General features: G+C 69.7%; 216 protein-coding genes, 1 tRNA gene, 1 pseudogene and 1 riboswitch (2 of these 219 cut by a window edge). Of the genes and pseudogenes, 152 read left to right on the top strand and 66 right to left on the bottom strand.

What is annotated here, in order from left to right; all coding sequences use genetic code 11:
• The 3 genes in view from hutI to hutF are tightly spaced (at most 16 nt apart) and all read left to right on the top strand, a layout consistent with a single transcriptional unit that may run on beyond the window.
• A protein-coding gene (hutI, locus tag I8E28_RS19535; protein ID WP_200789891.1) for an imidazolonepropionase crosses the window boundary here: on the top strand, positions 1 to 1,203 show its 3' portion. Its footprint begins 9 nt before the window's first position; the window shows 1,203 of its 1,212 coding nt (coding positions 10–1,212); its start codon lies off the left edge, out of view; it ends in the stop codon at positions 1,201 to 1,203.
• Positions 1,200 to 1,997, top strand: coding sequence for an N-formylglutamate deformylase (gene hutG, locus I8E28_RS19530; protein ID WP_200789890.1), 798 nt, complete (start codon positions 1,200 to 1,202; stop codon positions 1,995 to 1,997). Before hutI ends, hutG begins: the two co-directional genes overlap by 4 nt.
• Before the next feature lie 16 nt (positions 1,998 to 2,013).
• The gene (gene hutF, locus I8E28_RS19525) at positions 2,014 to 3,234 is read left to right on the top strand and encodes a formimidoylglutamate deiminase (RefSeq protein WP_200789889.1); all 1,221 of its coding nucleotides are present in this window, start codon (positions 2,014 to 2,016) and stop codon (positions 3,232 to 3,234) included.
• On the opposite strand, the gene I8E28_RS19520 is transcribed toward hutF, so the two are convergent.
• Positions 3,231 to 3,452, bottom strand: a complete 222-nt coding sequence (locus tag I8E28_RS19520; protein ID WP_200789888.1) for a hypothetical protein — start codon at positions 3,450 to 3,452, stop codon at positions 3,231 to 3,233. The genes hutF and I8E28_RS19520 overlap by 4 nt on opposite strands.
• An 11-nt stretch (positions 3,453 to 3,463) precedes the next feature.
• Entirely contained in the window at positions 3,464 to 3,673 is a 210-nt protein-coding gene (locus tag I8E28_RS19515; RefSeq protein ID WP_200789887.1) for a hypothetical protein, read from the bottom strand.
• Positions 3,674 to 3,832: 159 nt separating this feature from the next.
• Between I8E28_RS19515 and I8E28_RS19510 the strand changes: the two genes are divergently transcribed.
• From I8E28_RS19510 to I8E28_RS19490, 5 genes are all read left to right on the top strand, one after another.
• The gene (locus I8E28_RS19510) at positions 3,833 to 4,372 is read left to right on the top strand and encodes a GNAT family N-acetyltransferase (RefSeq protein WP_200789886.1); all 540 of its coding nucleotides are present in this window, start codon (positions 3,833 to 3,835) and stop codon (positions 4,370 to 4,372) included.
• Between the two features lie 67 nt (positions 4,373 to 4,439).
• A complete protein-coding gene (locus tag I8E28_RS19505) occupies positions 4,440 to 6,071 on the top strand; it encodes a long-chain fatty acid--CoA ligase (protein WP_200789885.1) in 1,632 nt (543 codons plus the stop codon).
• Positions 6,068 to 6,613, top strand: a complete 546-nt coding sequence (locus I8E28_RS19500) for a metalloprotease family protein (RefSeq protein ID WP_200789884.1) — start codon at positions 6,068 to 6,070, stop codon at positions 6,611 to 6,613. Before I8E28_RS19505 ends, I8E28_RS19500 begins: the two co-directional genes overlap by 4 nt.
• Before the next feature lie 589 nt (positions 6,614 to 7,202).
• Entirely contained in the window at positions 7,203 to 8,042 is an 840-nt protein-coding gene (locus I8E28_RS19495) for a phosphate/phosphite/phosphonate ABC transporter substrate-binding protein (protein ID WP_200789883.1), read from the top strand.
• Between the two features lie 9 nt (positions 8,043 to 8,051).
• Positions 8,052 to 9,797 carry a sensor domain-containing diguanylate cyclase gene (locus tag I8E28_RS19490; RefSeq protein WP_200789882.1) on the top strand — a complete coding sequence of 582 codons (1,746 nt, stop codon included), beginning with the start codon at positions 8,052 to 8,054 and terminating at the stop codon, positions 9,795 to 9,797.
• A 7-nt stretch (positions 9,798 to 9,804) separates the two neighbouring features.
• Here I8E28_RS19490 and I8E28_RS19485 read toward each other — a convergent pair whose 3' ends face one another.
• Positions 9,805 to 10,464 (bottom strand): lysozyme inhibitor LprI family protein, encoded by a 660-nt coding sequence (locus I8E28_RS19485; protein ID WP_200789881.1) that lies wholly within the window; start codon positions 10,462 to 10,464, stop codon positions 9,805 to 9,807.
• 165 nt (positions 10,465 to 10,629) lie between these two features.
• Here I8E28_RS19485 and I8E28_RS19480 point away from each other — a divergent pair, with 165 nt between their 5' ends.
• From I8E28_RS19480 to I8E28_RS19460, 5 genes are all read left to right on the top strand, one after another.
• A complete protein-coding gene (locus I8E28_RS19480; protein WP_207794034.1) occupies positions 10,630 to 11,457 on the top strand; it encodes a hypothetical protein in 828 nt (275 codons plus the stop codon).
• Positions 11,444 to 11,773, top strand: coding sequence for a hypothetical protein (locus tag I8E28_RS19475; RefSeq protein ID WP_200789880.1), 330 nt, complete (start codon positions 11,444 to 11,446; stop codon positions 11,771 to 11,773). Before I8E28_RS19480 ends, I8E28_RS19475 begins: the two co-directional genes overlap by 14 nt.
• A gap of 9 nt (positions 11,774 to 11,782) precedes the next feature.
• Entirely contained in the window at positions 11,783 to 12,349 is a 567-nt protein-coding gene (locus I8E28_RS19470; protein WP_200789879.1) for a cytochrome b, read from the top strand.
• Positions 12,350 to 12,507: 158 nt separating this feature from the next.
• Positions 12,508 to 13,227 (top strand): outer membrane lipoprotein, encoded by a 720-nt coding sequence (locus tag I8E28_RS19465; protein WP_200789878.1) that lies wholly within the window; start codon positions 12,508 to 12,510, stop codon positions 13,225 to 13,227.
• Positions 13,228 to 13,447: 220 nt separating this feature from the next.
• Positions 13,448 to 14,017, top strand: a complete 570-nt coding sequence (locus tag I8E28_RS19460; RefSeq protein WP_200789877.1) for a GNAT family N-acetyltransferase — start codon at positions 13,448 to 13,450, stop codon at positions 14,015 to 14,017.
• A gap of 154 nt (positions 14,018 to 14,171) precedes the next feature.
• Here the strand turns inward: I8E28_RS19460 and I8E28_RS19455 are convergent, their stop codons facing one another.
• On the bottom strand, positions 14,172 to 15,215 hold the full coding sequence (locus I8E28_RS19455) for an AraC family transcriptional regulator (RefSeq protein ID WP_200789876.1): 1,044 nt from the start codon (positions 15,213 to 15,215) through the stop codon (positions 14,172 to 14,174).
• Between the two features lie 166 nt (positions 15,216 to 15,381).
• Here I8E28_RS19455 and I8E28_RS19450 point away from each other — a divergent pair, with 166 nt between their 5' ends.
• The 11 genes from I8E28_RS19450 to I8E28_RS19400 all read left to right on the top strand — a co-directional run bounded on the left by I8E28_RS19450 (position 15,382) and on the right by I8E28_RS19400 (position 27,087).
• Entirely contained in the window at positions 15,382 to 17,010 is a 1,629-nt protein-coding gene (locus I8E28_RS19450) for a carboxyl transferase domain-containing protein (protein ID WP_200789875.1), read from the top strand.
• 13 nt (positions 17,011 to 17,023) lie between these two features.
• Positions 17,024 to 18,184 carry an acyl-CoA dehydrogenase family protein gene (locus I8E28_RS19445; RefSeq protein WP_200789874.1) on the top strand — a complete coding sequence of 387 codons (1,161 nt, stop codon included), beginning with the start codon at positions 17,024 to 17,026 and terminating at the stop codon, positions 18,182 to 18,184.
• Between the two features lie 27 nt (positions 18,185 to 18,211).
• Entirely contained in the window at positions 18,212 to 18,994 is a 783-nt protein-coding gene (locus I8E28_RS19440) for an enoyl-CoA hydratase/isomerase family protein (protein ID WP_200789873.1), read from the top strand.
• Positions 18,995 to 19,044: 50 nt separating this feature from the next.
• The gene (locus I8E28_RS19435; protein ID WP_200789872.1) at positions 19,045 to 19,680 is read left to right on the top strand and encodes a DUF4126 domain-containing protein; all 636 of its coding nucleotides are present in this window, start codon (positions 19,045 to 19,047) and stop codon (positions 19,678 to 19,680) included.
• Positions 19,681 to 19,683: 3 nt separating this feature from the next.
• Positions 19,684 to 21,738 carry an acetyl/propionyl/methylcrotonyl-CoA carboxylase subunit alpha gene (locus I8E28_RS19430; protein WP_200789871.1) on the top strand — a complete coding sequence of 685 codons (2,055 nt, stop codon included), beginning with the start codon at positions 19,684 to 19,686 and terminating at the stop codon, positions 21,736 to 21,738.
• A gap of 117 nt (positions 21,739 to 21,855) precedes the next feature.
• Complete coding sequence (locus tag I8E28_RS19425; RefSeq protein WP_200789870.1) at positions 21,856 to 22,776, top strand: 2-hydroxyacid dehydrogenase; 921 nt, start codon at positions 21,856 to 21,858, stop codon at positions 22,774 to 22,776.
• 40 nt (positions 22,777 to 22,816) lie between these two features.
• Complete coding sequence (locus tag I8E28_RS19420) at positions 22,817 to 23,725, top strand: hydroxymethylglutaryl-CoA lyase (protein WP_200789869.1); 909 nt, start codon at positions 22,817 to 22,819, stop codon at positions 23,723 to 23,725.
• Between the two features lie 82 nt (positions 23,726 to 23,807).
• A complete protein-coding gene (locus I8E28_RS19415; RefSeq protein WP_200789868.1) occupies positions 23,808 to 24,311 on the top strand; it encodes a YbaK/EbsC family protein in 504 nt (167 codons plus the stop codon).
• Positions 24,308 to 24,592 carry a DUF1289 domain-containing protein gene (locus I8E28_RS19410; protein WP_200789867.1) on the top strand — a complete coding sequence of 95 codons (285 nt, stop codon included), beginning with the start codon at positions 24,308 to 24,310 and terminating at the stop codon, positions 24,590 to 24,592. Before I8E28_RS19415 ends, I8E28_RS19410 begins: the two co-directional genes overlap by 4 nt.
• A complete protein-coding gene (locus tag I8E28_RS19405) occupies positions 24,589 to 25,221 on the top strand; it encodes a 2-hydroxychromene-2-carboxylate isomerase (protein ID WP_200789866.1) in 633 nt (210 codons plus the stop codon). The genes I8E28_RS19410 and I8E28_RS19405 overlap by 4 nt, the downstream gene beginning before the upstream one ends.
• A 171-nt stretch (positions 25,222 to 25,392) precedes the next feature.
• Entirely contained in the window at positions 25,393 to 27,087 is a 1,695-nt protein-coding gene (locus tag I8E28_RS19400; RefSeq protein WP_200789865.1) for an MFS transporter, read from the top strand.
• 270 nt (positions 27,088 to 27,357) lie between these two features.
• Here the strand turns inward: I8E28_RS19400 and I8E28_RS19395 are convergent, their stop codons facing one another.
• The gene (locus I8E28_RS19395) at positions 27,358 to 28,413 is read right to left on the bottom strand and encodes a class I SAM-dependent methyltransferase (RefSeq protein WP_200789864.1); all 1,056 of its coding nucleotides are present in this window, start codon (positions 28,411 to 28,413) and stop codon (positions 27,358 to 27,360) included.
• A gap of 122 nt (positions 28,414 to 28,535) precedes the next feature.
• On the opposite strand from I8E28_RS19395, the gene I8E28_RS21025 reads away from it, so the two are divergent.
• The 6 genes from I8E28_RS21025 (at position 28,536) to I8E28_RS19365 (ending at position 41,080) form a co-directional block, all read left to right on the top strand.
• Positions 28,536 to 29,162 carry a helix-turn-helix transcriptional regulator gene (locus tag I8E28_RS21025; RefSeq protein ID WP_420850227.1) on the top strand — a complete coding sequence of 209 codons (627 nt, stop codon included), beginning with the start codon at positions 28,536 to 28,538 and terminating at the stop codon, positions 29,160 to 29,162.
• Between the two features lie 270 nt (positions 29,163 to 29,432).
• Entirely contained in the window at positions 29,433 to 35,351 is a 5,919-nt protein-coding gene (gene uvrA, locus I8E28_RS19385; protein WP_200789863.1) for an excinuclease ABC subunit UvrA, read from the top strand.
• Between the two features lie 264 nt (positions 35,352 to 35,615).
• Complete coding sequence (locus I8E28_RS19380; RefSeq protein WP_200789862.1) at positions 35,616 to 38,108, top strand: glycoside hydrolase family 5 protein; 2,493 nt, start codon at positions 35,616 to 35,618, stop codon at positions 38,106 to 38,108.
• Positions 38,109 to 38,194: 86 nt separating this feature from the next.
• Positions 38,195 to 39,172 carry a tripartite tricarboxylate transporter substrate binding protein gene (locus I8E28_RS19375; RefSeq protein ID WP_200789861.1) on the top strand — a complete coding sequence of 326 codons (978 nt, stop codon included), beginning with the start codon at positions 38,195 to 38,197 and terminating at the stop codon, positions 39,170 to 39,172.
• 188 nt (positions 39,173 to 39,360) lie between these two features.
• Complete coding sequence (locus tag I8E28_RS19370; RefSeq protein ID WP_200789860.1) at positions 39,361 to 40,122, top strand: gamma-glutamyl-gamma-aminobutyrate hydrolase family protein; 762 nt, start codon at positions 39,361 to 39,363, stop codon at positions 40,120 to 40,122.
• Positions 40,123 to 40,246: 124 nt separating this feature from the next.
• Positions 40,247 to 41,080 (top strand): phosphate/phosphite/phosphonate ABC transporter substrate-binding protein, encoded by an 834-nt coding sequence (locus I8E28_RS19365; protein WP_200789859.1) that lies wholly within the window; start codon positions 40,247 to 40,249, stop codon positions 41,078 to 41,080.
• Positions 41,081 to 41,082: 2 nt separating this feature from the next.
• On the opposite strand, the gene I8E28_RS19360 is transcribed toward I8E28_RS19365, so the two are convergent.
• Genes I8E28_RS19360 through I8E28_RS19350 form a run of 3 tightly spaced genes read right to left on the bottom strand, consistent with a single transcriptional unit; the run spans position 41,083 to position 44,795 of the window.
• Complete coding sequence (locus tag I8E28_RS19360; protein WP_200790457.1) at positions 41,083 to 41,871, bottom strand: HAD-IIB family hydrolase; 789 nt, start codon at positions 41,869 to 41,871, stop codon at positions 41,083 to 41,085.
• Between the two features lie 2 nt (positions 41,872 to 41,873).
• Positions 41,874 to 43,115: a S41 family peptidase gene (locus tag I8E28_RS19355; protein ID WP_200789858.1), complete on the bottom strand. Its 1,242-nt coding sequence runs from the start codon at positions 43,113 to 43,115 to the stop codon at positions 41,874 to 41,876.
• 48 nt (positions 43,116 to 43,163) lie between these two features.
• On the bottom strand, positions 43,164 to 44,795 hold the full coding sequence (locus I8E28_RS19350) for a peptide chain release factor 3 (protein WP_200789857.1): 1,632 nt from the start codon (positions 44,793 to 44,795) through the stop codon (positions 43,164 to 43,166).
• 77 nt (positions 44,796 to 44,872) lie between these two features.
• On the opposite strand from I8E28_RS19350, the gene ligD (I8E28_RS19345) reads away from it, so the two are divergent.
• Complete coding sequence (ligD, locus tag I8E28_RS19345; RefSeq protein WP_200789856.1) at positions 44,873 to 46,084, top strand: non-homologous end-joining DNA ligase; 1,212 nt, start codon at positions 44,873 to 44,875, stop codon at positions 46,082 to 46,084.
• 242 nt (positions 46,085 to 46,326) lie between these two features.
• Positions 46,327 to 46,731, top strand: coding sequence for an RNA-binding protein (locus I8E28_RS19340; RefSeq protein ID WP_200789855.1), 405 nt, complete (start codon positions 46,327 to 46,329; stop codon positions 46,729 to 46,731).
• Here the strand turns inward: I8E28_RS19340 and I8E28_RS19335 are convergent.
• The gene (locus tag I8E28_RS19335) at positions 46,728 to 47,858 is read right to left on the bottom strand and encodes an ATP-dependent DNA ligase (RefSeq protein ID WP_200789854.1); all 1,131 of its coding nucleotides are present in this window, start codon (positions 47,856 to 47,858) and stop codon (positions 46,728 to 46,730) included. The two genes, I8E28_RS19340 and I8E28_RS19335, sit on opposite strands and share 4 nt — an antisense overlap.
• A gap of 74 nt (positions 47,859 to 47,932) precedes the next feature.
• A riboswitch (S-adenosyl-L-homocysteine riboswitch) is annotated at positions 47,933 to 48,001 on the top strand.
• A 57-nt stretch (positions 48,002 to 48,058) separates the two neighbouring features.
• Here I8E28_RS19335 and ahcY point away from each other — a divergent pair.
• From ahcY to I8E28_RS19310, 5 genes are all read left to right on the top strand, one after another.
• The gene (gene ahcY, locus I8E28_RS19330; RefSeq protein ID WP_200789853.1) at positions 48,059 to 49,495 is read left to right on the top strand and encodes an adenosylhomocysteinase; all 1,437 of its coding nucleotides are present in this window, start codon (positions 48,059 to 48,061) and stop codon (positions 49,493 to 49,495) included.
• A 97-nt stretch (positions 49,496 to 49,592) separates the two neighbouring features.
• The gene (locus tag I8E28_RS19325) at positions 49,593 to 50,345 is read left to right on the top strand and encodes a TlyA family RNA methyltransferase (protein ID WP_200789852.1); all 753 of its coding nucleotides are present in this window, start codon (positions 49,593 to 49,595) and stop codon (positions 50,343 to 50,345) included.
• Between the two features lies 1 nt (position 50,346).
• The gene (metF, locus tag I8E28_RS19320; protein WP_200789851.1) at positions 50,347 to 51,177 is read left to right on the top strand and encodes a methylenetetrahydrofolate reductase [NAD(P)H]; all 831 of its coding nucleotides are present in this window, start codon (positions 50,347 to 50,349) and stop codon (positions 51,175 to 51,177) included.
• Positions 51,177 to 51,620, top strand: a complete 444-nt coding sequence (locus tag I8E28_RS19315) for a septal ring lytic transglycosylase RlpA family protein (RefSeq protein ID WP_200789850.1) — start codon at positions 51,177 to 51,179, stop codon at positions 51,618 to 51,620. The genes metF and I8E28_RS19315 overlap by 1 nt, the downstream gene beginning before the upstream one ends.
• 83 nt (positions 51,621 to 51,703) lie before the next feature.
• Positions 51,704 to 52,513 (top strand): outer envelope protein, encoded by an 810-nt coding sequence (locus I8E28_RS19310; RefSeq protein ID WP_200789849.1) that lies wholly within the window; start codon positions 51,704 to 51,706, stop codon positions 52,511 to 52,513.
• A gap of 66 nt (positions 52,514 to 52,579) precedes the next feature.
• On the opposite strand, the gene I8E28_RS19305 is transcribed toward I8E28_RS19310, so the two are convergent.
• On the bottom strand, positions 52,580 to 53,479 hold the full coding sequence (locus I8E28_RS19305) for a 23S rRNA (adenine(2030)-N(6))-methyltransferase RlmJ (RefSeq protein WP_200789848.1): 900 nt from the start codon (positions 53,477 to 53,479) through the stop codon (positions 52,580 to 52,582).
• 200 nt (positions 53,480 to 53,679) lie between these two features.
• On the opposite strand from I8E28_RS19305, the gene rplM reads away from it, so the two are divergent.
• From rplM to erpA, 5 genes are all read left to right on the top strand, one after another.
• Positions 53,680 to 54,108, top strand: coding sequence for a 50S ribosomal protein L13 (gene rplM, locus I8E28_RS19300; protein WP_200789847.1), 429 nt, complete (start codon positions 53,680 to 53,682; stop codon positions 54,106 to 54,108).
• 2 nt (positions 54,109 to 54,110) lie between these two features.
• Positions 54,111 to 54,503 carry a 30S ribosomal protein S9 gene (rpsI, locus tag I8E28_RS19295; RefSeq protein ID WP_200789846.1) on the top strand — a complete coding sequence of 131 codons (393 nt, stop codon included), beginning with the start codon at positions 54,111 to 54,113 and terminating at the stop codon, positions 54,501 to 54,503.
• 89 nt (positions 54,504 to 54,592) lie between these two features.
• Complete coding sequence (locus tag I8E28_RS19290; RefSeq protein ID WP_200789845.1) at positions 54,593 to 55,306, top strand: DUF6776 family protein; 714 nt, start codon at positions 54,593 to 54,595, stop codon at positions 55,304 to 55,306.
• A gap of 30 nt (positions 55,307 to 55,336) precedes the next feature.
• On the top strand, positions 55,337 to 55,732 hold the full coding sequence (locus tag I8E28_RS19285) for a bactofilin family protein (protein WP_200789844.1): 396 nt from the start codon (positions 55,337 to 55,339) through the stop codon (positions 55,730 to 55,732).
• 55 nt (positions 55,733 to 55,787) lie between these two features.
• The gene (gene erpA, locus I8E28_RS19280) at positions 55,788 to 56,153 is read left to right on the top strand and encodes an iron-sulfur cluster insertion protein ErpA (RefSeq protein ID WP_200789843.1); all 366 of its coding nucleotides are present in this window, start codon (positions 55,788 to 55,790) and stop codon (positions 56,151 to 56,153) included.
• Positions 56,154 to 56,159: 6 nt separating this feature from the next.
• Here erpA and I8E28_RS19275 read toward each other — a convergent pair whose 3' ends face one another.
• Together I8E28_RS19275 and I8E28_RS19270 are read right to left on the bottom strand one after the other, a co-directional pair.
• Positions 56,160 to 57,266, bottom strand: coding sequence for an anhydro-N-acetylmuramic acid kinase (locus I8E28_RS19275; RefSeq protein WP_200789842.1), 1,107 nt, complete (start codon positions 57,264 to 57,266; stop codon positions 56,160 to 56,162).
• 12 nt (positions 57,267 to 57,278) lie between these two features.
• Positions 57,279 to 58,619, bottom strand: a complete 1,341-nt coding sequence (locus I8E28_RS19270) for a M23 family metallopeptidase (protein ID WP_200789841.1) — start codon at positions 58,617 to 58,619, stop codon at positions 57,279 to 57,281.
• A 189-nt stretch (positions 58,620 to 58,808) separates the two neighbouring features.
• On the opposite strand from I8E28_RS19270, the gene tyrS reads away from it, so the two are divergent.
• The 3 genes from tyrS to dtd are packed head-to-tail and all read left to right on the top strand — an operon-like array spanning position 58,809 to position 61,420.
• Entirely contained in the window at positions 58,809 to 60,044 is a 1,236-nt protein-coding gene (gene tyrS / locus I8E28_RS19265; RefSeq protein ID WP_200789840.1) for a tyrosine--tRNA ligase, read from the top strand.
• Positions 60,045 to 60,056: 12 nt separating this feature from the next.
• Positions 60,057 to 60,974, top strand: a complete 918-nt coding sequence (locus I8E28_RS19260) for a cation diffusion facilitator family transporter (protein ID WP_200789839.1) — start codon at positions 60,057 to 60,059, stop codon at positions 60,972 to 60,974.
• Entirely contained in the window at positions 60,974 to 61,420 is a 447-nt protein-coding gene (dtd, locus tag I8E28_RS19255) for a D-aminoacyl-tRNA deacylase (protein ID WP_200789838.1), read from the top strand. The genes I8E28_RS19260 and dtd overlap by 1 nt, the downstream gene beginning before the upstream one ends.
• A gap of 133 nt (positions 61,421 to 61,553) precedes the next feature.
• Here dtd and ybeY read toward each other — a convergent pair whose 3' ends face one another.
• Together ybeY and I8E28_RS19245 are read right to left on the bottom strand one after the other, a co-directional pair.
• A complete protein-coding gene (gene ybeY, locus I8E28_RS19250; protein WP_200789837.1) occupies positions 61,554 to 62,006 on the bottom strand; it encodes an rRNA maturation RNase YbeY in 453 nt (150 codons plus the stop codon).
• Entirely contained in the window at positions 61,993 to 62,940 is a 948-nt protein-coding gene (locus tag I8E28_RS19245; RefSeq protein ID WP_200789836.1) for a PhoH family protein, read from the bottom strand. Before I8E28_RS19245 ends, ybeY begins: the two co-directional genes overlap by 14 nt.
• A 3-nt stretch (positions 62,941 to 62,943) precedes the next feature.
• Between I8E28_RS19245 and I8E28_RS19240 the strand changes: the two genes are divergently transcribed.
• From I8E28_RS19240 to I8E28_RS19220, 5 genes are all read left to right on the top strand, one after another.
• On the top strand, positions 62,944 to 64,782 hold the full coding sequence (locus I8E28_RS19240; RefSeq protein ID WP_200789835.1) for a sensor histidine kinase: 1,839 nt from the start codon (positions 62,944 to 62,946) through the stop codon (positions 64,780 to 64,782).
• Between the two features lie 34 nt (positions 64,783 to 64,816).
• Positions 64,817 to 65,395, top strand: a complete 579-nt coding sequence (ruvA, locus tag I8E28_RS19235) for a Holliday junction branch migration protein RuvA (protein WP_200789834.1) — start codon at positions 64,817 to 64,819, stop codon at positions 65,393 to 65,395.
• A 7-nt stretch (positions 65,396 to 65,402) separates the two neighbouring features.
• Positions 65,403 to 66,464, top strand: a complete 1,062-nt coding sequence (ruvB, locus tag I8E28_RS19230) for a Holliday junction branch migration DNA helicase RuvB (RefSeq protein ID WP_200789833.1) — start codon at positions 65,403 to 65,405, stop codon at positions 66,462 to 66,464.
• Between the two features lie 127 nt (positions 66,465 to 66,591).
• Positions 66,592 to 68,247 (top strand): rhomboid family protein, encoded by a 1,656-nt coding sequence (locus I8E28_RS19225; RefSeq protein ID WP_200789832.1) that lies wholly within the window; start codon positions 66,592 to 66,594, stop codon positions 68,245 to 68,247.
• Positions 68,247 to 68,843 (top strand): hypothetical protein, encoded by a 597-nt coding sequence (locus tag I8E28_RS19220; RefSeq protein ID WP_200789831.1) that lies wholly within the window; start codon positions 68,247 to 68,249, stop codon positions 68,841 to 68,843. The genes I8E28_RS19225 and I8E28_RS19220 overlap by 1 nt, the downstream gene beginning before the upstream one ends.
• Here the strand turns inward: I8E28_RS19220 and I8E28_RS19215 are convergent.
• Positions 68,746 to 70,518 (bottom strand): lysoplasmalogenase family protein, encoded by a 1,773-nt coding sequence (locus I8E28_RS19215; RefSeq protein ID WP_200789830.1) that lies wholly within the window; start codon positions 70,516 to 70,518, stop codon positions 68,746 to 68,748. The genes I8E28_RS19220 and I8E28_RS19215 overlap by 98 nt on opposite strands.
• Positions 70,519 to 70,607: 89 nt before the next feature.
• Here I8E28_RS19215 and I8E28_RS19210 point away from each other — a divergent pair, with 89 nt between their 5' ends.
• Positions 70,608 to 72,554: a S9 family peptidase gene (locus I8E28_RS19210; protein ID WP_200789829.1), complete on the top strand. Its 1,947-nt coding sequence runs from the start codon at positions 70,608 to 70,610 to the stop codon at positions 72,552 to 72,554.
• 39 nt (positions 72,555 to 72,593) lie between these two features.
• Here the strand turns inward: I8E28_RS19210 and I8E28_RS19205 are convergent, their stop codons facing one another.
• The 4 genes from I8E28_RS19205 to ttcA are packed head-to-tail and all read right to left on the bottom strand — an operon-like array spanning position 72,594 to position 76,047.
• Positions 72,594 to 73,790 carry a DSD1 family PLP-dependent enzyme gene (locus tag I8E28_RS19205; RefSeq protein WP_200789828.1) on the bottom strand — a complete coding sequence of 399 codons (1,197 nt, stop codon included), beginning with the start codon at positions 73,788 to 73,790 and terminating at the stop codon, positions 72,594 to 72,596.
• Positions 73,762 to 74,403: a histidine phosphatase family protein gene (locus I8E28_RS19200; RefSeq protein ID WP_200789827.1), complete on the bottom strand. Its 642-nt coding sequence runs from the start codon at positions 74,401 to 74,403 to the stop codon at positions 73,762 to 73,764. The genes I8E28_RS19205 and I8E28_RS19200 overlap by 29 nt, the downstream gene beginning before the upstream one ends.
• A gap of 49 nt (positions 74,404 to 74,452) precedes the next feature.
• The gene (locus I8E28_RS19195) at positions 74,453 to 75,112 is read right to left on the bottom strand and encodes a DUF4136 domain-containing protein (RefSeq protein ID WP_200789826.1); all 660 of its coding nucleotides are present in this window, start codon (positions 75,110 to 75,112) and stop codon (positions 74,453 to 74,455) included.
• An 8-nt stretch (positions 75,113 to 75,120) separates the two neighbouring features.
• On the bottom strand, positions 75,121 to 76,047 hold the full coding sequence (gene ttcA, locus I8E28_RS19190; RefSeq protein ID WP_200789825.1) for a tRNA 2-thiocytidine(32) synthetase TtcA: 927 nt from the start codon (positions 76,045 to 76,047) through the stop codon (positions 75,121 to 75,123).
• 69 nt (positions 76,048 to 76,116) lie between these two features.
• Between ttcA and I8E28_RS19185 the strand changes: the two genes are divergently transcribed.
• Positions 76,117 to 77,514, top strand: coding sequence for an MFS transporter (locus I8E28_RS19185; RefSeq protein WP_200789824.1), 1,398 nt, complete (start codon positions 76,117 to 76,119; stop codon positions 77,512 to 77,514).
• Positions 77,515 to 77,517: 3 nt separating this feature from the next.
• On the opposite strand, the gene I8E28_RS19180 is transcribed toward I8E28_RS19185, so the two are convergent.
• From I8E28_RS19180 to I8E28_RS19170, 3 genes are read right to left on the bottom strand one after another with little or no spacing between them, the layout of a single operon-like run.
• A complete protein-coding gene (locus I8E28_RS19180) occupies positions 77,518 to 78,096 on the bottom strand; it encodes a DUF4136 domain-containing protein (protein WP_200789823.1) in 579 nt (192 codons plus the stop codon).
• Between the two features lie 58 nt (positions 78,097 to 78,154).
• Positions 78,155 to 78,517: a dihydroneopterin aldolase gene (locus I8E28_RS19175; RefSeq protein ID WP_200789822.1), complete on the bottom strand. Its 363-nt coding sequence runs from the start codon at positions 78,515 to 78,517 to the stop codon at positions 78,155 to 78,157.
• The gene (locus I8E28_RS19170) at positions 78,517 to 79,257 is read right to left on the bottom strand and encodes an SDR family oxidoreductase (RefSeq protein WP_200789821.1); all 741 of its coding nucleotides are present in this window, start codon (positions 79,255 to 79,257) and stop codon (positions 78,517 to 78,519) included. The genes I8E28_RS19175 and I8E28_RS19170 overlap by 1 nt, the downstream gene beginning before the upstream one ends.
• Before the next feature lie 44 nt (positions 79,258 to 79,301).
• Here I8E28_RS19170 and I8E28_RS19165 point away from each other — a divergent pair, with 44 nt between their 5' ends.
• Genes I8E28_RS19165 through I8E28_RS19155 form a run of 3 tightly spaced genes read left to right on the top strand, consistent with a single transcriptional unit; the run spans position 79,302 to position 81,536 of the window.
• The gene (locus tag I8E28_RS19165) at positions 79,302 to 80,396 is read left to right on the top strand and encodes a class I SAM-dependent methyltransferase (protein ID WP_200789820.1); all 1,095 of its coding nucleotides are present in this window, start codon (positions 79,302 to 79,304) and stop codon (positions 80,394 to 80,396) included.
• Between the two features lie 25 nt (positions 80,397 to 80,421).
• Entirely contained in the window at positions 80,422 to 80,616 is a 195-nt protein-coding gene (locus I8E28_RS19160; RefSeq protein WP_200789819.1) for a DUF2905 domain-containing protein, read from the top strand.
• Complete coding sequence (locus I8E28_RS19155) at positions 80,613 to 81,536, top strand: ROK family protein (RefSeq protein ID WP_200789818.1); 924 nt, start codon at positions 80,613 to 80,615, stop codon at positions 81,534 to 81,536. Before I8E28_RS19160 ends, I8E28_RS19155 begins: the two co-directional genes overlap by 4 nt.
• Before the next feature lie 6 nt (positions 81,537 to 81,542).
• Here the strand turns inward: I8E28_RS19155 and I8E28_RS19150 are convergent, their stop codons facing one another.
• The 4 genes from I8E28_RS19150 to I8E28_RS19135 form a co-directional block, all read right to left on the bottom strand.
• Positions 81,543 to 82,775 carry a multifunctional CCA addition/repair protein gene (locus I8E28_RS19150; protein WP_200789817.1) on the bottom strand — a complete coding sequence of 411 codons (1,233 nt, stop codon included), beginning with the start codon at positions 82,773 to 82,775 and terminating at the stop codon, positions 81,543 to 81,545.
• Between the two features lie 48 nt (positions 82,776 to 82,823).
• Complete coding sequence (locus I8E28_RS19145; protein ID WP_200789816.1) at positions 82,824 to 83,507, bottom strand: glutathione S-transferase family protein; 684 nt, start codon at positions 83,505 to 83,507, stop codon at positions 82,824 to 82,826.
• Positions 83,508 to 83,584: 77 nt separating this feature from the next.
• Positions 83,585 to 84,088 (bottom strand): MgtC/SapB family protein, encoded by a 504-nt coding sequence (locus I8E28_RS19140; protein WP_200789815.1) that lies wholly within the window; start codon positions 84,086 to 84,088, stop codon positions 83,585 to 83,587.
• Between the two features lie 3 nt (positions 84,089 to 84,091).
• A complete protein-coding gene (locus I8E28_RS19135; RefSeq protein WP_200789814.1) occupies positions 84,092 to 86,080 on the bottom strand; it encodes a lytic transglycosylase domain-containing protein in 1,989 nt (662 codons plus the stop codon).
• 10 nt (positions 86,081 to 86,090) lie between these two features.
• Between I8E28_RS19135 and I8E28_RS19130 the strand changes: the two genes are divergently transcribed.
• Positions 86,091 to 86,678 carry a 5-formyltetrahydrofolate cyclo-ligase gene (locus tag I8E28_RS19130; RefSeq protein ID WP_200789813.1) on the top strand — a complete coding sequence of 196 codons (588 nt, stop codon included), beginning with the start codon at positions 86,091 to 86,093 and terminating at the stop codon, positions 86,676 to 86,678.
• Between the two features lie 125 nt (positions 86,679 to 86,803).
• Here the strand turns inward: I8E28_RS19130 and I8E28_RS19125 are convergent, their stop codons facing one another.
• On the bottom strand, positions 86,804 to 87,787 hold the full coding sequence (locus tag I8E28_RS19125) for a LysR substrate-binding domain-containing protein (RefSeq protein ID WP_200789812.1): 984 nt from the start codon (positions 87,785 to 87,787) through the stop codon (positions 86,804 to 86,806).
• Positions 87,788 to 87,893: 106 nt separating this feature from the next.
• Here I8E28_RS19125 and I8E28_RS19120 point away from each other — a divergent pair, with 106 nt between their 5' ends.
• The 4 genes from I8E28_RS19120 (at position 87,894) to I8E28_RS19105 (ending at position 90,371) form a co-directional block, all read left to right on the top strand.
• A complete protein-coding gene (locus tag I8E28_RS19120) occupies positions 87,894 to 88,361 on the top strand; it encodes a DUF2917 domain-containing protein (protein ID WP_200789811.1) in 468 nt (155 codons plus the stop codon).
• Positions 88,362 to 88,392: 31 nt separating this feature from the next.
• Positions 88,393 to 88,902, top strand: coding sequence for a gluconokinase (locus tag I8E28_RS19115; protein WP_239027271.1), 510 nt, complete (start codon positions 88,393 to 88,395; stop codon positions 88,900 to 88,902).
• A gap of 55 nt (positions 88,903 to 88,957) precedes the next feature.
• A complete protein-coding gene (locus tag I8E28_RS19110; RefSeq protein ID WP_200789810.1) occupies positions 88,958 to 89,947 on the top strand; it encodes an MBL fold metallo-hydrolase in 990 nt (329 codons plus the stop codon).
• Positions 89,948 to 90,080: 133 nt separating this feature from the next.
• Positions 90,081 to 90,371, top strand: coding sequence for a hypothetical protein (locus tag I8E28_RS19105; protein WP_200789809.1), 291 nt, complete (start codon positions 90,081 to 90,083; stop codon positions 90,369 to 90,371).
• 3 nt (positions 90,372 to 90,374) lie between these two features.
• Here the strand turns inward: I8E28_RS19105 and I8E28_RS19100 are convergent, their stop codons facing one another.
• Both I8E28_RS19100 and I8E28_RS19095 read right to left on the bottom strand, forming a co-directional pair.
• On the bottom strand, positions 90,375 to 91,490 hold the full coding sequence (locus I8E28_RS19100; protein WP_200789808.1) for an MFS transporter: 1,116 nt from the start codon (positions 91,488 to 91,490) through the stop codon (positions 90,375 to 90,377).
• Positions 91,491 to 91,513: 23 nt separating this feature from the next.
• A complete protein-coding gene (locus I8E28_RS19095; RefSeq protein WP_200789807.1) occupies positions 91,514 to 92,410 on the bottom strand; it encodes a DUF6279 family lipoprotein in 897 nt (298 codons plus the stop codon).
• On the opposite strand from I8E28_RS19095, the gene glmU reads away from it, so the two are divergent.
• Complete coding sequence (gene glmU / locus I8E28_RS19090) at positions 92,409 to 93,803, top strand: bifunctional UDP-N-acetylglucosamine diphosphorylase/glucosamine-1-phosphate N-acetyltransferase GlmU (RefSeq protein ID WP_200789806.1); 1,395 nt, start codon at positions 92,409 to 92,411, stop codon at positions 93,801 to 93,803. The genes I8E28_RS19095 and glmU overlap by 2 nt on opposite strands.
• Here the strand turns inward: glmU and I8E28_RS19085 are convergent, their stop codons facing one another.
• Entirely contained in the window at positions 93,804 to 94,292 is a 489-nt protein-coding gene (locus tag I8E28_RS19085; RefSeq protein ID WP_200789805.1) for an Lrp/AsnC family transcriptional regulator, read from the bottom strand.
• A 131-nt stretch (positions 94,293 to 94,423) separates the two neighbouring features.
• Here I8E28_RS19085 and glmS point away from each other — a divergent pair, with 131 nt between their 5' ends.
• The 3 genes from glmS to I8E28_RS19070 all read left to right on the top strand — a co-directional run bounded on the left by glmS (position 94,424) and on the right by I8E28_RS19070 (position 98,083).
• Positions 94,424 to 96,274, top strand: a complete 1,851-nt coding sequence (gene glmS / locus I8E28_RS19080; protein ID WP_200789804.1) for a glutamine--fructose-6-phosphate transaminase (isomerizing) — start codon at positions 94,424 to 94,426, stop codon at positions 96,272 to 96,274.
• A 220-nt stretch (positions 96,275 to 96,494) separates the two neighbouring features.
• The gene (locus I8E28_RS19075; RefSeq protein WP_200789803.1) at positions 96,495 to 97,310 is read left to right on the top strand and encodes a Crp/Fnr family transcriptional regulator; all 816 of its coding nucleotides are present in this window, start codon (positions 96,495 to 96,497) and stop codon (positions 97,308 to 97,310) included.
• Positions 97,311 to 97,732: 422 nt separating this feature from the next.
• Positions 97,733 to 98,083: a hypothetical protein gene (locus I8E28_RS19070; protein WP_200789802.1), complete on the top strand. Its 351-nt coding sequence runs from the start codon at positions 97,733 to 97,735 to the stop codon at positions 98,081 to 98,083.
• A 284-nt stretch (positions 98,084 to 98,367) separates the two neighbouring features.
• On the opposite strand, the gene I8E28_RS19065 is transcribed toward I8E28_RS19070, so the two are convergent.
• The 7 genes from I8E28_RS19065 to I8E28_RS19035 all read right to left on the bottom strand — a co-directional run bounded on the left by I8E28_RS19065 (position 98,368) and on the right by I8E28_RS19035 (position 106,356).
• Positions 98,368 to 99,612 (bottom strand): hypothetical protein, encoded by a 1,245-nt coding sequence (locus tag I8E28_RS19065; RefSeq protein WP_200789801.1) that lies wholly within the window; start codon positions 99,610 to 99,612, stop codon positions 98,368 to 98,370.
• Between the two features lie 151 nt (positions 99,613 to 99,763).
• Positions 99,764 to 101,404, bottom strand: a complete 1,641-nt coding sequence (locus I8E28_RS20805; RefSeq protein WP_200789800.1) for an ATP-binding protein — start codon at positions 101,402 to 101,404, stop codon at positions 99,764 to 99,766.
• Positions 101,405 to 101,408: 4 nt separating this feature from the next.
• Complete coding sequence (locus I8E28_RS19055) at positions 101,409 to 102,575, bottom strand: FIST signal transduction protein (RefSeq protein WP_200789799.1); 1,167 nt, start codon at positions 102,573 to 102,575, stop codon at positions 101,409 to 101,411.
• Between the two features lie 436 nt (positions 102,576 to 103,011).
• Complete coding sequence (locus tag I8E28_RS19050; RefSeq protein ID WP_200789798.1) at positions 103,012 to 103,989, bottom strand: M14 family metallopeptidase; 978 nt, start codon at positions 103,987 to 103,989, stop codon at positions 103,012 to 103,014.
• Positions 103,986 to 104,954 (bottom strand): Bug family tripartite tricarboxylate transporter substrate binding protein, encoded by a 969-nt coding sequence (locus tag I8E28_RS19045; protein WP_200789797.1) that lies wholly within the window; start codon positions 104,952 to 104,954, stop codon positions 103,986 to 103,988. The genes I8E28_RS19050 and I8E28_RS19045 overlap by 4 nt, the downstream gene beginning before the upstream one ends.
• 92 nt (positions 104,955 to 105,046) lie before the next feature.
• A complete protein-coding gene (locus tag I8E28_RS19040; protein ID WP_200789796.1) occupies positions 105,047 to 105,934 on the bottom strand; it encodes a LysR family transcriptional regulator in 888 nt (295 codons plus the stop codon).
• Positions 105,935 to 106,173: 239 nt separating this feature from the next.
• Positions 106,174 to 106,356: a hypothetical protein gene (locus tag I8E28_RS19035; protein WP_200789795.1), complete on the bottom strand. Its 183-nt coding sequence runs from the start codon at positions 106,354 to 106,356 to the stop codon at positions 106,174 to 106,176.
• A gap of 998 nt (positions 106,357 to 107,354) precedes the next feature.
• Between I8E28_RS19035 and I8E28_RS19030 the strand changes: the two genes are divergently transcribed.
• A complete protein-coding gene (locus I8E28_RS19030; RefSeq protein WP_200789794.1) occupies positions 107,355 to 107,768 on the top strand; it encodes a hypothetical protein in 414 nt (137 codons plus the stop codon).
• Between the two features lie 94 nt (positions 107,769 to 107,862).
• Positions 107,863 to 109,716 (top strand): PAS domain-containing sensor histidine kinase, encoded by a 1,854-nt coding sequence (locus tag I8E28_RS19025; RefSeq protein ID WP_200789793.1) that lies wholly within the window; start codon positions 107,863 to 107,865, stop codon positions 109,714 to 109,716.
• 16 nt (positions 109,717 to 109,732) lie between these two features.
• Here I8E28_RS19025 and I8E28_RS19020 read toward each other — a convergent pair whose 3' ends face one another.
• Complete coding sequence (locus I8E28_RS19020; protein ID WP_239027270.1) at positions 109,733 to 110,941, bottom strand: WD40/YVTN/BNR-like repeat-containing protein; 1,209 nt, start codon at positions 110,939 to 110,941, stop codon at positions 109,733 to 109,735.
• Positions 110,942 to 111,275: 334 nt separating this feature from the next.
• On the opposite strand from I8E28_RS19020, the gene I8E28_RS19015 reads away from it, so the two are divergent.
• The 9 genes from I8E28_RS19015 (at position 111,276) to I8E28_RS18975 (ending at position 119,995) form a co-directional block, all read left to right on the top strand.
• Positions 111,276 to 112,496 (top strand): c-type cytochrome, encoded by a 1,221-nt coding sequence (locus I8E28_RS19015; protein WP_200789792.1) that lies wholly within the window; start codon positions 111,276 to 111,278, stop codon positions 112,494 to 112,496.
• Between the two features lie 11 nt (positions 112,497 to 112,507).
• Entirely contained in the window at positions 112,508 to 113,233 is a 726-nt protein-coding gene (locus I8E28_RS19010; protein ID WP_200789791.1) for an RNA polymerase sigma factor, read from the top strand.
• Positions 113,234 to 113,320: 87 nt separating this feature from the next.
• On the top strand, positions 113,321 to 116,206 hold the full coding sequence (locus I8E28_RS19005) for a monovalent cation/H+ antiporter subunit A (RefSeq protein WP_200789790.1): 2,886 nt from the start codon (positions 113,321 to 113,323) through the stop codon (positions 116,204 to 116,206).
• The gene (locus I8E28_RS19000) at positions 116,206 to 116,550 is read left to right on the top strand and encodes a Na+/H+ antiporter subunit C (RefSeq protein WP_200789789.1); all 345 of its coding nucleotides are present in this window, start codon (positions 116,206 to 116,208) and stop codon (positions 116,548 to 116,550) included. The genes I8E28_RS19005 and I8E28_RS19000 overlap by 1 nt, the downstream gene beginning before the upstream one ends.
• Positions 116,547 to 118,220, top strand: coding sequence for a monovalent cation/H+ antiporter subunit D (locus I8E28_RS18995; RefSeq protein ID WP_200789788.1), 1,674 nt, complete (start codon positions 116,547 to 116,549; stop codon positions 118,218 to 118,220). The genes I8E28_RS19000 and I8E28_RS18995 overlap by 4 nt, the downstream gene beginning before the upstream one ends.
• A complete protein-coding gene (locus tag I8E28_RS18990) occupies positions 118,217 to 118,705 on the top strand; it encodes a Na+/H+ antiporter subunit E (protein WP_200789787.1) in 489 nt (162 codons plus the stop codon). The genes I8E28_RS18995 and I8E28_RS18990 overlap by 4 nt, the downstream gene beginning before the upstream one ends.
• Positions 118,702 to 118,980: a K+/H+ antiporter subunit F gene (locus tag I8E28_RS18985; protein WP_200789786.1), complete on the top strand. Its 279-nt coding sequence runs from the start codon at positions 118,702 to 118,704 to the stop codon at positions 118,978 to 118,980. The genes I8E28_RS18990 and I8E28_RS18985 overlap by 4 nt, the downstream gene beginning before the upstream one ends.
• Entirely contained in the window at positions 118,977 to 119,306 is a 330-nt protein-coding gene (gene mnhG, locus I8E28_RS18980) for a monovalent cation/H(+) antiporter subunit G (protein WP_200789785.1), read from the top strand. Before I8E28_RS18985 ends, mnhG begins: the two co-directional genes overlap by 4 nt.
• 287 nt (positions 119,307 to 119,593) lie before the next feature.
• Positions 119,594 to 119,995 carry a GreA/GreB family elongation factor gene (locus I8E28_RS18975; RefSeq protein WP_200789784.1) on the top strand — a complete coding sequence of 134 codons (402 nt, stop codon included), beginning with the start codon at positions 119,594 to 119,596 and terminating at the stop codon, positions 119,993 to 119,995.
• Here the strand turns inward: I8E28_RS18975 and I8E28_RS18970 are convergent.
• A complete protein-coding gene (locus I8E28_RS18970; RefSeq protein ID WP_200789783.1) occupies positions 119,992 to 121,068 on the bottom strand; it encodes a PepSY-associated TM helix domain-containing protein in 1,077 nt (358 codons plus the stop codon). The two genes, I8E28_RS18975 and I8E28_RS18970, sit on opposite strands and share 4 nt — an antisense overlap.
• A complete protein-coding gene (locus tag I8E28_RS18965) occupies positions 121,068 to 123,143 on the bottom strand; it encodes a TonB-dependent siderophore receptor (RefSeq protein WP_200789782.1) in 2,076 nt (691 codons plus the stop codon). The genes I8E28_RS18970 and I8E28_RS18965 overlap by 1 nt, the downstream gene beginning before the upstream one ends.
• Before the next feature lie 174 nt (positions 123,144 to 123,317).
• Between I8E28_RS18965 and I8E28_RS18960 the strand changes: the two genes are divergently transcribed.
• Both I8E28_RS18960 and I8E28_RS18955 read left to right on the top strand, forming a co-directional pair.
• Positions 123,318 to 123,959, top strand: coding sequence for a cytochrome b/b6 domain-containing protein (locus tag I8E28_RS18960; protein WP_200789780.1), 642 nt, complete (start codon positions 123,318 to 123,320; stop codon positions 123,957 to 123,959).
• Positions 123,960 to 124,037: 78 nt separating this feature from the next.
• Positions 124,038 to 124,817: a transglutaminase-like domain-containing protein gene (locus tag I8E28_RS18955; protein ID WP_200789778.1), complete on the top strand. Its 780-nt coding sequence runs from the start codon at positions 124,038 to 124,040 to the stop codon at positions 124,815 to 124,817.
• On the opposite strand, the gene I8E28_RS18950 is transcribed toward I8E28_RS18955, so the two are convergent.
• The 5 genes and pseudogenes from I8E28_RS18950 to I8E28_RS21015 form a co-directional block, all read right to left on the bottom strand.
• Positions 124,798 to 125,700: an NAD(P)H-hydrate dehydratase gene (locus I8E28_RS18950; protein ID WP_200789776.1), complete on the bottom strand. Its 903-nt coding sequence runs from the start codon at positions 125,698 to 125,700 to the stop codon at positions 124,798 to 124,800. The two genes, I8E28_RS18955 and I8E28_RS18950, sit on opposite strands and share 20 nt — an antisense overlap.
• Position 125,701: 1 nt before the next feature.
• A complete protein-coding gene (locus I8E28_RS18945) occupies positions 125,702 to 126,460 on the bottom strand; it encodes a histidine phosphatase family protein (RefSeq protein WP_200789774.1) in 759 nt (252 codons plus the stop codon).
• Positions 126,461 to 126,474: 14 nt separating this feature from the next.
• Positions 126,475 to 129,039, bottom strand: coding sequence for a DNA ligase D (gene ligD / locus I8E28_RS18940; RefSeq protein ID WP_200789772.1), 2,565 nt, complete (start codon positions 129,037 to 129,039; stop codon positions 126,475 to 126,477).
• Between the two features lie 35 nt (positions 129,040 to 129,074).
• On the bottom strand, positions 129,075 to 129,584 hold the full coding sequence (locus I8E28_RS21020; RefSeq protein WP_239027486.1) for a ferritin-like domain-containing protein: 510 nt from the start codon (positions 129,582 to 129,584) through the stop codon (positions 129,075 to 129,077).
• 156 nt (positions 129,585 to 129,740) lie between these two features.
• Positions 129,741 to 130,799 (bottom strand): annotated as a pseudogene (locus I8E28_RS21015) (ferritin-like domain-containing protein); the annotation flags it as partial.
• A gap of 226 nt (positions 130,800 to 131,025) precedes the next feature.
• On the opposite strand from I8E28_RS21015, the gene I8E28_RS18930 reads away from it, so the two are divergent.
• Entirely contained in the window at positions 131,026 to 131,913 is an 888-nt protein-coding gene (locus I8E28_RS18930; RefSeq protein ID WP_200789770.1) for a hypothetical protein, read from the top strand.
• 67 nt (positions 131,914 to 131,980) lie between these two features.
• On the opposite strand, the gene metK is transcribed toward I8E28_RS18930, so the two are convergent.
• Positions 131,981 to 133,162 (bottom strand): methionine adenosyltransferase, encoded by a 1,182-nt coding sequence (gene metK / locus I8E28_RS18925; RefSeq protein WP_200789768.1) that lies wholly within the window; start codon positions 133,160 to 133,162, stop codon positions 131,981 to 131,983.
• A gap of 140 nt (positions 133,163 to 133,302) precedes the next feature.
• On the opposite strand from metK, the gene I8E28_RS18920 reads away from it, so the two are divergent.
• The gene (locus I8E28_RS18920; RefSeq protein WP_200789766.1) at positions 133,303 to 134,121 is read left to right on the top strand and encodes a lysophospholipid acyltransferase family protein; all 819 of its coding nucleotides are present in this window, start codon (positions 133,303 to 133,305) and stop codon (positions 134,119 to 134,121) included.
• The gene (locus tag I8E28_RS18915) at positions 134,118 to 134,984 is read left to right on the top strand and encodes an LpxL/LpxP family acyltransferase (protein ID WP_338050804.1); all 867 of its coding nucleotides are present in this window, start codon (positions 134,118 to 134,120) and stop codon (positions 134,982 to 134,984) included. Before I8E28_RS18920 ends, I8E28_RS18915 begins: the two co-directional genes overlap by 4 nt.
• Here I8E28_RS18915 and I8E28_RS18910 read toward each other — a convergent pair.
• Both I8E28_RS18910 and yihA read right to left on the bottom strand, forming a co-directional pair.
• Complete coding sequence (locus I8E28_RS18910) at positions 134,978 to 135,898, bottom strand: alpha/beta fold hydrolase (protein ID WP_200789763.1); 921 nt, start codon at positions 135,896 to 135,898, stop codon at positions 134,978 to 134,980. The two genes, I8E28_RS18915 and I8E28_RS18910, sit on opposite strands and share 7 nt — an antisense overlap.
• A gap of 58 nt (positions 135,899 to 135,956) precedes the next feature.
• On the bottom strand, positions 135,957 to 136,625 hold the full coding sequence (gene yihA, locus I8E28_RS18905) for a ribosome biogenesis GTP-binding protein YihA/YsxC (protein ID WP_200789761.1): 669 nt from the start codon (positions 136,623 to 136,625) through the stop codon (positions 135,957 to 135,959).
• A gap of 82 nt (positions 136,626 to 136,707) precedes the next feature.
• On the opposite strand from yihA, the gene I8E28_RS18900 reads away from it, so the two are divergent.
• The 5 genes from I8E28_RS18900 (at position 136,708) to I8E28_RS18880 (ending at position 142,632) form a co-directional block, all read left to right on the top strand.
• Positions 136,708 to 137,385: a c-type cytochrome gene (locus tag I8E28_RS18900; protein ID WP_200789760.1), complete on the top strand. Its 678-nt coding sequence runs from the start codon at positions 136,708 to 136,710 to the stop codon at positions 137,383 to 137,385.
• A gap of 105 nt (positions 137,386 to 137,490) precedes the next feature.
• Positions 137,491 to 139,599 carry a cytochrome c biogenesis protein ResB gene (locus I8E28_RS18895; protein ID WP_200789759.1) on the top strand — a complete coding sequence of 703 codons (2,109 nt, stop codon included), beginning with the start codon at positions 137,491 to 137,493 and terminating at the stop codon, positions 139,597 to 139,599.
• Positions 139,596 to 140,915 (top strand): c-type cytochrome biogenesis protein CcsB, encoded by a 1,320-nt coding sequence (ccsB, locus tag I8E28_RS18890; protein WP_200789757.1) that lies wholly within the window; start codon positions 139,596 to 139,598, stop codon positions 140,913 to 140,915. Before I8E28_RS18895 ends, ccsB begins: the two co-directional genes overlap by 4 nt.
• Before the next feature lie 62 nt (positions 140,916 to 140,977).
• Positions 140,978 to 141,976 carry a protein-methionine-sulfoxide reductase catalytic subunit MsrP gene (msrP, locus tag I8E28_RS18885; protein WP_200789755.1) on the top strand — a complete coding sequence of 333 codons (999 nt, stop codon included), beginning with the start codon at positions 140,978 to 140,980 and terminating at the stop codon, positions 141,974 to 141,976.
• Positions 141,976 to 142,632 (top strand): protein-methionine-sulfoxide reductase heme-binding subunit MsrQ, encoded by a 657-nt coding sequence (locus I8E28_RS18880; RefSeq protein ID WP_200789753.1) that lies wholly within the window; start codon positions 141,976 to 141,978, stop codon positions 142,630 to 142,632. Before msrP ends, I8E28_RS18880 begins: the two co-directional genes overlap by 1 nt.
• On the opposite strand, the gene lysA is transcribed toward I8E28_RS18880, so the two are convergent.
• Both lysA and lptM read right to left on the bottom strand, forming a co-directional pair.
• Entirely contained in the window at positions 142,604 to 143,869 is a 1,266-nt protein-coding gene (gene lysA, locus I8E28_RS18875) for a diaminopimelate decarboxylase (protein ID WP_200789752.1), read from the bottom strand. The genes I8E28_RS18880 and lysA overlap by 29 nt on opposite strands.
• Positions 143,866 to 144,114, bottom strand: a complete 249-nt coding sequence (lptM, locus tag I8E28_RS18870) for an LPS translocon maturation chaperone LptM (RefSeq protein WP_200789751.1) — start codon at positions 144,112 to 144,114, stop codon at positions 143,866 to 143,868. Before lptM ends, lysA begins: the two co-directional genes overlap by 4 nt.
• Positions 144,115 to 144,255: 141 nt before the next feature.
• On the opposite strand from lptM, the gene cyaY reads away from it, so the two are divergent.
• On the top strand, positions 144,256 to 144,585 hold the full coding sequence (cyaY, locus tag I8E28_RS18865; protein ID WP_200789750.1) for an iron donor protein CyaY: 330 nt from the start codon (positions 144,256 to 144,258) through the stop codon (positions 144,583 to 144,585).
• Here the strand turns inward: cyaY and I8E28_RS18860 are convergent.
• A complete protein-coding gene (locus I8E28_RS18860) occupies positions 144,575 to 147,100 on the bottom strand; it encodes a penicillin-binding protein 1A (RefSeq protein ID WP_200789749.1) in 2,526 nt (841 codons plus the stop codon). The genes cyaY and I8E28_RS18860 overlap by 11 nt on opposite strands.
• 273 nt (positions 147,101 to 147,373) lie before the next feature.
• On the opposite strand from I8E28_RS18860, the gene I8E28_RS18855 reads away from it, so the two are divergent.
• Genes I8E28_RS18855 through I8E28_RS18805 form a run of 11 tightly spaced genes read left to right on the top strand, consistent with a single transcriptional unit; the run spans position 147,374 to position 157,917 of the window.
• Entirely contained in the window at positions 147,374 to 148,453 is a 1,080-nt protein-coding gene (locus tag I8E28_RS18855) for a pilus assembly protein PilM (protein WP_200789748.1), read from the top strand.
• Positions 148,450 to 149,115 (top strand): PilN domain-containing protein, encoded by a 666-nt coding sequence (locus I8E28_RS18850; protein ID WP_200789747.1) that lies wholly within the window; start codon positions 148,450 to 148,452, stop codon positions 149,113 to 149,115. The genes I8E28_RS18855 and I8E28_RS18850 overlap by 4 nt, the downstream gene beginning before the upstream one ends.
• Position 149,116: 1 nt before the next feature.
• Positions 149,117 to 149,791: a type IV pilus inner membrane component PilO gene (locus I8E28_RS18845; protein ID WP_200789746.1), complete on the top strand. Its 675-nt coding sequence runs from the start codon at positions 149,117 to 149,119 to the stop codon at positions 149,789 to 149,791.
• The gene (locus tag I8E28_RS18840; protein WP_200789745.1) at positions 149,788 to 150,330 is read left to right on the top strand and encodes a pilus assembly protein PilP; all 543 of its coding nucleotides are present in this window, start codon (positions 149,788 to 149,790) and stop codon (positions 150,328 to 150,330) included. The genes I8E28_RS18845 and I8E28_RS18840 overlap by 4 nt, the downstream gene beginning before the upstream one ends.
• Positions 150,327 to 152,480, top strand: coding sequence for a type IV pilus secretin PilQ (locus I8E28_RS18835; protein WP_200789744.1), 2,154 nt, complete (start codon positions 150,327 to 150,329; stop codon positions 152,478 to 152,480). The genes I8E28_RS18840 and I8E28_RS18835 overlap by 4 nt, the downstream gene beginning before the upstream one ends.
• 24 nt (positions 152,481 to 152,504) lie before the next feature.
• Positions 152,505 to 153,029 (top strand): shikimate kinase, encoded by a 525-nt coding sequence (locus I8E28_RS18830; RefSeq protein WP_200789743.1) that lies wholly within the window; start codon positions 152,505 to 152,507, stop codon positions 153,027 to 153,029.
• A gap of 24 nt (positions 153,030 to 153,053) precedes the next feature.
• Entirely contained in the window at positions 153,054 to 154,163 is a 1,110-nt protein-coding gene (gene aroB / locus I8E28_RS18825) for a 3-dehydroquinate synthase (RefSeq protein WP_200789742.1), read from the top strand.
• 3 nt (positions 154,164 to 154,166) lie between these two features.
• Entirely contained in the window at positions 154,167 to 155,321 is a 1,155-nt protein-coding gene (locus I8E28_RS18820) for a deoxyguanosinetriphosphate triphosphohydrolase (RefSeq protein ID WP_200789741.1), read from the top strand.
• A complete protein-coding gene (locus I8E28_RS18815; protein WP_200789740.1) occupies positions 155,318 to 156,508 on the top strand; it encodes an MFS transporter in 1,191 nt (396 codons plus the stop codon). The genes I8E28_RS18820 and I8E28_RS18815 overlap by 4 nt, the downstream gene beginning before the upstream one ends.
• Positions 156,509 to 156,523: 15 nt before the next feature.
• Positions 156,524 to 157,081, top strand: a complete 558-nt coding sequence (locus I8E28_RS18810; RefSeq protein WP_200789739.1) for a DUF1415 domain-containing protein — start codon at positions 156,524 to 156,526, stop codon at positions 157,079 to 157,081.
• Positions 157,078 to 157,917 carry a class I SAM-dependent methyltransferase gene (locus I8E28_RS18805; protein ID WP_200789738.1) on the top strand — a complete coding sequence of 280 codons (840 nt, stop codon included), beginning with the start codon at positions 157,078 to 157,080 and terminating at the stop codon, positions 157,915 to 157,917. Before I8E28_RS18810 ends, I8E28_RS18805 begins: the two co-directional genes overlap by 4 nt.
• On the opposite strand, the gene I8E28_RS18800 is transcribed toward I8E28_RS18805, so the two are convergent.
• Positions 157,918 to 158,091, bottom strand: coding sequence for a hypothetical protein (locus I8E28_RS18800; RefSeq protein ID WP_200789737.1), 174 nt, complete (start codon positions 158,089 to 158,091; stop codon positions 157,918 to 157,920).
• Between the two features lie 124 nt (positions 158,092 to 158,215).
• Here I8E28_RS18800 and I8E28_RS18795 point away from each other — a divergent pair, with 124 nt between their 5' ends.
• From I8E28_RS18795 to tatC, 27 genes are all read left to right on the top strand, one after another.
• The gene (locus I8E28_RS18795) at positions 158,216 to 158,905 is read left to right on the top strand and encodes an REP-associated tyrosine transposase (RefSeq protein WP_200789736.1); all 690 of its coding nucleotides are present in this window, start codon (positions 158,216 to 158,218) and stop codon (positions 158,903 to 158,905) included.
• A gap of 134 nt (positions 158,906 to 159,039) precedes the next feature.
• Positions 159,040 to 163,770, top strand: a complete 4,731-nt coding sequence (locus I8E28_RS18790; protein ID WP_200789735.1) for a glutamate synthase-related protein — start codon at positions 159,040 to 159,042, stop codon at positions 163,768 to 163,770.
• Between the two features lie 21 nt (positions 163,771 to 163,791).
• The gene (locus I8E28_RS18785) at positions 163,792 to 165,258 is read left to right on the top strand and encodes a glutamate synthase subunit beta (protein WP_200789734.1); all 1,467 of its coding nucleotides are present in this window, start codon (positions 163,792 to 163,794) and stop codon (positions 165,256 to 165,258) included.
• A gap of 133 nt (positions 165,259 to 165,391) precedes the next feature.
• The gene (locus tag I8E28_RS18780; protein WP_200789733.1) at positions 165,392 to 166,207 is read left to right on the top strand and encodes an ABC transporter ATP-binding protein; all 816 of its coding nucleotides are present in this window, start codon (positions 165,392 to 165,394) and stop codon (positions 166,205 to 166,207) included.
• Entirely contained in the window at positions 166,204 to 166,986 is a 783-nt protein-coding gene (gene mlaE / locus I8E28_RS18775; RefSeq protein ID WP_200789732.1) for a lipid asymmetry maintenance ABC transporter permease subunit MlaE, read from the top strand. Before I8E28_RS18780 ends, mlaE begins: the two co-directional genes overlap by 4 nt.
• Before the next feature lie 8 nt (positions 166,987 to 166,994).
• Positions 166,995 to 167,492, top strand: coding sequence for an outer membrane lipid asymmetry maintenance protein MlaD (gene mlaD, locus I8E28_RS18770; RefSeq protein ID WP_200789731.1), 498 nt, complete (start codon positions 166,995 to 166,997; stop codon positions 167,490 to 167,492).
• The gene (locus I8E28_RS18765) at positions 167,489 to 168,289 is read left to right on the top strand and encodes an MlaA family lipoprotein (protein ID WP_200789730.1); all 801 of its coding nucleotides are present in this window, start codon (positions 167,489 to 167,491) and stop codon (positions 168,287 to 168,289) included. The genes mlaD and I8E28_RS18765 overlap by 4 nt, the downstream gene beginning before the upstream one ends.
• 115 nt (positions 168,290 to 168,404) lie before the next feature.
• Positions 168,405 to 169,058 carry an MlaC/ttg2D family ABC transporter substrate-binding protein gene (locus tag I8E28_RS18760; RefSeq protein WP_200789729.1) on the top strand — a complete coding sequence of 218 codons (654 nt, stop codon included), beginning with the start codon at positions 168,405 to 168,407 and terminating at the stop codon, positions 169,056 to 169,058.
• A 4-nt stretch (positions 169,059 to 169,062) separates the two neighbouring features.
• Positions 169,063 to 169,338 carry an STAS domain-containing protein gene (locus tag I8E28_RS18755; RefSeq protein ID WP_200789728.1) on the top strand — a complete coding sequence of 92 codons (276 nt, stop codon included), beginning with the start codon at positions 169,063 to 169,065 and terminating at the stop codon, positions 169,336 to 169,338.
• Between the two features lie 49 nt (positions 169,339 to 169,387).
• On the top strand, positions 169,388 to 170,311 hold the full coding sequence (locus tag I8E28_RS18750; RefSeq protein WP_200789727.1) for an ABC transporter ATP-binding protein: 924 nt from the start codon (positions 169,388 to 169,390) through the stop codon (positions 170,309 to 170,311).
• Between the two features lie 5 nt (positions 170,312 to 170,316).
• Entirely contained in the window at positions 170,317 to 171,084 is a 768-nt protein-coding gene (locus I8E28_RS18745; RefSeq protein ID WP_200789726.1) for an ABC transporter permease, read from the top strand.
• 1 nt (position 171,085) lies between these two features.
• A complete protein-coding gene (locus I8E28_RS18740; protein WP_200789725.1) occupies positions 171,086 to 171,328 on the top strand; it encodes a BolA family protein in 243 nt (80 codons plus the stop codon).
• Between the two features lie 6 nt (positions 171,329 to 171,334).
• The gene (gene murA, locus I8E28_RS18735; protein ID WP_200789724.1) at positions 171,335 to 172,606 is read left to right on the top strand and encodes a UDP-N-acetylglucosamine 1-carboxyvinyltransferase; all 1,272 of its coding nucleotides are present in this window, start codon (positions 171,335 to 171,337) and stop codon (positions 172,604 to 172,606) included.
• Entirely contained in the window at positions 172,603 to 173,259 is a 657-nt protein-coding gene (gene hisG, locus I8E28_RS18730) for an ATP phosphoribosyltransferase (RefSeq protein WP_200789723.1), read from the top strand. The genes murA and hisG overlap by 4 nt, the downstream gene beginning before the upstream one ends.
• A complete protein-coding gene (hisD, locus tag I8E28_RS18725) occupies positions 173,256 to 174,572 on the top strand; it encodes a histidinol dehydrogenase (RefSeq protein WP_338050803.1) in 1,317 nt (438 codons plus the stop codon). Before hisG ends, hisD begins: the two co-directional genes overlap by 4 nt.
• Entirely contained in the window at positions 174,569 to 175,645 is a 1,077-nt protein-coding gene (gene hisC / locus I8E28_RS18720; RefSeq protein ID WP_200789722.1) for a histidinol-phosphate transaminase, read from the top strand. Before hisD ends, hisC begins: the two co-directional genes overlap by 4 nt.
• Positions 175,642 to 176,238, top strand: coding sequence for an imidazoleglycerol-phosphate dehydratase HisB (hisB, locus tag I8E28_RS18715; protein ID WP_200789721.1), 597 nt, complete (start codon positions 175,642 to 175,644; stop codon positions 176,236 to 176,238). The genes hisC and hisB overlap by 4 nt, the downstream gene beginning before the upstream one ends.
• Before the next feature lie 37 nt (positions 176,239 to 176,275).
• Complete coding sequence (gene hisH, locus I8E28_RS18710) at positions 176,276 to 176,920, top strand: imidazole glycerol phosphate synthase subunit HisH (protein ID WP_200789720.1); 645 nt, start codon at positions 176,276 to 176,278, stop codon at positions 176,918 to 176,920.
• 60 nt (positions 176,921 to 176,980) lie between these two features.
• On the top strand, positions 176,981 to 177,724 hold the full coding sequence (gene hisA, locus I8E28_RS18705; RefSeq protein WP_200789719.1) for a 1-(5-phosphoribosyl)-5-[(5-phosphoribosylamino)methylideneamino]imidazole-4-carboxamide isomerase: 744 nt from the start codon (positions 176,981 to 176,983) through the stop codon (positions 177,722 to 177,724).
• Positions 177,725 to 177,765: 41 nt separating this feature from the next.
• Positions 177,766 to 178,545 (top strand): imidazole glycerol phosphate synthase subunit HisF, encoded by a 780-nt coding sequence (gene hisF / locus I8E28_RS18700; protein ID WP_200789718.1) that lies wholly within the window; start codon positions 177,766 to 177,768, stop codon positions 178,543 to 178,545.
• A 30-nt stretch (positions 178,546 to 178,575) separates the two neighbouring features.
• Positions 178,576 to 178,965 (top strand): phosphoribosyl-AMP cyclohydrolase, encoded by a 390-nt coding sequence (hisI, locus tag I8E28_RS18695; protein WP_200789717.1) that lies wholly within the window; start codon positions 178,576 to 178,578, stop codon positions 178,963 to 178,965.
• Between the two features lie 4 nt (positions 178,966 to 178,969).
• Positions 178,970 to 179,338 carry a phosphoribosyl-ATP diphosphatase gene (locus tag I8E28_RS18690; RefSeq protein WP_200789716.1) on the top strand — a complete coding sequence of 123 codons (369 nt, stop codon included), beginning with the start codon at positions 178,970 to 178,972 and terminating at the stop codon, positions 179,336 to 179,338.
• A complete protein-coding gene (locus tag I8E28_RS18685) occupies positions 179,335 to 179,706 on the top strand; it encodes a hypothetical protein (RefSeq protein WP_200789715.1) in 372 nt (123 codons plus the stop codon). The genes I8E28_RS18690 and I8E28_RS18685 overlap by 4 nt, the downstream gene beginning before the upstream one ends.
• 5 nt (positions 179,707 to 179,711) lie before the next feature.
• Complete coding sequence (locus tag I8E28_RS18680; protein ID WP_200790453.1) at positions 179,712 to 180,068, top strand: histidine triad nucleotide-binding protein; 357 nt, start codon at positions 179,712 to 179,714, stop codon at positions 180,066 to 180,068.
• A 92-nt stretch (positions 180,069 to 180,160) separates the two neighbouring features.
• Positions 180,161 to 180,406 (top strand): Sec-independent protein translocase subunit TatA, encoded by a 246-nt coding sequence (tatA, locus tag I8E28_RS18675; protein WP_200789714.1) that lies wholly within the window; start codon positions 180,161 to 180,163, stop codon positions 180,404 to 180,406.
• Positions 180,407 to 180,431: 25 nt separating this feature from the next.
• A complete protein-coding gene (gene tatB / locus I8E28_RS18670; RefSeq protein WP_200789713.1) occupies positions 180,432 to 180,896 on the top strand; it encodes a Sec-independent protein translocase protein TatB in 465 nt (154 codons plus the stop codon).
• 4 nt (positions 180,897 to 180,900) lie between these two features.
• A complete protein-coding gene (tatC, locus tag I8E28_RS18665; protein WP_200789712.1) occupies positions 180,901 to 181,701 on the top strand; it encodes a twin-arginine translocase subunit TatC in 801 nt (266 codons plus the stop codon).
• A 3-nt stretch (positions 181,702 to 181,704) separates the two neighbouring features.
• Here tatC and I8E28_RS18660 read toward each other — a convergent pair whose 3' ends face one another.
• Positions 181,705 to 182,859, bottom strand: a complete 1,155-nt coding sequence (locus I8E28_RS18660) for a trypsin-like peptidase domain-containing protein (protein WP_200789711.1) — start codon at positions 182,857 to 182,859, stop codon at positions 181,705 to 181,707.
• An 83-nt stretch (positions 182,860 to 182,942) separates the two neighbouring features.
• Between I8E28_RS18660 and I8E28_RS18655 the strand changes: the two genes are divergently transcribed.
• A complete protein-coding gene (locus I8E28_RS18655; protein WP_200789710.1) occupies positions 182,943 to 183,689 on the top strand; it encodes a Nif3-like dinuclear metal center hexameric protein in 747 nt (248 codons plus the stop codon).
• Complete coding sequence (gene pdxA / locus I8E28_RS18650) at positions 183,686 to 184,720, top strand: 4-hydroxythreonine-4-phosphate dehydrogenase PdxA (RefSeq protein ID WP_200789709.1); 1,035 nt, start codon at positions 183,686 to 183,688, stop codon at positions 184,718 to 184,720. Before I8E28_RS18655 ends, pdxA begins: the two co-directional genes overlap by 4 nt.
• On the opposite strand, the gene mscL is transcribed toward pdxA, so the two are convergent.
• Positions 184,721 to 185,152 (bottom strand): large conductance mechanosensitive channel protein MscL, encoded by a 432-nt coding sequence (gene mscL / locus I8E28_RS18645; RefSeq protein ID WP_200789708.1) that lies wholly within the window; start codon positions 185,150 to 185,152, stop codon positions 184,721 to 184,723.
• 140 nt (positions 185,153 to 185,292) lie between these two features.
• On the opposite strand from mscL, the gene petA reads away from it, so the two are divergent.
• From petA to I8E28_RS18615, 6 genes are all read left to right on the top strand, one after another.
• Positions 185,293 to 185,895 (top strand): ubiquinol-cytochrome c reductase iron-sulfur subunit, encoded by a 603-nt coding sequence (gene petA / locus I8E28_RS18640; protein WP_200789707.1) that lies wholly within the window; start codon positions 185,293 to 185,295, stop codon positions 185,893 to 185,895.
• 12 nt (positions 185,896 to 185,907) lie between these two features.
• Entirely contained in the window at positions 185,908 to 187,314 is a 1,407-nt protein-coding gene (locus I8E28_RS18635; RefSeq protein WP_200789706.1) for a cytochrome b, read from the top strand.
• A 14-nt stretch (positions 187,315 to 187,328) separates the two neighbouring features.
• Positions 187,329 to 188,087 carry a cytochrome c1 gene (locus tag I8E28_RS18630; RefSeq protein WP_200789705.1) on the top strand — a complete coding sequence of 253 codons (759 nt, stop codon included), beginning with the start codon at positions 187,329 to 187,331 and terminating at the stop codon, positions 188,085 to 188,087.
• Positions 188,088 to 188,169: 82 nt separating this feature from the next.
• Positions 188,170 to 188,781, top strand: coding sequence for a glutathione S-transferase N-terminal domain-containing protein (locus tag I8E28_RS18625; protein WP_200789704.1), 612 nt, complete (start codon positions 188,170 to 188,172; stop codon positions 188,779 to 188,781).
• A 104-nt stretch (positions 188,782 to 188,885) separates the two neighbouring features.
• Complete coding sequence (locus I8E28_RS18620; protein ID WP_200789703.1) at positions 188,886 to 189,377, top strand: ClpXP protease specificity-enhancing factor; 492 nt, start codon at positions 188,886 to 188,888, stop codon at positions 189,375 to 189,377.
• 133 nt (positions 189,378 to 189,510) lie between these two features.
• Positions 189,511 to 189,585 (top strand) — tRNA-Thr (locus I8E28_RS18615).
• A gap of 25 nt (positions 189,586 to 189,610) precedes the next feature.
• Here I8E28_RS18615 and I8E28_RS18610 read toward each other — a convergent pair.
• Positions 189,611 to 189,919, bottom strand: coding sequence for a DciA family protein (locus tag I8E28_RS18610; protein WP_200789702.1), 309 nt, complete (start codon positions 189,917 to 189,919; stop codon positions 189,611 to 189,613).
• 27 nt (positions 189,920 to 189,946) lie between these two features.
• Here I8E28_RS18610 and I8E28_RS18605 point away from each other — a divergent pair, with 27 nt between their 5' ends.
• Both I8E28_RS18605 and secA read left to right on the top strand, forming a co-directional pair.
• Entirely contained in the window at positions 189,947 to 190,918 is a 972-nt protein-coding gene (locus tag I8E28_RS18605) for a peptidoglycan DD-metalloendopeptidase family protein (protein WP_200789701.1), read from the top strand.
• A 124-nt stretch (positions 190,919 to 191,042) separates the two neighbouring features.
• Complete coding sequence (secA, locus tag I8E28_RS18600; protein ID WP_200789700.1) at positions 191,043 to 193,847, top strand: preprotein translocase subunit SecA; 2,805 nt, start codon at positions 191,043 to 191,045, stop codon at positions 193,845 to 193,847.
• A 46-nt stretch (positions 193,848 to 193,893) separates the two neighbouring features.
• On the opposite strand, the gene I8E28_RS18595 is transcribed toward secA, so the two are convergent.
• Positions 193,894 to 194,856 (bottom strand): DNA-binding transcriptional response regulator, encoded by a 963-nt coding sequence (locus tag I8E28_RS18595; protein ID WP_239027267.1) that lies wholly within the window; start codon positions 194,854 to 194,856, stop codon positions 193,894 to 193,896.
• A gap of 141 nt (positions 194,857 to 194,997) precedes the next feature.
• Between I8E28_RS18595 and I8E28_RS18590 the strand changes: the two genes are divergently transcribed.
• The 5 genes from I8E28_RS18590 (at position 194,998) to guaD (ending at position 199,896) form a co-directional block, all read left to right on the top strand.
• Entirely contained in the window at positions 194,998 to 195,654 is a 657-nt protein-coding gene (locus tag I8E28_RS18590) for a helix-turn-helix transcriptional regulator (RefSeq protein WP_338050802.1), read from the top strand.
• A gap of 68 nt (positions 195,655 to 195,722) precedes the next feature.
• Entirely contained in the window at positions 195,723 to 196,658 is a 936-nt protein-coding gene (locus I8E28_RS18585) for a hypothetical protein (protein WP_200789698.1), read from the top strand.
• A gap of 5 nt (positions 196,659 to 196,663) precedes the next feature.
• Positions 196,664 to 197,434: a type III pantothenate kinase gene (locus tag I8E28_RS18580; RefSeq protein WP_200789697.1), complete on the top strand. Its 771-nt coding sequence runs from the start codon at positions 196,664 to 196,666 to the stop codon at positions 197,432 to 197,434.
• Positions 197,435 to 197,513: 79 nt separating this feature from the next.
• A complete protein-coding gene (locus I8E28_RS18575) occupies positions 197,514 to 198,581 on the top strand; it encodes a BMP family ABC transporter substrate-binding protein (RefSeq protein ID WP_200790451.1) in 1,068 nt (355 codons plus the stop codon).
• Positions 198,582 to 198,585: 4 nt separating this feature from the next.
• Positions 198,586 to 199,896 (top strand): guanine deaminase, encoded by a 1,311-nt coding sequence (guaD, locus tag I8E28_RS18570; RefSeq protein ID WP_200789696.1) that lies wholly within the window; start codon positions 198,586 to 198,588, stop codon positions 199,894 to 199,896.
• A gap of 12 nt (positions 199,897 to 199,908) precedes the next feature.
• Here the strand turns inward: guaD and I8E28_RS18565 are convergent, their stop codons facing one another.
• A complete protein-coding gene (locus I8E28_RS18565; protein ID WP_200789695.1) occupies positions 199,909 to 200,601 on the bottom strand; it encodes a hypothetical protein in 693 nt (230 codons plus the stop codon).
• 32 nt (positions 200,602 to 200,633) lie between these two features.
• On the opposite strand from I8E28_RS18565, the gene dcd reads away from it, so the two are divergent.
• A complete protein-coding gene (dcd, locus tag I8E28_RS18560) occupies positions 200,634 to 201,200 on the top strand; it encodes a dCTP deaminase (RefSeq protein ID WP_200789694.1) in 567 nt (188 codons plus the stop codon).
• On the opposite strand, the gene I8E28_RS18555 is transcribed toward dcd, so the two are convergent.
• Entirely contained in the window at positions 201,201 to 202,103 is a 903-nt protein-coding gene (locus I8E28_RS18555; protein ID WP_200789693.1) for a delta(1)-pyrroline-2-carboxylate reductase family protein, read from the bottom strand. It lies immediately after the preceding gene.
• 82 nt (positions 202,104 to 202,185) lie between these two features.
• On the opposite strand from I8E28_RS18555, the gene I8E28_RS18550 reads away from it, so the two are divergent.
• Positions 202,186 to 202,443, top strand: a complete 258-nt coding sequence (locus tag I8E28_RS18550; RefSeq protein WP_200789692.1) for a hypothetical protein — start codon at positions 202,186 to 202,188, stop codon at positions 202,441 to 202,443.
• 149 nt (positions 202,444 to 202,592) lie between these two features.
• Entirely contained in the window at positions 202,593 to 202,904 is a 312-nt protein-coding gene (locus I8E28_RS18545) for a hypothetical protein (protein ID WP_200789691.1), read from the top strand.
• Here I8E28_RS18545 and recJ read toward each other — a convergent pair.
• Together recJ and I8E28_RS18535 are read right to left on the bottom strand one after the other, a co-directional pair.
• The gene (recJ, locus tag I8E28_RS18540; protein WP_200789690.1) at positions 202,901 to 204,610 is read right to left on the bottom strand and encodes a single-stranded-DNA-specific exonuclease RecJ; all 1,710 of its coding nucleotides are present in this window, start codon (positions 204,608 to 204,610) and stop codon (positions 202,901 to 202,903) included. The genes I8E28_RS18545 and recJ overlap by 4 nt on opposite strands.
• Positions 204,607 to 205,554, bottom strand: a complete 948-nt coding sequence (locus I8E28_RS18535) for a phosphoglycerate mutase (RefSeq protein WP_200789689.1) — start codon at positions 205,552 to 205,554, stop codon at positions 204,607 to 204,609. Before I8E28_RS18535 ends, recJ begins: the two co-directional genes overlap by 4 nt.
• 38 nt (positions 205,555 to 205,592) lie before the next feature.
• On the opposite strand from I8E28_RS18535, the gene I8E28_RS18530 reads away from it, so the two are divergent.
• The 3 genes from I8E28_RS18530 (at position 205,593) to I8E28_RS18520 (ending at position 208,636) form a co-directional block, all read left to right on the top strand.
• Positions 205,593 to 206,849, top strand: coding sequence for a lipoprotein-releasing ABC transporter permease subunit (locus I8E28_RS18530; RefSeq protein ID WP_200789688.1), 1,257 nt, complete (start codon positions 205,593 to 205,595; stop codon positions 206,847 to 206,849).
• Positions 206,842 to 207,516, top strand: coding sequence for a lipoprotein-releasing ABC transporter ATP-binding protein LolD (gene lolD, locus I8E28_RS18525; protein WP_200789687.1), 675 nt, complete (start codon positions 206,842 to 206,844; stop codon positions 207,514 to 207,516). Before I8E28_RS18530 ends, lolD begins: the two co-directional genes overlap by 8 nt.
• A 70-nt stretch (positions 207,517 to 207,586) precedes the next feature.
• Positions 207,587 to 208,636: an alcohol dehydrogenase gene (locus tag I8E28_RS18520; protein WP_200789686.1), complete on the top strand. Its 1,050-nt coding sequence runs from the start codon at positions 207,587 to 207,589 to the stop codon at positions 208,634 to 208,636.
• Here the strand turns inward: I8E28_RS18520 and I8E28_RS18515 are convergent.
• Genes I8E28_RS18515 through I8E28_RS18500 form a run of 4 tightly spaced genes read right to left on the bottom strand, consistent with a single transcriptional unit; the run spans position 208,633 to position 212,697 of the window.
• A complete protein-coding gene (locus I8E28_RS18515) occupies positions 208,633 to 209,673 on the bottom strand; it encodes a VWA domain-containing protein (RefSeq protein ID WP_200789685.1) in 1,041 nt (346 codons plus the stop codon). The two genes, I8E28_RS18520 and I8E28_RS18515, sit on opposite strands and share 4 nt — an antisense overlap.
• Before the next feature lie 13 nt (positions 209,674 to 209,686).
• Entirely contained in the window at positions 209,687 to 210,673 is a 987-nt protein-coding gene (locus I8E28_RS18510) for a DUF58 domain-containing protein (RefSeq protein WP_200789684.1), read from the bottom strand.
• A complete protein-coding gene (locus I8E28_RS18505; RefSeq protein WP_200789683.1) occupies positions 210,654 to 211,661 on the bottom strand; it encodes an AAA family ATPase in 1,008 nt (335 codons plus the stop codon). Before I8E28_RS18505 ends, I8E28_RS18510 begins: the two co-directional genes overlap by 20 nt.
• Positions 211,662 to 211,695: 34 nt before the next feature.
• Positions 211,696 to 212,697, bottom strand: coding sequence for a S1C family serine protease (locus tag I8E28_RS18500; RefSeq protein WP_200789682.1), 1,002 nt, complete (start codon positions 212,695 to 212,697; stop codon positions 211,696 to 211,698).
• Between the two features lie 119 nt (positions 212,698 to 212,816).
• Between I8E28_RS18500 and I8E28_RS18495 the strand changes: the two genes are divergently transcribed.
• From I8E28_RS18495 to I8E28_RS18470, 6 genes are all read left to right on the top strand, one after another.
• Entirely contained in the window at positions 212,817 to 213,659 is an 843-nt protein-coding gene (locus tag I8E28_RS18495; protein ID WP_200789681.1) for a TatD family hydrolase, read from the top strand.
• Between the two features lie 7 nt (positions 213,660 to 213,666).
• A complete protein-coding gene (locus I8E28_RS18490) occupies positions 213,667 to 214,416 on the top strand; it encodes a class I SAM-dependent methyltransferase (RefSeq protein WP_200789680.1) in 750 nt (249 codons plus the stop codon).
• 7 nt (positions 214,417 to 214,423) lie between these two features.
• Entirely contained in the window at positions 214,424 to 216,220 is a 1,797-nt protein-coding gene (gene tfpB / locus I8E28_RS18485; protein ID WP_200789679.1) for a type IV pilus assembly ATPase TfpB, read from the top strand.
• A gap of 101 nt (positions 216,221 to 216,321) precedes the next feature.
• Positions 216,322 to 216,810 carry a tripartite tricarboxylate transporter TctB family protein gene (locus I8E28_RS18480; RefSeq protein WP_200789678.1) on the top strand — a complete coding sequence of 163 codons (489 nt, stop codon included), beginning with the start codon at positions 216,322 to 216,324 and terminating at the stop codon, positions 216,808 to 216,810.
• A 7-nt stretch (positions 216,811 to 216,817) separates the two neighbouring features.
• Positions 216,818 to 218,332 carry a tripartite tricarboxylate transporter permease gene (locus tag I8E28_RS18475; RefSeq protein WP_200789677.1) on the top strand — a complete coding sequence of 505 codons (1,515 nt, stop codon included), beginning with the start codon at positions 216,818 to 216,820 and terminating at the stop codon, positions 218,330 to 218,332.
• 72 nt (positions 218,333 to 218,404) lie between these two features.
• Positions 218,405 to 219,265 carry a DMT family transporter gene (locus I8E28_RS18470; protein ID WP_200790450.1) on the top strand — a complete coding sequence of 287 codons (861 nt, stop codon included), beginning with the start codon at positions 218,405 to 218,407 and terminating at the stop codon, positions 219,263 to 219,265.
• 3 nt (positions 219,266 to 219,268) lie between these two features.
• Here the strand turns inward: I8E28_RS18470 and I8E28_RS18465 are convergent, their stop codons facing one another.
• On the bottom strand, positions 219,269 to 220,222 hold the full coding sequence (locus I8E28_RS18465; RefSeq protein WP_200789676.1) for a M48 family metalloprotease: 954 nt from the start codon (positions 220,220 to 220,222) through the stop codon (positions 219,269 to 219,271).
• Positions 220,219 to 220,776 (bottom strand): SH3 domain-containing protein, encoded by a 558-nt coding sequence (locus I8E28_RS18460; protein ID WP_200789675.1) that lies wholly within the window; start codon positions 220,774 to 220,776, stop codon positions 220,219 to 220,221. Before I8E28_RS18460 ends, I8E28_RS18465 begins: the two co-directional genes overlap by 4 nt.
• A gap of 39 nt (positions 220,777 to 220,815) precedes the next feature.
• Between I8E28_RS18460 and I8E28_RS18455 the strand changes: the two genes are divergently transcribed.
• A protein-coding gene (locus I8E28_RS18455; RefSeq protein WP_200789674.1) for an SDR family oxidoreductase crosses the window boundary here: on the top strand, positions 220,816 to 221,138 show its beginning. 475 nt of this gene lie beyond the right edge of the window; only the first 323 of its 798 coding nucleotides appear in the window; its start codon is at positions 220,816 to 220,818; the stop codon falls past the right edge of the window.

Below are 221,138 nucleotides of genomic sequence, written 5' to 3'. Positions count from 1 at the left end.
CAGGTGTGGTGCAACGCCCGCGTCGCGACCATGCTGCCGGGCGCGCCGGCGCCTTACGGCTTGATCGACCAGGCCTGCATCGCCGTCGAGGGCGGCACCATCGCATGGGTCGGGCCGCATGCCGAACTGCCCGAAGCGTGGCGGCGCGGCGCCATCGAGCACGACGTCGGCGGCGCGCTTATCACGCCGGGCCTCATCGACTGCCACACGCACCTGGTCTGGGGCGGTGACCGCGCGCGCGAATTCGAGCTGCGCCTGCAGGGCGCCAGCTACGAGGACATCGCGCGCGCCGGCGGCGGCATCGTGTCGACCGTGAAGGCCACGCGCGAGGCGAGCGAGGACGAACTGCTGGCGCAGGCACGCCGCCGTCTGCGCGCGCTGATGCAGGACGGCGTGACGACGGTGGAGATCAAGTCCGGTTACGGGCTGAGCGAGGAAGCCGAGGCCAAGTGCCTGCGTGTCGCGCGCCGTCTCGGCCAGGCGGAAGGCGTCAGCGTGCGGACGACGTTCCTGGGCGCGCATGCCTTGCCGCCCGAGTACGCGGGCCATTCGGATGCGTACATCGACGAGGTCGTGCGCATGCTGCCGGCGTTGCACGGCGCGGGCCTGGTCGACGCGGTCGACGCGTTCTGCGAGCGCATCGGCTTCTCGGTCGAGCAGACCCGGCGCGTGTTCGATGCGGCGAAGGCGCTCGGCCTGCCCGTCAAGCTGCACGCCGAGCAGTTGAGTGACAGCGCGGGCACGCAGCTGGCGGCGTCGTACCGCGCGCTCAGCTGCGACCACCTGGAGTGGCTGTCCGAAGACGGCGCGCGCGCGATGGCGCGATCGGGGACGGTCGCGGTGCTGCTGCCGGGCGCGTTCTATTTCCTGCGCGACACCAGGGTGCCGCCGATCGAGTTGCTGCGCCGGCACGGCGTGCCGATGGCCGTGTCCACCGACTGCAATCCGGGCACCTCGCCGTGCACGTCGCTGCTGTTGATGCTGAACATGGCGTGCACGCTGTTCCGCCTCACGCCCGAAGAAGCGCTGGCGGGTGCGACGCGCCATGCGGCGCAGGCGCTGGGGCTGGACGATCGCGGCGTGCTGTCGACCGGCCGCTGCGCCGACTTCGTGGTGTGGGACGTGAAGCATCCCGCCGAATTGAGTTATGCCTTCGGCGCCAGCCCGCGGCTGGCGACCGTCGTGGAAGGACAGGTCCGATGACGTTCCGCTTGCGCCAGGGCACGGTGCCCCTGCTGGTCAGCATTCCGCACATGGGGACCGAAATCCCGCAGGACCTGCGTGCGCACTACGTGCCGCGGGCGCTGGAGGTGGAGGACACCGACTGGCACCTGGACCGGCTCTATGCGTTCGCGCACGAGCTCGGCGCCAGCGTGCTGCAGCCGGTGCACTCGCGCTACGTGATCGACCTGAACCGGCCGCCGGACGACCAGCCGATGTACCCGGGCGCGTCGAACACCGAGCTGTGCCCGACGCGCTTCTTCAGCGGCGATCCGCTGCACGTGGACGGTGCGGCGCCGTCGCCCGGCCAGCGGCTGCAACGCCGCGCGCAGTACTGGCAGCCGTACCACGACGCCTTGCGCGGCGAGCTCGATCGCCTGAAGGCGCAGCACGGCTTCGTCGTGCTGTGGGACGCCCACAGCATCCGCAGCGAGATCCCCTGGCTGTTCGAGGGCGTGCTGCCCGACCTGAACATCGGCACGGCGAACGGCGCCAGCGCCGATGCGTCGATCACCGACGCCGTCGCGCGCGCCGCGCAGGCGGGGGGCGTCAGCCACGTGGTCAACGGCCGCTTCAAGGGCGGCTACATCACGCGCCACTACGGCCGCCCGGCCGAGCACGTGCACGCGGTGCAGCTGGAGATGGTGCAGAAGACGTACATGCGCGAGGAAGCGCCCTACGACTGGGACGACGCGAAGGCGGCGCGTATCCAGCCCGTGGTCCGGGGGATGGTGGAGGCGGCGCTTGAGGCGGCGCTGTCGCTGCATGGGAAGTGAATCGAAGGCGGAAGCGATGGTGCGTCTCTTCACGCCAAGAGCCTGGATCGACGGCGCCTGGGCCGACGACGTCCTGCTCGTCTCCGACGCTGGCGGCCGATGGTCCGAGGTCACCGCCAACTGCCCGCCCGACCAACGCGCAGGCGCCGAAGCGATCGACGGGCCCGTCGTCCCCGCTCTCGTCAACGCCCACAGCCACGCGTTCCAGCGTGCCATCGCGGGGCTGACGGAGCGCAGCCCGGTCGGGGAGCAGGACGATTTCTGGAGCTGGCGCGATCGCATGTACCGCGTCGCGCTGTCGGTCACGCCGGCGGACCTGGAACGCATCGCGACGCAGCTCTATCGCGAACTTGCCGTCAGCGGCTACGGCCACGTCTGCGAATTCCACTACGTGCACAACGACGTCGACGGCAGGCCGTACGCGGACCCGCTCGCGATGCCGATGGCGCTGGTGCGCGCGGCGCGGGCGGCCGGCATCGGGCTCACGCTGCTGCCGACGCTGTACATGCGATCGGGTTTCGGTGCCCCGGGGCTGCGCGACGACCAGCGCCGCTTCGCCAGCACGCCGGCGTCGGTGCTGCACATCGCCGGGCAGGTCAACGCGCTGCGCCTGCCTGGCATCGACGCGGGCCTGGCCTTGCATTCGCTGCGCGCGGTCGACGAAGGCGCGATGCGCGAAGCGGTGCAGGCGGCGAATCGCGCGGGCTGGCCGATCCACATCCACGTCGCCGAGCAGCAGCGTGAAGTCGACGACTGCCTCGCCCACCATGGCAAGCGGCCGATCGAATGGCTGCTGGACCGCATGCCGGTCGACGCGCACTGGAACCTCGTCCACGCGACGCAGGCAACTGCGGACGAACTGCGCGGCGTGCGCGACGCGCTGGCCTCCATCGTGCTGTGCCCGACGACGGAGGCGAACCTCGGCGACGGCGTGTTCGACCTGCGCACCTGGCTGCAGCTGGGTGGCCGCTGGTCGATCGGCAGCGACAGCCACGTGGGCCGCGACTGGCGCGAGGAACTGCGGCTGCTCGAGTACTCGCAGCGCCTGGTGCACCGGCAGCGCAACGTCGCCGCGCGCGCCGCGGGGCGCGAGAGCACGGGCGAAGTGCTGTTCGACGGCGCGGTGGGCGGCGCCGTCGCGGCTTGCGGGACGCCTTGCGCATTGCAGGCGGGCGCGCCCGCGCGCTGGCAGGTGCTGGGCGCGCCGTCGCTCGACGAAGCGATCTTCTCCGCCTAGCGCCCGCGCGCGCCGGTCAGGCGCTCCCATTCGCCCTGGCCGGCGGCGAGGAAATCGGGCGGCGCAGCAACGGCGGGATCGGAGGCAGCGGCCGAGAGGTCGTCGATGACGGACACCGCGTCAGTTCCGGCGATCATCGCGATCGCCGCGGCCGCGACGAGCGCCACCGCCAGGATCCAGGCGGACGTGCCGTGCGGGAGATGCGGGGAGAAATGCATGTCTGGCTCCTTCAGGGCACCGCCGCGGAAACCGCCGGCGGTGCGTCGATGTGGCTGGGCGGTGCCCCCAGGGGCAGCGCACCCAGGATGGCGCCATCGGCGGTCATGGCCAGGCCGCCCCCGAGGTCGACGGCATCGCCGGGCAGCGGCGCGGCGCCGCCCCCGCAACCCGCGGTGACGATGCAGGCCGTGGCGAGCGACGCGAGGAGGGATCGGGGCATGGCGCACCTCCTTTCGAGGTGGCCACAAGGTAGGCGTGCCGCCGGCTGCCGTCGGTGCGTTGGCGTACAGACCGGTCGCGCCTGTGTGTGCCTTCGCACGATGGGGCCGGCAGCCCGGCCATGTCTCGCAGGAGGCGGCTCCGCTGGCATGATCCCGCCATGGCTGAGATCGCGCTGCGCACCGTCGAGAAGTTCGCCGAGCCCGAGTTCACGGCGCTGCTGAACCAGCTGCTGCACGACCCGGACCGGCAGGAGGTCATGCAGCGCCTGTTCGGGCCCGCGCAGACGCCGCCGCCCTCCGGCGCGAGGCAGGTGCGCGTCGGCGCCTTCGACGGCGAGCGCCTGGTCGGCTGGAGCCACGCCTTCCTCGCGCCCGGCGGACTGCTGTACGTCGGCAATTCCGCCGTGCATCCGGAATACCGCCGGCAAGGCGTGTACACGCGACTGGTCGCCGCGATCGAGGAGGAAGCGCGCGCGCTGCAGTGCCTGCGCGTCGAGTCGCACCATCGCACCGCCAACGCCGCGGTGCTGATCGCCAAGCTGAAGGCCGGCTACGTCGTGACCGGCACCGAGTACAGCGCCGAAATGGGCCTGCTGGTGAAGTTGTGCAAGCACCTCGATGCGCGCCGTGATGCCGTGTTCCATGCGCGTGCCGGTGTGGTGGAGGGAAGTGCGCGGTTCTTCGGCCGCGAGGGCTGACTCGGGGTCTTCCCCAGCCGCGCCGCCGGGGCCGCGGCCTACAGTGGTCGCGCCAGGAGGTGCCGCCATGCAGTCCACCATGATGCCGATCCCGCTGTCGCTCAACCACCTGCTCGAGCGCGCGGGCCAGCTGTTCGCCGGCAACGAGATCGTCTCGCGGCTGCCGGACAAGTCGTTGCGGCGGCACACCTACGGCGACTTCCATCGCCGCGCGCGCTCGCTCGCCAGCGCGTTGCAGAAGCTGGGGCTGCAGAAGGGCGACCGCGTCGCCACGCTCTGCTGGAACCACCACGCGCACCTGGAGTGCTACTTCGGCATCCCGGCCGCCGGCGGCGTGATGCACACGCTGAACCTGCGGCTCGCCCCGGACGAGATCGGCTGGATCGCCGGGCACGCGAACGACCGCTTCCTCGTCGTCGACGACGTGCTGCTGCCGCTGTACGAGAAGTTCGCCGCGCTCCACGGGTTCGAGGAGGTGATCGTGGTCCCGTTCAGCGGAGCGAAGGTGCCGGCGGGGTTCACCGACTACGAAGCGCTGCTGGCCGATGCGGATCCCGAAGGCTTCGAGTACGCGCCGCACGACGAGAACGATCCGGTGGCCATGTGCTACACGTCGGGCACGACGGGGCGGCCCAAGGGCGTCGTGTACTCGCACCGATCCACGGTGCTGCACACGCTGGTCGCCAGCCTGTCGGACTTCTGGGGCCTGCGCGGCACCGACTGCGTGCTGCCGGTCACGCCGATGTTCCACGCCAACAGCTGGGGCATGCCGTACGGCGCCGTGATGCTGGGCGTGAAGATCGTGTTCCCCGGCCCGCACCTGCATCCCGACGACCTGCTCGACCTGGTCACCGAAGTGCCGCCCACGCTGGCGCTGGGCGTGCCGACGATCTGGATGACGCTGATCCAGGCGTACGAAGCGTCGCTCGCGGACGGCTCGCCGAACAAGGGGCGCTGGAAGCTGCCCGCGGGCATGCGCTCGCTGGTCGGCGGCGCGCCGGTGCCCGAGTCGTTGATCCGCGCGTTCCACAAGCACGGCGTCTGGATCCTGCAGGGCTGGGGCATGACCGAGACCTCTCCCGTCTGCACGATCTCGTACCCGCGCGCGGAGCTGGAGGGCGCCGACATGGACGAGCGCTACCGGCGCGCATCGCTCGCGGGCGTGCCCGTGCCGCTGGTGGACCTGCGCGTGCGCGGCGACGACGGCGAGGACCAGCCGTGGGACGGCAGGGCGGTCGGCGAGATCCAGGTGCGCGGTCCGTTCATCACCGGCTCGTACCACGCCGTGCCCGTGGAGCGCGAGAAGTTCACCGCCGACGGCTGGCTGCGCACCGGCGACGTCGCGAGCGTCGATGCGCTCGGCTTCGTCAGGATCACCGACCGCACCAAGGACCTGATCAAGTCGGGCGGCGAGTGGATCAGCTCCGTCGACCTCGAGAACGCGGTGATGGCGCACCCCGCCATCGCCGAAGCAGCCGTCATCGCGATCCCCGACGAGAAGTGGGGCGAGCGGCCGCTCGCCTGCGTGGTGAGGAAGAAGGACCAGGACGTCACGGCGGAGCAGTTGAACGCGCACCTGCTGCAGCGGGGCTTCGCCAAGTGGCAGCTGCCCGACCGCTACGAATGGCTGGACGCGGTGCCGCGCACGTCGACCGGCAAGTTCTGGAAGCTGAAGCTGCGGGAGCGGTTCGCCCGGTGAGCGCCGACCGCACCCTCTCCGCGAACCAGGCGACGCTCTGGAGCATCCCGGTCAGCGCGGCGCTCGCGGCCCTGGTGCTCGTCCCCTACTACGTGCTCTGGGGCACGAACCCGTGGATGGCGATGAAGGGTGTCCACTGGCTGCTGGTGTTGGCCGTGTTCGTCGCATCGGTGATCGCGCACGAGGCGATCCATGCGATCGCGTGGTACCTGGCCAGCGCCAAGCCGCGCCCACGCTTCAAGTTCGGCGTGAACTGGGGCGCGCTGATGCCGTACGCCCATGCCATCGATCCGATGCACGCCAAGGCGTACCGCATCGGCGCCGCGGCACCGGGCGTGGTGCTGGGTGCCCTGCCCGCGGCCAGCGGCCTCGCGACCGGCTCCGCGGGCCTGACCGTTTGGGGCACCGCAATGCTTCTCGTCGCTGGCGGCGACTTCCTCGTGATCGCCACCCTGCGCGGCGTTCCGCCCATGACGCCGGTCAAGGACCATCCGGTTCGCGTCGGCTGCGAGATCGTGGAGACAGCGGCGGGCGGGTCCTAGCGAGCACCTCGGCGTCCCGCGCAGGCTATCGTCATTCCGGCGAACGCCGGAATCCATGAACGCCGGAATCCATGCTCGTAGGCCATGACACGTCGCCGCGTGGCCCGGGCTCGCGCCGAGATGCAGTCCGTTGGGCAAACCCTGCGGAGTGCCAAAGGCGAGTTCGGACCCCGCGGCCCCGCGCCCGCCAAGCACAGCGCGACTGTTCGCAGAGGCGCTCGCGCCAGCGAGAGGCCGCGCAACGGAGAGACGGAGCATGAGGACCCGGCAGGCACCGCCTGATGCGCTCGCCGGCTCGCGCGAGCAGCACCAGGGTCGCACGAGCATGGATTCCGGCTTCCGCCGGAATGACAAGGATGGCGCGGGAATGACAAGTCCGGCGCGGGAAGGACGGCCTGCGTTGCCACACTGACAACCAACACTGTCGCGCAGCCGACAGTGCGCGGTGCGCGACGTTCGCAAGCCACGCCTCCGCGATAAACGGACGCATCCGCCCGACCGGTAGCATGCCAACACGGGGCGAAACGCCTTCCGGCGGCGAAGATCGCAGGGGGCCCACCGGGCCACCCACAACGAGGAGGAGTTTCCGATGCAATCGACCAAGGTCACGCGCCGTGACCTGATCGCCGCCGCCGGCCTGGCCGGCTTGGCGCAGGCCCTGCCCGTCCGCGCCGAAGGCGGGCTGGTGTTCGCCGTCAACGAGGGCGTCACCTACGCCACGAGCACCAAGCCGCTGGCCGAGCGCTTCCACGACGTGCAGGAAGACCTGCAGAAGCTGCTCAAGCGCCCGGTGCGCGTGGTCGGCGTGCCCGACTACAAGCAGCTGGTCGCCGGCCTGGGGGCGCAGCAGTTCGACATCGCCTGGGTGCACCCCGCGCACCACGCGATCCGGGCGCTCAAGGGCGGCGGCTACCACCTGGTCGGCCTGACCAAGGGCTACACCGAATACCGCGCCAGCTTCCTGGTCGCGGGCACCAACACGCTGAAGTCCGTGACCGACCTGCGCGCCGCGCGCGTGGGCGCGCCGGACGAGGACTCGGTCACCTCCGTCATCGCGCGCGCCACGCTGCGCGAGGCGCTGGGGGGCCAGCTGCCGCAGATCACCTACGTGCGCTACCAGGACGCGGTGCCCTTCATGGTCGAACACGGCATGGCCGACAGTGGCGTGACCGCATCGGGCGCCGTCGTGAAATCGTGGCAGGACAAGGGCGGCAAGGTGCTCGCCCGCAGCAAGCCGGTGCCGATCAAGCAGCTGCTCGCCAGCAGCAAGGCCGTCAACGGCACGCAACTGGCGCAGCTGCGCAGCTACTTCGCGGGCCTGGCGACCACCGAGTCCGGCAAGAAGCGCCTGGAGCCGCTGGGCGTGCAGGGCTTCGAGGAGTTCGACGAGCAGGTGCTCGCCGGCATCGGCGGCTGGCTCGGCGTCTGAGCGGCGTCCATGCCCGCGGGTGTGTTGCAGTGGCTGGTGCGCGTCGTCGCGGCGTTGCTGTGCCTGGTCGCACCCGCCGCGCAAGCCGACGGCCTGCCGCTGGACCAGGCTGCGTGGATCGAGCAGGGCACGTCCGCTGATCTCGCCCGCGCGGTCGCGCGCGGGCACTTCCAGCCGATGGCGCCGCGGCAGGTCCTCCCGGTGGCCCCGGGTCGCACCGCCTGGCTGCGAGTGCGCATCCCGGCCCCGGCCCACCAGGCGCTGGACCTGGACATCACCGTGCCGCTGCTCGACGACGTCGTGCTGTACCAGCGCGACGCGTCCGGCGCGTGGCAGGCGCAGGCGGCGGGCGACCACCTTGCCGTGAGCGGGTGGGACCGCCCCGGCCGCTACGCGAGTTTTTCCATTGCGCCGGCCACCGGCGCGGCCCGCACCGTGTACCTGCGCGTGCGGCACGCCGACCCGATCGGCTTCGACCTGCGCGTGCTGCCGGCTACCGACGCCATGCAGCAGCGGCAGGTCGAGTACCTGGGCATCGGCATCGTGCTCGGCTCGCTGCTGCTGCTCACCGGCGCGTGCGTCCTGCATGCATGGACGCTGCGCGAGACCGTCCGCGTGCTCTATGCGCTGTATGCGGCGACGATGACGCTGGCCATCGCCACCGTCACCGGCGTCACGGGCCACCTGCTGTGGAACGCGTCGCCCGGATGGACCGACACGGCGCAGGGCGCCTTGCCCGTGCTGCTGGCCGGCATCCACGTCCTGTTCCTCGAGCACCTGTGCGCCACGCCCACGCGCGATCCGCTCTGGTCGAAGGCGGCGAAGGTCCTGGGGTGGGCGATCGTCGCCGCGTCCGTCGTCTACCGGCTCTTCCCGCCGGAGGTCGAGCGAATCGTGGTGTCCGCGGCGCTGATCTCCGGCGCCGTGGCCGGCCTGGTGCTCGCCGCCCGCGCGCGCTGGCGCCACGGCGACCCGGTGGGCAGCTGGGTGCTGGTCGCGTACGTGCCGCTGGTGCTCGTCGTGCTGACGGCCGTCCTGCGCATGCACGGGTTCATCGCGGCCACCTGGCTGACGCTGGACGCGAGCGCGGCGAGCGCCGCGCTCGCCGTGCCGCTGCTGCTGCTGGCGCTGGGTGCGCGCACGCGGTCCTGGCAGCGCATCGAAACGCGCGTGCTGCCGATGACGCAGCAGGACGCGCTGACCGGCCTGCTGTCCGAAGCCGCCTTCACCGCGCAGCTCGATCGCGTCGTGGCTGGCGCGCTGATGCGCCGCGAGCACGCGGCCGTCGCGCTGATCGATGTGGTCAACCTGCCCGCGATCCGAAAGGCCTATGGCGACTCGATGGCCGAGCACTGCCTGCTGCGCGCCGTCATCAAGCTGCACCGCGTGGTGCGCGAATCCGATCCCGCCGGCCGCGTCGCCACCGGCCGCTTCGCGGTGGTGCTCGAAGGCATGCGCTCGCGCGAGGAACTGCAGGAGCGCATGGTGCGGCTGGTCGCTTCCGGCCTGATCCAGTCGGCCGGCAGCAGCTTCCGCGTGCCGCTGCAATTCCACGTCGCCTGCCTGGTGCTCGGCGACGGTGTGTACGCGTCGTCGGTCGCGATGCGCAAGCTGGCCGAGACGCTGGAGTCGATGTCGCCGCGCACGCGTCGCCCCGTGCGGTTCGTCGACGCCGGGCCCGCGCTGCCCAGCATCCCGCCGGAAGGCGACGGCGAAAGCGCACCGCCCAGCGTGACGGTGCCGTTCACGTCCTGAGAAGCGCTCAGCGCGAAGGATTGCCCGTCGCCTGCCGCCGCCCGGCGAGGTCGGCCTGCAGTTGCGCGCGGCGTTCCGCGTACCAGCGCTCGAGACAGCCCTTGTCGCTGCACTCCGCTTCGCGGCGCGCCCAGGCGCGATCGCTCTCGCGCTGGAACGCGGAACGGTCCGGCGCCGCCGCCTTCGCCTGCGCGTAGAGGCGGCCGAGGTCGCGATCCAGCTGCGACAGTTCGGCGTCGCCGCAGATGAGCTTCTCGGTCTTCAGCCGCGCGCGACCGCAGTCGAAGCTCGGCGAGACGCGCGGCGCCGCGGGTGCCGGACGGGCGGCGGCCGGTTTCGCTTCCACTTTCGCCACCTGGGTCGACGTGACCGGTGCGCGCGCTGCCGGTGCCTGGCGGATCGGTTGGGCCGGCGCCGTCGTGGACTGCTGCGCCGCGGGGGGCGTGGCCTCTGCCGGCGCCGGCGGGCCGCCCATCTCGCGCGTGAGCGAGGACGTGTCGCCGGACATCGTGGGGCTGCTGCCCGGCTGCTGCAGCTCGGGCTGCGCGCCCAGCAGCACCACGCCGAAGAACAGCGCGTTCAGCACCAGCGCCGGCAGCAGGCCGAGGGCCAGCTCCGACGAGTGTTTCGGCGGATCGAAGTTGAGGTTGGCGAGGTACGGGTCCATGCGGTCCCCGGAAGGCTCGTCCAAGCGTAGTTCGCGCACCGCCACCCGAGCGGTCGCGTTGACACTTTGCTGCGGCGGTGACCGTCGGATGCGTGAACGCACCGTCAGGAAGACGCGATGCCGGCCGACGCGCATTCGCCCCCACCCTCGCTAGGCTGAGCCACGATGAGCCGTCCTGTCGCGTTCCTCTTCGCCATCGCCGCCTCGTGCGCGCTGCCGCTCGCGCCGGCCGTGGCGCAGGACAAGGCGGCGCTCCCGTCGGTCGACGTGTCGGGCAACTCGCAGCGCGACTCGGTCGAGAAGTCGTACCGCAAGATGCTGCGCGGCATGGACCTGTTCGAGCGGCAGCGGCCGACGATGGCGCCGACCGCCACGCTGCGCTTCCGCGTCCTGCAGCGCAAGCCGGGCGTGAACCTGCAGGACCTGGAGCTGGCGATCCTGGCGCGCGACATCGAGATCCCGATCGACGTCGCGCCGGATCGCACGTTCACGCTGCCGCGCGATCGGCGCGCCGAAGCGGCGGACGCGGTCGTGTCGCCGAACCGGCGCAGGCTCACCATGACCTGGCGCGCGGACGTGCGCACGCCGGGGCTGCCGTCCAACACGCGCCGGCTGGGCGACCTGCGCCTGGAATGCCAGGTCGGCATGGAGGCGGCGCTGGTGTCGAACAGCCCGTCGTGGATCGTGCGGCTGTACGACAAGCTGGACACCACGCCCGCGTACTGCAACCGCAAGAACAACGAGTACCTGTTCTTCGCCGACAAGCCGCTGTTCGGCGTGACGCTCGTGGCCGGCAACCGGCGCGAGCAGCTGCCTGCCGGTCGCCTGTGGGCCGGCGCGTTCGACGACCCCGGGCTGCGGCAGGACCTGCCGTTCTGCGACTGCGAGATGCTGGTCGACCGCACCTACTTCCTGCCACTGGCCGACACGAGCTGGCCGCACGACACGCTGGTGGTGTTCGACTTCATGGATGCGCCCGATGCGCCGCGTTGACGTCGTCCTCGCCGGCGCCTTGCTGCTCGGCGGCTGCGCGGCGCTGCAACCGGGGCTGCCCGACAAGCCGATGTTCCGCGACACGCGGCTGGACGTCGCGGCTGCCGCGCAGCAGGTCGTGCCGGGGCGCACGACGAAGGCCGAGCTGGCGTCGGCGCTCGGGGAGCCCGAGACGCTGAAGTTCGACGGCGGCCTGGAGATCTGGCTGTACCGCGCGCGGCCGCCGCGGACCACGCAGCCGGAACTGCTGGTGCTGTTCGGCCCCGATGGCGTGGCGCGCAAGGTGCGCGTGCGGCCTGGCGACACGGCCCGCTGAAAGAACGGCATGCACCCCGTCGCCCCCGCGCCGACCGAGCCGCCGCTGCGCTACGGCGCGTTGGCGCAAGCCTTCCACTGGGCGATCGCGGTGCTGGTGCTCGCCGCCTGGCTGCTCAGCCCCGAAGGGCCTCGCACGCCGCCGTCGCAGCGCCAATGGCACGAGACGATCGGGATGGCGGTGCTGCTGCTGTCGGTCGCGCACCTCGTGTGGCGCATCGGCGACCCACGGCCCGAGCCGCCGGCGATGCCGCGCTGGCTCGCGTGGTTCGCCGCCATGCTGCATGGCCTGTTGTATGTCGCGCTGTTCGCGGTGCCGCTGACGGCGATCGCCGGCACCTGGCTCGAAGGACATCCGTTGACGCTGCTCGCCGGCGTGCGCATCGCGCCCTGGATCGAGCCGGACCGCGCGTTGGGGCACTCGATCTCGGAACTGCACGGCTGGCTCGGCACGGCCATGCTGTGGCTCGCCGGGTTGCATGCTGTCGCCGCGCTGGTCCACCACTTCGTCCTGCGTGACGGCGTTCTGCTGTCGATGCTGCCGGGCCGCCGGCGCGACCCGCGCGCGGACGCCTGAACCACGGCCCCAAAGGCCTGCACGCCCGTTTTGGCGTGAATTGCTTCACGTCCGGCGCCCGTCCCGAAACGACCGGTCACAACCTGGTCGAGCTCGTTCGTCCGCCGTTCAGGAACTCGGCCGTTTAATACGCGAACACGACAAGAAAGGAGCCCCACATGGCCACCGTCCTCTCCTCCCATGGCCTGCCGTCCGGCGCCGAGCCGCAAGCAGCCTCCTCCTCCACGCCCAAGGCGCTCTGGATCGCCGTCGGCGTGCTCGCCGTCGCCGTGGCCGCACTCGCCGGCGCGCTGGTGACGAAGTCGATGTCCAGCCAGCCCGCTCCCGCGCCGGTGCAACAGGCGTCCGCGCTGCCCTCGATGGCGCCCGCCGACGGCACGCCGGTCAACGACAAGCCGATGAACCTGCAGGCGCAGCCGCAACCCCAGCAGAGCGCGCAGGCGCCCGCGCCGGCCCACAAGCCCGCCCCGGCGAAGAAGCCGGCGCCGAAGCCCGCGGCGCAACCCGCACCGCAACAGGTCGCGCAAGCGCCCGCACGTGCCATCTGCACCACCTGCGGCACGGTCATGTCCGTGCAGCCGGTCACCATCAAGGGCGAAGGCTCCGGTGTCGGTGTGATCGGCGGCGCGGTCGCTGGCGGCCTGCTGGGCAACCAGGTCGGCGGCGGCAACGGCAAGAAGGCCATGACGGTCGTCGGCGCCATCGGCGGCGCCCTGGCCGGCAACGAAGTCGAGAAGCGCGTGCGTTCCAGCACCGTGTACGACGTGCAGGTCCGCATGGAAGACGGCAGCGTGCGCACCGTGCGCCAGGCCGAGCCTATGAATGCCGGCACCAGGGTGCACGTGGATTCGTCCGGCCTGCGCGTGGCGGGCAACTAAGCCTTCCCTGTTTGCGCAGCGCAAGGGCCGCCTTCGGGCGGCCCTTTCTTTTGCTGAAGGCGGACTCCCGAACGCAGAGGTCGCAGAGCAAGCGCAGAGGACGCAGAAGGATGGAGTTTGTCATTGCGGGCTTGACCCGCAATCCACGCCAACGGGCGCCAGCCCCGCATGGATTCCGGCGTTCGCCGGAATGACAAACGGCGGTTGCTAGAGTCCCCCCATGCCCGCCTTCGACCAACTCGTTCTCACCACGCCCCGCCTGCGCCTGCGCGCGCTCGGGGACGGCGACGCCGCCGCGCTGATGGTGATCCGGGGCGATCCGGAGGTCGTGCGGTTCCTGAGCGCGCCCGCGTGGACCAGCATCGACAAGGCTCGCGAGAAGATCGCGCGCGACGTCGAAGCGATGCGCAAGGGCGATTACGTGCAACTGGGCATCGAGCGCGTCGAGGACGGCCGCGTCGTGGGCGACTGCTGCCTGTTCAAGTTGATGGCGGGCCAGCGCCGCGCGGAGATCGGCTACTCGCTGCGCCGCGATGCCTGGGGCCACGGCTACGCCCACGAAGCGACCGGTGCCCTGATCGCGTGGGGCTTCGGCGAACTGGGCCTGCACCGCATCGAAGCCGACATCGACCCCCGCAACACCGCGTCCGCGCGCGTCCTGGAGCGCCACGGCTTCCAGCGCGAAGGCCTGTTGCGCGAACGCTGGATCGTCAACGGCGAACTGTCCGACACCGCCTTCTACGGCCTGCTTGCGCCCGAGTGGCCTGCGCGGCGGGTGCCAAACGCGTAGCGCGCAGGAAGGCGGACTCCCAAACGCAGAGGACGCAGAGCAAGCGCAGAGGTCCCAGAACAAGAACAACAATGTTCTTTGTCTCTTCTGCGTTCTCTGCGCTTGCTCTGCGCTCTCTGCGTTTGGAGGTCCTGCAGGCCGGTCACGGCCGCACTCACGCCGCGGCGCGGAATTCCCCTGGCGCCTGCCCCGTCCACTGCCGGAACGCACGGGCGAAGCTCTTTTCATTGCGGAAACCGACGGCTGCCGCGACCTGCTTGACGGGCTGCGCAGTGCGCAGCAGGAGGTCCCGCGCGCGTTCGAGCCGCACCTCGTCCTTCAACTGCTGCAGGCTCGCGCCTTCCTCCTTCAACTGGCGGTGCAGCGTGCGGGTCGACACGTGCAGCAGCGTGGCGAGCGCGTCGGCGCTGTGGGCGCGATGGGGATGCGCGACGAGCGCTTGCCGGACCTGGGGCACCAGCAGGCGGTCGCGGCGGTATTGCAGGACCGTCAGTTGCAGCGCGCGTTGGCGCAGCAGCTGCGTCAGCGCCTTCTCGTCGCGACGCAGCGGCAGCGCGAGGTACTGGGCGTCGAAGCGCAGTGACGCGACATGGCCCGGCTCGAAGGCGAGCGGGCCACCGGGGAACATGTGCGCGTACGCGTCGGCGTGGGTCGGCGCGGCGAACGGGAACGTGGCGCCGAGCAGCGGAATGCGCGAGTCGACGTACCAGCAGGCCAGCCCGTGCACGTTGCGCAGGATGAAGGCGAGCGACAGCTCGCGCACTTCGGCCGTGAGCGGTTGCAGCTCTTCCAACACGACGGCGGCCACGCCGGCCTCCTCTCGCACCGACAGGCGCAGGTCGGGCGCAAGCAGGCCGTGGTGGCGGCACCAACGCTTCAGCGCGACGCCGAGATTCGGCGCGGTCAGCGAACCGCGGGCGAGCAGGCCGTAGCTGCCCCAGGGCAGCGCCCGCGAGAACGCGCCGAGGCCTTCATCGTCGAGCTCCTGCATCGCGGTCGCGGACAGCAGTTCCATCTGGCGGGCCGTCATGCGGCCGTCGACGGGGCGCAGTTGCGCTGGCGTGATCTGTGCCGCTCGCAAGGCTCCATCCGGTGACCGGCCCGCGCGCCCGTACGCAGCCACCATCGCTTGAGCGAAGGCGACCGGCGTGACGGCGGCGGGGGTGCGGGACGGGGCGGTCCGGGCGGCGCGCGGCATGCCACGAGTGTGGCAGGATTTGCAACCCCGCGGGCAGCCGCTGCGCCGCGCCCGTGCCTACGCTGGCGGCTTCGCCGCAGCAGCGCGGCCGGTGCCTCGGCGCGGGTTCCCTCCGTTGCCCACGCCCTCCGGCGCTGCGACAGTCGGCGCGCAAGGTTCCACACGCATGTCCGTCCTCCAATCCCAACTCAATCCGCGCTCGGCCGAGTTCCAGGCCAATGCCGAGGTGATGCGCAGCCTCGTCGACGACCTGCAGCAGCAGCTGGCCAAGGCCGCGCGGGGCGGCGGCGAAGCGGCGCGCGCCAAGCACACCGCGCGCGGCAAGCTGCTGCCGCGTGATCGCGTCGCCAACCTGCTCGATCCCGGCACGCCGTTCCTGGAACTCGCACCGCTGGCCGCGCACGGCATGTACAACGGCGACGCGCCGTGCGCCGGCGTCATCGCCGGCATCGGGCGCGTGAACGGCCGCGACGTGATGGTCGTGTGCAACGACGCCACGGTGAAGGGCGGCACCTACTACCCGATGACGGTGAAGAAGCACCTGCGCGCGCAGGAGATCGCGATGCAGAACCGCCTGCCGTGCATCTACCTGGTCGACTCGGGCGGCGCCAACCTGCCGAACCAGGACGACGTGTTCCCGGACCGCGACCACTTCGGCCGCATCTTCTTCAACCAGGCCAACATGTCCGCGCAGGGCATCGCGCAGATCGCGGTGGTCATGGGTTCGTGCACAGCCGGCGGCGCGTACGTGCCGGCGATGAGCGACGAGACGATCATCGTGAAGAACCAGGGCACCATCTTCCTGGGCGGCCCGCCGCTGGTGAAGGCGGCCACGGGCGAGATCGTCAGCGGCGAGGAACTGGGCGGGGGCGACGTGCACACGCGCCTGTCCGGCGTCGCCGACCACCTGGCGCAGAACGACATGCACGCGCTGGCGCTGGCGCGCCAGGCCATCGGCAGCCTGAATCGCGAGAAGGTGCCGCCGGTCGAACTGCGCGAGCCGCGGCCCCCCAAGTACGACCCCAAGGAACTGTGGGGCGTCATCCCGACCGAGGTGCGCAAGCCCTACGACGTGCGGGAAGTGATTGCCCGGATCGTCGACGGCAGCGAGTTCCACGAATTCAAGTCGCGCTGGGGCGGCACGCCCGGCGGCTCGTCGACCACGCTGGTGTGCGGCTTCGCGCACATCGAAGGCATGCCCGTCGGCATCATCGGCAACAACGGCATCCTGTACAGCGAGTCGGCGCAGAAGGGTGCGCACTTCATCGAACTGTGCTGCCAGCGCAAGGTGCCGCTGGTGTTCCTGCAGAACATCACCGGCTTCATGGTCGGCAAGAAGTACGAGAACGAAGGCATCGCGCGCCACGGCGCGAAGATGGTGACCGCGGTCGCCACGGCCAGCGTGCCGAAGTTCACCGTGATCATCGGCGGCAGCTTCGGCGCCGGCAACTACGGCATGTGCGGCCGCGCGTACTCGCCGCGCTTCCTCTGGATGTGGCCCAACGCGCGCATCTCGGTGATGGGCGGCGAGCAGGCCGCCAGCGTGCTGGCCACCGTCAAGCGCGACGGCATCGAAGCCAGGGGCGGCAGCTGGTCGGCGGACGAGGAGCAGAAGTTCAAGCAGCCGCTGCTGGACCAGTTCGCGCACCAGTCGCACCCGTACTACGCCAGCGCGCGCCTGTGGGACGACGGCGTCATCGATCCCGCCGACACGCGCCGCGTGCTGGCGCTGGGCCTGTCGGCCGCGCTCAACGCGCCGATCGGCGAGCCGAAGTTCGGCGTGTTCCGGATGTGATGGCGAGGACGCGATGACCACTTCCGCCCTCGACCAACCCACGATCTACGACACGCCCGAGCACCGCGCGCTGCGCGAGCAGGTGCTGCGCTTCGTCGCGCGCGAGGTGGAGCCGCACGCGGCCGCGTGGGAGGAGCAGGGCTTCGTGCCGCGCGAGGTGCTCAAGCGGATGGGCCAGGCCGGGCTGTTCGGGCTGATGTATGAGTCGGCGTATGGCGGCGCCGAGGCCGACGCGATGACCAACCTGGTGTTCGCCGAGGCGCTGTCGCAGTCGACGTTCGCCGGCTTCATCATCACCGTGCTGGTCCACACCGACATGGCCAGCCCGCACCTGCACCACGCCGGCAACGCCGCGCAGAAGGACAAGTACCTGCGGCAGGTCATCGCCGGCGAGACGATCTGCGCGGTCGGCATCACCGAGCCGGGCGCCGGCAGCGACGTGGCGGGCATCCGCACGACCGCCAAGCGCGATGCCGCCACCGGTGACTGGGTGCTCAACGGCACCAAGATGTTCATCACCAATGGCGTGCATGCCGACCTGTACTTCATCGCCGCGAAGTCGGGGCCGGGCAAGCGCGAGGTCTCGATGTTCATCGTCGAGAAGGGCACGCCGGGCTTCTCCGTCGGCCGGGCGCTGAAGAAAACCGGCTGGCTGTCCAGCGACACCGCCGAACTGGTGCTCGACAACGTCCGCATCCCCGCAGCCAACCTGCTGGGCGAGGAGGGCAAGGGCTTCTACTCGGTGATGAAGAACTTCCAGACCGAGCGCATCGCACTGGCGGCGATGGCGGTGGGCCACTGCCAGCAGGCGCTGCGGCTCACGCTGGATTACGTGCGCCAGCGGCAGGCCTTCGGTGGCCCGCTGTGGAACCAGCAGGTGATCCGCCAGCGGCTGTCGATGCTGGACGCCAAGACGCAGGCCGCGCGCCAGTTCATGTACCACTGCGCCTGGCGCGTCACGCAAGGGCACGACATCGTGCAGGACGTGTCGATGCTCAAGGCGCTCACGGGCGAGCTGGTCAACGAGGTGGTGCACACCTGCCAGCAGTTCCATGGCGGCATGGGCTACATCCGCGAGACGGCGATCGAGCGGTTGTGGCGCGACGCACGCATCCTGGCCATCGGCGGCGGCGCGACGGAAGTCATGTTGGAAGAAGTGGCCAAGCGCTACTGAGTGCCTGGCAAGACCGGAAGGATTTTCATGAAGCACCTGCAACTGCACTTCGACCGTGGCATCGAGACCGTCACGCTCAATCGCCCCGACGTGCGCAATGCGTTCAACGACGAAGTCATCGCCGAACTGACGGCGGTGTTCCTCGAGATCGGCAAGCGGGCCGAAGTGCGCTGCGTCGTGCTGGCCGCCAACGGCCCCGCGTTCTGCGCGGGCGCCGACCTGAACTGGATGAAGCGCATGGCCGGCTACACGCGCGAGGAGAACGTCGCCGACGCGACCGGCCTCGCGCGCATGCTGGAAGTGATCTTCACGTGCCCCAAGCCGACCATCGCGAAGGTGCAGGGCGACGTCTACGCCGGCGGCACGGGCCTGGTCGCCGCGTGCGACATCGCGGTGTCGGTCGACACGGCGACCTACTGCCTCAGCGAGACGCGGCTCGGCCTGATCCCGGCGACCATCAGCCCGTACGTCATCCGCGCCATGGGCGCGCGCGCGGCACACCGATGGATGCTCACCGCGGAGCGCTTCGCAGCGGCCGAGGCCCACCGCATCGGCTTCGTGCACGAGGTAGTGCCGGCCGCGCAGCTGGACGCGAAGGTGACGGAGATCGCGCAGGCCCTGGTGAATGCCGGGCCGGAGGCGGTCAAGGCCTGCAAGCAGCTCGTGCACGACGTCGGCGGCCGCGACATCACGCCGTCGCTGGTGCAGCGCACGGTGGAAGGCATCGCCGACATCCGCGCCAGCGACGAGGGCCGCGAGGGCATCCGGTCGTTCCTGGACAAGCGCAAGCCGAACTGGTTGCTGCCGTGATCACCGGAAGCGATGGATTCGCGCCTTCGCGGGACTGACGGGACATGGGCATGACCAACATCCCCGCCCTCATGGATCCGCAGCACGTGCTCGCCCTGGCGGCCGCGCTCGGCTGGGCCAGCGGCTTTCGCCTCTACGCGGCGGTGTTCCTCGCGGGCGGCGCAGGCTGGCTCGGCTGGATCGACCTGCCGCCGGGCCTGCACATCCTGCAGCACCCCGCGGTGCTCGCGGCCAGCGGCTTCATGCTGTTCGTCGAGTTCTTCGCCGACAAGATTCCCTACGTCGACACGATGTGGGACGCGGTGCACACGTTCATCCGCATCCCGGCCGGCGCGGGCCTGGCCGCTGCGGCGATGGGCGCGGACGGTAGCGCCATGGCCTGGGTCGGCGCGCTGCTGGGCGGCAGCCTGGCGGCCACGAGCCACGCGACCAAGATGACGACGCGCGCGGCGCTCAACACCTCGCCCGAGCCGTTCAGCAACTGGTCGATGTCGCTGTTCGAGGACGGGCTGGTCGTCTTCATGGTCTGGCTGTCGGCGACGCACCCTGCCGTCTTCACCATCGTGCTCGTCGTGAGCGTCGTGCTCGCGATCGTGCTGCTCATCGTGCTGTTCAAGTTCCTGCGCACCGTGGTGCGCGGGATCCGGTCTTTCCTGGCGGGGCACCCGATGCCCCGGGAGCTCTAGCGAATGTTCAAGAAGATCCTGATTGCGAACCGTGGCGAGATCGCCTGCCGGGTGGCCGCGACCGCCCGCCGCATGGCGGTCCGCACCGTGGCCGTGTATTCCGATGCCGACGCCGATGCGCAGCACGTCGCCGCGTGCGACGAAGCCGTGCACATCGGCGGCAGCGCGCCCAAGGACAGTTACCTGCGCTGGGACCGCATCCTGCAGGCGGCCAAGGACACGGGCGCCGAGGCGATCCACCCGGGCTACGGTTTCCTGTCGGAGAACGAGGAGTTCGCCCAGGCCTGCGCGGACGCGGGGCTGGTCTTCATCGGCCCGCCGGCGTCGGCGATCCAGGCGATGGGCCTGAAGGCCGAGTCGAAGCGCCTGATGCAGCAAGCGGGCGTGCCGCTGGTGCCGGGCTACCACGGCACCGACCAGGACCCGCAACTGCTGAAGAAGGAAGCCGACCGCATCGGCTACCCGGTGCTGATCAAGGCCAGCGCGGGCGGCGGCGGCAAGGGCATGCGCGCGGTGGACAAGGCCGAAGACTTCGACGCCGCGCTGGCCTCGTGCAAGCGCGAGGCGAAGAACAGCTTCGGCGACGACGCCGTGCTGATCGAGAAGTACGTACAGCGGCCGCGCCACATCGAGATCCAGGTGTTCGGCGACACGCACGGCCAGTGCGTGTGGCTGTTCGAGCGCGACTGCTCGGTGCAGCGCCGCCACCAGAAAGTGCTGGAGGAAGCGCCGGCGCCGGGCATGCCGCCCGGGATGCGCAAGCGCATGGGCGAGGCGGCGGTCGCCGCCGCGAAGGCGGTGAACTACGTCGGCGCGGGGACGGTGGAGTTCATCGTCGAGCAAAGGCAAGCGGAGCGCAGCCCCCGCGAAGGCGGGGGGCCATCGCCTGTCCAGATGGACTTCTTCTTCATGGAGATGAACACGCGCCTGCAGGTCGAGCATCCGGTCACGGAAGCGATCACCGGCCTCGACCTGGTCGAGTGGCAGCTGCGTGTCGCGGCGGGCGAGAAGCTGCCGAAGACGCAGGACCAGCTGGAGATCCGCGGCCACGCGATCGAAGCGCGCATCTGCGCCGAGAACCCGGACAACAACTTCCTGCCCGCGACCGGGCGCCTCGAGATGCTGCGCTGGCCGGAGCACGTCACCTTCCGCCGCAACGCCGACGGCGAGCCGTTCCACGATCCGGCGCCGGTGCGCATCGATGCGGGCGTGCGGCAAGGCGATGCGATCTCGCCGTTCTATGACTCGATGGTCGCCAAGCTGATCGTGCACGGCGCGACGCGCGAGCAGGCGCTGGCGCGGCTGGACGATGCGCTCGCGCGCACGCACATCGTGGGGCTTGCCACCAACGTGCAGTTCCTGCGCCAGGTGGTGCGCAGCCGCTCGTTCGCGCAGGCAGACCTGGACACCGCGCTGATCCAGCGGGAGGCTGCCGTGCTGTTCCACCAGGAACCCGTGGGCCTGAAGCTGGCGGCGGCGGCTGCGGTGGCCAAAGCGCTGGCGGACGAACGTGGGCTCCAAGGCGCCGACCCCTTCAGCCGACGCGACGGCTGGCGGCCGTACGGCGTCGCCACACGGGCCTTCGCATTCGAGTTCGGAGGCGAACGGCACGAGGCAACGCTCACGTACCTGCACGACGGCGCGTTGCAACTGTCGGTGGGCGGCACGAGCGGCCCGCTGGTGATCGCGCAACGCGGTGAAGCGCTCGAGGTGCAGTTCGCGGGCGAGCGGACCGTCGCGCACGTCGACACGCTGGGCGAGACGGACCACGTCTTCACCCCGCGTGGCGCCACGCGCATCGTCGCCATCGACCTGCTCGCGCACGCGGGAGAGGGCGAGAGCGAAGGCGGCCGCCTGACGGCGCCGATGCCCGGCAAGGTGGTGTCATTCGCCGTGAAGGCGGGCGACGCCGTGAAGAAGGGCCAGGCGCTGGCGGTGATGGAAGCGATGAAGATGGAGCACACGATCGCGGCGCCGGCGGATGGGACCGTGAGCGAGGTGCTCTACGCACCGGGGGACCAGGTGGCGGAGGGGGCGGAGCTGCTGAAACTGAACTGACCCGTCGTCCCCGCGAAGGCGAGGACCCATCGCTTTCGCTTTCGCGGATGCTGAGGGGAAGCGGTGGATTCCCGCCTGCGCGGGAATGACGGAGTGCCGCAATGACAAACTAGCTGCATGCGCATCTACTACTACGCCCCCGCCACCAAGGCCGCTCCCTGGGTCGACGGCCTGAAGACCGCGTTGCCCGATGCCGAGGTCAGCGAATGGGCGCCAGGTGCGCCACCGGCGGATTACGTCGTGGTGTGGGCGCCGCCGCAGCAGCTGTTCGACGAGCAGCGGCAGCTCAAGGCGATCTTCAACACCGGCGCCGGCGTCGATGCACTGCTGAAGCTGCAGTTGCCGCCGGGCGCGAAGCTCGTGCGCCTCGACGACGCCGGCATGTCGGTGCAGATGGCCGAGTACGTGTGCCATGCGGCCATCCGGCACTTCCGCGAGTTCGATGCGTACGAAGCCGCGGTGCGCCAAGGGCAGTGGGCGTTCCGCAAGCCACGCCGGCGAGAAGACTTCCCGGTCGGCGTGATGGGGCTCGGCGTGCTGGGCACGCGCGTGGCCCAGGCGCTGCGCCAGTTCGACTTCCCGGTGGTCGGCTGGTCCCGCACGCCGCGCGAGGTCGAGGGCGTGCGCTGCCATTCGGGCGAGCAGGGCTTCCAGGATTTCCTCGCCGCGACGCGCATCCTGGTGTGCCTGTTGCCGCTGACGCCGCAGACCGAAGGCATCCTCGACCGCGCCACGCTCGGGCGTTTGCAGCGCGGCGGCTACCTCATCAACGTCGCGCGCGGCGGGCACCTCGTCGAAGCCGACCTGCTGGCGCTGCTGGACGAAGGGCATCTCGCCGGGGCGTCGATCGACGTGTTGCGGCAAGAGCCGCCGCCGGCCGACCATCCGTTCTGGACGCATCCGAAGATCGTGCTGACGCCGCACACGTCGGCGCGCACCGACCGCGACGCGAGCATCGAGCAGATCGCCGGCAAGATCCGCGCGCTGGAGCGTGGAGAACCCGTCGCCGGCGTGGTCGATCTGAAGCGCGGATACTGAAAGCCCTCACGAGGCAGCCCTCACCCCCAGGAAGACAGCCATGCAATTGCCATCGAAGGTCAAGCTCGTCGACGTCGGCCCGCGCGACGGCCTGCAGAACGAGAAGGGCGCCGTGCCCGCCGAAGTGAAGATCGGCCTGGTGCACCGCCTGCAGGACGCCGGCCTCACCGAGATCGAGGTCACCAGCTTCGTGTCGCCCAAGTGGGTGCCGCAGATGGCCGACGCCGTCGAGGTGATGGCGGGCATCCAGCGCAAGCCGGGCGTGCGCTACTCGGTGCTGACGCCCAACATGAAGGGCTTCGAGGCCGCGCTGCCCAGCAAGCCGGACGAGATCGTCGTGTTCGGCGCCGCCAGCGAGGCGTTCAGCCAGAAGAACATCAACTGCTCGATCGACGAGAGCATCGAGCGCTTCCGCCCGGTGGTCGAGGCGGCCCGCAAGCACGGCATCACGGTGCGTGGCGCGATCTCGTGCGCGGTCGGCTGCCCGTACGAAGGCGAGGTCGCGCCCGAGCGCGTGGGCCACGTCGCTCGGCTGATGAAGGACATCGGCGTACAGCACATCGGCGTCGCCGACACCATCGGCGTCGGCACGCCGCGCAAGGTGCAGGCCGCGATGGAAGCGGCGCTGAAGCACTACGACATCGACGCGATCTCGGGCCACTTCCACGACACCTACGGCCAGGCGCTGGGCAACACGCTCGCCAGCCTGGAGATGGGCATCTGGCAATACGACACCTCGTCGGCCGGCCTGGGCGGCTGCCCGTACGCCAAGGGTGCCACCGGCAACGTCGCGACCGAGGACGTCGTCTACATGCTGCACGGCATGGGCATCCAGACCGGCATCGACCTCGACAAGCTGGTCGACGCCGGCAAGTACATCAGCGACTTCCTGCAGCGCAAGCCGAACTCGCGGGCGTCGACCGCGATCCTGAACAAGAGGGCAGGCTAGTCGTCATTCCCGCGAAGGCGGGAATCCACCGCTTCCCTGGAAGCGATGGGTCCCCGCCTCCGCGGGGACGACAATGCGGACCATGTGCGGCGCTGAACTCACCTCCCTCCCCGAAGGCGTGCAACGCGTCGCCCGCGTGCTGCAGGACGCGGGCCATCCGCACGCGCCCGTGCTGCTCGACGACGCCGCGCGCACGGCGCAACAGGCCGCCGATGCATTGGGCATCGCGGTGGGGCAGATCGCCAAGAGCATCATCTTCCGCCGCAAGAGCGACGACGCGGCGGTGCTGGTGATCGCCTCGGGCGACCGCCGCGTCGACGAGAAGAAAGTCGACGCGCTGGTCGGCAAGACCGGCCGCGCGGATGCCGAGTTCGTGAAGGCGCGCACCGGCTACTCGATCGGCGGCGTGTCGCCGGTGGGGCACGTGCAGCCGCCGGTCACGCTGATCGACCGCGACCTGTTCCGCTTCGACGAGGTGTGGGCGGCCGCGGGCCACCCGCACGGCGTGTTCAAGCTGCGGCCGCAGGACCTGGAGCGGCTCACCGGCGCGCCGGTGGCGGACGTGACGAAGGAGACGCCGGCGTGATCGACGCCGCGCGCCACGTGCAAGGCGAGTGGCCGAAGGTGCAGGCACTGGCGGCCGACGAGCGCGTGCCGTCGCCGTGCAACGACGTGTGCCGCATCGACCTCGCGTCCGGGTTCTGCGAAGGCTGCCTGCGCACGATCGACGAAGTGGTGGGGTGGGGCGCGTCGAGCGACGAGCAGAAGCGCGAGGTGTGGGAGCAGTTGAAGCTGCGTGCGGATGCGATCGCCGGGGGCCGCCCTCACCCCAGCCCTCTCCCGGAGGGAGAGGGAGGACAACCATGAAGCACATCACCTTCTACCTGGACTTCATCTCCCCGTACGCGTACCTCGCGTTCGAGAAACTGCCGGCGGCGCTGGAGGGCGTGAGCCATTCGGTGACGTACCAGCCGATCCTGTTCGCGGGGCTGCTCAAGCACCACGGGCAGCTGGGGCCGGCGGAGATTCCCGGCAAGCGCGAGTGGACCTACCGGCAGGTGCTGTGGCAGGCGCACGAGCACGGCATCCCGATGCAGATGCCGTCCGCGCACCCGTTCAATCCACTCGCGCTGCTGCGGCTGGCGATCGCGTGTGGGCCGAACCGCTTCGTGTGCGAGACGATCTTCCGCCACGCGTGGCGCGGTGGCGCGGACGCAGCCGATGCAGCGCGCGTGCAGGCCTTGCAGCAACAACTCGCGCCCGGACGCGATCCCGCATCCGACGACGTGAAGAACGCGTTGAAGCAGGCGACCAACGACGCGATCGCGCGCGGCCTGTTCGGCGTGCCGACCTTCGCGGTCGACGACAAGCTGTTCTGGGGCTTCGACGCGTTGTCGATGCTCCGCGCGTACCTGCTGGGCGACGCCTGGTTTGCAACAACCTGGGACGCCGCCACCCGGCCCACGTCAGCCTTGGTGCGCCCCGCCCGCGGTTGAGCCCTGCGATTTCCCGCATCGCGAAAGCGAGCCTGCGGGTTTCACCTGAAATCGTCAGAGCCGGTTCAGTTTGGCGCAAGCCTGCGTTGGTTTGGCGCAAGCGCGCGGTCAGTCCCCACTCCAAGAATGCCCGCCACGTGCCCGAGTCCGGGCGCGAATGGAGACAACCGCATGGCAACCACGGCAACCGCCACCGCCGGCACCGTTTCGCGGCCGATGACCGCCGAGGAGAAGAAAGTCATCTTCGCCTCGTCGCTCGGCACGGTGTTCGAGTGGTACGACTTCTACCTGTACGGCTCGCTGGCCGCGATCATCGCGACCCAGTTCTTCGCTGGCCTGGACCCGACGTCGGCGTACATCTTCGCGCTGCTCGCATTCGCCGCCGGCTTCCTGGTGCGCCCCTTCGGCGCGATCGTGTTCGGCCGCCTCGGCGACATGATCGGCCGCAAGTACACGTTCCTGGTCACCATCCTGATCATGGGCGCGTCGACGTTCATCGTCGGCCTGCTGCCCGGTTACTCCAGCATCGGCGTCGCCGCGCCGATCATCCTGATCGCGCTACGGCTGCTGCAGGGCCTGGCCCTCGGTGGTGAGTACGGCGGTGCCGCGACCTATGTCGCCGAGCACGCGCCGCACGGCAAGCGCGGTGCCTACACTTCGTGGATCCAGACCACGGCGACGCTGGGCCTGTTCCTGTCGCTGCTGGTGATCCTGGGCGTGCGCGAAAGCATGACGCCCAAGGACTTCGCCGAGTGGGGCTGGCGCATTCCGTTCCTGGTCTCGCTGCTGCTGCTGATGATCTCGGTGTGGATCCGGCTGTCGCTGAACGAGTCGCCCGCGTTCCAGAAGATGAAGGCCGAGGGCAAGACGTCCAAGGCGCCGCTGTCCGAGTCCTTCGGCCAGTGGAAGAACCTGAAGATCGTGATCCTGGCCCTGCTGGGCCTGACCGCCGGCCAGGCCGTCGTCTGGTACACGGGCCAGTTCCAGGCCCTGTTCTTCATGACGACGATGGCCAAGGTCGACGTGACCACGGCCAACCTGCTGATCGCCGCGTCGCTGCTGATCGGCACGCCGTTCTTCGTCGTCTTCGGCGCGCTGTCCGACAGGATCGGCCGCAAGCCGATCATCATGGCCGGCCTGCTGCTCGCCACCCTGACCTACTTCTTCGTGTTCCCCAAGCTGCTCGAGGCCGCCAACCCCGGCCTGTACGGCGCGCAGCAGAAGGCGCACGTGACGGTCACCGCCGACCCGGCGCAGTGCTCGTTCCAGGGCAGCCCGATCGCGCGTGAGATCGACTTCCTGAGCTCCTGCGACATCGCCAAGCGCGCCCTGGCCCAGTCGTACATCCCGTACGAGAACAAGGCTGGCGCCGCCGGCAGCCCGGCCACCATCACGATCGGCGACAAGACGATCAGCGCGCCCACCGGCGCCCTGAACGAGAAGCGCAACGCGTTCGCGCCGGAGGCCAAGAAGTCGATCGACGACTTCCGCAAGCAGGTCGGCGACGCGGCCAAGGCCAACGGCCTGACGCAGCCGGCGGACAAGGGCAAGATGAACACCGTGATGGTGCTGGCCATCCTGGTCTACCTGGTGATCCTGGTGACGATGGTGTACGGCCCGATCGCGGCCATGCTGGTGGAGATGTTCCCGACCCGCATCCGCTACACGTCGATGAGCCTGCCGTACCACATCGGCAACGGCTGGTTCGGCGGCATGCTGCCGACGCTGTGGTTCGCCATGGTGGCGGCCACCGGCGACATCTACTACGGCCTCTGGTACCCCGTCATCGTGGCGGCCGCGTGCTTCGTCATCGGCATGATCTTCGTGCGCGAGACCAAGGACGTCGACATCTACGCCCACGACTGACCCGCGAGGGTCGTCACCCGGAAGCCCGCGGCTCGCGCCGCGGGCTTTTTTGTTGAACGCCTTCAGCGGCATCGGCTGCTTCTCACTAGGACTCGGCGCAGCGCTCGCGCGCTGCTGGGATGGCTGGAACGCAGAGGACGCAGAGCAAGCGCAGAGGTCGCAGAAGAAGCCCCTGAAGATTTTTTTCTTTTCCCTTCTGCGTTCTCTGCGCTTGCTCTGCGCCCTCTGCGTTAGGGAGTCCGCGTTCAACAGCCGGCAACGCCGGCGCACTCAGGGCCGCGCTTCGTACACCAGGTTGAAAGGCGTCTCCGCCGCGCGGCGGAAGTGGTGGAAGCCGCCTTTCGTCGCGACATCGCGCATGCGCGCCTCGCCGGCTTGCGCGCCGAGGCAGGCGCCGACTTCCTGTGAACGCGATGCGGGCGTGCAGATGAAGGTCGAGGCTGAATAGAAGATCCGGCCGACCGGGTTGAGGTTGTCCTCCAGCCGGTCGCCCGCGAAAGGCTCGACCACCATCCAGGCACCGTCGTCCTTCAGCGTCTCGCGCACGTGCGCCGCCGCGCCTACCGGGTCGCCCATGTCATGCAGGCAGTCGAACATCGCGACGAGGTCATAGCGCCTGGCGGGGAAGTCCTTGGCAGTGGCCACCTCGAACCGCACGCGGTCCTCCACGCCGGCGCGCTGCGCGCGTTCGCGCGCCACCTCGATGGAGGGCGCGTGGTAGTCGTAGCCGGTGAAGCGTGACGCCGGGAAGGCCTCGGCCAGCAGCATCGTCGAGGCGCCGTGGCCGCAGCCGACGTCCGCGACTTCCGCGCCGTCGCGCAGCCGCTTGCCCATGCCTTCCAGCGCCGGGATCCATTCCTCGACGAGGTGCGCCGCGTAGCCCGGCCGGAAGAAGCGCTCGGTCCCATGGAAGAGCGCGGCGTCGTGCTCGTGCCAGCCCAGGCCGAGCCCGGTGCGCAACACCGACGCGATCTTCGGGATCGCCTTGAACTGCGCGACGGCGATCTGGAACGCGCCGGGGATGAATGCCGGGCTGCCTTCCTGCGCCAGCGCGAACGCCTGCTCCTCGGTCATCGAGAACGCATCCGTCGCCGGGTCGTGCTGCACGTAGCCGCTGGCCGCCTGGGCCGAGAGCCATTCGCGCAGGTAGCGCGGGTCGGTCTCCGTCTTGCGCGCCAGTTGCTCGGCCGTGGCCGGCCCTTCGGCGAGTCGGCGGTACAGGCCCAACTGGTCGCCCACCACGACCGTCGCGGCGTGCATCACCGCGCCGATGTCGTGCACGAACTGGCCCATGAAGGCGTCCAACTTCTGCGAATCGATGGCCATGGCTGCTCCTTTGCCCCGCTTGAAGGGCGGCTGTGGTTGCCTAGACTGGGTGCGGATGCACCAGCCGCGGCATGCTGCGGCTGGCGCGGCCACGGCCCAATACGCAGCCTTGCGTACGTGCCATGAACCACCTCACGCGCCACGACCACGCCGCCGCCCTGCGATTGCTCGCGGGGCTGGAAGCGGCCACGTCCAGCCCGCAGCGCTTCGCCGTCGCGGCCGCCAACGCGGTCGCGCACTTCGTCCCGTCGGAGTTCTGCACGCTGTCGGTGGACGACCTGGCGACCGGCCGCCGCAGCATCGTCGGCTCGCCAGCAAACGCGTCGCCGAATGCGGAGCCTGGCCGCGCGATCACCCTGCCGTTGTGGACGGACGGGCGCACGCTGGCCAGCCTGGTGCTGAACCGCCGCGGGCAGGACTTCGGCGAACGTGACCGCGAGCGGCTGCGGTTGCTGCAGCCGCACCTCGCGTTCCTGTACCGCGTGGCCTGCCGCGCGCGCCCCGCCCGCCGCGCCGAGCCGGCCCCGATCGCGCCCGCGCGCCCCAGGGCTTGGCCGGACGCGCTCACGCCCCGCGAACGCGAGGTCGTCCGCTGGCTCGCCCACGGCAAGACCGACGCCGAGATCGCTGCGCTGCTGGGCACCAGCCCGCGCACCGTGCACAAGCATCTGGAGCACGTGTACGTGAAGCTGGGCGTCGAAACGCGCACGGCTGCCGTCATGCGGGCCCTGGCGGTGCGGTTGCCTTAGTGCGCAGCGCTGGCGCGCTGCTGGTTTCAACGCGGAGGCCACGGAGGAAGGAGAGAGGACACGGAGAAGACAAGGAAGCGACAAAGCAAGGAGTCCTCTGCGTCCTCTCTCGTTCCTCTGCGTCCTCTGTGTTGAGAAGTGCCAGCCGGCGGAAGCCGGCGCACCGCACGCGCCTGCCAAATCCGCACGCTTGACCCTCCACCCGGCTCAGCCCGGCCGCATCCCTAGAATGTCCCGCCTCCACGCCCGACCGCCCACAAGAAGCACCGTATGACCCAGGGACTGATCCGCATCCGCGGCGCCAGGCAGCACAACCTCAAGAACCTCGACCTCGACCTGCGCACGGGCGAACTGACGGTGGTCACCGGGCCCAGCGGCTCCGGCAAGTCCAGCCTGGTGTTCGACACGCTGTATGCGGAAGGGCAGCGGCGCTACGTCGAGACGTTCTCGGCCTACGCGCGCCAGTTCCTGGACCGCATGGACAAGCCGGCCGTCGACCGCGTCGAAGGCGTGCCGCCGGCGATCGCGATCGACCAGACCAATCCGGTGCGCTCGTCACGCTCCACGGTCGGCACGATGACGGAGCTGAACGACCACCTGAAGCTGCTGTTCGCGCGCGCCGCCGACGTGTTCGACCGCAAGACCGCCAAGCGCGTGCGGCATGACACGCCGGAGACGGTCTATGCGGACCTGCTCGCGCGCACGAAGGAGACCGATCCGCGCCTGGTGGTGACGTTCCCGGTGGAACTGCCGGGCGGCACGACGCCGGAAGAAATCGAGCAGTGGCTGTCCGCCAGCGGCTTCACGCGCGTGCAGGCGGAGCGCGAGGTCGCCACGCCGACGGGGCCGCGCAAGGTGCTCGACGTCGTCGCCGATCGCTTTCGCATCCAGGGCGTGGAGAAGGTGCGCGCGATCGAGGCGATCGAGATGGCGCTGAAGCGGGGGACGGGGAGGATGGCCGTCTACGCGCAGGTGGACGATGACACCAGCGAAGTCTGGAAGTTCTCCACCGGCCTGCACTGCCCGGACAGCGACATCCGCTACGCCGACCCGATCCCGTCGATGTTCTCGTTCAACTCGCCGGTCGGCGCGTGCGAGGTGTGCCGCGGCTTCGGCCGCGTGATCGGCGTCGACTACGGGCTGGTGATCCCCAACGACAAGCTCACGCTGCGCGCGGGCGCGGTGAAGATCTTCCAGACGCCGGCGTGGCAGGAGAACCAGGACGACCTGATGCGCCACGCCGAGGCGGCGGGCATCCCGCGCGACACGCCGTGGTCCAAGCTCACCGCGGAGCAGAAGCACTGGGTGATCCATGGCACGCCCAATTACCGCGAAGGCAACTGGTCGAAGCAGTGGTACGGCATCAAGCGCTTCTTCGGCTACCTGGAGAGCAAGGCCTACAAGATGCACATCCGCGTGCTCTTGTCCAAGTACCGCAGCTACACGCCGTGCGAGACCTGCGGCGGCGCGCGGCTGAAGCTGGACAGCATGCTGTGGCGGCTGGGGTCGAAGGACGATGCCGACGCGGTGCTGGAGCCGTCGAAGCGCTTCATGCCGGTGGGCGTGGACTGGTCGCGCGAGCAGCTGGAGGCGTTGCCGGGGTTGTCGCTGCATGACTTGATGCTGATGCCCATCGCGAAGCTGCGCGCGTTCTTCGCACGGCTGTCACCACCCTCACCCCAAGCCTCTCCCGCCAGCGGGAGAGGGAGCGAAGAGGGACTCCCTCTCCCGCGTGCGGGAGAGGGCGGGAGTGAGGGCCTCTCGGGCGAACACCAGGCCCTCAAGCTCCTCTTCGAGGAAATCACCACCCGCCTGAAGTACCTGGTCGACGTCGGCATCGGCTACCTCACGCTGGACCGCCAGAGCCGCACGCTCTCGGGTGGCGAGGTGCAGCGCATCAACCTCACGACCGCGCTCGGCACCTCGCTGGTGAACACGCTGTTCGTGCTCGACGAACCCAGCATCGGCTTGCACCCGCGCGACATCCACCGCATCACGCAGGCGATGCAGCGGCTGCGCGACGCCGGCAACACGCTGGTGGTGGTGGAGCACGACCCCGCGGTGATGCTCGCGGCCGATCGCGTGATCGACATGGGGCCGGCGCCGGGCGAGAAGGGCGGCCACATCGTGTTCGACGGCGGCATCGACGCGCTGCGCAGCGCGGACACGCTGACCGGTGCGTACCTCGGCGGCCGCAAGCACGTGGGCATGGGCTTCAAGCGGGCGGTGGTCGATGCGACGCCGCGGCTGGTCCTCGAAGGCGCCTGCGAGCACAACCTGAAGAACCTGTCGGTGGAGTTTCCGCTGCAGCGGCTGGTGTGCGTCACCGGCGTCTCGGGCTCGGGCAAGTCGACGCTGGTGCAGGACATCCTGGCGCCGGCGCTGCTGCGCCACTTCGGCCGCGCCACCGAGGCGCCGGGCCACCACGAACGCCTGCTCGGCGCCGACCACCTGGGCGACGTCGTGTTCGTGGACCAGTCGCCGATCGGCAAGACGGCGCGCTCCAATCCCGTCAGCTATGTCGGGGCATGGGACACGATCCGCGAGATCTTCGCCACCAGCCCGCTCGCGCGGCAGCGTGGCTACACGGCCGCGAAGTTCAGCTTCAACAGCGGTGACGGCCGCTGCCCCACCTGCGGCGGCTCCGGCTTCGAGCACGTCGAGATGCAGTTCCTGTCGGACGTCTACCTGCGCTGCCCCGATTGCGACGGCAAGCGCTACCGGCCCGAGATCCTCGAAGTGACCATCGAGCGGCAGGCGATCGGCAGCGTGAAGCCGCGCACGCTCAACGTCGCCGACGTGCTGGAACTCACCGTCAGCGAAGCGGCACAGCTGTTCGCGGGCGACCGCGACGTGATCCGCGCGCTGCAGCCGATCGTCGACGTCGGCCTCGAGTACGTGAAGCTGGGGCAGCCGGTGCCGACGCTGTCGGGCGGTGAATCGCAACGGCTCAAGCTCGCGGGGTTCCTCGCCGAAGCGGCCAAATCGGCCAGCGCCTCGCGGCAACGGCTGGCGACCAAGGGCACGCTGTTCCTGTTCGACGAGCCGACCACCGGCCTGCACTTCGACGACATCGCCAAGCTGATGCGCGCGCTGCGCAAGCTGCTGGAAGCCGGGCACTCGCTGGTCGTCATCGAACACAACCTCGACGTGATCCGCGCGGCCGACTGGCTGGTCGACCTGGGGCCGGAAGGCGGCGACGGCGGCGGCCTGCTGATCGCGGAAGGTCCGCCTGAGGAAGTGAAGAAGCATCCGGCGTCACACACGGCGAAGGCGCTGCGGGACTATGACCTGGCGATCGGGATGGTGGCGGAGAAGAGCCCTCACTCCAACCCTCTCCCGCGAGCGGGGGAGGGAGCGAAGCAGCGGGTCCAGGCGATCGAGATCGTGAATGCACATGAACACAATCTCAAGAACCTGTCCGTCTCCATCCCGCACAACAAGTTCAGCGTGATCACCGGGGTGTCGGGGTCGGGCAAGTCGACGCTGGCGTTCGACATCCTGTTCAACGAAGGGCAGCGGCGGTATCTCGAATCGCTGAACGCGTACGCGCGCAGCATCGTGCAACCGGCGGGCCGGCCGGAGGTCGACGCGGTGTACGGCATCCCGCCGACGGTGGCGATCGAGCAGCGGCTGTCGCGCGGCGGGCGCAAGTCCACCGTCGGCACGACGACCGAGGTGTGGCACTTCCTGCGCCTGCTGTACGTGAAGCTGGGCGTGCAGCACTGCGTGAAGGACGGCGCCGAGGTGCGGCCGCAGACGGCCGACAGCATCGCGGCGCAGATCATGAAGCGCTACCGCGGCCACCACGTCGGCCTGCTCGCGCCGCTGGTGGTGAACCGCAAGGGCGTGTACACCGAGCTGGCCGAGTGGGCGCGCCCGCGCGGCTACTCGCACCTGCGCGTGGACGGCGACTTCCTGCCGACGCAGGGCTTCCCGCGCATCGACCGCTTCAAGGAACACACGATCGAGCTGCCGGTGTGCGACCTCGACGTCACGCCGGCCAACGAGGACCTGCTGCGCCGCAAGCTGGACGAAGCGCTGGAGCACGGCAAGGGCGTGCTGCACCTGCTGGCACCCCTGGACGGCCTGCGCGACGTGTTCGCCAGCGGCAAGCATTCGCACATCGGCTCGATCGAAGTGTTTTCGGTGCGCCGCGCCTGCCCGGTGTGCAGCACCAGCTACGCGGAACTCGACCCGCGCCTGTTCTCGTACAACAGCAAGCACGGCTGGTGCCCCGAGTGCGTGGGCACGGGCGTGAAGCTCACGCGCGACCAGCGCAAGGCATTCGACGACACGGTGCAGGCCGACGACGCCAAGGGCCGCGAGCAGACCTTCGCCGAACCGGAAGTCGAGGACCTCACCGACGAGGTGTGCCCGGTGTGCGAAGGCACGCGCCTGAACGCGCAGGCGCGCGCGGTGACGTTCGCAGGCATCGGCATCGCAGAGATCGCCGCGCTGTCGGTCACCGACGTGCGGCGCTGGATCGAGACGCTGCAGGCGCAGGGCGGGCTCACCGACCGCGAGCAAGGCATCGCGCGCGACCTGATCCCCGAGATCCGCAGCCGCCTCGAGTTCCTGGAGGAAGTCGGGCTGGGCTACCTGACGCTGGACCGCGGCGCGCCGACCCTGTCGGGCGGCGAAGCGCAGCGCATCCGCCTGGCTGCGCAACTGGGGTCGAACCTGCAGGGGGTCTGCTACGTGCTGGATGAGCCGACGATCGGCCTGCACGCGCGCGACAACCAGATCCTGCTCGACGCCCTGCACAAGCTGGGCGGCAAGGGCAACACGCTGGTGGTGGTGGAGCACGACGAGGACACCATCCGCCGTGCCGACCACATCATCGACATCGGCCCGAGCGCGGGCAAGCGCGGTGGACGCGTGATCGCGCAAGGAACCGCGGAGGACGTGACCGCGAGCGAGGAGTCGCTGACGGGCAGGTACCTGCTGCATGCGATGAAGCATCCGGTGAAGCCGAGGCGGGCGGTGAATGGCAGCGGCAACGGCAGCGGCAACGGCGCGCCCCTCACCCCGGCCCTCTCCCCGGAGGGGAGAGGGAGCAAGTCCAAGAAACTCCCTCTCCCGCTGGCGGGAGAGGGTGGGGGTGAGGGTGGTGGTGGAGGCGCTCGCTTCCTCCACCTCCGCGGCGCCGACCTGCACAACCTGCAGCGCGTCGACGTCGACGTGCCGCTGCAGCGGCTGGTGGTGGTCACCGGCGTCTCCGGCTCCGGCAAGTCGACGCTGGCGCGCGACGTGCTCCTGCACAACGTGCAGGCCGCCGTGCAGCAACGCAGCACCAAGGCGGGCCGCGAAGCGGACGACCGCGGCAGGCGGCCGGCGTGGAGCGGTTGCACCTCGGTCGACGGCTACCAGTCGGTCGACCGCGTGCTCGAAGTGGACCAGACGCCGATCGGCAAGACGCCGCGCTCGTGCCCGGCCACCTATATCGGCTTCTGGGACACCATCCGCAAGCTGTTCGCGGACACGCTGGAAGCGAAGGCGCGTGGCTACGGCCCGGCGCGCTTCTCGTTCAACACCGGCGAGGGCCGCTGCCCGACCTGCGAAGGGCAGGGCATGCGCACCATCGCCATGAGCTTCCTGCCGGACGTGAAGGTGCCGTGCGAGTCGTGCCACGGCGCGCGCTTCAATCCGGAGACGCTCGCGGTGACGTGGCGCGGCAAGAGCATCGGCGACGTGCTGCAGATGGAAGTCGACGAGGCGGTGGAGTTCTTCGCCTCGATGCCGAACGTGGGCCATCCGCTGCAACTGCTCAAGGACGTCGGGCTGGGCTACCTCACGCTGGGCCAGCCGTCGCCGACGCTCTCGGGCGGCGAGGCGCAACGGATCAAGCTGGTGACCGAGCTGTCCAAGGTGCGCGACGACGTCACGCGGCGCGGCCAGAAGCCGCCGCACACCCTGTACGTGCTGGACGAACCGACGGTGGGCCTGCACATGGCGGACGTCGAAAAGCTGATCCGCGTGCTGCACCGGCTGGTCGATGGCGGCCACAGCGTGGTGGTGATCGAGCACGACCTGGACGTGATCGCCGAAGCCGACTGGATCATCGACCTCGGCCCCGAAGGCGGCAACGCGGGCGGCCGCGTCGTCGCCAGCGCGCCGCCCGAGGAGGTGGTGCGACTGCGGACCCACACCGGGTTGGCGTTGCAGCCTGTGCTGGAACGCGCCTAGCGGCGCTGTGACTTCAACAGCCGAACGCAGAGGACGCAGAAGAGCGCAGAGGTCGCAGAAGCAGAAGAATCAAGAACAATCTTGATGACTTTTCTGCGTCTCTGTCTTCCTTCTGCGGCCTCTGCGTTCGGATGTCCGCCTTCTTCTACGGGGCTCCTTCGGGCCATGTTGCACGGGCGCACTGGTTACCGCTGTTCCATGCGATGACACCCGCGGTGGCGGGGCATTCCGACACTGGCCGTTGACCAGTTCCAGGAGGCGCGCATGCGCAGGCGAGAGTTCCACAAGGGCGCCGTGGGGTCGGCCGTCGTCACGTTGTTCAGCCTTGCGGCCTGCGGTGGCGGCGGAGGGGGAGGTGGCGGGGCCGCGCCCGCGCCGGCCGAGCCGCTCGCGAGCGGGCCGCCCGTGCCGGCGCCAGCGCCGGTGGCCGGCGCCCCGGCGCCGACACCGACAGGAGCACCCGCACCTGCCGCGCCCCAACTGGTGACGCGCATCGGCACCAACCTCGCCGGCATGGAGTGGGGCGGCGCCGTGCGGCTCGCGGAACTGCGGCACAACCTCGACTTCACCGTGCCGCGCGCGGCGACCGTGCGCTGGCTGGCATCGCAAGGCCTCGGCCGCAACCGGCTGCCGGTGATGTGGGAGCTGCTCCAGCCGATGCTGGTGGACACCGTCGCCAACGCGCAGGCTCGTGCGTTGATCGGCGAGCCGGGTGCGTTCAACGAAACGTATGCGCGCTTCATCGACGGCGTGCTCGATGCGCATGCGCAAGTGGGCGCGACCTGCATCCTGGACCTGCACAACTACTGCCGCTACCGCGACTTCGCCTTCCGCCCCGACGGGTCGGTGGCCGGGCTTGCCCGGTCTGCGGACCCCGCGACGCAGGCATACACCACGGATCCCTCGCAGGTCGTCACGCGCATCTTCGCGACCGCGCCCGGCGCGACGCTGCGGCCGGCGGCGTTCGCGGACTTCTGGCAGCGCGCCGCGCAGCGCTGGCGCGGCCATCCGGGACTGGGTGGCTACTGCATCATGAACGAGCCGCACGACATGCCGGTGGCGGGCGGCACCACGCCGACCGACGACACCGGACTGCTGGACGACCTGTCGATCTGGCCCGTGTTCGCGCGCGCCGCCATTGCCGCCATCCGCGCGACCGACCCCACGCACACCATCTACCTCATGGGCAACCGCTGGGGCGGGGCGATGAACATCAACCAGTTCAACCCCGAATGGCCGCTCGCGGGCGTCGACAACCTCGTCTACGAGGTGCACAGCTACGTCGACGCCTTCAACAACGGCAACGGCTTCAACTGGGAACTGGAACAGGCGAAGAACTTCACCGCCGGTTTCGGCGTCGGGCCGCAGACGGTGGACACCGGCACCGACCGTGTGCGCATCGCGACTGACTGGGCGCATGCGAACGGCGTGCGGATCTCGGTCAACGAGACGGGCATGCCGTTCGACGACCCGCGCTGGATCGAGGCGTTCCGCCGCATGGCGCGCCACATGTGGGACAACGGCTGGGAGTTCCAGAGCTGGGCCGGGGGCGACCACTGGGCCATGCGCAGCCACGGCATCAACCACGTGCCGAACTGGCACCAAGGGCAAGCGGTCGAGCCGGTGGTGGGCGGCGAGATGAAGGCGGTGGCCGGCGTCGATGCCGCGACGCTGTTCGACGATGGCGGCGGCTGGTCCGAGGGCGGCGCGCCGGTGACCATCACGGTATGGGCGCGCGGCAACCTCGCCGCGCCGGTGACGCTCACCGTCGCATCGGATGCGGGCGGCACCTTCAGCAAGCAGCAGCTCGTGATCCCCGCCGGTCCCAACGGGCAGGACAGCTACACGTTCACCCCGGACCCGGGCAGCGTCGCGACGCTGCGCTACACCGCGTCGCGCCAGGTGCCGCCTGCGCGCACCGTGTACGCGATCGCCGACCCGGTGGCGCATTCGTCGACCAACCTTGGCCAGGCGGCGCGCGCGATCCTTGCGCGCTACCAGGCATCGCTGTGGTCGATGGCCGATGCGCACATCGACTTCCTGCTCGGCCATCCGAGCGCGGAGGGCGAGCCGGTGCGTGCGGTGGCCGATGCGGGCTGGGGGTCGTCGGCCGGCGATCCGCTGGACATGCTGAACTGGATGAACCAGGACGCCGCAGGCATGGGACCGCTACGGCCCGGCGTGATGCGGCGCTCGCCGCGCGTCGCGCTCGACCTGACCGCCGACGGCGCGACGGGGCTGTGGTGCCACAAGCTCGTGCCCGGCGGCACGTACCCGAACACGAGCCAGCGGCTGCGCTACGGCTTGCAGGACACGCACTTCGCGCTCGCGTGCGTCACGCTGCCGGTCGGCGGCGCAGGTGGCACCGTGTTCCAGGCGGGCGTGCGCGGAGAGCCGCAGCATGCGGAACTCGCGGTGGCGAACGGGCAGGCGCAGGCGCGCTGGGCCGACAGCAGCGGCGCGTCGCTCGTGCTCGCCGGGCCGGCCCTCGTCGCCGGCACGCCCACCGTGCTCACGTTGTCCGGTGGCGCGGGACGGCAAGCGTTGCGCGTGGCAGGCGCGCAGGTCGCGGCGGGCAGCCGCGGTTTCGCGGCCGATGGTTTCGGCGACCTGCTGATCGGTTGGGGCGACCCGCACCGCGGCGCCGACGCGACGTTCCGTGGCCACGTGCACGGCGCGATCACGGGCGCGGGGTCGCCGAGCGCGGCCGAGCTGGCGGTGCTCGAAAGCTACCTCGCCAGCCTCGCTGGCGCGTAGGCGACACCAGCGGTGTTTCCCCGGTTGGTGGTGCGGGGGCGCGCGGGTCCAATTCCGCGCTGCCAGGCACACAACAGGAGATTCGCTTGCAACGCCGACACCTCGTCCACCTCGCCACCGCCGCCGCCCTCGCCGGCGTCGCGCTGCCCGCGTTCGCGCAGGGCGCCGCGGCCAACTTCCCGAACAAACCCATCAAGCTGCAGATCGCATTCCCGGCCGGCGGGCCGACCGACATCACGATGCGCCAGCTGGCGGACAACGCCGGCAAGATCCTCGGCCAGCCGGTGGTGATCGAGAACAAGCCCGGCGCCGCCGGCACGCTGCCGGCCCAGCAACTGCAGACCTCGCCCGCCGACGGCTACACGCTGGCGCAGATCCCGCTGGGCGTGTTCCGCCTGCCGTACACGACCAAGATCAACTGGGACCCGGTCAAGGACATCAGCTACGTCATCAACGTCACGGGCTACGCCTTCGGCATCGCCGTGCCCGCCGACAGCCCGTTCAGGACCTGGAACGACTTCGTCACTTACGCGAAGGCGAACCCGGGCCAGCTGAGCTACGGCTCGACCGGCACGCTGACCAGCCCGCACCTGACGACCGAACTGATCGCGCAGCAGCTGGGCATCAAGCTGAACCACATCCCGTACAAGGGCAGCGCCGACCTGTCGCAGGCGATCATGGGCGGCCACATCATGGCCATGGCCGACTCGACGGGCTTCGCCCCGCTGGTGGCCGCCGGCAAAGTGCGCGTGCTCAACACCTGGGGCGAGAAGCGGCTGGAGAAATTCCCCGAGGTGCCGACGCTCAAGGAGCTGGGCATCAACGTCGTGCAGAACTCGCCGTTCGGCATCGGCGCCCCGCGCGGCACGCCGCCCGAGATCGTGGCCAAGCTGCACGACGCGTTCAAGAAGGCGATGGACGATCCCAGCTACGTGCAGGCGCTGGCGCGCTACGACATGGTGCCGATCTACATGAACTCGGCCCAGTACACCAAGTTCGCGCAGGAGACGTTCGCGACCGAGAAGGCGCTGGTCGAGAAGCTCGGGTTGGCAAAGGCGAACTGAAGACAACTCCCTGACGCAGAGGACACAGGGCAAGCGCAGAGAAAGAGAACGTAGAAGCAATTGACTTTTATCCTTCTGCGATCTCTGCGCTTGCTCTGCGAACTCTGCGCTTGGGAGTCCGCTTTCTCCGACATCGGATCGGCCGCGTTGCCGTCCCGTGACGCGACGGCACGACCCAGAATGGGTTCATGCACCCGCACAAGCCGCTCGTGTGGCTGCCTGCCTGCCACCGCCACCTGGACCTGTCGGATCCGGGCGGCTACACGGTGCTGGCGGACCGGTACGCTGCGGCGGTGTGCGAGCTCGGGATGCAGCCGGTGCTGTTTCCCATGGCCGGCTCGCGCGACGTGCCAGACCTGCTGCCGCTGGTGGACGGCGTGCTGCTCACCGGCTCGCCGTCCAACGTCGAGCCGACCCGCTTCGGCGCCACCGCGCTCGACACCGACCTGCTCGACCCGCGCCGTGACGCGCTGACGATGGCGCTCGTGCGCGCGGCCATCGAGGCCGGCACGCCGCTGTTCGGCGTCTGCCGTGGCCTGCAGGAGATGAACGTCGCGCTCGGCGGCACGCTGTACCAGCGCGTGCACGGCGAGCAGGGCATGCTCGACCACCGCGAGCCGCAGAGCGAGGACCTCGAAGTGCAGTTCGCCGAACGGCATGAAGTGCTGCTGTCCCCCGGCAGTGCATTCGCGCAGTGGGCTGGCGGCACCAAGGCCGTCGTGAACTCGCTGCACGGCCAGGGCATCAAGCGCCTGGGCGAGGGCCTGGTCGCGGAGGCACATGCACCGGATGGCCTGGTCGAAGGCGTGCGCGTGCTGCATGCGCCCTCGTTCGCGTTCGGCGTGCAGTGGCATCCGGAGTGGCGCCACTCGCAGCATCCTTTCTACGCGCGCACGCTGGAAGCTTTCGCGCAGGCCTGCCGCGAGCATTGCCGGCGTCGCTCGACGTGAGGCGCGGCGTGGTCGCAGTTGCGTCTTGTAACGCTGCCGTTTGCGTGGGTGCGAATTAGTTCCTCATTCGCCCGGCGAAGCTCGACAACAATCGGGCAAACATCACAACCGCGAGGGGGAGAACATGAAGCGATTCGTTGCGGCGTTCCTGGGTGCACTGGCGTTCGCCATCGCACCGTCGGCATCCGCGCAGGGCCGGGACTGGGTGCTCGCGGTGAGCGAAGGGACGTCCGGGGGCACGGACCACGCGCAGGTGATCGCCAAGTACGGCGGGCTGGCGCGCGTGATCGGCGACGCGGCCAAGCACCGCGTCCTGGTGGTGTTCGTGCGCGAATTCGCGCCGCTCGAGGAAGGCATGAAGGCCGGCCGCTTCGACTTCGTGATGGCGCGGCCCAGCGACTATCCGGCCCGCGGCCTGCGCAATTACGGCTACCGGTACGTCGCCCATGCGAACCCCGACGGCCAATGCCTGATCGTCGTGCCGAAGACCTCGCCCCTCAAGACGCTGGCGGACGCGCGCGGCAAGCGCTGGGTGGTGCCGGAAAAGGTCGCCTACATGGCCAAGTTCTGCCGCGCCGAGCTGCGCGACCAGGGCATCAACCTGGACAGCGAGACGGTGTCGTACGTGCGCGAGCAGGCCACGGTGGGCCAGTACCTGGAAGGCGGCTTCGCCGACGTCGGCGCCATCGCGTCCTATTCGGGCCTGGCGAAGAGCTGGCAGAAGGCCGGCCACACCGTGCTGCACCGGAGCGTCCCGCAGCCGTACTTCCCGCTGATCGCCTCCAAGTCGGTGGCCCCCAGGCAGATCGAGGCGGTGCAAAAGCAGCTGGAAGCGATCGGCACGCTGCCCGCCGGCCCCGAGGTGCTGCAGTCCATCGGCATCGCCGGCTTCGCGGTCGACGGCGAGAAGCGCCTGGGTGGCCTGCTCGCCTGGCTGGAGAAGAAGCCGGCGCCCTGAGCTCAGCGCGCCGCCAGCAGCGCGTCCGCCACTTCCGCGAAGCCCGCGCCACGCTCGGCGCGGGTGACGTAGCGGGGCGGGTGCGCCAGCTGCGGCAGGAACCGCGCGATGTTCGCCACGCCCACGCTGTGCGGGAAGTGCTCGAACATCAGCACGTCGTTGGTGGAGTCGCCGACGTACACCCAGCGGTCCAGGTGGTCCTCGATGTCTTCGCCGTGCAGCTCGCGCACGATCCAGCGCGCGCCTTCCAGCTTGTTGTGCGCGCCGAACCAGCCGTTGACGTGGATCGAGCTGACGGTCGCGGTCATGCCGGCTTCGCGCATCAGCGCGCAGACGCGATCGATCGCGTCCTGCGGCAGGTGCGTGAACTCGCTGTGGTCGATGGCGATGTCGGTTTCGCGGCCGGCGCTGTCCTCGGCGCGGCGGGCGCCTGGCACCTCGCGCTCGATGCGCGCCAGCACGTCCTGCATGCGCGCGAAGTTGGCGTCGCGCGTCGCGGCGTCCTGCTGGTAGATCTTGAGCAAGCCGCCGCCGGCCGCGCGGGTCAGCGCCACTGCGCCGTTCTCCGCGACGATGGCATCGACCGGCCAGGAGGACGCGAACGGCTCGCTCCAGCCGACGGGGCGGCCGGTGATCGGCACGACGTGCAGGCCGGCGTCGCGCAGGCGTTGCAGCGCCTGCAGCGCGTCGGGCGTGATGGCGCCTTCGGTCGTCAGCGTGTCGTCGATGTCGGTGAAGACGCCCGTGATCGCGCGGCGCCGCGGCGCGGGCCAGTCGGTGAGCGGGGCCAACGTCACGGCTGCTGCCGGCCGTCGAAACCGGGCTGGTACATGGGCGAGGCGAGCGAGGGCGCGCCCGGGCGGTCGAACAGCGTCTCCATGGTCTGCCGCGCGACCTGGATGCCGCTGGGCGCGGGGCAGGCGCCGGTCTCGATGTGCTTCAGTGCCGTGGCGAGCAGCGGCTCGTTGCTGGAGCCGAGCGCGGACAGCGGGTCTTCCTGCACCTGGCACTGGACCGGGAAGCCGTTCGTGTAGTCGCTGGAGCCCTGGGCATTGGCCATGCGGAACTCGATCGGGAAGTAAGCCTGGCCGCAATTGTCCTTGCGGGTGAAGCCGTACGGCTTGCCGCACGTGCGTTGGCCCACCAGGATCACCTCGATGCCGATCCCGCGCAGCGCGTTGACGATCGATTCGCTGGCCGAGCAGGTGTAGCTGGACGCGAGCACGTACACGCGCGGCAGGTCCAGCTGCGGCAGTGCCGTGCCGACTGGGTACTTGGTCTCGGCCCTCTGCACCTTGGTCGAGAAGAAGAAGGTGCCGCCGGCGCTGTCGCCGCTGCGCTTGTCGTTGTAGGTGGCGGATTCGAACACCAGGCCATCGATGGAAGGTCCCGCCACCATCGACGCCGCCGCCTGGGCGACGTAGATGAAGCCGCCGGGGTTGTAGCGCAGGTCCAGCACGAGGTCCTTCACCGCGGCGGTGCGCAGCTGCGTGAACGCGCCGATCAGCGCGTCCTGCGCGCCCTGGCTGTGCTGGTTGAACAGCACGTAGCCGACGCGGCGGCCGCTGGCGGTGGTGACTGTCTTCGTGATCGGCACCGGATTGCTCGCCGCGGCGGCGGGGTCGGCACTCGCCGAGCTGACGCCCTGCATCGCGTCGGCGGCGGACACGGACATGGACGTGCTGAAGCGGTCGGTGGCCTGGCCGCTCGCGTCGGGCGACTTCACCAGCAGGGCGCTGAAGTACGCCGTGGGCGAGCCGTAGTTGCCGGCGGGCACGTCCTGCACCTGGGCGTACCAGAGATAGTTCTCGTCCAGGTAGCTGCGCACCCACTGCTTCTGGCCGTCATCGGTGCAGACGTTCGCCAACGTCGAGGCCGCGGGCAGGTGGGTGGCCGTTGCGACGGTCGCCGTGGCGGGCGTGGGGGCAGGCGCGTCGGTGCCGCCACCGCCGCCTCCGCCACAGGCGGACAAGACGACGGGAAGGGTGAGGGCGGCGGCGCGCACGAGGCGGCGCAGCGGGACGGCGAATCGCACGGCAAGCTCCACGGTGGAGCGCCGATTATGGTTGGGCTGCCTGCGAACTCAGCTTTGTAACGAGAGCCCGGCGTGCTCGCGCAACAGGTGGAAGTGGATCTTGGGGAATCGTTCCTGTGCCAGCCGCACGTCGTACGGCGAAGTGCAAAGAAATGCCAAGGCGTCCGCCGCGTCGAGCGCCATCCGTTGCGGATAGGCGTCGGTGAACGCGCGCAGTTCCTGCGGCGTGTCGGCGGTGATCCAGCGCGCGCCGGTGTACTGGCAGCCTTCCAGCCGGATGTCGGCGTCGTACTCGGTCTTCAGGCGGTGCTGCACGACCTCGAACTGCAGCTGCCCGACCGCGCCGAGCAGCATCGCGCCACCCACCTGCGGCCGGAACACCTGGATCGCGCCTTCCTCGCCCAGCTGGGCCAGGCCCTGCTGCAGCTGCTTGGTGCGCAGCGGGTTCTTCAGCAGCACCGTCATGAACAGCTCGGGCGCGAAGAACGGCAGGCCGGTGAACTGCAGGTTGGCGCCATCGGTGATGGTGTCGCCCAGCTGCACGCCGCCGTGCGTGGTGAAGCCGATGATGTCGCCCGCGTAGGCCTCGTCGACCGCCTCGCGGCGCTGCGACAGGAAGGTGACGACCGACGTCGGCCGCAGTTCCTTGGCGGTGCGCTGCACCTTGAGCTTCATGCCCGGCGTGTACTTGCCCGACGCCATGCGCACGAACGCGATGCGGTCGCGGTGGTTGGCGTCCATGTTGGCCTGCACCTTGAACACCACGCCGGCGAAGTTGGGCTCGTCCGGCGCGACGGTCTTCTCGACCGGCTGCCGGTTGACCACCAGCGAGCTCTTGCGCGGCTGCGGCGGAGGGGCCAGGTCGACCAGCGCGTCCAGCACTTCCATCACGCCGAAGTTGTTGACGCCGGAGCCGAAGAACACCGGCGTCTGCCTGGCGTCGAGGAAGGCCTGGTGGTCCCATTCCGGCGATGCGCCGGTGGCCAGCTCCATGCTCTCGGCCGCGGCGTCGTACTCGGCCTCGAAGCGTGCGCGCAGCGTGCCGGCATCGGACAGCGGGATGGTCTCGAAGTCCTGCGGGCGGCGTTCGCTGCCGGACTCGAACACGGTCATCGCCCGCGTGCGCAGGTTCATGATGCCGCCGAAGCTCTTGCCCTTGCCCACGGGCCAGGTCATCGGCACGCAGGCCATGCCCAGCTCGCGTTCCACCTCGTCGAGGATGTCCAGCGGCTCGCGCACCTCGCGGTCCATCTTGTTGACGAAGGTGATGATGGGCGTGTTGCGCTGGCGGCAGACCTCGATCAGCCGCCGCGTCTGTGCTTCGACGCCATTGGCCGCGTCGATCACCATCAGTGCCGAGTCGACCGCGGTCAGCACGCGGTAGGTGTCTTCCGAGAAGTCCTTGTGGCCGGGCGTGTCGAGCAGGTTGATGACGTGGTCGCGGTAGACCATCTGCATCACCGACGAGGCGACCGAGATGCCGCGCTGCTTCTCGATTTCCATCCAGTCCGAGGTCGCGTGGCGCGACGCCTTGCGGCCCTTCACCGCGCCCGCGATCTGGATCGCGCCGGAGAACAGCAGCAGCTTTTCCGTCAGCGTGGTCTTGCCCGCGTCGGGGTGGGAAATGATGGCGAAGGTGCGGCGGCGCCGGGTTTCGGCGGCGTAGGGCGAGGCGGACACGGGGAGGGGACTTTCGATGAGCTGCAAAGCGTTGCAGCCGACCCCGAATTGTCGCTGAACGCGGTAGTGTCCCAGCCATGGCGGGCAAGGACAGCGGCGTCGTGCTGCAGGTGGACGGCCACGAGGTGGCCGTCAGCAACCCGGACAAGGTGCTGTTCCCGGAGGCGGGGCTGACCAAGCTCGACCTCGTCCACTACTACCTCGAGGTCGCCGAGGGGGCGCTGCGCGGCGCCGGCGGGCGGCCCTGCATCCTGGTGCGCTATCCGCACGGGATCGGCGGCGAGTTCTTCTTCCAGAAGCGCGCGCCGGAGCACCGGCCGGAGTGGATCGAGGTCTCGACCATCCACTTTCCTTCCGGCCGCAGCGCCGAGGAGGTCGTGCCGCGCGGTGGCGCGACGCTCGCGTGGATGGCCAACCTCGGCTGCATCGAACTGCATCCGCATCCGGTGCGCGCGGACGACCTGGACCATCCCGACGAGCTGCGGGTCGACCTCGACCCGGTGCCCGGCGTCGAGTGGCCGCAGATCGTGCAGGTCGCGCAGCTGGCGCGCGAAGTCCTGGCGGAGCAGGGGCTGGTGGGCTGGCCGAAGACGTCTGGTTCCCGAGGCATGCACCTGGTTGTACGCATCGTGTCGCATTGGACGTTCGACGAGGTGCGGCGCGCGGCGCTGGCGCTCGCGCGCGAGGTCGAGCGCCGCGCGCCGGATCTCGCGACCGCGGCGTGGTGGAAGGAAGAGCGGCGCGGGGTGTTCGTCGACTACAACCAGAACGCCAAGGACCGCACGGTCGCGTCCGCGTATTCGGTGCGGCCCAAGCCCGATGCGCGGGTGTCGACGCCGCTGACGTGGGACGAGCTGCCGCTGTGCAATCCGGCCGACTTCACGCTGCTGACGGTACCGGCGCGGTTGAAGGCCATGGGCGATCCCCACGCGGGCATCGACGATGCGCCGGGGTCCATCGAGTCGCTGCTCGAGTTGTCGGCGAAGCACGAGCGCGATGGGCAGGGCGACGCGCCGTGGCCGCCGCACTACCGCAAGCAGGCCGGCGAACCGCGCCGCGCGCCGCCATCGACCCGCACGAAGAAGCCGGTGGTCGAAATCGCCCGCGCCGATCGCGAGGACGAAGCCGTCGCGGCGGCGGAGCAGTGGAAGCAGAAGCACCCGAAGGCCGCGTCGCACCTGCAGCCCGCCGACGTGCTGGTCGACCGCATGCGCGGCAGCTCGTCGCTGTGGTATCGCGTGCGCATCAATCTCGAGCACGTGCCGCCCAGGGACCGGCCGGGCAAGTAGGTTCCGCTCGCTGGCGCTCGCGGGCCTCCAACGCAGAGGACGCAGGGAAAGGAGAGAGAGGACGCAGAGAATTTCCGGATTGGATTCCTCTTCGTCCTCTCTTTCCTCTGTGTCCTCTGCGTCGAGTTGGAAGGGGAAGCGAAGCGCCCCGCCCTCGCGGATGACAACCGGTTACCTCCTGCAGCGCCTGCACGTTGACGCGCGTGCCGCCGAGGCGCACAAGGAACGCCAGGAGACATGCCATGAAAGACTTCCACCTGGAACGCAAGATGATGTCGCTGCTCGGCGACTTCTATCCCACCGGCCACCTGTTCGTGATGGTGCCCACGGAGGCCGACGCGCGGCGCGCGGAGGACCTGCTGTGCGGCGACGGGCAGGACTGCACCGGGGTGCACCTGCTGCGGCCGGCCGACGTGCTCGACGTGCTGCACCTGTTCGAGCACCGCGACATCGCGCTGCCGTCGGTCGGCTTCGAGGAGCACACGGTGCGGCATTTCGCCGAGCTCGCGCGCGAAGGCCACCACGCGCTGCTGCTGCCGGCGCGCAACGCGAAGGCTTGCGAGCACCTGATGGAAGTGTTGCGCGGCGTGCCGGTGTCGTCGGCGGTGTACTACCGCCGCTTCGTCATCGAGGAACTCGTCGCCTAGCCTCTGGCCCCTTCTCGGCCCAACGCGGACCCGTCTTTCTGCCGCGCAGGCTCCGGAGCGAAGACCTGCTTCAGCTCGAACGGCGTCGCCACTTCGAGCTGGTCGTAGCGGCACTCGGCCGCGGGCTTGTCGTCGCGCCAGCGCAGGAAGGTGGTCGCATGGCGGAAGCGGCGGCCCTGCAGGTGGTCGTACTTCACTTCGCACACGCGCTCGGGGCGCAGCGGCTCCCACGCGAGGTCCTTGGCGCCGCTCCAGCGGCTCTTCGCACCCGGCATGCGGTCGGCGTCGCCGACGCTGGCCTGCGCCCACTCGCGCCAGGGATGGTCGGCCATCGCGTTCTCGCGCATCGGCGCGAGTTCCTCCACCAGTTCGCGGCGGCGCGCCATCGTGAACGACGACGTCACGCCCACGTGCTGCAATTGCCCGGACTCGTCGTACAGCCCGAGCAACAGCGAGCCGACCGCATCCTGCGTGTCCTTGTACCAACGGAACCCCGCGACCACGCAGTCGACGGTGCGCGCGTGCTTGATCTTGAACATCGTGCGCTTGCCCGGCTGGTACTTCGCATCGACGGGCTTGGCCATCACGCCGTCGAGCCCGGCGCCTTCGAAGCGCTGCAGCCAGTCCTGCGCCAGCGCGCGATCGGTCGTCACGGGCGTCAGGCGCAGCGGCGGCTTCGCGGACTTGAGCAGGCTTTCGAGGCGCTGGCGGCGCTCCTGCTGCGGCAGGTCCATCACCGACTTGCCGCCGGCGGCGAGCAGGTCGAAGGCGACGAAGCCGGCCGGCGTTTCCTTCGCCAGCTTGCCGATGCGCGAGGCCGCCGGATGGATGCGCTGCTGCAGCGCGTCGAAGTCCAGGCCCTGCGGACCCGCGACCACGATCTCGCCGTCGAGGATGCAGCCCTTGGGCAACTGCTCGGCCAGCACCTTCTCCAGCTCGGGGAAGTAGCGGTTGAGCGCCTTCAGGTCGCGGCTCTGGATGCGCACGCCGGTCGTGTCGCGGAAGACGATGGCGCGAAAGCCATCCCACTTGGGCTCGAAGAGAAAGCCCTCCGCCTCGGGCAGCGCTTCGGCGATCTTGGCCAGCATGGGATCGATGGGGGAGGTGAACAGGGATTCGGTGGCCATCCGGCGGTTGTACCGCACGCCGTGCGCAGCCGGGGACGGAGCGGCTCGACGGGAACCCTTCCGTATAATCGCCGCCATCCGAGGAGCGTTGCAGCGCCGCACGGCGTGAGGCTCGGAAACCTTCGCAACGACGCTCACCCACTGTCCACGTGTGGTGAGTCCGCGCCGGCAGTGGCTGACACCATCGAACTGGAGCCACCATGAACGCCGTTCTCAAGAACACCGCGACGCAGGATTGCGTCATCGCCGACCTGTCGCTCGCCGACTGGGGCCGCAAGGAAATCAAGATCGCCGAGACCGAGATGCCGGGCCTGATGGCGATCCGCGAGGAATACGCCAGGAGCCAGCCCCTGAAGGGCGCGCGCATCACCGGCTCGCTGCACATGACGATCCAGACCGCGGTGCTGATCGAGACGCTGCAGGCGCTGGGCGCGCAGGTGCGCTGGGCCTCGTGCAACATCTTCTCCACCCAGGACCACGCCGCCGCGGCCATCGCCGCTGCCGGCACGCCGGTGTTCGCCGTCAAGGGCGAGACGCTGGAAGAGTACTGGGACTACACGCACCGCATCTTCGACTTCGGCGCCAAGGGCACCGACGGCGAAGGCCCGAACATGATCCTGGACGACGGCGGCGACGCGACGCTGCTGATGCACCTGGGCCAGCGCTGCGAGCAGGACCTGTCGCTGATCGACACGCACTCGTCGGAAGAGGAGCGCATCCTCCACGCGGCGATCCGCAGGAAGCTCAAGGAAGACCCGACCTGGTACTCGCGCAAGGCGAAGGAAATCCTCGGCGTGACCGAGGAAACCACGACCGGCGTGCACCGCCTGATCGACATGGCCAACAAGGGCCTGCTGAAGTTCCGCGCGATCAACGTCAACGACTCCGTCACCAAGAGCAAGTTCGACAACCTGTACGGCTGCCGCGAGTCGCTGGTCGACGGCATCAAGCGCGCAACTGACGTCATGGTGGCCGGCAAGGTCGCGCTGGTGGCCGGCTACGGCGACGTGGGCAAGGGCTCGGCGCAGGCGCTGCGCGCGCTGTCGGCGCAGGTGTGGGTCACCGAGATCGACCCGATCAACGCCCTGCAGGCCGCGATGGAAGGCTACCGCGTGGTGACGATGGAGTACGCCGCCGACAAGGCCGACATCTTCGTGACCGCCACCGGCAACCGCGACGTCATCACCTACGCCCACATGGCGAAGATGAAGGACCAGGCGATCGTCTGCAACATCGGCCACTTCGACAACGAGATCGACGTCGCGTCGCTCGAGAAGAAGTGCCAGTGGGAAGAGATCAAGCCGCAGGTCGACCACGTCATCTTCGAGGACGGCAAGCGCATCATCCTGCTGGCCAAGGGCCGCCTCGTGAACCTAGGCTGCGGCACCGGCCACCCCAGCTACGTGATGTCCTCGTCCTTCGCCAACCAGACGCTGGCGCAGATCGAGCTGTTCACCAAGCCGGACGAGTACGAAGTCGGCAAGGTGTACGTGCTGCCCAAGCACCTCGACGAGAAGGTCGCCCGCCTGCAGCTGTCCAAGCTGCGCGCCGAGCTGACCGAGCTCACCGAGGAGCAGGCGGCGTACATCGGCGTGAAGAAGACCGGGCCGTACAAGCCCGACACGTACCGGTATTGATGAACCCGTCGTCCCCGCGGAGGCGGGGACCCATCGCTTCCATCCGATGGCGGGAGCGGTGGATTCCCGCCTCCGCGGGAATGACGAGATTCCCACCATGCGTGCCGACCAACTCCTCGTCGAACGCGGCCTCGCGGCCACGCGCTCGCAGGCGCAGCGGCTCATCGCCGCGGGCTTGCGCTGGCATGACGGGCGGGCGTGGCGCGACGTCGCCAAGAACGGCGACGAGGTGCCCGAAGCGGCGCAACTCGAACTGCGCGACGACGCCGAGACGCGCTACGTCTCGCGCGGCGGCCTGAAGCTGGAAGGCGCGCTCGACCAGGCGCGGCTCGATGTGACCGGCTGGCGCTGCCTCGACGTGGGCCAGTCCACCGGCGGCTTCACCGACGTTCTCCTGCAGCGCGGTGCGGCGAAGGTGGCCGGCGTGGACGTCGGCCACGGCCAGTTGCACGAGCGCTTGCGTGGCGACGCGCGGGTCGTGTGCATCGAGAAGTGCAACGCGCGCTCGCTCGATGCCGGCGTGCTGGCGACCGCGGGTGTCGAAGCAGGCTTCGACCTCGCCGTCGGCGACCTGTCCTTCATCTCGCTCACGCTGGTGCTGCCGGCCGTGGCGCCCTTGCTGCACGCGGGCGGCAGACTGCTCATGCTGGCCAAGCCCCAGTTCGAGTTGCAGCCCGGCCAGCTCGGCAAGGGTGGCATCGTGCGGGACGAGGCGCTGTATCCGGTGGTGGAGCAGCGCCTGCGCGCGGCGTGCGAGGCCAGTGGCCTGGCGGTGGACGGCTGGTTCGACAGCCCCATCCGCGGCGGCGACGGCAACCGCGAATTCTTCCTCCTGGCGACCAGGACATGACATGACGACCGTTCCGATCAGCCTCGAATTCTTCCCGCCCAAGACCCCGGAAGGGGCCGAGAAGCTGCGCGCCGCGCGCCAGAAGCTGTACGCGCTGGAGCCCGAGTTCTGCTCGGTGACGTTCGGTGCCGGCGGCTCGACGCAGGAAGGCACGCTGCTCGCCGTGCGGGAGATCATGGGTGAGGGCGTCTCCGCGGCGCCGCACCTGTCCTGCATCGGGCAGACGCGCGACAGCCTCCGCGAGCGGCTGGCGGCGTACGCGGCCGCGGGCGTGACGCGCATCGTCGCCCTGCGCGGCGACCTGCCCAGCGGGTACGGCCTGGGCGGCGAGTTCCGCTACGCCAGCGAACTCGTCGCCTTCATCCGCAGCGAGACGGGGCGCCAGTTCCGCATCGAAGTGGCGGCGTATCCCGAAGTGCACCCGCAGGCGAAGTCACCGGACGCCGACCTGCAGGCTTTCATCGCGAAGGTGGAAGCGGGCGCCGACGCCGGCATCACGCAGTACTTCTTCAACCCCGATGCGTACCTGCGCTACACCGACGAATTGCGCAAGCGCGGCGTCGACGTGCCGGTGGTGCCGGGGATCATGCCGATCACCAGCTCGAGCCAGCTGCTGCGCTTCTCGGACGCTTGCGGTGCCGAGGTGCCGCGCTGGATCCGCCTGCGGCTGCAGGCGTTCGGCGACGACAGCGCGTCGATCAAGGCGTTCGGCCTCGACGTGGTCAGCGAGCTGTGCGAACGGCTGGTGGCCGCGGGCGCGCCGGCGCTGCACTTCTACACGATGAACCAGGCCGCGGCGACGCTCGAGATCTGCCGCCGCCTGGCGCGCTGATGCGGCGCCCGCTGTTGGTGCTCGCCTGCGCCGCCGCTGCCACGTGCTGGGGCGGCGAGATCGACGTCGACAGCGGCTGGGCGCCACCGCAAGCCGCCGCCGATGCGGAGCCGGCCCAGGCTCCGCAGGCCGATGCCCTGCAGGAGCACCGCGGCGTGGCCTCCTGGTACGGCCTCGAGTTCCACGGCCGCCGCACCGCGAGCGGCGAACGCTTCGACATGAACGCGCTGACGGCCGCGCATCCGACGCTGCCCTTCGGCACGCGGGTGCGGGTGCTGAACCCACGCAACGGCCGCAGCATCGAGGTGCGCATCAACGACCGCGGCCCGCACGTGCGCGGTCGCATCATCGACCTGAGCCACGCCGCCGCCCGCACGCTCGGCATCCTGGGCTGGGGCGCGGCGACCGTGGTGGTGTCGCCACTGCCGGCGGCACAACGCTGACTTTCCGCAGCTTGCGGTCAGGGGCAGGCACCCTTCTTGCGCTAAGCTCATCCGTTGAAACCCTGACATCAACGGAGAAGAGCATGCACGCAAGAACTCTCGTCACCCTGGCCGTGCTGGCGGCCGCCGCCTCGGCCCACGCCGCCGAATGGAGCGACAACTCCATCGGCTACCGCTACGGCACGAAGTTCGCCGAGCCGTTCGGCCGCACGGACATCCACAAGAACATCATCAACTTCACGCACGCCAGCGGCTACAAGTACGGCAGCAATTTCCTGAACGTCGACCTGCTGGACTCGGACAACCGCGATGCCGAGGCGCAGGAGGCGTACATCGTCTACCGCCACACGCTGGACCTGGGCAAGGTCACCGGCAAGGACTTCAAGATGGGTCCGGTGCGGGGCCTGGGCCTGACGGCCGGCTTCGACTGGAACACCAAGAACGACCCCGGCTACGCGTCCAAGAAGCGCATGCTGGTGGTCGGCCCGACGCTGTTCATGGACGTCCCCGGCTTCCTGAACGTCGGCCTGTACCTCCTGCACGAGAGCAACAAGCCGGTGGGCGTGGCCTCGCGCTACACCTACGACACCCACCCGATGCTGGGCGCCAGCTGGGGCATCCCGATCGGCAGCGGCTTCTCGTTCGAGGGCTACGCCAACTGGATCGCGGCCAAGGGCAAGGACGAATTCGGCGGCCAGACCGCGCCGGAATTCAACTTCGACGGCCAGGTGATGTACGACGTGAGCGGCGCCCTGGGCATGGGCAAGAACACGCTCAAGGCCGGCCTCGAGTACCAGTACTGGCGCAACAAGTTCGGCAACAGCTACCGTGGCCCGGCCGGTCCCGGCGCGCTCGCCAAGACGCCGATGGTGCGCGTCGAGTACCACTTCTGACGCTTCGCATCGGACAGGACAACGGGCCCCTCGGGGCCCGTTTTCTTTTTGGCGGAAGCGCTGCGATCAGCCGCCGCCGCTCTCCAGCACGTGGCCCTTGCCGCGCCCGCGCCCCAGCAACTCCACCAGCTGCGGCAGCGCCGGCTGCAAAGCCGCCTTGAGGATGTGCGGCGGGTTGACGACGAACACGCCGCTGGCCGACAGCCCGCCCTTGCGTTGCGGGTCCTCGGACTGGCCGATCGCCAGCGTCGCGTGCAGCCAGGGCTTGCGGAACGAGTTGCCCAGCGCCTTCAGCTTGCGTGGCAGGTCATGCGCCTCGGGCCGCGGGATGATCGGGTACCAGACCATGTACGTCCCGGTCGCGAACCGCTGCAGCGCGTCGCGCATGGCGGCGAGCACCTTCGCGTAGTCGCTCTTGATCTCGTAGCTCGGGTCGATCAGGACCAGGGCGCGGCGGCTGGGCGGCGGCAGCACCGCCTTCAGGCCTTCGAAGCCGTCCTCGCGCGCCACGCTCACCTGCCGGCCGGCGCCCAGCTGCGCGACGTGCGCGGCGAGGGCGGTGCTGTCGGACGGATGCAGCTCGAACAGCTTCATCTTGTCGCGCACCTCGGTGCGCAGCAGGTGCTGCGCGATGAAGGGCGAGCCGGGGTAGATCTTCCAGCGGCCTTCGCGGTTGAACTGCTTGACCAGGTCCAGGTAGCCGGTGATCGCCGGTGCGAGCGCCTGCTCACTGTCCGCGCCTTGCGCGGCCACGGCTTCGGCCAGCTTCAGGACGCCCTCGGCGGCCTCGCCGGAGGTGCCGGCGAAGTCGTCGTCCAGCCGGTACAGGCCGGCCCCGGCGTGGGTGTCCACCACCCACAGCGGGCTGTCCTTCTGGGTCATGTACCGCACCGAGGCAATCAGGGCGATGTGCTTCAGGACGTCGGCGTGGTTGCCGGCGTGGAAGCCGTGGCGGTAACTGAACATCCGGCGATGGTACCCGCGGCACCCGGCGCCTTGCGGTAAGTGCTTGATCCGACGTACAATCTTGGGCTCTGCAGCGCCACCATTGGGACCCGCGGCAGATACCGGCAGGCCTTGCGGCCGGCCGAAAACCCCGCCTAAGAGGTCTTCACCAGAAAGACACCGACCGCGGAAAAGGACCCGCAAACCCTCGAAGGACCTTCATGAAAACGTTCAGCGCGAAACCCGCTGACGTGAAGCACGAGTGGTTTGTGATTGACGCCACCGACAAGGTGCTCGGACGTGTTGCCAGCGAAGCAGCACTCCGTTTGCGCGGCAAGCACAAGGCCATCTACACGCCTCACGTCGACACCGGCGACTTCATCGTCGTCATCAACGCTTCCCAGCTCCGGGTCACCGGCGCCAAGGAGCTCGACAAGAAGTACTACCGCCACTCCGGCTACCCCGGTGGCATCCGCGAAACCAACTTCCGCGACCTGCAGGCCAAGCATCCCGGCCGCGCGCTCGAGAAGGCCGTCAAGGGCATGCTGCCCAAGGGCCCGCTCGGCTACGCCATGATCAAGAAGCTGAAGGTGTACGGTGGCGCCGAGCACCCGCACACCGCGCAGCAGCCCAAGCCCCTGGAGATCTGAGCATGATCGGTGAATGGAACAACGGCACCGGCCGCCGCAAGAGCAGCGTGGCCCGTGTCTTCCTGAAGAAGGGCAGCGGCAAGATCGTCGTCAACGGCAAGGAGATCGAGAAGTTCTTCGGCCGCCAGACGTCCATCATGATCGCCAAGCAGCCCCTGATGCTGACCAACCACGCCGAGACGTTCGACATCCAGGTCAACGTGCACGGCGGCGGTGAATCGGGCCAGGCCGGCGCCACCCGCCACGGCATCACCCGCGCGCTGATCGACTGGGACGCGTCGCTCAAGCCGGTGTTGTCGCAGGCTGGCTTCGTGACCCGCGACGCCCGCGAAGTGGAACGCAAGAAGGTCGGCCTCCACTCCGCCCGCCGCCGCAAGCAGTTCAGCAAGCGCTGATCCGCCGCGGCCCACGCCGTTACAAAGCCGCACAGGTGCCCTGTGCGGCTTTGTCGTTTGCGGGCCGGCTTTTGAGACACTCCTAGCTCATGCGTTGGAAGCTCCTCCGCCGCCGCCTCACCATCAGCGCCCCGCGCATGAAGGTGCGCACCGCGATGCCCTGGCCGTTGCGCTGGGCCGTCATCGCCATCGTGCTCGGCTTCTGCGGCGCGATCAGCCTGTGGGCGTTCGAACTGGGCAAGAGCCTGGCCGGGCTCGACACCCGCGCCAAGGAAGAACTGGTGCAGCTGCGCAGCGAAGTGGAGCGCCTGCGCGACGAGCGCGACAAGGTGCAGTCGGTGCTCAACACGTCCGGCTCGCTGCTGACCACCGAGCGCGCGGCGCAGTCCAGGCTGACCGCGCAGGTGCGCCAGCTCGAGGCCGAAAACCGCGGGCTGCGCGATGACCTGGCGTTCTTCGAGAAGCTGATGCCGGTCAATGCCAACGAGGCGGTGGCCATCCGCGCGCTGCAAGCCGAGATGCTGGCGGGCAGCCAGCTCAAGTGGCAGGTGCTGGTGATCCAGCACGCGCGCAATGCCCCCGAATTCCGCGGCAAGCTGCTGCTGAGCCTGGGCGGCACGCTGGACGGGAAACCGTGGTCGATGGACCTGCCCGACGGCGCGCGCGACCTTCGGTTCCGCCAATACGGCCGCCTGGAAGGCATGGTCGACCTGCCGAGCCAGGCCGTGGTAAAAAACGTGTCCGCCCGGGTGGTGGACGGGACGTCCACCCGCGCGGTGCAGAGCATCCAGCTCGGCACCTGAGCCACAAAAGTATTTCCGAGGGACCCCCTGATGTTCGGCAAGAAAGCCCAGCCCCCGATCAAGAGCCTGATCGCCCACGGCACCCGCGTGGACGGCAACCTCATCTTCACCGAGGGGCTGCGCATCGATGGCGAAGTCGTCGGCGACGTGCGCGCCGCGACCGAGGAGCCGAGCATGCTCGTCATCTCCGAGGCCGCCACCGTGCAGGGCACCGTGCAGGCCGACCACGTCATCGTCAACGGCACCGTGCGCGGCCCGGTGCATGCGGCCGAACTGCTGGAACTGCAGCCGAAGGCGCGGATCGAAGGGGATGTCTCCTACCGCGCGCTGGAGATGCACCAGGGCGCGGTCATCGCCGGCCAGCTCCAGCCGCTCGAGGCGGGCGAGGAAAAGCCCTTACTGAAGCTGGCGGCAAACAATTCCTGAGGCAGCCGGCGCCGTCGCGTTGCCCCACAATCGAAGCTGTCACGAAGGAAATCCCATGAGCGCCGTCGCCGAGAACGTCCAGTCCGAAATGCCCGCCCCGCTGCTGTTCACCGACAGCGCCGCGGCCAAGGTGGCCGACCTCATCGCCGAGGAAGGCAATCCCGACCTCAAGCTGCGCGTGTTCGTGCAGGGTGGCGGCTGCTCCGGCTTCCAGTACGGCTTCACGTTCGACGAGATCGCGAACGACGACGACACCGTGATGAGCAAGAACGGCGTCTCGCTGCTGATCGACGCCATGAGCTACCAGTACCTGGTCGGCGCCGAGATCGACTACAAGGAAGACCTGCAGGGCGCGCAGTTCGTGATCAAGAACCCGAACGCGACCACGACCTGCGGTTGCGGCTCCAGCTTCTCGGCCTGATCCAGCTCAGCGCGGCCAGACCGCACCCAGCACACGGGCGCCTCGGGCGCCCGTGGTGCTTGTGAGGGGCAACTCGCGCCGCTCCACGCATTGCATCGCCAGCCAGGCGAACGCGCAGGCTTCCACCTGCAGCGGCGGCAGCCCGGCCTCCTCGCTCGACAGCACCTTCGCGCCCGGCAGCAGCGCCTGCAGGCGGCGCATCAATTGCGCGTTGAGCGCCCCACCGCCGCAGACCACCAGGCGTGGCAAGCGTGGCTCGTGCCGCAGCACGTCGTCGACGCAGCAGCGCGCGGTGAACTCCAGCAGCGTCGCCTGCACCACCTGCGGTGACAGCTGCGCGTGGCTGGCGAGCCTGGCCGCGAGCCAGGGCTCGTTGAACAGGTCGCGGCCGGTGCTCTTGGGCGGCGGCAGCGCAAGCCAGGGCTCCTGCAAGAGCGTCGTCAGCAACGCGGCATCGGGCGTGGCGCCGGCGGCCCACGCACCGTTCGCATCGAACGCTTCGCCGCGGTGGCGTTGCACCCAGAAGTCCATCAGCGCATTCGCCGGGCCGCAGTCGAAGCCGAGCATCGAGCCGTCCGCGCGCAGCAGCGTGAGGTTCGCGATGCCACCCAGGTTGAGCACGCCGACCGTTTCCCCCGCGCGGCCGAACACGCCGCGGTGGAAGAAGGGTGCGAGCGGCGCGCCTTGGCCGCCGGCCGCGACGTCGCGGCTGCGGAAGTCGGCGACGACGTCGATCGACGTCAGCTCCGCGAGCAACGCGGGCTGGTTCAGCTGGGTCGTGTAGCCGGTGCCGTCGAACGCCTGTGGGCGGTGGCGCACCGTCTGGCCATGGGCGCCGATCGCTCGCACGTCGGGTGCGTCGACACCTGATTGCTCCAGCAATTGCCGGACGACTTGGGCGTAGAGACGCACCAGGGCGTTGGCCGCGAATTGCGCCCGGTGCAGCTCGTCGTCGCCACGCGTGTTGAGCGCGTACAGCTCGGCGCGCAAGGCGGGGTCGAACGGTGCGCTGGCATGCGCCAGCACGCGCAGGCCGCCGTCGAAGTCGGCGAGCACGCCGTCGACACCGTCCAGCGAGGTGCCGGACATGAGGCCGGCGTAGAGCTGCGCCATGCGCGCGGAGGTTTACTGGGCGCCGGCGACGGCGACCGTGCCGGCGGCTTCGAGCTGCGCGCGCATCGACGTCGCGAGCTTGTCGAAGGCGGGGCGGGCGGCGGCCGTGATGACCGTGCCCTGCGCCTTGCGCGCGACCTCGATCGGATCGCGGAAGGTGCCGTTGATGCGGAATTCGAAATGCAGGTGCGGGCCGGTGGCCCAGCCCGTCGAGCCCACGGCGCCGATGCGCTGGCCTTGGGCGACCGACTGGCCGCGGCGCACGTCGACGCGGCTCAGGTGCGCGTACACGGTGATGTCGCTGGGGTTGTGGCGCACCATGACCACGTTGCCATAGCCATTCTGCACGCCGGCGAACTCGACGATGCCGTCGCCCACCGTGCGCACGGCCGTGCCGGTGGGCGCGCCGTAGTCGACGCCCGTGTGCGCCCGCCACGTCTTCATGATCGGGTGGAAGCGCATCGCGAAGCCGCTGGTCACGCGCGAGAACTCCATCGGCGAGGCCAGGTACGAACTGGTGAGGCTCTTGCCGTCGAAGCCGTAATACGCGCCCTTGCCGGCTTGCTGGAACCACACGGCGTTGTACTGGTGGCCGTTGTTCAGGAACTCGGCCGACAGCACGCGGCCGGTGCGCAGCGGCTCGCCGTCGGCTTCGAGCGCTTCGTAGACGACGCTGAAGCGGTCGCCCTTGCGCAGGCCGCGGCGGAAGTCGATCTCGGCCGAGAGGATGTCGGCCAGCTGCACGGCGACTTCGTCGGGCAGCCGGGAGTCGTCGACGGCGGCGAACAGGGACGAGCGGATGGTGCCGCTGCCCAGGCGCGTGGTGGCCGTCAGCGGCGCCGTCTCGACGCGCGTGGTGAACTTGCCCTTGTCGCCGCGCTGGACGACGAGGCGCTTGAAGTTGCCGCTGTCGTCGGCCACCCAGCGGGCGGTCAGCGCGCGCAGCGCATGCTGGTCGGTGGCTTCGGCGCGCACCGAGCGGCCATAGCGCCCGAGCAGTTGCTGGCGCACCAGCGGATCCTGGCGCAGGTAGGTGGCCGCCACGGGGTCGCTGACACCGAGGCGCGCGAGCAGCGATTCGACCGTGTCGGTCGGCCGCACGGTGTCGCTGCGCCACAGGCTGAAGGAGAACGCGTCCAGCACCTCGGACTGCTCGCGCAATGCGAGCGGCTCCACGGGTTCGACGACTTCACGGACCGGAAGGGCGGAGGGATCGGGGCCGAAGGAGGCGACGGCGAAGGCGGCTCCCCCGCCGCCCAGCAAGCAGGCGGCGATCAGTGCAGTCACCTGGCGCGGGTGGTGCTCCAGCACTCGCGCGGCGGCCCACAGCGCCTGTGCGGCGACGGCCGTCATTCCGTTTCTTTTCAAGCCTCGAGTCCTCTCTGGCGAGTCCGCATGCCGTCCTGGTCTCGGCACGTCCTCGCTGTCCATCTGGGCCGGCGGCGTGCCTGCTTGGGGCACCCTTTTAGAATCTGCCGGCCGGCATATCCGGGGCGCAGTATAGCCACGGCCCCAACGCATCCGGACTGCGGAAAACTCCTGATGAATCAACAACTTGTTACCAAAGATGGGCTGGTGAGCGACCGCGTGCGCGAAGCCATGGCGGCCAGCCTGCGCGGCTGCGAGGAGCTCATCCCGCAGGAGGATTGGCAGCGCAAGCTGGTCCGCAGCGAGGCGACGGGGGTGCCGCTGCGCATCAAGTTCGGGCTCGATCCCACCGCCCCGGACATCCACCTGGGCCACACGGTCGTGTTCAACAAGCTGCGGCAGTTGCAAGACCTGGGCCACGTCGTGATTCCGCTGATCGGTGACTTCACGACGACGATCGGCGATCCGTCGGGCCGGAATACAACGCGGCCGCCGCTGACCCGCGAGCAGATCGAGGCCAACGCCAAGACCTACTTCGACCAGATCGGCCGCGTCATCGACGTCAGCCGTGCCGAGGTCCGGTACAACAGCGAGTGGTGCGACCCCCTGGGCGCCCGCGGGATGATCCAGCTGGCGGCGCGCTACACGGTGGCGCGGATGATGGAGCGCGACGACTTCCACAAGCGCTTCCAGGACGGCCGCCCCATCAGCGTCCACGAATTCCTCTATCCGCTCATGCAGGGCTACGACTCGGTCGCGCTGAAGTCGGACCTGGAACTCGGCGGCACCGACCAGAAGTTCAACCTGCTGGTGGGCCGGCACCTGCAGCAGGAATACGGCCAGGAGCCGCAATGCATCCTGACCATGCCGCTGCTCGAGGGCCTGGACGGCGTCGAGAAGATGTCCAAGAGCAAGGGCAACTACGTTGGCATCACCGAGGACGCGAACACCATGTTCGCCAAGGTGATGTCGATCTCGGACGTGCTGATGTGGCGCTGGTACCGGCTGCTGAGTTTCCGCGCCGAGCAGGACATCGCGAAGCTGAAGGCCGAAGTCGACGGCGGGCGCAACCCGCGCGACGCCAAGGTGATGCTGGCCAAGGAGATCACCGCGCGTTTCCACAGCGCGGCCGCGGCCGACGCCGCGGAGCAGGACTTTGTCAACCGCAGCAAGGGCGGGGTGCCCGACGAGATCCCGGACGTGGCGTTGACGGGCGCGCCGCTGGGCATCGGCGCGCTGCTCAAGCAGGCGGGCCTGGCGCCATCCACGAGCGAGGCCAACCGCCTGATCGATGGCGGCGGCGTGCGAGTGGACTCCGCGGTGGTGAGCGACAAGGCACTGAAGATGGCCGCGGGCACCTACGTCGTGCAGGTGGGCAAGCGCAAGTTCGCGCGCGTGTCGCTCTCCTAGCCACATCGACGCATGACCTTGAGCCAGCGCCTGGGTGCGATCCCCCCGCAGGCCTGGCTGCGCGTGTCGATCGGCGTCGCGGTGCTCACCATCGGGCTGAAGACGCTGGCGTGGTGGCTCACCGGCTCGGTCGGGCTGCTGTCCGATGCGATGGAGTCGCTCGTCAACCTGGCGAGCGCGGCGTTCGGCCTCCTGATGGTGCGCATCGCGGCCCAGCCGCCCGACGCCGAGCACCCCTACGGCCACCACAAGGCCGAGTACTTCTCCTCCGCCTTCGAAGGCCTGGCCATCCTGGTGGCGGCCCTGGCGATCATCTACGCCGCCGCACGCCGCTTCTACGAGCCGCAACCCATCGAGCAGGTCGACGCCGGCCTGGCGCTGTCGGTCCTCAGTTCGGTCTTCAACGGCGTGCTGGCGTGGGCGATGCTGCAGTCGGCGCGCGTGCACCGCTCGATGGCGCTGGAAGCGGATGCGCGCCACCTCATCACCGACGTGTGGACGTCCGTCGGCGTCGTCATCGGCATAGCGCTGGTCGCGTGGACCCACTGGCTGTGGCTCGACCCGGTCGTCGCCATCGGTGTCGCGCTGAACATCCTGCGCGAAGGCTGGAACCTCGTCTGGCGCTCGTCGCAGGGCCTGATGGACAAGCGCGTCGAGCGCCGCGTGCAGGCCGACATCGACCAGGTGCTCAAGGCCTTCGAGCACCCGACCATCCGCTTCGACCACATCGCGACGCGGCGCTCGGGCAGCCGGCGCTACGTCGACCTGCACATGCACATGCCGGGCGAGTGGACCTTGCGGCGCGCCGCGGCGGTGCGGGCGTCGGTCGAGCAGGCGCTGATGAGCGCGGTGCCGGGGCTGCGCGCGTCGATCCAGCTGTTGCCCAGCGACGTCGAGGCGCATGGCCAGGACGAGGACGACCTGATCTGATGCTGGCGCTGGTGCAACGCGTGGCACGCGCGAAGGTCACGATCGCCGGCCGCGTGCATGGCGAGATCGGCCCGGGGCTGCTGGTGCTCGTCTGCGCCGAGCGTGGCGACACGCCGGCGGAAGGCGAGAAGCTGCTGGCCAAGCTGCTCAAGCTGCGCATCTTCGGCGATGACGCCGGCAAGATGAACCGCAGCGTGCAGGACACCGGCGGCGGGCTGCTGGTGGTGAGCCAGTTCACGCTGGCCGCCGACACGTCGGGCGGCAACCGCCCGAGCTTCACGAACGCGGCGCCGCCGGACGAAGGGCGGCGGCTCTACGAGCTGTTCGTCGCCAACGCGCGGGCCGCGCATCCCATCGTGCAGACCGGCGAGTTCGGGGCGGACATGCAGGTGGAGCTGGTGAACGATGGACCGGTGACGATCCCCCTGCGCATTCCGCCGACCTGATGTCCGTCATTCCCGCGAAGGCGGGAATCCGTCGCTTCCATCTTCAACGGCTTCCGCGAAAGCTGGAGCGATGGGTCCCCGCCCCCGCCTACGCGGGGGCAGAGCCTGGTCCCGCGGCGACGACGACGGCAGTTCAATACGGGTTCGAAATCCCCAGCGCCCCCAGCAGCAGGACCTCCAGCGCTTCCATCTCCAGCGCATCCACGTCGCCCGTCTCGTGGTCGTAGCCCTGCGCATGCAGCGTGCCATGCACCAGCAGGTGGGCGTAGTGGTCCGCCAGCGGCTTGCCCTGCTCGCGCGCTTCGCGCTCGACCACCGGGCCGCACAGCACCAGGTCGGCCTGCACGACGGGCTCGACGGCGTAGTCGAACGTCAGCACGTTGGTGGCGTAGTCCTTGTGGCGGTACTGCGCGTTCAGCGCGCGGCCTTCGGCCTCGCCGACGATGCGCACGGCCAGTTCGCCCGGACCCGCGAGCGCCATCCCGATCCACCGCTTGACCTTCGCGCGCGGCAGCAGTGCCTTGTGGCGGGCCGCGCCGGCGAAGGAACCGAACTGCAGGTCGAGCGCGAGCTCAGGCGCGGCCATCGCGCTTCTTGGCGGCGTCGTACGCGTCGACGATGCGCGCCACCAGCGGGTGCCGCACCACGTCGGCGCTGGTGAAGCGCGTGTGGGCGATGCCCTTGACCCGCTTGAGGATGTGCTCGGCCTCCACCAGGCCCGACAGCTGCCCCTTGGGCAGGTCGATCTGGCTGATGTCGCCGGTCACCACGCACTTGCTGCCGAAGCCGATGCGGGTGAGGAACATCTTCATCTGCTCGGGCGTCGTGTTCTGCGCCTCGTCCAGGATCACGAACGCGTTGTTCAGCGTGCGCCCGCGCATGAACGCCAGCGGCGCGATCTCCAGCGCGTTGCGCTCGAACGCCTTGGTGACGCGCTCGAAACCCATGAGGTCGTACAGCGCGTCGTACAGCGGGCGCAGGTAGGGGTCGACCTTCTGCGTCAGGTCGCCGGGCAGGAAGCCGAGCTTCTCGCCGGCCTCCACGGCCGGGCGCGTCAGCACGATGCGCTGCACGGCGCTGCGCTCCAGCGCGTCCACCGCGCAGGCCACGGCGAGGTAGGTCTTGCCGGTGCCGGCCGGCCCGATGCCGAAGGTGATGTCGTGGTTGGCGATGTTGTCCAGGTACACGCTCTGGTTGGGCGTGCGGGCCTTGAGGTCGCTGCGGCGCGTATGCAACACCAGCGCGCCGTTCTCGTCCTCGTCCATCGCCTGCTCGCCGGCGACCATCAGCTGGACGACTTCGGTGTCGATGGGACGCGCCGCGCGCTCGTACATCGCCTGCAGGACGTCCACCGCGCGCTCGGCCTTGGCCTTCGGCCCATCGACCTTGAACACTTCCTGGCGTCGCGAGATCTTCACCTGCAGCGCGGTCTCGATCGTGCGCAGGTGTTCGTCCATGGGTCCGACCAGATGGGACAGCCGGGTATTGTTGGGCGGCGTGAAGCTGTGGCGGACAATCATCGGATGGGAATGGGGTGGCGGAGGATTGTCGCCGTTTCGGCGGCGCTGCTGGTGCTGCTGCAACCGGCGAGAGGGCAGGACGCGGAGCAGGTGCTGCGGGAGGCCGACTTCCGCGCGGGCGCTGTCGAGGCCCACGTCAGCCTGCCTCATCCCTGGGATGCCACGGTGCCGGGCTACGCCGGTGTCGCCACCTACACGTTCCACGCCCAGTCGCCCGCCGGCGACGGGCCGCTTGCGCTCTACGTCGAACGCGTCTGCGCCGCGATGCAGTTGCGTGTCAACGGCCAGCTGGTGGGCGGGGCCGGCGAGCTCGACCAGCGCTCGGTGCATTGCTACCGGCCGCAGCTCGTGATGCTGCCGCGCTCCCTGCTGCGGGCGGGCGACAACGTGCTGCAGCTGGACGTCGCGGGGCGCGCAGCGCCGGGCGTGGTGTCGCGGCAGCGCGCCGCGGGGCTCTCCGAAGTGGTCATCGGTCCCGCCGCACCCTTGCAGGTCCGCTACGAACGGCAGCGCTTCTGGACCATCGAAGTCGCGCAGTTGATCGCCGCGCTGCTCGGGTCGCTCGGCCTGGGCCTGCTGGGGCTGTCGGTCGTGCGGCGCAACGGCGGCCGGCTGCTGTACTTCGGCCTGTATGCGCTCGGCTGGGCGATGCTGGAAACGCGGCTGTTCGCCCCGCTGCCGGAGCCGCAGCCGCTGGTCGACGTGCTGTTCTACAGCCTGATGGCGCCGACCTTCACCAGCTTCTTCATCTTCCTGCTGCGCATGGTCGACCGGCGCGCGGCGCGCGTGGAACGCGCGTTGTGGGCGCAGTGCGTCGCCATCCCGCTGCTGCTGCTCTCGGCGCCGGCGGACAACCTGCTGCCCGCGTTCGCCACCTTCTACAACGCGATGGCGCTGGAGTTCCTGGCCTTCGCCGGCTTCTTCTTCATCACCGCCTGGCGCGAGAAGCGCGAGGAGTTCTGGGTGATGCTGGCTGCGCTGGGCGCGCTGACCTTCATGGCCGGCCTGGAGATCGCGCTGCAGAACCACTGGCTGCCGATGCGCAGCCTGCAGCTCGCGCATTTCATGATGCCGGTCGTCGTCGCCTCCATCGGCGTGCACCTGCTGCGGCAGTTCGCCCGCGCGCTGCGCGCCACCGAGATCGCCAACATCGAGCTCGAACGCCGCGTGGCGGAGAAGTCGCGCGAGATCGAGGACAACTGGCGCCAGATCGCCCAGCTGCGCGCGGCCGAGGCCGCCCAGGGCGAACGCCGGCGCATCGCTTCCGACCTGCACGACGACCTCGGCGCCCGCCTGCTGGGCATCACCCAGGCGAGCGACGTGACACGCGGTGCCCCGGACAGCGAGCGCATCGCCGCGCTGGCACGGCAGGCGCTGGACGAGATGCGGCTGGCGGTGCGCGGCATGACGGCCGAGCCCGCGCACGCCGGCGACGTGTTCGCGGACTGGCGCGCCGAGAGCGTCGCGCGGCTCCAGTCCGCCGGCCTGCAGGTGCAATGGCTAGCCGACGAACCCGGCGAAGCGATGGTGCTGCCCTCGCGCGTGCAGGTGCAGTGCACGCGCGTGCTGCGCGAGGCAGTGAGCAACGTGATCCGCCACAGCGGCGCCACCGAGTGCACGGTGCGCATCGCGTGCCAGGACGGCGGCCTGCTGCTGGAGGTCGCCGACAACGGCCGCGGGCTGGACGGCGGCGGCGACGGCCGCGGGCACGGCCTGAGCAGCATCGAACGGCGCGTGCGCGCGCTGGCCGGCTGGCACCGGTTCGAGGGCGCGCCCGGCACCGGCACGCGGCTGGCGGCGTGGGTTCCGCTCGAGACGCCATCCGCTAACATCGACGCGTGACGACCTTCCCGATTCCCACCGCGCCGAGGCTTGCATGATCGGCCGCCTGCAGGGGACCCTCGCGGACAAGAACCCGCCGCAGCTGCTGGTCGACTGCCACGGCGTCGGCTACGAGGTCGACGTCCCCATGAGCACCTTCTACAACCTGCCCAACGTGGGCGAGAAGGTCTCGCTGCTCACCCACTTCGTGGTCCGCGAGGACGCGCAGATCCTCTACGGCTTCGCCACCGCGGCCGAGCGCGAGGCGTTCCGCCAGTTGATCCGCATCTCGGGCGTCGGCCCGCGCACCGCGCTGTCGGTGCTCAGTGGCATGTCGGTGGCGGAGATCGGGCAGGCGGTGACCGCGCAGGACGCGAGCCGGCTCGTGAAAGTGCCCGGGATCGGCAAGAAGACCGCCGAGCGCCTGCTGCTGGAACTGAAGGGAAAGATCGGCGCCGACCTGGGCATGCAACCGGGCGCGGGACCCGCGACCGACGCGCAGGCCGACATCCTGCAGGCGCTGGTGGCGCTGGGCTACAGCGACAAGGAAGCGCAGGCCGCGCTCAAGGCGCTGCCCAAGGACGTGGGCGTCGGCGAAGGCATCAAGCTGGCGCTGAAGGCGCTGGCCAAGTGAGCGGCGCATGACGATCAAGACCGACGACTTCGCGCCCGTGCCGCCGCCGCAGCGCGTGGTGTCGGCCGCGCCGGCGTCGCCGAACGAAGAGGCGATCGAGCGCGCGTTGCGCCCCAAGCTGCTGGCCGAGTACGTCGGCCAGGCGCGCACGCGCGAGCAGCTGGAGATCTTCATCGGCGCGGCGAAGAAGCGCGGCGAGGCGCTCGACCACGTGCTGCTGTTCGGGCCGCCCGGCCTGGGCAAGACGACCCTGTCGCACATCATCGCCCACGAGCTCGGCGTGAACCTGCGCCAGACCTCGGGGCCGGTGCTGGAGAAGCCCAAGGACCTGGCGGCGCTGCTGACGAATCTCGAGAAGAACGACGTCCTGTTCATCGACGAGATCCACCGCCTGTCGCCGGTGGTCGAGGAGATCCTCTACCCGGCGCTGGAGGACTACCAGATCGACATCATGATCGGCGAGGGTCCCGCGGCACGCTCGATCAAGCTGGACCTGCAGCCGTTCACGCTGGTGGGTGCGACCACGCGCGCCGGCATGCTGACCAACCCGCTGCGCGACCGCTTCGGCATCGTCGCGCGGCTGGAGTTCTACACGGCCGACGAACTCACGCGCATCGTCACGCGCAGCGCGGCGCTGCTCGCAGCGCCGATCGATCCCGAGGGCTCGTCCGAGATCGCGCGCCGCTCGCGCGGCACGCCCCGCATCGCCAACCGCCTGCTGCGCCGCGTGCGCGACTACGCGGACGTGAAGGGCAGCGGGCGCATCACCGAGGACATCGCGCACAAGGCGCTGGCGATGCTCGACGTCGACCCGCAGGGCTTCGACGTCATGGACCGCAAGCTGCTGGAAGCGGTCGTGCACCGCTTCGACGGCGGGCCGGTGGGGCTGGACAACATCGCCGCTTCGATCGGCGAGGAGCGCGACACGATCGAGGACGTGATCGAGCCCTACCTGATCCAGCAGGGCTACCTTCAGCGCACGCCGCGCGGCCGCATCGCCACGGCGGCGGCCTACCGGCACCTGGGCGTCACGCCGCCGCGCAGCGAAGGCGGACTGTTCGCCGACTAGTGCGGCACGCGCGCGTCGCGGCGCCGCGACGCATGCAACGTTTCGTCACCACGCGATGACCCTTCGCCCGGGCTTCGTTCGTGCCGCCGCCTAGATTGGCCGCAGCAAGAACGAAGGGGAGCGGGGGATGGCTCTGGAACGCACGGCACCCGACGAGGGCGGCGGATCGGGACGGCTGGTGTTCGCCGCGCAGCGCGGGCGCTCGGACGCCATCGCAGCAGGGGTGTGCGGGCTGGTGGGCGCCGGCCTGTTCGCCCTGGCGGTCTCGCGCGGCCTCGCCGCGCAGCGTTCCAGCTTGATCTGGATTTTCGGCCTGCCCGCGCTGCTGCTCTTTGGCGGCGTCGCCTTTGCGCTGGTGCGCCGCTACCTTGACCAGCGTCCGATCCTGAAACTCAGTGACGCGGGGTTGAAGGCGCGCGGGCTTGCGCGCCCGCTGCGCTGGGAAGAGATCGACGACGTCGAGTACGACGAGCGCAGCATGCGGCTCGTCGTGCACCTTCCGCGCTCGGCGGAGCACCGCAAGACGCGGCAGTTCATCCCGCTCCGGCAGCTGCCGCGCAGCGAGCGCCTCGCCGCCTTCACGACGGTGCTCGGGCGCGTCAATGCGAAGCGCATCGCCCTCGGCCGCGGCGAGACGCGCACCGCCCGCGACCTGCGCGAGGTCGCGGACTTCGACGGCAAGCTCGACGCCATGACGCCGCGCGCCTGGGCGCTGCAGGCGGTCGTGGCGCTGAACGTCGGCGTGTGGCTGGTGCAGGTGCTCGCGGGCGTGCCCCTGATGCAGCCGGCGACGGACGTCCTGTTCCGGTGGGGCGGAAACTCGGCCTCGGCCGTGGTGCTGGATGGGGAGACCTGGCGTCTGCTGACGGCGACGGTCCTGCACGCCGGCGTGGTGCACCTGGCGCTCAACATGGCCGGCTTGTGGTACCCCGGGCGGCAGCTGGCGCGCATGCTGGGCAACGGCCCCTTCCTGCTGGTGTACCTGGCGACCGCACTGTGCGGCAGCGCGGCCAGCCTGCATTTCGCGGCGCAGCGATCGGTGTCTGTCGGTGCGTCGGGTGCGGTGTTCGGCGTGCTGGGCGCGCTGGTCGCTTGCGGCTGGCGCCATCGCGAAAAGTTGCCGATGCCGCACACCAAGAAGCTCTGGTCCGGCCCGGGCGTCTTCATGCTCTATGCACTGGTGCAGGGATTGGCCAGCACGCGCGTCGACAACGCGGCGCACGTCGGCGGGCTGCTGGCCGGCATCGCACTTGGCTTGCTGCTGGTCCCGGTGTTCGACCAGCAACGCGCCCCGCAACGCAACGCGCAGGCCGCGCTCGGCGCGATGCTGGCGCTGGTGGCGGTGGGGGTCGGCACGCTCGCGACGCCGCTTCCGCACACCTGGCATGGCCCGCTGTTCGAGACAGTGGCGGTCCTGCGCAAGGTGAAGCCCGAGTTCCAGCGCCTCGTGGCCGGCGCCGCGCGTTCCAGCGGCCGTGACGGCAGCGACCCGGAGGCTCGAGCCTTCCTGGAACGGGACCTCCTGCCCGGTTGCGCGTCCATCCAGGACGAGCTCGCGGCCGTGCGGGGGCCGGAGTGGGAGCCGGTCGTCCGCGCCGCCGGCCTGACGCGCGAGACGTGCGCGCTGCTGTCGCAGGTCGCCCGCACCGAGCTGGCAGCGTCCACGCCGGAGGAACGCCGCGCAGCGGACGAGCGCAACAAGGTGCTGGTGCTGCGGCTGCGGGCCGTGGCGCAGGAGCTGAAGCAGCTGGAAGAACCGCCCCGGCGGAAGGGAGCGCGGTGATGGGCCTCTTGCAAGCCGCCAGGCAACCACTGCCGCGCTCCTGGAGTTGGGCGCTCGGCGGGCTCGCCGTCGTCGCCGCCGTCGTCGTCATCCGGCACCTGCCCCAGTCGCACGTGTACCTGAAGTCCTGGGGCGCCAGGTCGCCGCGCATCGAGATGCCATGGGACGTCCTGTCCACGGCGATGGACGAACGCGCGCTGAAGGCCGCGATGCCGATGCCGCTGCGATGCATCGACGAAGCCAAGGAATCGAACGGCCTGGGCGACCGGGTCTGCTACACGCCGGTCGATGCGGTGGACGGCGTCGCCGCGCTGACGGTGGCGTTCTTCCTCGATGAGGGACGCCTGGCGCAGGCGACCGTGCAACTGCCCTGGTGGGCCCACCACGCGATGGCGGGCCAGCTGGCGCGGCGGCTCGGTGCGCCGGTGGCGATCCAGGACAAGCCGGTGCGCGGCGTGCGGCTGCTCCAGTGGCGGTTGCCGAACGGCTCGATCAACATCAACCGCGACCCGGGATGGGATCCGCTGGCATGGAGCGCGGTGCTGTGGACGCCGCTGCAGGCACGGCCCCTGCCGGCCGCGCCCCCGTCGCGATGAGCAGCTGCGCCGCGTAGTACGTCGCCAGCACCCAGACCTGCGCCAGCGGCAGCGGCAGCGCGAACCTGTTGATCGCCAGCAGCGAGTCGCTCGCCATGAACAGCACGGCGCCGACGGCCACCAGCCGCGACGCGCGGTCCTGCAGCACGGCGGCGCGGCCGATCGCCTGCGCCGCCATCGTCGCGATCACGACGACGTAGGCCGCCACGGCGCCACGCAGCACGGGGCCGAGGCTGGCGAACAGCACGGCGTACATCAGCGCGCCGGCGCCGAGCGTGGCCAGCAGCGCGCGCGGCCGCGGCAGCCAGCCCACGTCCTGGCGGAACAGCACGATGAAGCACAGGTGCGCGAGCAGGAAGGCGACCAGGCCGGCGATGAACATCCCCGGCAGCATCAGCAGCACGTCACCGACGAGCGAGAGCGCGAGCCCGGCCAGCAGCAGAGCGTCGAAGGACATCGCGCGGCGCTCGCGCCACAGCCGCACGGCCACGAACGCGATCAGCGCCACGAGCGCCGCCGGCTTGAACACCTGGTGCCACGCGACCAGGCCCTCGGCCGCCGTGGCGGCGGCCAGCGCGCCGGCTTCGATCGCCAGCGCCTGCAGCATGCCGATGCGACCCTGCACCACGGCGCAGATCGCCCACTGCGCCGCTGCGATTGCGGCGACCCAGGTGAAGGCCGACGCGAGCCGCATCGAGTCCGCATTCCACAGGAACAGCGACACCGCGCCCAGCATGGCGAGGAACTGCACCCCCGCGAACCACGCGACCGCACGCGTGACCGGCGGATGGAAGCGCTGGACCTTCGTGATGTCGAAGGGCGGCTTCGGGAAGCGCTGCGCGACGTCGGCGGGCCGCCAGCCCGGCGGCTTGAACCACACGCGCAGCTTGTCGGACCAGCGGCGCGCATGCCAGCTGTCCTGCAGCAGGCCCCAGTAGACCTCGGCGTTGGACCACAGCGGGTCCCAGCTCTCCAGCGGGCTGCGCGTGCCGTAGACGCAGCGCTCGTCCTCCTCGACGAAGCTGCCGAACAGGCGGTCCCAGACCACCAGCATGCCGCCGTAGTTGCGATCGAGGTAGCGGTCGTTCACGGCGTGGTGCACGCGGTGGTTGGAGGGCGAGCAGAACCAGCGGTCGAACCAGCCGAGCTTGGGCACGTGCTCGGTGTGCACCCAGAACTGGTACAGCAGGTCGACGAGGCCGACCACCACGAACACCAGTGGCGGCACGCCGGCCAGCGCCATCGGCAGGTAGAACACCCAGCCGAGCAGGTGGCCGCTGGCAGTCTGCCGCAACGCGGTGGACAGGTTGTAGTCCTGGCTCTGGTGGTGCACGACGTGCGCGGCCCAGAACAGCGCGGTCTCGTGGCCGGCGCGGTGCAGCCAGTAGTAGCAGAAGTCGTAGAACAGCAGCGCGAGCAGCCAGCCGTACCACGCGGTCCAGAAGCCGTCGTTGCGCCAGAGCGCGAGGTGCTGGAACGCCAGCGTGTACAGGCCGATCTTCAGGAGCGGCACAAGCACCGCCGTCACGGTGCTCAGGATGCCCAGGCCGATGCTGCTGATCGCGTCGTTCAGCCGGTAGGTGTTGCGGCCGCGCGCGAGGCCCCAGGCGTACTCGATCGCGATGAGCAGCAGGAACACAGGCGTGGCGAAGACGAGGACCTGGCTGGGCGACATGGGCGGCATCGTAGTGCGTGCGGCCCGGCGCGCCATCCGGACCACCCCGCGCGGGCGGCACAATCGCGCACCCAAAGAGAGGAGACTCCATGTCCGCATCCCGCCTGGCGGCCGCGGCGCTGCTGGCGCTGGCCGGCGCCGGCGCGCAGGCCCAGACCGCCGCGCCCGTCATCGCGCCCAACGAGAACCTGGTGGCCGAAGGCATCCCGGCGATCCCGGCGTCGCTCGCCGAGGACGTGCGCCGCTACACCGAGAGCCGCAGCGCGCGCTTCTTCGACTGGCACCCGACCCGGCGCGAGATGCTGGTCGGCACGCGCTTCGGCGAGACGAGCCAGGTGCACGAGGTGCGGCTGCCGATGGGCGCGCGCAAGCAGCTGACCTTCGGCAACGAGCGCTCCGGAGGCGCGCAATGGCAGCCCACGCGCGGCGACTACCTCATCTTCTCCCGCGACACGGGGGGCGGCGAGTGGTTCCAGTACTACCGCCTTGACGCCGCCGACGGCAAGGTGACGCTGCTCACCGACGGCAAGTCGCGCAACTCCGGCGCCCACTGGTCGCGGTCGGGCGACCGCATCGCGTACCACTCCACGCGGCGCGCGCGTTCCGACGCCGACCTGTGGATCATGGATCCGCGCAACCCGTCCACCGACAAGCTCGTCGCGCAGCTGCCCGGTGGTGGCTGGGGCGTGGCGGACTGGTCGCCCGACGACCGCCAGCTGGTGCTGGAGGAGTTCCTGTCGGTCAACGAGGGCTACCTGTGGCTGGTCGACGTGGCCACCGGCGCGAAACGCCCGCTGACGCCGCGCGGCGGCGAGCCCGTTTCTTATGGCGACGTGAAGTTCACGGCCGACGGCAAGGGGCTGTGGGTCACCAGCGATCACGGCGCCGAGTTCAAGCACCTGTTCCATGTCGACCTCGCCACCGGCGCGTTCACCGACCTGACGCCTTCACTGCGCTGGGACGTGGCGGACATCGACGTGTCGAAGGACGGCAGCCGGCTGGCCTACGTGACCAACGAGGCCGGCGTCAGCCGCCTGCACCTGCTGGACACGCGGACGCGGCGCGAGCTGGCGGTGCCGCAACTGCCGACGGGGCTGGTCGCGGGCATCCAGTTCCATCCCGACGGGCGCGACCTCGCGCTGACCTATGTCGGCGCGCGCACGCCGGGCGATGTCTACAGCATCGACGTGACCACCGGCGATGTCACGCGCTGGACCGAAAGCGAACTGGGCGGCCTGCGATCCGCGGACCTGCAGGAACCCAAGCTCGTGACCTGGAAGAGTTTCGACGGGCTGGAGATCAGCGGCTTCCTCACCCTTCCGCCGGCGAAGTTCACGGGCAAGCGGCCGGTGATCATCGACATCCACGGCGGGCCGGAAGGCCAGGCGCGTCCGCTGTACCAGGGGCGCGGCAACTACTTCATCAACGAGCTGGGCGTCGCGCTGCTCGAGCCCAACGTGCGCGGGTCGACCGGCTACGGCAAGACCTTCGTCGCGCTGGACAACGGCTTCAAGCGCGAGGACTCGTACAAGGACATCGGGGCGCTGCTGGACTGGATCGCGCAGCAGCCCGGACTGGACGCGTCGCGTGTCATGGTGATGGGGGGCAGCTATGGCGGCCACATGGCCTGGGCGCTGTCCTACCTGTACAGCGACCGGCTGCGCGCCGCGCTGCCCGAAGTGGGCATGTCGAACCTGGTGACGTTCCTGGAGCGCACCGAGTCGTACCGGCGCGACCTGCGCCGCGTCGAATACGGCGACGAGCGCGACCCGAAGATGCGCTCTTTCCTCGAGCGCATCGCGCCGCTCAACCACGCCGCCAGGATCCGCCACCCGGTGTTCGTCGTGCAGGGCCTGAACGACCCGCGCGTGCCGTACACCGAGGCGGAGCAGATGGTGAAGACCATCCGCGCCAACGGCACGCCGGTCTGGTACCTGCTGGGCAAGAACGAGGGCCACGGTTTCGGCAAGAAGCCGAACGCCGACTACAAGTTCTACGCCATCGTGCAGTTCGTGCGCGAGTACCTGCTGAAGTGACAGCCTAGGTTTGTCATCCCGGCGAAAGCCGGGATCCATTCACGTCAACGCACCGCGCGCATCGACGCGGAGCGTGCGCTCCACGGTGCCTGCTTCCAGCCCACCCCGCACGCCCACGATGTGGTCGTGAAGGTTCACCGTCGGGTCGCAGTGGCCCGGGATCAGCCAGACGATGTCACCCAGCGCCGGCAACGGCCCGCCGGCCGCTGCCGCGCGCAGCGTGGCGTGCTCGTCGGAGCAGCCCGTGACCACGAGGTCCGGCGTGCTGCCGATGCGGTGCACGCGCGGCAGGCCGGAGTCGATGGCGTGGCTCTTGTGGCCGGCGTCGCACACGGCGTGTTCGGGCGACACGCTCATCACCTGCGACTTCACGAACAGCGCGTGCTCGAACTGCGGCTGCGCCGGGTCGCGCTCGTTGAGCGCGTAGTCGTTGTCCATGAACAGGTACGAGCCGGCCTGCAGCTCGCCCCAGACGCCGCTGGCCGTCTCGCACGCCATGCTGCCGGTGCCGCCGCCGGTGACCAGGCCCGCGGCGATGCCTTGGGCTTCGAGCGCGCGGCGGGTGGCGACGACGCCGTCGGCCGCATGCGCGATGGCTTCGCGGCGTTGCTCGGCCGTGCGCAGGTGCTGCGCACGGCCGTGGTAGGCCTGCAGGCCCGCAAAGCGCAGCGCCGGGTGCTTGCGCACTTCATGTGCGAGCGGCACCGCGGCCGCTCCGGGCGCGATGCCGCAGCGGCCCTGGCCGACGTCGATCTCGAGGAACACGTCGATGACCGCGGTGCCGCCGGACGCGCGGCGCGCCTCGTTCATCGCTTCGGCCAGGCGCGTGATGCCCGGCGCGCTGTCCACCGCGATGGACAGCTGGCCGCCTTCGGCCGCCAACCGGTGCGCCAGCTGCGCGACGCGCGCGAGCTTCTGCGGCGCCACCACTTCGTTGCTGATGTAGACGTCGGTGATGCCGCCGGCAGCCATGGCCTCGGCCTCGGACGTCTTCTGCACGCACACGCCGACCGCGCCGGCCTGCACCTGCAAGCGGGCGAGCGCCGCGCTCTTGTGCATCTTGGCGTGCGGCCGCAGCCGCAGGCCGTGCTTGCGGCAGAACTCGGCCATGCGCGCCAGGTTGCGCTGCATCGCGTCGAGGTCGACGACGAGGGCCGGGGTGTCGATGGCGCCGGCGGGCTGGCCTACCAGGCGCGCGAGGGGATCGTCAGGCAGAGGCGTCGTCGGACGTGGCATCGGCAAGGTGCTGGGTGTCGGACCAGCCGACCAGGGTGAAGCCTTGCTCGGTCCAGAGCAGGCGGTTGATCGCGCCGTTGGGCAGGTCCCAGGTGCGCGGCGAATTCACTTCCTGCCCGGTCGCGACACGGTACAGCGTGTCCAGCACGCCGCCATGGGCGACCACGACGATCTGCTCGCCGGGATGGCGTCGCGCCAGTTCCTCCATCGTGCGCGTCACGCGAGCGCGCAGCTCGATCAGCGACTCGCCGCCCTCGGGCGGCTGCCAGTCCGGGACGCGGCTGCGCCAGCGCTGCGCGAGGTCGGGCCACTCCTGGTGGATCTCGTCGAAGGTCATGCCCTCGAACTTGCCGAAGCTGCGTTCGCGCAGGCCTTCGTGCGGGATGACCGGGATGCCCTTGGTTTCCGCGAGCGGCTTGGCGGTGGACTGCGCGCGCGACAGGTCGCTGGAGTAGACGGCGGTGATCGGCTCCTCGGCGAGGGCGTGGACCACGCGCTGCGCCTGCCAGCGCCCGATGTCGTTCAGGTCGACGTCCCGCTGGCCCTGGATGCGGGCGTCCGCATTCCACGGCGTCTCGCCATGGCGGATGGCGATGATGCGGGTGGGATCCATCCAGCCCATTTTAGGCAGCGCCTCGGCGGCTGCCCACTGCGGCTGCGTTTCAGCGCGTGGCCGGGCTGGAGGCAGGGGCGGCCGCCGGCACCGCAGCTGCCTGCTGCTGCTGGCCGGTGCCGATCTGCACGTCGACGCGGCGCGGGCCGATCGGCGGGTTCGGGAAGCCCTGCATGGCCGCGGCGAACATCGCCCCGAGCGCCGAGGCGTTGTCGAGATACGGGCCGTCGCTGTTGGCGTGGCTTTCGAACACCACCTTGTTGCTCGAGACGTCGCGCACCAGGACCGACACCTCGCGCAGGTACCAGGGCTGCTCCATGCCGGACCACATGCCGAAGCCCGGTCCCCAGCCTGGACCCCAGTAGCCACGGCCGCGCCAGCCCCACGGGCCATAGCCGGGGCCGTACCACGGGTCGGCCCACGGCGAGATCACCTGCTGCACGCGCGCGCTCACCAGCACGCTGAAGCGCGGTGCGGCATCGTCGCGGCGCAGGCCGGCGTTGAACAACGCGGGATCGGCCAGCGCCTCGAGTTGGTCCTGGCTCGCGCCCAGCTGCGAAGGCAGCCGTTCGAACTTGTAGGTGGGATTGGCGGGCAGGCTCGGCAGCCCGGAGAACGCCTGGACCGTGTTGTCGAGCCGGTAGGTGGTGGCGCAACCCGCCAGCACGGCCACGGTGGCCAGGGCGAGCAAGCGCAGGATGCGCGTCATGGGTCGGGTCAGAGCTTGAGGACGGCGAGGCCCGGCAAGGCGGGCGCGGCGCCGAAGTCCTCGGCATCGAACGCCCGGTCGCCGTTCGCATCGGCGACGCCCGTGGCGGTCAGACCCTTGAAGTCATGCAGTGTTCCGTCGGCGAGGTGCGAAGGCACAACGTTCTGTAACGCGGTCGCCATGTTGTCGAGCCGGCCAGGGAAGCGGCGGTCCCACTCGCGCAGCATCTCGCCGACCTGCTTGCGCTGCAGGTTCTCCTGGCTGCCGCACAGGGTGCACGGGATGATGGGGAACTGCCGGTGCGTGGACCAGCGCACCAGGTCCTTCTCCGCGACGAAGGCCAGCGGGCGGATCACCACGTGCTTGCCGTCGTCGCTCACGAGCTTGGGCGGCATGCCCTTGAGCTTGCCGCCGAAGAACATGTTGAGGAACAGCGTCTGCAGCATGTCGTCGCGGTGGTGGCCCAGCGCGATCTTGGTCGCCCCGAGTTCGTCCGCGACGCGGTACAGGATGCCCCGGCGCAGCCGCGAGCACAGGCTGCACATCGTCTTGCCCTCGGGGATCTTGTCCTTGACGATCGAATACGTGTCCTGCTCCTCGATGTGGAACGGGACGCCCAGCGCCTCGAGGTATTCGGGCAGCACGTGTCCGGGGAAGCCGGGCTGCTTCTGGTCGAGGTTCACCGCGACCAGCTCGAAATGCACCGGCGCGCGGCGCTGCAGCTTCAACAGGATGTCCAGCAGCGAGTAGCTGTCCTTGCCGCCCGACACGCAGACCATCACCCGGTCGCCTTCCTCGATCATCGAGTACTGCTCGATCGCCTGGCCCACGAGGCGGCACAGGCGCTTGTCCAGCTTGTGCGTCTCGCGCTCGATCTTCGCCTCGCGTGCATGCGAGGTGGGTGCGGGTTCGTTCTCGATCCAGACGGCGGCCATGGGTGCGATTGTCTCATCGGGGGTCGTCCGGGTGCCGCGCGCGGTTCGTTCTGGGCATGATCGGTCGCGATGGAGGATCCCGCGACGATTGCCCAGCGCCTGGACCGCCTGCCATGGTCGCGCTGGCATTGGCGCGTCGTGCTGGCGCTGGGCGCGGCCTGGGTGCTCGACGGGCTCGAGGTCACGATCGTCGGCTCGCTCGGCGCGGTGCTGGAACGGCCCGACACGCTCGGCCTGACCGCCTCGCAAGTGGGCTGGGCCGGATCGCTTTACGTCGCCGGCGCGGTGCTGGGAGCGCTCGCCTTCGGCCGCATGGCCGACCGGCTGGGACGCAAGCGCCTTTTCCTGCTGACGCTGGCGGTCTACATGGGTGCGACCGTCGCCACTGCGTTCACCACGGGCTTCACCGGCTTCGCGCTGTGCCGCTTCGTCACCGGCATCGGGATCGGTGGCGAGTACGCCGCCATCAATTCGGCGATCGACGAATTGATTCCGGCGCGCGTGCGCGGCCGCGTGAACCTCGCGATCAACGGCAGCTTCTGGATCGGCGCCGCGCTCGGCGCGCTGCTGAGCCTCGCCCTGCTCGACGACCGGCTGCTGGGACCGGTTCTCGGCTGGCGCGCCGGCTTTCTCGCGGGCGCGGTGCTGGCACTGGCGATCCTGGTGATCCGCCGCCACGTGCCGGAGAGCCCGCGCTGGCTCGCAAGCCATGGCCGCGCCGAGGAAGCCGAGCGCATCCTGGGGTCCATCGAGGCGGAGGCCGGCGTGCCGCCGGTGCATGCGCCAGCGAAAGTCGAACGGCGCCATGTGCCGTCGTGGCGCGAAGTGGTGCACGTGCTGGTGCGCCGTTACCGATCGCGCAGTGTGCTGGTGCTGGCGCTGATGGTGTCGCAGGCGTTCTTCTACAACGCGATCTTCTTCACCTACTCGCTGGTGCTCACGCGCTTCTATGGCGTCGAAGCCGAGCGCGTCGGCTTGTTCATCCTGCCGTTCGCGGCGGGCAACGTGCTGGGCCCGCTGCTGCTGGGCCCGCTGTTCGACGTGTGGGGACGGCGGCGGATGATTGCCGCCTGCTATGCGCTGTCGGGCGTGCTCCTGCTTGGCGCGGGCGGGCTGTTCGTCGCCGAGGCGCTGACCGCGGTCACGCAGACGCTCGCCTGGTCCGCCGTGTTCTTCCTCGCCTCCGCGGCGGCGAGCTCCGCGTACCTCACGGCCAGTGAAGTGTTCCCGCTGGAGATGCGCGGCGTCGCGATCTCGCTGTTCTACGCGGTGGGCACCGGCGCCGGAGGCTTTGCCGCACCGGCGCTGTTCGGCGCGCTGGTCGAAAGCGGCAGCCGGCCGCAGGTGTTCATCGGATACGCCGTCGGCGCGCTGCTGGTGATCGGGGCGGCGGCGGTCGCTTGGCGCTGGGGCGTGGACGCGGAGCGTCGCGCCCTGGAGGACATCGCGCCGCCGCTGCGGCCTTGAACGTCAGCGCGCCGCCGCCGTGGCGAGCGGAACGGTGCGCAGGCCGCGCGGGGGGGTCGGGAATCCCTGCAGCGCCGCTTCGACGAGGGCCACCGTCGGGATCGAGGCATCGCCGCTGGCGTTGGACTCGAACACCGTGCGCCCACTGGCCAGTTCGCGCACGAGGACGTCGACGCGCTGCACCTGCCGCGGTGCCGACCCGCCGATCGGGATGCCCAGGCCGATGCCCACGCCCCCACCACGTCCGCCACCACCGATGCCGATGCCGACCGACGAGCCCCAGCCGGGCGACGGCGTCGCGAGCGCATCGATGCCCGACCGGACCTGCACCGCATAGCGCGGCGCCGCGTCGTCACGCCGCAGGCCGGCGCGGAACAGCGGGCCATCGGCGGCCGCTTCGATCTGGTCCTGCAGCGGCTGGCCGACCTGCGACGGCAGGCGCTCGAAGCGGTAGGTCGGGTTGGGCGGCAGCGCCTGCAGCTGCGAGAACGCCTGCACCGTGGCTTCGCTTCCGGGCGTCGCGCAGGCGGCGACGAGCAGGGCGAGGGTGGCGGTCAGGAGGAGCGTGCGGCGCGAGGTCATGGCGAGGCTGCACGAATGCTTGCGCAGCGAAGCGAGGCGGGCTGTAGGACGCCCCCGGTCACCACTGCCCGGTTTCGACCCGGATCGCGACCTCGCAGTCGTCGAAGATTTCCAGCTTGGCGATCTTCACGCGCACGCCGCGCACGCCGGGCAGCTGCATCAGCCGGTTGGCGAGCTTGCCGATGAGGCTCTCGAGCAGGTTCACGTGCTCGGCCGTGCACTCCTCGATGATGATGCGGCGCACCTTGCGGTAGTCCAGGACGTGCAGGATGTCGTCGTCGCGCGGCACCAGCGGCTGCGGCCCGAGGTTCAGTTCGGCGTCGACGCGGATCGGTTGCGGCGACGTCTTCTCGTGGTCGAGGATGCCCAGGTTGGCGTCGAACTCGAGCCCGGTGAGCGTGAGGGTCTGGGCGCCTGTCATCACATCAAGGAAAAGTCGCGCTCGAAGCGCATCAGGTGCTGGCCGCCGTCGACCAGCAGCGTGGTGCCGGTGATGGAGCGGTTCTCCAGCGCGAAGCGCACGGCCGCCGCCACGTCCTGCGGGGTGGAGGACCGGCCGAGCGGCGACAGCTTGTGCAGCTGTTCGAACTTGTCCTGCGGCAGCAGGTGGCTGGTGAGCGTCAGGCCGGGCGCGACGCCGACCACGCGCAACTGCGGCGCGAGGGCCTGCGCGAGCAGGGTCGTCGCGGCTTCGAGTGCGGCCTTCGACAGCGTGTAGCTGAGGAAATCCGGGTTCGGGTTCCACAGCTTCTGGTCCAGCAGGTTCACCACGGCCGCCTCTCCGTCGCGCTCGAGCGCGTGCGCATGCAGGGCTTGGGCCAGCAGGATCGGCGCGGCGGTGTTGGGCAGCAGGTGCGCCTGCAGGCTCGCGTGCGAGAAGCTGCGCGCATCGTCCTGCTCGAACAGCGACGCGCTGTTGACCACCGCGTCCAGGCGGCCCAAGGTCGACACGACCGTGGGGACGAGGGCGCGCGTCGCCGCTTCTTCGGACAGGTCGGCCTGGAAGGCGGCGCAACCCGCCGTGTGGGCGTCGCACCTTGCAACCGTCTCGCGCGCTTCTTTTTCCGATCCGCGGTAGTGCACGGCGACGCGCCAACCTGCGGATGCCAGCGCGAGCGCGATCTCGCGGCCGAGCCGGCGGGCAGCGCCGGTGACCAGCACGGTTCGGATCGGGGCAGGGGCCGGGCTCACGGACAATCGGGACGATGGCTACGGATGCAGGCAGTGTAACGAGCGCCTTGGCGGCGCTGCTCAGGGCGGACCTCGCGCGCTCGGGCGGCTGGATGCCGTTCGACCGCTTCATGGCCTTCGTGCTGTACGCGCCGGGTCTCGGCTACTACGCGCACGGCTCGCGCAAGTTCGGGACCATGCCGTCGTCGGGCAGCGACTTCGTGACGGCGCCGGAACTCACGCCGCTGTTCGGCCGCGCGCTGGCGCGGCAGGTGGCGCAGGCGCTGGAGGTGACCGGCACGCAGGAGGTGTGGGAGTTCGGCGCCGGCTCCGGCGCGCTGGCGCACGACCTGCTCGAGGCGCTGGGCGATCGCGTGGCGCGCTACACGATCGTCGACCTGTCCGGCAGCCTGCGCGCCAGGCAGCGCGAACGGCTCGCGGCGTTCGGCGACCGCGTGCAGTGGGTCGCCGAATGGCCCGACACCTTGCGCGGCGTCGTCGTCGGCAACGAGGTGCTGGATGCGATGCCGGTGAAGCTGCTGCACCGGCGCGGCGGCGCCTGGCACGAGCGCGGCGTCGCGTGGGACGGTGCGGCCTTTGCGTTCGAGGATCGCGCGACCGACTTGCGTCCGCCGGTCGAGGTCGCCGGCGAGCACGACTACCTCACCGAGATCCACCCGCAAGCGCAGGCGTTCGTGCGCAGCCTCGCCGATCGCCTGCAGGCCGGCGCCGCCTTCTTCATCGATTACGGCTTCCCCGAATCCGAGTACTGGCATGCGCAGCGGCACATGGGCACGGTGATGTGCCATCGCGGGCATCTGGCGGATACGAATCCGCTCGCCGACATCGGGCTGAAGGACATCACTGCGCACGTCGACTTCACCGGCATCGCGGTGGCCGCGCAAGAGGCGGGGCTCTCCGTGCTGGGCTACACGACGCAGGCGCGCTTCCTCTTCAACTGCGGCCTGCTGGAGCTCGCGGCCAACGGCACGCCGCAGCAGAACGCGGCCATGCAGAAGCTGGTGCAGGAGCACGAGATGGGCGAGCTGTTCAAGGTGATCGGGCTCGCGGCGGGCGGGTTCTTCGACGCGCTCGGCTTCGCGCAGGGCGACCGCACGCACACCCTGTGACGCTGGGCTCCACCTACACTGCCGCATGATCCGCTGGTTCCTCGTCGTCTTCCTCGCGCTGATGCTGATCAGCTGGCTCACGCCGGTGCTCCGCAAGCTGGGATTCGGCAAGCTGCCCGGCGACATGCGGTTCAAGCTGTTCGGCCGCGACTGGGACGTCCCGCTCGCCAGCACCCTGCTGCTCAGCATGCTGGTGAGCCTCATCGCCAAATTCCTATGAAAGCCTGCATCGACATCGGCGGCACCAAGGTCGCCGTGAGCCTCAACCGCGGCGACGGCCTGGACCTGCTCGCGCGGCGCAGTGAGCCCACCGCCAAGACCGGCACCAACGACGCGCTGGCGCGGCAGGTGATCCGGATGGTCGACGAGGCGTGCGGCGAACTGGGCGTGGCCCCATCCAGCGTGCGAGCCGCCGGCGTGTCGTCGGCGGGGCCGTTCGTGATGGTCGACGGCCGCGTGGAGCTGGCCAGCCCCAACATCTGCGGCGGCATCGCGGGTCCGGACCGCGGCCTGCCGAACGACTGGCGCACGGCGCTGCTCGAAGCGCCGCTCGCGCAGCGGTTCGCGCAGGTGCGCGTGGAGAACGATTGCGTCGCGGCGCTGGAAGCCGAACGCCGCTGGGGCGCGCTGCAGGGCATCGACCACTGCGCTTACGTGACCTGGAGCACGGGCGTGGGCACCGGCCTGTGTGTCGACGGCCGCATCCTGCGCGGCAAGAACGGCAACGCGGGACACGCCGGCCACATGTTCGTGAGCGACAACGACGACGCGCTGTGCGGTTGCGGGAACATCGGCGATCTCGAGGCCATCGTGGCCGGCAACGCCGTCGAACGCCGGTTCGGCGCCGATGCGGCGACGCTGATGCAGCGCGCGCAGGCGGGCGACGCGAAGGCCGCCGGCATCGTCGACGAGCTGTGCCGTGTCATGGGTCGCGGCCTCTACAACCTGGTCGTCGCGCTCGACGTGCAGCGCATCAGCCTGGGCGGCAGCGTGTTCACCCACAACCGCGACTACCTGCTGCCGCGCCTGCAGGCGCAGCTGCGCGGCCGCATGGCGGCTCTCACCGACGGCTGCGAGCTGGTGCCGGCGGGACTGGGCGGCAAGGTCGGCGACTACGCCGCGCTGGCGCTCGTCGCCTGATCGCGTTCAGGCCGCGGGCAGCTGCGCGTCCGCCACGGCCTGCACACGGGCCTTGTGGATCCACTCGCCGACTTTTGGCCCGCTGAGGCCCCGGGCCTGCGCTTCGGCGGCGACGTCCGCCGTCACGACGCTGCGAGCGGCGTCGAGCGCCGCCAGCAGGCGCGCGCGCTGCGGGTAGGGCTGGTCCTGCAGCCCGCCGCGGCCGCGCGCATCGCACTCGCACGCGAGCAGCACGTCGGCGAAGCGCTGCGGCTTGCGGAACGCATCGCAGCGCTCGAGCAACCGCACGAGGGCCGCCGCGCCGATGTCGCCGCTGCGGTGGATGTTGCCGTGCTCGCGCGCGACCACGTCGGCCAGTTCGCTGCATTCGACCGGCACGCGCAGGCGCTGCGCGACGCCGCGCAGCAGGCGCGCACTGCGCTCCTCGTGGCCGTGGTGGCGCGGCAGCACGGACTCCGGCGTCGTGCCCTTGCCCAGGTCGTGCACCAGGCAGGCGAAGCGCACCGGCAGCGACGCCTGCAGGCGCGCGGCCATGTCCAGCACCATCATCAGGTGCACGCCGGTGTCGACCTCGGGGTGGTAGTCGGCGCGCTGCGGCACGCCCCACAGCCGATCGACTTCGGGCAGCAGGCGGGCCAGGGCTTCGCACTTCCGGAGCACTTCGAACATGCGCGCCGGGTGGTCCTCCATCAGCCCGCGCGCCAGTTCCTGCCACACGCGTTCGGGCACCAGTGCGTCGACTTCGCCGTTGGCCACCATCTCTCGCATCAACTCCAGCGTCTCGGGCGCGACGGCGAACTCGGGAAAGCGCGCGGCGAATCGCGCGAGCCGCAGGATGCGCACCGGGTCCTCGCGGAACGCGTCGGTGACGTGGCGCAGCACCTTGCGCTCGAGGTCGCGGCGGCCGCCGAAGGGATCGACCAGCGAGCCGTCGCCAGCCTGCGCGATCGCGTTGATGGTGAGGTCGCGCCGCGCGAGGTCTTCTTCCAGCGTGACGGTGGGATCGGCCTGGAACGCGAAGCCGTGGTAGCCGCGGCCGGTCTTGCGCTCGGTGCGCGCGAGCGCGTATTCCTCGCGCGTCTCGGGATGCAGGAACACGGGAAAGTCGCGGCCCACCGGCAGGTAGCCGGCTTGCGCCATCTCCTCCGGCGTGGCGCCGACGACGACCCAGTCACGGTCGTTCACCGGCAGCCCCAGCAGCGCATCGCGCACCGCCCCGCCCACCATGTACGTCTGCATGCGGCCCAGTTTAGGGCACCGCTGGATGGGGCCCGCCGGCCCCCGCGCTCAGCGCCGGGCGCGGTAGGGCTCGTCCATGGGCACGAAGTCGTGTTCGGCCAGCGCGCCTTCGATCCACGCCTGCACGCCGGGCAACGCGGTCACGCGCTCCACGTAGGCGGTGATGTGCGCCGGCACCGGCAGCGCGTAGGTGCGCAGCCGCATGCACACGGGCGCGAAGAACGCATCGGCGATGCTGAAGTCTCCGAACAGCATCGGGCCTCCGTGCTCCTGCAGCAGGTCCGTCCACATCTGCACGATGCGTTCGACGTCCGCGCGCACCGGGGCCTGGTCGCGCCAGACGATGGCGCCGACGTCGGGCAACGACGCTTCGATGTTCATCGGGCAGTGGCTGCGCAGCGCACCGAAGCCCGAATGCATCTCGGCGCACACGCTGCGAGCGCGGGCGCGGGCCTTCACGTCACGCGGCCACAACTGGCGGTCGGGAAACTTCTCGACCAGGTACTCGGCGATCGCGAGGGTGTCCCAGACGGCGAAGTCGCCATCGGTCAGCACCGGCACGCGGCCGGTCGGCGTGATGGACGCCAGCGTCTTCTTGAACACGGACCCGGCGTCGAAGGTGTCGAAGCGCACCAGCACTTCTTCGCACGGGATGCCGGCCTGCCGCACGAGCACCCCCGGCCGCATGGACCAGGACGAGTAGTTCTTGTTGCCGATGTAGAGCTTGAGCATGGCGATGTCCCTTGGAGCGGCCGATGCTAGCGGGGCCGTGGCCCCGCATTGATGCGGGATCGCCCGGGGATTGATGCTCAGGACGGCTCGTTGCGGTCGCCGCGCCCCCGCCGCGTGTCCAGCAGGCGCTGGATCGGCCGTTCCAGCATCAGGATGCCCAGCGTCAGCAGCGTGCTGATCACCGCCAGCGTTTCCTTGCCCAGGCCCGCGGCGACGCCGATCGCCGCCGTCATCCACAGGCCCGCCGCCGTCGTGAGCCCGTAGACGTGCTCCTGGTGGCCGCTCTTGAGGATGGCGCCGGCGCAGAGGAACCCGACGCCGGCCAGCAAGCCCTGGATCACGCGCGACATGCCGTCGTCGTCCATCCCGGTCTGCGCCGCGGCAGTGACGAACATCGCCGACCCGAGCGCCACCAGCATGTGCGTGCGCAGGCCGGCGGGCTTGCCGGTCAGCTCGCGCTCGAGCCCGAGCAGGCCGCCCAGCATGGCGGCAACGAGCAGGCGCACGAGCACGCGGGTGAAGGCCTCCGCATCCGCGACGTCGGAGAACTCGTGCTGGATGGTGCGCAGGACGACGTCCATGCGTCAGGGCAGGTCGCGGCTCGGTTCCGGCAGCGCCGCCTCGCGCGGGCCGACCAGGCCCAGGCGCGCCTTGATCGACTGCGGCTGCCCGGTGAGGATGGCCGCGTACATCGTGGTGTTGGCGAGCACCTTCTTGACGTAGTCGCGCGTTTCCGTGAACGGCACGTTCTCGGCCCAGATCGCGGCGTCGAGCACCGGCCCGTTGCGCCAGTTGCGCGGACGGCTGGGGCCGGCGTTGTAGGCCGCGGCGGCCATCGGCATCGAACCGGCGAAGTCGTCCAGCACGAGCTTGAGGTAGCCGGTGCCGATGGCGATGTTCATGTCGCGGTCGTGCAGCTGGTCGGGCGTGAAGCCGGCGATGCCGATCTTCTTCGCCGTCCAGCGTGCGGTCGCGGGCATGACCTGCATCAGCCCCGACGCGCCGACGCTGGAGCGCGCGTCCATCACGAAGCGGCTTTCCTGCCGGATCAGGCCGTAGACGTACGCCGGATCGAGGCTCACTTCGGCCGCGCGGCGGATGACCGTGTCGCGGAAGGGCATCGGGTAGCGCTGCTCGAGATCGAACTCGTTGCGGGTGCGCTCGCTGGTGTTGATGCAGCGGTCCCACACCTCGCGGTCGCAGGCGAACTGCGCGGCGGCCAGCAGCTGCCGCTCCGGCAGCCCGCCGGGCTGGGCGAGGTTGGTGCCGTAGTTCCACTCGCGCACGCCTTCGTTGCGCAGGCCGATCGAGATCGCATACAGCCCGCGATTGAGGCTGGGATTCAGGCGCACCGCTTCCTTCTCTTCCGCGGTGAGGGGCGCGGGCCGCGGCGGCGGCGCGATGCGCTGGCCGAGTTCCTCGCTGGCGAGCTGCTCGTAGAAGCCGCGCGGCGAGGCCAGCGCTTCCAGGAGGCGTGTGGCTTCCGCACGATGCGCTTCGGTGCCGCTGGCGAGCAGTGCGCGCGCGCGCCAGTAGCGCCAGGCCGGGTCGGCGCGCAGGTGCTCGCCCATCGCGTCGATGGTCGACAGCACCAGCGGCCACTGCGGCGCGCCGTCGCTGCCGCGCAGCGCCGCGCGCACCTTCCACTCGAGCATCGTGTCCGTGAGGTCGGTGTCGCGGGTGACCTTGGCGTAGTACTGCAAGGCCACGGGGTCCAGCTTCTGCGCGGCCTGCCGGCCCAGCACGCCCCAGATCCAGTTGCGCTCCTCGTCGGACAGCTGGGAGCTCCACTTGCGATCGAGCAGCTGCGCTGCGTTGTCCGCGTCACTGCCGGCGAGCCGTACGAGCGCGAGCGTGATGAGCTCGCGGCGCAGCTTGCGCACGGCCACGTGCTTGCCGGTGAGGAACTTCGACGGACTCGCGTGCAGCTCGGACAGCTGCGGCAGCGCCTCGGGCGCGATCATTTCCACCGCGGCGGCGGCGACCTTGGGCCGGTTGAACTCGGTCGCCAGGCGCGCCTTGCGCCAGGCGTCCGCCGGCGTGAGCTTGCCGCGCTCGGTGAGCAGGCGGCTGGCGGCCAGCGTGCAGCCATCGTCGAGCTCGCGCAGCCCGAGCCACAGCTTGCGCACTTCCTCGGCGGCCGCCGGCGTCGTGTCCGGCCTGGCGATCGACTGCACCAGCAGCGCGTAGCAGCGCACCTGCGGGTCGTCGTTCATGCGGAAGCGCGGGTACTCGGCCTCGAACGTCGTGAAGTCGCGCCGCTGGCCCAGCAGCAGCAGCCAGTCGTTGCGCAGGCGGTCCTCCTGGTAGGTGCCGGCGTAGCGCGCCAGGAACTCCTGGACTTCCTGCGGCGTCGCCGTGTCGAGGCGCGCGCGCAGTTCCCAATACGCGGCCCAGGGCTCCAGCGCGTGCCCGCGTGCGGCGGGCAGCAATTGCGCGAGACGGGCCTTGTCGTTGCGACGGAAGGCCTGCGCCATGTCCAGGAGGGTGTCGTCGCCGCGGGGCTGCGGCTGGGCGGACGCGCTGCCGGCGAGCACGGCAAGGATCAGTGTCAGAATCGTCCGCAACTTCATCGCGAGGATTATGAGCACGCCGGAGGACAAGCAAGCCCTGCGCAAGCGCCTGGTCGCGCAAAGGTTGGCACTTCCCGACCGCCTCGCGCGCGCCGACATGCTCCAGCGGGTGATGCGGATCTGGCTGGTGGGGCGTCCGGACACGGTGATCGGGGCCTACTGGCCCATCAAGGGCGAGTTCGATCCGCTGCCCGCCCTGCACCGGTGGAAGGAAGACGGCGAGCTCCTCGATGAACCGCAGCTGCGCCGCATCGGCCTGCCCGTGGTCGACAAGCTGCACAAGACGCTCAAATTCCACGCCTGGTACCCCGGTTGCCCGATGGAGGAGGACGCCTACGGCATCCCCAAGCCCAAGGACACCGAAGTCATCGTGCCCACGCTGCTGTTCGTGCCCTGCGTCGGCTACGGCCCGGGCGGCTACCGCCTCGGCTACGGCGGGGGCTTCTACGACCGCACGCTGGCCAAGCTGCAGCCCAAGCCGTTCACCGTGGGGCTGGGCTACACATGCGGCTACTGCGACGACCTCGAGCCCGAGCCGCACGACGTCCCCCTCGACGCCATCCTGAACGACAACGGCGAAGTCTGGCCGGTGCGCTGAGCCGGAATCCGTCATTCCCGCGGAGGCGGGAATCCACCGCTTCCGCCTCCTTCGGCGCCGCAGATGGAAGCGATGGGTCCCCGCCTCCGCGGGGGACAACGGAGGCCACTGCATCCCTGGTCCCGTCAGTCGATGTTGTCCGCCGTATCCGGATCCGGCACGTCCCCCGTGGCCTGCCTCGTCGCGCGGGCCTGCGCCACCAGCCAGTCGCGGAAGGCGCGGATCTCGGGCCGCTCGATGCTGCGCGGCACGACCACCATCCAGTACGTCATCGGCGAGCCGATGCGGGCCTTGGGCAGCGGCTCCACCAGGTCGCCGCTGGCCAGGTGCTCGGCGACCATGGGCAGCCGCGCCAGCACCACACCCTGGCCGGTGAGGGCGGCCTGCACCATCTGGTGCGCATAGTTGAAGTACAGCCAGCGCTTGGGCTGCAGCCGCGGCAGGTCCTGCTCGTCGAACCAGCGGCGCCAGGTCAGCCATTCCAGGTGCGTGCGGTGCGCGTCGCCGGCCTCGATGAGCGCGAACTGCGCCAGGTCGGCCGGCTTTTTCACTGCGGTGGCGTCCTTGAGCAGCCAGGGGCTGGCGACGGGCGTCAACTGCTCGCCGAACAGGCGCGTCGCGCTGGGCGGCATGTTGCCCGCCGGCCCGTAGCGCAGCGCGACGTCGACGTCCGAGACTTCGAGATCGAGCAGCGCGTCGCTGGCGTCGATGCGGATGTCGATGTCCGGGTGCGCGCGCTGGAAGTCCTCCAGCCGCGGGATCAGCCACATCGACGCGAACGACGCGAAGGTGGTCACGGCCACCGTCTTGCGGCCCGCGCTCTGGCGGATCTGGCGCACGGCGGCGTCGATGCGCGGCAACGAATGGGTCACCGCCTGCAGCAACTGCGCGCCGGCGCTGGTGAGCTCGACCGCGCGCGTGTGCCGCAGGAACAGCGGCACGCCCACCTCGTCCTCCAGCGACTGGATCTGGCGGCTGACCGCCGACTGCGTCAGCGCCATTTCCTCCGACGCGGCCCGGAAGTTCAGGTGGCGCGCGACGGCCTCGAAGGCGCGCAGGTAGCCGGCGGAAATCGGCCGGGTGCGCAGGTGGGTCTGGGAGTGCAGCATGGAGATTGATGCGAGTCGGGCATGAATAGCCTAGCGGGAATTCATTGGACTGCCAAGGGAGCCGCCGCGATCATCCCTCTCCATCGACCCGTCCCAGGAGAACGCCATGCCCACCGCTGTGCTGCAGGAAAAGCAACAATCGACGACCCGCCCGGCGGGCTCGTGGAAGCTGGGCGCCGCCCGCGCGATGACGCTGGACCCGGTGCGCGACGGCCTGCTGCGAGTCGCCAGCGGCCAGCTGTGGGCCACCTTCGACGGGCCCCACCCGCCGGTGGGCGTGCGCGAGGGCGACCTCATCCTCGAGGAGGGCCAGGCCATCTTCGTCGCCGCCGGCGAGCGGGTGGTGATCGAGGGCACCCTCCGGGGCGAGGACACCTACTTCCTCTGGGAGCCGCTGCCGGCAGTGCAGTCGGTGCCCATCGAACGCTGGCGCGCGGTGGCCGCGCCCTGGCGCGAACTGCAAGGCGCGCTCGCCGCGACCGCGGTGGCGGCCGTGCACCTTGTGCGGGCCGTGCTGGTCGCCGGCGTCGCATCGCTGCCCCGCCGCTTCCCCGGCAGCCGGGTGCCCGCCTGACGCTTGGGCGGCCGTGGGATCATCCACGGCCATGCCCGCCGCGCCCGCTCCCCTGCACGCCGTCGTCATGGGCGTCGCCGGCTGCGGCAAGTCCGAAGTCGGCGCTCGCCTTGCCTCCGCGCTCGGGCTGCCGCTGGTCGAGGGCGACACGTTCCACCCGGCGACCAACGTCGAGAAGATGCGCGCCGGCATCCCGCTGGACGACGCCGATCGCGCGGGGTGGCTGCAATCGCTCGCCGATGAACTGGGTGCACGCCGCGGCGGCGCCGTCCTCACCTGCTCCGCGCTCAAGCGCAGCTACCGCGACATCCTGCGCACCGGCTCGCCGTCGCTGGCGTTCGTGCACTTGCGGCTGTCGCCCGAGCAGGCGCGCGAGCGGGTCGCATCGCGGCCCGGCCACTTCTATCCGCCCACCCTGGTGGACAGCCAGTTTGCCGCGCTCGAGGACCCGGCCGGCGAGCCGCGCGTCGTCACCGTCAATGCCGCGCTGCCGCTGGACGCGGTGGTGCAGGCGTGCCTCGCCGGACTTCGGTCGAGCTGATCCCCGCTCCTAGAATCGCCGCAGCGGTGCGATGCACGCACCTGGAGGCATTCCCGTGAGCAAGGCATTCGCGAGCCAGGCCGACCTGGCCGACAAGAAGATCACGTTCGAGCAGCTGTCGGCGCACTGCTGGGCCTACACCGCCGAGGGTGACCCGAACTCCGGCGTCGTGATCGGCGACAAGGCGATCCTGGTGGCCGACGCCACCGCCACGCCGGCGATGGCGCGCGACCTGATCGCGCGCATCCGCACCGTGAGCGACAAGCCGATCAAGTACGTGCTGCTGACGCACTACCACGCGGTGCGCGTGCTCGGCGCCAGCGCGTACTTCGACGAAGGGGCGACCGAGGTGATCGCGAGCCAGGGCACGTACGAGCTGATCGTCGAGCGCGGCAAGGAAGACATGCAGTCGGAGATGGAGCGCTTCCCGCGCCTGTTCCGCAACGCCGAGTCGGTGCCGGGGCTCACCTGGCCGACGATGGTGATCGGGGGCGGCAACCCCGCCAAGGGTGAAGCGCCCGGCAAGCTCACGCTGGACCTCGGAGGCGTCACGGTGCAGGTCTGGCACCCGGGTCCCGGCCACACGCGCGGCGACACGATCGCGTGGGTGGAAGCCGAGAAAGTTCTGTTCTCGGGCGACCTGGTCGAGTACGAGGCCGGTGTCTACACCGGCGACGCGCAGCTGGAGGAGTGGCCGGCCACGCTGGAAGCGCTGCGCGCGCTCGGCGCCGAGGCACTCGTGCCCGGCCGCGGCGAGGCGATGAAGGGCAACGCCAACGTGAACAAGGCACTCGACTACACCAGGCGCTGGGTCGAGACGCTGTACCGCTGCGCGCGCGAGGCGGCGCAGGCCGACATGGACCTGAAGGCGGCGATGGCGCACGTGCGCAAGAGCATGGATCCGGTGTTCGGCCACGTGTTCATCTACGAACACTGCCTGCCGTTCGACGTCAGCCGCGCGTTCGACGAAGCCAAGGGCATCAAGAACCCGCGCATCTGGACCGCCGAGCGCGACAAGGAGATGTGGGCGTCGCTGCAGGCCTGAGTCTTGTCATTCCGGCGGAAGCCGGAATCCAGCCTTGTGTCCGGGAAGAGGCCTCGTTGTGTCGGCAGTGGCCTACAGCGCGACCGCGGCCTGCTGCCTAAGCTGGTGCGCGACGCACCAGACGAGGACCACCATGCAGCAACAGCAACCGCCGCGCGACCGCATCGCGCAGATGCAGCAGATGTCCGGCTCCAGCGAGTTCCAGCAGCAGCAGCAGGGACAGCAGCCGGGCGAGAAGCCGCAGCAGATGGGCGAAGGCAGCTACGAAGCGACCAAGGACTACCAGGAACGCATCGGGCGCTACCTGGAGGATGCGGACGTGGAGAAGGACGCCGAGAACGCCAAGCCGCGCTCCGAGGAAGAAGCCCGCGAACTGGAGCGCGCCGAGCGCGAAGGCCAGTCGCACTCCAAGGGCGAGAAGTAATCGTCAGTCCGGCACGCTGCGCGCCGCTACGAGCGTGCCGGCTGCCAGCGTGCCGAGCAACGCGGCCATGCCTGCGATGCCGCCGTACTGCAGCGCGGCGCCACTGGCCAGCGGCCCCAGCGTGCCGCCCACCGTGTAGCCCGTGATCATCGCGGCTGCGCCGCCCGCAGTCGCGCGCCCCTGGAACACGTGCGCGACCTCGATCATGGCCAGCGTGTAGAGCGCGCCGCCAACCCCGCCCCACACCACGCCCGCAATCCATAGCAGCCACGGCGCACGCTCGGCGAACGCGAAGCCGATGCTCGATGCGAGCAGCAGCATCGCCGCGGTGGTGAACACGTTGCGCAGTGCGAAGCGATCCGCCGCCAGGCCCGCCGGGAACTGGCACAGGAAGCTGCCGACGCCGATCGCGCCGGCCACGCTGGCCGCGCCGCTCAGCGAGAGACCGATGGAGGCCGCATTTGCCGCGCTCACGGAACCAAGCCCCGCTTCGAACACGCCGCCGCTGAATGCGATCAGCACCAGCAGCGGCACCGTGCGCAGCGCTTCCAGCGTGCCGGCCTGCCCGGGCGGCGGCTCGACGGCCGCGCGGCTGGGAATCGACAGCGCGATCGCGCAGCAAGCCGCGACCAGCACCGCCGCCGCCCACAGCACGGGGCGCGCGCCCCATCCGAGCAGCGCCGGCGTGAACGGCCCGACGGCCAGCGCCGCCCCGAGCGCCGTCTGGTACAGCCCCATCACGCGGCCACGCTGGTCCGGCGGGGCCTCGCGCGCAAGCAGCGCTTCGGTCGCGTTCCACAACGCAGCCGCGCCGAAGCCGCTCGTGATCGAGCCCACGGTCCACGGCAGCCAATGGTCGGTGCCGGCATACAGCAGCACGCCGGCGAGCTGCATGAGACAGCCCGCGCGATAAGTGCGCACGACGCCGAAGCGCGCCAGCACGCGCGGGACGACAGGTATCAGCAGGCCCACCACCAGGAACGGCAGCATTGCGAACGCGCCGACCGCGGCCGTGCTCGCGCCAGTTTGCTGCAGGCTCACGGCCAGCACCGGCCCGGCCATCGCGGACGCGAGCACGACCAGCGTGGTCGCGATGGCGAACCGCCAGACGACCGCCATGCCTTGCAGGGGCGAGGCGGCCGTCATCCGGCGGAGGACAGTTCCCCGAACGCGCGCTGCCAGCCGCGCAGCCGGCGCACCGCGGTGTCGCGCTGGTCCGGCGTCGCGGCCTCGTGCAGCGCGGCGATCAGCCGGCAGGTCTCCAGCCGCAGCGTGTCGACGTAGGCGCGGTAGGCCGGTTCCGGCGACGCCAGGTAGCGATCGAGCAGTCCGCGCACGGCCGTGCGCGCATCGCCGATGCCGACCCCATGGCTGGACACGCGTTGCAGCACCGCCAGCGTGTCCTGCTGGCGCCGCTGGCGCTCCTTCAGCGCCATGGCCGGACTGAAGGCCGAGGCGCGCAGGTGGTCGCGCAGCACCGCGAGCTGCCGCTCGTTGACGGTGCCGTAGATCGTGTCGGCGCGCTTGACGATCTCCTTCTCGCGTTTCTCGAGCATCCCGGCGTGGTCGAGGCGGACCCACTCCTTGGTGTACTCGCGGTTGCGTTCCTCGTACTTGCGCTGGATGCGCTGGATCTGTTGCGGCTGCAGCGTGAGCGCGTGCGCCGTCGCGTACGGCTCGATGCCGCGCAGCAGCACGACGGCGCGCTCGCGCAGGGCGGGCTCGAGCGCGCAGGCCTGCGCCGGCGTGAACCCGGTGGCGGCGAGCCGCTCGACCTGCTGCAGCACCGCGACGTAGCGGGGCAGCTCCTCGGTGCGATGCCAGGCATGCACCCGCGCGATGTCGTCGCGCACCGGCTGGCGCTGGCCATCGTCGAAATCCACGAACCCATCCAGCCACCAGTACGCCACTTCGGGCAGGGCGTTGTAGCCGAGCTTGATCGCGCTGCAGCCCCCCAGGCCCAGCAGCAGGCAGAGCAAGCCGATAATCCGCACGAAGGGCCGCGTCGAGACGGCGCGCAGCAGCGAAGGGAACGACATGACAGCAGTGGACGTGGTCATCATGGCCGCCGGCAAGGGCACGCGCATGAAAAGTGCGAGGCCCAAAGTGTTGCATCGATTGGGCGGCCGTGCGCTCGTGGACCACGTCGTCGCGTCCGCGGTCGCGTTGGCGCCGCGGCGCGTGGTCGTCATCACCGGGCATGGGGCGCAGCAGGTCGAGGACGCCGTGCGCGCCTTGCCGCTGCAGGACGTGCAGGCCGCGTTCGTGCGGCAGGAACCGCAACTGGGCACCGGCCACGCCGTGCAGCAGGCGGTGCCGCAATTGCCGGACGACGGCGTCGCGCTGATCCTCAACGGCGACGTGCCGTTGATCGAGGCGGACACCTTGCGCGCGCTGCTCGAGGCGTGCGGCGGGGAACGGCTCGCGCTGCTGTCGGTGCGGCTGCCCGACCCCGCCGGCTATGGCCGCATCGTGCGCGAGGGCGAGCGCGTCGCGGCGATCGTCGAACACAAGGATGCGAGCGCCGCGCAGCGCGCGATCGACGAGGTCTACACCGGCTTCATGGCCGTGCCCAACGCGCTGCTCAAGCGCTGGCTCGGACGCCTGACCAACGACAACGCCCAGGGCGAGTACTACCTCACCGACGTGGTGAAGCACGCCGTGGCCGATGGCGCCGGCGTGGTCGCGGTCGCGTGTGGCGACCAGGTGCAGGTGGAGGGCGTCAACAGCCCGCTGCAACTGGCGCAGCTGGAGCGTGCGCTGCAGCGGCGCATCGCGGACCGACTGATGGAGCAGGGCGTGCGCCTGGCGGACCCGGCGCGCCTCGACGTGCGGGGCACGCTCACCTGCGGCGTGGACGTGGAGATCGACGTCGGCTGCGTGTTCGAGGGCGACGTGGTGCTGGGCGACCGCGTGCAGGTCGGGCCGAACTGCGTGATCGCCAACGCGCGCATCGACGCCGGCGTGGTGCTGCAGGCGTTCACGCACATCGAGGGCGAGGACAAGGGCGTGCACGTGGGCGAGGGCGCGCTCATCGGGCCGTTCGCGCGGCTGCGTCCCGGCGCCCAGCTCGGCCCCGACGTGCACATCGGCAACTTCGTCGAGGTGAAGAACTCCACCATGGCGCGCGGCGCCAAGGCCAACCACCTCGCTTACCTGGGCGACACGGAGGTCGGTGAACGCGTCAACTACGGCGCCGGCTCCATCACCGCCAACTACGACGGCGCCAACAAGCACCGCACCGTGATCGAGGCCGACGTGCACGTGGGCAGCAACTGCGTGCTGGTCGCGCCGGTGCGCATCGGCGCGGGCGGCACGGTGGGTGCGGGCTCGACCATCACCAAGGACACCGAGCCCGGCGCGCTGTCGATCGCCCGCGGCCGCCAGGTGGGCATCGCGGGCTGGAAGCGCCCGGCCAAGCAGAAGAAGTGATCAGGCGCCGCGCTTGGGCAACGCGATGCGCGGGTCGAACTTGGCGCGCCTGACGGCGAAGAACGCCTTCACGTTGCGCACGTTCGCATCGGCGGTGAACAGCCGCTGCGCCACCTGCAGGTAGCCCGGCATGTCGTCGGCCTGCACGACCAGGATGAAGTCGGGGCCGGGCGAGACGCGGTAGCACTGCTGCACGGCGGTGTCGGCGACCGCGCGCTCCTCGAACGCCGTCATCGCCTGGTCGTCCTGGCGATCCAGCGTGATCTCCACCAGCGCCTGCAGGCCGTGCCCCAGAAGCGGCGCGAGCTTGTCGCGATCGAGGATCGCCACCTGCCGCTCGACCAGCCCGAGTTGCCGCAACCGGGCCACGCGACGCAGGCACGTGGGGGCGGACACGTGCACCTTGGCCGCCAGCGCCTGGTTTGTCAGGCTGGCGTCGGCCTGCAACTGGTCCAGAAGAGCCAGGTCGATGGCGTCCAAGGATTCCATGAAACCAGTTTACATGAACGAATATTGCATTTCCTCTCCTCATCGAAAGGAAGTTCCGACAATTTATGAATTTAGAGAGCTTCTTTCGCGCCGAGGCTCCTACAGTCCCGCCACGCTGAAGGAGCAACGCCATGTGTGGAATCGTCGCCGCGGTCTCGACCCGCAACATCGTCCCCGTCCTCGTCCAGGGCCTGCAGCGCCTGGAATACCGCGGCTATGACTCGTGCGGCATCGCCGTGCATGCCGGCGGCCTGAAACGCGCGCGCAGCGTGTCGCGCGTGGCGGAACTGGCGACGCAGGTCGAACGCGAGCACATCACCGGCACCACCGGCATCGCGCACACGCGCTGGGCCACGCACGGTGCGCCGGCGGTGCACAACGCGCACCCGCATTTCAGCCACGGTCCGGGCGAGGGCGCCGACAAGCGCGCGGGCCGCATCGCGCTGGTGCACAACGGGATCATCGAGAACCACGACGACCTGCGGGCGCAACTGAAGGCCAAGGGTTACCAGTTCGCCAGCCAGACCGACACCGAGGTGATCTCGCACCTGGTCGACAGCCTGTACGACGGCGACCTGTTCGAAGCTGTGAAGTCCGCGGTCGGCCGCCTGCACGGCGCGTACGCGATCGCGGTGTTCTGCAAGGACGAGCCGCACCGGGTCATCGGCGCGCGCGCCGGCTCGCCGATGGTGCTCGGCGTGGGCGTCGAGGACGGCGAGAACTTCCTGGCCAGCGACGCGATGGCGCTGGCCGGCGTGACGGACCAGATCGTGTACCTGGACGAGGGCGACGTCGTCGACGTGCAGCTGGGCAAGCACTGGATCGTCGACCGCAGCGGCAAGCCCGCGACGCGCCCGGTGAAGACCGTGCACGCGCACAGCGGCGCGGCGGAGCTCGGGCCGTACCGGCACTACATGCAGAAGGAAATCTTCGAGCAGCCGCGCGCGATCGCGGACACGCTGGAAGGCGTCCAGGCCATCGTCCCCGAGCTGTTCGGCGACACGGCCTTCAAGGTGTTCCAGGAGATCGACTCGGTCCTGGTCCTCGCCTGCGGCACCAGCTACTACAGCGGCTGCGCGGCCAAGTACTGGCTGGAAGGCATCGCGAAGATCCCGACCCAGGTGGAGATCGCCAGCGAGTACCGGTACCGCGAGTCCGTGCCCAACCCACGCACGCTGGTCGTGACGATCTCGCAATCCGGCGAGACGGCCGACACGCTGGCCGCGTTGCGGCACGCGCGCTCGCTCGGCATGGAGCACACGCTGACCATCTGCAACGTGTCGACGTCGGCGATGGTGCGCGAGTGCAAGCTGGCGTACATCACGCGCGCCGGCGCCGAGATCGGCGTCGCTTCGACCAAGGCTTTCACGACGCAGCTCGCAGGGCTGTTCCTGCTGACGTTGTCGCTCGCCGAGACCAAGGGCCGGCTCACCGAGACGCAAGCCGCCGAGCACCTGCAGGCGATGCGCCACCTGCCCGCCGCGCTGTCGGCCGTGCTGGCACTGGAACCGCAGGTGATCGGCTGGGCCGAACAGTTCGCCAACAAGGAGAACGCGCTGTTCCTCGGCCGCGGCCTGCACTACCCGATCGCGATGGAAGGTGCGCTCAAGCTCAAGGAGATCACCTACATCCACGCCGAGGCCTACGCCGCCGGCGAGTTGAAGCACGGTCCGTTGGCGCTCGTCACCAGCTCGATGCCGGTGGTGACGGTGGCGCCGAACGACGCGCTGCTGGAAAAGCTCAAGAGCAACATGCAGGAAGTGCGCGCGCGCGGCGGCGTGCTGTACGTGCTGGCCGATGCCGACACCCGCATCGAGAGCGAGGACGGCATCAACGTCATCCGCATGCCCGAGCACTATGGACCCTTGAGCCCGCTGCTGCACGTCGTGCCGCTGCAGCTGCTCGCGTATCACACGGCTTGCGCGCGAGGGACGGATGTGGACAAGCCCAGGAATCTGGCGAAGAGCGTGACCGTCGAATGACGGCCATGCCGTGAAGCCAGCCCGCGCGCATTCTTCGATGATGATTGGGAGTCGCTCGATGTCTTCTCCCTTCGCCAGGTCCTCGAGGCGGCGCGATCCTCGCGCCAACTGGTGCTGGCGGCACTGGCCAAGAGCGAATGGATCCACCTCCAGCCAGGCGGTGGTGCAGGCCGGCGCCGAGTACGATCGCCTGCTTCCCAACATCGAGGCAACCTGAGGCATGGCCAAGGCATCCTCCCGCAGCGGCGAACCGCCCGGCGCGGGCCCTGCCCCGCATCCGAGGCAGAACCACCTGCTGGCGGCGTTGTCACCCGAGGTGCAGGGGCGGCTCTTCCCGCACCTGGAACTGGCCGAGCTGTCGTTGCGCGCCCTGATGTACGAAGCAGGGCGCCCGATGCGCCACGTCTACTTCCCGACCGACTCCATCATCTCGATGCAGTACCTGATGGAAAACGGGTCTTCGACTGCCATCTCCGTGGTCGGCAACGAAGGATTGCTGGGCATCACCTTGTACATGGGTGGCGAGAGCACGCCCAGCCGCTCGCTCGTGCAGAGCGCAGGCCACGCCTACCGGCTGCCCAGGGCCCGGGTCAAGGAGGAATTCAACCGGCACGGCGAGCTGCTGCTGCTGATGCTGCGGTACACGCAGGCGCTCATCACGCAGGTGGCGCAGACGGCGGTCTGCAACCGGCACCACACCATCGACCAGCAGCTGTGCCGGTGGTTGCTCCTGTCGATGGACCGGCTCTCGCATAACCGGCTGACCATGACCCAGGACTTCATCAGCAACATGCTCGGGGTTCGCCGCGCCGGCGTCACGGTAGCTGCGTCCAAGCTGGAGCAGCTGGGAGTGATCTCTTACGCACGCGGGCTGATCGAAGTCCTGGACCGTTCCCGGCTGGAGTCCTTGAGTTGCGAGTGCTACCGCGTTGTCAAGAGGGAGACTGACCTGCTCCTGCACTACCTGCCCCAGCGCCAGTTGATCTCGGACGCTGGCGACATCCCGACGGTGACGCTGCGACAAAGCCCACGCTGACGGACCCTCAGCCCTGATCCGGCGACTGCTGCTGTTCGCCCTCCCGGCTGTACTGCTCCCGCGCATCGTCATTCGAGCGACCGTCAGGCTCGCCTGCTTTGCGCTGGTCGTCGTCACGGATGTGATTCCACAGTCCTGATGTTCCTTCCCCGGAGCGCTGGCCGGGGGGTGGTGATCCGGGCATCTTGCTTGTCTCGTGCAGTGTTCCGCGAGAATTCTTGCGGATCGCGCGCCATTTGTTTGTACGCTGCCAGACAGTCCACGCGTTCTTCGTTCTTCGTTCTTCGTTCAGGGTTCGCGGCGCAATCGACCGGCCTCACGAACGCGCAGGATTCAGTTGTCACAGGACATCAGTCCCTTGCCAGCCCGGGTCCCCCGCACGAATCTAGTCGCCGGCATTTGACGCCGCACAAGGAGCTCTGATGAAGACGAACGCGATACTCCTGACCTGGGACCGCGCTTTGCCCGGGCGCGAGCTGTTGGGAACTGAACTCTTTCGCGACTTCATGAAGTACGCTGAGGGCCTCAAGAATGAGGGGGCAGTCGAGTCGTTCGATGTGCTGTACCTCGAGCCGCGCGGCGTCGGCATCGCGGGCTACTTCGTGTTTCGGGGAGCGCCGCAGAAGCTAACGGCTCTGACTGAGCGGGATGACTGGGTGCGCATGATGCTGCGTTCGCAAATGACGCTGAAGAACCCCGCCCTGGTGCGGGGCTACGCGGGTCCCGCGATCGGCGAGCGCATGAAGACCTGGGCCGAACTGATCCCTCGCTGAAGCCGTCCGCCAATTTGGCGGCAGTTCATTCGCGGGTGCGCTGAGGCTCGAGAACCGAGCACCAGCTCTGCTGCGCGACAGTTTCTGAATGCAGGTCCTCCTATCGCTTGCGCCACCGGCCGATCACCAGACCCGGCGCAGCTGCTGCGCCTCTGAACTCCGCAGGCCAATGAAGTTGACGAGCGAGTGATCGGCTCGCCGAAGTATCAGGTGATGCGATGGGAGCGCCGGCAACTGTTCAGATCGGCTGCTTCTGGCCGATGGCGTCGGGCAGGCGCCATTTGTCAAGCCGCGGTCGCCAGCCGATCTCTCGCCATGGACGACTCGCGGTCATCCAGCGGCAGCTCGCAAATTGAATTCGTGACTTCGTCGAACCAGGCCATGCAACTGTCGAAGCTCCAAGCGCTCCTCGCGATGGACCTTGCACCGGCGATCACGAGGTCAACGGAGCAATCAGTTGGCTCCAGGATCACCCCAAGGCCGACGCTGGCCTCCCACACGGGACCTTCGAGCCCCTCGTCGGGGTGCTGGCTCGTCTGTAACGTGATCGGACGCGTCAAGCGCCTCAGGATTCGTCGGGCCTGATCGATCAGGTGCTGCGCGCTCTCTGGGTGTTGCGTCAGCAAGGCGAATGAGTCTTCGGGGAGCCGGATCAAGTCGACTCCAGCAAACTGGAGCCTGCGCAGCCGCGAAGCACATACGAAGACCGCATGGTTGTAGGCGGCACGGCCATGCAACTGCTCCAGCGCCTCGAGGTTACTCAGGGACACGACCACCACACCGTAACCCCGTCCCGGTATGCCCGAGAAGGCGGTTTGCAGTGCATCACCATCGACATACGTCGGCATCCTGCTCACGGGATCGAAGTTGGGCCCATGGCTGACGACGTTGCGCACCTCGATCAGATAGGCATACCGCGACCACATCGCCGTGCCAAAGCAGGCTATGAATCCCATCCCGCCCATGGCGCCTGCGATGTGGACTTGCCACGGCGTCGCCGCGGCACGCAGCGCGTACCAGTCGAGGCCCGCCATGCCCAGGCAGGCGCAAGGAAGGCCGGCCAGCGTGAACCAGCCGGCGCGTTCGCCGCGCCGGGCGCTGACCATCGAGACCAGGATGGCCGCTCCTGCGACGAGGAACGTGATGCCGACCGCGAATTGCAGGCCGACGTGCGGGGGTAGCGCAAGGAGGGCCGTAGATGCTGCCAGTGCGGCCGCAATTGCCGCCCAACGTGCCAGCGACTGGCTCCGTCGCGTGCGGAACGTTCCGAGGAGAATGAATAGCAGCAAGCAAAGGATTGCGGCGGCGATGACTCCAACCAGCGCCTGGAGACGCATGAGCAGGACGCCACCAAGTCCCGGCACCCAACCGAGAAAGAGGACGGCATAGGCGCACGAGAGAAGGATGGCCAACGACGTCGTGGAGGCCACCTTGGGCGCCGCACGCCAAAAAGCCAGGACGGCGACGGTCAGGGCAAACGCGGTTGAGCCGAAGAAGGCTCCCCAGAAACCGATGCTGACGGCACTCACGGCCTGCGCTGCTTCTCGTTGTCCACCGCAAGAAGTGTAGATCCGGCGGGTGGGAACGATGGCGCGGCGGTCGACATCGGTTGCCTGGCGTGCACGCGGTCGCTGGCTGCAAGCGAACGTTCGAGCGTCCCGAATATCCGCGGGCAGGCTGCTACTTGCCTGCGGACAAAGCCTTCGTAGCGATCGAGCGCAAGGTCGCTTCGATGGACTCCATGGTGACCGGTTTCACCAGATGCGCATCAAACCCCCCGCGGCTCGTGCGGTGCCGGTCCTCGGGACCTCCATACCCGGTCAGTGCGACGATCCGCGAGGACAAACCGAAACGGCGGCGCCATTCCCGCGCGACCTCGAATCCGTCCATGCCCGGTAGACCGATGTCGAGCAGAACCAGTTGCGGGAGGTCTCCGGACGCCGCGATTTGCAGCGCCTGTCCACCGTCATGGGCGACAGTCACCCGCGCGCCACCCATCCGGAACACCTCCGCCAATGTCTCCGCCGCATCGACGTTGTCGTCGACGACCAGGACATGCTCGGGAAGTTCGGACGTCAGGTGCGTGCCCCGCTCAGGCGAAACGACGACCGGCTCGGCCACAAGTGGCAAGGTGACGATGAACTCACTGCCCTTGCCAACGCCGCCACTCCGCGCCTCGATGGAGCCGCCGTGCAATTCCACAAGCGTGCGCGCAAGGGTGAGGCCGATCCCCAAGCCACCAGGCGCGCGGTCGATCGACCCAGGCACCTGGGTGAACAGGTCGAAGATGCTGGTCAGCATTTCGGGAGGGATCCCCACGCCGTTGTCGCGGATCGCCACCTGCGCCCGGTCTCCAGCTTCGTGCAGCTGCACTTCGACGCGGCCACCGGGCTCCGTGTACTTGGCGGCGTTGTTCAGCAGGTTCGAGAACACCTGCACGAGACGAACCCGGTCGCCATCCACGTAGAAGCCTTGCGCAGGAACCGTGCACGTCAGGGTGTGCCCGCGGCTGGCGAGCAGGGGCGCAGTAGCCTCGACGGCGTCGTTGACCACATCAGGGAGTCTGACCGCCGCCCGCCGGAGTTCGATCAGCCCGCGGCTGACACGGGAGACGTCGAGGAGGTCGTCCACGAGGTGGGCGAGCTGCTGCATCTGGCGCGCCATGATCGAAAGGTGGCGGTCGCGGGCGCTCTGGTTGTCCGGCTTCAGGCGGCGAAGCACCTCGATCGAAGTCATCACAGGAGCCAGCGGATTGCGCAGTTCGTGCGCCAGCATCGCCAGGAACTCGTCTTTCCGCTGGTGCTCCACGCGGAGTTGGACATTGAGCTCGGCCGCAGCCGCACGGGTCGCGTCCAAGGCCGCCGCCAACTGGTGCGCGCGCGTGGCCGCGTCACGCGCCGCCGCAACTTCTGCCATGCCGATCCGCAGGGCGGCCTGCGCATGAAGGAGTTCGCCGAGCACGGGGAGTTGATCGACCAGCTCGGACGGGAAAGTGCACTGCTCCTCCCCGAGCAGTACGAACGCGCACGCGCGCACCACGATGCATCGAGCGTGCCACTGGCAATTGAAAACCTCGACCACCGACGGAGCCTGCTCCCCATCTGCTGCGGCTGCACATCGGGCCATCAGTTCGCGCCAAGAACGTCCAGCCGTGATCGTCTTGGGCATGCCAGGGGCGGGAAGCATCACCCCGAGCTCGGCGTCAAGGACGTAGATCAGGAGGTGGCGCGCACCGACCGCCTCGGCGAGCTGCCTGGCGGCCTCCTCGCGTCCGCCCTCCCGGGCTAGTCCTTCGACGAGGGGCCGCAACTGTCGCGGCACGGGCTCACTCCGGCAGCACGCAGACAACGGCGGTGCAGTTGTGGAAGCCGCTGAACTGACCTTCAGCGCGAGCGATCTGTCCGTACGTGTTGCACCCGACGAAACCTGCAGGCTCCAGAAGCTTCGCGCACGCCTCGAGTTCGTCCTCGAAAGCGCGACCCAGCCGCAGCCGCGTTGCGACGCAATCGAAGACGAACGCAGCCGACGGCTTGTGTCCTTCGAGGGCGCCCAGTGCGGCTTCAGTTGCTTGTCGTGCAGCCTGCACCGCCGAGCTTGCGTCGGTCTTCATGATGTGAACAACAGCACCTTCCGGAACCGCTGCAGCGCACAGGATGGCCCCGTTCTCGCCAACGGCAAGCGGCACTCGCAACCGGTAGCCGCCAGGCGACTGGATCCCAAGCACGTTATGCAGGAAGAAGGGCAAGGGATCGGCGGGATCGAAACGCTGGCCCGTCTTCGCGGCGTGCTCCTCGATGGCCTCGATGGCCGGGGCTCCGTTCAGTCCCACCAGCCGGGTGCCTTCAGCCTGTGTGACGCGCAGGCCGGGACCTGCCGGCTGCCAGCCGTGCGCCACGCCGATCCCTATGGGCTTGTCCGACAGCAGTTCAAGCGTCGAAACGGCATTGCTGTAAGCCTTGGTCCCTGCGAACACGTGCGTGGAGTGGAACCGTCCATCGTCGCCCGCCCCTCCGCCGAAAAAGCGATACGCGCCCCCGGTGAGCACCGTCAATTCCTCCACGAGCGCGTCGGTGTGCCCGGCGAGCGCATCAGTCATGACCAGAGCATTGCGATAGGCGGCTTGCGTCTTTCCCCGGCCACGAAATCCTTCGATCGCCTGGCGCGCGGCCTCGGCGGGGTCGTGACTCACGCCTTGGCCGAGCCCGACCGCGAACTTCATGTCGCTGCTACGGATGCCGAGCGCCGACACTTGCCCTTCGCCTCGTCCTAGGTTGGTGAACTCCCCTGCGGACGATGAGCCGACGATGGTTTGCGTGCCTGCCTCGGCTGCGAGCGCCTGCAGCAGCTTGTCGTAGTCGTGTTGCGCGGAGGCAAAGACCACCACGGCATCTGCAGGAGCACCGCCGAACGCTTCACGGATGCCGCGCCCGAGTTCGACGCCAGCCACTTCGCTGTTTCGCGTGTCCGTCAGAGAGATGTGCGTTTGGTTCATGATGAGTTGACCGAAACGGGAGCGGGCAAGTATGGGTCAGCAGTGTCCGATCCGACTGTAGGAAAAGGCGCCGATCAGCGCCCCGCGCCGGTCCCAACGTTCTCGGACCCTTGTCACGCGTCTTGGTCAGGGTCGATGCCGTGTGCAGGCCGCGTCGAGCGCCTGACGCTCGCAGAACCCGTGAGGCCGGCGGGTAACATCGCGCGCCTCACCGCTTCCCGGGGGTGCTGCTCGACGTCGAAGGCCGCCGGCGTGTCGAGTCCGAGCGGGACCAGATGCTGGAACGCTCAGGCTCTCGGATCGAAACATCGTCGCGGCCTGATACTGGTGCAATCACGAGCGGCACCACTCCGGCGGGGACGCGCGCGATCCCCCGCTAGGTCTTCGGGAGCACGTCCGCTTCTGGCCGGAAGCGGACTTCACTCGCTCGGATTGTTCAACGGCATTCCTTCGCCGGGCGTTGTCGCGCAAAACGCACGACGGTCACCCCTGCACGTGCCTGCCGAGTGGACGGCATCACGAGAACGCAGTCGTCGAACGGAGTCCTGACCCACTCGTCGCCGTTGCGTCCGATCATCATGCCGGCGCGAGGGATTGCTTCGAGCGGCTTGAATGGGCGAGCGAACCTGAAGGTCTCATCCTTTGCAACCACCGCGCCCTCGACGTCGAGGACAACCTGCTGAACCGGTGGCGGCCTGGGCCAATCGGCCAAAGCCGCCACCAGCGCGTCCGGCTCGACCGTGCCCGTCTCGAGCAAGAACCGGTAGCAGATGTCCTTGGCGACAGAAATGGAGCTGCGGTCGCCATGGAATCCGCACTCGATCAACAGCGCCGTTCGCGCGTCCGAGGAGCCGTCTGGCAGGCCGAAGCGACTGAAGTCCCTCAGGCGTACGCCATCGGCATGTCCTTCGTCCACGACGATGTGGCCAACGCAGTTCAGGACGCTTGCGAAATCGACGGCCCTCTGGTGCGGACCGGTGAGCAGCAGTGGGGGACCTGGCTCATGCATCGAATGCAGATCCAGCAGCCAGTCGGCGCGCTCGACGAAGGGGCGCAGCATGGCGGCACGGGTCCGCTCGACCGAATCTGCCCGCACGAGCCGTTCAGCGGACCATTGCCGGTTCATGTCCTCGTCGACGAACCGGGACGCGTCGTGATCCGCGGGGTCGAAGCTGTCGAAGGCGGCGAGGTTGCAGAACGCCAGCGTGAGGGCGCCACGGTGCGGGCGCAAGCCCGACTCCAGCAGGCCCTTGACAGCCCACGCACCGCACAGCTCGTTGCCGTGGACCAGGCAGGTGATCATGACCACGGGCCCAGGCTCGTCCGCTTCGAAGTGCCAGACGCCTTCCACGCCTGTATTGCCGGTGCGCCACACCCCGAGCGACGGCCGCTCGACGTCGAACCGTGCACTCATTCCTTGATCTTCGCGAAGTCGGCGATCCGCTGGTACTTGGCGTCTTCCTCGGCCAGGAACAGTGTCATGTCGACATCCAGCGGGGCGATGCGGGACCCTGCGTCCTCGAGTTTCTTCCTGAACTCCGGCGTCCGCAGAATCTCGCGAAGGGCCTTCCTGAGTTTCGCCGCCACCAGCTCCGGCAGGCCCGGCGGCGCCATCAGCGCGAACCACACCGAGATGTCGATGTTCTTCAGGACCGGATGCTCCGCGAGCGCCGGGATGTCCGGAGCGGAAGCCGATCGCTGCTTCTCGGTGACGCCGAGCGCGACGACCTTGCCGCTGCGGATGTGGGGCAGGCCGCTGGAAAGCACGAACACGCCGAACTCCAGCGACCCGCCGATCAGGTCGGTCGTCAGAGGCGCTACGCCCCGGTACGGGATGTGGGTGACGAAGACCCCGGCCTGCTGCTTGACCATCTCGCCGGCCAGGTGCAGTGCCGTGCCCACCCCCGAACTTCCGTAGCTGTAGCGGCCGGGCTTGGCCTTCGAAGCCTTCAGGAAGTCGTCAACCGTCTTGACGCCGGCCTGCGCGGAGGCGACCAGCACCATCGGCTGGTAGGCGACCAGCCCGATGGGCGTGAAGTCCTTGTACGTGTAGCGAACGCTGGAGGAAAGAAACCGGTTGATCGCGATCTCGTTGTTGGCGCCCAGGAGGAGGGTGTAGCCATCGGGCGCCGCCTTCGACACCTTCTGCGCCGCGATCGCTCCGCCGGCCCCGCTGACGTTCTCCACGACCACGGTGGCCCCGAGCTTCTTCGCCAGCTGGTCGGCGACGGCGCGCCCCGTCAGGTCGGTGCTGCCCCCGGGCGGGTACCCGACGACCACCGTGATCGGGCGATCGGGAAAACCGTCTCGCTGCGCGAACGCCAAAGGGCAAAGGGCGCAGAGAAGTGAAACGATGCAGGTTCGGCGAATGATGCCCATGGCAGTCTCCTGTTTGTGCGGCGGATAGTGGGCCGCGCAAACCTTCGATCTAGAGCCATTTCCGCATCATCCGATGCCGATCGTGCACCGCTTCAGGCCGCGTCCACAGCCGACCACATGGCTTCCGCGACCGGACCCAGGCGGCGCTTCGGGCGGGCGACCCGGACCTCGAAGCCGATCTGGAGCGACTTCCCCCCGAAGGGCACCACGCGGCCGGCCTTGGACTCGTTGACCGCCAGGGACCACGGAAGCCATGCGACCCCGAGGCCCTTGAGCGCGTACTCGAGCAAGGCATCGGCCGAATCGGATTCGATCACCTGTGTCAGGCGAGGCGCCTGTGCATGGTTGACGAGGTGGTCCCGCACCAAGCGGCCGAGGGCCAGCTTCTCCGAGTAGGCCAAGTAGGGAATCGGCTTTGCGGCCGCTTCCCCAGGAGGGGCCACGACGCCGGACCGAACCATGGGAACGAGCTTGTCATGGGCCAGGGTTCGCTGGAGGAACTGGGCGGAACTGAGGCGCAAGGCGATCACGGGATGGTGGTACGCGATCATGAAATCCGCTTCGCCCTGCTCGAGCCATTTCAACGTCTCGGCCATGGAGCCCGTTCGCACCCTGAGGTCGGCCGCCGTGGTCTTGCGCTTGACGCGGGCCAGCCAGTCGGCCGTGATGGTGCGCGCCAGGGTCCGGCCCGCGACCAGGGTGACCACTTCGCGCGAGTCGGAGTGCAACCCCTTGAGGTCGTCGCGTGCCTGAGCCATGGCCTGCACCGCTTCGATGGCGTACTGAACCAGCCTGTCGCCCGCGGGCGTGAGCGCCACGGGGGCGCGGCTCCTCAGCACCAGCGGCGTGCCTGCCCACTGCTCCAGCGATCGAATCCGCCTCCCGAACGCGGGTTGCGTCAGGTGCCGCCGTTCGGCGGCGCGGCTGAAGCTGCGGGTGACGGAAAGGGCGACCAGATCTTCGAGCCATGCGGTCTGCATGCCGCATTCTCGCTGGCCGAGACCTTGGCTGGGACGGTCGGTGCGCTAGACCGACCTGCGTTGACCCAGAGCCTCCAGAACGCCATCCGCGCCTACTGCGAGCTGCGACCGGCTTTCGTGCAGACCAATCGGAACGCGGAATCCGTTGTCCTGAATTTTCTCGCAGAGGTCAGGGGCAGGGTGTGACCACAGATCCTCTGCCGGGGACGCCCGCAGTTCGCAATGCGGCTTTCGCACAGCTATGGATGATCCGTGGCTTCGGCAAGGACCGCTACAAGGACAGTGCCCAGTGCGCCAGCGATCAGCAACGATGCGACGACTGAAGATGTGTGTTCAGCAAGCCAGCGACGAGGAAGCAGCATCAATGCGAGCAAAATTGCGATCCAGAGTGCCGTCGCATATGCCGTCGCCGTTTCGCTCATCGTTGATCCTTGATCATGCTGGGCAAGAGCCAGGGCCCATACCGTAGCGACGGCGCGGTCGGTCGCTGTGCCCCGTCTATGCTGAGATGCATGCAGCTGAGTCCTTACTTCGTGGTCGATCAGACTCTGGAGTCTGTGCGTGGCTTCAAGAGGGCAGCCAGTCGGGACCGAACCGTGCGGCCGCAGTGTGCCTACGATGGGCCGTGATCACGATTCCGGCTCTCATAGGTCTCCCGAGCACGGCGAGCTAGGTTCAATGCGGCGTCAAGGCATAGTTGATCAGCAGGCGCGTGGCCTCCTCGCGGTCTTCGACTGCTGAACGCCAGGCATTCCAAGGTGCTTCGGCGAATGCCGGGTCCCCCGGGAAAGCCGGCAGCAGTTCCCACGCGCGGCGCTCCACTTCAAGAGCGCATGTATACGCCTGAGCGAGCCTGTAAGTCGCTGGCGCGCTTCTCCGTATCGTCGACGCTGCTCCATGCGCCGGATAGACCTCCACGGGTCCATGGGTCTCGCCTGCCGAAGCCTGCTCCGAAGCGCGGCTAGCCGCTTCGTCGCGCGCCACCCGGTCCCAAAGACCACGATCTTGGTCAGTTGACATTCGTACTCCACAAGAGATGCACACGCCGCCTCAATACAAACGCGCCGTGGCCGTCCACGGGGTCGTGTCGGTCCACGTCCACTTCTAAACCTCACCACGTCGGTGCGCGCGTGAGACACGCAAGTTTCTGTTCCGGCGCGGCCGAGTGGATAGAGCCCGGCCAGCGATGACCGGCGACGTCCGCTCCCGACCCAGAGCAGACATCAAGGTCACGGTAAGGTGCCACCGGAGCTAACACGCACGCTTGGGGTAACACACCCATAATTCCGGCTGCCAGCGCTCCGTCGATGCGCTCCTGGTAAACGACCCCGGGTCGGCAGCTTGCAGCACCGTCAGCATCTACGCGCCTCGGCAGCGGGCTCCGTGAAGGACAATGTTCAAGACGCACAACGCGCCAGCCATGCAGTACATCCTCCTCGTCGGCGCGTTCCTGGCGTTCGCCTTCCTCGCTCCCCTGAAGTTCACGGTCGTCTCGCTCGTCCTGCTGTTCCTGGTCGCGTCCATCGTGATCGTGGCGGCGAGGGCGATTGCCGATGTGCAGCCCACGTACGGCCAGGCGCTCAAGGCCGTCGGCCTGTCGCTCTTTTTCGCGGCCATCGCGTTGTTCACGCTGCTGAGCTTTTCGAGCGGCACGGGGATCACCTCGTTCTCCGGCTTCTCCGCGCTGGCCGTCGTCGGCCTGCTGCTCGCCTCATACGTGCTGGGCTTCTCGATGGCCTTGGGCACGACCTTCGGCGCCAGCACGGCCATCGCAACGCTCTCGACGATCGCGTCCGGCGCGCTCCTGTGGGGAGCCCGAAGCCTGCTTCGCTGAACGTGCCACCTCAGCCACTCCGTCTGCACCGTCCTACCGTCGCTGCCGCCCGATGACGAGTCGCCCTGCAGCGCAAGGCTGCGAACATCGCGCCATGCCAGCCGAACCGGACCGACGCGGGCAGCCAACGGCTGCGCTGGCGTGGACCTGGGAGCAGGACGAGCAGTTCCGGTTCACGCGGATCTCCCCGGCGCCCGGCCCGTGGTTCGACCCCGGCATCTCCCTCGGCCACGTGCTCTGGGCGATTCCCGGCTCGCGGTCGCTCAGCGAGCCGTGGGCTGCCCACCGCGCGCGGTTGCTTCGCGGCGAGCCGTTCACCAATTTCGAACACCTCGTGCTGCCGACGGACGGCTCCGCGCCGCGCTACCTGTCGACGAGCGCCCGGCCGCGCCACGACGCGGACGGGCGTTTCCTGGGCTACGTGGGCGAGACGCGGGACATCACCGCCGACGTCGACCAGCGCGCGGACACGACTGGAACGCGGGAGCTGCTCAGGCTGGCGGCCCAGCTCGGCAAGTTCGGGGCGTGGACGTCCGACCTGCGCACCGGCATGACCACGTGGAGCGTGGAGTTGCAGGGCGTCCATGGCTGCCCGTTCGCGCGCGAGTGCACGAACGACCAGACCCTGGACCTGTTCGCGCCGGAGGCGCGGCCGGTGCTCCAGGAGGCCTTCACCAAGTGCGCATCGGAAGGCACCCCGTACGACCTCGAACTGCAGATCGTCGACGAAGCCGGCCAGCGGACCTGGGTGCGCGTGATCGGGGTGGCCAAGCGCGATGCCGAAGGCCGCATCACCCACGTGCAGGGTGCGTACCAGGACATCCAGGAAAGCAAGGAGGTGTCCGAGTACAACCGCGCGTGGGCCGACCGGTTCCGCGTCACGCTGGACAGCCTGTCCGACGGCTTCGCGATCGTGGGCCGGGACTGGCGCGTCACCTACGCCAACCGCTTCGCGGCGCAGTCCGTGGGGCTGGACTTGGCCGAGGCCGTCGGCCGCATCTTCTGGGACCTGTTCCCCGGCGTGCGCGAGACGGTGTTCGGCGAGCATTACGTGGCCGCCATGGAGCAGCGCGAGACGCGGCTGTTCGAGGAGTACTACGAGCCGCTGGACAAGTGGTTCCGCGTCAGCGCATTCCCGATGCAGGAAGGCATCGCCATCTCGTTCAGCGACGTGAGCGCGGCGCACCGCGAGCGGGCGCACCTCGTGGAGCTGAACGCGGAGCTGGAACGCCGGGTGCGCGAGCGCACCGCGCAACTCGAAGCGCTCAACGCGGACCTGAAGGCGTTCTCGTATTCGGTGGCGCATGACCTGCGGTCGCCGATCGGCCGCATGGCCGGTTTCGCCAAGGAACTGCAGCATCGCGCGTGGCCCGTGCTGGACGAGCGGTCCCGGCACTTCCTGCGGCGCATCCAGGCGTCGGCGAACGACATGGAGGACATGACGCGGGGCCTGATCACGCTGTTCCAGGTCGCGCACGGCAGCCTGGACCTGCACGACCTGGACCTGGCGGCGATCGCGCGCAAGTCCGTGGACGCACTGCGGCAGTCCGGCCGCGTGCCGCCGTCCGCGGCGATCACGATCGACGCACCGCTGCGCATCCGGGCCGATCCGAGCCTGATGGCGATCGTGATGGACAACCTCATCGACAACGCGCTCAAGTACAGCCGCGACCGTGGGCAACCAGCCGTCCACATCGGGTCGGATGTCGAGGGCGGCACGCGCCGCTACTTCGTGCGGGACAATGGCGTGGGCTTCGACGATGCCGACGCCGGCACGTTGTTCCAGCCGTTCACCCGCCTGCATGGGCCGGAGTTCGAAGGCTCGGGCATCGGCCTCGCCACCGCCCACAAGGTCGTCACCATGCACCGCGGACGCATGTGGGCCCAGGCGCGGCCCGGCGAGGGCGCGACGTTCTACTTCACGGTCGCCGGGCCTGCCGCGCCGTGACGCAGCAGGGTCGCGGTCAGGGCGCCGCCGCGACGGTGCCGCTCGACAGGTAGACCTGGCCCGGCGTGCTGATGAAGGTGCCGGCCGCGAGGATCAGGCGGGTCCCCGCTCCGTTCATCGCCAGCGCACGCCAGTTCGTCTCCCCGGCCGGTGCCGTCATCGGCGCGAAGGTGGCACCACCATTGGTGGAGAGCAACACCCGCCCGGTCGCGCCGGACAGCGTCGCTGCGATCACGCTGCCGGTCGTGTTCATGTCGATCGACGTGTAGGTGCCTGCAGCGGCGTTGCCCTGCGTCCAGGTCGCGCCCCTGTCGTGCGAGACGAACAGGCCGGTGCTCGTCCCGGTGAAGTCGGTGTTGCCCGCGACGGCCATCGTGCTGCCATCGTCCGACACCGCCACGCGGTACCAGCCGCCGGGGTTCGGGGCCGCGCCGAGCATCACCTCACGCTGCACGAAGGTGAGGCCGCCGTCGGTCGAGACGTGGACCTGGCCCGGCGCCGTGCCGGCCGACTGGGTGACCGCGACCACCACGGAGCCGTCGGCGGAACTGTCCACCCAGCGCCAGGGCCGGGCCGTCGCCGCGGTGCCGCCCGAGGTGGTGAAGGTGGCGCCGCCGTCCTGCGACACGCGGACCAGCCCGTCGAGCACCGTGGCCACCACGCGGCGTCCATCCTGGGACACCGTGACCCCTTCGTACTGCAGGCTGCCGGCCGCATTGAAGGCCGTGTCGGCCACGGCCCATGTCGCCCCGCCGTCCACGGAGCGGTACATGGCGCCCCCGAAAGCGACGGCGAAGAGGGCCTGGCCGGTCGCGTCCATGTCGATCGCCACCCAATTCGGCGTCGCCGGCAAGCCGCTGTCGACCCAGGTCACCCCGGCATCGCGCGAGAGGAACACACCGCCGGGGTTCGCGATGGCGGCCAGCACGGTGCCGGTGGGGTTCGAAGCGACCCCGTGCCACGTTTTCGCCCCCAGCGTGGCCACCGGCGTCCAGGCGAGGGGCCCCGCGACGACGGGTGGCGACACGGGCGCGCTCGCGGCGGGTGCCGGCGGCGCCGCGACGGGCGCCGGCGGCGCGGCGACGGGTCCTGCCGCGACCGGCGCGGGTGCGGGCGGGGGCACGCTGGCGACGGTGTCGTCGCCGCCGCCGCCACCGCAGGCAGCGAGCCAGAGTGCGAGCAGCGTCGCGGAAAGCCGGGCCGGGGTCGGTTGCGAAACCTGCATGCGGTGTCTCCCTGAATGGCGCGGCCCATCGCGGACCGTGGGCGCCAGCTTGCGAAAAGTGCCTCGCATCCGCCAGATGGGAAATTGCAACAGCTGTGTGCCCGCTCACAGTGCCGATGCGCGCCGCGGTCACGGCCGCACGCCTCGACAGGCGGGACTCGCGCGGGTGGTTTCGCTTGGGGCGCGCCGCTCACGATTGCGACGATTCGAGACATCGGTCGAGTTGCCGGCAGCAGCTTGCGGATGACCTTGCGCAACGTCCTGCCGCCGCGCTTGTCACGTTTCCGCTGTTCGCGACATCTAAGGCTGCATCCCCTCCAACCGGACCGCCGCCATGCCGACTCCAACCGCTCCGTTCCACGTTCGCCTCGCGCCCTGGCTGGCCGCGCTCGTCGCGACGCTGGCGCTCTGGTCGTGCGGTGGCAGCGACGATCCGGCCGCCCCATTGGATCCAAAGTTGCTAGCTGAAGGTCGGCAGGTGTTCCGCTTCGACACGTTCGGCGACGAAGCGCAGTGGACCGACACGCTTCGGCTGCATGAGGTGATCGAAACCGCCGTGTCGCCGGCGACCGCGCTCGCCGTCGGCCTGAAGGTCGACGTGGAGGCGCTGCCGCAGGCCGTGCAGGACGCCCTGAAGGCCGGCCAGGTCGACCTGGGCAGCCCGGCCACGACGCTGGCGCTGCTGAAGCTCGACGCGGTGGTGGGCGTCAAGGGCGAGGTCGAGACCGTGAACGGCGTCGACCGGCTACGGAAGGTGGGGATCACCTGCGCGCTGTGCCACTCCACCGTCGACGACTCGTTCGCGAAGGGCATCGGCCGACGCCTGGATGGCTGGCCCAACCGGGACCTGGATCCGGGCGCCATCATCTCGCTGTCCCCGGTGCTCGACGCGAAAGCGAAGGCCGTGTACCAGTCGTGGGGCAAGGGCAAGTACGACCCGCGCTTCAACCTCGACGGGCTGAGCAAGCCGGTCGTCATCCCGCCCGCTTTCGGGCTGGCCGGCGTCGGCAAGATCACGCTGACCGGTGACGGGGACGACATCGCGTACTGGAACCGCTACGTGGCGGTCACGCAGATGGGCGGCCAGGGCACGTTCGACGAGCCGCGGCTGAACCTTCATGTCGTGCACGGCAGCACCGATCTCGTCAGCGCCAAGCTGCCCGCCCTGCAGGCGTACCAGCTGTCGCTCGCCGCACCCGCACCGCCGCCCGGATCGTTCGACACCGCCGCCGCGGCGCGCGGCCAGGCCTTGTTCATGGGCAAGGCGCAGTGCGCGACCTGCCATGCGGGCAGCGCGTTCACGGACGCCAATGCGATGCTTCACCCGCCATCCGCGTCCATGGTCGAACCGGAGAACCCGAGCTACGCGGCGCGGTCCGCGACGAAGATGTACCGGACCGCGCCGCTGCCGGGCGCGTGGAGCCACGCGCCGTACTTCCACGACGGCTCCGCGGCCACCCTCGAGGACGTGGTCAGCACCTACAACCAGCGGCAGCAACTGCAGTTGTCGCCCGACGAGGTGCGGGACGTGGCGCAATACCTTCGCTCCCTCTGAGGGACCGCGCCATGGCGATCCCCGCATGGGAGGCGGAAGTCGCCGTCACCGCACCCCGGCGGCAGGACGGCGAGGGCGAGTTGCTGGCGGCCCTGCGCCGCGGGGAGGCGAAGGCGTTCGAGCGCCTCCTGCGCGCGCACAACCGGCTGCTGTTCCGCGCCGCCCGCGGGATCGTGAAGGACGATGCGGAGGCGCAGGACGTCGTGCAGGAAACCTGGCTGCGCGCCTTCCTGTCGCTCGGCTCCTTCCGCGGCGACGCCAGCCTCGCCACCTGGCTGGTGCGCATCGCGATCCACCAGGCGCTGGGCCGGCAGCGATCGCTCGGCCGCCGCGCGGCGTGGTGCGGCAGCGGCCCGGACCTGGAGAACGACATGCCGCACGCTGACGACCCGGCCCGCTCGGACGGGCACACGCCGGAGGACGAGGCGTGGCGCGGCGAATTGCGGCGGCGGCTCGAAGACGCCATCGACCTGCTGCCGCCGATCTACCGGTGCGTGTTCATCCTCCGCGCGGTGCAGGGACTCAGCGTCGAGGAGACGGCCGCCGCGCTGGACGTGACGCTCGACGTGGTGCGGACGCGCTACCTGCGCGCGCGCGGCATGCTGCGCGGCCGGCTCGACGATCTCGCGGACTTGCCGCTGTCCGCCGCGCATGACTTCCGGGGCCAGCGCTGCGAGGACATGGTGTCCGACGTGCTCGCCTCGCTGCACGCGCTGGGGATCATCCGCCACCGCTGACCATCACTTGCGGCGGCTGCCATCCCTGCGCCGCCGTCAGCGAAATCAAGGCTGGCGAGCCGAGTCCGTCACATAGACTCGGCGGCGATGCCCGTGTTGCTCGTCGTCCTCCTGCCGTTCGCCGGCGCCGTCGTCGCCGCGCTGCTTCCCACCCGCGCCCGCAATGCCGAGTCGGCGCTGGCAGGCCTGGTGGCGCTGGGCACGGCCATTCCGCTGGGGCTGCTGTTCCCGCGCATCAGCGCCGGGGAGGTGGTCACCGAGCGGCTCGCCTGGCTGCCCAGTGTGGGCGTCGACATCGTGGTGCGCATCGATGGCCTGGCGTGGATGTTCGCGATGCTCGTCACCGTGATCGGCGCGCTGGTCGTGCTCTACGCGCGCTACTACCTGTCCGAGGACGACCCGGCGGCGCGCTTCTACTCGCTGCTGCTGGCCTTCATGGGCGCGATGCTCGGCGTCGTCGTGTCGGGCAACCTGGTGCAGCTGGTGCTGTGCTGGGAGCTCACCAGCCTGTTCTCGTTCCTGCTCATCGGGTACTGGTACCACCGCCGCGATGCGCGCCGCGGCGCGCGCATGGCGTTCACCGTCACCGCGGGCGGCGGGCTCGCGCTGCTGGCGGGCGTGCTGCTGCTCGGCCACATCGCCGGCACCTACGAGCTGGACCAGGTGCTGCAGGCCGGCACCCGCGTGCGCGCGCACCCGCTCTACCCGCTGGTGCTCGTGCTCGTGCTGCTCGGGGCCTTCACCAAGAGCGCGCAGTTCCCGTTCCACTTCTGGCTGCCCCGCGCGATGGCCGCGCCGACGCCGGTGTCCGCGTTCCTGCACTCGGCCACGCTGGTGAAGGCCGGCGTGTTCCTGCTGGCGCGACTCTGGCCGGTGCTGTCCGGCAGCGACGAATGGTTCTGGCTCGTGGGGGGCGCCGGCGCGTGCACGCTGCTGCTGGGCGCGTACCTGGCAATGTTCCAGAACGACCTGAAGGCGCTGCTTGCGTATTCGACGATCAGCCACCTGGGACTCATCACGCTGCTGCTCGGCCTGAACAGCACCCTCGCGGCGGTGGCGGCGGTCTTCCACATGATGAACCACGCGACCTTCAAGGCGTCGCTGTTCATGTCGGTCGGCATCATCGACCACGAGACCGGCACGCGCGACATGCGCCGCCTCGACGGCCTGTTCCGGTTCATGCCGCTCACGGGCACCCTCGCGATGGTGGCGTGCGCCGCGATGGCGGGCGTGCCGCTGCTCAACGGCTTCCTGTCGAAGGAAATGTTCTTCGCCGAGACGCTGTTCGCGAGCGGCAACACGTGGATCGAGTACGGCCTGCCGGCCGTCGCCACCATCTACGGCGTGTTCGGCGTCGTGTACTCGCTGCGCTTCGGGCACGACGTCTTCTTCGGCCCGCCGCCGCAAGGCCTGCCGCATCCGCCGCACGAGCCCAGGCGCTGGATGCGGGTGCCGATCGAGCTGCTGGTGCTGGCCTGCGTCGTCGTTGGCGTCGCGCCCAACATCGCGATCGGACCGGTGCTTGCAACCGCGGCGCGGCCGGTCGTCGGCGGGGCGCTGCCCAGCTACAACCTGGCGGTCTGGCACGGCTTCACGACGCCGTTCGCGATGAGCCTGGTGGCCATCGTGGGCGGCCTCGTGGTGTACCTGCGCGCCGCCAACTGGTTCAAGGCGCGCGGGCGCCGCGGCGCGCCGCTGGTGGCGCGCCTCGATGGCCAGCGCCTGTTCGAGAACGGGCTGGCCCGCACCAACCTCGCCGCGCGCCGGCTGCTGCGCGCCGCCAGCACGCGGCGGCTGCAGGTGCAGATGCTGGCCTTGCTGCTCGTCGCGAGCGCTGCGGGGCTCGGGTCCGCGCTCGTCGTGCCCCTCGGGTGGGGCGACCGGGCACGGGTTCCAGCGAGCCCCGACTTCATCCTGCTGTGGGCCGGCGGCGCCGCGTGCGCCATCGGCGCCGCCTACCTGGCCAAGTTCCACCGCCTGCAGGCGCTGATCCTGCTCGGGGTCGTGGGCCTGATGGTGTCGCTCACGTTCGCGTGGTTCTCGGCGCCCGACCTCGCGTTGACGCAACTCGGCGTGGAGACCGTCACCACCGTGCTGTTCCTGCTGGGGCTGCGCTGGCTGCCGCGCCGCGTGGTCCAGGACGATCCGCGCGATGCACGGAGTGCGTGGTGGCGACGCCGGCGCGACTTCGTGCTGTCGGTGCTCGCGGGCACCGGCCTGGCCGCGCTGTCGTACGCGATGCTCACGCGCTCGGCGCCCCAGAGCATCTCGCCCTTCTTCCTGGCCAACGCGCTGCCGGTCGGCGGCGGCACCAACGTCGTCAACGTGATGCTGGTCGACTTCCGCGCGTTCGACACGCTGGGCGAGATCACCGTCCTGGGCGCCGTGGCGCTCACGGTCTACGCTCTGCTGCGGCGGTTCCGTCCGCCGCGCGAAACGGTCGAGCGCCCGCCGCAGCAGCGCCTGCGGGCCGCCGCCGCTCCGGCGGAGACGGCCGAGGACGCTCGTGGCCACCTGCTGGTGCCGGCCGTGCTGGTCCGCCTGCTGCTGCCGGCGGCCTGCCTGCTGGCACTGCACCTGTTCATGCGCGGCCACAACGAGCCCGGCGGCGGCTTCATCGCCGGCCTCGTGGTCGCGATCGCGCTCGTCACGCAGTACATGGTGTCGGGCACGCAGTGGGTGGAAGCTCGCACCGACCTGCAGCCCACGCGGTGGATCGCCGCGGGCCTGCTGCTGGCCCTCGCCACCGGTCTCGGGTCGCTGGCCTTCGGCTATCCCTTCCTCACCACGCATACCGCGCACGTGACGCTGCCGGTGCTCGGCGAGCTGCACCTGCCGAGCGCGTTCTTCTTCGACCTGGGCGTGTTCGGCGTCGTGCTGGGATCGACGCTGCTGATGCTGGTCGCCATTGCGCACCAGTCACTGCGCGCGCAGCGCCGCCCCGGTGCCGCCGCCCACGAGGGAGACAACTGATGGAGATCGTGCTCTCGCTCGTGATCGGCGTGCTCACCGCCGCCGGCGTGTGGCTGGTGTTGCGGCCGCGAACCTTCCAGGTGCTGGTCGGCCTGTCGCTGCTGTCCTATGCGGTGAACCTGTTCATCTTCAGCGTCGGCAGCCTGGCGATCGACCGCGAGCCGATCATCCAGGCCGGCCTGCAGCCCAACCTGGTGGACTACTCCGATCCGCTGCCGCAGTCGCTGGTGCTCACGGCCATCGTGATCGGCTTCGCGACCACCGCGCTGTTCCTGGTGGTGCTGCTGGCGCTGCGCGGCCTGAGCGGCAGCGACCACGTCGACGGCGCGGGGGACCGGCCATGAACGCGTGGACCAGCGAATGGTCGATGGCGCACCTGGTCGTCGCGCCGGTGCTGGTGCCGCTGGCGGCGGCGGGCGTGCTGGCCGCCATCGGCGCGCAGCACCGCCGCGTCAAGGCGGCCATCGGCCTGCTGTCGTGCGTGCTGATGCTGGCGACCGCCGTCGCCTTGCTGCTGTGGGTCGATGGCCAGGACCGCCCCGGCGCGTTCGGCGTCTACCTGCCCGGCAACTGGCCGGCGCCGTTCGGCATCGTGCTGGTGGCCGACCGGCTCTCCGCGATGATGCTGGTGCTGGTGGCCGCGACCGGGCTCGCCAGCCTGCTGTATTCGCTGGCGCGCTGGCATCGCGCGGGCGTGCATTTCCAGGTGCTGCTGCAGCTGCAGCTGATGGGCCTCAACGGCGCCTTCCTCACCGCCGACCTGTTCAACCTGTTCGTGTTCTTCGAGGTCCTGCTCGCGGCCTCGTACGGCCTGCTGCTGCACGGCGGCGGCGAAGCGCGCGTGCGGTCGGGGCTGCACTACATCGCCATCAACCTGGTGGCCTCGCTGCTGTTCCTGATCGGCGTGTCGCTGCTGTACGGCGTGACGGGCACGCTGAACATGGCCGACATCGCCGCCAAGCTGCCGGCGGTGCCCGCCAGCGACCGCGGCCTGCTGCACGCCGGCGCGGCCCTGCTGGCGATCGCGTTCCTCGCCAAGGCGGCCATCTGGCCGATGAACTTCTGGCTGCCGGCCGCGTACCGCGCCGCCAGCACGCCGGTGGCGGGCCTGTTCGCCATCCTCACCAAGGTCGGCGTGTACGCGATCCTGCGGTTGTGGACGCTGTGCTTCCCGGCGACGGCCGGAGGCTCGGCGCTGTTCGGCAGCGAGGCGCTGGTGTGGGGCGGCCTCGCGACGCTGGCGTTCGGCACGGTCGGCATGCTCGCGTCGCACAACCTGGCGCGCGTGGTGGCGTTCAGCATCATCGGCTCATCGGGGACGGTGGTGGCCGCGGCGGGTTTCGACCATCCGGCGCTCACGGCTGGCGCGCTGTTCTACCTGGCCAGCGCGACGCTGGCCGCGGCCGCGATGTTCCTGCTGGTCGAACTGATGGACCGCGCGCGGGGCGTGGATCCCGATCGGCCGTCCGCGCTGATCACCGACGACCGCCTGCCCAGCTTTGCCGAGGCGGAGCCGCCGCCGATCGATGCGAACCTGGACGACCTGGCGATGCCCCTGGTCGGCCGCGCGATTCCCGGCGCCGTCATCTTCCTGAGCCTGTCGTTCCTGGTCGGCACGCTGGTGCTTGCCGGCCTGCCGCCGCTGTCGGGCTTCGTCGCCAAGGTGGCGATGCTGTCGGCGGTGCTGGCCATGCCCGCGCACACGGGGCCCGCGGGTGCCGGCGCGCTGCTGTTCACGCTGCAGGTCGTGCTCGGCTTGCTCGCCGTCGTCGCGCTGTCGCGCGTGGGCCTGCGCGTGTTCTGGAGTCCCGAGGAACGCCCGCCGCCGCGGTTGCGCGTCGCGGAATCGGTGCCGGTCGCGGCGCTGCTCGGGCTGTGCGTCGCGCTGGTGCTCGCGGGCGAACCGGCGCTGCGCTACATGAGCGCGACCGCGGCGGCATTGCACGACCCGCAGCACTACATCGCCACGGTGCAGGCGGCGCGGCCGGTGGCATCGCCGGGGGGCGTGCGATGAAGCACTGGTTCCCCGCGCCCTGGCTGTCGCTCGCATTGTTCGCGGCCTGGTTGCTGCTGCAGGGCTCCGTCGCGCCGGGGCACCTGCTGCTCGGGGCGCTCGCCGGCTGGCTGCTGCCGGTACTCACCGCGCCGTTGCGGCCCCGGGCCGGCCCCTTGCGCCGGCCCGGCGTGCTCGTGCGGCTGGTTTTCACCGTCGGCCTGGACGTCGTCGTGTCGGCGGCCGAAGTCGCGCGCGGCGTGCTCAGCGGCCGTCGCCGGCCGCCGCGCCCCGCCTTCGTCGTGATTCCCCTCGAGCTGCGCGATCCGCAGGCACTGGCGGCGCTGGCCGTGATCACCACGATCGTGCCCGGCACCGTCTGGACCGAGCTCGCGCCCGACCGCAGCGCCTTGCTGCTGCACGTGTTCGACCTGCCGCACGAGGGCGACTTCATCCGCCACTACAAGGAGCGCTACGAGCGCCCCCTGCTGGAGATCTTCGAATGAGCCCCCTGTTGTCGGCCGCCGTGACGATCACCCTGGTGCTGTACGCGCTGGCCATGCTGCTGGCCCTGGGGCGGGTGCTGCGTGGCCCGCGCGCGCAGGACCGCGTGCTCGCGCTGGACTTCCTGTTCATCGTCGGCCTGCTGCTGTTGCTCACGCTGGCGATCCGGTACGACAGCAGCATGGGCTTCGAGGCCGCGCTGCTGATCGCGCTGTTCGGGTTCGCCGGCTCGTCGGCGATGGCGCGCTTCCTCTGGCGCGGGGAGGTGGTCGAATGACGCCGGTGGCCGACGCGATCGTCGCCGTGCTGCTGCTCGGCAGCGGCCTGCTCGTGCTCGTGGCCGCAGTCGGGCTGCTGCGCCTGCCGGATTTCTTCTCGCGCATGCACGCTCCGTCGATCGCATCGACGCTGGGGACGTGGCTGGCGGCGCTCGCCACGGCCATCCACTTCACGGCGCACCAGGGAGCGCCCATGCTGTCCGCCTGGCTCGTCGCCGTGGTGCTGTCGGTGACCGCGCCGGTGACGACGGCGTTCCTGGCCCGTGCCTCGGCGTTCCGCCGGCGCGCAGGCGGCGACGAGGACGCACCGCCGCCATTCGCGTGATGCCCCTGCGGGCCTTGCCGGATTGGGGCTGGGCGTTTGGTGATCGGGAGCGGGGGCCCTAGACTGGCCCTCATGGTCACCCCGGTCTCCCGCCTGCAAACCGTGCCCGCCTCGTGCGCCGCACGGATGCTGCGTGGGCGCGCGTTCGGCCTCCTGCGAACGCTCGCAGAGTCCTGAGCCCGGCGGTCGCCTTTTCCCCCAAGCGCTGACCTTCGACTGCCGGGCCCCTTTCCAGGCGCCTTCCGCATGCCCACGCCCACGCGGCATGCATCGAATGGAGTGCACCCATGCAAACCTCGACCGCTTTCGATCGCCAGCTGACCAAGCTGGACGCCGTCCGCCTGCTCAAGCTCATTGGCTCGGGAGCGGCCCCGAAACTCGCCGACATCCTGGACGAAGCCGAAGTCGTGCCCGGGCCGGCCATCCCGCGCGACGTCGTCACCATGAACGCGAAATTCATCGTTCGCGACCTCGCCACCGGCCACCAGCAGGTGCGGGTTCTCTGCTACCCGGAGGACGCGGACCCGGCCCAGGGCCGCATCTCCGTGCTCTCGCCGGCCGGCGTGGCCATGCTCGGCTTGCCCGCGGGCGCGACGGCGCACTGGCACGGACCGGCCGGTGCCGCCTGCGGCGCGCGGATCGAGGAGGTCCTGTTCCAGCCGGAGGCGGCGGGCGACTTCGTCACCTAGCGCAGCCGCCTGCGGCGGCGCCACCACAGCAGCGCGCCGGTGGCGCCCAACGTGAACAGCGTGATGCCGAACAGCGCGTTGGCGGCCTTGTGCAAGGGGCCGCCGAGATCGCCGGTGTGCAGCGGATACACCCAGGCCGTGTTGCGCGCGCCGGCGTCCAATCGGTTCCAGCGGTTCACCTGGAGGACCTGGCCGGTGCCCGGGTGGAACCAGACGGAGGTCAGGCCGTTCGGATGCGGATCGTCCACGGCCTTGAGGCGGAAGCGCACGGGCCTGGCGCCCGGCTGCAGGCCTATGTAGCCGATCGTCGCGCCCGGCTCGCGTGCCAGCGCCGCGCGGGCCATCACGTCGAGTGAAGCTTGCGGACCCGCGTGCGTCGCTACTCGCGGCGGCGTGACGGGGCGGTCGCCGGTCATCGAGGTGACCCAGCCGGCGAGCGGCTTCCACGCCATCCACACGCCGCTGCCGACCGACGCGGCGATGAACAGCCCGATGACGACGCCACCCAGCCGGTGCACGTCGAACAGCGAGCGCGTGAGGCCGTTGTGCCACTGCATGGCGAAGGCGCGCGACCACGACACGGGCCACCAGAGCACGACGCCGGTGGCGAGCAGGAACAGGTACGTGGCGGCCAGCGCCGCCAGCAGAGGCCGGCCGGCATCGCCCATGAGCAGCGAACTGTGCAGCTCGAACGCGAGGTTCACCAATCCCTCGTGGTCGCCACGTTGCCCGAGCACGCGCGCCGTCGCGGGATCGAGGTAGGCCAGTCCGTCGAACCCATTGGGGACGTGGACGAAAGCCCAGAAGGTGTCGTCCGGCTGCCGCGGCGGGCGCAGCGTGAAGCTGGCCTGCGGGCCATACGCGGCGACGAGCGAATCGCGCACCGCATCGAGCGAAGCCGGGGCTGCGGCCACCGCTGGCGCGGTGAACAGCTCGGGATGCAGCAGCCGGTCCACCGGCTTGCCGACGACGAGGAACGCGCCGGTGAGCGCGATGGCCGCCAGCACCAGCCCGAGCGACAGGCCGGCCCACCGGTGCAGGCGCAGCCACGCCTGGCGCAGGGCCGGACGCATCAGAGGTCGAACCGCGCGGCCAGGCGCAGCGTGCGCGGCGCGCCCGTGCCGATCAGGCCGTTGCCGGCCGTGGCCCAGTAGTCCTTGTCGGTCGCGTTGTCCAGGTTGGCCTGCAGCGTCACCGTGCGGCCCTGCAGCTTGGTCACATAGCGCGCGCCCAGCGACAGCGTGGTGTATGCGTCGACCCATGCCTGGTTCAGGTTGTTCACTGCGCGGCGGCCGACGTGGTACGCCCCCGCGTTGATCGACAGGCCGGCCACCGCCGGCAGCCGGTACTCGCCGAACAGGCTGATCGTCTTGCGCGGCGTGTTCTCGGGCGTGCGGCCCAGTTCGCCGGCGTTGGCCGTGCCGACGGTCACGATCTCCGCGTCGAGCAGCACGAGCGACGCGATCGCCGAGAAGTCGCGGCCGATCTCGCCGCTGGCCGACGCCTCCAGCCCGCGGTAGCGGCTCTTGCCGCCCAGGATGAAGCGGTTGCCGGCGTCGACCGAGGTCTGCGGGCGATCGATCTGGAACAGCGCGGCCTGCGCGAGCACGCCGCCGAACGCGCGCGTCTTGACGCCGATCTCCTTCTGCTTGTTGACGGCCGGCGGCAGGATCTCGCCCGAATTCGCGCGGTTGGCCGGCGCGGTGCCAGTCTCCTCCAGGCCCTCAAGGTAGCTCGCGTACACGGTCGTGTGCGGCCGCGGCTTATACAGGATCGACAGGTTCGGCGAGGTTTTCTTCGCACCGTAGCGCGACGTCGGGCTCACGTTGCTGTAGTCGGCGGCGCGCACGCCGGCGAGCACTTGCCACTGGTCGCCCAGCAGCACGCGGTCGAACAGGTACACGCCCTTGTCGCGGATGGCCGAGTTCGCGCCGGGACGGAACGATGGCGTGATTTCCGCGGGGACGATCGGCGCGTACAGGTTCTGCGGCACGTTCACCGTCGTCGCGCTGTCGCCGGAGTAGGCCTCGCGCTGGTTGTGCGTGTAGCCGATGGTCAGCTCGTGCTGGATGGCGCCCGTGCCCAGGCGCCCGAGCGCCTCGACGCGGTGGTTGGTGTTCGTGTAGCGCTGGCCGTTCGCGAAGAAGATCGCCAGGTTGCCGGCGCCGGACGCGACGTCCAGGCCATTGAGCTGCGAGAAGCGGCGGTCGCGCTCGGTCTCCGCGCGTCCGGTCTCCAGCGTCAGCGACCACGCGTCGCCCAGCGACAGGTCGCCGCGCAGCAGCATGTTGGTGGCCTGCGCGTCGTAGCGCTGCCACTCGCCGGCCAGGTTGCGCTTGTTGTCCGGCACCGGGGGCAGGGTGATCACGCCGTTGGCGGCCGCCGGCAGCGCGATGGCGGCCTGCTCGCCGATGTCCTTGCGGTAGTGCTCCAGGTCGGCGCGGATGTTGAGGATGTCGGACACGCGCCAGTCGTAGGCCAGCGATGCCAGGCTGCGGTCGCCCTTGACGCGGTCGATGCCGGCGTCTTCCCGGCCCGCCGCCGCGTTGATCCGCAGGCCCATGGTGCCGTCGGCGAAGCGCCGGCCGACGTCCGCGTGCACGTCGACCGCGCCGTGGTCGGTCACCGAGGTCGCGATGCTCGTGACGGGCTCGGCGGTCGCGCGCTTGGTCACGAAGTTGACGATGCCGCTGGGCGGCACCAGGCCGTAGTAGAGCGACGACGCGCCCTTGAGCACCTCGACGCGCTGCTTGTTCTCCAGCGGGATGTCGATCAGGTTGATGATCGGCAGCGAGCCGTTGAGCCGGTAGTTGCCGCGGTTCTCGACCAGGATGCCGCGGATCGAGATGTTGTCGTAGGTCGACCCGGACAGCTGCGAGCGCGTCACGCCGGCGGTGTTGCGCAGCGCGCCGTACACCGTGCGCGCGCCCTGCGCGTCGATCACTTCCCGCGTCACCACGTTGTTGGTCAGCGGCACGTCCAGCGGATCGAGGTCGCGGAAGGCGCCGACCTGCACGGTGCGCGAGTTGAAGCCGCGGCCGTCGCGGCCGGTCACCTGCACGTCGTCGAGCGTCACGCCCTGCGCGGATGCCGCGTTGGCTGCGAGCAGCAGCGCCGCGGCGGCCGCCACGGGTGTCTTCCGGATCATCGAGTCCCTCCTGCTTGTTCCGATCCGGGCTGCAAAAGCGGCACGGCCAAGGCAGCAAGTATATGCGAATGATTCGCATTTGAAAGCTGACATCGAGGGAGAACCCCCGCCGGAGTCGCCGGCGGGAGGTTCGAGAATCGTTCGCTGCAGTTGAAACAGACCCGAGGAGCTTCCGTGCAGATTGCCAATGGCCTGGGCCCGCCGGCCCGCGTTCGCGTGTGGGACGGTCCGCAGCGCACCTGCCATGTCCTCATCGTGCTGTCGCTCGCCGGCGCCGTGGGGACCGCGGCCGACGACGCGTGGGCGCCTGAGCACTTGGCCTTCGAGCTCATCGCGGCGCTGCTGGTCGGCTTCCGGATGGCCTGGGCGTCGTGGGGTTGCCCGTACGCAAGGTGGCAGCACCTCTTGCACCGTCCGCGGGCCATCGCGCGCTCGCTGTTCACGCTGGCTTCCCGCCGCGGCGAACTGTTCCCGACCGATCCGCTGCGCGGCACGCTGCACCTGCTGCTGCTCATGGCGACGCTCGCCATCGGCGCGACCGGACTGGCCGCCGAGCTCGAGGCCGTGTACGACTGGGTCCATCACGCGCACGGCGCAAGCTATGGGTTGCTGTGGGTCGCACTCGGCCTGCACCTCGTCGTGGTGGCGGCCGCGAGCATCGTCTACCGCGACAACCTGCTGCTCGCGATGTGGAGCGGGACGTACGTCGCACCGGCCCACGAAGCCATTCGTGATCCACGGCGGGGTGTCTCGCTGGCGCTGGCGCTGGGAGCGATCGGTGGTTGGGCGGTCCTGGCTCATTCAGGCGTGCTCTGAGCGCGCCCGGGGGCTGACGGCCTCGCTGGCATCCTTCCTACGGCCGAGCCGTTCGCGTTCGCGCACCATCGCGCCACCATGCGCCTGCGCACCCGCAACCACATCGAACTGTCCTGCGAAGAAGCCTGCCCGCTCGTCGCGATGCTTCGTCCGCGCAGCGGCGCACAGCAGTGGGTGATCGCCGAGCGCTACGACGTGCAGCCCTGGGTGCCGGCGACGGAATACATCGACTGCTACGGCAACCTGTGCCAGCGGTTCACGCTGCCGCAGGGCAAGAGCGCGATCACCGTGGAGCACGAGGTCGAGGTCGCCGACCAGCTCGACGTCGACCGCCGCGCCGACCGCATCCCGCCGGGGATGCTGCCCGACGAGGTGCTGCTGTACCTGCTGCAAAGCCGCTACTGCCCGAGCGACAAGATGGCCGAGCGCGCGGAGAAGATCGTCGAGGGCTGCCCGCCCGGCTACGCGCAGGCCGAGCGCATCGCCAGCTGGATCCGCGACAACATCGACTACAAGTACGGCGTGAGCGAGGAGAGCACCTGCGCGCTCGACACGCTGGAGGACGGCGCGGGCGTGTGCCGCGACTTCGCGCACGTGGGCGTGGCGCTGTGCCGCAGCCTGCAGATGCCCGCGCGCGTCGTGGTGGGCTACCTGCACCGCCTCGAACCGATGGACATGCATGCCTGGTACGAGGTGTTCCTGGGCGGCCGCTGGTTCGCGTTCGACGCCACGCAGGACAAGCCGCGCGGCGGGCGCGTCGTGGTCGCGCACGGCCGGGACGCGGCCGACGTCGCCTTCCTGTCGAACTACGGGCCGCTCGACCTGACGAAGATGGACGTCAGCGTATCGCTGGCCTGACGTCCTGCAGGTCGCGCAGCACCTGCAGCATCGCGTCCGGAATCTCGCGCGCCAGGTAGCCGACCGGCGCGCGCTGCGCCGCGAGACGTTCTCCCGCCTGCGCATGCAGCACCACGCCCCAGGCGCAGGCCTGCACGAGGCCGGCGCCGCGCGCGCACAGGCCGGCGATCGCGCCCGCGAGCGTGTCGCCAGAGCCCGAAGTCGCGAGTCCCGCGTTGCCGCCTTCGTGCAGCCACGCTCGGCCATCGGGGTCGGCGATGACCGTGCGCGCGCCCTTGACCGCGATCACCGCGTTCCAGCGCTGCGCGGCTTCCCTCGCTGCGCGCTCCGGGTCGGCGAGCACCTCGTCCTTGTCGCAACCCGTGAGGTGCGCGACCTCGCCGGCGTGCGGCGTGAGCAGCACCGGCTCCTCGAAGCGCCCCAGGTGCGGGGCGGCATCCATCGCGAGCGCGTCCAGCACGACGCCGCGCCCTTTCAGCAGCGGCGCCAGCGCCGCGACGAAGCGGCAGGTGGCCTTGGCATCCATCAGCCCGGGACCGACCAGCACGCAGCGCGCCGCCTGCACCGCGCGTTCGATGCCGGCGATGCCGCGCTCGTCGAAGCCTCCGTCGGCGGTTTCCGGCAGCGCGATCACGCGTGCCTCGGGCATCGCGAAAGCCATGTGCTGCGCCACCGAAGCAGCGGTGGCGATCGCGAGCTTGCCGGCGCCGGCGCGCAGCGCCGCGGTGGCCGCGAGCACCGCTGCGCCGGGGACTTCGCGGCTGCCCGCGATCACCAGCACGCGGCCGCGCGCTTCCTTGTCGGCCGTGTCGTCCACCGCGGGCAACGGCCACGACCGCAACGCATCGAGGTCCAGGCGCGAAGGCTGCACGCGCGCGTCCATGTCAGGGCTTCGGGGCGGCGAGCGCGTCGGGCTCGTGCGTGACCGGCGTGCCTTGCTCGCGCAGTGGCGCGGTGAAGTTCACGAGCTCCGGCGCCATCCGCCCGAGTTGCGGGTCGAGCACGTACGAGGTCACGCCGCAGTTGGGCACGTCGGCCTCGCGGTCGAACGCGAGGATCTGGTCCTCCTCGAGTTCCTCCATCAGGTAGCGCATGCAGTTGACGATGACCTGGTGGGCCACGATGAGCACGCGCTCGCCCTCGTGCTCGCGGCACACCATCTCCAGCACGCTGCGCAACCGCAGGATCACGTCGCACCAGCTTTCGCCGCCGGGCGGGCGGAAGTAGAACTTGCCGACGTGCACGCGCTGCTGCGCGAGCTCGGGGTACTTCATGCGGATGCCGTGCACGGTCAGGCGGTCGAGGATGCCGAACTCCTTCTCGCGCAGGCGCTCGTCACGGCGCACGCGCACCTTGCGCGCGTCCAGGCCGGCGGCGTCCATCAGCAGGTGCGCCGTCTCCCGCGCGCGCACGTAAGGGGACGTGATCACGACCTGCGGACGGCGGTTCGCCGGCAGGTCGCGGAACCAGTGCCCGAGCGCGCTCGATTGCTCGCGACCGAGGGCGGACAGCGGCACGTCGATGTCGCGCTCGGCGATGTCGATGACGTGCAGGCCGTCCGCTTCCGCGCGGTCGCGCGCCACGTTGCCGGCGCTCTGCCCGTGGCGGACGATCCACAGCGTGCGGGGCCAGGGTTGCGACATCCGGCGGCCAGTCCTCAGGGCTCGAAGCCCAGCTTGCGCATCGCGGCGGTGGGCGAGATCGCGCTGGCGGCGTAACCGGCCCAGGGCTCGTTGCCTTCGTCGAGCCGCTCGTGCACGGTCGCGACGGTCCACTCGGCGCCGCTCTTCAGGCGCGGCAACTCGTCCCAGCGCACCGGCACCGAAATGCCCAGCCCCGGCCGCGCGCGCGCCGACCAGGCCGACACCGTCGTCGCACCGAAGCCGTTGCGCAGGTAGTCGATGAAGATGCGGCCGACACGGTTCTTCGGCCCGCTCTTGGCGACGAAGCGTTGCGGGATCGCCCGCGCGAGGTGGTTGACGATCGCCTGCGAGAAGTCCTTGACCGGGTCCCAGCCGAACTGCGGCTTCAGCGGCACCACCACGTGCAGGCCCTTGCCGCCGCTGGTCTTGAGCCAGTTGGGCAGGCCCAGTTCGTCGAGGAAGGCGTGCACCAGCTGCGCCGCTTCCTGCATCTGCGCCCACGTGACGCCGTCGCCCGGGTCGAGGTCGAACGTCATGCGATCGGGCCTGTCGCTGGTCTTGCTCTTCGAATTCCAGGTGTGGAACTCGATGACGTTCATCTGCGCGGCCGACAGCAGGCCTTCGGCGCCAGCGATCTCCAGCATCGCCGGGTGGCCCGGGAAGATCTTCGGGTCCAGCTGCACGACACCGGCCATCTTGTAGCGGTCCAGGTGCTTCTGGAAGAACAGCTGGCCGGTGATGCCGTCGGGGGCGCGCACCATCGCGATCGGGCGCCCGCCGACGTGCTCCATCATCAGCGGCGCGACCAGCGCGTAGTAGCGCACCAGGCCGATCTTGGTGATGCCGCTGTCCGGGTCGATGAGGCGGTCCGGGTTGCTGATCTTCAGCGACGCGGGCAGGGTGACGCTCGCCGCCGGAGCCGCTGCCTTCGGCGCGCTGCGCTTGCCCTTGGCGGGCGCGGCTGCCTTTGGCGACGGCTTCTGCGCCTCTTCACGCGTGATCGCCTTCGCCGGCTTGTCGGTGCGCAACCCGTGGAAGACGGAGTGCCGCACGCGGCCTTCGCGAGTCCACTCGCCGAAGGTCACCTCGGCCAGCAGCTTGGGCTGCACCCAATGCACGCCGCGCGGCAGGCCGGCGGTCGATGCGAACGGCGCCTTGTCGGCGGCCAGCGCGTCCAGCTTCTCGCGCAGCTCGCGCAAGGTGCGATCGTCAAAGCCCGTGCCCACGTTGCCCGCGTACTGCAGATTGCCGTCGGCGTCGTGCACGCCCAGCAGCAGCGACCCGATGCCCGCCCGCGACCCCTTGGGATCGGTGAAACCCGCGATCACGAACTCCTGCCGCTGCTGGCACTTGAGCTTGAGCCAGTCGCTGGAGCGCCGCGTGACGTACGCGGAGTCGCGCCGCTTCGCGATCACGCCCTCCAGGCCCAACTTGCAGGCGGAGTCCAGCACCTGGTCCGGCGGTGCGTCGAAGACTTCGGAGAAGCGCACGTTGGGCTGCGGGTTGCGCGCCACGATCCGCTGCAGCACCGCACGCCGCTCCTCGAGCCGCGCCTGCCGCAGGTCGTAGCCGGCGCAGTAGGGCAGGTCGAACAGGTAGTAGACGATGTCCTTGGTCCGGGCCGTGTCGAAGGCGCCCTGCAAGGCCTGGAAGTCGCTGGGCGACTCGCGGCCGGGCAGGATGATCTCGCCGTCGTACCAGCCGTCAGGCAGGTTCATCGCTTCCAGCGCCTCGCGCAAGGCGGACAGCTTGGACGTCCAGTCGTTGCCGTTGCGCGTGACCAGCCGCACGCGGCCGCCTTCCGCGCGGGCAAGCATCCGGTAGCCATCGAACTTGATCTCGTACAGCCAGCCGGCGGTGTCGCGCGGCGGCTCGCTGGCCAGCGTGGCGAGTTGCGGTTGCAGCGCTGCCGGCAAAGCGGCTTTCACCGAGCCGTCGGGTGGGCCCGACGCGGCCGGCGCCGCTTCGGGCGCTGCGGGCGCTGCCACCGCCCCCGGCCGGTCTTCCAGCGCCTGCACGCTCTCGGGACGTTCATCGACCACGCTGTAGTCGCTCGCGGGCCGCACGAACTCGTCGCGCTCCTTGATCAGCAGCCAGGGATCCTCGCGCTTGCCGTCGCCGCGGCCCTTCATGCGCACCAGCGTCCACTTGCCCTGCATCTTGTGGCCGCGCATCTCGAACTTGAGCTTGCCGTCGCGGAAGCCCTTGTGCGGATCCTCCAGCGGGATCCACGTGCCCTTGTCCCAGATGATCACCTTGCCCGCGCCGTAGTTGCCGGCGGGGATCTGGCCCTCGAACTTGTTGTACGCGATGGGATGGTCCTCGGTGGGCATCGCCATGCGCTTGTCCGCGGGGTCGTAGCTGGGGCCCTTGGGCACGGCCCAGCTCTTCATCGTGCCTTCCAGCTCGAGCCGGAAGTCGTAATGCAGCCGGGTGGCCCAGTGCTTCTGGATCACGAACGCGCGTTCGTCCTCGTTCGCGACGCCGCCACCTGCCGGTTCCGGCGTGGCGTTGAACTTGCGCTTGGCCCGGTAGGTCTTGAGCGCGTCGTCGGTGGGCGGTCGGTCGTCGTCGGCCATGCGTCCTGTCGGGCGGGGTCGCCCCCGCCGCGGTTTCACTCCGTGGAGTCGCGCAGCATCCTGATCTGGTCGTGGTTGCGCTGCACGGCCTGCGCCTGCCGCTCCACGACCTGCCGCACGTTCGCGGGCAGGGTCTTCTGCAGCGCCTTGGCATAGCGGGCCTTGGCGTTGTCCTCGCCGCGCTCGCATTCCTGCAGCACCGCGCGGTCGTCGTCGCTCGTGAGGGCGGAACGCACCGACACCCAGCCGCGGTGCATCGCGCCCATCGCGCTGCCGCTGTCCTTGGGCGAGCCGCCACACTGGCGGATCTGCTCGTTCAGTTCCTCGGCACCGCGGCGGCACTCGTCCGCGCGCTGCAGGAACAGCGACTTCAGGTCCTGGCGCCTGGCCTGCTGCGCGCTCTCGCGGAAGCCGTACTCGCCGTCCTTGCAGCACTCGACCAGGTCCTGCAGCACGTCGACGACGTCGCCGCGGTCACCGTCGTTGTTGCCCGCCGTCTGCGCGGCGCCGACCAGGCCCGCGGCGCCGGTGGAGCCCGACTGCATCATGCCCATGCCCTGGTGGCCGCCGGCCGGCATCATCGTGCTGCCGGTGCCGCCGGCCGTCATCGTCGACGTGCCGCCGCCCATGCGCATGCCGCCCTGCTCCATGTCCATGTCGCCCTGGCGGCGTGTCATCGAACCGGTCGTCGCCTCGGCCTGGGCGCGATAGCGGTCGCGCAGTTGCCGCACCTGATCGTGGTTGCGCTGGACGCCCTGGGCTTGGCGCTCGACCATCTGGCGAACGGTGGGCGGGAGGTCCTTCTGCAGCGCCTTCGCGTAGCGCGCCTTCGCGTTGTCCTCACCACGCTCGCATTCCTCGAGCACCGCCTTGTCGTCGTAGGTGCTCATGGCGGACTTCACCGAAACCCAGCCGCGGTGCATCGCGCCCAACGCGCTGCCACTGTCTTCCGCCTTGCCGCCCAGCTGCCGGATCTGCTGGTTCAATTCGTCGGCGCCGCGGCGGCAATCCTCGGCGCGCTGCTGGAACACGGACTTCAGCTCAGGGCTGTTGGCGCGGTCCGCGCTCTCGCGGAACCCGTACTCGCCGTCCTTGCAGCACTCGACCAGGTCCTGCAGCGCATCGATCACGTCCTTGCGCTGGCCCTCGTCGTTGCCGGCGGATTGCATGCCACCGGCCATGCCGCCGATGCCGGTGTCGGTGCCGCTGCTGCCCACGCCGGTGCCGGCCAGGTCGTTCGCGCGCACCACGGCCGTGTCGCTCGCCATCGCGCCGGTACCCGGGTCGCCCACGCGGCCCGCGCGGTCCCACGCTGCGCGGCTCGCCGGCCGTGCCTGGTCCCAGGTCAGGCCCGAGCTGGCACGCGCGTTGTCCCATTCGCTCGCCAGGCGCGGCTCGGCCGCGTCCCAGTCGGTGCCGTGCTGCATGCGGCCACGCACGCCGTGCATGTACGCGGGGCCGTAGTCGTCGAACGAGCGGCCCTGTTCGTAATACGGCTCGCGCGTGTAGTTCTCGCGCCAGTGCGCTTCCTCCGCCGTCGGGTTGGCCGCCTCGGCGGCCGCGCGGCCTGCCAGCCCGCCGACCACCGCGCCGATGACGCCACCGACCAGCGAGCCCACGGGGCCGCCGATCGTGCCGGCCGCCGCGCCCGCGACGGCGCCACCCGCGGCGCCCACGCCGGTGCCGACCGGATGCGCGCCCGGCTCGCCCGTGATCGGGTCCGCGTTGAGGTTCCTGTCTTCCCGTTCGTCCGCAGCCATGGTGATGCTCCTGTCTGGTGTCGTCGCAGCCCTGGGGCTGCAACGCAGGTCATCTTCGGAGTGCCACTGCGCTGGGTCGTCAGCGAAGCGTTGCAGTGGGTGTAGGAAAACGGCGGCGCGCCTCGCATGCCGCGCAGCGCGACCCGCACAGCCCGTCGCTGGCCCGTCCTACACCGGTGCCGACGCGTTGCGGCGACGCTCTGGCGCAAGCACTTCCAGGCACCTCATGCGACTGTCCTGCTCGTCCCGATTCGCCGCCCTGCTGCTGGGGTTGGCGGCCCTGTGCGCGCCGTTGGCGTCGCACGCGACCGCCGAGGACCTGCGCGCGCGGTATGCGCAACTGGGCGAGCAGCTGCGGCCCGATGCCAACGGGCACACGCTGCACGTCGATTCGAGCGAGGAGAAGGACCGCCTCACCGGCGACGTCTACGCCGTGCTCGACCATCCGTTCGCCACGGTGGCTGCGTCGCTGAAGGAGCCGGCGCACTGGTGCGACATCCTGATCCTGCCCTTCAACACCAAGTACTGCCACGCGGTGGGCGGCGGCTCGGGGCCGGTTCTGCTGCTGCGCATCGGGCGCAAGGCGGAGCACCCGATCGAGCAGACCTTCCGGCTGCGGCTGGACTGGCGCAACGTCGCGGCGACGGGCGACCATTTCGAAACCCGCCTGCTCGCGGCCGACGGCCCGGTGGGCACGCGCGACTACCGCATCACGCTGGCCGCGATCCCCATCGACGGCAACCGCACCTTCATGCGGCTGACCTACTCGTACGCCTTCGGCTTCACCAGCCGCATCGCGATGCAGGCCTACCTGGGCACCGCGGGCGCGGACAAGGTCGGCTTCACGGTGGTCGGCCGCGACGGGGCAGGGCGGCCACAGTACATCGGCGGCGTGCGCGGCGCCATCGAGCGCACCGCGATGCGCTATTACCTCGCGATCGACGCCTTCCTCGAGTCACTCGCCGCCGCGCCGGGGCAGCAGGCGGAGCGCCGCATCCAGGCCTGGTTCACGTCGACCGAGAAGTACGCGCGCCAGCTGCACGAGATGGACCGGCAGCAGTACGTCGCGATGAAGCGGCAGGAAGTCGTGCGGCAGCAAGCCATCATCGAGTAGCCCGAACGAAAACGCCGCGCGGTGCGCGGCGTCATGGATTCCGGCTTTCGCCGGAATGACAACTGACTTATTTGAGGCCGGCCGCTGCACGCAGCGCTTGTGCCTTGTCCGTCTTCTCCCAGCTGAACTCCGGCTCCTCGCGGCCGAAGTGGCCGTAGGCGGCGGTCTTCTCGTAGATCGGGCGCAGCAGGTCGAGCATCTGGATGATGCCCTTCGGGCGCAGGTCGAAGTGCTCGTTGACCAGCGCGGCGATCTTCTCGTCGGGGATCACGCCGGTGCCTTCGGTATAGACGGTCACGTTCATCGGCTTGGCGACGCCGATGGCATACGCCACCTGGATCTGGCACTGCTTGGCCAGGCCGGCCCTGACGATGTTCTTGGCGACGTAGCGCGCCGCATAGGCGGCCGAGCGGTCGACCTTGGACGGGTCCTTGCCGGAGAACGCGCCGCCGCCGTGCGGGCAGGCGCCGCCGTAGGTGTCGACGATGATCTTGCGGCCGGTGAGGCCGCAGTCACCCTGCGGGCCGCCGATGACGAAGCGCCCGGTCGGGTTGATCAGGTACTTGGTGTCCTTCAGCCATTCCTTCGGGAGCACCGGCTTGATGATCTCCTCGATGATCGCCTCGACGAACGCCGGCTTCATCTTGTGGCCGTCGCTCATCTCGGGCGAGTGCTGCGACGACAGCACCACCGTGTCGATGCTGTGCGGCTTGCCGTCGACGTAGCGCATCGTGACCTGCGACTTGGCGTCGGGCCGCAGGAACGGCAGGCTGCCGTCCTTGCGCTTCTGCGCCTGGCGCTCCACGAGGCGGTGCGCGTAGTAGATCGGCGCCGGCATCAGCTCGGGGGTCTCGTCGCAGGCGTAGCCGAACATCAGGCCCTGGTCGCCGGCGCCGGTGTTCAGGTGGTCGTCGGACGCATGGTCCACGCCCTGCGCGATGTCGTTGGACTGCTTGTCGTAGCAGACCATGACCGCGCAGCCCTTGTAGTCGATGCCGAACTCGGTGTTGTCGTAGCCGATGCGCTTGATGGTGTCGCGCGCGACCTGGATGTAGTCGACGTGGGCGTTGGTGGTGATCTCGCCAGCCAGGACCACGAGGCCGGTGTTGGTCAGCGTCTCCGCGGCCACGCGGCTGCGCGGGTCCTGCCTGAAGATCGCGTCCAGGATGGCATCGGAGATCTGGTCCGCCACCTTGTCGGGATGGCCTTCCGAGACCGATTCGGACGTGAAGAGGAAGTCGCTCGCCATTTGAATAAACTCCAGCGGTGTCGGTAGCAAGGCGCGTTGCCTTGGCCGGAGCTTCGGGCGAACGCTTTAGCAGCTTTGTTTAACGTCGCCCTGCAAGTAGTTCATAACTCGGCGACAGACCATATTTTAGGGCAAGCCTGTTGACTCCCCTGCTGCGCGTGCTGGCTTTGTTCCCCTTGGCGTTGCTGCACGGCGTCGGCTGGGTGCTCGGCTGGATCGCCTTCCTCGCGTCGCCCACCTACCGCTCGCGCTTCGTCGCCAACGCCGCCCGCGCGGGCTACCGCTTCGCGCAGGTGCGCGCGGCCGTGGGCGCGGCGGGCCGGCTGGTGGGCGAAGTACCTCGGCTGTGGTTCGGTCGCGCGGTGCACATCGAGTGGTCGCGCGCCGACCTGATCGACGAGGCACGCGCCAGCGGCCGCGGCATCGTGTTCCTCACCCCGCACCTCGGCTGTTTCGAGGCCACGGCGCAGGGCTATGCACAGCGCTACGGCCCGATCACGGTGCTGTACCGGCCCGCACGCAAGGCCTGGTTGCGCCCGCTGGTGGACAGTGCACGGGCGCGGGCGAACCTGTTCACCGCGCCCACCACGCTGGCGGGCGTCAAGCAGATGCTCAAGGCGCTGCAGGCGGGCCAGGCCGTCGGCCTGCTGCCCGACCAGGTGCCGCCCAACGGCCTCGGCGTGTGGGCGCCGTTCTTCGGCCACCCGGCCTACACCATGACGCTGTCGACGCGCCTGGCGCGCCAGGCCGGCGCGGTCGTCCTGCTCGCCTGGGGCGAGCGCCTGTCCTGGGGGCGCGGCTTTCGCATCCACCTGCGGCCGTGGGCCGGCGACATCGCGTCCCAGCCTGAAACCGCCGCCGCGCAGGTGAATGGCGCGATGGAAGCGCTGATCCGCGAATGCCCGGCGCAGTACCTGTGGGGCTATGCGCGCTACAAGACCCCGCGGGAGGTCGCGTGATCAGCCGCCTGGGCGTCCTGCTGATGCGGGCGATGGCGCCGCTGCCACTGTCCTGGGTGCGCGGCCTGGGCTGGGCGCTGGGCTGGCTGCTGTACTTCGTCATCCGCGGCCGCCGCCATGTCGTGCGCGTGAACCTGGACCTGTGCTACCCGCAGTGGCCGGAAGCGAAGCGGCGCGCGCTGGTGCCCAAGGTGTTCATCGCGTTCGCGCAGGCCTGGCTGGATCGCAGCTGGATCTGGCACGGCACGCCGCAGCAGGTCCGCGACCGCGTGCGCCTCACCGGCGCGCTGCAGGAACTGCAGGGCAACGAGCCCACCGTCATCTTCTGGCCGCACTTCGTCGGCATGGACGCGGGCTGGACCGCGCTGACACTGGACAACCCGCGGCCGTTCATGACGATCTACACGCACCAGAAGAACAAGGTGGTGGACGAGTGGATCCTCGCGGGACGCCAGCGTTTCGGCAACGTGCGGCTGTACCGCCGGGTCGACGGCGTCAAGACGGTCGTGAGCGCGCTGCGCGGCGGCACGCCGCTGTGCCTGCTGCCGGACATGAACTTCGGCGCGGAGGAATCGATCTTCGTGCCGTTCTACGGCGTGCCGGCGGCCACCGTGCCGTCGCTGTCCCGGTTCGCGCGCCTGGGCCGCGCGAAGGTGGTGCCGCTGCTGACCCGCATCACGCCGCACGGCTACGACGTGCAGGTGCTGCCGGCGTGGCCGGACTTCCCCAGCGACGACCTCGAAGCAGACACCGCGCTGATGAACGCGCGGCTGCAGGACTACATCGACGGCATGCCCGAGCAGTACTACTGGGTGCACAAGCGCTTCAAGTCGCGCCCGCCGGGTGCCGACCCGGTCTACTGACGCGCGAGGAATGCGCCGATGCGCCCGGCCACGAGCTGGGGCCGCTCGTGCACGATCCAGTGCGAGGCGTCCGGCACGCGTTCGATCGCGAGGTCGTGCACGTACTCGTCCAGGCCGTCGAGCAGGCTCGGGCGCAGTGCGACGTCCTGCATGCCCCACACGACCAGCGTCGGCACCGTGACGGTGAGCATCTCGCGCGGCAACGTGATGGCACTCGCGCCCGGGTCCTCGCCGCGGGCCGGCCGCAGCGGCGACGCACGGTAGTAGTTGCAGCCGCCCACCAGGCCCGCGCCGGGCGGCCCGCCCGCGGGGCCGTTCCACACCTCGCGGTACTGCTGCTTGACGGTGGGCGTGAGCCAGCTGGAGGCGCCCCACTCGCCGAAGAAACCGAACAGGCGCTGGTAGTCGTTCTCGGCCAGGATGCGCTCGGCGTCGGGCCGCACCAGGAAGTTCATGTACGCGCTGGCTTCCTGCTGCTGCGGGTCCGACTGCAGGTCGCGCAGGAAGGTGCCGGGGTGGGGCGAATTGACGATCACCAGCCGGGGCACGAGTTGCGGCGCCTGCACGGCCAGGTTCCACGCGACGGCGCCGCCCCAGTCATGCGCGACCAGGCAGGCGAGCTGGCCGCCTTCGGCTTCGATGAGGGCGGTGATGTCCTGCACCAGGAACTTGGGCCGGTACGCGGCGACGTCCGCCGGCGCGCTGGAGCGCTCGAAGCCGCGCAGGTTCGGCGCCACGCAGCGGTAGCCGCCATGCTCGGGACGCGCGAAGTGCTCCAGCAGCTCGTCCCAGATGAAGGCCGCTTCCGGAAAGCCGTGGAGGAAGACCAGAAGCGGCCGGCCCCGCTCGCCAGCGCCGCGGCAGCTGAGGGTGATGCCATGCGGCAGCGCCTGCAGCCAGGTCTCGACGGTCATTGGGAAACCTCCGCTCTGCGACCTGCGGTGCCATGAGCCTTCGGAGCGGCCGGGCGGCTCATGCAGCGGGCTCCTCGTGGGTCCAGTTCCAGAGCAGTTCCGCCGTCTCGCCGACACCTTGCCGCTTGAGGGCCGAGAACAGCATCGTGTCGCCGCCGGCCGTCTGCAGTTTCGCGATCGACAGCGCCTTGGCGGCCTCGCTGCGATTGAGCTTGTCGGCCTTGGTGAGGAGCACCAGGAAGCGCAGGCCGGCTTCGACGCGCGGGCGCACGACGTCCAGCAGCGCTTCATCGAGCTCGGTGATGCCCAGGCGCGGGTCCACCAGCAGCACGATGCCGCGCAGGTTGGGGCGGCTCACGAGGTAGTTGGCCATCACCTGCTGCCAGCGCGCCTTGTCCGCGCGCGGCACGGCGGCATAGCCGTAGCCGGGCAGGTCGGCCAGCACGGCGTCGGTGATGCCCTGCTTGCCGAGCGTGAACAGGTTGATGCTCTGCGTGCGGCCCGGCGTCTTGGACGCGAACGCCAGCCGCTTCTGCTGCGTGAGGGTGTTGATGCAGGTCGACTTGCCCGCGTTGGAGCGGCCGACGAAGGCGATCTCGGGAAATTCGTGCGGCGGAAGGAACTCCAGCTTCGGCGCCGTCGTGAGGAACCTGGCGGTGTGCAACCACGCGAGCGCGCGGTCGGCCGGGGACGGGGCGGGGGCGCCGGGGCCCGGGGTGGCAGTCATGGGGCGGTTCCCGACGGGGAGGTGGATGGGACGCGCATTGTAGAATCGCCGGGTTTTGCGCCCCAGAACCCACCAGACGCCCATGAAGTTGCACGCTTGCCTGCTGACCGCCGCGCTCCTCGCGCTGCCCGCGATCGACGCCCTGGCCCAGACGCACGGGAACGACAAGCCCGCGGCCGCTGCCGCCCAGCCCGCGGCCCCCAAGGCGCAGCAGCCGGCCAAGCCGGACGCCGCCGCCGGCGAGGCCAAGTTCACCGCGACCTGCGTGGCCTGCCATGGCGCCGGCGGCAACTCCGGCATCCCGGCCAATCCCAAGCTCGCGCAGCAGCACCCCGAGTACGTGGTCAAGCAGCTGCGGGAATTCAAGGAAGGCAAGCGCCAGAGCCCGGTGATGCAGGGGTTCGCCGCGCAGCTGAGCGACGCCGACATGCGCAACATCGGCTGGTACGTCGCTTCGGTGAAGGCCAAGGAAGGCTTCGCCAAGGACAAGGACCTGGTCGCGCTGGGCGAGAAGATCTACCGCGGCGGCGTCCCGGACCGCCAGATCGCCGCCTGCGCGGGCTGCCACAGCCCCAACGGCGCCGGCATCCCGGCCCAGTACCCGCGCCTGTCCGGCCAGCATGCCGACTACACGGCCGCGCAACTCGTCGCGTTCCGCGACGGCGCCCGCAAGAACAGCCTGCAGATGACCCAGGTCGCGGCCAAGCTCAACGACCGTGAGATCCGCGCCGTCGCCGACTACATCGCCGGCTTGCGCTAAGTCAACGGCTGGCGGCGCACGCGCGGGGAACCCCGGCGGCGCCGGACGACACTACAGCAAGGCGGGTTCCACGAACCCGCCTTCGTCTTTTTCCAACCCTTCCCGATGACCACCTCCACCCACGGCCTGCGCCTCGCGACGCCGTCGCGGCGCCTGCGCACCGCGGTGGAACTGGTGTCGTCGATGCGGTTCGCGATCGCCTTGCTGACGGTGATCTGCATCGCCTCGATCATCGGGACGGTGCTCAAGCAGGGCGAGCCGGCGGCCAACTACGTCAACCAGTTCGGCCCGTTCTGGGCGCAGCTGTTCCTCGCCATCAAGCTCAATGCGGTGTACAGCGCGTGGTGGTTCCTGCTGATCCTTGCGTTCCTGGTGACGAGCACGTCGCTCTGCATCGCGCGCAACACGCCGAAGATCATCGCGGACCTGCGCACGACCAAGGAGAACGTGCGGGCGCAAAGCCTCAAGGCGATGCACCACCGCGCGCAGGCGGTGCTCGCGGACCTGCCCGAAGCGGGCGCGCGCCGCATCGGCGAGGCGCTGGCCAAGGGCGGCTGGAAGGTCAAGCTGCAGCAGCGCGGCGACGGCTGGATGGTCGCGGCCCGCGCGGGGGCGGCAAACAAAGTCGGCTACATCGCGGCGCACAGCGCCATCGTGCTGGTGTGCCTGGGCGGCCTGTTCGACGGCGACCTGGTCGTGCGCGCGCAGATGCTGCTGGGGGGCAAGACACCGTACACGGGCGGCGGGATGATCGCCGACGTGCAGGCGAAGCACCGGCTGCCCGCGATGAACCCGACTTTCCGTGGCAACCTGCTGGTCGCTGAAGGCACGCAGGCCGGGACGGCCATCCTCACGCAGTCCGACGGCATCCTGCTGCAGGACCTGCCGTTCACGATCGAGCTGAAGAAGTTCATCGTGGAGTACTACTCCACCGGCATGCCCAAGCTGTTCGCCAGCGACATCGTGATCCACGACCGCGAGACGGGCGAGGCGGTGCCGGCCCGCGTGGAGGTGAACCATCCGGCGCGCTGGCGCGGGGTGGAGATCTACCAATCGAGCTTCGACGACGGTGGCTCGCGCGTGAAGCTCGCCGCGCTGCCGATCAACGGGGCCAGCAACCGCTTCGACGTCGAAGGCGTGATCGGCTCGTCGACCCAGCTCGCGCGCGGGAAGGGCAGCGCCGATCAATTGACGCTCGAATTCACCGGCCTGCGCGTGATCAACGTCGAGAACATGGCCGAGGCGTCCTCGCGCAGCGGCGCAGACCCGCGCAAGGTCGACATGCGCGAGTCGCTCGGCGAGCACCTGGGCGCCGCCAACAAGACGAAGACGAAGAAGGAGCTGCGCAACGTCGGGCCCAGCGTGAGCTACAAGCTGCGCGACTCGGCGGGGCAGGCGCGCGAGTTCAACAACTACATGCTGCCGATGGACCTCGGCGACGGCGTGCCGGTGTTCCTGCTCGGCGTGCGTGAATCGCCGGCGGACCCGTTCCGCTACCTGCGGGTGCCGGCCGACGAAAAGAGCTCCATGGACGGCTTCGTGCGGCTGAAGGCGGCACTGGCCGATCGCGCCCTGCGCGCCGAGGCCGTGCGCCGCTACGTGGCCAAGGCCACGGACCCCAAGCGGCCCGAGGTCGGCGCGCAGCTGGCCGCTTCGGCCGGCCAGGCCTTCGCGCTGTATGCCGGCGATGCGCAGGCGGGCGCGAAGGGCGCCGGCCTGGCCGCGCTGTCGACCTACCTGGAAGAACGCGTGCCGGAAGCCGAGCGCGGCCGCGCATTCGAAGTGGTGATCCGCATCCTCGGCGGGTCGCTGTACGAGCTGGCCCAGCTGTCGCGTGAGCGCGCCGGGCTGCCGCCGCTGGACGGCGGCGACCGCGCACAGGCCTGGATGACCCAGTCGCTGGTCGCGCTGAGCGACGCGTTCGTGTACCCGGCGCCGATGGCTTTCCAGCTGGCGGACTTCACGCAGGTGCAGGCCAGCGTCTTCCAGGTCACGCGATCCCCCGGCAAGAACGTTGTCTACCTGGGGTGCGCTTTGCTCATCCTCGGCGTTTTTGCGATGCTCTATGTCCGTGAGCGCCGGCTGTGGGTCTGGCTGGCGCCCGCCGCCGCCGGCGGCAGCGACGCCCTGATGGGGCTGTCGTGCAACCGCGAGACCCTCGACGTCGACCGCGAGTTCCAGCGGCTGCGCGACCAACTGCTGCACTCCCCATGACCACCGCCACCCAGACCATCACCCTCGGCGAGAGCTACTTCTCGCGGCGCCGCCCGCTGGACTGGCTGTTCGCGCTCGCCATCGTGGCCGGCGGCCTGTTCGCGTTCACGCGCTACCAGGCCCACATGGACGTGTACGAGAAGGGCATCCTCCTCGCCGCCATGCCGGCCGCCATCTGGCTGGGCTGGTTCTGGCGGCCGTTGCAGGGGCTGATGGCGGTCGTCGCCGCGCTGTCGCTCATGGCGATCGGCTCCTACCAGGGTTCGCTCGCGCGTGCGGAATCCGTCTTCTGGCTGAAGTACTTCCTGTCCAGCCAGTCGGCGATCCTCTGGATGAGCGTGCTGTTCTTCATGAGCACGGCCTTCTACTGGATCGGCATGTTCGCCCGCGGCCAGGCCGCGACCATGGAACGCATCGGCTCGCGCATGGCCTGGGTCGCGGTGACCATGGCGCTGGTCGGCACGATGGTGCGCTGGTGGGAGAGCTACCTGATCGGCGCCGACGTTGGCCACATCCCGGTGAGCAACCTGTACGAGGTGTTCGTCCTCTTCTGCTGGCTCACCGCGCTGTTCTACCTGTACTTCGAGGCGCAGTACGGCACGCGCGCGCTGGGCGCGTTCGTGCTGCTGGTGGTCAGCGCCGCCGTCGGCTTCCTGCTCTGGTACACGGTCGTGCGCGAGGCGCACGAGATCCAGCCGCTGGTGCCGGCGCTCAAGAGCTGGTGGATGAAGCTGCACGTGCCCGCCAACTTCATCGGCTACGGCACCTTCGCGCTGTCGGCGATGGTGGCGTTCGCGTACCTCGTGAAGCAGCACGCCGTCGAGACCCGCTGGTGGAAGCTGGCGCCGCTGTTCGGGCTGGGGCTGGTGCTGTGCTTCGAGCCGATGGTGTTCCGCAAGGACGTCGCCGGCGCCAGCAGCTACTGGCTCGTCTACTTCGGCATCGCATCGCTGATCGTCGGGGGCATCCTGCTGATGCGCCGCCGCATCGCCGAGCGCCTGCCCCCGCTCGAGGTGCTCGACGACGTCATGTACAAGGCGATCGCCGTCGGCTTCGCGTTCTTCACCATCGCGACCGTCCTCGGTGCGCTGTGGGCCGCGGAAGCGTGGGGCGGCTACTGGAGCTGGGACCCCAAGGAGACCTGGGCCCTGATCGTCTGGCTGAATTACGCCGCCTGGCTGCACATGCGGCTGATGAAGGGGCTTCGCGGCACGGTGTCCGCGTGGTGGGCGCTGGTGGGCCTGGTGGTCACGACCTTCGCGTTCCTGGGCGTCAACATGTTCCTGTCGGGGTTGCACAGCTACGGGACTTTGTGATCCCGCTGTAAGGTCCCGGCGCGTTCCCCGTCCAATGCGAAACGACGCAACGAAAGGGTTCCATGCTGATCCGAAGCGGTGACAACGGTTTCCTGCACCCGGCCTCGAGCGAGATCACGCCGCAGGCGGTGTACCGGCAGCGGCGCGACCTGCTGCGGCTGATGGCCTCTGGCACTGCGGGTGCGGCCCTCGCGTCATGGGCAGGCCGGCAGGCCCTCGCCGACACGGCGCGGCCCGGCAAGCTGGCCGCGTTGCCGGGCGGCAAGTCCCCGGTGCCGGGCGCGATCGCGATCGACAAGCCCACCGACTACAAGGACGCCACGAGCTACAACAACTTCTACGAGTTCGGCACCGACAAGTCGGACCCGGCCGAGAACGCGACGAAGTTCCAGACCAGGCCGTGGACCGTCGAGATCGAAGGGGCGGTCAAGAAGCCCGGCCGCTACGCGTTCGAGGACCTGCTCAAGCTCGCGCCGCAGGAAGAGCGCATCTACCGCCTGCGCTGCGTCGAGGGCTGGTCGATGGTGATCCCGTGGGTGGGCTACTCGCTGTCGGCGCTGGTCAACAAGGTCGAGCCGACCGGCAACGCGAAGTTCGTCGAGTTCGTGACACTCGCCGACCCGAAGCAGATGCCGTACGTGAAGTCGCACGTGCTCGACTGGCCCTACACCGAGGGCCTGCGCATGGACGAGGCGATGCATCCGCTGGCGCTGCTGGCGTTCGGCATGTACGGCGAGGTGCTGCCCAACCAGAACGGCGCGCCGGTGCGGCTGGTGGTGCCGTGGAAGTACGGCTTCAAGAGCGCCAAGAGCCTGGTGAAGATCCGCTTCGTCGAGAAGATGCCGCCGACCGCGTGGAACAAGGCGGCCGCCAACGAGTACGGCTTCTACTCCAACGTGAACCCCAACGTGGACCACCCGCGCTGGTCGCAGGCCACCGAACGCCGGATCGGCGAGGGGGGCGGGCTGTTCGCCAAGCGCCGCAAGACCGAGATGTTCAACGGCTACGAGCCGCAGGTCGGCCAGCTGTACGCCGGCATGGACCTGAAGAAGAACTACTGATGGCCACGCCCGCACCGCGCGGGCGGCGCGTGCCCTGGCTGCATCCCGCCGCCAAGCCCGTCCTGTTCGTCGCCGCCCTGTTGCCGTTCGCCTGGCTGCTGTACGGCGCCATCGCGAACCAGATCGGCCCCAATCCGCAGGAATACATCATCCGCGCGACGGGCGACTGGACGCTGCGCTTCCTGTGCCTGACGCTGGCGGTCACGCCGGTGCGCACGGTCCTGCACCAGCCGGCGCTGGCGCGCTTTCGCCGCATGCTGGGGCTGTTCACGTACTTCTACGTGTGCGTGCACCTGATGTCGTACGCGTGGTTCGACCAGGGGCTGGAGTTCGACGCGATCGCGAAGGACATCGCCAAGCGGCCGTTCATCCTCGTGGGCTTCGCCGCCTTCCTGTTGCTCACGCCCTTGGCGGCGACGTCGGTCAATCGCGCGATCCGCGCGCTGGGCGCGGCGCGCTGGCAGGCGCTGCACCGGCTGGTCTACGTGATCGCGGGGCTGGGCATCCTGCACTTCTTCTGGATGCGCGCCGGCAAGAACAACTTCGCCGAAGTGTTCGTCTACGCCGGCATCCTGGCCGTGCTGCTCGGGTGGCGGGTGTGGCACCGCTTCGGCGGGCCGCGCGTGGTCAGGGAGCCAGCCGCTCGCCGCGCATGAGGTCGGCGGGCGTCTCGCGCTCGCGGATCACGTGCGCCTGGTCGCCGTCGACCAGCACCTCGGCCGCACGCGGGCGCGTGTTGTAGTTGCTGGCCATGCTCATGCAATAGGCGCCGGCGGACAGCACCGCCAGCAGGTCGCCCGCCTGCACCGCGAGGTCGCGGTCGCGGCCCAGCCAGTCCCCGCTTTCGCACACCGGGCCGACCACGTCGTAGGTCGTCGCGGTTTCCTTGCGCTGCGACACGGGTTCGATGCCGTGGAAGGCCTGGTACATCGCCGGCCGCGGCAGGTCGTTCATCGCGGCGTCGACGATGCAGAAGTTCTTGTGCTCGCCGGGCTTGAGGTACAGCACCTCGGTGACGCAGATGCCCGCATTGCCGACCAGCGAGCGGCCGGGCTCGATCAGGATCTCGCGGTCGCCGAAGCCGCGGGCGTCCAGCTTGGGCAGCAGCGCGGCCCACAGCGCGTCGGCCGCGGGCGGCGTGTCGCCCTTGTAGTCGATGCCCAGGCCGCCGCCGAAGTCGATGTGCTGCAGCCGGATGCCTTCGGCTTCGACCGCCGTGACGAGGTCCAGGATGCGGTCCATCGCGTCGAGGTACGGCGCGCTGTCGGTGATCTGCGAGCCGATGTGGCAATCGATGCCCACCACGCGCAGGTGCGGCATCGCCGCAGCGCGCTTGTAGACCGCCAGCGCCGCGTCGTGCGCGATGCCGAACTTGTTGCCCTTCAGGCCGGTCGAGATGTACGGGTGCGTCTTCGCGTCGACATCGGGATTGACGCGCAGGCTCACCGGCGCGATGTGGCCGGTCGCCGCCGCGACGCCGTCGAGCACGTCCAGCTCGGCTTCGCTTTCGACGTTGAAGCAGCCGATGCCGGTCTTCAGCGCCAGCGCCATCTCGTCCGCGGTCTTGCCGACGCCCGAGAAGATGATGTCGCGCGGCTTGGCACCCGCGGCCAACGCCCGCTGCAGTTCGCCGCCCGACACGATGTCGAAGCCGCAGCCGGCCCGCGCGAACACCTGCAGGATGCCCAGCGACGAGTTGGCCTTCATCGCGTAGCAGATGCGTGACTTGCGGCCGCGCAGGCCACGCCGGTAGGCGTCGAGCGCCGCCAGCATGGAGGCCTTCGAATAGAGGAACAGCGGCGTGCCGTGCTGCCGTGCCAGGTCGGCCACGCGCAGTTGCTCGACGTGCAGCAGCCCGTCGCGCCAGGCGAAATGCGGCGAACCGGGCGTCATTGCGTGCGCACCGGGGCCGCGGTGCCCGTGCCGGAGCCGCCCGGCGCGACCTGGCCGTCCAGCGGCGGCGCGGGCTGGGTCCGCGTGGTGGGGAGCAGCACCTGGGGGAGCGTCGCGCGGTCGGCGGCGGCCGCTTCGGTCGGCAGGTACAGCGGCCCGCGTTGCCCGCATGCCGCCAGCATGGCGATCAGCGCGGCGGCCCCGAGGGCGCGCCGCACGCTGCATAGAATCCTTGCGTCGACCATCGCGGAATTGTACGTTTCGGGAGGTCGAGCAAGGACCAGAGTTGCCCGCTTCAAGGAGCGTGCATCGTGATCGTGACGGCGCATGCCGCGCGCCGTCGAGAAGCGAAGTGCGCACCGCCGAAGGACTACACCCCGATTGTCATGACCGAGCTCGAATACATGGACCGCGCCGAAGCGCTGCTGCGCGCGGTGGAGGCGAGTTGCGATCGCATCAACGACGACACCGATGCGGACATCGACAGCCAGCGCGTGGGCGGCATGGTGACGCTGACCTTCGCCAACGGCACGCAGATCATCGTCAACCTGCAGAAGCCGCTGCAGGAGGTCTGGCTGGCTGCCAAGGCGGGCGGCTTCCACTACCGCTTCGACGGCAGCCAGTGGATGGACACCAAGGGGCAGGGCGAGTTCTTCGCCGGCCTGAGCCGGCACGCCTCGCAGCAGGCGGGCGTGCCGCTGGCCTTCAGTTCCTGAACAGGTCCAGGATGCTGCGGCGCTGCTCCTCGGGCGAGCGCACCGGCGGCTGCCCGTCCGCGTTCAGCGTCGACTTGTCGTAGGGATTGATCGGCGTGCCGTTGCCGGTGCCGCGTGTCGACGCCAGCGACGGCGGGATCGTCACCGGTGCGGCCGCGGCCGGTCCCGGCGACGAGGCCGCCGGCAGCGGTTCGGTCGGCGTGAGCGGAACGCCCAAACTGCTGACGCCGTTGCCCGGCGCATATTCCTCGAAGTACCACTCGCCGTTGACGTTGACCACGCCCGCGGGCGCGGCCGGGGTCACTTCGGGCAGCTGCTTGATGGCCGACTGCATGAAGTCGATCCACACCGGCAGGCTCATGCTGCCGCCGGTTTCGCGATCGCCGAGGTTCTTGGGGTTGTCGAACCCCATCCAGACCACGGCGACCAGGTGCGGATGGAAGCCGTTGAACCAGGTGTCCACCGAATCGTTGGTGGTGCCGGTCTTGCCGTACAGGTCGGGCCGTTTGAGCGTCGAGTAGACCTTGGCCGCCGTGCCCGAGCGCGTGATCTCGGCCAGCAGGCGATCCATGATGAACGCGTTGCGGGCGTCGATCGCCCGCATGGCTTCGGTGGGCAGCGGCGGCTGGGTCTCCACCAGCACCCGGCCCTTGAAGTCGGTGACCCGGCTGACCAGCCAGGGGTTGACGCGGTAGCCGCCGTTGGCGAACACGGAGTAGCCCGCGGCCATCTGCATCGGCGTGACCGACCCGGCGCCCAGCGCCATCGTCAGGTAGGGCGGGTGCTTCTCCGCTTCGAAGCCGAAGCGCGTGACCCAGTCCTGCGCGTTCTGCGTGCCGACGGCCTGCAACACGCGGATGGACACCATGTTCTTGGACTTGGCCAGCGCCTGGTGCAGGGGCATCGGGCCTTCGAACTTGCCGTCGTAGTTCTTCGGCTCCCAGGGCTGCCCGCCGGTGACGCCCGAATCGAAGAACAGCGGCGCGTCGTTGACGATGGTCGTGGGCGTGAAACCCTTCTCCAGCGCCGCCGAGTAGATGAAGGGCTTGAAGCCCGACCCCGGCTGGCGCCACGCCTGCGTGACGTGGTTGAACTTGTTCTTGCGGAAGTCGAAGCCGCCCACCATCGCCTGGATGGCGCCGTTGCGGGGGTCCAGCGCCACGAACGCGCCCTCGACCTCGGGCAGTTGCGTGATCTCCCACGCGTTCTTGGCGGTGTTGTGCATCACGCGGATCACCGCGCCGGGGCGGATGCGGATCTTGGGCGGCGCCTTCGCGGACAGGCCCGATTGCGCGGCCCGCAGGCCCTCGCCGACGATCTCGAAACGCTCGGCGTTCTGCCGCACCGCGACGATCTTCTTCGGGCCGGCTTCCAGCACCACGGCCGCCATCACGTCGCCGTTGTCCGGATGGTCGCCCAGGGCATCGTCGATCGCGTCCTCCAGGTCCTTGCGGTCCGTGGGCAGCTCGATGAACTCCTCGGGGCCGCGGTAGATCTGGCGCTTCTCGTAATCCATGATGCCCTTGCGCAGGGCCTTGTAGGCAGCTTCCTGGCGCGCGGCATTCACGGTGGTGTAGACGTTCAGGCCCCGCGTGTAGGCGTCCTCGCCGTACTGCGCGAAGACCAGCTGGCGCGCGGTCTCGGCCACGTACTCGGCGTGCGTGCCGACGTAGTCGCTGGCCTGGCGGATCTTCAGTTCCTGCTTCTTGGCGGCTTCGGCCTGCTGTTGCGTGATGAAGCCGTTCTCCTCCATCCGCTCAATGATGTACAGCTGGCGCGAGCGCGCGCGGGTGGGGTTGGCGATCGGGTTGTTGCCCGACGGCGACTTCGGCAGGCCGGCCAGCATCGCCGCTTCGGCCACCGTGATGTCCTTCAGCGGCTTGCCGAAATAGGTTTCGCACGCGGCGGCGAAGCCATAGGACCGGTTCCCCAGGTAGATCTGGTTCATGTAGATCTCGAGGATCTGGTCCTTGGTGAGCAGGTGCTCCAGCTTGAAGGTCAGGAGCACCTCGTACAGCTTGCGCGTGATCGTCTTCTCGGAGCTGAGGTAGACGTTGCGCGCCACCTGCATGGTGATGGTCGAGGCGCCCTGGCTCTTGACCCGTCCCATGTTGGCGATCGCCGCCCGCAGCAGGCCGCGGTAGTCGACGCCGCTGTGCGAATAGAAGCGTGCGTCCTCGATCGCGAGGACGGCGTTCTTCATCACCGCCGGGATCTGCCCGATCGGGGTGAGGTTGCGGCGCTCCTCGCCGAACTCGCCCAGCATGACGCCGTCCGCTGAATAGACGCGCAGCGGCAGCTTGGGCCGGTAGTCCGACAGCTCGGAGATGTCCGGCAGGTTCGGGTACGCGACCGCGAGCGCGACCGCCGCCAGGATGAAGACGGAGACGGCACCGGCGAGGACGGCCCCGGCGGACCACAGGACGAGGCGCAGGAGGCTCTGCCGCCAGGTGCTGCCCCCCTTGGATTTGCGCTGGCGCGACGGTTGGGAGGCTTCGGAGGAGTCGGACGGCATCAATGGTTGGAGCGGAAGGCTCGGGCGGATTATAAAAATCGAACCCAGCAGCCACTGGCTGGGTCAGGGGGGCGGGCCACCGGCGAAGCTGCACGGCGGCGTGGGGACCCCCGCACCGGGCTGCGCAGCACCGCTCAAGCTCGTCGGTTTTTGGCAACGCTCCTCATCCTTGAAAGCCGAAAAAACCTTGGGCGACAAGGATGTTACGGCTAGCATTGAAGTGGAATCTTAAGTTTGTGACGGCCTGAAACACCTTCGGGCAGGAGACGCAAGTTGATCTCTCTGGGATCCCTGTTGAGCCGGCAACCGGCGCCCCTGCTGGGGATGGACATCAGCTCATCGAGCGTCAAGCTGGTGGAGCTCGGCCGTGACGGCTCGGGCAACTACGTGGTCGAGCGTTGCGCGATCGAACAACTCGAGCGCGGCTGGATCACCGACGGCAACGTCGAGAAATTCGACGAGGTGGCCGAGGCCATCCGCCGGCTGGTCAAGAAAAGCGGCACCAAGACGCGCAACGTCGCCATGGCCCTGCCGCCGTCGGCGGTCATCACCAAGAAGATCATCCTGCCGGGCGGCATGACCGAGTCCGAGCTGGAGGTCCAGGTCGAGACCGAAGCCAACCAGTACATCCCGTTCTCGCTGGACGAGGTGAGCCTGGACTTCTGCGTGGTCGGCCCCAGCCCCACGTCGGCCGGTGACGTCGAGGTGCTGATCGCCGCGTCACGCAAGGAAAAGGTGCAGGACCGGCAGGGCCTGGCCGAAGCCGCGGGCCTGAAGCCCGTCGTCATCGACATCGAGTCGTACGCCTCCCGCCTGGCCGCAGGCCGCCTGATCCAGGGCCTGCCCAGCGGCGGCGTGGACAGCATGGTCGCCCTGTTCGAGGTCGGCGCGTTCACCACCAGCATGCAGGTGATCCGCAACGACGAAGTCCTGTACGACCGCGACCAGGCCTTCGGCGGCGCCCAGCTCACCCAGCTGATCGTGCGCCAGTACGGCTTTTCGCCCGAAGAGGCGGAGGGCAAGAAGCGCAGCGGCGAACTGCCGGACGACTACGAGGCCACCGTGCTGCGCCCCTTCGTGGACAGCATGGCGCAGGAAGTCGCCCGCGCGCTGCAGTTCTTCTTCACCAGCACGCCGCACAACCGCGTCGACCAGATCATGCTGGCCGGTGGGTCCGCGGCGCTGCCGGGCCTGAACGAGGCCGTCACCGCGCAGACCTCGTTCCCGTGCTCGCTCGCCAATCCGTTCGACGGCATGGTGATCGGCGACTCGGTGCGCGAGAAGCGCATGCGCCGCGAAGCGCCTTCGTATCTCACCTCGTGCGGCCTGGCCATGCGGAGGTTCCTGCAGTGATCCTGATCAACCTCCTCCCCCACCGCGAGGCCGCGCGCAAGCGCAAGCGCGAGGCGTTCTTCGCCTCGCTGGGCGTCGCTGCCGTCGCCGGCGGCCTGATCGCCGGCGGCGCGTACATCTGGTTCCAGGCGCAGATCTCCAGCCAGCAGAGCAAGAACCAGCTGCTGCAGACGGAAATCACCAAGCTGGAAGGGCAGATCAAGGAGATCTCCACCCTGCAGCAGGAGATCGCCGCGCTGCGCGCCCGCCAGCAGGCGGTGGAAGACCTGCAGGCCGACCGGAACCTGCCGGTGCACCTGCTCAACGAGCTGGTGCGCCAGCTGCCCGACGGCGTGTACATCACGACGCTGAAGCAGGAAAACCAGGTGGTGACGCTCACCGGCAGCGCGCAGTCCAACGAGCGCGTGTCCGAACTGCTGCGCAACCTCGCGACCGGCAGCCCGTGGCTGACCAAGCCCGACCTCGTCGAGATCGTCGCCGGCAACGTCACGCTGGCGCCGCGCGAGACGCGCCGCGTCTCGAACTTCACCATGCGCGTGCGCCTGCTGCGTGCCAGCGAGGTCGCCAAGGCGGCCGCCGCTGCGGCATCCGCGGCGTCTTCCGCCTCCACGGCCGCCGCGGCTCCCGCGTCCGCGGCCGTCGCGTCCGCCAAGAAGGTCTGACATGGCTTCGCTTTCCGCCCCCTCCCTCGACTTCGCTGCCCTGCAGCAGAAGGTGCAGGCCCAGTTCCGCGGCCTGAACCCCAACGACCCCGCGACGTGGCCGCTGCTGCCGCGCCTGCTCGCCTGCCTCGCGCTGATGGCCGCGATCCTGGTGCTGCTCTGGTTCGTGTGGCTGCAGAACTCCGACGTCGAGCTCGAGCAGGCCCGGGCCAAGGAGAAGACGCTCAAGACCGACTACACGGCCAAGCTCGGGCAGGCCATCAACCTCGACGCGCTGAAGAAGCAGCGCGAACAGGTGCAGCAGTACGTGACCCAGCTCGAGAAGCAGTTGCCTAGCAAGGCCGAGATGGACGCCCTGCTGTCGGACATCAACCAGGCCGGCCTCGGCCGCAGCCTCACGTTCGAACTGTTCCGCCCGGGGCAGGTGAACGTCAAGGAGTACTACGCGGAACTGCCGATCGCGCTGAAGGTGACCGGCCGCTACCACGACGTCGGGGCGTTCGCTTCCGACGTGGCCAACCTGTCGCGCATCGTGACGCTGAACAACATCGCGATCTCGCCGCCGAAGGACGCCAACGGCTCGCTGCTGATGGAGGCGACCGCGAAGACGTTCCGCTACCTCGACTCCGACGAGGTGGCGAAGCAGCGCAAGGCCGCGCCCGGAGCCAAGAAATGACCGCCGTTCGCCTCGTTCCCGCCGTGCTCGCCGTCGCCGCCCTGGCCGGCTGCGGATCCTCCAACGTCGAGGAGATCCAGGCCTGGATGACGCAGCAGCGGGCCCAGACGAAGCCGAAGATCCAGCCGATCCCCGAACCCAAGAAGTTCACGCCGCAGGCCTACACCCAGGAAGCGGCGGTGGATCCCTTCAGCAGCCAGAAGCTGACGCAGGCCCTCAAGCGGGAGACGACGCAGTCGACCTCGAGCGCCGCCCTGCTGGCGCCCGAACTGTCGCGCCGCAAGGAGCCCCTCGAGGGCTATCCGCTCGACGCCATGGTGATGGTGGGCAGCCTCGTCAAGCAGGGCCAGCCGGTCGCGCTGGTCCGGGTCGACAAGCTGCTCTACCAGGTCCGTCCCGGCAACTACCTCGGCCAGAACTACGGCCGCATCGTCAAGATCGGCGAGAGCGAGGTGAGCCTGCGCGAAATCGTGCAGGACGCTGCGGGCGAGTGGATCGAGCGCACTGCGACGCTCCAATTGCAAGAGAGGGCGAAATGAAGAAAGAGAACCATATGGCCTGGGGGCGCGCGCTCGCGTGGTGCGGGTGGCTGTTCGCGCTGGCACTGGCGGTGCCCGCGCACGCGCAGAACGTGGTGCAGTCGATCACGAGCTCCGTGCAGGGAGGCGCCGAGGTCGTGCGCATCGACTTTGCGCAGCCGCTGGCCGCCGTGCCCGCGGGCTTCGTCGTGCAGTCGCCGGCGCGCATCGCGCTGGACGTGCCGGGGGCCAGCAACGGCCTGGGCCGCTCGTCGGTCGAAATGAACACGGGCAACCTGCGCTCGGTGAACGTCGTCACCGCCGGTGACCGCACGCGCCTGGTGCTGAACCTGAAGTCGCCCACGGGCTACAAGGCGCAGCTGCAGGGCAATTCGCTGCTCGTCTCGCTCGATGGCGCGGGCGCCGCGTCGCCCGCACCGGCCGCGACCAGCGGCACGGCCACCTTCGCCGAGAGCCGCAACCGCGAGTCGCAGCCGATCAAGGACCTGGACTTCCGCCGCGGGCCCGACAGCTCCGGCCGCGTGCTCGTCGAGCTGCCCAGCAACCAGGTGGGCGTCGACATCCGCCAGCAGGGCCAGACCCTGGTGGTCGACTTCCTGAAGTCGACGCTGCCCGAAGGGCTGCGCCGCCGGCTTGACGTCGCCGACTTCGGCACGCCGATCCAGAACGTCACCACCTTCCAGCAAGGCGACCGCGTGCGCGTGGTCATCGAGCCGCGCGGGCAGTGGGAGCACAGCGCGTACCAGAGCGACAACCAGTTCGTCGTCGAAGTGCGCCAGCTGAAGGTGGACCCGAACAAGCTGTCGCAGGGCCCGGGCTACACGGGCGAGAAGCTGTCGCTGAACTTCCAGAACATCGAAGTGCGCTCGCTGCTGCAGGTGATCGCCGACTTCACCAACTTCAACATCGTGACCTCGGACTCCGTCACGGGCGCCGTCACGCTGCGACTGAAGGACGTGCCCTGGGACCAGGCGCTGGACATCATCCTGCAGGCCAAGGGCCTGGGCATGCGCAAGGCCGGCAACGTGCTGTGGATCGCGCCCAAGGACGAGATCGCCGCCAAGGAGAAGCTCGAGCTCGAGTCGCGCGCGCAGATCCAGACGCTGGAACCGGTGCGCACCCAGGACTTCAAGCTGAACTACGCGAAGGCGGAAGACGTCGCCCGGGGCCTGCTCGGCACGGGCGCCGCCGGCGCGACGCGTATCCTGTCCTCGCGGGGCAGCGTGATCTTCGAGTCGCGCACCAACCAGCTGTTCATCACCGACATCGCCAGCCGCCTGGAGCAGGTGCAGGACCTGATCGCGAAAGTCGACATCCCGGTCCGCCAGGTCATGATCGAGGCACGCATCGTCGAAGCGTCCGACACGTTCGGCAAGTCGATCGGCGCCCGCCTGGGTGCGGTGGACCTGCGCGGCACCAGCCCTGCCGGCGCGACGCCTGGCTACGGCAGCTTCAACAACCAGCGCGCGTCCATCAGCGGGTCCTATGACGCGGTGAACGCACAAGTCGGGGCGCTCGAGCGGACGAAGGAGACGTTCAACTCCGTCAACACGAGCTTCGTGAACCTGCCGTCGTCCGGAGCCGGCGGCTTCCCGGCCGCGAACTTCGCCATCGCGCTGTTCAACGCCGCCGCGGATCGCTTCCTGAGCCTCGAGCTCTCCGCGCTGGAGGCCGACGGCAAGGGCCGCCTGGTGTCCAGCCCGCGCGTGGTGACCGCCGACAAGACCAAGGCGCTGATCGAGCAGGGCACGGAATTCCCGTACCAGCAGGCCACGTCCAGCGGTGCGACGTCGGTGGCGTTCCGCCGCGCGACGCTGAAGCTGGAAGTCACGCCGCAGATCACGCCGGAAGGCAACATCATGCTGGACCTGGACATCAGCAAGGACAGCCGCGGCGAGACCACGGCGGCCGGCATCGCGATCAACACCAAGCACATCCGCACCAACGTGCTGGTCGAGAACGGCGGCACGGTCGTCATCGGCGGCATCTTCGAGCTGACCGAATCCGAGACCGAGGCGAAGGTGCCGTTGCTGGGCGACGTGCCGGTGGTGGGCAACCTGTTCAAGAACCGCCAGCGCACGTCGAACAAGCAGGAACTGCTGGTCTTCATCACGCCCAAGATGGTGGCCGAGCGCGGCGCGATCCGCTGACGCACGCCGCCCGCGGCCGACCGCATGCGCAGTCTCGTGCTGGTCGGCCTGCCGGGCTCCGGGAAGTCCACCGTCGGCCGCGGCCTCGCGCGGCGGGTGGGACTTCCCTTCACCGATTCGGACCACGTGATCGAGCAGCGCCTGGGCTGCTCGATCCGTGACTTCTTTGCCCGCGAGGGCGAATCGGCTTTTCGCGACCTCGAACAGCAGGTGCTCGCCGATCTTGCGGCCGGACCGGCCTGCGTGCTGGCCACCGGCGGGGGCTCCGTCCTGAGGCCCGCGAATCGCGACACCCTGCGTGCGGCCGGCCACGTCGTCTACCTGCGCGCTTCGCCCGAGGAGCTCTGGCGCCGGCTGCGCAACGACACCAAGCGCCCGCTGCTGCAGGTCGCCGACCCGCAGAAGGCGTTGCGCGACCTGTTCGCCCAGCGCGACCCGCTGTACCGCGAGGTCGCCGAGTTCATCGTCGACACCGGCCGGCCCAGCGTGAGCACGCTGGTCAACATGGTGATGATGCAGCTGGAGCTCGGCGGCGCGCTCAACGGCTGACGCGGCCCACCGTACACTGCGGGCATGTCTCCCGCGAGCGCGACGGCGCATGAATGGCACCGGGTCCGCATCGACCTGGGCGAGCGCAGTTACCCCATCTCCATCGGCACCGGCCTGCTCGGCGACACGGACAGCTGGGCCGGCCTGCCACGCGCCGCGGCGGCGATGGTCGTCACCAACGACGTGGTGGCGCCGCTGTACCTCGAGGCGCTGCGCAGCGCGCTGGCGCCGCACTATCCGCAAGTGCACCAGGTCGTGCTGCCCGATGGCGAGGCGCACAAGGACTGGGCCACGCTGAACGCCATCTTCGACGCGCTGCTGCGCCACGGCTGCGACCGCAAGACGGTGCTGTTCGCGCTGGGCGGCGGCGTCGTCGGCGACATGGCGGGCTTCGCGGCCGCCTGCTACATGCGCGGCGTGCCGTTCGTGCAGGTGCCTACGACGCTGCTGGCGCAGGTCGATTCGTCGGTCGGGGGCAAGACCGCGATCAACCACCCACTGGGCAAGAACATGATCGGCGCGTTCCACCAGCCCGCGCGCGTCGTGTGCGACCTCGCGGTGCTGGACACGCTGCCGCCGCGCGAATTCAGCGCCGGCCTGGCCGAGGTGATCAAGTACGGCCCGATCGCCGACATGGACTTCCTCTCCTGGCTGGAGCGGAACCTGCCCGCGCTGTTGGCACGCGACCGCGACGCGCTCGCGCATGCGGTGCGCCGCAGCTGCGAGATCAAGGCCTGGGTCGTCGGCCAGGACGAGCGCGAGGGCGGGGTGCGCGCGATCCTCAATTTCGGGCACACCTTCGGGCACGCCATCGAAGCCGGGCTCGGCTTCGGCGAGTGGCTGCACGGCGAAGCCGTCGGCTGCGGCATGGTGATGGCCGCGGAATTGTCGCAGCGGCTCGGGCACGTCGACGCCGCGTTCGTCGAGCGCTTGACCGCCCTGCTGCGGGCGGCGGGGTTGCCGGTGCGTGGGCCGTCGCTCGGCGCCGACCGCTATCTCGAGCTGATGCGCGTGGACAAGAAGGCCGAGGGCGGCGACATCCGCTTCATCGTGATCGAGGCCCCCGGGCGGGCGGTGCTGCGCCCGGCGCCGGACGCGATCGTGCGCGACGTGCTGGCCGCCTGCACGGGCTGACCCATGGCGGAAGTCGCGGCGGTCCCCGGCGTCCTGGCGCCTTATGCAAGCGACCCCGCCCGCACGCGGGGGCGGCGCTTCGGCGAAGCCGGCGCACCCACGCGCACCGACTACCAGCGCGACCGGGACCGCATCGTGCACTCCACCGCGTTCCGCCGGCTCGTCTACAAGACGCAGGTGTTCGTCAACCACGAAGGCGACCTGTTCCGCACGCGGATGACGCACTCGTTGGAGGTGGCGCAGCTGGCCCGCTCGATCGCGCGGCCGCTCGGGCTGAACGAGGACCTGGTCGAGGCCATCGCGCTCGCGCATGACCTGGGGCACACCCCGTTCGGCCACGCGGGGCAGGACGCGTTGAACGAGTGCATGGCGAGCCACGGCGGGTTCGAGCACAACCTGCAAAGCCTGCGCGTCGTCGACCGCCTCGAGGAGCGCTATCCCGATTTCGACGGCCTGAACCTCACGTTCGAGACGCGCGAAGGCATCCTCAAGCACTGTTCGCTCGCGAACGCGCAGCGCCTGGAGGCCGTGGAGCCCGGCGGGGTGGGGCGGCGGTTCATCGACCGCACGCAGCCGTCGCTCGAGGCGCAGCTGTGCAACCTCGCGGACGAGATCGCCTACAACGCGCACGACATCGACGACGGGGTGCGGTCCGGGCTGCTCACGCTGGAGCAGCTCGAGGAAGTGCCGCTGTTCGCGATGCACAAGGCGTCGGTGCAGGATGACCATCCTTCGCTGGCCGGGCGACGCGTCCTGTACGAAGCCATCCGCCGCATGCTCAGCGCGCAGGTGTACGACGTGATCGAGGCCACCCGCGCCGCGCTCGGGGCGGGGGACATCGCCAGCGCGGACGAGGCGCGCCGCGCGCGGCCGGTGGTTGGGTTCAGCGAACCGATGCGGGCATCGTCCTCCTTCCTGAAGCAGTTCCTCCTGCGCAACTTGTACCGCCATCCGCAAGTGATGGACACGACTTCACGGGCACGCGAGATCGTGCGCGGCCTGTTCACTGCCTATTGCAGGCAGCCGGACGAGATGCAGGTCGGCTTCGCGGCGCGCGCGGATCGCGAACGCGCGGTGGCCGACTACATCGCCGGCATGACGGACCGGTTCGCCGTGCGCGAGCACGAGCGCCTCACCGGCGACCGGCTGTTGCCGTGAGGCGCACCGGCACCGGTGCGGCGTGGCTCGTCGTCGCCGGCGGCGTCGCCGCGGCGCTGCACGTCGGCAAGCTGCCGCCCGCCATCCCCGTCTTGCGCGACGCGCTCGGCATCTCGCTGGTCGAGGCGGGATTCCTGCTGTCGCTGGTGCAGCTCGCCGGGATGACGCTGGGACTGGCCGTCGGTCTCGCCTCCGATGTCGTCGGGCTCAAGCGCACGATGGTCCTGGGCCTGCTTGTCGTCGGCGCGGCCAGCGTGGCTGGTGGCTACGTGCAATCCCCCGCGTCGTTGCTCGCGCTACGCGCCGTCGAGGGTTTCGGCTTCCTCGCCGCGTCCATGCCCGCGCCGGCGCTGATCCGGCGGCTGGTGCCGGCGGACCGCATGAGCGCGATGCTGGGCGTGTGGGGCGCCTACATGCCGTTCGCCACCGCGGCGGCCTTGTTGGTCGGACCCGCCTGGATCGCGGCCGCAGGGTGGCCCGCGTGGTGGTGGCTGCTGGGCGGCGTGTCGTTGCTGCTCGCGTGCTGGCTGGCTGCCGCGCTGCCTGTAGATGCGGGGCGCGCACGCTCCGCACAGGGGTGGGGCTCGCGGATGCGCGCCACGTTGGGCGCGCCGGGTCCCTGGATGGTGGCACTCGCCTTCGCCGTGTATTCGGCGCAGTGGCTGGCGGTGATCGGCTTCCTGCCATCGATCTACCTGGCTTCCGGCATGGCGCCGTCATGGGCAGCCCCGGCGACCGCGCTGGCCGCGGCCGTGAACATGGTGGGCAACCTGGCGTCGGGTCGCTTGCTGCAGCGGGGCGTCCCGGCGCACAGGCTGCTCGCCATCGGCTATGCCGTGATGGGCCTTGGCACCTTCGTCGCGTTCATGCCCTGGCTCGCGCAGGACACGGGTGGCGCCTTCCTGCGCTATGCGGCCGTGCTGGCGTTCTCGATGGTGGGCGGGATGGTGCCGGGCACCTTGTTCTCGCTGGCGGTGCGGCTGGCGCCGGGCGAGGAGACGGTGTCCACGACGGTGGGGTGGATGCAGCAGTGGTCAGCCTTCGGGCAATTCGCCGGTCCGCCGGTCGTGGCCTGGGTTGCGGCCCTCGTCGGCGGCTGGCAGTGGAGCTGGGTCGTCACCTGCGCCTGCGCCGGGTGCGGGCTCGCCTTGGCCGCATGGGCCGCACGGCTGTCGCGCGCCACCTAGAATCCGCGCCTTCCCATGACGACGCCGGATTCCGCTTCCGCCATCGCCGACATCCAGCGCTGGCTCAAGCGTGCGGTGATCGGCCTCAACCTGTGCCCGTTCGCCAAGGCCGTGCAGGCCAAGGGGCAGGTGCATTTCGCGTCGTGCGACGACGATTCGTTCGCGGGCGTGCTCGATGCCCTCGGCCGTGAAGCCGGCGCCCTGCTGGGGATGGACTCCGCCGAGCGCGACACGACGCTGCTGGTGCTGCCACGCGGCTTCGACGACTTCCTGCTGTTCAACGACCTGGTGCGCGAAGGCGATCGCCTGCTGTCCAGGCGCGGGCTCGACGGTGTGCTGCAACTCGCGAGCTTCCATCCGCGCTTCCACTTCGCGGACGCGGCCGAGGACGATCCGGGCAACAACAGCAATCGCGCGCCGCATCCCACGCTGCACCTGCTGCGCGAAGCGAGCATCGACCGCGCGGTGGAAGCGTTCCCGGATGCCGAGGCGATCTTCGGGGCCAACATCGGCAAGCTGCGCGCGCTCGGCGCCGAAGGGTGGGCGGCGCTCGACGTGGGAGCCTCGCCATGAGCGTTGCCACGGACCTCGATTTGCGTCCGGGCCAGTCCGTCGAGCTGCTCAAGGAACTGCACATCCTGACGCGCGAAGGCAAGCTGAACCAGGACTCGCGCCGCAAGCTCAAGCAGGTCTACCACCTGCACCGTTTCATCGAGGAACTGCTGGGCGACCTGCCCAGGCACGAAGGCGGCCCCCTCGTCGCCGACCACGGCGCCGGCAAGTCCTATCTCGGCTTCATCCTCTATGACCTCACGTTGCGAGGGCAGGGCAGCGGACAGGTGTGGGGCATCGAGACGCGGCCGGAACTCGTCGCGCGATCACAGGACCTCGCGCGCCGGCTGGGCTTCGAGCGCATGCACTTCCTCAACATCGCCGCGGCCGACGCGGCGCATCGGGAGGACCTTCCCGCGCAGTTCGACCTGGTCACCGCCCTGCATGCGTGCGACACCGCGACGGACGACGCGATCGCGTTCGGGCTGCAGAAGGACGCGCAGGCAATGGCGCTGGTGCCGTGCTGCCAGGCCGAAGTCGCGGCCAACCTGCGCCAGCACAAGGCACTGGCGCTGTCACGCACGCCGCTGGCGGAACTGTGGCGCCATCCATTGCACACGCGCGAGGTCGGCAGCCAGCTGACGAACGTGTTGCGCTGCCTGTACCTGGAGGCGCGCGGCTACCAGGTCACGGTGACCGAGCTGGTGGGCTGGGAGCACTCGATGAAGAACGAGCTGATCCTGGCGCGGCGCACCGGGCAGCGCAAACGCAGCGCGGCCGAGCGGCTGCGTGCGCTGCTGGGGGAATTCGGGTTGCAGGCGCTGGAGCCCGTGCGGTTCCCCGGGCTGCCGGCCTGATCAGCGCCGGGGCGGGCCGTGCCGGCCGGCCAGGATCGCGCCCACGATCCCGGCGCCGATCAGCACCGCGGCGCCGATGGCGATGTACTCCTGCGGGACGCCGACCACGACGGCAGCCCACACCACCCCGGCCATGAAGACCAGGAACGCGATCATGACGGCCGTGAACGACATCGGCAGGCACTCCTAGCCGGTCATTGTGGGTACCCACTCTGGCGGGAGCTGTCAGCGGGAGCGGCGTGCCCCCGTCGGCCAACGACTGATAATGGGGGTCAGATTCCAATTCTGCAGCGCACCCATGGCTCGCCTCGCCCGACTGACCGTCCCCGGCTACCCGCACCACATCATCCAGCGGGGGAACAACCGCCAGCCGATCTTCGCGGACGACGACGACCGTCGCCTGTTGCTGAAGCTGGTCGAGCAGAACGCAAAGGAGCAGGGCGTTGCCGTCCATGCCTACGTGCTCATGGACAACCACGTGCACCTGCTCGCCACCCCCGAGACGGGCACGGGCGTGCCACGACTGCTGCAAGCGATCGGCCGCCGCTACGTGCGGCACTTCAACGATCGGCATGGACGCACCGGCACGCTGTTCGAAGGCCGGTACAAGTCGACGCTGGTCCAGGCGGACCGTTACCTGCTGGCCTGCATGGTCTACATGGACCTGAACCCGGTGCGCGCGGGCATCGTTGCCAGCGCGGCGGACTGGCCCTGGTCGAGCCATCGGCACTATGTCGGGACACTCCCGGATCGCCTGGTGACGCCTCATCCGCTGTACTGGGCCTTGGGCAACACCCCGTTCGCGCGCGAGCAGGCGTATGCGGACCTGGTGGCCGCGGGCATCGCCAAGGACACCCGCGACCTGCTCACGGACGCGACGTTCCGCGGCTGGGCGGCTGGCGACGCGCAGTTCCTCGCGCACTTGGGCGAGCACGCGCCGCGGCGGCCGAGCCCCAAGAGTGCAGGGCGACCTCGCAAGCTAGTTTGATCTGTCCCCAATTCATACGCGGCGCGTAGACGCCGGGGCCGAAATTGGAATCTGACCCCGAATATTCCGCTTGGCGGTCGTGCTGCGCTGCACTACGATCGCGGACCCGCCATCAGTATTTCCCCGGAGCGCCCATGACCACGGCTGCCGAGATTTCCTTTTTGCAAGAGCAGGGCCTGTATTCGGCGCAGAACGAGCACGACGCCTGCGGCGTCGGTTTCGTCGCCCACATCAAGGGCGAGAAGTCCCACGCCATCGTCGCGCAGGGGCTGAAGATCCTCCAGAACCTCGACCACCGTGGCGCTGTCGGTGCCGACAAGCTCATGGGCGACGGCGCCGGGCTGCTGTTGCAGCTGCCGGATTCGCTCTACCGCGAGGAGATGGCCAAGCAGGGCGTCGAGCTGCCGCCGCCCGGCGAGTACGGCGTCGGCATGATCTTCCTGCCGAAGGAACACGCGTCACGGCTCGCCTGCGAGCAGGAGCTGGAGCGCGCGATCAAGGTCGAGGGCCAGGTGCTCCTCGGCTGGCGCGACGTGCCGGTCGATCGCGAGATGCCGATGTCGCCCGCCGTGCGCCAGAAGGAGCCGGTGATCCGCCAGGTCTTCATCGGCCGCGGCACCGACGTCATCGTGCAGGACGCGCTCGAGCGCAAGCTGTACGTCATCCGCAAGACGGCCAGCGCCGCCATCCAGAACCTGCGCCTGAAGCACTCGAAGGAGTACTACGTCCCCTCGATGTCCAGCCGCACCGTGGTCTACAAGGGCCTGCTGCTGGCGGACCAGGTCGGCGAGTACTACCTGGACCTGAAGGACCCGCGCTGCGTCTCCGCGCTGGCGCTCGTGCACCAGCGCTTCTCGACCAACACCTTCCCCGAGTGGCCGCTGGCGCACCCGTACCGCTACGTCGCGCACAACGGCGAGATCAACACGGTCAAGGGCAACTACAACTGGATGCGCGCCCGCGAGGGCGTGATGTCCTCGCCGGTGCTCGGCGGCGACCTGAACAAGCTGTATCCCATCAGCTTCCCCAGCCAGTCCGACACGGCGACGTTCGACAACTGCCTCGAACTGCTCACGATGGCGGGCTACCCGCTCGCACAGGCCGTGATGATGATGATCCCCGAGCCGTGGGAGCAGCACACGACGATGGACGAGCGCCGCAAGGCGTTCTACGAGTACCACGCGGCGATGCTGGAGCCGTGGGACGGCCCGGCGTCGATCGTGTTCACGGACGGCCGCCAGATCGGCGCCACGCTGGACCGCAATGGCCTGCGTCCCTCGCGTTACTGCGTCACGGACGACGACCTCGTGATCATGGCTTCGGAATCCGGCGTGCTGCCGGTGCCGGAGAACAGGATCGTGCGCAAATGGCGCCTGCAGCCCGGCAAGATGTTCCTGATCGACCTCGAGCAGGGCCGCATGATCGACGACGAGGAACTGAAGGCCCAGCTGGCCAACAGCCGCCCGTACAAGCAGTGGATCGAGAACCTGCGCATCAAGCTGGACCACCTGTCCGACAACGCGGGTGACGCGCCCGAGAGCTCGGTGCCGCTGCTGGACCGCCAGCAGGCGTTCGGCTACACGCAGGAAGACCTCAAGTTCCTGATGTCGCCGATGGCGGTGGCGGGCGAAGAGGGTATCGGCTCGATGGGCAACGACACGCCGCTGGCGGTGCTGTCGAGCAAGAACAAGCCGCTGTACAACTATTTCAAGCAGCTGTTCGCGCAGGTGACCAACCCGCCGATCGACCCGATCCGCGAGGCGATCGTGATGTCGCTGGTGTCCTTCATCGGCCCGAAGCCGAACCTGCTGGACATCAACCAGGTCAACCCGCCGCTGCGGCTGGAGGTGAGCCAGCCGGTGCTGGACTTCGCCGACATCGCCAAGCTGCGCGCGGCGGACAAGATCACGCAGGGCAAGTTCCGCAGCTACGAACTGGACATCACCTACCCGCTCGCGTGGGGCAAGGAGGGCGTCGAGGCGAAGCTCGCGTCGCTCAACGCCGAAGCGGTCGACGCGCTGAAGTCCGGCAAGAACATCCTGATCATCAGCGACCGTGGCGTCGGCCCGCAGCGCGTTGCCATCCCGGCCGTGCTCGCGCTGTCGTCGATCCATCAGCACCTGGTGCGCGAGGGCCTGCGCACCACCGCGGGCCTGGTCGTCGAGACTGGCTCCGCGCGCGAAGTGCACCACTTCGCCGTGCTCGCCGGCTATGGGGCCGAGGCCGTGCACCCGTACCTGGCGATGGAAACGCTGGTGGCGATCCACAAGGACCTGCCGGGCGACCTGTCGGCCGAGAAGGCCATCTACAACTACGTCAAGGCGATCGGCAAGGGCCTGTCCAAGATCATGTCCAAGATGGGCGTGTCGACGTACATGTCCTACTGCGGCGCCCAGCTGTTCGAGGCCATCGGCCTGAACGGCGACACGGTGGAGAAGTACTTCACCGGCACCGCCAGCCGCGTCGAGGGCATCGGCGTGTTCGAGATCGCCGAGGAAGCGATCCGCATGCACAAGGCCGCCTTCGGCAACGACCCGGTGCTGTCGACCATGCTCGACGCGGGCGGCGAATACGCGTGGCGCACCCGTGGCGAAGAGCACATGTGGACGCCCGACGCCATCGCCAAGCTGCAGCACGCCGCGCGCGCCAACAACTGGAGCACGTACAAGGAGTACGCCCAGCTGGTCAACGACCAGGGCCGCCGCCACATGACGCTGCGCGGCCTGTTCGAGTTCAAGGTCGACCCGGGCAAGGCGATCCCCGTTGACGAGGTCGAGCCCGCCAAGGAGATCGTCAAGCGCTTTGCCACCGGCGCGATGTCGCTCGGCTCCATCTCCACCGAGGCGCACGCGACGCTCGCCGTCGCCATGAACCGCATCGGCGGCAAGAGCAACACCGGCGAAGGCGGCGAGGACCCTGCGCGCTACCGCCAGGAACTCAAGGGCATCCCGATCAAGCAGGGCCAGACCATGGCCCAGATCATCGGCAAGGACGTGGTCGAGGTCGACATCCCGCTGGCCGACAACGACTCGCTGCGTTCGCGCATCAAGCAGGTCGCGTCGGGCCGCTTCGGTGTGACGGCCGAATACCTGGCGTCCGCCGACCAGATCCAGATCAAGATGGCGCAGGGCGCCAAGCCCGGCGAGGGCGGCCAGCTGCCGGGCGGCAAGGTGTCGCCGTACATCGGCAAGCTCCGCTACTCGGTACCCGGCGTGGGCCTGATCTCGCCGCCGCCGCACCACGACATCTACTCGATCGAGGATCTCGCGCAGCTGATCCACGACCTGAAGAACGTCGCCACGCACGCGTCCATCAGCGTGAAGCTGGTGTCCGAAGTCGGCGTGGGCACCATCGCGGCCGGCGTCGCCAAGTGCAAGGCCGACCACGTCGTGATCGCCGGCCACGACGGCGGCACCGGGGCTTCGCCCTGGTCGTCGATCAAGCACGCGGGTTCGCCGTGGGAGATCGGCCTGGCCGAGACCCAGCAGACCCTGGTGCTGAACCGCCTGCGCGGCCGCATCCGGGTGCAGGCCGACGGCCAGATGAAGACCGGCCGCGACGTCGCCATCGGCGCGCTGCTGGGCGCGGATGAATTCGGCTTCGCCACCGCGCCACTGGTGGTCGAGGGCTGCATCATGATGCGCAAGTGCCACCTGAACACCTGCCCGGTGGGCGTGGCCACGCAGGACCCGGTGCTGCGCGCCAAGTTCGCCGGCAAGCCCGAGCACGTCGTCAACTACTTCTTCTTCGTCGCCGAGGAAGTGCGCCAGATCATGGCGCAGCTGGGCATCCGCAAGTTCGACGACCTGGTCGGCCGCACCGACCTGCTCGACGTGCGCAAGGGCGTCGAGCACTGGAAGGCGCGCGGGCTGGACTTCAGCCGCCTGTTCGCGCAACCCAACGTGCCCGCCGAGGTCGCGCGCTTCCACGTCGAGGCGCAGGACCACGGCCTGCACAAGAGCCTGGACAACGTCCTGATCGAGCGCAGCAAGCCCGCCATCGAGCGCGGCGAGAAGGTGCAGTTCATGGAGGTGGCGCGCAACGTCAACCGCTCCGTCGGCGCGATGCTGTCGGGCGCGCTCACCAAGGTGCATCCCGAAGGCCTGCCCGACGACACCATCCGCATCCAGCTCGAAGGCACGGGCGGCCAGTCGTTCGGCGCGTTCCTGGCCAAGGGCATCACGCTGTACCTGATCGGCGATGCCAACGACTACACGGGCAAGGGCCTGTCGGGCGGCCGCATCGTCGTGCGCCCGAGCATCGACTTCCGCGGCGAGGCCACGAAGAACATCATCATCGGCAACACCGCGCTGTACGGCGCCACCACCGGCGAGGCGTTCTTCGCCGGCGTCGCGGGCGAACGCTTCGCGGTGCGCCTGTCGGGCGCGACCACCGTCGTCGAAGGCACCGGCGACCACGGCTGCGAGTACATGACCGGCGGCACGGTCGTCGTGCTCGGCAGGACCGGCCGCAACTTCGCGGCCGGCATGTCCGGCGGCGTTGCCTACGTCTACGACGAGGACGGCGAGTTCGCCAGCCGCTGCAACACCGCGATGGTCACGCTCGAGCGCGTGCTGCCGGCGACGGAGCAGAAGGCCACCGCCGCTGCCACGAAGCTGCATGCGGGCCAGGCCGACGAGGCGCTGCTCAAGAAGCTGCTGGAGGACCACAACCGCTGGACCGGCAGCCGCCGCGCGCGCGAGATCCTGGACCACTGGAAGGACACGCGCGGCAAGTTCGTGAAGGTGTTCCCGAACGAATACAAGCGGGCCCTGGCCGAGATGCACGAGCGGCAGGTCGAGGAGGCCAGCGCGGGCAACGACGCCCACGCGGCGATGGTGCGCGAGCCGGTGGCGGCCAAGTAAGCGCGGGACGAGGACACGAACATGGGAAAGATCACCGGCTTCATGGAGTACGAGCGCCTGGAGGAGGGCTACAAGCCGCCGAAGGAGCGCCTGAAGGACTACCGCGAGTTCGTCATCGGGCTGGACGACTCGCAGTCGAAGGTGCAGGCCGCCCGCTGCATGGACTGCGGCACGCCGTTCTGCAACAGCGGCTGCCCCGTCAACAACGTCATCCCCGACTTCAACGACCTGGTGTTCCAGCAGGACTGGCAGAACGCCTGGATGGTGCTGGACTCGACCAACAACTTCCCGGAGTTCACCGGCCGCATCTGCCCGGCGCCGTGCGAAGCGGCCTGCACGCTGAACTACAACGCCGACCCGGTGGGCATCAAGTCCATCGAGCACGCGATCGCCGATCGCGCGTGGCAGAACGGCTGGGTGCAGCCGCGCGTGCCGCGCATCAAGACCGGCAAGAAGGTCGCGGTGGTCGGCTCCGGCCCCGCGGGCATGGCGGCCGCGCAGCAACTGGCACGCGTCGGCCACGAAGTCACGCTGTTCGAGAAGAACGACCGCCTCGGCGGCCTGCTGCGCTACGGCATTCCCGACTTCAAGATGGAGAAGTCGCACATCGACCGCCGCATCGACCAGATGAAGGCGGAGGGCGTGACGGTGCGCACCGGCGTGATGATCGGCAGCCTGCCCAAGGGCTCCAAGGTCACCAACCTGGCCAAGGAGACGATCGAGCCGAAGCAGTTGCTGTCCGATTTCGACGCGGTGGTCCTGGCCGGTGGGGCGGAGCAGTCGCGCGACCTGCCGGTGCCCGGGCGTGACCTGGACGGCGTGCACTTCGCGATGGAGTTCCTGCCGCAGCAGAACCGCGTCGTCGCAGGCGACAAGGTCAAGGGCCAGATCCGCGCCGACGGCAAGCACGTCATCGTCATCGGCGGCGGCGACACCGGCAGCGACTGCGTGGGCACCAGCAACCGCCATGGCGCCGCGAGCGTCGTGCAGTTCGAACTGATGCCGCAGCCGCCCGAAGAGGAGAACAAGGAGCTCACCTGGCCCTACTGGCCGTACAAGCTGCGTACCAGTTCCTCGCACGAGGAAGGCTGCGACCGCGAGTTCGCCATCGCCACCAAGGAATTCATCGGCGAGAAGGGCAAGGTCACTGGGGTCAAGACGGTCCGGGTCGAGTGGAAGGACGGCAAGATGGTCGAGGTGCCTGGCAGCGAGCAGACGCTGCGTGCCGACCTCGTCCTGCTGGCCATGGGCTTCACCAGCCCGGTGGCGTCGATCCTCGAGGGCTTCGGCGTCGACAAGGACACGCGCGGCAACGCCAAGGCGAGCACCGAGTTCATCGGCGGCTACGCGACCAGCGTGCCCAAGGTGTTCGCCGCCGGCGACATCCGCCGCGGCCAGTCCCTCGTGGTGTGGGCGATCCGCGAGGGTCGCCAGGCCGCACGCGCGGTCGACGAATTCCTCATGGGGTTCTCGGACCTTCCGCGCTGAAAAAACGACAACCGGCCGCCTCCCGTCCGGGGAGGGCGGCCGGATGTCCGGGCCGCGGCGCCACCTAGGGGCAACCCTTATCATTGCTGGTTCCGCCACTGCCGGCCTGCCGCGCGCAGGCTCTTCCGACCGCATGCCCGACCCCGACGGCCCACTCGTCGATTGCCGCAACCTGAGCTTCGGCTACGGGGAGCGCCGCATCCTCGATGGCGTGAGCTTCACCGTGCCGCGCGGCAAGGTCACCGCGCTGATGGGGGCGTCCGGCGGCGGCAAGACCACCGTCCTGCGCCTGATCGGCGGCCAGGTCCGCGCGCAGTCGGGCGAACTGCTGTTCGACGGCCAGGACATCGCGACGCTCGATGCGAAGGGCCTCTACGCGATGCGCCGGCGCATGGGCATGCTGTTCCAGTTCGGCGCGCTCTTCACCGACATGTCCGTGTTCGACAACGTGGCGTTCCCGCTGCGCGAACACACGCGGCTGCCCGAGCCGCTGGTGCGCGACATCGTCCTGATGAAGCTCAATGCGGTCGGTTTGCGCGGCGCGCGCGACCTGATGCCCAGCGAGGTGTCGGGCGGCATGGCGCGCCGCATCGCGCTCGCGCGGGCGATCGCGCTCGATCCGGAACTGGTGATGTACGACGAGCCGTTCGCCGGCCTCGACCCGATCTCGCTCGGCACCGCCGCGCAGTTGATCCGGCAGCTGAACGACACGCTGGGCATCACCAGCATCGTGGTCTCGCACGACCTGGAAGAGACGTTCCGGATCGCGGACAAGGTGATCATCCTTGCGAACGGCGGCATCGCGGCGCAGGGAACGCCGGCCGAGGTGCGTGCGTCGACCGACCCGCTGGTGTCGCAATTCGTGAACGCCCGGCCCGACGGCCCGGTGCATTTCCACTATCCGGGGCCGTCCGTGGACCAGGACTTCGGCGGGGGGCTGGGGCGATGAGCTGGTACAAGCCGGCCGACATCGGCTACGCGACGCGCAGGTACCTGGCCGAGCTGGGGCATGGCGCGCGCCTGTTCACGCGGCTCGTGTCCCTGTTCGGCGCGGCCATGGGTCGCTTCGGGCTGGTCCGCGACCAGATCCATTTCCTGGGCAACTACTCGCTGGCGATCATCGCCGTGTCGGGGTTGTTCGTCGGTTTCGTGCTCGGGCTGCAGGGCTACTACATCCTGCAACGCTATGGATCGTCCGAGGCGCTCGGCCTCATGGTGGCCCTGTCGCTGGTGCGCGAGCTCGGGCCGGTCGTCACGGCCTTGCTGTTCGCCGGGCGCGCCGGCACGTCGCTGACCGCGGAGATCGGCCTGATGAAGGCCGGCGAGCAACTCTCGGCGATGGAGATGATGGCCGTCGACCCGGTTCGCCGCATCCTGGCGCCGCGCTTCTGGGCCGGCGTGATCACCTTGCCCCTGCTGTCCGCGGTCTTCAACGCGGTGGGCATCATCGGCGGCTGGGTGGTCGGCGTGCTGATGATCGGCGTCGACCCGGGCTCGTTCTGGAGCCAGATGCAGGGAGGCGTCGACGTCTGGGCGGACGTCGGCAACGGCGTGCTCAAGAGCTTCGTGTTCGGCATCGCGGTGACGTTCATCGCGCTGCTCGAGGGCTTCGAGGCCAAGCCGACGCCCGAAGGTGTCTCGCGGGCCACCACCCGCACCGTCGTGGTGGGTTCGCTCACCGTGCTCGCACTCGATTTCGTGCTGACCGCGATGATGTTCAGCATCTGAGGGAAAAAATGGAAAGAAGCAAGAACGATGTCTGGGTCGGCCTGTTCGTCCTGCTTGGTGCGGCGGCCATCGTCTTCCTGGCGCTGCAGGCGGCCAACCTTCTGACCCTGAGCTTCCAGCAGACCTACCGCGTCGTCGCCAAGTTCGACAACATCGGGGGGCTCAAGCCCAAGGCCGCGGTCAAGAGCTCCGGCGTGGTCGTCGGCCGCGTCGAGTCGATCGGCTTCGACGACAAGAGCTACCAGGCGCGCGTGACGCTGGCGATGGAGAACCGCTTCCAGTTCCCCAGGGACAGCTCGCTGAAGATCCTCACCAGCGGCCTGCTGGGCGAGCAGTACATCGGCATCGAGGCCGGCTCCGACGAGAAGAACCTGGCCGCGGGCGACACGATCAGCAGCACCCAGTCGGCCGTCGTGCTGGAAAACCTGATCGGCCAGTTCCTGTACAACAAGGCTGCCGACGGCGGGAGCAGCAGCAACGCGCCCGCGCCGGCCCCGAAGAAATGAAACCCCGCACTGCGCCCCGCCTGCCGACGACCCAGCGCGCCGTGGTCGCGCTGGCGTCGCTCGCGCTGCTCGCGGGGTGCGCCAGCGGCCCGCACGCGAACCCGAACGACCCGCTCGAGCCGTTCAACCGCGAGGTGAGCAACTTCAACGAGAACGTCGACGCCGTCGTCCTCAAGCCGACCGCCACGTTCTACCGCGAGAAGGTGCCGCCGCTGCTGCGCACCGGCGTGTCCAACTTCTTCGGCAACCTGGGCGACGGCTGGTCGGCCGTCAACAGCCTGCTGCAGCTGAAGATCCACGACGCCGCCGAGAACTGGATCCGTTTCGCCACCAACTCCGTGTTCGGCCTGGGCGGCGTGCTCGACATCGCCAGCGAAGCCAACATCGACCGCCACAAGGAAGACTTCGGCCAGACGCTGGGCCGCTGGGGTGTCCCCGCAGGTCCCTACGTCGTGCTGCCGCTGCTGGGCCCGTCGACGCTGCGCGACACGCTGGCCCTGCCCGTGGACTGGCGGGGCGATCCGCTCTACCACCTGGACCCGGAAGCGACGCGCGACTCGCTGTACGTCCTGCGCGTGGTCGACGTGCGCTCGAACCTGCTGCGCGCCGGCGACGTGCTCGAAGGCGCGGCGCTGGACAAGTACAGCTTCACGCGCGACGCCTACCTGCAGAAGCGGCGGGCCGACATCTTCAGCGGCACCCGCCGCGCCGAGGACGAGGACGAGGCCGCGCGCAAGAGGGCGACGGAACGGGACGATCCGAACGACGGGCAGATTCCGGCCGACCCGGACCAATAGCGCAGCCGCTAAAGTTGCAATCCGTTGCGCGCCAGGTCGCGCTGCCGGAACCCGGCGGTGCACCGGCGTTCCAACATGGATCGCGGGCACTGCGCCCGCAACCGAAAGGGAACTGATGAATCGACGCATGCTCGGCCGCCTCGCGGCCGCCACCCTGGCCCTCGCCGCTGTCGGCGTGGGGTTGCCGTCCGCCGCCTGGGCCGCCGACGAGGCACCCGACGCACTGGTCAAGCGCCTGTCCGAGGAGACGCTGGGCGCGATCAAGTCGGACAAGTCCATCAAGCAGGGCGACGTCGAGAAGATCATGCAGCTGGTCGATTCGAAAATCATGCCCAACGTGAACTTCCAGCGCATGACGGCCGCGGCCGTCGGCCCGGGCTGGCGCCAGGCCACGCCGGAGCAGAAGAAGCGCCTGCAGGACGAGTTCAAGACGCTGCTGGTGCGCACGTACGCGGGCGCGCTGTCGCAGGTCGACGACCAGACCATCACCGTCAAGCCGCTGCGCGCGTCGCCGGAGGACAAGGAAGTCGTCGTGCGCACCGAGATCCGCGGCCGCGGCGACCCGATCCAGCTGGATTACCGCCTGGAGAAGACGCCGGGCGAGGGCGCCGGCTGGAAGATCTACAACCTGAACGTGCTCGGCGTGTGGCTGGTCGATACCTACCGCAGCCAGTTCGCGCAGGAGATCAATGCCAAGGGCATCGACGGCCTGATCGCCGCCCTCACGCAGCGCAACAAGACCAACGCCGCCGGCGGCAAGAAGGGCTGACGCGGTGCTCGTCCTGCCGGCGCAGCTGACCCACGACGAGGCGCCCGCCTGCGCGCGCATGCTCGCGCAGGCGCTGCGCACGCAGGGCCAGTCGCATGCGGTCGCCGACGCCTCGGCACTGCAGCAGTTCGATTCGTCGGCGCTCGCGGTGCTGCTGGACTGCCGCCGCGAAGCGCTCGCGCAGGGCAAATCCTTCGCGGTCGCCAACATGCCGAAGCGGCTGCGCGAACTCGCGACGGTGTACGGCGTCGCCGACCTGCTGGTCCCCGCGGCCGCCTAGCCCCGCCACGGCGCGGGGCAAGGGCCGCCACCTACAATGGCGGGCTCCCATGCCCGCGATTTCCTTCCAGTCGGTCAGCAAGTCTTTCAAGTCCGGGCGCGGCTCCGTCAAGGCCCTGGACGGCGTCACCTTCGATATCGAGGAAGGCGAGTTCTTCGGGCTGCTCGGCCCCAACGGCGCCGGCAAGACCACCCTCATCAGCATCCTCGCCGGCCTGGCGCGCGCCAGCGACGGCAACGTGTCCGTGCTCGGCCATGACGTGCAGGCGCAATATGCGCAGGCGCGCCGCCACCTCGGCGTGGTGCCGCAGGAGCTGGTCTTCGATCCCTTCTTCACCGTGCGCGAGGCGCTGCGCATCCAGTCCGGCTACTTTGGCGTGCGCGGCAACGACGCCTGGATCACGGAGCTGCTCGAGAGCCTGGGGCTCGCGGACAAGGCCAACGCCAACATGCGCCAGCTGTCGGGCGGCATGAAGCGGCGCGTGCTGGTCGCGCAGGCGCTCGTGCACAAGCCGCCGGTGATCGTGCTCGACGAGCCCACGGCCGGCGTCGACGTCGAGCTGCGGCAGACCCTGTGGCAATTCATCGCGCGCCTGAACCGGCAGGGCCACACGGTGCTGCTGACCACGCACTACCTCGAGGAAGCCGAGGCGCTGTGCAACCGCATCGCGATGCTCAAGCAAGGCCGCGTCGTCGCGCTCGAGCGCACCAGCGACCTGCTGAAGGCGGCCTCGAGCAACGTGCTGCGCTTCAAGATCGACCGCGAGCTGCCGCCGCAGTTCGCCGACAAGGCGCGCGTCACCGGCCGCATCGTCCAACTGCCTGCGCACGACGCGCACGAGATCGAAACCTACCTGGCCACCATCCGCCAGGCGGGCCTGCGTGTCGAGGACGTCGAGATCCGCAAGCCGGACCTCGAGGACGTGTTCCTCGACGTGATGTCGGCCAAGCACCAGCAACGGGTGGCCGCATGACGCCGATGGCCCCCACCGCCGGTGGCTGGCAGACGCTGCTGTACAAGGAAGTGTTGCGCTTCTGGAAGGTGAGCTTCCAGACGGTGGCAGCGCCGGTGCTGACCGCCATGCTCTACCTGCTCGTCTTCGGCCATGTGCTCGAAGGCCAGGCCAAGGTGTACGGCACCGTCGACTACACCGCGTTCCTGGTGCCGGGGCTGGTGATGATGAGCGTGCTGCAGAACGCTTTCGCCAACAGTTCCTCGTCGCTGATCCAGAGCAAGATCACGGGCAACCTGGTGTTCCTGCTGCTCACGCCGCTGTCGCACCGCAGCTGGTTCGTCGCCTACGTCGGCGCCTCGGTCGCGCGCGGCATCGCCGTCGGCATCGGCGTCTTCGTCGTGACGTCGCTGTTCGCGCGGCCCGGTCTCGTCGCGCCGCTCTGGATCCTGGTCTTCGCGCTGCTGGGCGCCGGCATGATGGGCGCCCTGGGCCTGATCGCCGGGCTCTGGGCCGAGAAGTTCGACCAGATGGCGGCGTTCCAGAACTTCATCGTGATGCCGATGACATTCCTGTCCGGCGTGTTCTATTCGATCCACTCGCTGCCGCCGTTCTGGCAGGGCGTGAGCCACCTCAACCCGTTCTTCTACATGATCGACGGGTTCCGCTATGGCTTCTTCGGCGTGAGCGACGTGTCGCCCTGGCTCAGCCTGGCCATCGTCGGCAGTGCCTTCGCCGTGGTCAGCGCGATCGCGCTGCACCTCCTGCGTATCGGCTACAAGATCCGCAATTGAAATGACTCCGGACGACCTGCGCTCGATCATCGCCAGCGGCCTGGCCTGCGACCACCTGGAGGTGGAAGGCGACGGCCGGCACTGGTCGGCCGTCATCGTGTCGGCCGCCTTCGAAGGCCGCCGCCCCGTGCAGCGGCACCAGCTGGTCTATGCCACCCTGGGTGCGAGAATGCACACGGACGAGGTGCATGCGCTGTCGATGCGCACGTACACCCCGGCCGAGTGGGCCGCCCACCACCACTGACCTGTCATGGACAAGCTACTGATTCGCGGGGGCCGTGCGCTCCACGGCGAGGTCCGCATTTCCGGCGCCAAGAATGCGGCGCTGCCGGAGCTGTGCGCCGCGCTGCTGACCGACGAACCCGTCACCCTGGAGAACGTGCCGCAGCTGCAGGACGTGAGCACGATGCTCAAGCTGCTGCGCAACATGGGCGTGCAGGTCGACCGCCATGGGGGCGACCGCGTGCACATCGATGCGCGCGGGCTCACGACGCCCGAAGCCCCGTACGAACTGGTGAAGACGATGCGCGCTTCGGTGCTCGCCTTGGGGCCGCTCCTCGCGCGCTTCGGCGAGGCGACCGTGTCGCTGCCCGGCGGCTGCGCCATCGGCTCGCGGCCGGTCGACCAGCACATCAAGGGCCTGCAGCAGATGGGCGCCGACATCGTCGTCGAGCACGGCTACATGATCGCCAGGCTGCCCAAGGGCCGCGAGCGCCTGCGCGGCGCCAGCATCACCACCGACATGGTGACCGTCACCGGCACCGAGAACCTGCTGATGGCCGCCACCCTGGCCGAAGGCGAGACGGTGCTGGAGAACGCGGCGCAGGAGCCGGAGGTCACCGACCTGGCCGAGATGCTCATTCGCATGGGCGCCCGCATCGAGGGCCACGGCACCAGCCGCATCCGCATCCAGGGCGTGTCGCGCCTGTCCGGGTGCACGCACCACGTGGTGCCGGACCGCATCGAGGCGGGCACGTTCCTGTGCGCGGTCGCCGCGGCCGGGGGCGACGCGCTGCTGCGGCATGCGCGCGCCGACCACCTCGAAGCGGTGATCGAGAAGCTGCGCGCCGCCGGCGCGACGGTGACGCCGGTGCCCGAAGGCATCCGCATCCGCAGCGAGGGCCGGCCGAAGGCGCAGAGCTTCCGCACGACCGAGTACCCGGGCTTCCCCACCGACATGCAGGCGCAGTTCATGGTGCTGAACGTCGTGGCCGAAGGCGCCTCGCACGTGACCGAGACCATCTTCGAGAACCGCTTCATGCACGTGAACGAGCTGCTGCGGCTCGGGGCGCGCATCCAGGTCGACGGCAAGATCGCGGTCATCGAAGGCGTGCCGCGCCTGTCCGGTGCGGCGGTGATGGCCACCGACCTGCGCGCGTCGGCCAGCCTGGTGATCGCGGGCCTGGTCGCCGAGGGCGAGACCCTGGTCGATCGCATCTACCACCTGGACCGCGGCTACGACCGGATGGAAGCCAAGCTCGCCGGCCTCGGCGCCGACATCGAACGCGTGGGCGGACGGTGACCGGCATCACGCTCGCCCTGTCCAAGGGCCGCATCTTCGACGAGACGCTGCCGCTGCTCGCGCAGGCGGGCGTGCGCGTGCTGGAGGACCCGGACACGTCGCGCAAGCTGATCCTCGCAACCAACCAGCCGGACGTCCGCGTTGTCCTGGTGCGCGCCACCGACGTCCCGACCTACGTGCAGTACGGGGGCGCCGACCTCGGCGTGACGGGCCTCGACACGCTGCTGGAACACGGCAACCAGGGCCTGTACCAGCCGCTGGACCTCGCCATCGCGCGCTGCCGCATGAGCGTGGCGGTGCGCGCCGATTTCGACTACGCCAGCGCCGTGCGCCAGGGTTCGCGCCTGCGCGTCGCCACCAAGTACGTGGGCATCGCGCGCGAGTTCTTCGCCGCCAAGGGCGTGCACGTCGACCTGATCAAGCTGTACGGCAGCATGGAACTGGCCCCGCTCACCGGGTTGGCCGATGCCATCGTCGACCTGGTGTCCACCGGCAGCACGCTCAAGGCCAACGACCTCGTCGAGGTCGAACGCATCATGGACATCAGTTCGCGCCTGGTCGTCAACCAGGCCGCGCTGAAGCTGAAGCAGGCCCCGATGCGCCGGCTGATCGACGCGTTCGCGCAGGCTTCCTGCGGAAAGGCGTCCGCGTGAGCACCGCGCGTCCCTTGCGGCTGTCCACCGCCGATGCGGGCTTCGACGCCGCGTTCCAGCAGCGCCTGCACTGGTCCGCGGACACCGACGCGTCGATCGAGCAGGCGGTGACGGACATCCTGGCGGCCGTGCGCGATCGCGGCGACGCCGCGGTGCTGGAGTTCACGTCGCGCTTCGATGGCTTGCAGGCGAACAGCCTGGAAAACCTCGAGCTGCAGGCGGCCGACCTGAAGGCGGCCTTCGATGGGCTTCCATCCGACCAGCGCACCGCGCTCGAAACGGCGGCTGCGCGCGTGCGCAGCTACCACGAGGCGCAGAAGCGGGCGAGCGGCGAGAGCTGGAGCTACCGCGACGCGGACGGCACGCTGCTCGGGCAGAAGGTGACCCCGCTGGACCGCGTCGGCATCTACGTGCCGGGCGGCAAGGCGGCGTATCCGTCGTCGGTGCTGATGAACGCGATCCCCGCGCAAGTGGCCGGCGTCGGCGAGATCGTGATGGTCGTGCCCACGCCGCGGGGCGAGCGCAACCCCCTGGTGCTGGCCGCGGCGCACGTCGCGGGCGTGCACCGCGCGTTCGCGATCGGTGGCGCGCAGGCGGTCGGCGCGCTCGCGTACGGCACGCAGACGGTGCCGCGCGTCGACAAGATCACCGGCCCGGGCAATGCCTACGTAGCCAGCGCCAAGCGGCGCGTGTTCGGCCAGGTCGGCATCGACATGATCGCGGGGCCGAGCGAGATCCTCGTGCTGGCGGACGGCACGACGCCGGCGGACTGGGTGGCGATGGACCTGTTCTCGCAGGCCGAGCACGACGAACTGGCGCAAAGCATCCTGCTGTGCCCCGACGCGGCGTACGTGGATCGCGTGCAGCAGGAGATCGACCGGCTGCTGACGTCGCTGCCGCGCGCCCGGATCATCGCGGCCTCGATGACGAACCGCGGCGCGCTGATCCACACGCGTTCGATGGACGAGGCCTGCGCCATCAGCAACCGCATCGCCCCCGAACACCTCGAGATCGCCAGCGCCGAGCCGCACCGCTGGGAGCCGCTGCTCAAGCACGCCGGCGCCATCTTCCTCGGCGCGTTCACCAGCGAGAGCCTGGGCGACTACTGCGCCGGTCCCAACCACGTGCTGCCCACCAGCAGCACGGCGCGCTTCTCCAGCCCGCTGGGCGTGTACGACTTCCAGAAGCGCAGCAGCCTGATCGAGGTCAGCGAGCAGGGCGCGCAGTCGCTCGGCCGCATCGCGTCGGTTCTTGCGCACGGCGAAGGCCTCCAGGCGCACGCGCGCGCCGCCGAGATGAGGCTCAAGCCATGAGCAAGTTGCCGGACCGCCTGGCACGCCTGCTGCGCTCGGACGTGCAGGGCATGCACGCCTATGCGGTGCAGCCGTCGGCCGGGCTGGTGAAGCTCGACGCGATGGAGAACCCGCATCGCCTGTCGCCGCAACTGCAGCGCCAACTGGGCGAGCGTCTGGGCGCGGTCGCCATCAACCGCTATCCGGGCTCGCGCCTCGACGACCTCAAGGCGGCCCTGCATCGGCATGCGCAGGTGCCTGCCGGCTTCCAGCTGATGCTGGGCAACGGGTCGGACGAACTGATCTCGATGCTTGCAATGGCGTGCGACGTGCCCGGCGCGACCATCGTCGCGCCGGTGCCCGGCTTCGTCATGTACGCGATGAGCGCGCAGCTGCAGGGCCTGAAGTTCGTCGGCGTGGATCTGACGCCCGACTTCGAGCTGGACGAGCGCGCGATGCTGGCGGCGATCGAGCAGCACCAGCCGTCGATCGTCTACCTCGCCTACCCGAACAACCCCACGGCGAACCTGTGGGACGACGCCGCCATCGAGCGCATCGTGCAGGCCGCGCCCGGGCTGGTGGTGATGGACGAGGCGTACCAGCCCTTCGCCAGCCGCAGCTACATCGACCGCATCGGCCGCCACGAGCACGTGCTGCTGATGCGCACCCTGAGCAAGTTCGGCCTGGCCGGCGTCCGCATCGGCTATCTCATCGGTCGCGAGGCGCTCATCGCCGAAGTCGACAAGGTCCGCCCGCCTTACAACGTGAGCGTGCTCAACGCCGAGGCGGCGCTGTTCGCGCTCGAGCACGCCGACGTGTTCGAGGCCCAGGCCGCGGACCTGCGGGCCGAGCGGGGCCGCCTGCTCGAGCGCCTCGCGCAACTGCCCGGCGTGCAGGCCTGGCACAGCGACGCCAACATGGTGCTGGTGCGGGTGCCCGATGCGGCACGCACCTTCGCGGGCATGAAGCAGCGCGGGGTGCTCGTCAAGAACGTTTCTACAATGCATCCATTGCTGGCCCGCTGCCTGCGCCTGACCGTCGGCACCGCCGATGAAAACGCGCAGATGCTCGCGGCCCTGCAACAGTCCCTATGACCACGCCCCGCATCGCCGAAGTCACCCGCAACACCGCGGAGACGAAGATCACCGTCAAGGTCAACCTGGACGGGACCGGCCAGGCGCGCCTGGCGACGGGCATCGGCTTCTTCGACCACATGCTGGACCAGATCGCCCGCCACGGCATGGTCGACCTGGACATCCAGGCCCAGGGTGACCTGCACATCGACGGCCACCACACGGTGGAAGACGTGGGCATCACCTTCGGCCAGGCGGTGGCCCAGGCGATCGGCGACAAGAAGGGCATCCGCCGCTACGGGCATGCGTACGTGCCGCTGGACGAGGCGCTGTCGCGCGTCGTGCTGGACTTCTCCGGCCGGCCCGGCCTCGTGATGAACGTGCCGTTCAAGAGCGGGATGATCGGCAGCTTCGACACCCAGCTGGCGCACGAGTTCTTCCAGGGCTTCGCCAACCACGCCTTCGTCACCCTGCACGTGGACAACCTGCGCGGCGACAACGCGCACCACCAATGCGAAACCGTGTTCAAGGCCTTCGCGCGCGCGCTGCGCGCGGCCGCGGAACTCGATCCGCGCGCGGCCGGCACGATCCCGTCCACCAAGGGCTCCCTCTGATGGCGACCTGGGCCGCCGCCGCGGTCCGCTTCGATCGATGAAGACCGTCGCAGTCGTCGATTACGGCATGGGCAACCTGCGGTCCGTTTCGCAGGCGGTGCTGCACGCCGCGCAGGGCAGTGGCTTCGAGGCCGTGATCACCTCGCGCGTGGACGACGTCCGCGCCGCCGACCGCATCGTGCTGCCCGGCCAGGGCGCCATGCCCGATTGCATGCGCGAACTGCGTGATTCGGGCCTGCAGCAGGCGGTGCTCGACGCCGCCGCGGCGAAACCGCTGTTCGGCGTGTGCGTGGGCATGCAGATGCTGCTGGAACGAAGCGAGGAAGGGCCGAGCGAAGGCCTGGGCCTGTTCCCCGGCGAGGTCCGCCGCTTCCAGCTGGAAGGCCGGCGGCAACCCGATGGCAGCCGTTTCAAGATTCCGCAGATGGGTTGGAACCGCGTGCGCCAGGCGCAGCGGCATCCGATGTGGGCCGGCATCCCGGATGGCGCCTGGTTCTATTTCGTCCACAGCTTCCATGCCTGCCCGTCGGATACGCGCCACAGCGCAGGGGAGGCCGATTACGGCGGAAGCTTTACCGCCGTGCTGGCCCGCGATAATATTTTTGCGACCCAGTTCCACCCCGAGAAAAGCGCTGACGCCGGCCTGGCCCTCTACCGAAATTTCCTGCGCTGGAATCCCTGACGCAAGTCCGGGCCGTCCGCCGGCCCCCATCGCAGCCCCCGCCGTTCCACCTGCCGCGCCATGCTCCTGATCCCCGCCATCGACCTCAAGGACGGCCATTGCGTCCGCCTCAAGCAAGGCGACATGGACCAGGCCACCGTGTTCAGCGAGGACCCCGCCGCCATGGCCCGCCAGTGGCTGGAGCGCGGCGCGCGCCGCCTGCACCTGGTGGACCTCAATGGCGCGTTCGCCGGCAAGCCGCAGAACTTCGCGGCCGTGAAGGCCATCCTGCGCGCCGTCGGTGACGACATCCCCGTGCAACTGGGTGGCGGCATCCGCGACCTCGACACGATCGAGAAGTACATCGACGCCGGCCTGCGCTACGTGATCATCGGCACGGCGGCCGTGAAGAACCCCGGCTTCCTGAAGGACGCGTGCGTGGCTTTCGGCGGCCACGTCATCGTGGGCCTGGACGCCAAGGACGGCAAGGTCGCCACCGACGGCTGGAGCAAGCTCACCGGCCACGAGGTGGTCGACCTGGCCCGCAAATTCCAGGATTGGGGCGTCGAGTCCATCGTCTACACCGACATCGGCCGCGACGGCATGCTCACCGGCATCAACGTCGACGCCACGGTCAAGCTGGCGCAGTCGCTCACCATCCCCGTCATCGCTTCCGGCGGCCTCTCGGGCATCGCCGACATCGAGAAGCTGTGCGCGGTGGAGGACGAAGGCATCGAGGGCGTGATCTGCGGGCGCGCCATCTACAGCGGCGACCTCGATTTCGCGCAGGCGCAGACCCGCGCCGACGAACTGGCCCAGGGCTGAACGCCTCCTTGCGGCCCGCCGCCGCATCCCCGGAACCGCCCGTGCTCGCCAAACGCATCATTCCCTGCCTCGACGTGACCGGCGGCCGCGTGGTCAAGGGCGTCAACTTCGTCGAACTGCGCGATGCGGGCGACCCGGTCGAGATCGCCGCCCGCTACAACGAGCAGGGCGCCGACGAACTCACGTTCCTCGACATCACGGCGACCAGCGACGGCCGCGACCTGATCCTGCACATCATCGAGGCGGTGGCGGCGCAGGTCTTCATCCCGCTCACCGTGGGCGGCGGCGTGCGCACCGTCGAGGACGTGCGCCGGCTGCTGAACGCGGGCGCGGACAAGACGAGCTTCAATTCCGCCGCCATCGCCAACCCCGACGTCATCAGCGCCGCCTCGTCGAAGTACGGCGCGCAGTGCATCGTGGTGGCCATCGACGCCAAGAAGCGCGGCGGCGGCGAGCTCGCGCTGCGCGGCCCCGGCTGGGACGTCTACAGCCACGGCGGCCGCAAGAACACGGGCCTGGATGCCGTGGCATGGGCGACGGAGATGGCGCGCCGCGGGGCCGGCGAGATCCTGCTGACCAGCATGGACCGCGACGGCACCAAGTCCGGCTTCGACCTGGAACTCACCCGCGCCGTCACGGACGCCGTCAACGTGCCGGTGATCGCTTCGGGTGGCGTGGGCACCCTCGACCACCTGGCCGACGGCATCCAGATCGGTGGCGCCGACGCGGTGCTCGCCGCGAGCATCTTCCACTACGGCGAGTACACGGTCGCGCAGGCCAAGGCCCGCATGGCCGAGCGCGGAATCCCCGTCCGCACCTGACCGCGCCCGCGAATGGCGGACAATCCGCGCATGCAGTGGCTCGAGCAGGTCAAGTGGGACGCCTCCGGGTTGGTCCCCGTGGTCGCGCAGGAACGATCTTCCGGCGACGTGCTCATGTTCGCCTGGATGGACCGCGAGGCCCTGCGCCTCACGGCCGAGACGCGCCGGGCCACTTACTACAGCCGCTCGCGCCAGCGCCTCTGGCCCAAGGGCGAGAGCTCGGGCCACGTGCAGGAAGTGCACGAGATCCGTCTGGACTGCGACAACGACGTGGTGCTGCTCAAGGTGACGCAGCATGGCCACGATCCCTCCATCGCCTGCCATACGGGCCGCCACAGCTGCTTCTTCCAGCGGCTGGAAGGCGCGCAGTGGCAGCCTGTCGAGCCGGTCCTGAAGGACCCGGCCGCCATCTACAGCTGACGCCATGGCTTCCGACGATTCCCTCGCCCGCCTGGCCGCCGTGATCGAGAGCCGCAAGCCGGCCCGTGGCGGCGACCCCGAGGCCAGCTACGTGGCGCGCCTGCTGCACAAGGGGCCCGACGCGATCCTGAAGAAGATCGGCGAGGAGGCCACGGAGGTGGTGATGGCGGCCAAGGACGCCAGCCACGGCGGCGATCCCGCGCGGCTGGTGGGCGAAGTCGCGGACCTGTGGTTCCACAGCATGATCGCGCTGGCGCACTACGGGCTGTCGCCGGCCGACGTCATCGCCGAACTGGAGCGCCGCGCCGGCACCAGCGGCATCGAGGAAAAGGCGCTCCGCAAGGCGCGTGAACGCGAAGGAGCAGGCGAGTGAGCCAGACCGACTACGACACGTTCGAGGCCAAGACCCCCCGCGACCGCACGATCATGCACGTGCTGTACGGCCTGCACACGATCTCGTGGGCCAGCATGTACACGCTGGCGATCGTCGCGGTGATCGTCAACTACATCCGGCGCGGCGACGAGGTCGACGCGCTCTACGTCGCGCACCACAACTACATGATCTCCACGTTCTGGTGGACGGTCCTGTGGCTCATCCTGTCGTGGCCGATCGCGCTGGTCATGGGGCTGACGATCATCCTGATCCCGCTCATGTGGCTGCCGTTCACCGTCGCGGGGCTCTGGTACCTGTACCGCTGCATCCGCGGCTGGCTGCGCTTCAACGACAACCGGCTGCCATGACGGCCATGCACGACCCGAACTGCCTCTTCTGCAAGATCGTCGAGGGCAAGATCCCCTCGCACAAGGTGTACGAGGACGACGAGATCTTCGGCTTCCGCGACATCCACCCGTGGGCGCCGGTCCACTTCCTGCTGGTGCCCAAGGCCCACGTGGCCTCGCTCGCGCAGGTCGACGAGTCGCACGCCGCCATGCTCGGGCGCATGCTGGCGGTGGCGCCGAAGCTCGCGCTGCAGGAGGGCGCCCGGCCCTATCCCGAAGGCGGGTTCCGGGTCGTGGTCAACACGGGCGACGACGGCGGGCAGGAAGTGCACCACCTTCACGTGCACGTCATCGGCGGCCCGCGCCCCTGGCTCAAGGGGTAACGAAGGGTTAGTGCTTGCTTTGCGTCGGGGCAATCCGGCGCGAGCTCATCGCGTGGGCGACTAAAATCGCCGATTCATTCAGGAGTGACTCCATGGGTTCCATTTCGATTTGGCATTGGCTGATCGTGCTGCTGATCGTCGTGCTGGTGTTCGGCACCAAGAAGCTGAAGAACATGGGCTCCGACCTCGGCGGCGCCGTCAAGGGCTTCAAGGACGGCATGCGCGACGGGTCGGCCCCCGAGGGCACGGACCCGGCCACGCCCAACCAGCAGGTGACCAACGCGCCTGGCGCGACGGACAAGGCCACCATCGACGTCGAGGCTCGCAACAAGTCGTGAAGCACCTGCCGCGCGCGCGCGCCGCATGATCGACCTCGGCATTTCCAAGATGGCCCTGATCGGGGCGGTGGCGCTCATCGTCATCGGCCCCGAGAAGCTGCCGCGCGTCGCCCGCACGGTGGGGACGCTGCTCGGCAAGGCCCAACGCTACGTCAACGACGTCAAGGCGGAGGTCAACCGCTCGATGGAGCTCGACGAACTTCGCAAGATGAAGGAAAGCGTCGAGACCGCCGCCCGCGACGTCGAACAGTCCGTGCGCACCGGCACGGCCGATTTCGAGAAGCAGTGGTCGGACGGGCTGAATGCGCCGGAGGCGCAGCCCCCCGAATCGATCGAGCCCGCGTTCCCCACCTACCGTCACCCGAGGAAGAACTGGCGCCTGAAACAGGGCGCCACGCCGCAGTGGTACAAGGCCCGCAACGGCGTCCGCACCCGCGCGCTCTCGGGCGCCGCCCGCGTGGCGCGCTACCGCCCGAAGAAGTTCGACTGACCGCATGTCCACCTCCACGCCGGACGACGAACTCGCCGGGACCGAGCAGCCCTTCGTCGCCCACCTCATCGAGCTGCGCGACCGCCTGCTGTACTGCATCTACGGCATCGCCGCGGCGGTGATCGCCCTGGCGATCTGGCCGGGCCCCAACGGGCTGATCGACCTGATCGCGCGGCCGATCCGCGCGCACATGCCGCCGGACGCCAAGCTGATCGCGATCGGCGTGTTCTCGCCGTTCTTCGTGCCCCTGAAGGTCCTGCTGCTGGTGGCCGTGCTGCTGGTGCTGCCCTGGCTGATGTACCAGCTGTGGGCCTTCATCGCGCCCGGGCTGTACAGCCACGAAAAGCGCTTCGCGCTGCCGCTGATCTTCTTCGGCAGCCTGCTGGCCTACCTGGGCATCGGCTTCGTGCAGTTCTTCGTGCTGGACCGCATGTTCGCGTTCATCCAGGGCTTCACGCCGAGCAGCGTGGCGGCCACGCCGGACATCGCTTCGTACGTCGAAGCCATCCTGTCGCTGTACATCGCCTTCGGCCTGGCTTTCCAGGTGCCCATCGTGGTGATGCTGCTGGTGCGCTTCGAGATGGTGACGGTGGAGAAGCTGCGCGAATTCCGTGGCTACTTCATCGTCGTCGCGTTCGTGGTGGCCGCGGTCGTCACGCCGCCCGACGTCATCTCGCAGCTGGCGCTCGCGGTGCCGATGTGCCTGCTGTACGAGGTCGGCATCCTGGGCTCGCGCTGGTTCTCGCGCATCTCGCGCGCGCCGGACGACGACAAGCCCGAAGAAGCGGAGAAGGCGTCGTCCTGACGCTCAGCGCCGCGGCGCCGGCGGCCGCTGGCGCAGCCCCGGCGTCACCTCCACCTGCACCGGGGCGCCGCGCCGCTGCAACTGGAACGGCACCGCCGTTCCGGGCTTGAGCGCCGCCACCGTGGTCAGCAGTTCCGGCACGTTGGTGACCGGCTTGCCGCCCACTTCGGTGATCACGTCGCCCGGTTGCACGCCGGCCTGCGCGGCGGGGCCGTTCTGCAGCACGCCGGTGATCAGCACGCCGTGGCTCGACTTCACGCCGAACGTCTCCATCAGGTCCGGCGACAGGTCGGCCGGCTCGACGCCGATGTAGCCGCGGCGCACGACGCCTTCCTTCACGATCCCCTCGAGCACCTGCTTGGCGGTGGACACCGGAATGGCGAAGCCGATGCCCATGCTGCCGCCCGAGCGCGAGTAGATCGCGGTGTTGATGCCCATCAGCTGGCCGTTGACGTCGACCAGCGCGCCGCCCGAGTTGCCCGGGTTGATCGCCGCATCGGTCTGGATGAAGTTCTCGAAGGTGTTGATGCCCAGGTTGTTGCGGCCGATCGCGCTGACGATGCCGCTGGTGACGGTCTGGCCGACGCCGAACGGATTGCCGATCGCCAGCACCTGGTCGCCCACCTGCAGCGAGTCGGAATTGCCCAGAACGATCACCGGCAGCCGCTCCAGGTTGATGCGGAGCACGGCGAGGTCGGTGTCGGGATCGGTGCCGATCACCTTGGCTTGCGCGGTGCGGCTGTCGTTCAGCGTGACCTCGATCTCGTCGGCGGCCTCGACCACGTGGTTGTTGGTGAGGATGTAGCCGTCCTGGCTGAGGATCACGCCGCTGCCCAGGCCCAGCTGCGGGCCTTCGCTCGCCTGGTCGCCGAAGAAGAAGCGGAACCACGGGTCGTCGGCGTTCGGGTTGCGCTGGGCCGCCTTGCTGGTGTGGATGCTCACGACGGCGGCCGACGCTCGCAGCGCCGCCTGGCGGAAGCTGCCGGGTGGGGCCGGGCTGTTGGCCGGCGTCGGTGCTTCCACCAGCGCGACACCGGTGCCTTGCGTGACGATGGGGCCACCGTGGCGGACCCAGTCCGGCTTCAGCGTGGCGACGACGAACCAGGCGGCCAGCGCGACGGTGACCGCTTGCGAGAACAGGAGCCAGTAGCGGCGCATCGGATCTGGGGTGGACGGGACGCGGGGAGTGTAGACCTGCGGTTCGGGACGCGGGTCCGCAGGCGATGGCCGACAATGGCCGCATGGTCCCGCGTTCCCAGCTCACCGCCGCCTTCGACCAGCTGCTGCAGCCCGACCGCTTCCGCGACTACGGCCCCAACGGGTTGCAGGTCGAAGGGCGCGCCGACGTGGGCCGCATCGTCTCCGGCGTGACGGCCAGCCGCGCCCTCATCGAGGCGGCGATCGAGGATCGGGCCGACGCGATCTTCGTGCACCACGGCCTGTTCTGGCGCGGCCAGGACGGCCGCGTGACGGGCTGGATGAAGCAACGCCTCGCGCTGCTGCTCGCGCACGACGTCAACCTGTACGCGTACCACCTGCCGCTCGACGCGCACCCGGACCTGGGCAACAACGCGCAGCTGGGTCGCGTGCTCGGCTTGCGGGCCGACGGCCGCTTCGGCGAGCAGGACCTGGGCTTCATCGGCGACGGGGCCTTCGACGACGCCGCGCAGCTCGCTGCGCATGTGCGCAGCCGCCTCGGCCGCGACGTGACGCTGGTCGACGGCGGCCGGCGCGGCTTGCGGCGTATCGCCTGGTGCACTGGCGGCGCGCAGGGCTACTTCGAGCACGCGATCGCCGCGGGCGCCGACGCCTTCATCACGGGCGAGATCTCGGAGCCGCAGGCGCACTACGCGCGCGAATGCGGCGTCGCATTCCTGGCTTGCGGGCACCACGCCACCGAGCGCTACGGCGCCCCCGCGGTGGCGGCGCAGGTCGCGCAGGCGCTCGGCCTCGAGCACCGCTTCATCGACGTCGACAACCCGGCATGAAGCCGCTGGCGATCACGCTCGGCGACCCCGCCGGCATCGGCGGCGAGATCATCGCCAAGGCCTGGCGCGCCGCGCCGCAACTCACGGAGGGCTGCTTCGTCGTCGGCGACCTCGCCCACCTGCGGCGCGCCTGTGCCGTGGTGCAGGGGGCCGGCCAGCTGCAGCTCCCCGTGGCGGTGATCGGTGCACCCGCGCAAGCCTTCGATGTGCCGCCACGCTGCATTCCGCTGCTGCAGGTGGGGACCGTGCATGCCGAGTGCGTCGCCTGGGGACGCATCGACTCGCGCGCGGGCCGCATCGCGGCCGATGCCGTGACCTGGGCCGCGCGAGCCGCGCTGCGCGGCGATATCGCCGCCATCGTCACCGCGCCGCTGCACAAGGAGGCGCTGGCCGCCGCCGGCGTCGAGTTCCCCGGCCACACCGAACTGCTGCAGGCCGAGGCGGCGCGCCATTTCGGGCGCACGGTCCGCGACGTTCCGGTGCGGATGATGCTGGCCAACGAGGAACTGCGGACCGTCCTGGTGAGTATCCACGTGGCGCTGCGCGATGCGATCGCGGCGGTCACGAAGGAGCAGGTGCTGGAGACGCTGCGCATCGCGCACGCGTCGTTGTCGCGCCTGCTCGGCCGCGCGCCGAGGCTGGCGGTGGCGGGGCTCAATCCGCATGCGGGCGAGGGAGGCCTGTTCGGCCGCGAGGAGATCGACGCCATCGGGCCGGCGATCGCGCAGGCCCGCAGCGAAGGCATCGACGCCGACGGGCCGCATCCGCCCGACACGATCTTCATGCGCGCCCGGGCGGCTCACGGCCGCGAGGGCGCATGGGACGCGGTGATCGCGATGTACCACGACCAGGGCCTGATCCCGGTGAAGTACCTCGGGGTGGAGCAGGGCGTGAACGTCACGCTGGGGCTGCCGCTGGTGCGCACCAGCCCCGACCACGGCACCGCGTTCGACGTCGCCGGCACCGGGCGTGCCGATGCCGCGAGCCTGCTGGCCGCGCTGCGGATGGCGCGGCGCCTCGCGGCGGCCTGACTACTTGCGCAGGCTGTCGCGGATCTCGCGCAGCAGGACGATGTCCTCGGGCGGCGCGGACGGCGCAGCGGCGGCCGGCTCGGCCTGCGCTCGCTTCAGGCGGTTGATCTGCCGGACCATCACGAAGATGATGAAGGCGAGGATCACGAAGTTGACCACGATGGTCAGGAAGTTGCCCCACGCGAAGACCGGCACGCCGGCCTTGGTCAGGTCGGCCAGCGTCGGCGGCACGCCCGACGGCACGGCCCCGAGGACCATGAACTTGTTCGAGAAATCCACGTTGCCGCCGATGGCCGCCACCAGCGGCATCACGATGTCCTTGACCAGCGAGTCGACGATCTTGCCGAACGCCGCGCCGATGATCACGCCGACCGCCAGGTCGATCACGTTGCCCTTGACCGCGAACTCGCGGAATTCCTTCAGGATCGCCATGCTTGCCCCTCCAAGGTTGACTGCAGGCTGAAGTATTGGCGATCCGGACCGGTGGACACCAGCGCGCCCCTTCAATGGCGGCGATACGCTCCGCTACAATCGCGGGTTGACCTTCCCCAAGCTCCCCCTTCGAGGACTTCATGAGTGACACCCCAGTGGACACCAGCAAGCGGACGTGGCTGATCGCGTCCACCTGTGCCGGCGCGGCAGGCGCTGCGTTCACCGCCGTTCCCTTCGTGAGCAGCTTCCAGCCGTCCGAGCGCGCACGTGCCGCCGGGGCTCCCGTGGAGGTCGACATCTCGGCGGTCAAGCCGGGCGAGAAGATCACCGTCGAGTGGCGCGGCAAGCCCGTGTGGATCATCCGCCGCACGCCGGAGATGCTGGCCACGCTCAAGCAGACCGACCCGCTGGTGGCCGACCCCAATTCCGAGCGCAAGGCGTATCCGACGCCTGACTACGCGAAGAACGAAGGGCGCTCGCGCAAGCCGGACATCTTCGTCGCCGTCGGCATCTGCACGCACCTGGGCTGCTCGCCCACCGACAAGCTGCAGCCCGGCCCGCAGCCGTCGCTGCCGGACGACTGGCAAGGCGGCTTCCTGTGCCCCTGCCACGGCTCGACCTTCGACCTGGCCGGGCGCGTGTTCAAGAACAAGCCGGCGCCGGACAACCTGGAGATCCCGCCGTACGAATTCCTGTCCGACACCCGGCTGATCATCGGCCAGGACGAGAAGAACAAGGCGTAAGAGGAGGCGGGCATGGCTGAATTCAAGGAGATCTCCCCGAACGCCAGCGGCGGCGAGAAGCTGCGCAACTGGTTCGAGAACCGGTTCCCGACCGCGTTCCAGGAGTACGACAAGCACATGGCGGGCTACTACGCCCCCAAGAACTTCAACTTCTGGTACTTCTTCGGCTCGCTGGCGCTGCTGGTGCTGGTCATCCAGATCGTCACCGGCATCTTCCTGGTGATGAACTACAAGCCCGACGCCGGCCTGGCGTTCGGCTCGGTGGAATACATCATGCGGGACGTCCCGTGGGGCTGGCTGGTGCGCTACATGCACTCGACCGGCGCCTCGGCGTTCTTCATCGTGGTGTACCTGCACATGTTCAAGAGCCTGATCTACGGCGGCTACCGCAAGCCGCGCGAGCTGGTCTGGATCTTCGGCTGCACCATCTTCCTGTCGCTGATGGCCGAGGCCTTCATGGGCTACCTGCTGCCCTGGGGCCAGATGTCGTACTGGGGCGCGCAGGTGATCGTGAACCTGTTCTCCGCCATCCCCTTCGTCGGCCCGGACCTGGCGCTGCTGATCCGCGGCGACTACGTAGTGAGCGACGCGACGCTGAACCGCTTCTTCAGCTTCCACGTCATCGCCGTGCCGCTGGTCCTCATCGGCCTGGTGGTCGCGCACCTGCTGGCACTGCACGACGTCGGTTCCAACAATCCGGACGGTGTCGAGATCAAGAGCGGCCCGAAGGACGCCAACGGCCACCCGGTCGACGGCATCCCGTTCCACCCGTACTACTCGGTGCACGACCTGGTGGGCGTGGCGGTGTTCCTGATGGTCTTCTCGGCGGTGATCTTCTTCGCCCCGGAAGCCGGCGGCTACTTCCTGGAGTACAACAACTTCATCCCGGCCGACCCGCTGAAGACGCCGTCGCACATCGCGCCGGTCTGGTACTTCACGCCGTACTACTCGATGCTGCGCGCCATCACGGCCGAGATGATGTATGCGCTGATCGCGTGCGCGCTGCTCGGCGCCGCGTACGGGCTGTTCAAGTCGCGCCTGGGCACGGTCGCCAAGGCCATCGTCGCCATCGGCGCCGTGGTGCTGGTCGCCGCGATGCTCGCCATCGACGCCAAGTTCTGGGGCGTGGTGGTGATGGGCGGTGCCGTGGTCATCCTGTTCTTCCTGCCCTGGCTGGACAAGAGCCCGGTCAAGTCGATCCGCTACCGGCCGGGCTGGCACAAGACCGTGTACGGCGCCTTCGTCGTCGTCTTCCTGGTCCTGGGCTACCTGGGCGTGCAGCCGCCGTCCCCCGTCGGCGAGCGCATCTCGCAGCTGGGCACGCTCTTCTACTTCGGCTTCTTCCTGCTGATGCCGTGGTGGAGCCGGCTGGGCGAGTTCAAGCCCGTTCCCGATCGCATCACCTTCGCGGCGCACTGAAGGGACGAACCAGAATGAAGAAGCTTCTCCTTTCCTTCGCGCTCGCGCTGGCGGCCCTCGCACCGGCCGTGCACGCCGCGGAAGACGGCATCCACTGGGACAAGGCGCCCAACATGACGAATGACATGCCGGCGCTGCAGGACGGCGCGCGGATCTTCGTCAACTACTGCCTGAGCTGCCACTCGGCCGCCTACATGCGGTTCAACCGCCTGAAGGACATCGGCCTGACGGACCAGCAGGTCAAGGACAACCTGCTGTTCACGACCGACAAGGTCGGTGACACCATGAAGTCCGCGATCGACCCGAAGCAGGCCAAGGACTGGTTCGGCGCCAACCCGCCGGACCTGACGCTGGTCGCGCGCTCGCGCGCCGGCCACGGCGGCAGCGGCCCCGACTACCTGTACACGTTCCTGCGCACGTTCTACCGCGACCCGGCCAAGGCCACCGGATGGAACAACCTGACCTTCCCCAACGTCGGCATGCCCAACGTGCTGTGGCAGCTGCAGGGCGAGCGCGAGCCCGTGTTCGAGGTCTCGCAGGAACACGGCCACGAGACCAAGGTGTTCAAGGGCTGGAAGCAGGTGACCCCCGGCACGATGACGCCGGTGCAGTTCGACCAGGCGGTCGCGCACCTCGTCGGCTACCTGCAGTGGATGAGCGAACCCGCGCAGAACGCCCGCGTGCGCGTCGGCGTCTGGGTGATGCTGTTCCTGCTCATGTTCACGGTGTTCGCGTGGCGCCTGAACGCCGCCTACTGGAAGGACGTCCGCTGAGGACGGCCACCGACCGATTCATCGCGCGACACGGTCTGGCCGCCGCCAGACCGTGTTTTCGCTTTCTCAAGGAGCCATTGACATGATGGTGCTGTATTCGGGGACCACGTGCCCCTTCTCCCACCGGTGCCGCTTCGTCCTGTTCGAAAAGGGCATGGACTTCGAGATCCGCGACGTGGATCTCTACAACAAGCCCGAGGACATCAACGTGATGAACCCCTACGGGCAGGTGCCGATCCTGGTCGAGCGCGACCTGATCCTGTACGAGTCGAACATCATCAACGAGTACATCGACGAGCGCTTCCCGCATCCGCAGCTGATGCCAGGCGACCCGGTCGACCGCGCGCGCGTGCGCCTGTTCCTGCTCAATTTCGAGAAGGAACTGTTCGTCCACGTCAGCACGCTCGAGTCGCGCACGAACAAGGGCAACGAGAAGGCGCTGGAGAAGGCCCGCTCGCACATCCGCGACCGCCTGACGCAACTGGCCCCGGTGTTCCTGAAGAACAAGTACATGCTGGGCGACAACTTCTCGATGCTCGACGTCGCCATCGCGCCGCTGCTGTGGCGCATGGACTACTATGGCATCGAGTTGTCGAAGAACGCGGCCCCGCTGCTCAAGTACGCCGAGCGCATCTTCTCGCGTCCCGCCTACATCGAGGCGCTGACGCCGTCCGAGAAGGTGATGCGCAAATAATATGGCCCCCACGCTTGCCACTTCGTGTGCTGCGCTGCCCCCCGAGGGGGCTTCAGCCGCCTTCGGGCGGCCGTGCGGCGGCTGAGTGGCGCGCTCGAATCGCGATGAACGCCCTGGAATCCACGTCCACCCGCCCGTACCTGATCCGGGCGCTGTACGACTGGTGCACCGACAACGGCTTCACGCCGTACGTCGCCGTGCAGGTGGACGAGTCCGTGCAGGTGCCGCGCGAGTACGTGAAGAACGGCGAGATCGTCCTCAACATCAGCTTCGACGCGACCAGCTCGCTCAAGCTGGGCAACGACTTCATCGAGTTCAAGGCCCGCTTCGCCGGCAGCGCGCGCGAGATCGTCGTTCCGGTCAACCGCGTGATCGCGATCTACGCGCGCGAGAACGGGCAGGGCATGGCCTTCCCGATCCCCGCGCCGGGTGAGGACGCCGCGCGCCCCGGTGCCGCCCTGGCCAGCGTCCCTGCGGCCAGCGGCGACGGCGAGCCGAAGGTGGTGCAGCTGGTCAACCCCGACGCGCCGCCCCCCGGCACCGAACCGCCCAAGCCGCCGTCCGGCCCGCGCCCCACGCTCAAGCGCGTGAAATGACATGCAAGGCAGCGCAGTTGCCGAAGCCTGTCACCCCGGCGCAGGCCGGGGTCCATTCGAAAGCGCAGCTGCCGACGCAGGTCATCCCGGCGCAGGCCGCGATCCATTCCAGCGCACCTAGAATCCCGCCAGTGCCGGCTTAGCTCAGTGGTAGAGCAACCGCCTTGTAAGCGGTAGGTCGTCAGTTCGATCCCGACAGCCGGCACCATCCGCCCGCCACGCGGCTTCCCGCGTCAGTGCGTCCTCGCTTGGACCTTGAGGCGGATTGCGGTAACCTGCCAGCCCCGGTCGCACAGTCGAGCTTGCAGGGCCGGCAGCAACTGGCGCAGCTTGGCTGCCGCCGCGCTGCCCTCCACCAGCAGGCACCAAGAGGTCCCCTCGATGGGACCCGGTCGCACGGAGCGTCGCAACGGCGCCGGGATGAGGGATTCGACCGCCTGCAGACGCTCACCCGACTCGCGTGCCAGTTGCGCCAGCCTCGCCAACGTCGGCGAGTCCTGCGCGGCCTGCTCGACGGTGACGGGTTGCGAGGGGCGATGCATGGATGGGCGTGAGGAGGAGCGGAAGCAGTGCACTTCATTATCACGGACGCATCGCTGGCGAAAAGCCGCGCGATCCACCTGAGCGGCACGCGGCTGGTGCTGGCCTTCATGGCCACGGCGCTCGCGCTGATGATCGCCGCCGCCGGGCTGTACCACTGGGTGTTCCTGAAGGGCGCCCGCGAAGGCTGGCCGGTGTTCGGCGCGCTGGTGAAGCTCGTGACCAAGGACGACGTGGAGCAGCGCGAGCGCTTCGTGCGCGAGAACGTCGATGCCATGGCCCGGCGCCTGGGCGAGATGCAGGCCAAGCTGGTGCAGATGGAAGCGCTCGGCGAGCGCGTGTCCGGCCTGGCGGGGCTCAGCCCGGCGGACGTCCGCGGTTCGCCGGCGCGCGGCGGCGCGCTGGTGTCGGGCCGGCCGCTCTCGCTCGAGGAACTGCAGGCCGCGCTGTCGGAGTTCGAAAGGACCGCCGGCCAGCGCGTGGACGTGCTCACCGTGATCGAGTCGCGCCTGCTGGACCAGAAGATCCGCTCGATGATGATGCCCACGCAGCGGCCCCTGGCCGCCGCCCCGCTGGGGTCCGCGTTCGGCTGGCGCATCGACCCGTTCACCGGCAAGCAGGCGCTGCACACCGGCCTGGACTTCGAGGCGGTCACCGGCACCCCCATCTTCGCCGCGTCCGGCGGCGTGGTGGTGGCGCAGGAACTGCATCGCGACTACGGCAACATGGTCGAGATCGACCACGGCAACGGCATCTCCACGCGCTACGCGCACACGTCCCGGGCCTTCGTCAAGCAAGGCGACCTCGTCAAGCGCGGCCAGAAGATCGCGGAAGTGGGCACCAGCGGCCGCTCCACCGGCCCGCACCTGCACTTCGAGGTGCTGGTGGGCGGCGTGTGGCAGGACCCGCGCAAGTTCCTCGACGCCGGTTCGCGCCCGTCCGCCGGCACGCCGGTGGCCGCCGCTTCCCCCCAACCCGCGGCCAGCCGGGCCGGGCGGTAAAATCCCGCGTTTGCCGCCCGGCCGACTTGCGTCTGCCCCGGGCGGCCCCACCTGCAGCTGCAACAACAAGGATCCCGCTGCCCTGCGGGCCCCGGCGCCGGGGCGGCAGGGCAGCACCGCGTTCATGGCCACCACCTTCCTCACCAAGATTTTCGGCTCCCGCAACGACCGGCTGCTGAAGCAGTACCGCCGCGTCGCCGAGCAGGTCAACGCGCTGGAGACGGATCTCGAGAAGCTGAGTGACGACCAGCTGCGCGGCAAGACGCAGGAATTCCGGGACCGCGTCGCCGCCGGCGAGACGCTGGACGCGCTGCTGCCCGAGGCGTTCGCCGTCGTGCGCGAAGGCTCCAAGCGCATCATGAAGATGCGCCACTTCGACGTGCAGCTGATGGGCGCGATGGCGCTGCACAACGGCAAGATCGCCGAGATGCGCACCGGCGAGGGCAAGACCCTCACCGCCACGCTCGCCGTCTACCTGAATGCGCTGTCCGGCAAGGGCGTGCACGTCGTGACCGTCAACGACTACCTCGCCAATCGCGACGCGCAGTGGATGGGCCGGCTGTACAACTTCCTCGGCCTGACGGTCGGCGTCAACCTGCCGCAGATGGCGCGCGCGGAGAAGCAGGCCGCCTACAACGCCGACATCACCTACGGCACCAACAACGAGTTCGGCTTCGACTACCTGCGCGACAACATGGTGTACGAGCCGGGCGACCGCGTGCAGCGGGGCCTGAACTACGCCATCGTCGACGAGGTCGACTCGATCCTGATCGACGAGGCGCGCACGCCGCTGATCATCAGCGGCCAGGCCGAGGATCACACCGACCTGTACGTCGCGATCAAGCAGGTGGTGCCGCTGCTCACGCGCCAGGAAGGCGAGGCGGACCCCATCACCGGCCAGGGTGTCACCAAGCCGGGCGACTTCACGGTGGACGAGAAGTCGCACCAGGTCTACCTCACGGAACAGGGGCACGAGAACGCCGAGCGCATCCTCGCCAACCTGGGGCTGATCGCCGAGGGCGCGTCGCTGTACGACCCGGCCAACATCTCGCTGATGCACCACCTGTACGCGGCCCTGCGCGCGGAGCACCTGTACCACCGCGACCAGCACTACGTCGTGCAGCGCGGCGACGACGGCCAGCAGGAAGTCGTGATCGTCGACGAGTTCACCGGCCGCCTGATGTCGGGCCGCCGCTGGTCCGACGGCCTGCACCAGGCCGTCGAAGCCAAGGAAGGCGTGACGATCCAGCCCGAGAACCAGACGCTGGCGTCCATCACCTTCCAGAACTACTTCCGCCTGTACGGCAAGCTGTCCGGCATGACGGGCACGGCCGACACCGAGGCCTACGAGTTCCAGGAGATCTACGGCCTGGAGACCGTCGTCATCCCGCCGAACCGCGTCAGCAAACGCGATGACCAGCTGGACCGCGTCTACAAGACGGCGCGCGAGAAGTACGAAGCGGCCATCCAGGACATCCGCGAGTGCCACGAGCGCGGCCAGCCGGTGCTGGTGGGCACGACGTCGATCGAGAACTCGGAGCTGATCAGCGAGCTGCTGACCAAGGCGAAGCTGCCGCACCAGGTGCTCAACGCCAAGCAGCATGCGCGCGAAGCGGACATCGTCGCCCAGGCCGGCCGGCCGAAGATGATCACGATCGCCACCAACATGGCGGGCCGCGGCACCGACATCGTGCTGGGCGGCAACGTGGAGAAGCAGGTCGAGGCGATCGAGGCCGACGAGTCGCTCGACGAGGCCGCCAAGCAGGCGCGCGCGGCCGACCTGCGCACGCAATGGCAGAAGGAACACGAGCTGGTGGTGCAGCAGGGCGGCCTGCGCATCATCGCCACCGAGCGGCATGAATCGCGCCGCATCGACAACCAACTACGCGGCCGCTCGGGCCGCCAGGGCGACCCGGGCTCGTCGCGCTTCTACCTGTCGCTGGACGACCCGCTGATGCGCATCTTCGCGGGCGACCGCGTGCGCGCGATCATGGAGCGGCTGAAGATGCCCGATGGCGAAGCCATCGAGGCGGGCATCGTCACGCGCAGCATCGAGAGCGCGCAGCGCAAGGTCGAGGCGCGCAACTTCGACGTGCGCAAGCAGCTGCTCGAATACGACGACGTGTCGAACGACCAGCGCAAGGTGATCTACCAGCAGCGCAACGAGATCATCGACGCCAAGGACCTGTCGGAGCAGATCAAGGCGCTGCGCGAGGGGTGCTTCACCGACCTCGTGCACCAGTACGTGCCGCCGGAATCGGTCGAGGAGCAGTGGGACATCCAGGGCCTGGAGAACACGCTCGCCGACGAGTGGGGCATCCAGCTGCCGCTGCAGGAACAGGTGCAAGCCGCCAGCGCCATCACCGACGAGGACGTGCTCCAGACGGTGCTCGATGCCGCGCATGCCGCGTTCGAGTCCAAGGTGGAGCAGATCGGCCCGCAGAACTTCACCCAGTTCGAGCGCATCGTGCTGCTGCAAAGCATCGATACGCATTGGCGAGAGCACCTGGCCGCGCTCGACTACCTGCGCCAGGGCATCCACCTGCGCGGCTACGCACAGAAGCAGCCGAAGCAGGAATACAAGCGCGAAGCCTTCGAGCTGTTCGGCCAGCTGCTGGATTCGGTGAAGAACGAAGTCACCCGGATCCTGATGACGGTCAAGGTGCAGTCCGGCGAGCAGCTGGAACAGGCCGCCGAGGACCTCGAGGAGCGCGCCGAGCGCATTGCCAACGTCACCTACACGGCGCCCACCGAGACCGGCGAGACGGAGAGCCGCCTGGACGAAACCACCTCCGGTGGCGTGCGCCCGACGGCATCCGCGGCCGCGGCTGCCGCCGCCGTCGCCACCATGGCGCACGTGGGCCGCAACGATCCCTGCCCGTGCGGCAGCGGCAAGAAGTACAAGCAGTGCCACGGCAAGCTCGCCTGAGGCGGGCTTGCGGCGCGCCGTGAGGCGCTAGCGGGGAAGAAGGCGCTCAGCCTTCGACGTGGCGCTTGGGCTGGCGGGCGAGCCAGCGGGTGTAGCCCGCTTCGCCGCCGTCGGTGCGGACGTCGAACACAGCACCCAGCAACTGCTCGCGCACGCCGATGGTGAAAGCATCGGCGCGTTGCACCGGCTGGCCAAGCACGGTGGCCAGTTCCACGTTCGCCAGTTGCCGTCCCGCGCGGATGGCATCCAGGCCTTCGGCGTCGACGCCGGCCTGTTGCGCGACTTCGGCCAGCGCGGGCAGGCCCTGCGGCGTCTCCAGTTGCAGCCAGCTGATCGCGCCGCCCGCGTCCATCCCGATGATGCCGAACGGGTCGCCGATGCACACGTGTTCCACCCAGCGGCGGCCCGTGAAGTCGGCCAGCGCGTCGGCCACCGACTGGTCGCGCAGCAACGCGTGGTGCTCGGGCCGCAGCGTCGCGCGCCAGGTCTGCGCATGGCGCGCGTGCGCGGACCCCATGAGGCGCTGCAGCACCTGCACCAGGTGCCGCGTGACGTCCGGCATCTGCTTGGCGATGAACTGCTCGATCAGGCCGCCGTTGAACGCCTTCACCGCGACCTGCTCGTCGGCCTGGCCCGTGAGCAGCACGCGCGCGCCGGCCCACTCGCCCAGTTGCGACAGCACCTGCAGGCCGTCCATCTCGGGCATCGAGTAGTCGACGACGCACACGCGAGTGAGCGCGTAGCGCTCCGTCGACCGCGACCAGTATTCGAGGATCTGCGGCACCAGCGCGCGGCCGGCGCGCCACTGGTCGACCATCTGCTGCTGGTGCCAGGCATCGGCTTCCCAGAACGGCGGCTCCTCGCGCAGCTTGCGAATGCAATCGTGCGGATGCAGGAACAGGCGCGCATGCCATTGGCGGGGCAGCACGAGCGACAGCATCTCGAGGTAGTCGCGGTCGTCATCGAGCAGCACGATGGTGCCGGGCCGCTGGAAAAGAGGGAACGTCAAGCCGTGCTCCCCGCGTGGAGACGCTGCTGGTGGCGCGAGGGACGTGCGGGCATGCGAAGGTGTGCCAGATGCGAATTCGTATCGTGTTGCTGCTATTGTCTCAGCACATGCGACCCCACACCCCTGTCCATGGCGCTGCCTGTGAACTCTGACAGTGTCGATCTGGACACGGTGCTCGCCGACTGGCTGGGCAGCAAGGGCGAATCGCCCCTCCAAGCGGTGGTCGTGCTCGGTCCCGACCCGTTCGGCACGGCGCACGAGCGCCAGGTGCTTGCCGTCCGTCCGCAGTCGATGGCCATCGCGGCACGCACGCTCGCCGCCAGCGCCGACTACGGTGCCAGCTGGCGCGAGTCGGGCGCCCCGCTCGCCGCGTGGCAGTCGCTCGCACGCCACGACGATGCGGCGCCCACGAGCTGGCGTGCGCAATGGCTGGCGCACGGCTTGCACAGCGTTGTCCGCGTCGAACTGCCGCTGCCCGCCGGCCGCGCGTTCGAGTGCTTCATGTTCACCCAGCGCGAGCTCACCGACCGCGGCGAGGCGGCGCAGCTCGTGTGGTCGGCGCTCAACGTGTGGCCGCTGCTGCAGCGCGCGATCGCGGTGCAGCGGTCGACGCTCAGCCCGCGCGAGCGCGAGTGCCTGGTGCTGGCCTTCCAGGGCCTCACCGCGCGCGAATCCGCGCAGCAGCTCCATTGCACGGAGCGCACGGTCAACTACCACCTGGCCAACGCCATGGCGAAGCTGAAGGTCGACAACAAGCTGGCCGCCATCCAGCGCGCCTGCTGGCTCGGCGTGATCTGAGGCGCCGTCCACGGGCCGCCGCCCGGGCGGCGCTACCATTGGGCACCGCCCGCCCCCGGAGCCGCCCCATGGACGACGAGAACGACCGCACCGCCTCCCTGATGACGCCGGCCAAGCTGGCCCAGGTGGCCGCCACGGCCAAGGCCACGGTGTCGCCGTCCGCCTTCCTGGACCGCATGGCCGCCGACGTCGGCCACCAGCACGTGTCCCGGCTGGCGGAATTGCAGAAGCAGCTCGAGGACCAGAGCCGGCTGGCGCCCGCCGAAAGCCTCCAGGCCGCCGTCGACAAGCTGGCCGAGAAGCTGGGCAAGATGGATTTCGCGCCGCTCGAGGTGAAGGGCATCATCGCCAACCTCACCGGCAAGGCCAAGGCCGCCGGTGCCGAGTTCGCGTACCGCGTCGGCAAGGTCGACAAGGCCGCGCAGGCGCTGGCCGACCTCGTGGTCCCGATGCAGAAGGAGCAGGCCACGCGCGACGCCGCGCACGAGCGCACGATGGTGGAGTTCGACGTCGAGTACAAGGCGCTCGACAAGGTCATCGACCAGGGCGCGCGCTGGTTGCAGGACATGCGCAACCAGCTGAAGACGCGCGAGGCCGATGCCTCGCTCGATGCGGAAGGACGCGCCCAGCTGGCGCAGGACTCGTCGCGCTGCGAGCTGCTGGTCGGCCGCCTGAAGTCCTTGCGCGCCGCGGCCGCCGCGTCGCAACAGGCCCACGGCGAAGCCCGCGCGACCGCCAAGCGCCGCATCGAGGTGCTGCAGGCCGCCACCCGGCTGTTGAACGGCGAAGTCGCCGAATGGCGGCACGGCCTCGGCGCGCTCGCCGAGGCTGCCACGGAAGGCAAGGCCGAAGGTCCCCGCATCAAGCAGGGCCAGGAGCTCACCGGCAGCGTGCGCGCCCGCACTGAAGCGCTGCAGGCCGATTGCGGCCAGCTGTGCACGCACGAAACGACCTTGCAGCGCCAGCTGGCCGCCATGGGCGAGCAGTTGCGGGCCGCCGGCTGACCCGCGTGACCTTCCTCGCGCTGGACATCGGCAACACGCGCCTCAAGTGGGCGGTGTACGACGACGCACGTCCCGGGTCGTCGCTGCTGGCGCACGGCGCCGAATTCCTCGAGCAGATCGAGCGCCTGGCCGAAGGGCCCTGGGCCAACCTCATGCGGCCGGGGCGCATGCTCGGCTGCACCGTGGCCGCGGACGCCGTGCGCCGCCGTGCCGAGGCGCAGATGGAGGAACTGTGGGACCTGCCGGCGCAATGGGTGTACGCCAGCGCCGGCGAAGCGGGCCTCAGCAACGGCTATGACCACCCTGCGCGGCTCGGCGCCGACCGCTGGGTCGCGATGATCGGCGCGCGCCACCGCATGCTGGCGCGCGGCCCGCAGCGGCCCATGGTGGTCGTGATGGTCGGCACCGCGGTGACGGTCGAGGCGGTCGACGCCGCCGGCCGCTTCCTCGGTGGCTTCATCCTGCCGGGCCACGGCATCATGCTGCGCGCGCTGGAGTCGGGCACCGCCGGCCTGCACGTGCCGACCGGCGACGTTCGCGAGTTCCCCACCAACACCAGCGATGCGCTCACCAGCGGCGGCACCTTCGCCATCGCGGGCGCGGTGGACCGCATGGCGCGCCACGTGCGCGAGCACTGCGGGGCCGAACCGGTCGTCTACATGACCGGCGGCGCGGGCTGGAAGATGGCGCCGCACATGACGCTGCCGTGCGAGCTGGTCGACAGCCTGATCTTCGACGGCCTGCTCGAAGTCGCCCAGCTGCGCTTCGCCGCCTAGGGGGCGCCTACAATCTCCCCCAAGCCGCTGTGCCCCGCAGCGGCTTCGTCGTTCCATCGGGGCCATGTCGAGGACAACCATGGTCAAAAACCTCGCAGCCGCGCTCGCGGCCGCTTCTCTCGTCTTTCCCTCGTTCGCGCAGGCGCCGCCGCTGAAGGTGGCGTTCATCGAGGTCGCCCCGCTCACGCAGGCCGGCTGGGTGCGCCAGCACGAGGAAGGGCGCCTCACGCTGCAGAAAGCGCTCGGCGCGCAGGTCGAGACCCGTTCGGTCGAGAACGTGCCGGAAGGCCCGGATGCCGAGCGCGTGATCCGCGACTTCGCGCGGCAGGGCTACAAGCTGATCTTCACGCCCAGCTTCGGCTACATGGAACCGACGCTGAAGGTCGCGCGCGACTTTCCCGACGTCAAGTTCGAATCCATCACGGGCCTCAAGACGGCGCCGAACGTCGCCACCGCGAACGCGCGCTACTACGAGGGCCGCTACCTGGCTGGCGTGGCCGCGGGGCGCCTGAGCAAGACGCATGTCGCCGGCTACGTGGCGGGATTCCCGATCCCCGAGGTGCTGCAAGGCATCAATGCGTTCACGCTCGGGATGCGGTCGGTCGACCCGAAGGCCCAGGTGAAAGTGGTGTGGCTCAACACCTGGTTCGACCCGGCGCGCGAGCGCGAGGGGGCGATGACGCTGTTCAACCAGGACGCCGACGTCGTCGCGTTCCACACCGCCTCGACCGCCGTCATGGCGGCCGCGCAGGAGCGCGGCAAGCTGGCCATCGCGTACCACTCGGACATGCGATTCGCGGCGCCCGACGCGCAGGTGCTGGCGGTGACGCACCACTGGGGCGACTACTACACGCGCCGCGCCCGCGAGGTGCTGGCCGGCACCTGGAAGCCGGGCAACGTGTGGGGCGGCGTTCGCGAGGGCATGGTCCGGGTCGACCACTTTGGCCCCAAGGTGCCGGCGGCGGTGCGCGACGAAGTGCTGGCGCGGCAGAAGGACATCGCGGCCGGCCGGCTCAAGCCCTTCGCCGGGCCGTTCAGCGACAACACCGGCAAGGTCGTCGTCCCCGCAGGCACGTCGTTGTCCGACGAGCAGATCCTGGCCATGAACTACCTCGTGACCGGCGTCGTCGGCAAGGTCGCACAATGAGGGCATGAAAGCCTGGCGCGCGGCGCTGCTGCGATTCGACGAGGACGGCGCGCCCGTCTACGAGGACGACGGTTTCCTGCTGGTGGGACCCGGCGCGCACGGTGGCCAGGTCGTCCGTGCCGCCGGCAGTTGGCAAGCACTCGCCGCGCAATACCCGGGCGTCGCCGTCGAGCACCTGCCGGGGCGCATCCTCGCGCCCGGCTTCATCGACCTGCACGTGCATTTCCCGCAGACCGACGTGATCGGCTCGCCCGCCGACGGCCTGCTGCCGTGGCTGGAGAAGTACACCTTCCCGCACGAGGCGCGCTTCGCGGACCCGGCCTACGCGTCGGCGGTGGCGCAGGTCTTCCTCGACGAGTTGCTGCGCCATGGGGTGACGACACCGCTCACGTTCGCGACGTCGCACCCGGCGTCCGTCGATGCGCTGATGGCCGAAGCGCAGCGCCGCGGCCTGCGGCTGATCGCCGGCAAGGTGCTGCAGGACCGCCATTCGCCCGACGGCGTGCGCGACGAGACGGAGCAGTCGCTCGCCGACACCGAGGCGCTGATCCGCAAGTGGCATGGGCAAGGGCGCCTGGGCTATGCCATCACCCCGCGGTTCGCGCCCAGTTGCACCGACGCGCAACTGCGCGGCGCCGGCGAGTTGGCGGCGAAGTACCCCGACACCTGGATCCAGTCGCACGTCGCCGAGAACAAGGACGAGATCCGCTGGGCGCGCGAGCTGTTCCCCGATGCGCGCAGTTACCTGGCCGTGTACGACGGCTTCGGGCTGATGCGCGACCGCGCGATCTACGCCCATTGCATCCACTTCGACGACGACGACCGCCGGCTGATGAAGTCGACCGGCGCCGCGGCCGCGGTCAGCCCGACCAGCAACCTGTTCCTGGGCAGCGGCTTCTTCGATTACGAGGGCGCGATGCGCGTGGGCTTCCGCTTCGGGCTGGCCAGCGACGTCGGCGGCGGCACCAGCTTCAACCCGTTCCACACCATGCTGGCGGCGTACTACGTCGGCCGCGAAGGGCAGACCAAGCCCGGCGTGAGCCTCGCGCCCGGCCACCTGTGGTGGCAGCACACCGCGGGCGCCGCGGCGGCGCTGGGCCTCGACGGCGTCATCGGCAACCTGCAGCCCGGTTGCGAGGCCGACTTCCTGGTGCTCGACCCGCACGCGACGCCCCTGCTGTCCCGCAAGGTGACGCACGCGCGCGACCTCGACGAACTGCTGTTTTCGCTGATCGTGCTCGGTGACGACCGGGTGGTGGAGACCGTCGTGGTCGACGGCGCGCCCGTGGAGCGGCTGCCGCATCGCAGCCGCTGAAGCGGCGCCCGCTCAGGGCGTGTCGGGCGACGCGGCGCGGCGGTCCGCTTCCAGCCGCGACCAGTCGACCGTGAGCAGCGTGGGCCCGTCCGGTCCCGGCTCGCCGGTGCCAACCGTGACGTCGCCGATGCCGAAGCGGGCCATGTCCCCAGGCGACAAGGCGTAGAACTCGTCGACGTCGTAAGGCGCGATCTTGCCGAACCAGCACACGAAGCCGTCCACGCCGAGGCGGCGGAACAGGGCCGCTTCCTCGCGGGCGAGTTGACGGGCATCCTGCACCAGGGCCTCGCTCCACGTCTGCTGGCCGGTGCGGTGCAGGTACAGCACGTGCGCCATGTTCCCGTGCCAGCCGACGGCGCGCGGATGGCCGAGCAGCTTGCGTCGCGCAGCGGGAAAGACGTAGTTCGCGCACGACGACAAGCAGGTCCGCGGGACTTCGACGTCCAGCCCGTGCTCCCGCACCGCATCGGCCATGTCCAGCGCGGGCTTCACCAGGCCGCCCCGGGACGTGATCACCAAGCGACGCACGCCGCCTTCGGCCAGGAGGTCGCGAAAGCGGGCGGCGGATGGGCCGTCGATGCGGCCTTCGAACACGATGGCGTCCCGCACGCGCTGCACGCCGGCCGCGGCGGGCGCCTGCGCGTGCGCCGAAGCGGCTGCGAACGCGAGGGCGCAGGCGAGGCGGGCCAGGGTGGGGCGGGACACGGCACCTAGAATACCCGTCGCAGGAGATGGCGATGACGATCAAGAGCGACAAGTGGATCAAGCGGATGGCCGAGCAGCACGGGTTGATCGAGCCGTTCGAGCCCGGGCAGGTGCGCGAGGTCGACGGCCGGCGCGTCATCAGCTACGGCACCTCGAGCTACGGCTACGACATCCGCTGCGCGCCCGAGTTCAAGGTGTTCACCAACATCCACAGCACGGTGGTGGACCCGAAGAACTTCGACGAGAAGAGCTTCGTCGACTTCCACGACGACGTCTGCATCATCCCGCCCAACAGCTTCGCCCTCGCCCGCACGCTGGAGTACTTCCGCATCCCGCGCAACGTGCTGACCATCTGCCTCGGCAAGAGCACGTACGCGCGCTGCGGGATCATCGTCAACGTCACGCCGTTCGAGCCCGAGTGGGAAGGCTACGTGACGCTGGAGTTCTCCAACACCACGCCGCTGCCCGCCAAGATCTACGCCGGCGAAGGCTGCGCGCAGGTGCTGTTCTTCGAGAGCGACGAGGTCTGCGAGACCAGCTACAAGGACCGCGGCGGCAAGTACCAGGGCCAGCGCGGCGTCACGCTGCCCAAGGCCTGATCACGCGGCGAGGGCGCAGCGCGCCGCGGCCAGGTCCCAACCGGCCCAGCCGCAACTCTTGAACAGCACCGGTCCCGCCGCGGCGCGTTCGTCGCCGCGCACCACGTCCGCCAGGGTCGCGTAGCGCGCGACGTCCAGTCCGGCCTGCAACAGGTCGCCCGCTTCGTGCCGCGCATCGGTGGTGTCCACCACGATGCGGCCGTGCGCATCGAACCAGCGGCACAGCGTCGCATCGAGCTCCACCATCTTCGGCGTGAACGCACCGACGGCAGCCACGAACGCGTCGTCGCGCACGGGTCCGCGGAGCACCACGCCCGACGCCGGCGTGCACGTCACCACGAGCGGGCAGTGCGCGAGCGCCGCATCCGCATCGTCGACGACCTGCGCGTGCAGGCCGAGCGAGATCGCGTGCTCCGCCAGCGACCGCGCACTCGCGGGCGTGCGCGACGCGATGCGCACTTCGCGCACGCCATGCCCGCGTGCGAAGGCCTCGAGATGCGAGCGCCCCTGCACGCCGGCACCGACGATGAGCAGCGGTCCGTGGGGCACCGGCGCCAGCCGCCGCGCCGCGGCCAGCGACACGGCCGCCGTGCGTTGCGCCGTGACGGCGGGTCCATCCAGCAGCAGCACGCGTGATCCGGTCGCGGTGTCGAACACCACCACGTCGCCCTGGATGGCAGGTCGCGCAGTGCCCGCGTTGGCGGGCGTGAACGTGATCAGCTTGGTGATGGCGAGACGGCCGTCGAGCGCCGGCATCACGAACAGGCTGCCGCCGCCGGGCAATGGCTGCACCAGCCGTTCGGGCACCTGCACCGATGGGTCGCGCAGCAGCGCTTCCACGGCGTCGGCGAGCGCGACAGGGTCGAGGCGACGGGCGGTGGCGACGGCGTCGAGGAGGCGCATGGGTGGCTGGGATTGTGTCCTACGGCCGCTGCCGCCCTCGTCGTCGGCGGCCGCCCCTGCATGAGTTAGCAGAATCGATCCCATGCCATCCCACCTGCTGTCCCGCTACTTCGACCCGGTCGACGCCACGCCGCGTGACGGCGCGGTGTGGCTGGTGCTCGCCGCCGTCGCGCTGAGCCTGCTGCTGGGCTTCTGGGCCGTGTGCAGCAGCCAGGTCCGCAAGGCGGAATCGCGGCAGGCCACGGTGCCCGAGGCGGGCCTCGAGCAGTGCGATCCGTCGTTCGCGCTGCCTGCGATGGGCCACTGCCCGTCCGCCCGTACGCTCATCGGCACCCGCTGATCGTCGAGGGCGTGCACCGACAGGTGTGCGCGTGCTCCTTGCCGATGTTGAGCTTGCGTCCGACAGGACGCCGTTGTACGGGCCGACGGATGCGCCCCGGGCCGCTTCCTATCGTTGATGCATCGAAGAAGCCAGCGCAGGGAGCCGCCATGTACCACGCCGATTTCGACACCACCGCGTCGCCGGTGGCCGACAACGAGCCCTCGCTGGAGGCCTGCGACGACTTCGACCTGCCCACGACCCCCAGCCGCTACTGCCCGACCGAGCTGCTCGGCACGTTCACGCTCCTGATGGCGGGCCACGGCCGCTGCGTCAATGCGTCCATGATGCTGGGCGATCGCGAATACGCGATGTGGCAGCTGGCGCGGGCGCAGACGCTGCCCGACGAAGCGCTGCACAAGGTGGCGCAGCGCCTGTTCGCCTACTTCGACGAGACACCGCTCGGAGCCAAGCGCTCCTAGAGCTCCACGCCTTCGAGCAGGAAGCGCACGCGGCGCACGCCTTGCCACTCGTCCGCATCCAGGCGGAATGCGATGCGCGCGCGCGCCGGCAGCGGCTCGGTGCGGCCGAACCAGATGCCGTCGACCGGCTGGCCCTGGTGGCGGATCTTCAGCGCCAGGTGCTTCTCGCCCACGAGGCGCTGCGACACGATTTCCACTTCCTCGCTGAACACCGGCGGCGCAAACCCCTGGCCCCACACCTGCTGGTGCAGCGTGTCCACGAGCTCGGCGCGCCGGTACTCGGGTGCCAGCGGGCCGTCGGTGTGCAGGCGGCGCAGCAGGGTGGCCGCATCCAGCCACTCCTGCGCGACCTGCTGCAGCGCCTGCTCGAAGGTGTCGAGGTGCTCCTCGGCGATCGTGCAGCCCGCGGCCATCGCATGGCCGCCGAACCGCAGCAGAACGCCGGGATGCCGCTTGGCCACGAGATCCAGGGCGTCGCGCAGGTGGAAGCCCGGGATCGAGCGTCCCGAGCCCTTCAGCTCGTGCTCGTGGCCCGGTGCCTGGCTGGCAGCGAACACGAACGTGGGGCGGTGGAAGCGGTCCTTCAGGCGCGAAGCGACGATGCCGACCACGCCTTCGTGGAAGTCCGGATCGAACACGCACAGCGCCGGCGGCGGCTCCTCGCCATCCTCGAACAGCGCTTCGGCGATCTGCAGCGCCTGCTCGCGCATCTCGCCCTCGATGCCCTTGCGTTCGCGGTTGATGCCGTCCAGTTGCTGCGCGAGCTCGGTCGCGCGCGCCTCCTCGTCGGTGAGCAGGCACTCGATGCCCAGGCGCATGTCCGAGAGGCGCCCCGCCGCATTGATGCGCGGGCCGAGCGCGAAGCCCAGGTCGAACGTCGTCGCGGCGCGCACGTCGCGGCCCGCGGCGCGGAACAGCGCCGCGATGCCCGCGGGCACGGCGCCGGCTCGCATGCGCCGGAGCCCCTGCGCCACCAGGCGGCGGTTGTTCGCATCGAGCTTGACCACGTCGGCCACGGTGCCCAGCGCGACGACCGGCAGCAGCGCATCCAGCTTGGGCTGGTTCGCGGCGTCGAAGCGCCCGCGCGCCCGCAACTCGGCGCGCAGGGCCAGCAGCACGTAGAACATCACGCCGACGCCGGCGATGGACTTGCTCTCGAAGCGGCAGTCCGGCTGGTTCGGGTTGACGATGACGGCGGCAGCGGGAAGCTGCGGCCCGGGCAGGTGGTGGTCGGTGACCAGCACCTGCAAGCCCAGGTCGTTGGCGGCCCGCACGCCATCCACGCTGGCGATGCCGTTGTCGACGGTCACGAGCAGGTCGGCACCCGTCTCCTTCACCCGGCGCGCGATGACCGGTGTCAGGCCGTAGCCGTCCACCACCCGGTCGGGCACCAGGTAGTCGACGTTCGTCGCGCCGAGCAGGCGCAGGCCGCGCACGCCGACCGCACAGGCGGTCGCGCCGTCGCAGTCGTAGTCGGCCACGATGCAGATGCGGCGGCCCGCCGCCATCGCGTCGGCCAGCAGCGCTGCCGCGCGGTCCGCGCCCAGCAAGGTCGCCGGCGGCAACAGGTGGGCGAGGGCGTCGTCCAGTTCCTCCTTGGCGCTGACGCCGCGGGCGGCGTACAGGCGCGCCAGCAGCGGGTGCACGCCGGCCTGTTCGAGCGCCCAGGCTGCGCGGGGGGGAACGTCGCGGGTGATGATCTTCATAGGTCCTGCACGCATTCTGCGATGCGCGGACGCGACCAGAGCGTGGACAGGCGCGAGAAGGGCCCGCGGCGTGTGCTCTGCCACGTGCGCGCCCCGCGCTCGCCACACAACGTGAGCCGCACATCGTGGCCGGCCTGCGCGGCCTGCAGCAGGCGCGGCGCGTCGCGCGACTCGAACTGCTCCCAGTTCGCGGCCCAGGCGCGCCAGTCCTGCAGCAGCGCCGCATCGCGCAGCCCATGCAACACCTGCAGTCCGGCGGGCTGCGCGGCCACCTGCGCGGGCAGGGCACCCGTGCCACTGGCCCAGAACGAATTGACCGGCAGCTGCCCGCCGCGCAGGCGCTCCTCGTTGACGGGGTGCGTGTACAGCAGCATCTGCATCTCCTGCTGCAGCCGCCGCAGCAGCCGCGCGCCGTCGCCGCGCGGCATCCATTCGTCCAGCAAGCGGCCGATGACGCGGTCCAGCGATGCCGTGGCGACCTGCGCCAGCAGCGGACCGCGGGCCAGCCAGCGCGTCGGCGCCTCGTAGCGCAACTCGAGCCCGTCCTCCGCGAAGAAGGGTTGCATCGCCGCGAGCAGCGCCTGCGACTCCTCGCCATCCAGGCGCAGGTCCTGCGGGTGGTGCATGCGGATGTCGCGGGTGCCGACCTCCCAGTGGCAGGGCGTGATCCAGCCCCAGGCGGCGCCGTCGGGCGCGCCTGCGGCCGCGACCTGCCAGGCCGCCAGCGGGATGCGGCCGTCGTCCAGTGGCAGGCCGCATTCGCGCGCCAGCACCCGTTCGTGCGGCATCGACAGCGCCTGCTCGCTGTCGCGTTCGTCGGCGGTCACCACCAGCGTGGCCAGCAGGCGTTCCGTCGCGGGCAGCCGCATCCCGGCCAGCAGGCTGCGAGCCTCCTCGTGGGCCGGGGCGGCCAGGGGGAGCAACAAGTGGAGCCCGTCCGACATGGCTGCGATTGTCATGGATGCCACAATCGCGCCCAACCATGCGCGTGCCTTATGAGTTGGCGCTGGGTTGGCGCTACACCCGGGCCGGGCGCGCCGCCCGCCGCAACGGCTTCATCTCCTTCATCTCGGGCGTCTCCATGCTGGGCATCTCGCTCGGCGTGGCGGCGCTGATCATCGTGCTGTCGGTGATGAACGGGTTCCAGAAGGAAGTGCGCGACCGCATGCTGGCCGTGGTCTCGCACATCGAGGTGTATGGCCCCGCCGGCGGCGTGCTGCCCGACTACGAACGCACGTTGCGCGAGGCACGCGGCCATCCGGAAGTGGTGGGCGCGGCGCCCTTCATCGCGACGCAAGGCCTGCTCGCACGCGGCGAGGACATGCGCGGGGCGATCCTGCGCGGCATCGACCCGGCGCGCGAAGGCGAGGTCACCGACCTCGGGCGCAGCATGGCGGCCGGCGTGCTGCAGAAGCTGCAGCCTGGTGCCTTCGGCATCGTGCTGGGTGCGGAACTGGCGCGCAACCTGGGCGTGCGCGAAGGCGATCCCGTCACGCTGATCGCGCCGGGCGGGCAGGTCACGCCGGCCGGCGTGGTGCCGCGCCTGAAGCAGATGACCGTCGTCGGCACGTTCGACTCCGGCCACTACGAATACGACAGCGGCCTCGCGTTGCTGCACATCGACGATGCGATGCGCATCTTCCGGCTCGAAGGGCCGACCGGCGTGCGCCTGAAGCTCAAGGACCTGGACCGCGCGCGGCAGGTGGGCGCCGACCTGACCGGGATGCTCACCGGGCCGGCCATCGTGCGCGACTGGACGCGCCAGAACCGCACCTGGTTCGCCGCCGTGCAGCTGGAGAAGCGGATGATGTTCATCATCCTCACGCTGATCGTCGCCGTCGCCGCCTTCAACCTGGTGAGCACGCTGGTGATGACGGTCACCGACAAGCGCGCCGACATCGCCATCCTGCGCACGCTGGGGGCCAGCCCGCGCAGCATCATGGGCATCTTCGTCGTGCAGGGCGCCGCCGTCGGCGTCATCGGCACGCTGGCCGGCCTGCTGCTCGGATTGGCCATCGCGTTCAACATCGACGTCATCGTGCCGGCGATCGAGAAGGTGTTCCACGCCAGCTTCCTGCCGCGCGACATCTACCTGATCAACCGCATGCCCAGCGACCCGCAGGCGGACGACATCGTGCCGATCGCCGTCATCTCGCTGATCCTGGCCTTCGCCGCCACGCTGTACCCGAGCTGGCGCGCCAGCCGCGTGAACCCCGCCGAGGCCCTGCGCTATGAATGAGCCGGTGCTCGTCGCGCGCGGGCTGACCAAGCGCTTCCACGAAGGCGACCTCGACGTCGAGGTGCTGCGCGGCGTCGACCTCGAGGTGCACCGCGGCGAGACGCTGGCGATCGTCGGCGCTTCCGGATCCGGCAAGAGCACGCTGCTGCACCTGCTCGGTGGCCTGGACGCTCCCACCACGGGCGACGTGCAGCTGGCGGGCCAGCACCTCGCGTCCCTGTCGCCCGCGCAGCAGGGCGACCTGCGCAACCGCCACCTGGGCTTCGTCTACCAGTTCCACCACCTGCTGCCCGAGTTCAGCGCGCTCGACAACGTCGGGATGCCGCTGCGCATCCGCCGCGAGGCGAAGGAAGTGTGTGAGCAGCGCGCGACCGAAGCACTCACCGCGGTCGGCCTGTCGCACCGCCTCGGCCATCGGCCGGCCGAACTGTCGGGCGGCGAGCGCCAGCGCGTCGCGATCGCGCGCGCGCTCGTCACGCATCCCGATTGCGTGCTTGCCGACGAGCCAACCGGCAACCTGGACCGCTCGACGGCCGACACGGTGTTCGAGCTGATGCTGCAACTGGCGCGCGACCGCGGCACGGCGTTCGTGCTCGTCACGCACGACGAAACGCTGGCCGCCCGCTGCGGCCGCCAGCTGCACCTGGTCACCGGCCAGCTGGCCTGACCCGCGGGTGCGCCGCCTTGCGCGGCTCCCACCGCGCGCCCACACTGGCTTCCGACCACCAGGAGCCGCCATGGACAGCTGGGACATCGTCGACTGGGGCCAGCCCCTGCAACACCGCCTCCGCGAGGCGCCGGTCCCCACCGGCGAGCAGGTGCTGGTGCGCGTCACGCATTGCGGCGTCTGCCACACCGACGTGCACGTGCAGGAAGGCTTCTTCGACCTCGGCGGCGGCCAGCGCATGTCGTTCGCCGAGCGCGGCTTCCCGCTGCCGCTGACGCCGGGGCACGAGATCGTCGGTGAGGTTCTCGCGGCGGGCGAGGGCGCGCAGGGCGTTGCCATCGGCTCGCGCGTGCTGGTGAATCCCTGGCTCGGGTGCGGCGTGTGCGCGCTGTGCCGCTCGGACCAGGACAACCTGTGCGCCAAGGGGCGTGCGCTGGGCGTGAACCTGCCCGGTGGCTTCGCTTCGCACGTGCTGGTGCCGCGGCCCAAGTACCTGGTCGACATCGCCGGCCTCGATCCCGCGCTGGCCGCGCCGCTGGCCTGCTCCGGCGTGACGACCTACCGCGCCGCGAAGAAGCTGCAGCCGATCGACCCGCAGGAATGGGTCGGCATCGTCGGCTGCGGCGGTCTGGGGCTGGCGGCGATCTCGGCGCTGAGCGCGCTCGGGCACGAACGCATCCTGGCCTGCGACCTCGATGCGAAGAAGACCGAGGTGGCCCTCGCCTGGGGCGCGCAGGCGTCCTGCACGATCGAGGCCGACGCGGCGAAGCGCATCACCGGGGCGGCGGGCGGGCCGCTGTATGGGCTGCTCGATTTCGTCGGCAGCGACGCGACAGCCGCCTTGTCACAGGCCGTGCTGCGCAAGGGCGGTCGCTACGTGGTTTGCGGGCTGTTCGGCGGCCAGCTGAAGGCGTCGACCGCGATGCTGGCCCTTCGCGAACAGTCGGTGCAGGGCTCGTACTGCGGCAGCCCGCAGGACCTGCGGGAACTCGTTGCGCTGGCACGGGCCGGCAAGCTGCGGCTGGGCAACGTGAAACCGCGGCCGATGGCCGAAGCGCAGCAGGGGCTGGAGGATCTGGCCGCCGGCCGCGTGATCGGCCGGCAGGTCCTTGTCGCCTAGAGGATGCGGTTGAACCAGAGGAGGGAGAGCGCCGCTGCGACCAGCGACAGCCCCGCGGCGACCAGCGCGAACAGCGCCGACACCTCGGTTTCCTTCTTCTCCACGGTGAGCTTGGAGCTCAGCGTGTTGTAGACCTTCTTCAGGTCCTGCGCCGTGCCGGCGTAGAAGTACTCGGCGCTGGTCTTGTTGGCGATCTGCTTGAGCGTTTCCTCGTCCAGCCGCACCCGCATGGACCAGCCCTCGAAGCCGATGGTCTCGCCGTCGACGGTGCCGATGCCCACCGTGTAGACGCGCACGCCGCGGTCGGCGGCCATCTTGGCGGCTTCGAGCGGGTCGACGCCGGTGGTGCGCTGGCCGTCGGTGAGCATGATGATCGCGGCCGAGTTGTACGAGCCCGGCGCGACCGGCGTGAACTCCTTCTTCTCCTTGTGCTCGCCGTCGATGGCGAAGCCGCGCGGCCGCTCGCGGCCGACCTGCAGCGCGGCCAGCTCGATGCCTTGGTCGGGGAACAGGGTGGCCAGCGAGATCACGATGGCGTTGCCGGTGGCCGTGGCGCGCTGCAGCTGGAAGCGATCGATCGCGGTGACGAGGTCTTCGCGGTTGACGGTGGGCAGTTGCGCCACCTGCGCCGAACCGGCGAACGCCACGATGCCGACCTTCACGTGCCGCGGGAGCTCGGCGAGGAAGGCCTTGGCGGCGGCCTGCGCGGCTTCCAGCCGGCTGGGCTGCACGTCGGTGGCGCGCATGCTGCCCGAGACGTCCATCGCCAGGATGATGGTCTGCTGCTGCGACGGCAGCGTGATCACCGCGGTCGGCCGGGCGGCGGCCAGCAGCATCGTGACCAGCGCGAGGAAGAACAGCACGGGTGGCACGTGGCGGCGCCAGCCCGGGCCCTTGCCCATCGCTTCCTTCACGATCGACAGCGATGCGTAGCGCACCGCCATCTTCTTCTTGCGCCGCAACAGCCACAGGTAGAGCAGCACCAGCAGCGGCGCCAGCAGCAGCAGCCACAGGAACTCGGGCCAGAGGAATTGCATGGACGTCTTCCTTCTAGGCGACTTGCTTGAGGTGCGCGGGCAGGCTGCCCGACGACAGGCGCGAACGCCGCTTGCGCATCTCGGTGAAGCGGACCAGCGCCTGCGCCAGGTCCGCATCGGTGGACAGTTCCAGCGCATCGACGCCGGCAGCCGCGAGGCCTTCGCGCAGGTCGGCCTCGCGCTGGGCCGCGATCGTGGCAAAGCGGCGGCGGAATGCCGGATCGTGCGTGTCGACGAGCACCTGCTCGCCGGTCTCGGCATCGCGCAGCGTCAGCAGGCCCAGGTCGGGTAGCTGCAGCTCCAACGGATCGAGCACGCGCACGGCGACGACTTCGTGCCGCTGCGCCAGCAGGCCCAGCGCGCGCTCCCAGCCGGGCTCGCTGATGAAGTCGGACACGACGAACAGCGTCGAGCGCCGCTTGATCAGGGAAGCCGCGGCGTCGAGCAAGTCCTTGAGCTTGGTCGGGCCGGCCTCTGCCGCCAGGGGCCGCTGCTGCATCGCGTGCATCAGGTGCAGCACGTGGCGGCGGCCGCCGCGCGTCGGGATGACCGTGTCCACGCCGCTGCCGTACAGCATGGCGCCAACGCGGTTGCCGTGGCGCGTGAGCATGCGCGCGAGCACCGCCACGAAATCGCTGGAGACGTTGCGCTTGCGTTGCTCGCCGGACCCGAAGTCCACCGAGGGGCTCAGGTCCAGCAGGAACCAGGCCGCCATCTCGCGGTCCTCGGTGAAGACGCGCACGTGCGGCAAGCCGGTGCGCGCCGTCACGTTCCAGTCGATGTGGCGCACGTCGTCCTGGTGCTGGTACTCGCGCAGGTCCGCGAGGTCCAGGCCGGTGCCACGCATCAGCGTGCGGTAGTCGCCCTGCAGCAGGCCGTCCAGGCGGCGGATGACCGTCCATTCCAGGCGGCGCAGCACCGCCTCGGCACCCGCAACGGGGGCCGCCGGCGGCTCCGCGACGGGCGCCGCCTTCGGGGACCTACGCAGCCAGTTTTTCATGTTCCAGCGGCCGCGCCGGCTGCGGGATCTTGCCCATGATGTGGGCCACGATCGCGTCGGCGTTCAGGCCTTCCGACAGCGCCTCGTACGACAGCACCAGGCGGTGGCGCAGCACGTCCGGCACGAGGTCGCCCATGTCCTCCGGCAGTGCGTAGGTGCGGCCGCGGAGCATCGCGAGCGCCCGGGCGCCTTCCGTGAGGTTGATCGTGGCGCGCGGGCTGGCGCCGAACGTGATGAAGCGCTTGAGGTCCTTCAGCCCGTGCTTCTCGGGCGTGCGCGTGGCCGACACCAGCCGCACCGCGTACTGCACCAGCGAAGGATCGACGTAGACGCGCCGGCATTCGTGCTGCAGCGCGGCGAGCTGCTCGGTGGTGGCGACGGCGCTGACGTCCACCGACGGGCCGGTGACGCGCTCGACGATGACGTACTCCTCCTCGTCGGTGGGGTAGTCGACCAGCACCTTCATCATGAAGCGGTCCACCTGCGCCTCGGGCAGCGGGTAGGTGCCCTCGGTCTCGATCGGGTTCTGCGTCGCCATCACGAGGAAGGGATTCGGCACCTTGTGCGTCTCGCCGGCAATGGTGACCTGGCGCTCCTGCATCACTTCCAGCAGGGCGCTCTGCACCTTGGCCGGCGCGCGGTTGATCTCGTCGGCCAGCAGCAGGTTGGTGAACACCGGGCCGAGCGAGGTCGTGAAGTCGCCGCTCTTCTGGTTGTAGATGCGCGTGCCCACCAGGTCGGACGGCACGAGGTCGGGCGTGAACTGGATGCGCTTGAAGCTGCCGCGCACGGTGCTCGCCAGCGTCTTGACCGTCAGCGTCTTGGCGAGGCCAGGCACCCCTTCGACGAGCAGGTGGCCCTGCGCGAGCATCGCCACCATCACGCGTTCGAGGAAGCGGTCCTGGCCGACGACCACGCGCTTGACCTCGTAGAGGATCTGCTCCATGAGCTTGGCGGTCGCGCTGTCCTGGCGGGTGTTGATGTCCATCGGGGTCGGTCCTCGCGGAAGGGTGGAGGGAAGCTCAGAACGGCGGCAAGCCGGCGGCCGTGGCGGCGTTCTCGATCGGCACGGCGAAGCCGATACCCAGGAACGTGCGCGCCGGCGTCGGGTTGAGGATGGCGGTGACGATGCCTACCACCTCGCCGTCCATGGTGACCAGCGGGCCGCCGGAGTTGCCCGGGTTGGCCGCCGCGTCGAACTGGATCAGGTTGTTCATCTCCTGCTTGCCCTCGGGCGAGCGGAACGAGCGCTTCAGGCCCGACACGACGCCGCCGGAGGCCGACGGGCCGATGCCGAACGGGTAGCCGACGGCGAGCACCTTGTCGCCGGGTTGCAGGTCGCCGGTCGATCGCATCGTGGCGGCGATCATGTCGTCGGGAATCTTGGCGGCCTGCAGCACCGCGAGGTCGTTCTCGGGCTGGATGCCGGTGATCGTCGCGCTCGACTCGAGCCCATCGAAGAAGGTGACCTTCACCTTGTCGGCGCCGGACACCACGTGCAGGTTGGTGAGGATGACGCCCTTGTCGACGATCACGACGCCGGTGCCGACACCGGCCTCGATTTCGTCCTCGTCGCCGGCCAGGTCGCCTTGCGCCGGACCCAGCGGCTTCGGCTTGGCGCCGTGCGGGCTCCTGGGAATGTCGGCGTCCCTGAGCCGGCTGCGCTTGACGTAGCTGACGACGCGGACCACCGAGGGACGGATGTTGTTGTAGGCCCGCGAGTATTCGGACGGCAGGACCTGCGTCTCCAGCGTCTTGAGCACCGCCGCGTTGATGTCCTGCTGCGTGAGCTTGCGCTGGCCCGGACGCATGCCGAGCGACAGGCTCACGGCCAGCAGCGCCGACAGCAGCGCGATCGCGGCCCACAGCAACGCGGGACTCGATGCGCTGAAACGGCGGCGGCGTGCGGGCTGCGGTGCGTCGGACGCGGCGGCGGCCTGCGTCGCAAGGTCGGGCTGCGCGGTGGCGGGAGCCTGCTGCGCAGGAGCCGATCGCCTGGAGCTGTAGAGAGCTGGCCTGCGCATCGGAGGAACCTTCTGTCGGTGGGCCGGCTCGGGGACAAGCCACCCTGTGACGACGCACGGTAGCACGGTTTGCGGGGTGCTGCACGGCCCGAAGGGGTGGCGTCCGGCATCATCGCGCGATGGCCTCGCTGGTCGACACCCACTGCCACCTCGACGCGCCGGAATTCGCGCACGACACCACGGATGTGCGAGCCCGCGCGCGCGCCGCCGGCGTGTGTCACTGTGTGCTACCGGCGGTGGCGCCGTCGAATTTCGCGGCGGTCCGCGAGCTGGCGCATGCGCATGGCGACAGCTACGCGCTGGGCATCCATCCGCTGTGCACGCCGGACGCGAGCGACGACGACCTGCTGCGGCTCGACCGTGCGCTGGCCGAGCAGGCCGGCGACCCGCGCCTCGTCGCGGTGGGCGAGATCGGGCTCGACTTCTTCGTGCCAGGACTCGATGCCGGCAAGCAGGAACACTTCTACGCGAGCCAGTTGGAACTCGCGCGCCGCCACCGCCTGCCCGTGATCCTGCATGTGCGCCGCTCCGCCGACCGGCTGCTCAAGCACTTGCGCGCCGACTCGCCGGGCGGCATCGCGCATGCGTTCAACGGCAGCGACCAGCAGGCGCGGCAGTTCGTCGATCTCGGCTTCAGGCTCGGCTTCGGCGGCGCGGTGACGTACGACCGCGCATTGCAACTGCGCCGGCTCGCCACGACGCTTCCGGCCAGCGCGCTGGTGCTGGAAACCGATTCGCCCGACATCCCGCCGCACTGGCTCTACCGCACCGCCGCGCAGCGCGACGCGGGCGAGGTGCAGGGCCGCAACGAGCCCCGCGAGTTGCCGCGCATCGCGCAGGTCGTGGCGGGCTTGCGCGGCGTGCAACTCGACGAGCTTGCCGGCGTGACGACCGCGAACGCGATCGCCGCGCTGCCCCGGCTCGGGGCCCTGCTGGAAGCCTCCTCCGCCGCCTTGCGATGATCGGGGGATGAGTTCCCCCGCGCCCCTGCCCGAAGTCCACTTCTCCGACTTCGGCGACGTCCGCTACCTGCACCTGGGCTCCGACTGGGTGCAGGGGTCGATGCGCAAGGACGACCCGTTCGCGATCCACCTCGAGTACGTGCAGCGCATGATGGCCTGGCTGCTGTTCGTCGATCCGGCGAGCGTGCCCAGGCGGCACGCGATGCAGCTGGGGCTGGGCGCCGCCTCGCTGACCAAGTTCTGCCACCGCAAGCTGCGGATGAAGACGACGGCGATCGAGCTGAACCCGCAGGTGGTGGCCGCCTGCCGCCTGTGGTTCAAGCTTCCGCGCGACGACAGCCGGCTCTCCGTCGTGCTCGGCGATGCGGCCGAAGTGGTGGCGCACGAGCACTGGCGCGGACAGGTCGATGCACTGCAGGTCGACCTGTACGACCACGAGGCCGCGGCGCCCGTGCTGGACAGCCAGGCCTTCTATGCCGACTGCCGGCGCCTGCTGACCGCGGACGGCTGCATGACCGTCAACCTGTTCGGCCGCTCGTCCAGCTACGAGCGCAGCGTCTCGCGCATCCAGGCGGCGTTCGGGGCCGACTGCGTCTGGGCGTTCCGGCCCACCCGCGAGGGCAACACCGTGGTGCTCGCGCTGCGCGAGCCCTACCACCCGGCCCGTGGCGAACTCGCCGCACGGGCGGACGAAATCCGGAGCCGCTGGGACCTGCCGGCGCCCAAGTGGTTGCGGGTGCTCAAGCCTGTGGAATGATGGCGGGATGAGCCCATCCGCCGCCCGTTCCAAGTCGCTGGCGAGGTCCCCGCACATGGGACCGCTCGACTGGCGCACGCTCGTCGAATGGCTGAGCGAGGACGCGGTGATCAGCCCGGAGGAGGCCCGCCGCACCATCGCCCGCTGCGCGCAGGCCGAGAGCTCCCAACACCCGCTGGTCCGTCTCGCCGCCGTGGCGATGACCCGCGCCAGCGACGGCAAGCCGCTGGACATCGAGACGCTCGCCCAGTACGTCGCGCAGCGCTCCGGACTGGACTACCTGCGGATCGACCCGCTGAAGGTCGACGTCGGCCGCGTGTCCGATGCGATGGGCGCCGCCTACGCCGAACGCCACCGCATCCTGCCGGTGCAGGTCACCACGGCAGAACTGGTGGTCGCGACCGCCGAGCCCTTCATCACCGACTGGGTGGCCGAGATCGAGCGGCAGTCGCGCCGCACGGTGCGCCGCGTGATGGCCAACCCGCAGGACATCACCCGCTTCACGGCCGAGTTCTTCGCGCTGGCCAGGTCGGTGCGCGCGGCGCAGAAGTCCGGCGGCAACTCGGGCGGCGCCAGCTTCGAGCAGCTGGTCGAGCTGGGCAAGAGCAACAAGCAGCTGGACGCCAACGACCAGGGCGTCGTGCAGGTCGTCGACTGGCTGTGGACGTACGCGTTCGACCAGCGCGCCAGCGACATCCACCTGGAGCCGCGGCGCGAGCAGGGCGTGATCCGGTTCCGCATCGACGGCGTGCTGCACCCGGTCTACCAGATGCCCATGGGCGTGCTCAACGCCATGATCGCGCGCATCAAGCTGCTGGGCCGCATGGACGTGGTCGAGAAGCGGCGGCCCCTGGACGGCCGCATCAAGACGCGCAACCCGCGCGGCGACGAAGTGGAAATGCGCCTGTCCACGCTGCCCACCGCGTTCGGCGAGAAGATGGTCATGCGCATCTTCGACCCAGACACCGCGGTCAAGGACCTGGACGCGCTGGGCTTCTCGCCGCACGACGCGCAGCGCTGGGAGCAGCTGGTCGCGCGGCCGCACGGCATCGTGCTGGTCACCGGCCCCACCGGCTCCGGCAAGACCACCACGCTGTATTCGACGCTCAAGCGCCTCGCGACCGAGGAGGTGAACGTCAGCACGGTCGAGGACCCGATCGAGATGATCGAGCCGGCGTTCAACCAGACGCAGGTGCAGCAGCAGATCGACCTGGGGTTCGCCGAAGGGCTGCGAGCGCTCATGCGGCAGGACCCGGACATCATCATGGTCGGCGAGATCCGCGACCTCGAAACCGCCGAGATGGCGGTGCAGGCGGCGCTCACCGGCCACCTGGTGTTCACCACGCTGCACACCAACGACGCGCCCTCGGCCGTCACGCGGCTGATGGAGCTCGGCGTGCCCAACTACCTGATCAACGCGACGCTGCTCGGCGTGCTCGCCCAGCGGCTGGTGCGCACCCTGTGCAAGCAGTGCCGCCAGGCCGACCCGGACGCGCCCAAGGATCCCGTGGAAGAGGTGGTCCGTCCCTGGAAGCTCACCGGCGGCTGGCGCCCGTACCGCCCGGTCGGCTGCGTCGAATGCCGGATGACCGGCTTCCTGGGCCGGATGGGCCTGTACGAACTGCTGACCGTCAGCGAGGCGTTCAAGGAGCGGGTGTCCAAGGAGCCGTCCATCGATGCGCTGCGCCGCCAGGCCATCGCCGACGGCATGCGCCCGCTGCGCCTGGCCGGCGCCTTGCGGGTCGCGGAAGGGCTGACGACCCTCGAAGAGGTGCTGACGGCCACGCCGCCCCTGGAACGCTGAGCCAGCGCCGGGGCGTGGAAACCAGTACGTGAAACCCACACGGCCCTGACCCGCGGCTGACCTCCAGAATCGTCCGTTTTGCAGCATCGAAGGAGACGAGCTTGCGGATCAAGAGCCAGAAGGACTTCTTCGCCGGCCTGATGTTCACGATCGCGGGCGTGGCTTTCGCCTGGGGCGCGACCCACTACACCATTGGCAACGGCGCCCGCATGGGCCCGGGGTACTTCCCGCTGATGCTGGGGATCCTGCTCGCGATCCTGGGCCTGGTCGTCGTGTTCGGATCGCTGGTCGTGGAGACCGAGGACGGGGAACCGGTGGGCGCCATCGCCTGGCGGCCGCTGGGATTCATCATCGGGTCGAACATCCTGTTCGGCGTGTTGCTGGCCGGCGTGCCCTCGCTGGGCATCCCGGCGTTCGGCCTCATCGTCGCCATCTACGGACTCACCTTCGTCGCCGCCCTGGCGGGCGACGAATTCAAGGCCAAGGAGGTGGCGATCCTGGCCACCGTGCTGGCCGTCGGCAGCTACCTGGCCTTCGTCGTCCTGCTGAAACTGCAGTTCCCGGTGTGGCCTTCCTTCATCGCGGGTTGAACACGCCATGGACCTGATCAACAACCTTTCCATCGGCTTCGGCGTGGCCTTCACGCCGATCAACCTGATGTACGCCTTCGCCGGCTGCCTGCTGGGCACGCTGATCGGCGTGCTGCCCGGCGTCGGCCCGGTGGCCACCATCGCCATGCTGCTGCCGGCCACCTATGCGCTGCCGCCCGTGTCGGCGCTGATCATGCTGGCCGGCATCTACTACGGCGCGCAGTACGGCGGCTCCACCACCGCGATCCTGGTGAACCTGCCGGGCGAATCGTCCTCGGTGGTGACAGTCATCGACGGCTACCAGATGGCGCGCCAGGGCCGCGCGGGTCCCGCGCTGGCCGCCGCCGGCCTGGGCTCGTTCTTCGCCGGTTGCTGCGGCACGCTGATCCTGGCCGCGTTCGCCGCGCCGCTGACCGAAGTCGCGTTCAAGTTCGGCCCCGCCGAGTACTTCTCGCTGATGGTGCTGGGCCTGATCGGCGCCGTGGTGCTGGCCTCCGGCTCGCTCGTGAAGGCGGTATCGATGATCGTGCTGGGCCTGCTGCTGGGGCTGATCGGCACCGACGTCAACTCCGGCGTCGCCCGCTACTCGTTCGACATCCCCGAGCTCACCGACGGCATCGGCTTCATCGTGATCGCGATGGGCGTGTTCGGCTACGGCGAGATCATCAGCAACCTGTCCAAGCACGCCGACGAGCGCGAGGTGTTCACCTCCAAGGTCAAGGGCCTGATGCCGACCAAGGAGGACTTCCGCAACATGATCCCGGCGGTGCTGCGCGGCACCGCGCTGGGCGCGGGCCTGGGCATCCTGCCCGGCGGCGGCGCGCTGCTGTCCGCCTTCGCGGCCTACACCATCGAGAAGAAGACGCCGCTGCGCCCGGGCGAGGTGCCGTTCGGCAAGGGCAACATCCGCGGCGTCGCGGCGCCCGAGTCGGCCAACAACGCGGGGTCGCAGACCTCGTTCATCCCGCTGCTCACGCTGGGCATCCCGCCCAATGCCGTGATGGCGCTGATGGTCGGCGCGATGACCATCCACAACATCCAGCCGGGCCCGCAGGTGATGACCAGCAACCCGGAGCTGTTCTGGGGCCTGATCGCCTCGATGTGGATCGGCAACGCGATGCTGGTGATCCTGAACCTGCCGCTGATCGGCATCTGGATCAAGCTGCTGACGGTGCCCTACCGCTGGCTGTTCCCCGCCATCGTGCTGTTCTGCGCCATCGGCGTGTACTCGACGAACAACAACACGTGGGACGTCTGGATGGTCGCCCTCTTCGGCATCGTCGGCTACATGTTCATCAAGCTCGGGGCCGAACCCGCGCCGCTGCTGCTCGGGTTCATCCTCGGGCCGATGATGGAGGAGAACCTGCGGCGCACGCTGCTGCTGTCGCGCGGCGACTGGGGCGTGCTGGTCACGCGTCCGCTGTCCGCGGGCCTGCTGGCCGCCGCCGTCCTGCTGCTGGTCATCGTGCTGCTGCCGTCGATCAAGAAGAAGCGCGAGGACGTCTTCGTCGAAGAGGACTGACCGCCGGGTGACAATCGCGGCTTGACCGCCACCGCTGCACCCGACAAATCCAACCTCGCGCCCGGACTGCTGATGGCAGTCACGGGCGCGATCTGCTTTTCGGGCAAGGCGATCATCGTCAAGCTCGCCTACCGCCACGGCGTCGACGCGGTGACGCTGATCATGCTGCGCATGCTGTTCGCGCTGCCGCTGTTCCTGGCGATGGCCTGGTGGGCCAGCCGCGGGCAGCCACCGCTGCGTGGCCGCGAGTGGGCGGGTGTCGTCGGCCTGGGCTTCCTCGGCTACTACCTCTCCAGCTTCCTCGACTTCGCCGGCCTCCAGTACGTCACCGCGTCGTTCGAGCGCCTGGTCCTGTACCTCAACCCGACGCTGGTGCTGCTGCTCGGGTGGCTGCTGTATCGCAAGCAGGTGCGGCGCCTGCAGGTGCTTGGCATGGCCATCAGCTACTCGGGCGTGCTGCTGGTGTTCGGCCACGAGATCGGCACCGTCGGCGGCAACGTGGTGCTGGGCGCGACGCTGGTGTTCGCCAGCGCCGTCACCTACGCGATCTACCTGGTCTACAGCGGGCAGCTGGTGCAGCGCCTTGGGTCGCTGCGGCTGGTGGGACTGGCCAGCACCGTGGCGTGCGTGTGCTGCATCGTGCAGTTCGTCGTGCTGCGTCCGTTGGACACCGCCTTGGCGGTCGCGCCCGAGGTGATCTGGTTGTCCGTCCTCAATGCGACGCTGTGCACGGCCGTGCCGGTGCTGCTGGTGATGATGGCCATCGAGCGCATCGGGCCGGCGCTGTCCGCGCAGACCGGCATGGTCGGCCCGCTGTCGACCATCCTGATGGGCGTGCTGCTGCTGGGCGAGCCGTTCACCGGCTGGGTCGCCGCCGGCACGGCGCTGGTCATCGCGGGCATCTACGTGTTCACCCGCGCCGCCCAGCGCTGAGCGTCAGCGCTTCGCGGTGCCGGCCGGCGCGAGCCGCTGCGCGATCTTCACGCTCGGCTTGCCCGACAGCGGGTCGAGCCGGTGGCCCATTGCCTGCCCCAGCAACTCCAGCCGCTGCTGCGCGGGCGGGTGGGTGGAGAGCGACAGCGCGAACAGCGGGTTGTCCGGCGCCTGCACGCGCAACTGCTGCAGCACGCCGGGCAAGCCGTACGGATCGAATCCCGAGCGCGCGGCCAGCGTGACACCCGTGCGGTCGGCCTGGAACTCGTCGGCCTGGTCGAGGCCGCTCGAGTACAGGTTCTTGCCCAGCGCCAGCAGCTGCTGCGACAGCGCGCCGGCGACGGCGTTGTTGGTGCGGATCTGCGACGCGAGCAGCTGCGTGGCCAGGCCTGCGCGCGCCTTGCTGCGCAGCGCGTTCAGGTGGTGGCGCTCCGTGACGTGCGTCACTTCGTGCGCGAGGATGCCGGCGAGCTCCGCTTCGTCGACACGGTCCAGCACGCCCTTGGTGATGAACACGAAGCCGCCCGGCGCGGCGAACGCATTGAAGCCCGGGTCGTCCAGCACGCCGAAGGTCCACGGCAGCGAGGGCCGCGTGGACTGCATCGCGATCCAGCGACCGAGCTGGTTGACGTAGCGCTGCGTCGGCGCGTCCGCCAGCAGCGGCTTGCTGCCCAGCAGGACGGCGGCGAGCTGGCGGCCGATCTCGATCTCCTTGCCTTCGTCGATCTCGCCCTGCGACTGCGACAGCAGCGCGAAGAGGTCGTTGGCCTGCGGCTGTGCCGCCGGTTGCGCGACGACGGGCAGCAGGTTGCCGAGAACGCTGGCCGGCGAGGGCTGGCCGCCGCCCCCCCCAGCGAAGATGGAGCCGAGAGCACCCAGTCCCTTGGACTGCGCGCACGCGGGCAGGGAGACGGCGAGCAGCAAGCCGGCCGTGACGGCGACGAGGGTGCGTTTCATGGCTGGCCTCCTGGCGCGGGTGCGGGCTCCGGCAGCGGATCGACGTGCGCCGTGGCGAGCGATGCTTGCTTCGCGAATTGGCGCGCGTCGGCCTCGGTGGCGCGCAGCGCCTCCATGCGCGAGACGGCCGCCGCATCGGGCTGCGAGCGCGAGATGTCCTCGGCGTCGAGGCCGCGGATGCCGATCGTGGACGTCGACGTGGTGGTCTTCTGCGAGGCCGGCTTGCTGAACAGCGAGGTGAGGCCGCGCATCGCGCCCGTGGCGGCATTGCTGCCGCTGGAGGTTGCCGGCGCGATGTCGAACATGTGCATCCAGCCGACGGTGCCGGCCGGTGCCTTCACCTTCACCCAGGGGCCTTGCCGGTCGCCCAGGCGCGTGACCGCGCTGTCGGCGTCCAGCGTCGCGAGCGTGCGGCCCGTGTCCGCCGGTGCGTCGCGCAGTTCGCTGGCGCGCTTGACGGTCGCTGCCTCTTCCTGGGCCTGGGCGGCGCCTGCCGCGGCCAGCCCCAGGGCCATCACGGCGCATCCCAGCGCCTTGCGTGCGAGCCGTATCATCGTCCGTTCCTCACTCTCCACTCTTGTAGGGACGATTCTATGGACTTGGGTATCGCGGGCCGCTGGGCGCTGGTGTGCGGCGCGAGCAAGGGACTGGGTTTCGGCTGTGCGCAGGCGCTATCCCGTGAAGGAGTTCACGTGCTGCTCGTCGCGCGCGGCGCCCCGGCGTTGCAGGAAGCCGTCGACCGGCTGCTGGCCGACCCGGCGCGCCCCAAGGACGCGCAGGTGTTGCAGGTCGCCGCCGACATCACGACTTCCGAAGGCCGCGCCGCGGTGTTCGCGGTGCGCAAGGACTTCGACATCGTGGTGACGAATGCGGGTGGCCCGCCGCCAGGGAACTTCCGCGACTGGGAGCGGGACAC

Origin of the sequence: Ramlibacter algicola (genome assembly GCF_016641735.1) — a bacterium.
Taxonomy (GTDB): Bacteria; Pseudomonadota; Gammaproteobacteria; order Burkholderiales; family Burkholderiaceae_C; genus Ramlibacter; species Ramlibacter algicola.
This window is presented reverse-complemented; position numbering and strand designations above follow the sequence as displayed.

Excerpts from the sequence above, each read along its gene's own strand:
- hutG (WP_200789890.1), top strand. The coding sequence starts at position 1,200 with ATGACGTTCCGCTTGCGCCAGGGCACGGTGCCCCTGCTGGTCAGCATT.
- hutF (WP_200789889.1), top strand. The coding sequence starts at position 2,014 with ATGGTGCGTCTCTTCACGCCAAGAGCCTGGATCGACGGCGCCTGGGCC.
- I8E28_RS19520 (WP_200789888.1), bottom strand. The coding sequence starts at position 3,452 with ATGCATTTCTCCCCGCATCTCCCGCACGGCACGTCCGCCTGGATCCTG.
- I8E28_RS19515 (WP_200789887.1), bottom strand. The coding sequence starts at position 3,673 with ATGCCCCGATCCCTCCTCGCGTCGCTCGCCACGGCCTGCATCGTCACC.
- I8E28_RS19510 (WP_200789886.1), top strand. The coding sequence starts at position 3,833 with ATGGCTGAGATCGCGCTGCGCACCGTCGAGAAGTTCGCCGAGCCCGAG.
- I8E28_RS19505 (WP_200789885.1), top strand. The coding sequence starts at position 4,440 with ATGCAGTCCACCATGATGCCGATCCCGCTGTCGCTCAACCACCTGCTC.
- I8E28_RS19495 (WP_200789883.1), top strand. The coding sequence starts at position 7,203 with ATGCAATCGACCAAGGTCACGCGCCGTGACCTGATCGCCGCCGCCGGC.
- I8E28_RS19490 (WP_200789882.1), top strand. The coding sequence starts at position 8,052 with ATGCCCGCGGGTGTGTTGCAGTGGCTGGTGCGCGTCGTCGCGGCGTTG.
- I8E28_RS19485 (WP_200789881.1), bottom strand. The coding sequence starts at position 10,464 with ATGGACCCGTACCTCGCCAACCTCAACTTCGATCCGCCGAAACACTCG.
- I8E28_RS19480 (WP_207794034.1), top strand. The coding sequence starts at position 10,630 with ATGAGCCGTCCTGTCGCGTTCCTCTTCGCCATCGCCGCCTCGTGCGCG.
- I8E28_RS19475 (WP_200789880.1), top strand. The coding sequence starts at position 11,444 with ATGCGCCGCGTTGACGTCGTCCTCGCCGGCGCCTTGCTGCTCGGCGGC.
- I8E28_RS19470 (WP_200789879.1), top strand. The coding sequence starts at position 11,783 with ATGCACCCCGTCGCCCCCGCGCCGACCGAGCCGCCGCTGCGCTACGGC.
- I8E28_RS19465 (WP_200789878.1), top strand. The coding sequence starts at position 12,508 with ATGGCCACCGTCCTCTCCTCCCATGGCCTGCCGTCCGGCGCCGAGCCG.
- I8E28_RS19460 (WP_200789877.1), top strand. The coding sequence starts at position 13,448 with ATGCCCGCCTTCGACCAACTCGTTCTCACCACGCCCCGCCTGCGCCTG.
- I8E28_RS19455 (WP_200789876.1), bottom strand. The coding sequence starts at position 15,215 with ATGCCGCGCGCCGCCCGGACCGCCCCGTCCCGCACCCCCGCCGCCGTC.
- I8E28_RS19450 (WP_200789875.1), top strand. The coding sequence starts at position 15,382 with ATGTCCGTCCTCCAATCCCAACTCAATCCGCGCTCGGCCGAGTTCCAG.
- I8E28_RS19445 (WP_200789874.1), top strand. The coding sequence starts at position 17,024 with ATGACCACTTCCGCCCTCGACCAACCCACGATCTACGACACGCCCGAG.
- I8E28_RS19440 (WP_200789873.1), top strand. The coding sequence starts at position 18,212 with ATGAAGCACCTGCAACTGCACTTCGACCGTGGCATCGAGACCGTCACG.
- I8E28_RS19435 (WP_200789872.1), top strand. The coding sequence starts at position 19,045 with ATGACCAACATCCCCGCCCTCATGGATCCGCAGCACGTGCTCGCCCTG.
- I8E28_RS19430 (WP_200789871.1), top strand. The coding sequence starts at position 19,684 with ATGTTCAAGAAGATCCTGATTGCGAACCGTGGCGAGATCGCCTGCCGG.
- I8E28_RS19425 (WP_200789870.1), top strand. The coding sequence starts at position 21,856 with ATGCGCATCTACTACTACGCCCCCGCCACCAAGGCCGCTCCCTGGGTC.
- I8E28_RS19420 (WP_200789869.1), top strand. The coding sequence starts at position 22,817 with ATGCAATTGCCATCGAAGGTCAAGCTCGTCGACGTCGGCCCGCGCGAC.
- I8E28_RS19415 (WP_200789868.1), top strand. The coding sequence starts at position 23,808 with ATGTGCGGCGCTGAACTCACCTCCCTCCCCGAAGGCGTGCAACGCGTC.
- I8E28_RS19405 (WP_200789866.1), top strand. The coding sequence starts at position 24,589 with ATGAAGCACATCACCTTCTACCTGGACTTCATCTCCCCGTACGCGTAC.
- I8E28_RS19400 (WP_200789865.1), top strand. The coding sequence starts at position 25,393 with ATGGCAACCACGGCAACCGCCACCGCCGGCACCGTTTCGCGGCCGATG.
- I8E28_RS19395 (WP_200789864.1), bottom strand. The coding sequence starts at position 28,413 with ATGGCCATCGATTCGCAGAAGTTGGACGCCTTCATGGGCCAGTTCGTG.
- I8E28_RS21025 (WP_420850227.1), top strand. The coding sequence starts at position 28,536 with ATGAACCACCTCACGCGCCACGACCACGCCGCCGCCCTGCGATTGCTC.
- uvrA (WP_200789863.1), top strand. The coding sequence starts at position 29,433 with ATGACCCAGGGACTGATCCGCATCCGCGGCGCCAGGCAGCACAACCTC.
- I8E28_RS19380 (WP_200789862.1), top strand. The coding sequence starts at position 35,616 with ATGCGCAGGCGAGAGTTCCACAAGGGCGCCGTGGGGTCGGCCGTCGTC.
- I8E28_RS19370 (WP_200789860.1), top strand. The coding sequence starts at position 39,361 with ATGCACCCGCACAAGCCGCTCGTGTGGCTGCCTGCCTGCCACCGCCAC.
- I8E28_RS19365 (WP_200789859.1), top strand. The coding sequence starts at position 40,247 with ATGAAGCGATTCGTTGCGGCGTTCCTGGGTGCACTGGCGTTCGCCATC.
- ligD (WP_200789856.1), top strand. The coding sequence starts at position 44,873 with ATGGCGGGCAAGGACAGCGGCGTCGTGCTGCAGGTGGACGGCCACGAG.
- I8E28_RS19340 (WP_200789855.1), top strand. The coding sequence starts at position 46,327 with ATGAAAGACTTCCACCTGGAACGCAAGATGATGTCGCTGCTCGGCGAC.
- I8E28_RS19335 (WP_200789854.1), bottom strand. The coding sequence starts at position 47,858 with ATGGCCACCGAATCCCTGTTCACCTCCCCCATCGATCCCATGCTGGCC.
- ahcY (WP_200789853.1), top strand. The coding sequence starts at position 48,059 with ATGAACGCCGTTCTCAAGAACACCGCGACGCAGGATTGCGTCATCGCC.
- I8E28_RS19325 (WP_200789852.1), top strand. The coding sequence starts at position 49,593 with ATGCGTGCCGACCAACTCCTCGTCGAACGCGGCCTCGCGGCCACGCGC.
- metF (WP_200789851.1), top strand. The coding sequence starts at position 50,347 with ATGACGACCGTTCCGATCAGCCTCGAATTCTTCCCGCCCAAGACCCCG.
- I8E28_RS19315 (WP_200789850.1), top strand. The coding sequence starts at position 51,177 with ATGCGGCGCCCGCTGTTGGTGCTCGCCTGCGCCGCCGCTGCCACGTGC.
- I8E28_RS19310 (WP_200789849.1), top strand. The coding sequence starts at position 51,704 with ATGCACGCAAGAACTCTCGTCACCCTGGCCGTGCTGGCGGCCGCCGCC.
- I8E28_RS19305 (WP_200789848.1), bottom strand. The coding sequence starts at position 53,479 with ATGTTCAGTTACCGCCACGGCTTCCACGCCGGCAACCACGCCGACGTC.
- rplM (WP_200789847.1), top strand. The coding sequence starts at position 53,680 with ATGAAAACGTTCAGCGCGAAACCCGCTGACGTGAAGCACGAGTGGTTT.
- rpsI (WP_200789846.1), top strand. The coding sequence starts at position 54,111 with ATGATCGGTGAATGGAACAACGGCACCGGCCGCCGCAAGAGCAGCGTG.
- I8E28_RS19290 (WP_200789845.1), top strand. The coding sequence starts at position 54,593 with ATGCGTTGGAAGCTCCTCCGCCGCCGCCTCACCATCAGCGCCCCGCGC.
- I8E28_RS19285 (WP_200789844.1), top strand. The coding sequence starts at position 55,337 with ATGTTCGGCAAGAAAGCCCAGCCCCCGATCAAGAGCCTGATCGCCCAC.
- erpA (WP_200789843.1), top strand. The coding sequence starts at position 55,788 with ATGAGCGCCGTCGCCGAGAACGTCCAGTCCGAAATGCCCGCCCCGCTG.
- I8E28_RS19275 (WP_200789842.1), bottom strand. The coding sequence starts at position 57,266 with ATGGCGCAGCTCTACGCCGGCCTCATGTCCGGCACCTCGCTGGACGGT.
- I8E28_RS19270 (WP_200789841.1), bottom strand. The coding sequence starts at position 58,619 with ATGACGGCCGTCGCCGCACAGGCGCTGTGGGCCGCCGCGCGAGTGCTG.
- tyrS (WP_200789840.1), top strand. The coding sequence starts at position 58,809 with ATGAATCAACAACTTGTTACCAAAGATGGGCTGGTGAGCGACCGCGTG.
- I8E28_RS19260 (WP_200789839.1), top strand. The coding sequence starts at position 60,057 with ATGACCTTGAGCCAGCGCCTGGGTGCGATCCCCCCGCAGGCCTGGCTG.
- dtd (WP_200789838.1), top strand. The coding sequence starts at position 60,974 with ATGCTGGCGCTGGTGCAACGCGTGGCACGCGCGAAGGTCACGATCGCC.
- ybeY (WP_200789837.1), bottom strand. The coding sequence starts at position 62,006 with ATGGCCGCGCCTGAGCTCGCGCTCGACCTGCAGTTCGGTTCCTTCGCC.
- I8E28_RS19245 (WP_200789836.1), bottom strand. The coding sequence starts at position 62,940 with ATGATTGTCCGCCACAGCTTCACGCCGCCCAACAATACCCGGCTGTCC.
- I8E28_RS19240 (WP_200789835.1), top strand. The coding sequence starts at position 62,944 with ATGGGAATGGGGTGGCGGAGGATTGTCGCCGTTTCGGCGGCGCTGCTG.
- ruvA (WP_200789834.1), top strand. The coding sequence starts at position 64,817 with ATGATCGGCCGCCTGCAGGGGACCCTCGCGGACAAGAACCCGCCGCAG.
- ruvB (WP_200789833.1), top strand. The coding sequence starts at position 65,403 with ATGACGATCAAGACCGACGACTTCGCGCCCGTGCCGCCGCCGCAGCGC.
- I8E28_RS19225 (WP_200789832.1), top strand. The coding sequence starts at position 66,592 with ATGGCTCTGGAACGCACGGCACCCGACGAGGGCGGCGGATCGGGACGG.
- I8E28_RS19220 (WP_200789831.1), top strand. The coding sequence starts at position 68,247 with ATGGGCCTCTTGCAAGCCGCCAGGCAACCACTGCCGCGCTCCTGGAGT.
- I8E28_RS19215 (WP_200789830.1), bottom strand. The coding sequence starts at position 70,518 with ATGTCGCCCAGCCAGGTCCTCGTCTTCGCCACGCCTGTGTTCCTGCTG.
- I8E28_RS19210 (WP_200789829.1), top strand. The coding sequence starts at position 70,608 with ATGTCCGCATCCCGCCTGGCGGCCGCGGCGCTGCTGGCGCTGGCCGGC.
- I8E28_RS19205 (WP_200789828.1), bottom strand. The coding sequence starts at position 73,790 with ATGCCACGTCCGACGACGCCTCTGCCTGACGATCCCCTCGCGCGCCTG.
- I8E28_RS19200 (WP_200789827.1), bottom strand. The coding sequence starts at position 74,403 with ATGGATCCCACCCGCATCATCGCCATCCGCCATGGCGAGACGCCGTGG.
- I8E28_RS19195 (WP_200789826.1), bottom strand. The coding sequence starts at position 75,112 with ATGACGCGCATCCTGCGCTTGCTCGCCCTGGCCACCGTGGCCGTGCTG.
- ttcA (WP_200789825.1), bottom strand. The coding sequence starts at position 76,047 with ATGGCCGCCGTCTGGATCGAGAACGAACCCGCACCCACCTCGCATGCA.
- I8E28_RS19185 (WP_200789824.1), top strand. The coding sequence starts at position 76,117 with ATGGAGGATCCCGCGACGATTGCCCAGCGCCTGGACCGCCTGCCATGG.
- I8E28_RS19180 (WP_200789823.1), bottom strand. The coding sequence starts at position 78,096 with ATGACCTCGCGCCGCACGCTCCTCCTGACCGCCACCCTCGCCCTGCTC.
- I8E28_RS19175 (WP_200789822.1), bottom strand. The coding sequence starts at position 78,517 with ATGACAGGCGCCCAGACCCTCACGCTCACCGGGCTCGAGTTCGACGCC.
- I8E28_RS19165 (WP_200789820.1), top strand. The coding sequence starts at position 79,302 with ATGGCTACGGATGCAGGCAGTGTAACGAGCGCCTTGGCGGCGCTGCTC.
- I8E28_RS19160 (WP_200789819.1), top strand. The coding sequence starts at position 80,422 with ATGATCCGCTGGTTCCTCGTCGTCTTCCTCGCGCTGATGCTGATCAGC.
- I8E28_RS19155 (WP_200789818.1), top strand. The coding sequence starts at position 80,613 with ATGAAAGCCTGCATCGACATCGGCGGCACCAAGGTCGCCGTGAGCCTC.
- I8E28_RS19150 (WP_200789817.1), bottom strand. The coding sequence starts at position 82,775 with ATGCAGACGTACATGGTGGGCGGGGCGGTGCGCGATGCGCTGCTGGGG.
- I8E28_RS19145 (WP_200789816.1), bottom strand. The coding sequence starts at position 83,507 with ATGCTCAAGCTCTACATCGGCAACAAGAACTACTCGTCCTGGTCCATG.
- I8E28_RS19140 (WP_200789815.1), bottom strand. The coding sequence starts at position 84,088 with ATGGACGTCGTCCTGCGCACCATCCAGCACGAGTTCTCCGACGTCGCG.
- I8E28_RS19135 (WP_200789814.1), bottom strand. The coding sequence starts at position 86,080 with ATGAAGTTGCGGACGATTCTGACACTGATCCTTGCCGTGCTCGCCGGC.
- I8E28_RS19130 (WP_200789813.1), top strand. The coding sequence starts at position 86,091 with ATGAGCACGCCGGAGGACAAGCAAGCCCTGCGCAAGCGCCTGGTCGCG.
- I8E28_RS19125 (WP_200789812.1), bottom strand. The coding sequence starts at position 87,787 with ATGCTGCACTCCCAGACCCACCTGCGCACCCGGCCGATTTCCGCCGGC.
- I8E28_RS19120 (WP_200789811.1), top strand. The coding sequence starts at position 87,894 with ATGCCCACCGCTGTGCTGCAGGAAAAGCAACAATCGACGACCCGCCCG.
- I8E28_RS19115 (WP_239027271.1), top strand. The coding sequence starts at position 88,393 with ATGCCCGCCGCGCCCGCTCCCCTGCACGCCGTCGTCATGGGCGTCGCC.
- I8E28_RS19105 (WP_200789809.1), top strand. The coding sequence starts at position 90,081 with ATGCAGCAACAGCAACCGCCGCGCGACCGCATCGCGCAGATGCAGCAG.
- I8E28_RS19100 (WP_200789808.1), bottom strand. The coding sequence starts at position 91,490 with ATGGCGGTCGTCTGGCGGTTCGCCATCGCGACCACGCTGGTCGTGCTC.
- glmU (WP_200789806.1), top strand. The coding sequence starts at position 92,409 with ATGACAGCAGTGGACGTGGTCATCATGGCCGCCGGCAAGGGCACGCGC.
- I8E28_RS19095 (WP_200789807.1), bottom strand. The coding sequence starts at position 92,410 with ATGTCGTTCCCTTCGCTGCTGCGCGCCGTCTCGACGCGGCCCTTCGTG.
- I8E28_RS19085 (WP_200789805.1), bottom strand. The coding sequence starts at position 94,292 with ATGGAATCCTTGGACGCCATCGACCTGGCTCTTCTGGACCAGTTGCAG.
- glmS (WP_200789804.1), top strand. The coding sequence starts at position 94,424 with ATGTGTGGAATCGTCGCCGCGGTCTCGACCCGCAACATCGTCCCCGTC.
- I8E28_RS19075 (WP_200789803.1), top strand. The coding sequence starts at position 96,495 with ATGGCCAAGGCATCCTCCCGCAGCGGCGAACCGCCCGGCGCGGGCCCT.
- I8E28_RS19070 (WP_200789802.1), top strand. The coding sequence starts at position 97,733 with ATGAAGACGAACGCGATACTCCTGACCTGGGACCGCGCTTTGCCCGGG.
- I8E28_RS19055 (WP_200789799.1), bottom strand. The coding sequence starts at position 102,575 with ATGAACCAAACGCACATCTCTCTGACGGACACGCGAAACAGCGAAGTG.
- I8E28_RS19050 (WP_200789798.1), bottom strand. The coding sequence starts at position 103,989 with ATGAGTGCACGGTTCGACGTCGAGCGGCCGTCGCTCGGGGTGTGGCGC.
- I8E28_RS19045 (WP_200789797.1), bottom strand. The coding sequence starts at position 104,954 with ATGGGCATCATTCGCCGAACCTGCATCGTTTCACTTCTCTGCGCCCTT.
- I8E28_RS19040 (WP_200789796.1), bottom strand. The coding sequence starts at position 105,934 with ATGCAGACCGCATGGCTCGAAGATCTGGTCGCCCTTTCCGTCACCCGC.
- I8E28_RS19035 (WP_200789795.1), bottom strand. The coding sequence starts at position 106,356 with ATGAGCGAAACGGCGACGGCATATGCGACGGCACTCTGGATCGCAATT.
- I8E28_RS19030 (WP_200789794.1), top strand. The coding sequence starts at position 107,355 with ATGCAGTACATCCTCCTCGTCGGCGCGTTCCTGGCGTTCGCCTTCCTC.
- I8E28_RS19025 (WP_200789793.1), top strand. The coding sequence starts at position 107,863 with ATGCCAGCCGAACCGGACCGACGCGGGCAGCCAACGGCTGCGCTGGCG.
- I8E28_RS19020 (WP_239027270.1), bottom strand. The coding sequence starts at position 110,941 with ATGCAGGTTTCGCAACCGACCCCGGCCCGGCTTTCCGCGACGCTGCTC.
- I8E28_RS19015 (WP_200789792.1), top strand. The coding sequence starts at position 111,276 with ATGCCGACTCCAACCGCTCCGTTCCACGTTCGCCTCGCGCCCTGGCTG.
- I8E28_RS19010 (WP_200789791.1), top strand. The coding sequence starts at position 112,508 with ATGGCGATCCCCGCATGGGAGGCGGAAGTCGCCGTCACCGCACCCCGG.
- I8E28_RS19005 (WP_200789790.1), top strand. The coding sequence starts at position 113,321 with ATGCCCGTGTTGCTCGTCGTCCTCCTGCCGTTCGCCGGCGCCGTCGTC.
- I8E28_RS19000 (WP_200789789.1), top strand. The coding sequence starts at position 116,206 with ATGGAGATCGTGCTCTCGCTCGTGATCGGCGTGCTCACCGCCGCCGGC.
- I8E28_RS18995 (WP_200789788.1), top strand. The coding sequence starts at position 116,547 with ATGAACGCGTGGACCAGCGAATGGTCGATGGCGCACCTGGTCGTCGCG.
- I8E28_RS18990 (WP_200789787.1), top strand. The coding sequence starts at position 118,217 with ATGAAGCACTGGTTCCCCGCGCCCTGGCTGTCGCTCGCATTGTTCGCG.
- I8E28_RS18985 (WP_200789786.1), top strand. The coding sequence starts at position 118,702 with ATGAGCCCCCTGTTGTCGGCCGCCGTGACGATCACCCTGGTGCTGTAC.
- mnhG (WP_200789785.1), top strand. The coding sequence starts at position 118,977 with ATGACGCCGGTGGCCGACGCGATCGTCGCCGTGCTGCTGCTCGGCAGC.
- I8E28_RS18975 (WP_200789784.1), top strand. The coding sequence starts at position 119,594 with ATGCAAACCTCGACCGCTTTCGATCGCCAGCTGACCAAGCTGGACGCC.
- I8E28_RS18970 (WP_200789783.1), bottom strand. The coding sequence starts at position 121,068 with ATGCGTCCGGCCCTGCGCCAGGCGTGGCTGCGCCTGCACCGGTGGGCC.
- I8E28_RS18965 (WP_200789782.1), bottom strand. The coding sequence starts at position 123,143 with ATGATCCGGAAGACACCCGTGGCGGCCGCCGCGGCGCTGCTGCTCGCA.
- I8E28_RS18955 (WP_200789778.1), top strand. The coding sequence starts at position 124,038 with ATGCGCCTGCGCACCCGCAACCACATCGAACTGTCCTGCGAAGAAGCC.
- I8E28_RS18950 (WP_200789776.1), bottom strand. The coding sequence starts at position 125,700 with ATGGACGCGCGCGTGCAGCCTTCGCGCCTGGACCTCGATGCGTTGCGG.
- I8E28_RS18945 (WP_200789774.1), bottom strand. The coding sequence starts at position 126,460 with ATGTCGCAACCCTGGCCCCGCACGCTGTGGATCGTCCGCCACGGGCAG.
- ligD (WP_200789772.1), bottom strand. The coding sequence starts at position 129,039 with ATGGCCGACGACGACCGACCGCCCACCGACGACGCGCTCAAGACCTAC.
- I8E28_RS21020 (WP_239027486.1), bottom strand. The coding sequence starts at position 129,584 with ATGCAGTCGGGCTCCACCGGCGCCGCGGGCCTGGTCGGCGCCGCGCAG.
- I8E28_RS18930 (WP_200789770.1), top strand. The coding sequence starts at position 131,026 with ATGCGACTGTCCTGCTCGTCCCGATTCGCCGCCCTGCTGCTGGGGTTG.
- metK (WP_200789768.1), bottom strand. The coding sequence starts at position 133,162 with ATGGCGAGCGACTTCCTCTTCACGTCCGAATCGGTCTCGGAAGGCCAT.
- I8E28_RS18910 (WP_200789763.1), bottom strand. The coding sequence starts at position 135,898 with ATGACCGTCGAGACCTGGCTGCAGGCGCTGCCGCATGGCATCACCCTC.
- yihA (WP_200789761.1), bottom strand. The coding sequence starts at position 136,625 with ATGACTGCCACCCCGGGCCCCGGCGCCCCCGCCCCGTCCCCGGCCGAC.
- I8E28_RS18900 (WP_200789760.1), top strand. The coding sequence starts at position 136,708 with ATGAAGTTGCACGCTTGCCTGCTGACCGCCGCGCTCCTCGCGCTGCCC.
- I8E28_RS18895 (WP_200789759.1), top strand. The coding sequence starts at position 137,491 with ATGACCACCTCCACCCACGGCCTGCGCCTCGCGACGCCGTCGCGGCGC.
- ccsB (WP_200789757.1), top strand. The coding sequence starts at position 139,596 with ATGACCACCGCCACCCAGACCATCACCCTCGGCGAGAGCTACTTCTCG.
- msrP (WP_200789755.1), top strand. The coding sequence starts at position 140,978 with ATGCTGATCCGAAGCGGTGACAACGGTTTCCTGCACCCGGCCTCGAGC.
- I8E28_RS18880 (WP_200789753.1), top strand. The coding sequence starts at position 141,976 with ATGGCCACGCCCGCACCGCGCGGGCGGCGCGTGCCCTGGCTGCATCCC.
- lysA (WP_200789752.1), bottom strand. The coding sequence starts at position 143,869 with ATGACGCCCGGTTCGCCGCATTTCGCCTGGCGCGACGGGCTGCTGCAC.
- lptM (WP_200789751.1), bottom strand. The coding sequence starts at position 144,114 with ATGGTCGACGCAAGGATTCTATGCAGCGTGCGGCGCGCCCTCGGGGCC.
- cyaY (WP_200789750.1), top strand. The coding sequence starts at position 144,256 with ATGACCGAGCTCGAATACATGGACCGCGCCGAAGCGCTGCTGCGCGCG.
- I8E28_RS18860 (WP_200789749.1), bottom strand. The coding sequence starts at position 147,100 with ATGCCGTCCGACTCCTCCGAAGCCTCCCAACCGTCGCGCCAGCGCAAA.
- I8E28_RS18845 (WP_200789746.1), top strand. The coding sequence starts at position 149,117 with ATGGCTTCGCTTTCCGCCCCCTCCCTCGACTTCGCTGCCCTGCAGCAG.
- I8E28_RS18840 (WP_200789745.1), top strand. The coding sequence starts at position 149,788 with ATGACCGCCGTTCGCCTCGTTCCCGCCGTGCTCGCCGTCGCCGCCCTG.
- I8E28_RS18835 (WP_200789744.1), top strand. The coding sequence starts at position 150,327 with ATGAAGAAAGAGAACCATATGGCCTGGGGGCGCGCGCTCGCGTGGTGC.
- I8E28_RS18830 (WP_200789743.1), top strand. The coding sequence starts at position 152,505 with ATGCGCAGTCTCGTGCTGGTCGGCCTGCCGGGCTCCGGGAAGTCCACC.
- aroB (WP_200789742.1), top strand. The coding sequence starts at position 153,054 with ATGTCTCCCGCGAGCGCGACGGCGCATGAATGGCACCGGGTCCGCATC.
- I8E28_RS18820 (WP_200789741.1), top strand. The coding sequence starts at position 154,167 with ATGGCGGAAGTCGCGGCGGTCCCCGGCGTCCTGGCGCCTTATGCAAGC.
- I8E28_RS18810 (WP_200789739.1), top strand. The coding sequence starts at position 156,524 with ATGACGACGCCGGATTCCGCTTCCGCCATCGCCGACATCCAGCGCTGG.
- I8E28_RS18805 (WP_200789738.1), top strand. The coding sequence starts at position 157,078 with ATGAGCGTTGCCACGGACCTCGATTTGCGTCCGGGCCAGTCCGTCGAG.
- I8E28_RS18800 (WP_200789737.1), bottom strand. The coding sequence starts at position 158,091 with ATGTCGTTCACGGCCGTCATGATCGCGTTCCTGGTCTTCATGGCCGGG.
- I8E28_RS18795 (WP_200789736.1), top strand. The coding sequence starts at position 158,216 with ATGGCTCGCCTCGCCCGACTGACCGTCCCCGGCTACCCGCACCACATC.
- I8E28_RS18790 (WP_200789735.1), top strand. The coding sequence starts at position 159,040 with ATGACCACGGCTGCCGAGATTTCCTTTTTGCAAGAGCAGGGCCTGTAT.
- I8E28_RS18785 (WP_200789734.1), top strand. The coding sequence starts at position 163,792 with ATGGGAAAGATCACCGGCTTCATGGAGTACGAGCGCCTGGAGGAGGGC.
- I8E28_RS18780 (WP_200789733.1), top strand. The coding sequence starts at position 165,392 with ATGCCCGACCCCGACGGCCCACTCGTCGATTGCCGCAACCTGAGCTTC.
- mlaE (WP_200789732.1), top strand. The coding sequence starts at position 166,204 with ATGAGCTGGTACAAGCCGGCCGACATCGGCTACGCGACGCGCAGGTAC.
- mlaD (WP_200789731.1), top strand. The coding sequence starts at position 166,995 with ATGGAAAGAAGCAAGAACGATGTCTGGGTCGGCCTGTTCGTCCTGCTT.
- I8E28_RS18765 (WP_200789730.1), top strand. The coding sequence starts at position 167,489 with ATGAAACCCCGCACTGCGCCCCGCCTGCCGACGACCCAGCGCGCCGTG.
- I8E28_RS18760 (WP_200789729.1), top strand. The coding sequence starts at position 168,405 with ATGAATCGACGCATGCTCGGCCGCCTCGCGGCCGCCACCCTGGCCCTC.
- I8E28_RS18750 (WP_200789727.1), top strand. The coding sequence starts at position 169,388 with ATGCCCGCGATTTCCTTCCAGTCGGTCAGCAAGTCTTTCAAGTCCGGG.
- I8E28_RS18745 (WP_200789726.1), top strand. The coding sequence starts at position 170,317 with ATGGCCCCCACCGCCGGTGGCTGGCAGACGCTGCTGTACAAGGAAGTG.
- I8E28_RS18740 (WP_200789725.1), top strand. The coding sequence starts at position 171,086 with ATGACTCCGGACGACCTGCGCTCGATCATCGCCAGCGGCCTGGCCTGC.
- murA (WP_200789724.1), top strand. The coding sequence starts at position 171,335 with ATGGACAAGCTACTGATTCGCGGGGGCCGTGCGCTCCACGGCGAGGTC.
- hisC (WP_200789722.1), top strand. The coding sequence starts at position 174,569 with ATGAGCAAGTTGCCGGACCGCCTGGCACGCCTGCTGCGCTCGGACGTG.
- hisB (WP_200789721.1), top strand. The coding sequence starts at position 175,642 with ATGACCACGCCCCGCATCGCCGAAGTCACCCGCAACACCGCGGAGACG.
- hisH (WP_200789720.1), top strand. The coding sequence starts at position 176,276 with ATGAAGACCGTCGCAGTCGTCGATTACGGCATGGGCAACCTGCGGTCC.
- hisA (WP_200789719.1), top strand. The coding sequence starts at position 176,981 with ATGCTCCTGATCCCCGCCATCGACCTCAAGGACGGCCATTGCGTCCGC.
- hisI (WP_200789717.1), top strand. The coding sequence starts at position 178,576 with ATGCAGTGGCTCGAGCAGGTCAAGTGGGACGCCTCCGGGTTGGTCCCC.
- I8E28_RS18690 (WP_200789716.1), top strand. The coding sequence starts at position 178,970 with ATGGCTTCCGACGATTCCCTCGCCCGCCTGGCCGCCGTGATCGAGAGC.
- I8E28_RS18680 (WP_200790453.1), top strand. The coding sequence starts at position 179,712 with ATGCACGACCCGAACTGCCTCTTCTGCAAGATCGTCGAGGGCAAGATC.
- tatA (WP_200789714.1), top strand. The coding sequence starts at position 180,161 with ATGGGTTCCATTTCGATTTGGCATTGGCTGATCGTGCTGCTGATCGTC.
- tatB (WP_200789713.1), top strand. The coding sequence starts at position 180,432 with ATGATCGACCTCGGCATTTCCAAGATGGCCCTGATCGGGGCGGTGGCG.
- tatC (WP_200789712.1), top strand. The coding sequence starts at position 180,901 with ATGTCCACCTCCACGCCGGACGACGAACTCGCCGGGACCGAGCAGCCC.
- I8E28_RS18660 (WP_200789711.1), bottom strand. The coding sequence starts at position 182,859 with ATGCGCCGCTACTGGCTCCTGTTCTCGCAAGCGGTCACCGTCGCGCTG.
- I8E28_RS18655 (WP_200789710.1), top strand. The coding sequence starts at position 182,943 with ATGGTCCCGCGTTCCCAGCTCACCGCCGCCTTCGACCAGCTGCTGCAG.
- pdxA (WP_200789709.1), top strand. The coding sequence starts at position 183,686 with ATGAAGCCGCTGGCGATCACGCTCGGCGACCCCGCCGGCATCGGCGGC.
- mscL (WP_200789708.1), bottom strand. The coding sequence starts at position 185,152 with ATGGCGATCCTGAAGGAATTCCGCGAGTTCGCGGTCAAGGGCAACGTG.
- petA (WP_200789707.1), top strand. The coding sequence starts at position 185,293 with ATGAGTGACACCCCAGTGGACACCAGCAAGCGGACGTGGCTGATCGCG.
- I8E28_RS18635 (WP_200789706.1), top strand. The coding sequence starts at position 185,908 with ATGGCTGAATTCAAGGAGATCTCCCCGAACGCCAGCGGCGGCGAGAAG.
- I8E28_RS18630 (WP_200789705.1), top strand. The coding sequence starts at position 187,329 with ATGAAGAAGCTTCTCCTTTCCTTCGCGCTCGCGCTGGCGGCCCTCGCA.
- I8E28_RS18625 (WP_200789704.1), top strand. The coding sequence starts at position 188,170 with ATGATGGTGCTGTATTCGGGGACCACGTGCCCCTTCTCCCACCGGTGC.
- I8E28_RS18620 (WP_200789703.1), top strand. The coding sequence starts at position 188,886 with ATGAACGCCCTGGAATCCACGTCCACCCGCCCGTACCTGATCCGGGCG.
- I8E28_RS18610 (WP_200789702.1), bottom strand. The coding sequence starts at position 189,919 with ATGCATCGCCCCTCGCAACCCGTCACCGTCGAGCAGGCCGCGCAGGAC.
- secA (WP_200789700.1), top strand. The coding sequence starts at position 191,043 with ATGGCCACCACCTTCCTCACCAAGATTTTCGGCTCCCGCAACGACCGG.
- I8E28_RS18585 (WP_200789698.1), top strand. The coding sequence starts at position 195,723 with ATGGACGACGAGAACGACCGCACCGCCTCCCTGATGACGCCGGCCAAG.
- I8E28_RS18575 (WP_200790451.1), top strand. The coding sequence starts at position 197,514 with ATGGTCAAAAACCTCGCAGCCGCGCTCGCGGCCGCTTCTCTCGTCTTT.
- guaD (WP_200789696.1), top strand. The coding sequence starts at position 198,586 with ATGAAAGCCTGGCGCGCGGCGCTGCTGCGATTCGACGAGGACGGCGCG.
- dcd (WP_200789694.1), top strand. The coding sequence starts at position 200,634 with ATGACGATCAAGAGCGACAAGTGGATCAAGCGGATGGCCGAGCAGCAC.
- I8E28_RS18555 (WP_200789693.1), bottom strand. The coding sequence starts at position 202,103 with ATGCGCCTCCTCGACGCCGTCGCCACCGCCCGTCGCCTCGACCCTGTC.
- I8E28_RS18550 (WP_200789692.1), top strand. The coding sequence starts at position 202,186 with ATGCCATCCCACCTGCTGTCCCGCTACTTCGACCCGGTCGACGCCACG.
- I8E28_RS18545 (WP_200789691.1), top strand. The coding sequence starts at position 202,593 with ATGTACCACGCCGATTTCGACACCACCGCGTCGCCGGTGGCCGACAAC.
- recJ (WP_200789690.1), bottom strand. The coding sequence starts at position 204,610 with ATGAAGATCATCACCCGCGACGTTCCCCCCCGCGCAGCCTGGGCGCTC.
- I8E28_RS18535 (WP_200789689.1), bottom strand. The coding sequence starts at position 205,554 with ATGTCGGACGGGCTCCACTTGTTGCTCCCCCTGGCCGCCCCGGCCCAC.
- I8E28_RS18530 (WP_200789688.1), top strand. The coding sequence starts at position 205,593 with ATGCGCGTGCCTTATGAGTTGGCGCTGGGTTGGCGCTACACCCGGGCC.
- lolD (WP_200789687.1), top strand. The coding sequence starts at position 206,842 with ATGAATGAGCCGGTGCTCGTCGCGCGCGGGCTGACCAAGCGCTTCCAC.
- I8E28_RS18520 (WP_200789686.1), top strand. The coding sequence starts at position 207,587 with ATGGACAGCTGGGACATCGTCGACTGGGGCCAGCCCCTGCAACACCGC.
- I8E28_RS18515 (WP_200789685.1), bottom strand. The coding sequence starts at position 209,673 with ATGCAATTCCTCTGGCCCGAGTTCCTGTGGCTGCTGCTGCTGGCGCCG.
- I8E28_RS18510 (WP_200789684.1), bottom strand. The coding sequence starts at position 210,673 with ATGAAAAACTGGCTGCGTAGGTCCCCGAAGGCGGCGCCCGTCGCGGAG.
- I8E28_RS18505 (WP_200789683.1), bottom strand. The coding sequence starts at position 211,661 with ATGGACATCAACACCCGCCAGGACAGCGCGACCGCCAAGCTCATGGAG.
- I8E28_RS18500 (WP_200789682.1), bottom strand. The coding sequence starts at position 212,697 with ATGCGCAGGCCAGCTCTCTACAGCTCCAGGCGATCGGCTCCTGCGCAG.
- I8E28_RS18495 (WP_200789681.1), top strand. The coding sequence starts at position 212,817 with ATGGCCTCGCTGGTCGACACCCACTGCCACCTCGACGCGCCGGAATTC.
- I8E28_RS18490 (WP_200789680.1), top strand. The coding sequence starts at position 213,667 with ATGAGTTCCCCCGCGCCCCTGCCCGAAGTCCACTTCTCCGACTTCGGC.
- tfpB (WP_200789679.1), top strand. The coding sequence starts at position 214,424 with ATGAGCCCATCCGCCGCCCGTTCCAAGTCGCTGGCGAGGTCCCCGCAC.
- I8E28_RS18475 (WP_200789677.1), top strand. The coding sequence starts at position 216,818 with ATGGACCTGATCAACAACCTTTCCATCGGCTTCGGCGTGGCCTTCACG.
- I8E28_RS18470 (WP_200790450.1), top strand. The coding sequence starts at position 218,405 with ATGGCAGTCACGGGCGCGATCTGCTTTTCGGGCAAGGCGATCATCGTC.
- I8E28_RS18465 (WP_200789676.1), bottom strand. The coding sequence starts at position 220,222 with ATGAAACGCACCCTCGTCGCCGTCACGGCCGGCTTGCTGCTCGCCGTC.
- I8E28_RS18460 (WP_200789675.1), bottom strand. The coding sequence starts at position 220,776 with ATGATACGGCTCGCACGCAAGGCGCTGGGATGCGCCGTGATGGCCCTG.